The organism is Caballeronia sp. GACF4, from assembly GCF_023631025.1.
In the GTDB taxonomy this organism is placed as follows: Bacteria; Pseudomonadota; Gammaproteobacteria; order Burkholderiales; family Burkholderiaceae; genus Caballeronia.
In genome coordinates, this window is sequence record NZ_JALQDW010000002.1 from 56,637 (window position 1) to 286,667 (window position 230,031).

The 230,031-nt window shown below is 61.9% G+C and carries 215 protein-coding genes, 1 tRNA gene, 1 pseudogene and 1 riboswitch (2 of these 218 running past the window's edge); of the genes and pseudogenes, 126 read left to right on the forward strand and 91 right to left on the reverse strand.

The window, feature by feature from the left end:
• On the forward strand, positions 1–83 hold the end of the coding sequence (locus NCR40_RS00325) for a porin (protein ID WP_244826773.1). It extends 1,012 nt beyond the left edge of the window; 83 of the gene's 1,095 nt are visible here — the last part of the coding sequence; its start codon lies beyond the left edge, outside the window; it ends in the stop codon at positions 81–83.
• A gap of 83 nt (positions 84–166) precedes the next feature.
• On the opposite strand, the gene NCR40_RS00330 is transcribed toward NCR40_RS00325, so the two are convergent.
• Complete coding sequence (locus tag NCR40_RS00330; protein ID WP_250508460.1) at positions 167–1,129, reverse strand: NAD(P)H-dependent flavin oxidoreductase; 963 nt, start codon at positions 1,127–1,129, stop codon at positions 167–169.
• A gap of 226 nt (positions 1,130–1,355) precedes the next feature.
• On the opposite strand from NCR40_RS00330, the gene NCR40_RS00335 reads away from it, so the two are divergent.
• Positions 1,356–2,246 carry an alpha/beta fold hydrolase gene (locus NCR40_RS00335; RefSeq protein ID WP_250508461.1) on the forward strand — a complete coding sequence of 297 codons (891 nt, stop codon included), beginning with the start codon at positions 1,356–1,358 and terminating at the stop codon, positions 2,244–2,246.
• A 31-nt stretch (positions 2,247–2,277) separates the two neighbouring features.
• On the opposite strand, the gene NCR40_RS00340 is transcribed toward NCR40_RS00335, so the two are convergent.
• The 6 genes from NCR40_RS00340 to NCR40_RS00365 form a co-directional block, all read right to left on the reverse strand.
• On the reverse strand, positions 2,278–3,180 hold the full coding sequence (locus tag NCR40_RS00340; RefSeq protein WP_250508462.1) for a DUF7164 domain-containing protein: 903 nt from the start codon (positions 3,178–3,180) through the stop codon (positions 2,278–2,280).
• 81 nt (positions 3,181–3,261) lie between these two features.
• Positions 3,262–3,744: a hypothetical protein gene (locus NCR40_RS00345; protein ID WP_250508463.1), complete on the reverse strand. Its 483-nt coding sequence runs from the start codon at positions 3,742–3,744 to the stop codon at positions 3,262–3,264.
• A gap of 454 nt (positions 3,745–4,198) precedes the next feature.
• Positions 4,199–5,110 carry an MBL fold metallo-hydrolase gene (locus NCR40_RS00350; RefSeq protein WP_250508464.1) on the reverse strand — a complete coding sequence of 304 codons (912 nt, stop codon included), beginning with the start codon at positions 5,108–5,110 and terminating at the stop codon, positions 4,199–4,201.
• Complete coding sequence (locus NCR40_RS00355) at positions 5,107–5,703, reverse strand: DUF1289 domain-containing protein (RefSeq protein ID WP_502800958.1); 597 nt, start codon at positions 5,701–5,703, stop codon at positions 5,107–5,109. The genes NCR40_RS00350 and NCR40_RS00355 overlap by 4 nt, the downstream gene beginning before the upstream one ends.
• On the reverse strand, positions 5,700–6,203 hold the full coding sequence (locus tag NCR40_RS00360) for a YbaK/EbsC family protein (protein WP_250462638.1): 504 nt from the start codon (positions 6,201–6,203) through the stop codon (positions 5,700–5,702). The genes NCR40_RS00355 and NCR40_RS00360 overlap by 4 nt, the downstream gene beginning before the upstream one ends.
• Before the next feature lie 30 nt (positions 6,204–6,233).
• Positions 6,234–7,157 (reverse strand): hydroxymethylglutaryl-CoA lyase, encoded by a 924-nt coding sequence (locus tag NCR40_RS00365; protein WP_250508465.1) that lies wholly within the window; start codon positions 7,155–7,157, stop codon positions 6,234–6,236.
• Between the two features lie 292 nt (positions 7,158–7,449).
• Here NCR40_RS00365 and NCR40_RS00370 point away from each other — a divergent pair, with 292 nt between their 5' ends.
• Positions 7,450–14,718: a non-ribosomal peptide synthetase gene (locus NCR40_RS00370; protein WP_250508466.1), complete on the forward strand. Its 7,269-nt coding sequence runs from the start codon at positions 7,450–7,452 to the stop codon at positions 14,716–14,718.
• Positions 14,719–14,774: 56 nt separating this feature from the next.
• Here NCR40_RS00370 and NCR40_RS00375 read toward each other — a convergent pair whose 3' ends face one another.
• Complete coding sequence (locus NCR40_RS00375) at positions 14,775–15,716, reverse strand: 2-hydroxyacid dehydrogenase (protein ID WP_250508467.1); 942 nt, start codon at positions 15,714–15,716, stop codon at positions 14,775–14,777.
• Positions 15,717–15,866: 150 nt separating this feature from the next.
• Here NCR40_RS00375 and NCR40_RS00380 point away from each other — a divergent pair, with 150 nt between their 5' ends.
• Together NCR40_RS00380 and NCR40_RS00385 are read left to right on the forward strand one after the other, a co-directional pair.
• Complete coding sequence (locus NCR40_RS00380) at positions 15,867–16,466, forward strand: RBBP9/YdeN family alpha/beta hydrolase (protein ID WP_250508468.1); 600 nt, start codon at positions 15,867–15,869, stop codon at positions 16,464–16,466.
• A gap of 110 nt (positions 16,467–16,576) precedes the next feature.
• On the forward strand, positions 16,577–17,554 hold the full coding sequence (locus NCR40_RS00385; RefSeq protein WP_250491775.1) for a sulfate ABC transporter substrate-binding protein: 978 nt from the start codon (positions 16,577–16,579) through the stop codon (positions 17,552–17,554).
• Positions 17,555–17,600: 46 nt separating this feature from the next.
• Here NCR40_RS00385 and bioB read toward each other — a convergent pair whose 3' ends face one another.
• The 11 genes from bioB to NCR40_RS00440 form a co-directional block, all read right to left on the reverse strand.
• Positions 17,601–18,650 carry a biotin synthase BioB gene (bioB, locus tag NCR40_RS00390; RefSeq protein WP_250508470.1) on the reverse strand — a complete coding sequence of 350 codons (1,050 nt, stop codon included), beginning with the start codon at positions 18,648–18,650 and terminating at the stop codon, positions 17,601–17,603.
• Positions 18,651–18,654: 4 nt separating this feature from the next.
• Positions 18,655–19,356 (reverse strand): dethiobiotin synthase, encoded by a 702-nt coding sequence (bioD, locus tag NCR40_RS00395; RefSeq protein ID WP_250508471.1) that lies wholly within the window; start codon positions 19,354–19,356, stop codon positions 18,655–18,657.
• The gene (gene bioF / locus NCR40_RS00400) at positions 19,353–20,558 is read right to left on the reverse strand and encodes an 8-amino-7-oxononanoate synthase (RefSeq protein ID WP_244826785.1); all 1,206 of its coding nucleotides are present in this window, start codon (positions 20,556–20,558) and stop codon (positions 19,353–19,355) included. Before bioF ends, bioD begins: the two co-directional genes overlap by 4 nt.
• A complete protein-coding gene (locus tag NCR40_RS00405; RefSeq protein WP_250508472.1) occupies positions 20,555–21,868 on the reverse strand; it encodes an adenosylmethionine--8-amino-7-oxononanoate transaminase in 1,314 nt (437 codons plus the stop codon). The genes bioF and NCR40_RS00405 overlap by 4 nt, the downstream gene beginning before the upstream one ends.
• Before the next feature lie 282 nt (positions 21,869–22,150).
• On the reverse strand, positions 22,151–23,395 hold the full coding sequence (locus tag NCR40_RS00410; RefSeq protein ID WP_250462653.1) for a dienelactone hydrolase family protein: 1,245 nt from the start codon (positions 23,393–23,395) through the stop codon (positions 22,151–22,153).
• 326 nt (positions 23,396–23,721) lie between these two features.
• A complete protein-coding gene (locus NCR40_RS00415) occupies positions 23,722–24,144 on the reverse strand; it encodes a YchJ family protein (protein ID WP_250508473.1) in 423 nt (140 codons plus the stop codon).
• Positions 24,141–24,749, reverse strand: coding sequence for a glutathione S-transferase family protein (locus NCR40_RS00420; RefSeq protein ID WP_250508474.1), 609 nt, complete (start codon positions 24,747–24,749; stop codon positions 24,141–24,143). Before NCR40_RS00420 ends, NCR40_RS00415 begins: the two co-directional genes overlap by 4 nt.
• Before the next feature lie 47 nt (positions 24,750–24,796).
• Complete coding sequence (locus NCR40_RS00425; RefSeq protein WP_250508475.1) at positions 24,797–25,990, reverse strand: acetyl-CoA C-acetyltransferase; 1,194 nt, start codon at positions 25,988–25,990, stop codon at positions 24,797–24,799.
• On the reverse strand, positions 25,983–26,759 hold the full coding sequence (gene can / locus NCR40_RS00430; RefSeq protein ID WP_250462664.1) for a carbonate dehydratase: 777 nt from the start codon (positions 26,757–26,759) through the stop codon (positions 25,983–25,985). The genes NCR40_RS00425 and can overlap by 8 nt, the downstream gene beginning before the upstream one ends.
• Positions 26,760–26,801: 42 nt before the next feature.
• Positions 26,802–28,601 carry a bifunctional isocitrate dehydrogenase kinase/phosphatase gene (aceK, locus tag NCR40_RS00435; protein ID WP_250508476.1) on the reverse strand — a complete coding sequence of 600 codons (1,800 nt, stop codon included), beginning with the start codon at positions 28,599–28,601 and terminating at the stop codon, positions 26,802–26,804.
• A gap of 24 nt (positions 28,602–28,625) precedes the next feature.
• Positions 28,626–29,048: a MerR family transcriptional regulator gene (locus NCR40_RS00440; RefSeq protein WP_250462670.1), complete on the reverse strand. Its 423-nt coding sequence runs from the start codon at positions 29,046–29,048 to the stop codon at positions 28,626–28,628.
• A gap of 123 nt (positions 29,049–29,171) precedes the next feature.
• Between NCR40_RS00440 and NCR40_RS00445 the strand changes: the two genes are divergently transcribed.
• On the forward strand, positions 29,172–30,245 hold the full coding sequence (locus NCR40_RS00445) for an MBL fold metallo-hydrolase (protein WP_250508477.1): 1,074 nt from the start codon (positions 29,172–29,174) through the stop codon (positions 30,243–30,245).
• A gap of 6 nt (positions 30,246–30,251) precedes the next feature.
• Here the strand turns inward: NCR40_RS00445 and NCR40_RS00450 are convergent, their stop codons facing one another.
• Positions 30,252–31,847, reverse strand: a complete 1,596-nt coding sequence (locus NCR40_RS00450; RefSeq protein WP_250508478.1) for an ABC transporter substrate-binding protein — start codon at positions 31,845–31,847, stop codon at positions 30,252–30,254.
• Between the two features lie 199 nt (positions 31,848–32,046).
• Positions 32,047–32,200, forward strand: a riboswitch (yybP-ykoY riboswitch).
• 131 nt (positions 32,201–32,331) lie between these two features.
• On the opposite strand from NCR40_RS00450, the gene NCR40_RS00455 reads away from it, so the two are divergent.
• Entirely contained in the window at positions 32,332–33,342 is a 1,011-nt protein-coding gene (locus tag NCR40_RS00455; RefSeq protein ID WP_244826796.1) for a sodium:calcium antiporter, read from the forward strand.
• Positions 33,343–33,468: 126 nt separating this feature from the next.
• Here the strand turns inward: NCR40_RS00455 and NCR40_RS00460 are convergent, their stop codons facing one another.
• From NCR40_RS00460 to NCR40_RS00475, 4 genes are all read right to left on the reverse strand, one after another.
• On the reverse strand, positions 33,469–33,768 hold the full coding sequence (locus tag NCR40_RS00460) for a flagellar protein FliT (RefSeq protein ID WP_244826797.1): 300 nt from the start codon (positions 33,766–33,768) through the stop codon (positions 33,469–33,471).
• A gap of 9 nt (positions 33,769–33,777) precedes the next feature.
• The gene (gene fliD / locus NCR40_RS00465; protein WP_244826798.1) at positions 33,778–35,319 is read right to left on the reverse strand and encodes a flagellar filament capping protein FliD; all 1,542 of its coding nucleotides are present in this window, start codon (positions 35,317–35,319) and stop codon (positions 33,778–33,780) included.
• A 179-nt stretch (positions 35,320–35,498) separates the two neighbouring features.
• Positions 35,499–36,635, reverse strand: coding sequence for a flagellin (locus NCR40_RS00470; RefSeq protein ID WP_250508479.1), 1,137 nt, complete (start codon positions 36,633–36,635; stop codon positions 35,499–35,501).
• 275 nt (positions 36,636–36,910) lie between these two features.
• The gene (locus NCR40_RS00475; protein WP_244826800.1) at positions 36,911–39,151 is read right to left on the reverse strand and encodes a tetratricopeptide repeat protein; all 2,241 of its coding nucleotides are present in this window, start codon (positions 39,149–39,151) and stop codon (positions 36,911–36,913) included.
• Between the two features lie 187 nt (positions 39,152–39,338).
• Here NCR40_RS00475 and NCR40_RS00480 point away from each other — a divergent pair, with 187 nt between their 5' ends.
• Entirely contained in the window at positions 39,339–40,289 is a 951-nt protein-coding gene (locus NCR40_RS00480; protein WP_250508480.1) for an aldo/keto reductase, read from the forward strand.
• 322 nt (positions 40,290–40,611) lie between these two features.
• Complete coding sequence (rpsU, locus tag NCR40_RS00485; protein WP_244826802.1) at positions 40,612–40,824, forward strand: 30S ribosomal protein S21; 213 nt, start codon at positions 40,612–40,614, stop codon at positions 40,822–40,824.
• 100 nt (positions 40,825–40,924) lie between these two features.
• Here the strand turns inward: rpsU and NCR40_RS00490 are convergent, their stop codons facing one another.
• The 3 genes from NCR40_RS00490 to NCR40_RS00500 form a co-directional block, all read right to left on the reverse strand.
• Positions 40,925–41,284 (reverse strand): phospholipase D-like domain-containing protein, encoded by a 360-nt coding sequence (locus tag NCR40_RS00490; protein WP_250462691.1) that lies wholly within the window; start codon positions 41,282–41,284, stop codon positions 40,925–40,927.
• 35 nt (positions 41,285–41,319) lie between these two features.
• Entirely contained in the window at positions 41,320–41,745 is a 426-nt protein-coding gene (locus NCR40_RS00495; protein ID WP_244826804.1) for a hypothetical protein, read from the reverse strand.
• Between the two features lie 441 nt (positions 41,746–42,186).
• Entirely contained in the window at positions 42,187–42,798 is a 612-nt protein-coding gene (locus NCR40_RS00500; protein ID WP_250508481.1) for a DNA-3-methyladenine glycosylase I, read from the reverse strand.
• A 109-nt stretch (positions 42,799–42,907) separates the two neighbouring features.
• On the opposite strand from NCR40_RS00500, the gene NCR40_RS00505 reads away from it, so the two are divergent.
• Together NCR40_RS00505 and NCR40_RS00510 are read left to right on the forward strand one after the other, a co-directional pair.
• Entirely contained in the window at positions 42,908–43,804 is an 897-nt protein-coding gene (locus NCR40_RS00505; RefSeq protein WP_250508482.1) for a glucosamine kinase nucleotide-binding domain-containing protein, read from the forward strand.
• Positions 43,805–43,851: 47 nt separating this feature from the next.
• Complete coding sequence (locus NCR40_RS00510) at positions 43,852–44,676, forward strand: Cof-type HAD-IIB family hydrolase (RefSeq protein WP_250508483.1); 825 nt, start codon at positions 43,852–43,854, stop codon at positions 44,674–44,676.
• 454 nt (positions 44,677–45,130) lie between these two features.
• Here NCR40_RS00510 and NCR40_RS00515 read toward each other — a convergent pair whose 3' ends face one another.
• From NCR40_RS00515 to NCR40_RS00525, 3 genes are all read right to left on the reverse strand, one after another.
• Entirely contained in the window at positions 45,131–45,415 is a 285-nt protein-coding gene (locus NCR40_RS00515) for a PXPV repeat protein (protein WP_244826808.1), read from the reverse strand.
• Between the two features lie 298 nt (positions 45,416–45,713).
• Positions 45,714–46,433: an aquaporin Z gene (gene aqpZ, locus NCR40_RS00520; protein ID WP_250508484.1), complete on the reverse strand. Its 720-nt coding sequence runs from the start codon at positions 46,431–46,433 to the stop codon at positions 45,714–45,716.
• A 251-nt stretch (positions 46,434–46,684) separates the two neighbouring features.
• A complete protein-coding gene (locus tag NCR40_RS00525; RefSeq protein ID WP_244826810.1) occupies positions 46,685–47,749 on the reverse strand; it encodes a glycosyltransferase family 4 protein in 1,065 nt (354 codons plus the stop codon).
• 649 nt (positions 47,750–48,398) lie between these two features.
• Here NCR40_RS00525 and flhD point away from each other — a divergent pair.
• The 14 genes from flhD to NCR40_RS00595 all read left to right on the forward strand — a co-directional run bounded on the left by flhD (position 48,399) and on the right by NCR40_RS00595 (position 62,501).
• Positions 48,399–48,710, forward strand: coding sequence for a flagellar transcriptional regulator FlhD (gene flhD / locus NCR40_RS00530; protein ID WP_250508485.1), 312 nt, complete (start codon positions 48,399–48,401; stop codon positions 48,708–48,710).
• A gap of 461 nt (positions 48,711–49,171) precedes the next feature.
• Positions 49,172–50,032 carry a flagellar motor stator protein MotA gene (motA, locus tag NCR40_RS00535; RefSeq protein WP_244826812.1) on the forward strand — a complete coding sequence of 287 codons (861 nt, stop codon included), beginning with the start codon at positions 49,172–49,174 and terminating at the stop codon, positions 50,030–50,032.
• 16 nt (positions 50,033–50,048) lie between these two features.
• Positions 50,049–51,032: a flagellar motor protein MotB gene (gene motB / locus NCR40_RS00540; RefSeq protein ID WP_244826813.1), complete on the forward strand. Its 984-nt coding sequence runs from the start codon at positions 50,049–50,051 to the stop codon at positions 51,030–51,032.
• Positions 51,033–51,109: 77 nt separating this feature from the next.
• Positions 51,110–51,490, forward strand: coding sequence for a response regulator (locus tag NCR40_RS00545; RefSeq protein ID WP_244826814.1), 381 nt, complete (start codon positions 51,110–51,112; stop codon positions 51,488–51,490).
• 63 nt (positions 51,491–51,553) lie between these two features.
• Positions 51,554–53,815: a chemotaxis protein CheA gene (gene cheA / locus NCR40_RS00550; protein WP_250508486.1), complete on the forward strand. Its 2,262-nt coding sequence runs from the start codon at positions 51,554–51,556 to the stop codon at positions 53,813–53,815.
• A gap of 22 nt (positions 53,816–53,837) precedes the next feature.
• Entirely contained in the window at positions 53,838–54,356 is a 519-nt protein-coding gene (cheW, locus tag NCR40_RS00555) for a chemotaxis protein CheW (protein WP_244826816.1), read from the forward strand.
• Between the two features lie 46 nt (positions 54,357–54,402).
• Complete coding sequence (locus NCR40_RS00560; protein ID WP_250508487.1) at positions 54,403–56,220, forward strand: methyl-accepting chemotaxis protein; 1,818 nt, start codon at positions 54,403–54,405, stop codon at positions 56,218–56,220.
• A 147-nt stretch (positions 56,221–56,367) separates the two neighbouring features.
• Complete coding sequence (locus NCR40_RS00565) at positions 56,368–57,297, forward strand: CheR family methyltransferase (protein WP_244826818.1); 930 nt, start codon at positions 56,368–56,370, stop codon at positions 57,295–57,297.
• Entirely contained in the window at positions 57,294–58,061 is a 768-nt protein-coding gene (gene cheD, locus NCR40_RS00570; protein ID WP_244826819.1) for a chemoreceptor glutamine deamidase CheD, read from the forward strand. Before NCR40_RS00565 ends, cheD begins: the two co-directional genes overlap by 4 nt.
• Complete coding sequence (locus tag NCR40_RS00575; protein ID WP_244826820.1) at positions 58,058–59,182, forward strand: protein-glutamate methylesterase/protein-glutamine glutaminase; 1,125 nt, start codon at positions 58,058–58,060, stop codon at positions 59,180–59,182. The genes cheD and NCR40_RS00575 overlap by 4 nt, the downstream gene beginning before the upstream one ends.
• Positions 59,183–59,236: 54 nt before the next feature.
• Entirely contained in the window at positions 59,237–59,632 is a 396-nt protein-coding gene (cheY, locus tag NCR40_RS00580; RefSeq protein WP_244826821.1) for a chemotaxis response regulator CheY, read from the forward strand.
• Positions 59,633–59,670: 38 nt separating this feature from the next.
• The gene (cheZ, locus tag NCR40_RS00585; RefSeq protein WP_244827944.1) at positions 59,671–60,342 is read left to right on the forward strand and encodes a protein phosphatase CheZ; all 672 of its coding nucleotides are present in this window, start codon (positions 59,671–59,673) and stop codon (positions 60,340–60,342) included.
• A 320-nt stretch (positions 60,343–60,662) separates the two neighbouring features.
• Entirely contained in the window at positions 60,663–61,172 is a 510-nt protein-coding gene (locus tag NCR40_RS00590) for a DUF2844 domain-containing protein (RefSeq protein WP_284507690.1), read from the forward strand.
• An 18-nt stretch (positions 61,173–61,190) separates the two neighbouring features.
• Entirely contained in the window at positions 61,191–62,501 is a 1,311-nt protein-coding gene (locus NCR40_RS00595; RefSeq protein WP_250462714.1) for a DUF3443 domain-containing protein, read from the forward strand.
• 58 nt (positions 62,502–62,559) lie between these two features.
• Here NCR40_RS00595 and NCR40_RS00600 read toward each other — a convergent pair whose 3' ends face one another.
• From NCR40_RS00600 to argS, 4 genes are all read right to left on the reverse strand, one after another.
• The gene (locus NCR40_RS00600) at positions 62,560–63,333 is read right to left on the reverse strand and encodes an SDR family oxidoreductase (protein ID WP_250508489.1); all 774 of its coding nucleotides are present in this window, start codon (positions 63,331–63,333) and stop codon (positions 62,560–62,562) included.
• Positions 63,334–63,348: 15 nt separating this feature from the next.
• Entirely contained in the window at positions 63,349–63,996 is a 648-nt protein-coding gene (locus NCR40_RS00605) for a thiol:disulfide interchange protein DsbA/DsbL (protein WP_244826825.1), read from the reverse strand.
• Positions 63,997–64,099: 103 nt separating this feature from the next.
• Positions 64,100–64,843 (reverse strand): SPOR domain-containing protein, encoded by a 744-nt coding sequence (locus NCR40_RS00610; protein WP_244826826.1) that lies wholly within the window; start codon positions 64,841–64,843, stop codon positions 64,100–64,102.
• A gap of 133 nt (positions 64,844–64,976) precedes the next feature.
• Positions 64,977–66,761 (reverse strand): arginine--tRNA ligase, encoded by a 1,785-nt coding sequence (gene argS / locus NCR40_RS00615; protein ID WP_250508490.1) that lies wholly within the window; start codon positions 66,759–66,761, stop codon positions 64,977–64,979.
• Positions 66,762–67,015: 254 nt separating this feature from the next.
• Between argS and NCR40_RS00620 the strand changes: the two genes are divergently transcribed.
• Positions 67,016–67,342 (forward strand): DUF1840 domain-containing protein, encoded by a 327-nt coding sequence (locus tag NCR40_RS00620; RefSeq protein WP_244826828.1) that lies wholly within the window; start codon positions 67,016–67,018, stop codon positions 67,340–67,342.
• Between the two features lie 105 nt (positions 67,343–67,447).
• Here NCR40_RS00620 and NCR40_RS00625 read toward each other — a convergent pair whose 3' ends face one another.
• The 7 genes from NCR40_RS00625 to NCR40_RS00660 form a co-directional block, all read right to left on the reverse strand.
• A complete protein-coding gene (locus NCR40_RS00625) occupies positions 67,448–67,654 on the reverse strand; it encodes a hypothetical protein (protein ID WP_250462726.1) in 207 nt (68 codons plus the stop codon).
• Positions 67,655–67,797: 143 nt separating this feature from the next.
• On the reverse strand, positions 67,798–70,515 hold the full coding sequence (metH, locus tag NCR40_RS00630; protein ID WP_250508732.1) for a methionine synthase: 2,718 nt from the start codon (positions 70,513–70,515) through the stop codon (positions 67,798–67,800).
• 41 nt (positions 70,516–70,556) lie between these two features.
• Complete coding sequence (locus NCR40_RS00635; protein WP_250508491.1) at positions 70,557–71,618, reverse strand: homocysteine S-methyltransferase family protein; 1,062 nt, start codon at positions 71,616–71,618, stop codon at positions 70,557–70,559.
• A gap of 213 nt (positions 71,619–71,831) precedes the next feature.
• Positions 71,832–72,089, reverse strand: a complete 258-nt coding sequence (locus NCR40_RS00640; protein WP_244826831.1) for a BTH_I0359 family protein — start codon at positions 72,087–72,089, stop codon at positions 71,832–71,834.
• 135 nt (positions 72,090–72,224) lie between these two features.
• On the reverse strand, positions 72,225–73,016 hold the full coding sequence (locus NCR40_RS00645) for an alpha/beta fold hydrolase (RefSeq protein ID WP_250508492.1): 792 nt from the start codon (positions 73,014–73,016) through the stop codon (positions 72,225–72,227).
• A gap of 137 nt (positions 73,017–73,153) precedes the next feature.
• A complete protein-coding gene (locus NCR40_RS31250) occupies positions 73,154–74,314 on the reverse strand; it encodes a DUF3108 domain-containing protein (RefSeq protein ID WP_284507677.1) in 1,161 nt (386 codons plus the stop codon).
• Between the two features lie 114 nt (positions 74,315–74,428).
• Positions 74,429–75,238, reverse strand: a complete 810-nt coding sequence (locus tag NCR40_RS00660) for an IclR family transcriptional regulator (protein WP_250508493.1) — start codon at positions 75,236–75,238, stop codon at positions 74,429–74,431.
• 106 nt (positions 75,239–75,344) lie between these two features.
• Here NCR40_RS00660 and NCR40_RS00665 point away from each other — a divergent pair, with 106 nt between their 5' ends.
• From NCR40_RS00665 to rfaE2, 7 genes are all read left to right on the forward strand, one after another.
• Positions 75,345–76,331, forward strand: coding sequence for a fumarylacetoacetate hydrolase family protein (locus NCR40_RS00665; RefSeq protein ID WP_250508494.1), 987 nt, complete (start codon positions 75,345–75,347; stop codon positions 76,329–76,331).
• A 180-nt stretch (positions 76,332–76,511) separates the two neighbouring features.
• Positions 76,512–77,627, forward strand: coding sequence for an ABC transporter substrate-binding protein (locus NCR40_RS00670; protein WP_250508734.1), 1,116 nt, complete (start codon positions 76,512–76,514; stop codon positions 77,625–77,627).
• Positions 77,628–77,645: 18 nt separating this feature from the next.
• A complete protein-coding gene (locus tag NCR40_RS00675; RefSeq protein WP_250508495.1) occupies positions 77,646–78,473 on the forward strand; it encodes an enoyl-CoA hydratase/isomerase family protein in 828 nt (275 codons plus the stop codon).
• A gap of 36 nt (positions 78,474–78,509) precedes the next feature.
• Entirely contained in the window at positions 78,510–79,244 is a 735-nt protein-coding gene (locus NCR40_RS00680; RefSeq protein WP_250508496.1) for a PhaM family polyhydroxyalkanoate granule multifunctional regulatory protein, read from the forward strand.
• 329 nt (positions 79,245–79,573) lie between these two features.
• Complete coding sequence (locus NCR40_RS00685; RefSeq protein WP_250508497.1) at positions 79,574–80,572, forward strand: MerR family transcriptional regulator; 999 nt, start codon at positions 79,574–79,576, stop codon at positions 80,570–80,572.
• Between the two features lie 393 nt (positions 80,573–80,965).
• Positions 80,966–81,841 (forward strand): ferritin family protein, encoded by an 876-nt coding sequence (locus tag NCR40_RS00690; protein WP_244826839.1) that lies wholly within the window; start codon positions 80,966–80,968, stop codon positions 81,839–81,841.
• 147 nt (positions 81,842–81,988) lie between these two features.
• A complete protein-coding gene (gene rfaE2 / locus NCR40_RS00695) occupies positions 81,989–82,471 on the forward strand; it encodes a D-glycero-beta-D-manno-heptose 1-phosphate adenylyltransferase (RefSeq protein ID WP_244826840.1) in 483 nt (160 codons plus the stop codon).
• A 323-nt stretch (positions 82,472–82,794) separates the two neighbouring features.
• Here rfaE2 and NCR40_RS00700 read toward each other — a convergent pair whose 3' ends face one another.
• From NCR40_RS00700 to NCR40_RS00725, 6 genes and pseudogenes are all read right to left on the reverse strand, one after another.
• Positions 82,795–83,034: a hypothetical protein gene (locus tag NCR40_RS00700; RefSeq protein WP_244826841.1), complete on the reverse strand. Its 240-nt coding sequence runs from the start codon at positions 83,032–83,034 to the stop codon at positions 82,795–82,797.
• Positions 83,035–83,050: 16 nt separating this feature from the next.
• Positions 83,051–83,878: a type III pantothenate kinase gene (locus NCR40_RS00705; RefSeq protein WP_250508735.1), complete on the reverse strand. Its 828-nt coding sequence runs from the start codon at positions 83,876–83,878 to the stop codon at positions 83,051–83,053.
• Positions 83,879–84,040: 162 nt separating this feature from the next.
• Positions 84,041–84,145: pseudogene (locus NCR40_RS00710) on the reverse strand (type III pantothenate kinase); the annotation flags it as partial.
• Positions 84,142–85,044 carry a biotin--[acetyl-CoA-carboxylase] ligase gene (locus NCR40_RS00715; RefSeq protein ID WP_244826842.1) on the reverse strand — a complete coding sequence of 301 codons (903 nt, stop codon included), beginning with the start codon at positions 85,042–85,044 and terminating at the stop codon, positions 84,142–84,144. The gene NCR40_RS00715 and the pseudogene NCR40_RS00710, both read right to left, overlap by 4 nt.
• A gap of 49 nt (positions 85,045–85,093) precedes the next feature.
• Positions 85,094–85,426, reverse strand: coding sequence for a helix-turn-helix domain-containing protein (locus tag NCR40_RS00720; protein WP_250508498.1), 333 nt, complete (start codon positions 85,424–85,426; stop codon positions 85,094–85,096).
• Positions 85,419–85,766, reverse strand: a complete 348-nt coding sequence (locus NCR40_RS00725) for a type II toxin-antitoxin system RelE/ParE family toxin (RefSeq protein WP_250508499.1) — start codon at positions 85,764–85,766, stop codon at positions 85,419–85,421. Before NCR40_RS00725 ends, NCR40_RS00720 begins: the two co-directional genes overlap by 8 nt.
• A 178-nt stretch (positions 85,767–85,944) precedes the next feature.
• Between NCR40_RS00725 and NCR40_RS00730 the strand changes: the two genes are divergently transcribed.
• The 10 genes from NCR40_RS00730 (at position 85,945) to NCR40_RS00775 (ending at position 94,850) form a co-directional block, all read left to right on the forward strand.
• Positions 85,945–87,072, forward strand: coding sequence for an MlaE family ABC transporter permease (locus tag NCR40_RS00730; RefSeq protein ID WP_244826845.1), 1,128 nt, complete (start codon positions 85,945–85,947; stop codon positions 87,070–87,072).
• A 6-nt stretch (positions 87,073–87,078) separates the two neighbouring features.
• Positions 87,079–87,957: an ABC transporter ATP-binding protein gene (locus NCR40_RS00735; protein ID WP_244826846.1), complete on the forward strand. Its 879-nt coding sequence runs from the start codon at positions 87,079–87,081 to the stop codon at positions 87,955–87,957.
• A 64-nt stretch (positions 87,958–88,021) separates the two neighbouring features.
• The gene (locus NCR40_RS00740) at positions 88,022–88,990 is read left to right on the forward strand and encodes an MlaD family protein (RefSeq protein ID WP_244826847.1); all 969 of its coding nucleotides are present in this window, start codon (positions 88,022–88,024) and stop codon (positions 88,988–88,990) included.
• A 19-nt stretch (positions 88,991–89,009) separates the two neighbouring features.
• A complete protein-coding gene (locus NCR40_RS00745; protein ID WP_502800959.1) occupies positions 89,010–89,645 on the forward strand; it encodes an ABC-type transport auxiliary lipoprotein family protein in 636 nt (211 codons plus the stop codon).
• Between the two features lie 16 nt (positions 89,646–89,661).
• Positions 89,662–90,822 carry a VanZ family protein gene (locus NCR40_RS00750; RefSeq protein ID WP_250508500.1) on the forward strand — a complete coding sequence of 387 codons (1,161 nt, stop codon included), beginning with the start codon at positions 89,662–89,664 and terminating at the stop codon, positions 90,820–90,822.
• A gap of 52 nt (positions 90,823–90,874) precedes the next feature.
• Positions 90,875–91,204, forward strand: coding sequence for a (2Fe-2S) ferredoxin domain-containing protein (locus tag NCR40_RS00755; RefSeq protein WP_244826850.1), 330 nt, complete (start codon positions 90,875–90,877; stop codon positions 91,202–91,204).
• A 28-nt stretch (positions 91,205–91,232) separates the two neighbouring features.
• Positions 91,233–91,868: an alpha/beta hydrolase gene (locus NCR40_RS00760; protein ID WP_244826851.1), complete on the forward strand. Its 636-nt coding sequence runs from the start codon at positions 91,233–91,235 to the stop codon at positions 91,866–91,868.
• A 535-nt stretch (positions 91,869–92,403) separates the two neighbouring features.
• Complete coding sequence (locus tag NCR40_RS00765) at positions 92,404–93,618, forward strand: D-alanyl-D-alanine carboxypeptidase family protein (protein WP_370652117.1); 1,215 nt, start codon at positions 92,404–92,406, stop codon at positions 93,616–93,618.
• Between the two features lie 12 nt (positions 93,619–93,630).
• On the forward strand, positions 93,631–94,524 hold the full coding sequence (locus tag NCR40_RS00770; RefSeq protein WP_250508501.1) for a D-amino acid aminotransferase: 894 nt from the start codon (positions 93,631–93,633) through the stop codon (positions 94,522–94,524).
• 29 nt (positions 94,525–94,553) lie between these two features.
• The gene (locus tag NCR40_RS00775) at positions 94,554–94,850 is read left to right on the forward strand and encodes a DUF493 family protein (protein ID WP_244826853.1); all 297 of its coding nucleotides are present in this window, start codon (positions 94,554–94,556) and stop codon (positions 94,848–94,850) included.
• On the opposite strand, the gene NCR40_RS00780 is transcribed toward NCR40_RS00775, so the two are convergent.
• Positions 94,834–95,814, reverse strand: a complete 981-nt coding sequence (locus NCR40_RS00780) for a transcriptional regulator GcvA (RefSeq protein ID WP_250491710.1) — start codon at positions 95,812–95,814, stop codon at positions 94,834–94,836. The genes NCR40_RS00775 and NCR40_RS00780 overlap by 17 nt on opposite strands.
• 96 nt (positions 95,815–95,910) lie before the next feature.
• On the opposite strand from NCR40_RS00780, the gene NCR40_RS00785 reads away from it, so the two are divergent.
• The 6 genes from NCR40_RS00785 to NCR40_RS00810 all read left to right on the forward strand — a co-directional run bounded on the left by NCR40_RS00785 (position 95,911) and on the right by NCR40_RS00810 (position 103,249).
• Positions 95,911–96,237, forward strand: coding sequence for a DUF2917 domain-containing protein (locus tag NCR40_RS00785; RefSeq protein WP_250508502.1), 327 nt, complete (start codon positions 95,911–95,913; stop codon positions 96,235–96,237).
• Positions 96,238–96,310: 73 nt separating this feature from the next.
• Positions 96,311–97,129 carry a lipoyl(octanoyl) transferase LipB gene (gene lipB, locus NCR40_RS00790; protein WP_284507678.1) on the forward strand — a complete coding sequence of 273 codons (819 nt, stop codon included), beginning with the start codon at positions 96,311–96,313 and terminating at the stop codon, positions 97,127–97,129.
• Positions 97,126–98,130, forward strand: coding sequence for a lipoyl synthase (gene lipA, locus NCR40_RS00795; protein ID WP_250508503.1), 1,005 nt, complete (start codon positions 97,126–97,128; stop codon positions 98,128–98,130). The genes lipB and lipA overlap by 4 nt, the downstream gene beginning before the upstream one ends.
• A gap of 477 nt (positions 98,131–98,607) precedes the next feature.
• On the forward strand, positions 98,608–99,891 hold the full coding sequence (locus tag NCR40_RS00800) for a dicarboxylate/amino acid:cation symporter (RefSeq protein WP_250508504.1): 1,284 nt from the start codon (positions 98,608–98,610) through the stop codon (positions 99,889–99,891).
• Positions 99,892–99,912: 21 nt separating this feature from the next.
• On the forward strand, positions 99,913–101,883 hold the full coding sequence (locus NCR40_RS00805) for a sensor histidine kinase (RefSeq protein ID WP_244826857.1): 1,971 nt from the start codon (positions 99,913–99,915) through the stop codon (positions 101,881–101,883).
• Positions 101,884–101,920: 37 nt separating this feature from the next.
• Complete coding sequence (locus NCR40_RS00810; protein WP_244826858.1) at positions 101,921–103,249, forward strand: sigma-54-dependent transcriptional regulator; 1,329 nt, start codon at positions 101,921–101,923, stop codon at positions 103,247–103,249.
• A gap of 229 nt (positions 103,250–103,478) precedes the next feature.
• Here the strand turns inward: NCR40_RS00810 and NCR40_RS00815 are convergent, their stop codons facing one another.
• Positions 103,479–104,015 (reverse strand): peroxiredoxin family protein, encoded by a 537-nt coding sequence (locus NCR40_RS00815; protein ID WP_250508505.1) that lies wholly within the window; start codon positions 104,013–104,015, stop codon positions 103,479–103,481.
• Between the two features lie 246 nt (positions 104,016–104,261).
• On the opposite strand from NCR40_RS00815, the gene NCR40_RS00820 reads away from it, so the two are divergent.
• Positions 104,262–104,804, forward strand: a complete 543-nt coding sequence (locus tag NCR40_RS00820; RefSeq protein ID WP_250462784.1) for a hypothetical protein — start codon at positions 104,262–104,264, stop codon at positions 104,802–104,804.
• 362 nt (positions 104,805–105,166) lie between these two features.
• Here NCR40_RS00820 and NCR40_RS00825 read toward each other — a convergent pair whose 3' ends face one another.
• Entirely contained in the window at positions 105,167–106,717 is a 1,551-nt protein-coding gene (locus NCR40_RS00825) for a YifB family Mg chelatase-like AAA ATPase (protein WP_250508506.1), read from the reverse strand.
• A 95-nt stretch (positions 106,718–106,812) separates the two neighbouring features.
• Positions 106,813–107,073: an accessory factor UbiK family protein gene (locus NCR40_RS00830; RefSeq protein WP_244826861.1), complete on the reverse strand. Its 261-nt coding sequence runs from the start codon at positions 107,071–107,073 to the stop codon at positions 106,813–106,815.
• 434 nt (positions 107,074–107,507) lie between these two features.
• Here NCR40_RS00830 and NCR40_RS00835 point away from each other — a divergent pair, with 434 nt between their 5' ends.
• The 7 genes from NCR40_RS00835 (at position 107,508) to ptsP (NCR40_RS00865) (ending at position 115,087) form a co-directional block, all read left to right on the forward strand.
• A complete protein-coding gene (locus NCR40_RS00835) occupies positions 107,508–107,846 on the forward strand; it encodes a P-II family nitrogen regulator (RefSeq protein ID WP_014190273.1) in 339 nt (112 codons plus the stop codon).
• Positions 107,847–107,879: 33 nt separating this feature from the next.
• Positions 107,880–109,352, forward strand: a complete 1,473-nt coding sequence (locus NCR40_RS00840) for an ammonium transporter (protein ID WP_250508507.1) — start codon at positions 107,880–107,882, stop codon at positions 109,350–109,352.
• Between the two features lie 351 nt (positions 109,353–109,703).
• Complete coding sequence (gene gshA / locus NCR40_RS00845; RefSeq protein ID WP_244826863.1) at positions 109,704–110,993, forward strand: glutamate--cysteine ligase; 1,290 nt, start codon at positions 109,704–109,706, stop codon at positions 110,991–110,993.
• Between the two features lie 65 nt (positions 110,994–111,058).
• A complete protein-coding gene (gshB, locus tag NCR40_RS00850) occupies positions 111,059–112,015 on the forward strand; it encodes a glutathione synthase (RefSeq protein ID WP_250508508.1) in 957 nt (318 codons plus the stop codon).
• A 306-nt stretch (positions 112,016–112,321) separates the two neighbouring features.
• Positions 112,322–112,810: a PTS sugar transporter subunit IIA gene (locus NCR40_RS00855; RefSeq protein ID WP_244826865.1), complete on the forward strand. Its 489-nt coding sequence runs from the start codon at positions 112,322–112,324 to the stop codon at positions 112,808–112,810.
• A 35-nt stretch (positions 112,811–112,845) separates the two neighbouring features.
• Positions 112,846–113,115, forward strand: coding sequence for an HPr family phosphocarrier protein (locus tag NCR40_RS00860; RefSeq protein ID WP_244826866.1), 270 nt, complete (start codon positions 112,846–112,848; stop codon positions 113,113–113,115).
• Between the two features lie 211 nt (positions 113,116–113,326).
• Entirely contained in the window at positions 113,327–115,087 is a 1,761-nt protein-coding gene (gene ptsP / locus NCR40_RS00865) for a phosphoenolpyruvate--protein phosphotransferase (RefSeq protein WP_250508509.1), read from the forward strand.
• 3 nt (positions 115,088–115,090) lie between these two features.
• Here ptsP (NCR40_RS00865) and NCR40_RS00870 read toward each other — a convergent pair whose 3' ends face one another.
• From NCR40_RS00870 to gpmA, 3 genes are all read right to left on the reverse strand, one after another.
• Complete coding sequence (locus NCR40_RS00870) at positions 115,091–115,855, reverse strand: HesA/MoeB/ThiF family protein (RefSeq protein WP_244826868.1); 765 nt, start codon at positions 115,853–115,855, stop codon at positions 115,091–115,093.
• Positions 115,856–116,003: 148 nt separating this feature from the next.
• On the reverse strand, positions 116,004–117,584 hold the full coding sequence (locus NCR40_RS00875; protein ID WP_244826869.1) for a S41 family peptidase: 1,581 nt from the start codon (positions 117,582–117,584) through the stop codon (positions 116,004–116,006).
• 222 nt (positions 117,585–117,806) lie between these two features.
• Positions 117,807–118,553 carry a 2,3-diphosphoglycerate-dependent phosphoglycerate mutase gene (gpmA, locus tag NCR40_RS00880; RefSeq protein ID WP_250508510.1) on the reverse strand — a complete coding sequence of 249 codons (747 nt, stop codon included), beginning with the start codon at positions 118,551–118,553 and terminating at the stop codon, positions 117,807–117,809.
• A gap of 183 nt (positions 118,554–118,736) precedes the next feature.
• Between gpmA and NCR40_RS00885 the strand changes: the two genes are divergently transcribed.
• From NCR40_RS00885 to NCR40_RS00900, 4 genes are all read left to right on the forward strand, one after another.
• The gene (locus NCR40_RS00885) at positions 118,737–119,162 is read left to right on the forward strand and encodes a rhodanese-like domain-containing protein (protein WP_250508511.1); all 426 of its coding nucleotides are present in this window, start codon (positions 118,737–118,739) and stop codon (positions 119,160–119,162) included.
• Positions 119,159–119,419 (forward strand): glutaredoxin 3, encoded by a 261-nt coding sequence (gene grxC, locus NCR40_RS00890; RefSeq protein WP_244826872.1) that lies wholly within the window; start codon positions 119,159–119,161, stop codon positions 119,417–119,419. The genes NCR40_RS00885 and grxC overlap by 4 nt, the downstream gene beginning before the upstream one ends.
• Before the next feature lie 94 nt (positions 119,420–119,513).
• Positions 119,514–119,984, forward strand: a complete 471-nt coding sequence (gene secB, locus NCR40_RS00895) for a protein-export chaperone SecB (RefSeq protein ID WP_244826873.1) — start codon at positions 119,514–119,516, stop codon at positions 119,982–119,984.
• Positions 119,985–120,035: 51 nt separating this feature from the next.
• Complete coding sequence (locus NCR40_RS00900; RefSeq protein WP_250508512.1) at positions 120,036–121,034, forward strand: NAD(P)H-dependent glycerol-3-phosphate dehydrogenase; 999 nt, start codon at positions 120,036–120,038, stop codon at positions 121,032–121,034.
• Positions 121,035–121,078: 44 nt separating this feature from the next.
• On the opposite strand, the gene trmL is transcribed toward NCR40_RS00900, so the two are convergent.
• Entirely contained in the window at positions 121,079–121,549 is a 471-nt protein-coding gene (gene trmL, locus NCR40_RS00905) for a tRNA (uridine(34)/cytosine(34)/5-carboxymethylaminomethyluridine(34)-2'-O)-methyltransferase TrmL (RefSeq protein WP_244826875.1), read from the reverse strand.
• Positions 121,550–121,569: 20 nt separating this feature from the next.
• Positions 121,570–122,346 carry a phosphoribosyltransferase family protein gene (locus tag NCR40_RS00910; protein ID WP_502800960.1) on the reverse strand — a complete coding sequence of 259 codons (777 nt, stop codon included), beginning with the start codon at positions 122,344–122,346 and terminating at the stop codon, positions 121,570–121,572.
• Between the two features lie 158 nt (positions 122,347–122,504).
• Between NCR40_RS00910 and NCR40_RS00915 the strand changes: the two genes are divergently transcribed.
• The 8 genes from NCR40_RS00915 to NCR40_RS00950 all read left to right on the forward strand — a co-directional run bounded on the left by NCR40_RS00915 (position 122,505) and on the right by NCR40_RS00950 (position 129,523).
• A complete protein-coding gene (locus tag NCR40_RS00915; protein WP_250508513.1) occupies positions 122,505–123,488 on the forward strand; it encodes a methyltransferase domain-containing protein in 984 nt (327 codons plus the stop codon).
• Positions 123,489–123,721: 233 nt separating this feature from the next.
• On the forward strand, positions 123,722–124,198 hold the full coding sequence (locus NCR40_RS00920; protein ID WP_244827953.1) for a DUF2244 domain-containing protein: 477 nt from the start codon (positions 123,722–123,724) through the stop codon (positions 124,196–124,198).
• Positions 124,199–124,254: 56 nt separating this feature from the next.
• On the forward strand, positions 124,255–125,853 hold the full coding sequence (gene coxB / locus NCR40_RS00925) for a cytochrome c oxidase subunit II (protein WP_244826877.1): 1,599 nt from the start codon (positions 124,255–124,257) through the stop codon (positions 125,851–125,853).
• A gap of 100 nt (positions 125,854–125,953) precedes the next feature.
• Positions 125,954–127,567, forward strand: a complete 1,614-nt coding sequence (gene ctaD / locus NCR40_RS00930) for a cytochrome c oxidase subunit I (protein ID WP_250508514.1) — start codon at positions 125,954–125,956, stop codon at positions 127,565–127,567.
• A 66-nt stretch (positions 127,568–127,633) separates the two neighbouring features.
• Positions 127,634–127,774, forward strand: coding sequence for a cytochrome oxidase small assembly protein (locus tag NCR40_RS00935; RefSeq protein ID WP_244826879.1), 141 nt, complete (start codon positions 127,634–127,636; stop codon positions 127,772–127,774).
• Between the two features lie 9 nt (positions 127,775–127,783).
• The gene (locus tag NCR40_RS00940) at positions 127,784–128,353 is read left to right on the forward strand and encodes a cytochrome c oxidase assembly protein (protein WP_250508515.1); all 570 of its coding nucleotides are present in this window, start codon (positions 127,784–127,786) and stop codon (positions 128,351–128,353) included.
• 5 nt (positions 128,354–128,358) lie between these two features.
• Positions 128,359–128,589, forward strand: coding sequence for a DUF2970 domain-containing protein (locus NCR40_RS00945; protein ID WP_244826881.1), 231 nt, complete (start codon positions 128,359–128,361; stop codon positions 128,587–128,589).
• Positions 128,590–128,665: 76 nt separating this feature from the next.
• Positions 128,666–129,523, forward strand: a complete 858-nt coding sequence (locus NCR40_RS00950) for a cytochrome c oxidase subunit 3 (RefSeq protein WP_244826882.1) — start codon at positions 128,666–128,668, stop codon at positions 129,521–129,523.
• 170 nt (positions 129,524–129,693) lie between these two features.
• Here the strand turns inward: NCR40_RS00950 and NCR40_RS00955 are convergent, their stop codons facing one another.
• A complete protein-coding gene (locus tag NCR40_RS00955) occupies positions 129,694–129,903 on the reverse strand; it encodes a twin transmembrane helix small protein (RefSeq protein ID WP_244826883.1) in 210 nt (69 codons plus the stop codon).
• 123 nt (positions 129,904–130,026) lie between these two features.
• Between NCR40_RS00955 and NCR40_RS00960 the strand changes: the two genes are divergently transcribed.
• The 5 genes from NCR40_RS00960 to NCR40_RS00980 are packed head-to-tail and all read left to right on the forward strand — an operon-like array spanning position 130,027 to position 134,126.
• Positions 130,027–130,782, forward strand: coding sequence for an SURF1 family protein (locus tag NCR40_RS00960; RefSeq protein WP_250508516.1), 756 nt, complete (start codon positions 130,027–130,029; stop codon positions 130,780–130,782).
• 50 nt (positions 130,783–130,832) lie between these two features.
• On the forward strand, positions 130,833–131,465 hold the full coding sequence (locus tag NCR40_RS00965) for an SCO family protein (RefSeq protein ID WP_250462804.1): 633 nt from the start codon (positions 130,833–130,835) through the stop codon (positions 131,463–131,465).
• Between the two features lie 37 nt (positions 131,466–131,502).
• Entirely contained in the window at positions 131,503–132,612 is a 1,110-nt protein-coding gene (locus tag NCR40_RS00970; RefSeq protein ID WP_250508517.1) for a COX15/CtaA family protein, read from the forward strand.
• Between the two features lie 9 nt (positions 132,613–132,621).
• A complete protein-coding gene (gene cyoE, locus NCR40_RS00975; RefSeq protein WP_244826887.1) occupies positions 132,622–133,527 on the forward strand; it encodes a heme o synthase in 906 nt (301 codons plus the stop codon).
• Positions 133,524–134,126: an SCO family protein gene (locus NCR40_RS00980; protein WP_250508518.1), complete on the forward strand. Its 603-nt coding sequence runs from the start codon at positions 133,524–133,526 to the stop codon at positions 134,124–134,126. The genes cyoE and NCR40_RS00980 overlap by 4 nt, the downstream gene beginning before the upstream one ends.
• Before the next feature lie 48 nt (positions 134,127–134,174).
• Here NCR40_RS00980 and NCR40_RS00985 read toward each other — a convergent pair whose 3' ends face one another.
• Positions 134,175–134,471 (reverse strand): YciI family protein, encoded by a 297-nt coding sequence (locus NCR40_RS00985; protein WP_250491726.1) that lies wholly within the window; start codon positions 134,469–134,471, stop codon positions 134,175–134,177.
• A gap of 201 nt (positions 134,472–134,672) precedes the next feature.
• Here NCR40_RS00985 and NCR40_RS00990 point away from each other — a divergent pair, with 201 nt between their 5' ends.
• Entirely contained in the window at positions 134,673–135,485 is an 813-nt protein-coding gene (locus NCR40_RS00990) for a MetQ/NlpA family ABC transporter substrate-binding protein (protein ID WP_250508519.1), read from the forward strand.
• A gap of 225 nt (positions 135,486–135,710) precedes the next feature.
• Here the strand turns inward: NCR40_RS00990 and NCR40_RS00995 are convergent, their stop codons facing one another.
• Positions 135,711–136,640 carry a bifunctional helix-turn-helix transcriptional regulator/GNAT family N-acetyltransferase gene (locus NCR40_RS00995; protein ID WP_284502947.1) on the reverse strand — a complete coding sequence of 310 codons (930 nt, stop codon included), beginning with the start codon at positions 136,638–136,640 and terminating at the stop codon, positions 135,711–135,713.
• Between the two features lie 330 nt (positions 136,641–136,970).
• Here NCR40_RS00995 and NCR40_RS01000 point away from each other — a divergent pair, with 330 nt between their 5' ends.
• The 5 genes from NCR40_RS01000 (at position 136,971) to nagE (ending at position 144,409) form a co-directional block, all read left to right on the forward strand.
• Positions 136,971–137,705 (forward strand): GntR family transcriptional regulator, encoded by a 735-nt coding sequence (locus tag NCR40_RS01000; protein ID WP_250508520.1) that lies wholly within the window; start codon positions 136,971–136,973, stop codon positions 137,703–137,705.
• A gap of 157 nt (positions 137,706–137,862) precedes the next feature.
• Positions 137,863–138,966: an N-acetylglucosamine-6-phosphate deacetylase gene (gene nagA, locus NCR40_RS01005; protein ID WP_244826893.1), complete on the forward strand. Its 1,104-nt coding sequence runs from the start codon at positions 137,863–137,865 to the stop codon at positions 138,964–138,966.
• Positions 138,959–139,966: an SIS domain-containing protein gene (locus NCR40_RS01010; protein ID WP_250508739.1), complete on the forward strand. Its 1,008-nt coding sequence runs from the start codon at positions 138,959–138,961 to the stop codon at positions 139,964–139,966. The genes nagA and NCR40_RS01010 overlap by 8 nt, the downstream gene beginning before the upstream one ends.
• 12 nt (positions 139,967–139,978) lie before the next feature.
• Positions 139,979–142,567 carry a phosphoenolpyruvate--protein phosphotransferase gene (gene ptsP / locus NCR40_RS01015; protein WP_250508521.1) on the forward strand — a complete coding sequence of 863 codons (2,589 nt, stop codon included), beginning with the start codon at positions 139,979–139,981 and terminating at the stop codon, positions 142,565–142,567.
• A gap of 57 nt (positions 142,568–142,624) precedes the next feature.
• Positions 142,625–144,409, forward strand: coding sequence for an N-acetylglucosamine-specific PTS transporter subunit IIBC (nagE, locus tag NCR40_RS01020; RefSeq protein ID WP_250508522.1), 1,785 nt, complete (start codon positions 142,625–142,627; stop codon positions 144,407–144,409).
• 184 nt (positions 144,410–144,593) lie between these two features.
• On the opposite strand, the gene rpoH is transcribed toward nagE, so the two are convergent.
• Entirely contained in the window at positions 144,594–145,529 is a 936-nt protein-coding gene (gene rpoH / locus NCR40_RS01025) for an RNA polymerase sigma factor RpoH (RefSeq protein WP_244827955.1), read from the reverse strand.
• A gap of 353 nt (positions 145,530–145,882) precedes the next feature.
• Between rpoH and NCR40_RS01030 the strand changes: the two genes are divergently transcribed.
• Complete coding sequence (locus tag NCR40_RS01030) at positions 145,883–146,449, forward strand: acyloxyacyl hydrolase (protein ID WP_284502949.1); 567 nt, start codon at positions 145,883–145,885, stop codon at positions 146,447–146,449.
• A 45-nt stretch (positions 146,450–146,494) separates the two neighbouring features.
• The gene (locus NCR40_RS01035; protein ID WP_250508523.1) at positions 146,495–146,878 is read left to right on the forward strand and encodes a nuclear transport factor 2 family protein; all 384 of its coding nucleotides are present in this window, start codon (positions 146,495–146,497) and stop codon (positions 146,876–146,878) included.
• Positions 146,879–146,901: 23 nt separating this feature from the next.
• Here NCR40_RS01035 and leuA read toward each other — a convergent pair whose 3' ends face one another.
• Together leuA and ybiB are read right to left on the reverse strand one after the other, a co-directional pair.
• The gene (gene leuA, locus NCR40_RS01040; protein ID WP_250508524.1) at positions 146,902–148,557 is read right to left on the reverse strand and encodes a 2-isopropylmalate synthase; all 1,656 of its coding nucleotides are present in this window, start codon (positions 148,555–148,557) and stop codon (positions 146,902–146,904) included.
• Between the two features lie 467 nt (positions 148,558–149,024).
• Positions 149,025–150,002 (reverse strand): DNA-binding protein YbiB, encoded by a 978-nt coding sequence (gene ybiB, locus NCR40_RS01045; RefSeq protein WP_244826899.1) that lies wholly within the window; start codon positions 150,000–150,002, stop codon positions 149,025–149,027.
• A gap of 297 nt (positions 150,003–150,299) precedes the next feature.
• Between ybiB and NCR40_RS01050 the strand changes: the two genes are divergently transcribed.
• From NCR40_RS01050 to NCR40_RS01060, 3 genes are read left to right on the forward strand one after another with little or no spacing between them, the layout of a single operon-like run.
• Positions 150,300–150,998 carry a fumarylacetoacetate hydrolase family protein gene (locus tag NCR40_RS01050; RefSeq protein ID WP_250508525.1) on the forward strand — a complete coding sequence of 233 codons (699 nt, stop codon included), beginning with the start codon at positions 150,300–150,302 and terminating at the stop codon, positions 150,996–150,998.
• A 9-nt stretch (positions 150,999–151,007) separates the two neighbouring features.
• Entirely contained in the window at positions 151,008–151,652 is a 645-nt protein-coding gene (gene maiA, locus NCR40_RS01055) for a maleylacetoacetate isomerase (protein WP_250508526.1), read from the forward strand.
• Complete coding sequence (locus NCR40_RS01060) at positions 151,649–152,281, forward strand: LysE/ArgO family amino acid transporter (RefSeq protein WP_244826902.1); 633 nt, start codon at positions 151,649–151,651, stop codon at positions 152,279–152,281. Before maiA ends, NCR40_RS01060 begins: the two co-directional genes overlap by 4 nt.
• A 31-nt stretch (positions 152,282–152,312) precedes the next feature.
• On the opposite strand, the gene NCR40_RS01065 is transcribed toward NCR40_RS01060, so the two are convergent.
• Together NCR40_RS01065 and ftsY are read right to left on the reverse strand one after the other, a co-directional pair.
• Positions 152,313–153,680: a Fic family protein gene (locus tag NCR40_RS01065; protein ID WP_250508527.1), complete on the reverse strand. Its 1,368-nt coding sequence runs from the start codon at positions 153,678–153,680 to the stop codon at positions 152,313–152,315.
• A 97-nt stretch (positions 153,681–153,777) separates the two neighbouring features.
• Positions 153,778–155,067 (reverse strand): signal recognition particle-docking protein FtsY, encoded by a 1,290-nt coding sequence (ftsY, locus tag NCR40_RS01070; RefSeq protein WP_250508528.1) that lies wholly within the window; start codon positions 155,065–155,067, stop codon positions 153,778–153,780.
• Between the two features lie 277 nt (positions 155,068–155,344).
• On the opposite strand from ftsY, the gene rsmD reads away from it, so the two are divergent.
• The 3 genes from rsmD to NCR40_RS01085 all read left to right on the forward strand — a co-directional run bounded on the left by rsmD (position 155,345) and on the right by NCR40_RS01085 (position 156,907).
• Entirely contained in the window at positions 155,345–155,959 is a 615-nt protein-coding gene (gene rsmD / locus NCR40_RS01075; protein ID WP_250508740.1) for a 16S rRNA (guanine(966)-N(2))-methyltransferase RsmD, read from the forward strand.
• Between the two features lie 103 nt (positions 155,960–156,062).
• The gene (coaD, locus tag NCR40_RS01080) at positions 156,063–156,569 is read left to right on the forward strand and encodes a pantetheine-phosphate adenylyltransferase (protein ID WP_244826906.1); all 507 of its coding nucleotides are present in this window, start codon (positions 156,063–156,065) and stop codon (positions 156,567–156,569) included.
• An 80-nt stretch (positions 156,570–156,649) separates the two neighbouring features.
• Positions 156,650–156,907, forward strand: a complete 258-nt coding sequence (locus NCR40_RS01085) for a YfhL family 4Fe-4S dicluster ferredoxin (protein WP_250462846.1) — start codon at positions 156,650–156,652, stop codon at positions 156,905–156,907.
• A 17-nt stretch (positions 156,908–156,924) separates the two neighbouring features.
• Here NCR40_RS01085 and hisC read toward each other — a convergent pair whose 3' ends face one another.
• The 8 genes from hisC to NCR40_RS01125 all read right to left on the reverse strand — a co-directional run bounded on the left by hisC (position 156,925) and on the right by NCR40_RS01125 (position 164,070).
• On the reverse strand, positions 156,925–157,995 hold the full coding sequence (gene hisC, locus NCR40_RS01090; RefSeq protein WP_250508529.1) for a histidinol-phosphate transaminase: 1,071 nt from the start codon (positions 157,993–157,995) through the stop codon (positions 156,925–156,927).
• An 18-nt stretch (positions 157,996–158,013) separates the two neighbouring features.
• Positions 158,014–158,616 (reverse strand): aminoacyl-tRNA hydrolase, encoded by a 603-nt coding sequence (gene pth, locus NCR40_RS01095; RefSeq protein WP_244826909.1) that lies wholly within the window; start codon positions 158,614–158,616, stop codon positions 158,014–158,016.
• A gap of 148 nt (positions 158,617–158,764) precedes the next feature.
• Positions 158,765–159,382: a 50S ribosomal protein L25/general stress protein Ctc gene (locus NCR40_RS01100; protein ID WP_244826910.1), complete on the reverse strand. Its 618-nt coding sequence runs from the start codon at positions 159,380–159,382 to the stop codon at positions 158,765–158,767.
• Positions 159,383–159,534: 152 nt separating this feature from the next.
• Positions 159,535–160,488, reverse strand: a complete 954-nt coding sequence (locus NCR40_RS01105) for a ribose-phosphate pyrophosphokinase (protein ID WP_244826911.1) — start codon at positions 160,486–160,488, stop codon at positions 159,535–159,537.
• Positions 160,489–160,538: 50 nt separating this feature from the next.
• Positions 160,539–160,615, reverse strand: a tRNA-Gln gene (locus tag NCR40_RS01110).
• Between the two features lie 53 nt (positions 160,616–160,668).
• On the reverse strand, positions 160,669–161,550 hold the full coding sequence (ispE, locus tag NCR40_RS01115; RefSeq protein ID WP_250508530.1) for a 4-(cytidine 5'-diphospho)-2-C-methyl-D-erythritol kinase: 882 nt from the start codon (positions 161,548–161,550) through the stop codon (positions 160,669–160,671).
• Between the two features lie 16 nt (positions 161,551–161,566).
• Positions 161,567–162,202 carry a lipoprotein insertase outer membrane protein LolB gene (gene lolB / locus NCR40_RS01120; protein ID WP_250462854.1) on the reverse strand — a complete coding sequence of 212 codons (636 nt, stop codon included), beginning with the start codon at positions 162,200–162,202 and terminating at the stop codon, positions 161,567–161,569.
• On the reverse strand, positions 162,202–164,070 hold the full coding sequence (locus NCR40_RS01125; RefSeq protein ID WP_244826914.1) for a tetratricopeptide repeat protein: 1,869 nt from the start codon (positions 164,068–164,070) through the stop codon (positions 162,202–162,204). The genes lolB and NCR40_RS01125 overlap by 1 nt, the downstream gene beginning before the upstream one ends.
• 86 nt (positions 164,071–164,156) lie before the next feature.
• Between NCR40_RS01125 and mutM the strand changes: the two genes are divergently transcribed.
• Together mutM and mutY are read left to right on the forward strand one after the other, a co-directional pair.
• Positions 164,157–164,987 carry a bifunctional DNA-formamidopyrimidine glycosylase/DNA-(apurinic or apyrimidinic site) lyase gene (gene mutM, locus NCR40_RS01130; protein ID WP_250508531.1) on the forward strand — a complete coding sequence of 277 codons (831 nt, stop codon included), beginning with the start codon at positions 164,157–164,159 and terminating at the stop codon, positions 164,985–164,987.
• A gap of 5 nt (positions 164,988–164,992) precedes the next feature.
• Positions 164,993–166,054 carry an A/G-specific adenine glycosylase gene (mutY, locus tag NCR40_RS01135; RefSeq protein WP_250508532.1) on the forward strand — a complete coding sequence of 354 codons (1,062 nt, stop codon included), beginning with the start codon at positions 164,993–164,995 and terminating at the stop codon, positions 166,052–166,054.
• Positions 166,055–166,058: 4 nt separating this feature from the next.
• Here mutY and NCR40_RS01140 read toward each other — a convergent pair whose 3' ends face one another.
• The 11 genes from NCR40_RS01140 to kdsD all read right to left on the reverse strand — a co-directional run bounded on the left by NCR40_RS01140 (position 166,059) and on the right by kdsD (position 175,631).
• Complete coding sequence (locus NCR40_RS01140) at positions 166,059–166,691, reverse strand: LON peptidase substrate-binding domain-containing protein (RefSeq protein ID WP_244826917.1); 633 nt, start codon at positions 166,689–166,691, stop codon at positions 166,059–166,061.
• Between the two features lie 35 nt (positions 166,692–166,726).
• On the reverse strand, positions 166,727–167,623 hold the full coding sequence (gene rapZ, locus NCR40_RS01145) for an RNase adapter RapZ (RefSeq protein WP_244826918.1): 897 nt from the start codon (positions 167,621–167,623) through the stop codon (positions 166,727–166,729).
• An 80-nt stretch (positions 167,624–167,703) separates the two neighbouring features.
• Positions 167,704–168,672 (reverse strand): HPr(Ser) kinase/phosphatase, encoded by a 969-nt coding sequence (gene hprK, locus NCR40_RS01150; protein ID WP_061172712.1) that lies wholly within the window; start codon positions 168,670–168,672, stop codon positions 167,704–167,706.
• Positions 168,673–168,894: 222 nt separating this feature from the next.
• Positions 168,895–169,350: a PTS IIA-like nitrogen regulatory protein PtsN gene (gene ptsN, locus NCR40_RS01155; RefSeq protein WP_244826919.1), complete on the reverse strand. Its 456-nt coding sequence runs from the start codon at positions 169,348–169,350 to the stop codon at positions 168,895–168,897.
• A 397-nt stretch (positions 169,351–169,747) separates the two neighbouring features.
• Positions 169,748–170,107 (reverse strand): ribosome hibernation-promoting factor, HPF/YfiA family, encoded by a 360-nt coding sequence (hpf, locus tag NCR40_RS01160; protein ID WP_244826921.1) that lies wholly within the window; start codon positions 170,105–170,107, stop codon positions 169,748–169,750.
• A 179-nt stretch (positions 170,108–170,286) separates the two neighbouring features.
• A complete protein-coding gene (locus tag NCR40_RS01165) occupies positions 170,287–171,804 on the reverse strand; it encodes an RNA polymerase factor sigma-54 (RefSeq protein ID WP_244826922.1) in 1,518 nt (505 codons plus the stop codon).
• A gap of 149 nt (positions 171,805–171,953) precedes the next feature.
• Positions 171,954–172,721: an LPS export ABC transporter ATP-binding protein gene (gene lptB, locus NCR40_RS01170; protein WP_244826923.1), complete on the reverse strand. Its 768-nt coding sequence runs from the start codon at positions 172,719–172,721 to the stop codon at positions 171,954–171,956.
• Between the two features lie 11 nt (positions 172,722–172,732).
• Positions 172,733–173,434, reverse strand: coding sequence for a lipopolysaccharide transport periplasmic protein LptA (lptA, locus tag NCR40_RS01175; RefSeq protein WP_244826924.1), 702 nt, complete (start codon positions 173,432–173,434; stop codon positions 172,733–172,735).
• Between the two features lie 40 nt (positions 173,435–173,474).
• A complete protein-coding gene (lptC, locus tag NCR40_RS01180) occupies positions 173,475–174,077 on the reverse strand; it encodes an LPS export ABC transporter periplasmic protein LptC (RefSeq protein ID WP_244826925.1) in 603 nt (200 codons plus the stop codon).
• A gap of 4 nt (positions 174,078–174,081) precedes the next feature.
• Positions 174,082–174,648 carry a KdsC family phosphatase gene (locus NCR40_RS01185; protein WP_244826926.1) on the reverse strand — a complete coding sequence of 189 codons (567 nt, stop codon included), beginning with the start codon at positions 174,646–174,648 and terminating at the stop codon, positions 174,082–174,084.
• The gene (gene kdsD, locus NCR40_RS01190) at positions 174,648–175,631 is read right to left on the reverse strand and encodes an arabinose 5-phosphate isomerase KdsD (RefSeq protein ID WP_244826927.1); all 984 of its coding nucleotides are present in this window, start codon (positions 175,629–175,631) and stop codon (positions 174,648–174,650) included. Before kdsD ends, NCR40_RS01185 begins: the two co-directional genes overlap by 1 nt.
• A 161-nt stretch (positions 175,632–175,792) precedes the next feature.
• Between kdsD and NCR40_RS01195 the strand changes: the two genes are divergently transcribed.
• The 5 genes from NCR40_RS01195 to purU all read left to right on the forward strand — a co-directional run bounded on the left by NCR40_RS01195 (position 175,793) and on the right by purU (position 180,969).
• The gene (locus tag NCR40_RS01195) at positions 175,793–177,787 is read left to right on the forward strand and encodes a monovalent cation:proton antiporter family protein (protein ID WP_250462867.1); all 1,995 of its coding nucleotides are present in this window, start codon (positions 175,793–175,795) and stop codon (positions 177,785–177,787) included.
• Between the two features lie 57 nt (positions 177,788–177,844).
• A complete protein-coding gene (locus NCR40_RS01200) occupies positions 177,845–178,411 on the forward strand; it encodes an adenine phosphoribosyltransferase (protein WP_244826929.1) in 567 nt (188 codons plus the stop codon).
• A gap of 1 nt (position 178,412) precedes the next feature.
• Positions 178,413–179,027, forward strand: a complete 615-nt coding sequence (locus NCR40_RS01205) for a LysE family translocator (protein ID WP_244826930.1) — start codon at positions 178,413–178,415, stop codon at positions 179,025–179,027.
• A gap of 202 nt (positions 179,028–179,229) precedes the next feature.
• Complete coding sequence (locus NCR40_RS01210) at positions 179,230–180,075, forward strand: NUDIX hydrolase (protein ID WP_250508533.1); 846 nt, start codon at positions 179,230–179,232, stop codon at positions 180,073–180,075.
• Positions 180,076–180,099: 24 nt separating this feature from the next.
• On the forward strand, positions 180,100–180,969 hold the full coding sequence (gene purU, locus NCR40_RS01215; RefSeq protein ID WP_250491744.1) for a formyltetrahydrofolate deformylase: 870 nt from the start codon (positions 180,100–180,102) through the stop codon (positions 180,967–180,969).
• Positions 180,970–181,041: 72 nt separating this feature from the next.
• On the opposite strand, the gene NCR40_RS01220 is transcribed toward purU, so the two are convergent.
• Both NCR40_RS01220 and uvrA read right to left on the reverse strand, forming a co-directional pair.
• A complete protein-coding gene (locus NCR40_RS01220) occupies positions 181,042–182,130 on the reverse strand; it encodes an AI-2E family transporter (protein WP_244826933.1) in 1,089 nt (362 codons plus the stop codon).
• 103 nt (positions 182,131–182,233) lie between these two features.
• Entirely contained in the window at positions 182,234–185,107 is a 2,874-nt protein-coding gene (uvrA, locus tag NCR40_RS01225; protein ID WP_250462882.1) for an excinuclease ABC subunit UvrA, read from the reverse strand.
• Positions 185,108–185,455: 348 nt separating this feature from the next.
• On the opposite strand from uvrA, the gene NCR40_RS01230 reads away from it, so the two are divergent.
• From NCR40_RS01230 to NCR40_RS01255, 6 genes are all read left to right on the forward strand, one after another.
• Positions 185,456–186,658 carry an MFS transporter gene (locus tag NCR40_RS01230; protein WP_250508534.1) on the forward strand — a complete coding sequence of 401 codons (1,203 nt, stop codon included), beginning with the start codon at positions 185,456–185,458 and terminating at the stop codon, positions 186,656–186,658.
• Between the two features lie 117 nt (positions 186,659–186,775).
• Positions 186,776–187,306 carry a single-stranded DNA-binding protein gene (locus NCR40_RS01235; RefSeq protein WP_250508535.1) on the forward strand — a complete coding sequence of 177 codons (531 nt, stop codon included), beginning with the start codon at positions 186,776–186,778 and terminating at the stop codon, positions 187,304–187,306.
• A 424-nt stretch (positions 187,307–187,730) separates the two neighbouring features.
• Positions 187,731–188,378, forward strand: a complete 648-nt coding sequence (locus tag NCR40_RS01240) for a response regulator (RefSeq protein ID WP_250508536.1) — start codon at positions 187,731–187,733, stop codon at positions 188,376–188,378.
• A 120-nt stretch (positions 188,379–188,498) separates the two neighbouring features.
• The gene (locus tag NCR40_RS01245) at positions 188,499–189,179 is read left to right on the forward strand and encodes a response regulator (RefSeq protein WP_250508537.1); all 681 of its coding nucleotides are present in this window, start codon (positions 188,499–188,501) and stop codon (positions 189,177–189,179) included.
• 89 nt (positions 189,180–189,268) lie between these two features.
• A complete protein-coding gene (locus NCR40_RS01250; RefSeq protein WP_250508538.1) occupies positions 189,269–189,919 on the forward strand; it encodes a response regulator in 651 nt (216 codons plus the stop codon).
• Between the two features lie 180 nt (positions 189,920–190,099).
• Positions 190,100–193,156, forward strand: a complete 3,057-nt coding sequence (locus NCR40_RS01255) for an ATP-binding protein (protein WP_350029283.1) — start codon at positions 190,100–190,102, stop codon at positions 193,154–193,156.
• A gap of 54 nt (positions 193,157–193,210) precedes the next feature.
• On the opposite strand, the gene NCR40_RS01260 is transcribed toward NCR40_RS01255, so the two are convergent.
• Complete coding sequence (locus tag NCR40_RS01260; protein WP_250508539.1) at positions 193,211–194,146, reverse strand: LysR family transcriptional regulator; 936 nt, start codon at positions 194,144–194,146, stop codon at positions 193,211–193,213.
• A gap of 437 nt (positions 194,147–194,583) precedes the next feature.
• On the opposite strand from NCR40_RS01260, the gene NCR40_RS01265 reads away from it, so the two are divergent.
• The 3 genes from NCR40_RS01265 (at position 194,584) to NCR40_RS01275 (ending at position 197,371) form a co-directional block, all read left to right on the forward strand.
• Positions 194,584–195,768 (forward strand): porin, encoded by a 1,185-nt coding sequence (locus NCR40_RS01265; RefSeq protein WP_284503747.1) that lies wholly within the window; start codon positions 194,584–194,586, stop codon positions 195,766–195,768.
• Between the two features lie 237 nt (positions 195,769–196,005).
• Positions 196,006–196,410, forward strand: coding sequence for a CHRD domain-containing protein (locus NCR40_RS01270; protein ID WP_250508541.1), 405 nt, complete (start codon positions 196,006–196,008; stop codon positions 196,408–196,410).
• A gap of 31 nt (positions 196,411–196,441) precedes the next feature.
• Positions 196,442–197,371, forward strand: a complete 930-nt coding sequence (locus NCR40_RS01275) for an alpha/beta hydrolase (protein ID WP_250508542.1) — start codon at positions 196,442–196,444, stop codon at positions 197,369–197,371.
• Here NCR40_RS01275 and NCR40_RS01280 read toward each other — a convergent pair.
• Positions 197,341–198,189, reverse strand: a complete 849-nt coding sequence (locus tag NCR40_RS01280) for an EcsC family protein (protein WP_244826944.1) — start codon at positions 198,187–198,189, stop codon at positions 197,341–197,343. The two genes, NCR40_RS01275 and NCR40_RS01280, sit on opposite strands and share 31 nt — an antisense overlap.
• Positions 198,190–198,302: 113 nt before the next feature.
• Between NCR40_RS01280 and NCR40_RS01285 the strand changes: the two genes are divergently transcribed.
• Both NCR40_RS01285 and NCR40_RS01290 read left to right on the forward strand, forming a co-directional pair.
• The gene (locus tag NCR40_RS01285; protein WP_244826945.1) at positions 198,303–199,898 is read left to right on the forward strand and encodes an MDR family MFS transporter; all 1,596 of its coding nucleotides are present in this window, start codon (positions 198,303–198,305) and stop codon (positions 199,896–199,898) included.
• Between the two features lie 20 nt (positions 199,899–199,918).
• Entirely contained in the window at positions 199,919–200,398 is a 480-nt protein-coding gene (locus NCR40_RS01290; RefSeq protein WP_250462921.1) for a MarR family winged helix-turn-helix transcriptional regulator, read from the forward strand.
• Between the two features lie 4 nt (positions 200,399–200,402).
• On the opposite strand, the gene NCR40_RS01295 is transcribed toward NCR40_RS01290, so the two are convergent.
• Positions 200,403–201,677 (reverse strand): amino acid deaminase, encoded by a 1,275-nt coding sequence (locus NCR40_RS01295; protein ID WP_250508543.1) that lies wholly within the window; start codon positions 201,675–201,677, stop codon positions 200,403–200,405.
• Positions 201,678–201,821: 144 nt separating this feature from the next.
• On the opposite strand from NCR40_RS01295, the gene NCR40_RS01300 reads away from it, so the two are divergent.
• From NCR40_RS01300 to NCR40_RS01310, 3 genes are read left to right on the forward strand one after another with little or no spacing between them, the layout of a single operon-like run.
• Positions 201,822–202,709, forward strand: coding sequence for a MurR/RpiR family transcriptional regulator (locus NCR40_RS01300; RefSeq protein ID WP_250462928.1), 888 nt, complete (start codon positions 201,822–201,824; stop codon positions 202,707–202,709).
• Position 202,710: 1 nt separating this feature from the next.
• Positions 202,711–204,204, forward strand: coding sequence for an N-acyl-D-amino-acid deacylase family protein (locus NCR40_RS01305; protein WP_250508544.1), 1,494 nt, complete (start codon positions 202,711–202,713; stop codon positions 204,202–204,204).
• A 31-nt stretch (positions 204,205–204,235) separates the two neighbouring features.
• Positions 204,236–204,622 (forward strand): RidA family protein, encoded by a 387-nt coding sequence (locus NCR40_RS01310; protein WP_244826950.1) that lies wholly within the window; start codon positions 204,236–204,238, stop codon positions 204,620–204,622.
• 43 nt (positions 204,623–204,665) lie between these two features.
• Here NCR40_RS01310 and queF read toward each other — a convergent pair whose 3' ends face one another.
• From queF to ilvA, 3 genes are read right to left on the reverse strand one after another with little or no spacing between them, the layout of a single operon-like run.
• Positions 204,666–205,490, reverse strand: a complete 825-nt coding sequence (gene queF / locus NCR40_RS01315; RefSeq protein WP_244826952.1) for an NADPH-dependent 7-cyano-7-deazaguanine reductase QueF — start codon at positions 205,488–205,490, stop codon at positions 204,666–204,668.
• Entirely contained in the window at positions 205,487–206,404 is a 918-nt protein-coding gene (locus NCR40_RS01320) for a 5'-nucleotidase (protein WP_250462936.1), read from the reverse strand. Before NCR40_RS01320 ends, queF begins: the two co-directional genes overlap by 4 nt.
• Positions 206,405–206,415: 11 nt before the next feature.
• Positions 206,416–208,020, reverse strand: a complete 1,605-nt coding sequence (ilvA, locus tag NCR40_RS01325; protein ID WP_284507680.1) for a threonine ammonia-lyase, biosynthetic — start codon at positions 208,018–208,020, stop codon at positions 206,416–206,418.
• A gap of 449 nt (positions 208,021–208,469) precedes the next feature.
• Here ilvA and NCR40_RS01330 point away from each other — a divergent pair, with 449 nt between their 5' ends.
• From NCR40_RS01330 to NCR40_RS01410, 17 genes are all read left to right on the forward strand, one after another.
• Positions 208,470–212,567: a DUF3683 domain-containing protein gene (locus NCR40_RS01330; RefSeq protein ID WP_250508546.1), complete on the forward strand. Its 4,098-nt coding sequence runs from the start codon at positions 208,470–208,472 to the stop codon at positions 212,565–212,567.
• 36 nt (positions 212,568–212,603) lie between these two features.
• Entirely contained in the window at positions 212,604–213,038 is a 435-nt protein-coding gene (locus NCR40_RS01335; protein WP_250508547.1) for an HIT family protein, read from the forward strand.
• A 29-nt stretch (positions 213,039–213,067) separates the two neighbouring features.
• A complete protein-coding gene (locus NCR40_RS01340) occupies positions 213,068–213,478 on the forward strand; it encodes a gamma-butyrobetaine hydroxylase family protein (RefSeq protein ID WP_250508548.1) in 411 nt (136 codons plus the stop codon).
• 94 nt (positions 213,479–213,572) lie between these two features.
• Positions 213,573–214,304 carry a bifunctional demethylmenaquinone methyltransferase/2-methoxy-6-polyprenyl-1,4-benzoquinol methylase UbiE gene (gene ubiE, locus NCR40_RS01345; protein WP_244826958.1) on the forward strand — a complete coding sequence of 244 codons (732 nt, stop codon included), beginning with the start codon at positions 213,573–213,575 and terminating at the stop codon, positions 214,302–214,304.
• A gap of 25 nt (positions 214,305–214,329) precedes the next feature.
• Positions 214,330–215,334 (forward strand): Tim44 domain-containing protein, encoded by a 1,005-nt coding sequence (locus NCR40_RS01350; protein WP_250462948.1) that lies wholly within the window; start codon positions 214,330–214,332, stop codon positions 215,332–215,334.
• Between the two features lie 124 nt (positions 215,335–215,458).
• Positions 215,459–216,151: a ubiquinone biosynthesis accessory factor UbiJ gene (locus tag NCR40_RS01355; protein WP_244826960.1), complete on the forward strand. Its 693-nt coding sequence runs from the start codon at positions 215,459–215,461 to the stop codon at positions 216,149–216,151.
• Between the two features lie 21 nt (positions 216,152–216,172).
• Positions 216,173–217,750 (forward strand): ubiquinone biosynthesis regulatory protein kinase UbiB, encoded by a 1,578-nt coding sequence (gene ubiB / locus NCR40_RS01360; RefSeq protein ID WP_250462951.1) that lies wholly within the window; start codon positions 216,173–216,175, stop codon positions 217,748–217,750.
• Positions 217,747–218,355 carry a class I SAM-dependent methyltransferase gene (locus NCR40_RS01365; RefSeq protein WP_250508549.1) on the forward strand — a complete coding sequence of 203 codons (609 nt, stop codon included), beginning with the start codon at positions 217,747–217,749 and terminating at the stop codon, positions 218,353–218,355. The genes ubiB and NCR40_RS01365 overlap by 4 nt, the downstream gene beginning before the upstream one ends.
• Before the next feature lie 134 nt (positions 218,356–218,489).
• The gene (locus NCR40_RS01370; protein WP_250462957.1) at positions 218,490–218,879 is read left to right on the forward strand and encodes an FmdB family zinc ribbon protein; all 390 of its coding nucleotides are present in this window, start codon (positions 218,490–218,492) and stop codon (positions 218,877–218,879) included.
• Positions 218,880–219,032: 153 nt separating this feature from the next.
• Positions 219,033–219,695, forward strand: coding sequence for a DUF502 domain-containing protein (locus NCR40_RS01375; protein ID WP_244826964.1), 663 nt, complete (start codon positions 219,033–219,035; stop codon positions 219,693–219,695).
• A 98-nt stretch (positions 219,696–219,793) separates the two neighbouring features.
• A complete protein-coding gene (aspS, locus tag NCR40_RS01380) occupies positions 219,794–221,596 on the forward strand; it encodes an aspartate--tRNA ligase (protein WP_250491765.1) in 1,803 nt (600 codons plus the stop codon).
• Positions 221,597–221,706: 110 nt separating this feature from the next.
• Positions 221,707–222,183, forward strand: a complete 477-nt coding sequence (nudB, locus tag NCR40_RS01385) for a dihydroneopterin triphosphate diphosphatase (protein WP_250462963.1) — start codon at positions 221,707–221,709, stop codon at positions 222,181–222,183.
• A complete protein-coding gene (locus NCR40_RS01390; protein ID WP_250508741.1) occupies positions 222,183–223,460 on the forward strand; it encodes a phospholipase D-like domain-containing protein in 1,278 nt (425 codons plus the stop codon). Before nudB ends, NCR40_RS01390 begins: the two co-directional genes overlap by 1 nt.
• A 293-nt stretch (positions 223,461–223,753) precedes the next feature.
• Positions 223,754–224,431: a TetR/AcrR family transcriptional regulator gene (locus tag NCR40_RS01395; protein WP_244826967.1), complete on the forward strand. Its 678-nt coding sequence runs from the start codon at positions 223,754–223,756 to the stop codon at positions 224,429–224,431.
• A gap of 69 nt (positions 224,432–224,500) precedes the next feature.
• Positions 224,501–226,288: an acyl-CoA dehydrogenase C-terminal domain-containing protein gene (locus NCR40_RS01400; protein WP_250508550.1), complete on the forward strand. Its 1,788-nt coding sequence runs from the start codon at positions 224,501–224,503 to the stop codon at positions 226,286–226,288.
• A 372-nt stretch (positions 226,289–226,660) separates the two neighbouring features.
• Positions 226,661–229,090 (forward strand): 3-hydroxyacyl-CoA dehydrogenase/enoyl-CoA hydratase family protein, encoded by a 2,430-nt coding sequence (locus tag NCR40_RS01405; protein ID WP_250462968.1) that lies wholly within the window; start codon positions 226,661–226,663, stop codon positions 229,088–229,090.
• A gap of 27 nt (positions 229,091–229,117) precedes the next feature.
• Positions 229,118–230,031 carry the 5' portion of an acetyl-CoA C-acyltransferase gene (locus NCR40_RS01410; protein ID WP_250508742.1) on the forward strand. Its footprint extends 286 nt past the window's final position, so the window shows 914 of its 1,200 coding nt (coding positions 1–914); the start codon lies at positions 229,118–229,120; the stop codon falls past the right edge of the window.

Consider the following 230,031-nt stretch of genomic DNA (forward strand, 5'->3'; position numbering starts at 1 on the left):
TCTATGCCGCGTACCTGAACGACAAGTACACGAGCATGTCTTCGGGCGATACCTTCGGCGTCGGCATTCGCGCCAAGTTCTGAGTCTTGCGGCAGCAAACGAAAAGCGCGTTCCGGATAATCAACGGAACGCGCTTTTTTTCATCTGAATCTCTGCGACGAGCGTTTCAGCCGATCCGCAAACGCGACTTCGCCTCGTCGTATTCCTGACGCAAGCGCGCGACCAGTTGCGCGACGCTCGGTACATCGTCCATCAGGCCTACGCCCTGGCCCGCGCCCCAGATGTCCTTCCACGCTTTCGCCTTGGCCGCGCTGTCACCGAAATTCATCGCGGTCTTGTCGGACTGCGGCAGCGCTTCGGGATCGAGTCCCGCATTCACGATACTCTGGCGAATGTAGTTGCCATGCACGCCGGTGAAGAGGTTCGTATAGATGATGTCGGCGGCGTTGGCATCGACGATAGCCTGCTTGTAGCTGTCGAGCGCGTGCGCCTCGCGCGTCGCGATGAAGCGCGTGCCCATGTAAGCGAGGTCCGCGCCCATGGCCTGCGCGGCGAGAATCGAGCCGCCGTTGGCGATGGAGCCTGACAGCACGATGGGGCCGTCGAACATGCGCCGCACTTCGCCGACGAGCGCGAACGGCGAGATCGTGCCGGCGTGGCCGCCCGCGCCCGCCGCCACGAGAATCAGCCCGTCGACGCCCGCTTCGAGCGCCTTTTGCGCGTGCCGCAAGTTGATCACGTCATGCAGCACGATCCCGCCGTACGAATGCACCGCATCGATCATTTCCTTTACCGGTGCGCGCAGGCTCGTGATGAAGATCGGCACCTTGTGCTCGACGCACACGCGCACATCCTGTTCGAGCCGCGCGTTCGACTGGTGGATGATCTGATTCACCGCGATCGGTCCGATGACCGCATTCGGGTTCGCGGACTTGTGTTCGGAGAGCGATGCCTGAATCTGCGTGAGCCATTCGTCGAGCAATTCGGCGGGACGCGCGTTGAGCGCCGGAAACGAACCGACGATGCCCGCCTTGCATTGCGCAAGCACGAGTTCGGGATAGCTGACGATGAACATCGGCGAGCCGACGACCGGCAATGCAAGGTTCTGCAGTACGGCGGGAAGTGCCATGGCGCGAGTCTCCGGGATGTCGTACTTATTTTACGGTTGGGGCGTCGTCTTCGAGCGGCTAAATTGAGACGCACGATCGTTCGATTATAGGCACAGGCGCCGCAGCCCTGTCATCCTCCGATTCCCGAGGAAATCCTCGGTTTCACCGTTTGTGTGCACGTTGCTCATCGAGCATTCGGAATGCCGCGCCTACAATGGACCGCTACGCCACGAACAAGAAAACACCATGTCCTTCAGAGGCTACGAGCCGTTTCGCGTGAATGCGGCGGGCGTCGAGATCGTCGGCGAGAAGGGCGGAGACGGCCCGCCGCTTTTGCTTTTGCATGGCTATCCGCAAACGCACGAGATCTGGCATTCATGCGCCGATGAACTCGCGCGGCACTTCACCGTGATCGCCACCGACTTGCGCGGCTATGGCGCATCGGCCAAGCCGCCGAGCGACGAACGCCACGCGCCTTACTCCAAACGCGCCATGGCCGCCGATCAAGTCGCGGTCATGCGTCACTTCGGCTTCGAACGTTTTCTTGTGTGCGCGCACGATCGCGGAGCGCGCGTCGCGCATCGGATGGCGATCGATTTTCCCGATGCCGTCGATCGCCTGATGCTGCTCGATATCGTGCCGACGCTTGCGATGTTCGAAGCCACTGACCGCGCGTTGTTAAGCGCCAACTTCCACTGGTTCCTGATGAACCAGCCATCGCCCTTTCCGGAAAAGATGATCGGCGCCGATACGACCGGGTTCATCGAACACTTGATGGGCCGTGGCCGTGCGGGTCTTGCGCCGTTCGCGCCGCACGCGCTGCAGGCATATCGCGATGCGCTGGCCGCGCCCGATGCGGTGTTTGCGACATGCGAGGACTATCGTGCGTCGGCGGGCATCGACCTCGAACACGACCGGGACGACACCGAGCGCGGCGTGAAGATAGCGTGCCCCGTGCGCGTGCTGTGGGGCGAGCAAGGCGTGCTAGAGCGCGCGTTTGACGTGCTTGGTCAATGGCGGCGCGTCGCGCGCGACGTAAGCGGTCGCGCGCTCGATTGCGGCCATTACGTGCCAGAGGAAGTGCCGCAGGAGTTACTCGTGGAGATGCGTGCGTTCTTCGAAGCAGAGTTCTGCTGACAAAGAGCCGATGATCTCAGACGCGGCGGCCTTACGCATGGGTCGAAAGTGCTTGGTTGGCTTCGGCCCGGACTTGTTCTATATCGGACGCCGCCAGCCAGTGGCAATAACCACCCAGCGTGGACCTATCGATGTCCTGCAGCGCAATGTGATCGTATGCGCCTTCGCGATACTTCAATTTCGACCAGTACTCGTCTGTTTGCCACGCATGAATATGCAGGACATCGCTGCCATGCGTAAGCGACGCGTAGGGGAAATGGTCGAGAAGTCCTATGGAGCAACGCTGCGGATACGTGCGACGTAGCGCTAGCTCTCCCGCATACATGGTAATCACGTTTCTGCACCAGCCTGGCCACTCTCCACGGAAGTCTCGGAACTCCTCGTCGAGCAGGCGAATGCAACAGTCCATTTGAGCCGGCAGGAAGTCGCACACCATTGTCGATGGCCCCAGCACCGACGCACCAATATTATGTAAGCCAGAATGAGGCAATCCCCACCGGGCACTGCATTCGTTAAGTTTCTGTCGGACCGACGCCTCATATGCGTAGGCTCCGAAACCAAAGCAAAGGCCGGCAGGATGAAACTTCGACAGCGCGGGCGTCACAAAGGTGTCGCAATCGGTTTTCAGAATGTAATCGAACTGCCGACAAACGTCTAAAACGGCTTTATCGCAGAGATTGGCGACAGAATTGATGTATCCATAATCCGACCATTCGCTGTTTTTCTGAGAATAAGGAACGCTCGGAATAACGACTATATTACTGTCTCGCGGCAGTTTAGATGTTGCTTCCGGATGGCACGCAACGATTAACGTGCTTCGGTCAAACAAGCCTGTATGGATGATGCTCTTATAGAGCCAGCCAAATTCCTCGATGTTACTCGGAACATTGTCTACATATACCAGTATGCCGATATCTTTTCGTGCTTGATTCAAGAAAGACCTTTAACGATACATTTATTCAGTGCCAGCGGCGAAGTGGGCCTGCGCTTGCCGGCACTTGGCACTTCTGCTCGCTTAGATCACGGGAAAGATAAATAGCGTAGTGCCAGACTGCAGAGAGACGTTGGTCGAAGTGTAGATTGCAAAATCGGTCCAGGTAGTCAACTGAAGCATGCCGCTGAAAGGAATAATAACATTGCCGGCCTTGCCCCCATGATCGGTGGCTACCTTGAAATAGTAGGGGTCGTCGTAGAATGCATCCTTGCCGCTTGCGGCCAGGTTCGGCTCGCTTCTGTTGATCGACACCTGAGCCAGGTTCGCGTCCGCCACCGAAACGACCATTTGCCCCGCGACAGCGTACACGCCATTTGGCAGGCTCAATGAACCATCGGGATTAACATGGCTTACCTGGTCATAAGGCAAACCGAAATGCAGGAAATTCCATCTTTTCGCGTTCGAAATCTGCGTGGTGGGTAGCAGCTCGGAGTCTCTCAAACGAATACTGAGATAACGCCCCTGAGCTGTTGTCGTCTGTGCCTGGCTTGCCGTGGATGTCATTAACCCCGCTAGTAACGGGACCGCTACAGTGGATGCAGATACGATTTTTCTACGATTAATGTCCATTATGATTTGTATTGAGTTGTAAAAATGGAGGCTCAAAATTACTTAAATTCAAGTAATCTCGGGCGTTTTTAATCGTAGCGGAAGCAATTGCCTGCATCAATGCCGATTTTTCTTATTACTTGAGCAAAGTCATGCCTGTTTTGTCCTTGAGCTTACGGCTTTATGCATCGCTTTGCCACACATGCAAATCGCATTAAATGGCATAAAAATGAGTGTCGATAGCGCGAACATGGTTGCCTTTAGTGTGCGCTTGTCGTCAACTTACTGTAGGGAAAGCACCGATGCACGTGATATAGCGGCGGGTTACGATGGCGTCGACGTTGATCACGTCCATACTATTCCGCCGCTTGCCGTAGCTGACAAGCGGCTTTCTTTTTGCGCGCGGAGTTCATACCGCCGAGAGCATGTCGCCTTCCACGGTGAGCGATCCGCCGCGCGCCAATTCCCCGACGATCTTCTCCAGCAATGCGCGATGCTGCGCGGGCGCGGCAAGCGCGTTCGCGGCGGCGCGCATGGCGCGGGCAGATGCGGTCATCGCGAGCAAGGTGTCGAAGGGCATCGAACGCACGTCCATCAACTTGAAGACGATCAGCACTTTCAGCGCGTTCTTTGCGTTGCGGGCAGGGTCGGCACGCAGATAGTCGAGCCGCGACGCGGCCACGTCGAGTGCGCGCGCGACATCGGTGAAAGGCGCGCCGTGGCCCGGAACGACGACATCGACATCGAGTTGCGCGATGAGATCGAGCACCGCGCGTTCTTCCGCAAAACCGCTTTCGCCTTCGAGTTCCGGAAAAATCACGCCAAAGCCGTTTTCCCATAACGCGTCCGCGCTGATGAGGATGCGCGCCTCGGCGCAATACAGCATGAGCGAGTGCGGATCGTGGCCCGGCGCGCCCAGCACGGACCATTCGAAGCCGCCGAGCATGAGCGTGGCGCCATTCTCGACCGTGCCGTCGAACGTGAACCGGTCACAACGCTGCGCCGTGGCGTGAAACGTCAGCGCCTCTTCGTCCCAGACACGCACCGCGTGCGCTTCACTTTGCGGGATCAGCGTATTGCACGCATAGGTGCGTTGCAGCAGTGCGTTGCCGCCGCAGTGATCCGAATGCAAGTGCGTGTTGACGATCAGATCGAGCTTGCGCGCACCGAGCGCGTGCTGCACGAGCGCCAGCGTTTGCGGCGCGTGCGAGACGTAGCCCGTGTCGATCAACGCCGTGCCCTCATCGCTCGCGAAGAGCACGTTGTTCGACGACAACCAGCCGCGCTCGAACACCGTCATGGAAGCGGGCAGCGCGATCACGCTTGCTCCTTCGGCATGACGACGATAGTCGCCGTCGCCTCGATCACCGTCTCGCCAAGCTGATTCACCGCGCGGCCCGCGAGCTTCACCAGGTCGCCGCGAAGGCTCGTCTTCCACTTTGCATCGAGCACTTGCCAGCGCATGGCGAGCACGTCGTCGGCCTTCACCGCGCGCGTGAGCTTGATGCCGAACTCCAGTCCGAGCGGTTGCGCGTAAGTCGAGAAGTGTTCGGCGATCATCGCCATGAGATGCGCGGTCGGTTGCGTGCCCGACGCGATCAGCGAGCCGAAACGGCTGGCGCGCGCATACGCTTCGTCGTGATGCAGCGGGTTGGTGTCGTTGACGAGCGTGGCGAAGTGGCGAATGGAGTCCGCCGGCAAGGCAAGCGTCGCTTCGAACGATTCGCCGATACGCACCACGCGCGCGCCGCGACGACGGCTTTCGCCACGCGCGAGCACGTCGCGTTTCGCGTTATCGTCAATGGATGACCACGCCACAATTTCGTCGATGGTGCGCAGGCAGCCGTCGCAAAAGCCCGTCTCCGGATTCATGCGGCAGACGTCCACGCACGGCGACGCGACTTCGCCTTTCATGATGCGCGCAAGGCGACATCGACGACCGGCGCGCCCGTCAGCGACACGAGTTCTTGCGGCGTCAGATTGAACACCGCGTGCGGATGACCCGCCGCCGCCCACAGGCTTTCGAGCGTGAGCAAGTCTTCGTCGATGAGCGTCACGGGTTCGGTCGCATGACCGATCGGACATACGCCGCCAATGGCATAGCCGGTTTTCTCGCGCACGAACTTCGCATCCGCGCGCGCCAGTTCGCCGACGTGCGCCGCGACCTTCGCTTCGTCCACGCGATTCGCGCCGCTTGCGATCACGAGCACGGGCGCGTCGTCGTCGCGGCGCCGGAAGAGAATGGACTTGGCGATCTGCGCCACGGAACAGTTCAATCCCGCCGCCGCTTCCGCCGATGTCTTGCCGGTTTCCGGCAGCATCACGACGGGCCGCGCGTGACCGCGTTCCTGCAACAGAAGCGCGACGCGGCGCGCGGAATCGGGGAGGTCATCGAGATTCTGTACTTCGGTCATTGCTTTCCTTTCCATCGAACGATCAACGGGTCAGACGCAGGCGGCAACGGCGTCGCGCTGCTTGGCGAGCAGCGCCTTGCCCGCAGGCGACGAACTCGGCTTGCCGATGGCGCGCGAAATGAAGTCGCCTGTCTCGACCAGTCGATCCAGGTCGATGCCCGTCTGGATGCCGAGTCCATTCATCAGATACACGACGTCTTCGGTCGCGATGTTGCCTGTCGCGCCCTTGGCATACGGACAGCCGCCGAGCCCCGCAACCGACGCATGAAATATCTCGATGCCTTCGAGCAGCGCCGCATAAATGTTGCCGATGGCCTGCCCATAAGTATCGTGGAAATGTCCTGACAGGCGTTCGCGCGGAAACGCTTTCGACGCCGCCGCCAACACTTCGCGCGTGCGCTTGGGCGTGCCGACGCCGATGGTATCCGCGATATCGATTTCGTCGCAGCCGAGCGCCTTCATGCGCTCGACGACATCCACCACCGACGCCACGCTCACCTCGCCCTGATACGGACAGCCGAGCGCGCACGAGATGCTGCCGCGCAGACGCAAGCCTGCGTCCTTCGCGGCTTTCGCGACCGGCTCGAAGCGCGCGATGCTTTCCGCGATGCTGCAATTGATATTCTTTTGCGAGAACGCCTCGCTTGCCGCGCCGAAGATGACGATCTCGTCGGCCTTTGCTTCGAGCGCGCCCTCGAAGCCGCGCAAATTCGGCGTGAGCACGGAGTAAATGGTGCCCGCGCGACGCTCGATGCCCGCCATCAACGCGCTGGCATCCGCCATTTGCGGCACCCATTTCGGCGAGACGAACGAAGTCGATTCCACATTGACGATGCCCGCACGCGCGAGCCGGTTCACGAGCTCGATCTTGGTTTCCGTGGCGACGAATTCCTTCTCGTTCTGCAAGCCGTCGCGCGGCCCGACTTCGACGATTTTGACTTGAGTGGGGATCATGTCTGTCTCCTTGCGATTCTCTGGCGTCGGTTCGTTGCGTCAGCCAGTTTGCCACATCGGAAGCGAGCGCAAATGTCTGCTTGATTCAAGTAGCTTGGATGTATTGATTGCCGGATGGCAGTTAATGCTTTGATTGAATTGTAGTTTTTTGGCGTTTCACTTCTTTAACGAAAGGCCTGCTAACTATCATGGGCAGCCGAGATGCCAGCCGGTCCGGGCGAGCGCGACGAGGCGAGGCGACTGGCTCGGTCACTTAGTCCCAAGGAACAACGCCGAACGGCAGAAGGTCATCATGAAGTTCGAAACTTATCCGCTTTCCCGAACGCAGGCGCGTGCGGCGAAGCAAACCGCCGCGGCACGCAATCTGTGCGCGGTCTTTCGACTGGACAGCGTTCCCGACAGCGCGCGACTGGCGCGCGCGGTGGCGTGCGTGGCGCGGCACTCGCAACCGTTGCGCTGGCGCGTGATCCACGGCGACGATGGTCCGCGCTATCTGCTGCATGAAATCGGGTTGGCAGAACTCGAAGTCGTCGATATCGACGATGCCGATGAAGCCAGCGCATCCTCCATCATTCAGATGCTGTGCGCACGTCCGCTTCGCATAGACGCCGGCGCGCCTTGGGCGCTCACGTTGTTGCGCGGCGCATCTCGCGGCTATCTGGTCTTCGCCTGCCATCCCGCGCTGCTGGACCGCTTCTCATTGCAGCCGTTGTTCGCGGCGATCTCGCGCTCGTACGCGGGCGAGACGCTCGCAGGCGAGCTTTCGCTGGATCAGCGCGGCGTGCTCGTTGCGGAGCGCGCGTCGATGGATGCGGAGCAATGGCGCGGCGATCTCGCGTTCTGGGTTCGGCAACTGGCCGATGGCGAATTCGCCTGGCAGCCGCCGCGCGTGGAAGGCGCGCCCGGCGAAGCGAGCTTTACGATGGCGCTCGGCGCCGCTACGAGTCGAGCGTTGCGTGAACAGGCCCGCGTGCTCGGACTGAGTATCGAATTTCTGCTGCAGAGTTGCCTGCATGTGCTGCTGCAGAAGATGTCGCGACAGTCGGCGGTGATTACGGCGCATCATCGGCGCGGGCGGGAGCAGCCATACGAGACGATGGGGCACGACGAGCGTCTGCGCTTCATCTGCAGCGAGTTCGACGACGCCATGACGTTGCGCCAGTATCTGCATCATGCGGCGTCGCAATTGGCGATGGCGGATTTCCACGGCAACATTCCCGCAGGCGATATCTTCGACGAACTCAAGCGCCTGCGTCCGGAATACGATCGCGCGACCAACGTGCTGTGCGAGCGCGATCATCTGCCGCATGACGCGCTCGTTCTCGGCGGCGCTCGCGGCGTGCTGCTCACGCGCTTCTGCCGCCGGCCCGAACGGCAGGACGTGGCGATCTATCTGCACGTGAGCGAGGACATCACGCTGCATGTGCAATTGCGTCATCCGCAAGCTTCGAACGGCCTTTCCATCGCCCTCGAACACTACGCGGCATTGTTGTCGGGACTCGCGGTACAACTCGATACGCCTGTCGGCGAGCTCGGTTTCGACACCGCATCGCTCGATGCGCGCCGTCGCGCGTGGTCGCATGGCGCGCCGCTTGCATCGCCGCCGCGCGATGTGCTTGCGTGCATCGACGAGATGGTGCGAACTCAGCCAGATGCGCCGGCGCTGAGTGGCCCCGATGCGCGTTTCACCTACGCGGAACTGGCGGAAGCATCGTCGCGTATCGCGGACGCGCTTGCGCCCCACGCGAAGGCCAATGGTCTTGTCGGCGTATGCGTGTCGCGCGGTGCGCGAGTCGTGGCGGCCATGGTCGGCGTGCTGGCGGCCGGCGCGGGATATGTTCCGCTCGATCCGTTGATGCCCGAAGAGCGGCTGCGCTTCATGGCCGAGGATGCGCAACTGTGCGCCGTGATCGCGGACACCGCGACGCAAGCGCGAGTGCGCGCCGCATTCGATTGCCCGGCGCTGCGCATCGAAGACATGTTTGATACACCGAGCGGCGGGCCATCGGCGCTGTTTCGCGGGACCGATCCGTCGCACGCTGCGTATGTCATCTACACCTCCGGCACGACGGGCCGGCCGAAGGGCGTCGTGATCGAGCGCGGCATGCTCGCGCACATGATCGCGTCGCTCGAAGGATGCTACGCACGTGATCCGGGCACGCGCTGGCTGCAGTTCGCATCCGTCAATTTCGACGCCAGTGTCTTCGAGATTTTCAATCCGCTCGCACATGGCGGACAACTCGTGGTTGCACCGGACTCGGTTCGCGCCGATCCCGCCGCGCTGTTCGACTTTCTCGCGCAATCGCGCATCACGCACGCATTTCTGCCGCCGGCCGTCTTGCGCTTGCTGCCGCGCCGCCCGTTGCCGGACCTCGATACGATCATGTGCGGCGGCGAAGCCAGCGACGACGACACCGTGCGCTTCTGGTCCTCGGTCGTGCGCTTGTCCAACATCTACGGCCCGACCGAGGCGACCGTGCTCTGCACGGAGAACACCTTCGGCGACCAGAAGCTTGCCAATCAACTGGGCCGCCCGCTGCCCGGCTACGCCATTCATTTGCTCGATGCCAACGGGCGCGGCGTGCCGCTCGGCGGTATCGGCGAGCTATGCATTGGCGGAGAGTCGGTGGCGCGCGGGTATTTGCGTCGTCCGGAAATGACGGCGGAAAAGTTCATCGATGACGCAAACGCAAACGAAGGCCGGCTGTATCGCTCCGGCGACCTTGGCCGCTTCCTTCCCAATGGAGAGATAGAGTTCCTCGGCCGCAGCGACTTTCAGGTGAAGGTGCGCGGTTATCGGATCGAGATCGCCGAGGTCGAGCATGTGATCGCAACGCAGCCGGAAGTCAGCGCGGTGTGTATCGGCACGCACAGGCATCAGGGCAGCAACGCGCTGGTCGCCTGGTACACGGCGAACGGGCTCGCCGCCGCCGAGCTGCGTCAGCGGCTGGAGACGCTTTTGCCGGCCTATATGGTTCCCGCGTTCATCGTGCCGATTGCACATTGGCCGCTCACCTTGAACGGCAAGATTGATCGCGCGCGCTTGCCCGCGCCTTCGACGCCCTCATCGCAAGCGAGCGCACGCCAGTTCGATTCGCTCGAACGCGCTGTGCAATCGGCGTGGGCCGCGACGCTTGACGTGACGCCGGATGCCATCGACGAAAGCAGTCACTTCTTCGAGGCAGGCGGCCATTCGTTGCTGGCGACGCTGGCTTGTGGACGTATTGGCGCGGCGCTCGGCGTGAACGTGAAGCCCGGCCTTTTGCTTGCCCATCCCGGTTTCGATGCGTTCTGCCACGCCCTGCGCAATACGCTCGATGGCGACGACGCTCTGACGCCCTTGCTTCACGATGCACGAGCCGCGCCGAGCGTCGCGATAACGAGCGGCATCGTCGAGGCGCTGTTTCATCGCGCGCGCATCGACCGGACTGACAACGCGTACAACATTGTCGTGCGCGCCGACTTCTCGCGCGAAGTGAATCCACTCGAACTGCATGCGGCGCTCAAACGGCTTTTCTCGCGCGATTCGCTCTTCAGTTCCACCCTCACGGATGCTCACGGTGAACTGCGTCTAATGTCGGTGGCGTCTCGCGACTCCGCGTTCATTCCGATCCAAAGCGCCACGGCGGAGACGATCCGCGCGCACATCGACGCATGGACCACGGCAGCGATTCATCCGGACGCAGCGCCTTGCTGGCGCGCGCACATGCTGCTCGATGCCGAAAGCGGCGTGAGCACGGTCCTCATCGGCGTCCATCACGCGCTGTTCGACGGCTGGTCGCTCAAGCTTCTGCTCGATGAACTCGCGGCGCATTACGAAGGTAAGCCGTTTGCGCAGCGCACGCCGAACTGGTTCGACTACTGCGCGTGGATGCATGAGATAGCGAAAACGCCGGCGCATGCGCGCGCACGAAACTACTGGACGAACAAGCTGCGGGGCACGCCACTGCGCCTCGAATTGCCATTCGATTTAACCACGCGCCACGCCAACACGAACCGCATCGTTCCCGTTCACCTCACGCGAGAACGCGCCGACAAGCTGCGCCGTATCGCGCAGGATCGAGGCACGACGCTATCGCCCGTGCTGTTCGCGCTGCACCTCGCCTGGCTATGGCGCCTGAGCGGGCAGCCGACGATTGTGAGCGGCTACCCTCAGGCGGGCCGCGACATTCCCGGCAGCGAGAACGTCTACGGCATGCTCGTGTCGATGGCCGTGATGAAAGTGCGCATCGATCCGCGTCAGAGTTTCGGTGAACTCGTCTCGGCCGTGCACGCGCAAATGCTCGAAGACCGCGATCATCTGCTCGCCACGCCTTACGAGGCCGGCATCGAAGATATCGGCGCGCTCAACACGCTGTTCAGCTTGCAAAGCGGCATCGACTTGCAGGCGCGCATCGGCGCTGGCAGCGTCAGCGTGGAGGAGTTGCCGACGAAGACCTCGAAGGCCGATATTTCCGTGATCCTTTACGCGAATCAGCAAGGGGAAATCGATGGCCGTATCGAATACGATGGTTCGCTCTTCGAAGCGCGCTCGGCCCACGCAATGAAAGACGTGCTGGACACCCTCATCGACGCCGCCGCGAATCAGCCTTCCGCGCTCGTCGGTGAGTTCGCCTATCTGAGCGATGCGCAACGCGCGCTCATCACGGGCTTTTCGCACGGCGCGCCGCTCGACGACGCGGCTTCGTCGATACCGGCGCGCTTCGCATCGATAGCGTCGCGCTTTGCCGATCGCGAAGCCATTCGCTTCGAGAACGAAACACTGCGCTATGACGAACTCGACGCTCTGAGCGAGCGCATTGCCGGCGGCTTGCTGGAACGGGTGACGGCGGGCTCGTGCGTCGGTCTGGCGATGGCGAAGGGCCCGCTTCTCGTCGCCGCGATTCTGGGCGTGCTCAAGGCCGGTTGCGCTTATGTGCCGCTCGACCCTTCCTATCCCGCCGAGCGTCTCACGCACTTCGCAACCAACTGCGCGCTTACCGCATGTATCGCCGATGCAGACGGCCGCGCCGGCCTCGAAGCCGCGCAACTCTCGCATCTCACCTTTCTCGATGCCGACATGCTCGCGCGAGCCGTCCCGCGCGCGCGCCCGGATGTATCGCCCGATGCACTCGCTTACGTCATCCACACCTCCGGCTCGACGGGCAAACCGAAGGGCGTGCTGATCGAACATCGCAGCGTCGCGCGCATGGTCGCGGGCGCGGCGACGGCGCTCGGTTATGCGGCTGGCTGCATCAGCACCCTCGTGGCATCGACGAATTTCGACGCCAGCGTGCTCGAAATTTTCCTGGCGCTTCTGAATGGCGGCACGCTCGTCATCGCCCCCGAAGCGGCGCGGCGCGACCCCGAAGTCCTGCACGGCCTGCTCGAGCGCGAAAGCGTGACGCACGCCATTCTCGCGCCGGTGCTGTTGCAAGGCTTGCCGAAGAGGCCGTTGCCTGCCATGCAGATGCTTGCGTTCGGCGGCGATACCCTCGACGAAACCGCCGCGCGCTGGTGGTCCGGCCAGACGCGCCTCTTCACGCTCTATGGCCCAACCGAAGCCACGGTGATGGCAACCTGCGGCCAGATCGCGCCCGATGGCCGCGTGCGCGTGCTCGGCAAGCCGCTTCCCGGCTATGACGTCTATCTGCTCGACGCGCAGTCGCAACGCGTGCCGGCGGGCTCCATCGGCGAGATTTGTATCGGCGGGGCGAATCTCGCGCGCGGCTATCGCAACGAATCGACACTGACCATGCGCCGCTTCGTTGCCGATCCGTTTGCGGGCAAGCCCTATGCACGGATGTATAAGACCGGCGACCTCGGCCGCTATCTCGCGGATGGCGAAATCGAGTACTTCGGCCGCAACGACGAACAGATCAAGCTGCGGGGTTTTCGGATCGAGCTGGGCGAAATCGAGAACGAGCTTGCCAGCGTGCCGGGCGTGGAGAGCGTGGCCTGCGCGATGCGCGGCGAAGGCGAGCAACGCTACATCGCGGCTTATTACGTGCTGCAAGCGGATGCGCGCGTCGATGAAGACAGGCTGCGCGCGCAGGTTGCGGCCGCGTTGCCGGATTACATGGCGCCCGCGCGCTATACCGAGCTTGCGGCTCTGCCCGTTTCGGGTTCCGGCAAGATCGATCGCCGAGCGCTGCCCGAGCCGGCGGCACGATCGAGCGGCGCACCGCCGCGCGCGGGAGTAGAAGCGGACATCGCCGCGATCTGGTGTGCGCTGCTCCATCTCGATACCGTCAGCCGCGAAGACGACTTCTTTCATCTCGGCGGCAACTCCATTCTCGCAATGCGCATGCATGCGCGCGTGCGCGCCGAGACGGGCATCGATTTCGCGATTCCGGCGTTTTATCGCGCGCCGACCATCGCGGCTCTCGCCAATGGCGATGGTTACGACGACATCGCCCGCGCCGTCGCGGACGCCGCCTTGCCGCTCGCAGCGCCCGACGTTGCGCTGCCGCCGTGGCGCGAGAAAAACGGCGCGCGCATCGGCAGCGTCGTTCTGACGGGCGCGAGCGGGTTTATCGGTATTCATTTGCTGGCCGAACTGAGCCGTCGGACCGACACGATCTTCTGTCTTCAACGCTGCGCCGATCCCGCAGCGGGCCTTGCGCGTCTTGTCGATGAAGCGCGTGCAGCCGGTCTGGCAATCGATTTTTCGCGCGTGCAGGTGCTGTGCGCCGATCTCGGGCGGCCGCGTCTCGGTCTGTCCGATGCCGGCTGGCAGCAGCTCGCCGAGCGTGCGGATGCAATCCTGCATTGCGGCGCGCTCGTACATCATCTGCACGGTTACGGCAGTCTGAAGGCCGCGAACGTGGGCGGCACCGAGGCGTTGCTGCAACTTGCGTTATCGGTGCGCATGAAGCCGTTGTGCTTCCTTTCGACCATGTCCGTGCCGATGATGCAACAAGGCGCGACACGCATCGAAGAGCGTATCGACGGCGCGAGGCCGCAGTCCGACAACGGCTATTTGCTTGGCAAATGGGTCGGCGAGCAGCGCATGCTGGCGTATAGCCGCGCATACGGCTTGCCGGCCACGGTCGTGCGCGTGGGCAACGTCACGGGGCACGGGGAGAGCGGCTATAGCAACTATCGGCATAACCACTTTTGGCTCTTCAATCAGGGATGCATTCAGATGGGCGCGTATCCTGCCACGGGGCAGCCCGTGGAAATGACGCCGGTCGATTTGCTCGCCCGCGCCGTATGCGCGCTTGCGCTGCATCCGCGAGATGGATTGCATGTGGCAAATCTGCAGAACCCGGAGCGTATTGAACAGGCGGAATGGTTCGATGCGCTCGCCAGGCAAGGTCTGCGCGCGAATCCAGAAACGCCGGAAGCGTGGAAGCAGCGCCTCGCGACGATAGACCCGACTAACGGTCTGGCGCTTCTCCGTGATTTCTACACGGGCGACCTCGACTGGCACGACATGCCGGTCGAACAGATCGGCACGATCAGCCGGCTCGCGCAGTTCGATGTGAGTCTTACAATCGACCGTGCGCGGTTGATGCGCGTCTATGTGCGGTATTTGCGCAATGAAGGCTTCATGCCGATCGAGGCAAAAACCATGTGAGGCCGACGCTGCCGTCTCCTTCAAGCAAGACGGCAGCGCCGCTACGGTTTTCGCATTCAATACCCTCGCGAAAAATCCACGATACCGCCAATGGTTTCCCCGCGCGACAGCGCCTTGATCTTCTCCGCGATCTGCACGATGCTCTCCTCGCGCAACGTCTCCGCCGAGATATGCGGCGTGACCGACACGCGCGGATGCTTCCAGAACGGATGCTCCTTGGCCAACGGCTCGACATGAAACACATCGAGCGTCGCGGCGGCGAGCTGGCCGCTATCGAGGGCGGCGAGAAGGTCGTCATCGACGAGATGCGGACCGCGCGCCACGTTCACGAGATAAGCACCGCGCGCGAGCTTCGCGAAAGTGCGCGCGTTGAGAATGCCTTCCGTGTCCGGTGTATGCGGCAGCAAGTTGACGAGCACGCGCACGCCATCCAGAAACGCATCGAAGCGCTCGGGACCCGCATAAACCTCGACACCTTCTATTGTCTTCGCCGTGCGGCTGTAGCCTCGCACCGGCACGCCGAGCTTGAGAAGCCCGCGCGCCACTTCACCACCGAGAACGCCGAGACCCAGTACACCCACCGTGAACGATGCGCGCGCATGCTGCGTAAGTTTCTGCCAGCGTCCCTCCCTTTGCAGCGCTTCGTATTCGTCGAAGCGGCGCAGATAGCGCAGAACGGCATACGTCGAATACTCGACCATTTGTTGCGCCATGCCGGTGTCTTCCAGACGCACGAGCGTGGCGTTCGGCGGCAACGTGCCGGGTTCCTTGCGCTCGACATCGAGGATTGCATCGACGCCCGCGCCGAGATTGAAGATGGCCTTCAATTCCGGCCGGTTCGCGAAGAGTTCGCGCGGCGCGCGCCAGACGATGGCGTAATCGGCGGGCGCGGTGTCGCCAGGCTGCCAGATGCGCAGATCGGCGTCCGGCAGTTCGCGGCGCAAACCGCCGAGCCATGCGTCGGTGTCCGCGTGCTCTTCGTAGAAGATGATTTTCAACGTCCGCCTCCGTCGTTCGATCCACCCATTCTAAAGGGTGCAAACGCGTGCGGCTGCATCCGCGAGCATATCGACATGACGATTGATTCGTTCGTCCTTGCCGCGCGCCACGCGAAAATGCAAGGTGAACAATGTCAGCGAGAACCGCACATGACGACCAGCAATCGAACACCGCGCCCCGCGCTGCTGACGGTGCCCGGCTTGCACGGCAGCGAGGGCGCGCACTGGCAAAGCTGGCTCGAGCATCAGTATGCCGATACATCGCGTGTCGAACAGGCAGACTGGGACGCACCGCATCTCGACATCTGGGCGAACGCCGTGCTCGCGCAACTAGCGACCATTCGCCGTCCTGTCGTGCTTGCCGCACACAGCTTCGGCTGTCTCGCGACGGCGCACGCGCTCGCGCAGAAACGAACCGATGCCGAAGTCGTCGGCGTATTGTTCGTCGCGCCCGCGAGCCCGGAGAAGTTCCGTTTCGCCGGTCACTTCGAGCCGACGCGTCTTGCCGTGCCTTCCATTCTCGTCGGCAGCGAAACCGATCCGTGGATGCCGCTCGACCACGCGCGCGATCTTGCAGCACGGCTTTCGAGCGCGTTCGTGAATCTCGGCGATGCCGGTCATATCAACACGGCGGCGGGTTTCGGTCCGTGGCCGCGCGCGAAATATTTCATCGACACGCTGGCTCAATATGCTTACCCTGCTGAAAGTTTCGCGGGCGAAGTCTCCTTGCACGAGCACGCGTATGGCTGATGCGCCCGGTTTCATCGACGAACATGAACCATCCGGCCGCCATCGCGCGGCCTTTCTTTTGCAATCGCATTCTTGAGGACGATATGGCGGGATACAGTAAGCGCGTGCTGATGGCAGCCGCGGCGCTCTATATGACGGCGGGCATCGCGCATGCCGATACTTCGTTGCTCAACGTCTCCTACGACGTGACGCGCGAACTGTACAAGGACATCGATACGGCGTTCATCGCCGACTACAAAAGCCGCGCGGGCGAAACGGTGACGGTGAAGCAGTCGCATGGGGCGTCGAGCGCGCAGGCGCTGTCGGTGCTTCAGGGACTGCAAGCCGATGTCGTGACGATGAATCAGCCCAACGACATCGACCTGCTTGCCGAACGCGGTCAACTCGTTCCGGCCAACTGGCGCACGCGTCTTCCGAACGGCAGCGCGCCCTACACGACGACCATGGTGTTCCTCGTGCGAAAGGGCAATCCGAAGAACATCAAGGACTGGAGCGATCTCGCGCGGCCGGGCGTGCAAGTGATCATCGCGAATCCGAAAACTTCGGGTAATGGCCGCTACACATATCTCGCGGCGTGGGGCTACAAGAAGCAGCAGGGCGCAACGGATGCGCAGGCGCTGGACTTCGAGAAAGCGATCCTCGCCAACGTGCCGACGCTCGACACCGGTGGGCGCGGTGCGACCACGACCTTCACGCAGCGCAATATCGGCGACGTGCTCGTGACTTTCGAGAACGAAGTCGGACTGATCGAAGCAGGCGTCGGCGCGAAGGACTTCGATGCGGTGTATCCGTCATCGAGCCTGCTGGCGGAGCCGCCGGTTTCCATCGTCGACAAGGTGGTGGACAAGCGCGGCACGCGCAAGGAGGCGCAGGCATACGTGGACTTTCTTTACACGCCGCAAGCGCAGGAGATCATCGCGCAGCATCATTTGCGGCCGCGTAACGCGGAGGTGCTGGCCAAGCATGCAAGCGAGTTCAAGCCGCTCAAGACGTTCACGGTGGAGCAGATCTTCGGTAGCTGGCAGAAGGCGCAGCAAACCCATTTCGCCGATGGCGGGACTTTCGATCAGGTGGTCGAGAAGAAATAACCGAAAGGGCTCGCCACGCGCGAGCCCTTTTCTTTTTACTCTCCGCTCAGTTCGAGCAGCCGCGTTCTTCCGCGCTGACGTTCTGCGCCGATTCCGCGCGCATTCCCAGACGCTCGATCAGCTTGCGGTCCGCTTCGGCTTGCGGGTTGCTCGTCGTGAGCAACTGATCGCCGTAGAAGATCGAGTTCGCGCCCGCCGCGAAACAAAGCGCCTGCAACGCTTCATCCATCTGCTCGCGTCCGGCCGAAAGACGGACCATCGCCTTGGGCATGGTGATACGCGCCACCGCGATGGTGCGCACGAACTCGAAGGGATCGAGCGGCGCGGTGCCCGTGAGTGGCGTGCCGGCCACTTGCACGAGATTGTTGATCGGCACCGACTCCGGATACGGCTCCATGTTGGCAAGCTGCGAGATCAAACCGGCGCGTTCACGCCGCGATTCGCCCATGCCGACAATCCCGCCGCAGCACACGTTGATGCCCACATCGCGCACGCGTTCCAGCGTATCGAGCCGATCCTGATACGTGCGCGTCGAAATGATCTGGCCGTAGAACTCGGGCGACGTATCGAGATTGTGGTTGTAGTAATCGAGGCCGGCATCGCGCAAGCCTTCTGCCTGATGCGGCTCCAGCATCCCAAGCGTCACGCAGGTTTCCAGTCCCATTGCCTTGACGCCGCGAATCATGTCCTTGATCGGCTCAAGATGGCGATCCTTCGGATTGCGCCACGCCGCGCCCATGCAAAAGCGCGTCGCGCCGTTGGTCTTGGCGGCTTCGGCGGCCTTCAGCACTTCATCCACGGCCATCAGCTTGTCGGCTTGCAGGCCAGTGTCGTGATGCACGGACTGCGGACAGTACGCGCAATCTTCCTCGCAGCCGCCGGTCTTGATCGACAGAAGCGTGGAGAGCTGTACGGCGTTCGGATCGAAATGTTCGCGATGCACCGTTTGCGCGCGATACAGCAGGTCGTTGAACGGCAGGTCGTAAAGCGCGACGATATCGGCGACTTTCCAGCGCGCCTGCACGGGCGTTTGCGTCGGCGCGGAGGTTTGCGCGGCAGTTTGCAACGATGGGTTGGCAGTGATGGTCTGCGTCATGAATTCAGTCCTTGAGTAAAAGCCGGCCGAGCAGAAGGCGCGTGTCGAGATGATCGGCGGCGCGCGCGGCGTCGGATGGCGCGAAATGCGGAATCACGCCGATGAGCGGTGCTTCGAGCCGGTGTTGCAGCGAATGAATGTTTTCTTCCGGATAAAGCATGTGCGGATCGACGCGATTCGCCACCCAGCCCGCGATGCGCAAGCCGCGCGACGTGATCGCCTCGGCGGTCAGCAACGCATGGCTGATGCAGCCGAGCCGCATGCCGACCACGAGCACGACCGGCAGCTTCAGCGCGACGGCGAGATCCGCGGTGTCATGGGTATCGTCTAGCGGCACGCGAAAGCCGCCCACGCCTTCCACGACGACGATATCCGCATGATCGCACGCCACGCGATGCGCCTCTACGATGCGCCCGATATCCAGCGCAATGCCTTCACGCGCGGCGGCGATATGCGGCGCAATCGGCTCGCGCATCATGAACGGCGTGCGAATGGCGGGCGGCAGCGCGACGTTGGCGGCGGCATCGAGTTGATCGGCGTCTTCGTTATGCAGCACGCCGTCACGTTCGATTGCGCCGGACGCGATGGGTTTCATCGCGGCGGCGCGCAAGTTCGCGCGCGCGAAGCCATGCAACAGCGCGCACGAGACGAAGGTCTTGCCGATCTCCGTATCGGTGCCGGCGACGAATAGCGATAAAGCGGTCATGTCGTTTCTTTACTGAGCGTGCCAAGTGCTTCGTCGAGTCGGGCGAGGTCGTCGTCGCCATGCGCGGCCGATAACGAAATGCGCAAGCGCGATGTCCCCGCAGGCACGGTCGGCGGGCGGATCGCGGGAACCCAGAGGCCTCGTTTGTCGAGCGCGGCGGCGAGCGCGAGCGTTTCGTCGTTGCCGCCGATGACGAGCGGCTGCACCGCCGTCTTCGATTCGACCGGCAACCAGCGTGTGCGTTTCAACATGCCGCGCGTCGTTTCGATGAGCGATGCCAGATGCTTGCGTCGCGCATCGCCGTCTTCGCTGCCGATCAACCCGATGCTCGCGGATACGGCGTGCGCCACGGCAGGCGGCGACGCGGTCGTGAAGATATAAGGCCGCGCGCGCTGGATCAACCATTCGATGACCGTCTCGCTTGCCGCGACGAACGCGCCGGAAACGCCCGCCGCCTTGCCTAGCGTGCCGACATAGACGAGATGCGGCGAGCGCAGCGCGAATTGCGCGAGCGCGCCGCGACCTTGCGGACCGAGCACGCCGAAGCCGTGGGCATCGTCGACGACGAGCCACGCACCGTATTTCTCCGCGAGTTCCACGAGACTTTGCAACGGCGCGATATCGCCGTCCATGCTGAACACGGTATCCGTCACGATGAGCTTCGTCGTCGCGTCCGCTTGCGATGCATCGAGCATGGCGTCGAGCGCTTCCATGTCGGCGTGCGGATAAATTTGCACCTGCGCGCGCGAGAGCCTGACGCCATCGATCAGCGACGCATGATTCAGCGCGTCGGAGAACACCATCGTGCCGCGTCCGGCGAGCGTCGAGAGCACGGCGAGATTGGCCATGTAACCGGTGCTGAAGTAAAGCGCGCGCGGGTTGTCGACGAAGCCGCCGGAAAATGCGGCGAGATCGTCTTCGAGTTGCGCGTGGGCGCGCGAATGGCCGCCCAGCAGATGCGAGCCGCCGCTGCCCGCGCCATACAGCGACGCGCCTTCGGCAAGCGCTTCCCGCAGCGCTTCGTGGGCGGCGAGACCGAGATAGTCGTTGCTCGCGAAGCCGATCATCGCGCGGCCATCGACGGTCATACGCGCCGAACACGCGCTGTCGATGGTTCTGCGACGGCGGCGCAAACCGCGCGCGTCGATATCGGCGAGTCCTTGCTGCAGCGTTTCGTAGAGCGCTTTCGATGTATCGCTCATGCGGAGGCCTCGGCGGCGGCCAGCGTGGCATCGAGCGTTTCGCGCGTGCGCCTGGCGAGCAGCGCGAGTTCGTCGTCGGTGAGCACGTATGGCGGCATCAGATAAACCGTCTTGCCGATAGGACGCAGCAACAGTTCGCGCTCCAGCCCCAACTCGAAGAAGCGACGCGAGAACGCGCGATCTTCGGTGACGACATCGAACGCGAAGATCGTGCCGCGCTCGCGTAGATTGCGCACGCGTTCATGCTTCACGAGCGGCTGCAAGGCCTCGCGCAAAAGCGCGGCTTTGCGGCGATTCTCCGCGAGCACGTTGGCGCTTTCGAACAGATCGAGCGTCGCGAGCGCGGCGCGGCATGCAAGCGGATTGCCCGTGTACGAATGCGAATGCAGAAAGCCGCGCGTAACGTCGTCATCGTAGAAAGCGGCGTAGATGTCATCGCGCGTGAGCACGATGGAAAGCGGCAGATAACCGCCGCTGATGCCCTTCGACAAGCACACGAAGTCCGGCCAGATGCCCGCTTGCTCGCACGCGAAGAAGGTGCCGGTGCGGCCGCAGCCGACCGCGATCTCATCGGCGATCAAATGCACGCCGTGTTCATCGCACAGGGCGCGCAAGCGGGTGAGATACGACGCGTCGTACATCGCCATGCCGGCCGCGCATTGCACGAGCGGCTCGACGATCACGGCGGCGAGATGCGCGGCGCGTTGTTCGAAGAGCGCGCGCATGGCGTCGATGGCTTCGTCTTCGCCGCTCGCCGCCGGCGATGCGACCACATTCGCGTGGCGGATCAGCGGATCGTATGCGTCCTTGAAGAGCGCGACATCGGTCACGCCGAGCGCGCCGATGGTTTCGCCGTGATAGCTGTTCGCCACGCACACGAACTCGCGCTTTTCACTTTGCCCACGGTTGCGCCAGAAGTGAAAGCTCATCTTCAACGCGATCTCGACGGCGGACGCGCCATCGGACGCAAAAAAAGCATGACCGAGCGTGTGCCGTGTGAGCGCGGACAGCCGTTCGGCCAGTTCGACGGCGGGCGCATGCGTGCAGCCCGCTAGCATCGCGTGTTCGAGCGTATCGAGTTGATCCTTGAGCGCGCGGTTGATGTCGGGATTCGCGTGGCCGAACAGATTGACCCACCACGAACTGATGGCGTCGAGATAGCGGTTGCCCGCCGGGTCGTAGAGCCACGCGCCCTTGCCGCGCGCGATGGGCACGAGCGGCATGCGCTCGTGGTGTTTCATCTGAGTGCACGGGTGCCACACCGCGGCGAGCGAGCGCGCGACCCAGTCCTGATTGTCTTCTGTGTTCAAAAACGGCTCCCAGGCGGCGCATGGCGCCAGCCGGATACATCGGGCAAGCCGCGAGGGCCTGCGCTATTCGAGGATTGCGCCTGACTTCGCGCGCTTCGATTATGGCGAAAATATCCGGAAGCTTCGCTTTTCGGCCGGGTCCTGGATCGCCTGCGCACGCTTCCACGAAGTTGTGAAAAGGGCGATCGCGGCTAACTTCGCCGAACGGACCGCCAACACGGGCGAAAGACGCAAAACGCCGGCGCAAGGCCGGCGTTCGAAAAATTTGGAGGGAAGAAGCTATCAGCGCGATGCCGTCTGCGTTTGCTCGCCCGCTTCGTTCCACACGACGGCGTTATCCACCGCGTAGAGCTTGCAGGGATCGGCGCTCTGCTTCTGGCAACTGGCGAGCGCGACGGACATCGGGTCGTCGCCGCCTTCGGCCCACGACCACGCGCCCGAGTTCGACACGGCGAACGCGCGGCTCGAATATTGGCTCAGGAAGTTGCGATAGCCGTTGCGGCCGCTTTCATCGATGAAGGGCACGGATTGCACGGCATCGAGGTTCGCAAAGTCGGTGGCCTTCGGCGAATGCGGCTCGGCGACCTGATATTGCACCGTGGTCGGCATGCCGACTTGCGCGAGGAACGCCTTCACACGCGGCCACCAGACCTGCACGCCGTCGCGGTCGCCGACGAGCCGATGCGCGTCGTTCTTGTAGGTGCCGAAGTCGGTCATCTGCGCGCGTGCGCCGTGCGACACGAACGCGGCATACATCTGCGTGGACAAGTCGCCTTGCCACACCGAATCGTTGTCACCGTAGAGCCACAGCGAAGGCAAACGAACGTTCTCGCCATAAGCGCCGAAGGCATCGACGAGATTTTTTTGCCAGCCGGCGCATTCGTCCTGACGCAGACCGCCCGAGAAATTGATGAGACCGCGCACGCCCGGCGCCGCGACCGCTTCGCGCGCACCGTAGGCCATCGTCGTCAAGCCGCCGTGCGAAGTGCCGCCCACGACAATATGCGTCTTGTCGACATAAGGCTGCTGGCTCATGTACGCGACCGCTGCGGCGACGTCTTCCGCCTGCGCGAAGCCGTTGGCTTCGACATCGCAACCATGGCCGGCGTAGTCGCCGCCCGATCCCGCGAAGCCGCGACGATTCGGCACGACCACGACATAGCCATGACGCACGAACTCGCGTGCGAGCGCGACCGGCCGATTACGCGGTTGGGCGTGCGAGTCGCCGGGGAGCTTGCCGTGGTTGAAGACGATCATCGGGAAAGGACCCGCGCCGTCCGGTTTGAAAACGGTCGTTTCGAGCGAGATGTCGGCTTCGGGAATTTGAACGATGCTTTCGTTCAGACCATTGCCGACGACCGGAAGGTGAGCGTCGAGCGCGTCGGGTATTTGGCCGAAGACGGGGGCTGAAAGCCCTTCGGAGGGACGAACGCCGCCGATCGGTTCGGCTTTCACGACAGTCGTGATGAACGATGTCGCAAGTGAGCACACCATGCTGCATCCGACCAACCAGGTTCTGATCGCCATCCCTTAACTCCGCCTCGCTCCGATTAAGGCTTGATTGGCTTGGCCCCAAATGCACGATTGAAGTCACAAACCTATCTCGCTGCTCATGATGAGCAGTATCGAATGCGGGTTCCGGGAGCCATGCCTAGAAAAGGCATGACAATTGGCTTCAATACGGGGCTTCGCTGCGAACATCGGGGCGCGGCAATGACTGCGCCCTGACGTGAAGAGAGATTAACTGTTCAAAATTGCACTGCACAATAAGCGTAACCCCGTAACCATTTAATTTGAAAGGAGAAATCAAGGAAATTAATACTGAATCGGATTTATATGTTTTAAAGAGACATTTACTTTTCTTTTATGTCACCGTCGATATAGACCCAGTGGCCGGCGTTGTCGCGGCAAAAGCGGCTGGCTTCGTGCAAGCGATGCGCTCGCCCTTCGACCTTGTAGCGCGCGACGAATTCGACTTCCTCGTGTTGTGTATCGATCACAGCGTGACGTTTGATTTGCAAACCGAGCCAGCGTGTGTGCGTGTCGTTCGAGACATCGAGATCGGGCGGGCGGCTTTTGTCGTCCCAGGTCGCGCGCAGGTAGGTCGTATTGCCGAGGACGTAAGCGGTATAGCGCGAACGCATGAGTTCCATGGCGTTCGCCGGAAAGGCGCCGGCTTCGATAAAGCGCCCGCAGCACGCTTCATAACGCGGCGCGCGGGCGTTCGGATGTTGATTGGGCGATGCTCCGCCGCAAGGACATTCCACCGGCTTCATTGATCCACGCTCGGCATGTCGATGCGCCCCGGCTGGTTCTTCACGCGCGCAAGCCACGCGCGAATGGCCGGATAGCTAGCGAGATCGAGACCGGCTTCATCCGCGACATGCGTGTATGCGTAAAGCGCGATATCGGCCACCGTGTAGCGCTCGGCGGTAAAGAACGTGCGCCTGGCGAGATGCTGCTCCATCACGTCGAGCGCGCGGTACGAACCAGCGATCTTGTCGGGCAGCCGCGGATCGTCGTGCTTCTTCAGGAACTGCTTGATGAAGCGCGCCACCGCGACATATGGCTCGTGACTGTATTGCTCGAAGAACATCCATTGCAGCACGCGCGCGCGTTCGAGCCGGTCGGCGGGCAGGAGCGGCGTGCCATCGGCGAGATAGCAGAGAATGGCGTTCGATTCGGTGAGCGCCGTTTGTTCGTCGATGACGAGCACCGGAACCTTGCCATTCGGATTGAGCTTCAGGAACGACTCGGTGCGCGTGGCGCCGTTCATCATGTCCACTTCGTGCCAGACGTAGGGCAGATTCAGTTGTTCGAGCGCGAGCCGCACCTTGTAGCAGTTTCCCGATGACGAAACGCCATGTACCTGATAAGTCACGTGCAATCTTCCCTTGTTATGGATGGTCGTGGCACGGCGCCAACTCTTTAGACCAGTTCGATACCCATGGCCGTCGCTTCGCCGCCGCCGATACACAAGCTCGCAACGCCGCGCTTGAGCCCACGAGCCTTCAGCGCCGCAAGCAAGGTCACGAGAATGCGCGCGCCGGACGCGCCGATAGGATGTCCGAGCGCACACGCGCCGCCGTTCACGTTGACCTTGTCGTGCGGCAGATCGTGCTCGCGCATCGCGGCCATGGCGACTACGGCGAAGGCCTCGTTGATTTCGTAGAGATCGATATCGCCGGAACGCCAGCCGTTCTTCTCGAACAGCTTGCGAATGGCGCCAACCGGCGCGGTCGTGAACAACGCGGGCTGCTGCGCGAACGTGCTGTGACCCACGACTCGCGCGAGCGGCGTCACGCCCAACCGCTTGGCGGTGGATTCGAGCATCATCACGAGCGCGGCGGCGCCATCGGAAATGGACGACGAATTCGCGGCCGTCACCGTGCCGTCCTTGGCAAACGCGGGCTTGAGCGATGGAATCTTCTCGATGTTCGCCTTGAACGGCTGTTCGTCGCGCGCGATGACCGTATCGTCCTTTCTGCCTTGCACCGTGACAGGCGCGATTTCCCAGGCGAAGGAACCGTCGTCGTTGGCGCGCTGAGCGCGTCGCAACGACTCGACGGCAAACGCATCTTGCGATTCGCGCGAAAACTCATACGACGACGCGCATTGCTCCGCGAACGCGCCCATGAGACGCCCCTTGTCGTAAGCGTCTTCGAGGCCGTCGAGGAACATGTGGTCGAGCACCTGACCGTGACCCATGCGCATGCCGCCGCGCGCCTTCGGCAACAGATACGGCGCATTCGTCATGCTTTCCATGCCGCCCGCGACGATCACATCGGCCGAGCCCGCCAGCAGCATGTCGTGCGCGAACATGGCCGCGCGCATGCCGGAGCCGCACATCTTGTTGATGGTCGTGCTGCCGGTGGAAAGCGGCAAGCCCGCGCCGAGCGCCGCTTGCCGTGCAGGCGCTTGACCTTGGCCCGCAGGCAGCACGCAGCCCATGATCGCTTCGTCGATCCGCGCGGGTTCGAGACCCGCACGTTCGCATGCCGCGCGAATCGCGACCGCGCCGAGCTGCGGCGCGGTCATCGCGGCGAAATCGCCCTGAAATGCGGCCATCGGCGTGCGTGCCGCCGATACGATGACCACGGAATCCTTCGATGTCTCACTCATGTTTCAGCTCCTTGATGACGCCTTGAATGACGGCGGGAACGTCGCCGAGCCGCGCCGCATCCGACGCGATCACATCGTTCGCCGCGGCATGCGCGCCGCCGCGCGTCAACGCGGCGAGGCATGCCTGATAGGTTGAATCCACTTGGTCTTGCGCGCTGATCATCATGCCCATGTTGCGCAAGCGGCCATCGTGCACGCCATAGGTCCAGCCGTGCACGGTGAGGTCCTGACCGCGCGCCCACGCGTCGTTGACGATGGTCGTGCGGCACACGTTGAGCGTCTGCTCGATGGTATTGAGTTCGACCAGACGCCGGTGCCGCGCTTCTCCAACCGGCCATTCATCGAGCAGCGCCGCGTGTTTTTCGCGCACGTCCTCGACGTGCCGCAACCAGTTGTCCGCGAGACCCACGCGCTGGCCGACGAGCGCCGCACCCACGCCCGAGCAGCCGTAGTGGCCGACGACCATGATGTGCTTCACCTTCAGCAAGTCCACCGCGAACTGAATGACGGACAGCGCATTGAGGTCCGAGTGAACGACCACGTTCGCGATGTTTCTATGCACGAACACTTCGCCGGGCGGCAAGCCGATGATCTGGTTCGCCGGCACGCGCGAGTCGGAGCAGCCGATCCACAGATACTCCGGCGCCTGCTGGTGCGCGAGGCGCGTGAAGAACTCCGCGTCGTCGGATAGCTTGCGTTCGACCCACGCCTGATTGTTGTCGAAGAGATGGGCGAGGGGATGGAAGGCTTGGTCGTTTTGCTCAGTCATGGTGATGGTCGTGTTTCGGGTACTTGCGCGCTCGATGATGTATCAAGCCGCGCGTATCGATGCCGTTGCCTTGTCGAAACGCTCCGGATAGCGGATGCAGAATCGCAGGGCCCGGTCGTAGGGGAAAAAATCGGCGAGTTCGCCTCGTTGTAGCTGCTCCTTGTGACGCTGCCACATCGCGGGATCGAAAAAATCCGCGTGATGACGCATGAATGCTTCGCGCACGCGCGGATCGCCTAGCAGGAACGTGCCGTACGTCTCCGGAAAGATGTCGTGCGGCCCGACGGTATACCACGGTTCCCCGGACAGCTCGTCTTCCTCGTAGCGCGGCGGCGGCACGCTACGCACGTTGCAATCGGTCAGATACTCGATTTCATCGTAATCGTAAAACACGACACGCCCGTGGCGCGTCACGCCGAAATTCTTGTACAGCATGTCGCCGGGAAAGATGTTCGCCTGAATCAACTGCTTGATTGCGTCGCCATATTCGCGGATGCCGTGATCGACGTCCGCGTCGCTGCCGCCTTGCAGAAAGAGATTGAGCGGCACCATGCGCCGTTCGATATACACGTGCTTGATGACGAGCTTGTCGCCTTCGTATTCGATCATCGAAGGCGCTTCTTTTTCAAGTTCGCGGATCAACGCATCGTCGAGGCGCGCAAGCGGCAGCGCGACGCTCGAATATTCGAGCGTGTCGGCCATGCGGCCCACGCGGTCGTGACGCTTGACGAGTTGATACTTGCCCTGAATCTTCTCGCGCGTGGTTTCCTTCGGCGGCGGAAACGCGTCCTTGATGAGCTTGAACACGTAGGGAAACGAAGGCAGCGTGAACACGATCATCACGAGCCCCTTGATGCCGGGCGCCACGATGAAGCGATCGCTCGAATGTTTCAGATGATGCAGCAGGTCGCGATAGAACAGATTCTTGCCCTGCTTCTGCAAGCCCACCGAGGTATAGATTTCGGCCTTCGGCTTGCCCGGCATGATGCTGCGCAAGAACTGCACATACGCGGACGGCACTTCCATGTCGACGAGAAAGTACGAATGCGAGAAGCTGAAGATGACGAGCAACTGCTCCCGGTTCAAAAGCACGGTGTCGAGCGCCAGCAAGTGCGGCTGCGTGTGACGGATGGCAACCGCGAACGGAAGTAAGGCATCGCCATTGATGATGCGCCCGACGACATATGCCGCCTTGTTGCGAAAGAACAGCGACGAGAGCACGTGAATCTGAAAGTTCGGCGCGGGCATGAGTTGGCCAAAGGCCTCTTCGATTGCATCCACCACGCAATGCACGTCGCGCGGCAAATCCTCGAACGGAGGCTCCAGCTGAAAGTTCGTGACGATGCGTTCGAGCGTGGCCTGCAGCCCGTCTTTCTCGGGGTAATACGCGCGATACGTCGGCTTGGCGGCGGGCTCGTCGTTCTCGATGTATTCGGTCGAAATGGCGGGCCGCACGAAGATGAAATCGTTGTTGAAATACGAGCGATGCAGGATCTTGCAGCACACCGAGTTGAAGAACGTCTCCGCGCATTCCGGCTGCCGATGCGTCGTCAACAAGCCGATGAAGTGCAGCTTGATCTGCTGCCAGATTTCATCGTCGATGGTCTCGGCGTCGTACTCGTCTTCCAGCGACGTCACGCATTCCGCGACGCGATCGTCATAAGACGCGATGCGGTCGCGTGCGCGTTGCGCGAGCGCTTGCCAGTTGCCTTCCTCGAACAGATGCTTCGCCTCGACTGCCGCTTCGCGAAAGACGCGGTAATGGCGATCGAAGCCGTCGAGTATCGTCTGCGCGACATCGAAGCCTATTTGCGACGAGAGCAGCTTGGGGAAGTGATTCATGTCGGCTGGGCGTCTCGTTGGCCATCATGCGGCTTTGGCTCTGCGGGCGCGCTTTTCGACACCAGCGGCAAGGAGCGCGCGGCCTTGCTTCTCGTATGTTTCGAGTTCGGCGAGTGTCGTGGTGAGATCGACGAGTTGCCGCTCGAGCACTTCGCGATGCGCCGCGATGGTATCGACAAAAGCCTGCAATTGCCGCGTGCCGCCCGTGGGCGAGTCGTACAAGTCCAGCAGCGTGCGAATCTCCGACAACGTAAAGCCGAGCCGCTTGCCGCGTAGCGTGAGTTTCAGGCGCGTGCGATCGCGTGACGAATACACACGCCGCAGGCCGTTCGCGCCGTCGCGCTCGGGCGCAAGCAGACCGTGGTCTTCGTAGAAGCGAATGGCGCGCGACGTGATGTCGAACTCGCGCGCCAGTTCGCTGATGGTGTAGTGAATGGCTTGAGTCATTGCCGGCGCCGGAGCACGTGATCACACATGCGACGTTAGAATGAGGTTTACGTTATCGTCAACCTGACGAAATTGCAACGTGGCTTGAACCCGCATTCATGCACACTTCAGAGGCGCAAAAGAATGAACGCACTCGAACATCAACTCGATTATGTTTTTGCCGACGAATTGCCCGAAGCGGGGCGCGTGAAGGAAGTCGCGCCTGGCCTTTACTGGCTGCGCATGCCTTTGCCGTTCGCACTCGATCACATCAATCTGTGGCTATTGCGCGATGAGATCGATGGCGTGCAGGGCTGGACCATCATCGATTGCGGCATCTCGAACGAAATTATTCGCGCGAACTGGGAAAGCGTGTTCGACAGCGCGCTCGACGGCTTGCCTGTGCTGCGCGTGATCGTCACGCATTGCCATCCGGATCATCTCGGTCTTGCCGACTGGATCTGCAAGGGTGGCGACAAGGCACGCTGGAACGTGCGTCTCTGGATTGCGCTCGGCGAGTATGCAATGGGCCGCGTGATGGCCGCGGGCGATGGCTCGAACGCGGGCGGCGAGCGCGCGGCGAAGCACTTCGGGGCGCATGGTCTAACGGACGAGGCATCGCTCGATGCATTGAGAAAGCGCGACAGCTATTACCCGACGCTCGTGCCTTCCATCCCCGCCGAGTTCCGCCGTATCCGCGATGGCGACCGCATCGCGATTGGCGGACGCGAATGGCAAATCATTTCGGGCTACGGTCATTCGCCCGAACATAGTGCGCTGTATTGCGCGGCGGACAAGCTGCTCATTTCCGGCGATATGGTTTTGCCACGCATCTCGACGAACGTGTCCGTGTTCGCTATCGAGCCAGAAGGCAATCCGCTTGCGCTATATCTCGAATCGTTGGGACGCTACGAACACATGCCCGCCGATGTGCTCGCCTTGCCTTCGCATGGCAAGCCGTTTCGCGGCGTGCTCACGCGTATCGGTCAGTTGCGGGACCATCATCGCGCGCGGCTTGCGGAAGTGGTCGAGGCGTGCACGCAGCGTCCGTGCAGCGCGGGAGATATCGTGCCGATCATGTTCAAGCGCAAGCTCGATATCCATCAGATGACCTTCGCACTTGGCGAAGCGCTCGCGCATCTGAACTTGTTGTGGCTGGATGGCACGCTTACGCGCGAGACGGGCGAGGACGGGGTGATCCGGTACTCGCCCGCGTAAAACCCCTCACTGCACCGTCACAGCCCCGAAGTTCTGCCGCCCGAACGGACTCACGTTATAGCCGCTGACGTTCGCACGCGTGATTGCCGCCGCAGTCGGATAAACGAGCGGAATCCACAGCGCCTGATCGTGGATGATCTTCTGCGCGTCCACATAAGCCTTCGTGCGTTTCGCGACGTCGGAGGTGACCTTGCCATCCGCGATGAGCTTATCGAGTTGCGGGTCGCAGAAGCGCGCGAAGTTGATGCCCGACTTCACTGCATTGCAACTGAAAAGCGGCGAGAGGTAGTTGTCCGGATCGCCGTTATCGCCGGCCCAGCCCATGAAGAGCATGTCGTGCTGGCCCTGCTTGGCTTCCTTGATGAGTTCGCCCCACTCGATGATCTTCACCTGCGCCTTCACGCCGATCTTCGCGAGATCCGCCTGCAGCAGTTCGGCGCCAGCTTTCGGATTCGGATTCAGCACACTGCCGTTCGGACGCACCCAGATGGTCGTTTCGAAGCCATTGGGCAAGCCTGCATCCGCGAGCAGCTTCTTCGCGGCATCGGGCGAATACTTGTACGCCGCGATGTTCTTGTCATAGCTCCACGTGTTCGGCGGATACGGGTTCACAGCGGGCGTTCCCGTGTTTTCGAACACCGTCTTCGTATAGGTGGTGCGGTCGAACGCCATGTTCAACGCCTGCCGCACCTTCGGGTTATCGAGCGGCTTCTTCTGCGTGTTCAGCGCGACGAACGCGGTCATGAATGCGGGCGTCTCGCTAACCTTCAGCGACTTGTCCTTCTTCGCGTCGAGCACGTCCTGCGGCTTCGGCGACAACGCGATCTGACATTCGCCCGCCTTGATCTTCTGCGCGCGCACGGCGGCGTCCGGCGTGATGGCATAAATCAGGCGATCGACTTTAGGCTTCGGCCCCCAGTAGCTCTGATTCACGTCATAACGGATCACCGCGTCTTTCGTATAACTCTTGAGCACGAACGGACCGGTGCCGACAGGCTTGCTGTTCAGATCGACTTGCTGGTTCGCTTTCAGCAGCTTGTCCGCATATTCCGCCGAATAGATCGATGCGAAGCCCATCGTGAGGATCGGCACGAAGGTCGCGTTCTGCTCGTTGAGTTCGAACTTCACCGTTTTGTCATCGACCTTGGTCACGGCCTTGATGAGCTTCACGAGACCCATCGATTGCGCATGCGGAAAGCCGCTCGCGCCCGCGATCTTGTGCCAGGGGTTGCTGTCCGACAACATGCGCTCGAAGGTGAAGACGACGTCGTCGGCATTGAGCGGACGCGTCGGCTTGAAGTAGTCGGTGGTCTGGAACTGCACGTTCGGACGCAGATGGAACGTGTAGGTAAGACCGTCGCTGCTGAGGTCCCACTTCTCGGCGAGCGCGGGCGCGACTTTCTTCGCGGCCTCGTCGTATGACACGAGCGTGTTGAAGATGACATCCGCCGACGCGTTGGTCGTGACGAGCGAATTGAACTGCACGACATCGAAGCCGTCCGGACTCGATTCAGTACAGATGGTGAGCGGCTTGGCCATTGCGATAAGCGGCGCGGCGGCGAACGTCGCCGCGATGGCGGCAGCGAAAAGTGTGTTGCGCATGAGATCTCCCGTGACCCGGCTGGTCACATTACGATTGTTCTTGTGGCTGGTTTTACCCTGTGCGCGTGTGGCGAGCAAGTAGCGCATCCGCGCGGCTAGGTTAGCGAAGCGCTCGCCGCTCGACAACGAATCGTTGCGCATACGCTTATGCCTCGAACGCGCCGTGCGGGTTGCCGAACCGGGCGGCTCAGGCTACACTGCCCCGGTCTTTGGGGAGTAGCCTTCCTTCCATCAGCGAAGGAGAACGCGTCAACATCCTCGGCCTTGCTGCCGTGGCGCGTTCGACCGGTCGGTGCTGTCGCATCCGGCGGTTTGGCGAGACCATCGATGCGCTTTGTCGTTCTTGGTCGGACGGCGCATGGCGCATCGTGGTTCGCTGAACGTCCGACCGTGGAATCATCGTGTCCCCACAACTACAAAAATCCCTGTCTCGCTGCGCGCTCATTCGCGCATGCGCGTTGCATCGTTTCCCGCGAGGTGCCGCATGACGATGCTCTTCGTCGAACTCGCGTTGATGCTCGCGGTCATTCTCATCGCATCGGAACTCTTCACCAATGCGCTCGAACATCTCGGCGAACGGCTCGGCATATCGGAGGGCGTGACTGGATCGCTGTTCGCGGCGGTCGGCACGGCGCTGCCGGAAACGACCGTGCCGATCATCGCGCTGCTGGGCGGCACGGCGAGCCGTTCGGTTAACGAAGAAATCGGTGTTGGCGCCATTCTCGGCGCGCCACTCATGCTCGCGACGCTTTCCACTTTCCTGATGACGCTCGCGGTCATCAAATCGCGTGGCTTGCGCGGCCGGATCATGCCCGAGCGCAGCGGCTTCACGCGCGACCTGAACTTCTTTCTCGTCGCGTTCCTGATTGCGGCCGGCGCCATGTTCGTGCCGCATCATGCGTGGCAGGTGCGGGCGATGTTCGCGGTCGGCCTCGTCGGCTTATACGTGATTTACGTGATCACCACGTTCAAGGCATCGGCGAGTCTCGTCGAAAGCGGACACGGCACGGAAGCGCCCGAGCGTCTCTTCATCACGCGCGTGGGTTTGCCGAACGGTATCGGGTCGATCATGCTGCAGTTCCTGATCGGCATCGTGCTGCTCGTCGGCGGGGCGAAGGGCTTCATCCACGGTGTGGAAGGCGTGTCGGCGGCGCTTGGCATATCGCCGCTCTTGCTCTCGCTCATCATCATTCCGATTGCAACCGAACTGCCGGAAAAGGTGAACAGCATTCTTTGGGCGCGACGCGGAAAAGATACGCTCGCGTTCGGCAACATCACAGGCGCGATGGTATTTCAGGGCACCTTGCTGCCGGGCATCGGCATCATGCTGACGCCGTGGGAGCCGCGCGTGGAAGTGCTGACCGGCGTGCTGATCACGCTCGCGGCGGCGGCATGGCTGCGCTTCAACGCGCGCGGCAATGGCGTGGTGTTGTGGGCGTTGCTTGGCAATGGCATCTTGTACGCGGCTTATTTGACCTTAACCCTCGGCCGCTGAAGCCTTCGAGCGACGCAAATAAAAAATGCCCGCGCGAGGCGGGCATCAAGAGCGAAGCGCCGCGTCATGTCTGACGCGTTCTTCTCGTTGTTCTTATTAAGGTTATCGGCGCGTGCCGGAAAAACTTTAGAAGCGCGCGGCTTGTTGATATCGTCCGGCGGCTTTCGCCTGATCCATCGACTTGCGGTACGCGGTCGACAGCATGGCTTGCGCGGCGTTCGCACGGCCCATCGTTGCTTCGATGCTCGCCTGAATCCGGCGAATGGTCGCGAGCGATTCAGCCGGCTGATTCGCTTCCACGGCCATCAGGAGCGGCGTACGCGCCTCTGTGAGTTCGGCCGCGCGCGCCCAGTTTTCTTCGTTGACCGCTGCTTCGATCGCCTCGGTCAGTGCCCAGGCGTGTTGAATCATTTCTTGCTGGTTCATGTTCGTTCCTTACGACTTGTTGCTTGCCAGCGCGCCCGCGCTGTTGGTGCCGCCGAAGAGCGCGGTCAGGTAGCTGCCCTGCGTCGCCATCTGCGACATCAGCGTGTTGAGCGCGGTGAACTGATCGTTGTAGGTCGTGGTCAGTTGCGCCGTGTAGGAAGCGAGCGCGGTTTGCTGGTCCGTGATGCTCGAAAGATCGGCGGTGAGCGCGGTCGTGCGCGTATCGACGATACCGCCTGTCGCGAGAAATCCGGTCAGGCTGTTGTTCAGTTGCGCGGCTACGCCCGTGCTCGAATTGAAGAGCGATGCCACCGCGCCCGAGTTGCTCGACAATGCTGCGGTCAGCGCGTCTTCGTCGGTCTTGAGCGTGCCGTCCGGTTGCAGCGTAATGCCGATCGATGCGAGGTTCACCTGGCTCGTGCCGGAACCCACGCCCTTGGCAATCGTGCTGGAAAGGGCGTTGCGAATGGTGTTCATCATCGAGTCGCCGAGCAGCGCGCCGCCTTGCGAACCGGCTGCCTGGGTCGAGTCGAACGAAGTCAGCGACGCGGCCGTCGTGATGAAGTTGTTGTACGCGGTGACGAAGCCATCGATGGCCGTCTTCTGCGTGGCCGTGTCCTGCGCGATGGTCAAGGTCTGGGTCGTGCCGACCGCATCCGACGTGAGATTCAGCGTCACGCCGGACAGCGCCGTCGTGACCGCATTGGTCGAGCTGCTGGCAGGCGTGCCCGCGATGGTGAAGTTGGCGTCCATGCCGGCCGTCGTCTGCGTCCAGTTCGACGAGCTGATGGCCGTCTGTGCCGGAACCGCATTGCCGTTCGAATCTGTCGTGGCGGCGCTCAACGTCGATGCCACGTTGAGTTTGGACAAACCGTTGTCGTCGGGCGTCGTGCCGTCGGACTGCATGTTCGGCGTGACCGCCACGGTAATGCCGTTGGCCTGGCCCGTCGACGCCGAGCGCAGCACGAGGTGCGCGCCATCGGTGCCGTTGACGACCGCCGCCGTGATGCCGGGGTTACCGCTTGCCTTGTTGATCGCGGACGCAATGCCCGCGAGCGTGTTGTTCGAAGAGTCGATGCTGATCGACATGTCCTTGCCGCCCACCGACAGCTTCATCGTGCCCGTGCCGAGTTGCGCGGTGCTGGTGAACGCGGTGGAGGTAAGCGATTGCGAGGTGGCGATATTGCTAACCGCGACCGAATAAGTGCCCGCGACCGCGCCGGTGCTGGCCGTGCCGGTCAGACCCTTGCCGCTGCCGGTCGCCGTGAAGGCGCCGAGCGTCGTGCCGTCCGCGAGCGAACTCACCGAGCTTTGCAAAAGCGACAGCACGGACTTGAGCGTGCCGACCGCGGTGAGCTGGGTGTTGTCCTTGGTTTGCTTGGCTGTCAGCGCATCCGTCTGTCCGGCGACCTTCGCGTTGACGATGGCGGTGACGAGCGAGTTCACATCCATCGTGGAGTTGGTCGAGCCACTGATGATCGACTGCGCGGCCTGCTGGACGGCGCTGGTCGGATCGACCGTGGATGCCGAAGTGGTTGCTACCGTGGACATGTATGGCTCCGTTTCTGGCTTCTTGCCGTGAGCGGTTGAAGATGCGTTTTACTGCGCCGTCAGCAGGCGATTCGTCATGAAGGCGCCTCTGGCGGAAATGCAAATCGGGAGGCAAGCCTCCCTGGGTACGTCGCCGGCGCGCCGTGATCGAGACGCGCCGGTTACTGCGTCGGCGATGCTTAGCCGAGGAGCTTCAGAACCTGCTGGGGCATCGAGTTCGCTTGCGCCAGAACCGAGATACCAGCTTGTTGCAGAACCTGAGCCTTCGAGAGGTTCGCGGTTTCTTGCGCGAAGTTCGCGTCGGTGATCTGCGACTGAGCGGACGACAGGTTGGTCGACTGCGCGGTCTGGGTAGCGGCAACCGAGCTGAAGCGGTTCTGCACGGCGCCCAACTGAGCTTGCAGCGAGTTCACTGCATCCAGTGCGTTGTCGACTGCCTCGATTGCGGACGATGCGCCGTTCGCCTTGCTGATGTCGATTTGCGACACTTGCGGCGGCGTGTTGTTCGCGGTCAGCGCGCCGACTTCGGACGTTTGAGCTGCAGTTGCCGAAGGAACGTTGGTGCTGTTCAGGCTGATGCTCGTGCTGCCTGCGGACAGACCCGTGAACACGTTCGACGAGGCGAACGAGCTGCCGAGTGCCTTGTTGTCCTGGTCGGTGAACGTGTAGCCGCCGGAGCCGTCAGCGATGACGTTGACCGACGTGATCGTTGCCGAACTGGCAGCTGCGGATGCACCCGTGTTGCCCAGGCTCAGACCGTCGACCGTGCCGATGACCGTGCCCTTCTGCGGGTTGCTGCCGCCGAGCGACAGAGCCGAGACGTTTGCTGCCGAGCCGAGGTCGATCGTGATCGACTGGCCGACGTTCGCGCCAACCTGGAACGTCTTGCTGCCGGCGGTGCCGTCGAGCAGGTTCGTGCCGTTGAACGTGGTTTGCGACGAGATACGGTTGATTTCGCTGATACGCTGCGTCACTTCTTGTTGCAGCGAGGTCTTGTCAGCCGTCGACAGCGAGCCGCTCGATGCTTGCACGGCCAACTGACGGATACGCTGAAGGTTGTCCGTGATCTGCGACAGACCGCTCGAAGCCGTCTGAACCATCGACACGCCGTCGTTCGCGTTCGAAACGCCTTGGTTCAGGCCGTTGATCTGCGAGGTCATGCGCGAAGCGATTGCGAGGCCAGCTGCGTCGTCTGCTGCGCTGTTGATGCGCTTGCCCGACGAAAGACGCGTGATTGCCGACGACAGTGCGCTTTGCGTGCCGTTCAGGTTTTGCTGAGCGACCAGCGAGTTGATGTTGCTATTGATACCGATCATTTTGTTTCTCCGATGAGGCCTGGCGCATTTATCTGAGTTGATAACGCCATCGTTTGGCGGAAGCGTCCGTCGTTTGTTTGTTTGGCCGCTTGTTTAGGTTTTCGGCCCGTGCTAGGCAAACTTTAGTGCTCGTTTCGATTTGCCTGATAAATACCTGGAAATCCGTGCTAAAGCTTGCCCAGCGGGGCTCTGCTGCCGATGCTCGCGGTTTTTGAATGCCCCGTCTGAGAGCTTTAACGGCAGACGGAGCGACTTCTTTCGTTAAAAAATTCGCTTCAGACGTCGAACGTGGCCGCAGCCTTGCCGGCGCACCAGCGCTGCCACATCTGGCGCATGCTGGCGGAGAGCGCGCGGGCCACCGTGTCGGGCTGGAAGCCCGGCGATTGCAGGCAGCGCTCGCGCATGCCGGCGCGGATCTGCGCGAGTTCTTCGACCCGGCCCGCCCATTCGATGCCCTTCGCGACGAAGTCCGCGCGGTCGCGAGCCACGAAGTCACCGAGGCCCGTGTTGGAAAGCACCGACGTGCTGCCTCGGCTCGCGATCAGTTCGCCGGGCAAGGTGAGCGTGGGCACGCCCATCCACAGCGCCTGCATGGTGGTGACGCCGCCCGCGTAAGGGAACGTGTCGAGCGCGATATCGGCGTCGAGGTGATGCGCGAGATAGCGCACGAGCGACGAGCGCTGACGAAACTCGAGCCGGCTCACATCGATTCCTTCCTTCTCGAACCAATCGATCAGAATCGTGTGGCTGTTGTCGCGCGGCACGCCTGCGATCAACATGCGCGCATCCGGCACCGCGCGCAGCAGTTCCGACCACAGCGCGATGGTGCGCGGACGCAGTTTGTTGAAGCGGTTGAAGCTGCCGAAAGTGATGTGGCCGTTGGTGAGCGCGGGCAACGCGTTGAGCGCCGGCGCATGTTCCGAGGGCTTGAAAGGCGCATACGCCGGCAGATAAGCCAGCTTTTCGACGAACTGACCGTCGATCTGTTCTTCAGGCACATAGTGGCGATCGCCGATGTAGTAATCCATCGCGGTCATGCCGGTCGTGCCGAGATAGCCCATCCACGTCGCCTGGATCGGCGCGGGTTTGCGCGCGAAAGTCAGCAGGCGGTTATAGGCCGTGTGCCCCGAAAGATCGATCAGCACGTCGATGCCGTCCGCGCGAATCTTGTCGGCGAGCGCGGCATCGCTATAACCCGAGACGTCGTGCCAGCGCGGCACGATATCGCGCAGCGTGCGCGTGACCTCGTCGGTCACCGAGCGGTTGTAGTACGCGTGCACCGTGACGCTGGGATCGTTCACGAGATAGCGGAACACCGGCTCGATGAAGACAGCCACCGGATGCTGGTTGTAGTCGCCCGAGACGAAGCCCACGCGAATGCAGCGGTTCGGGTCCGGCTGGTTCCGATGCTTCTTCCACGTCGATTGCAGCGGCTTCGCGCATTGCTCGGCGAAGTACAGATGCTGCTCGAAGTACGCCTTCCGGTCGATTTCTTCCTTGTGCGACAAGCAGAACAACAGGTTCTCGTGCGCGCTGTCGCAAGTTGGATCGAGTTCGATCGCGCGACGCGAATGCTTCTCCGCGTCGTCGAACCGCGTCTGGTCCATCAGCACCACGCCGAGCGTTTCGTGCGCTTTCGCCGACAACGGCGCGAGTTCCACGGCGCGACGGCAAGCAGCTTGCGCGTCGTCGAGGCGCATCAGCGAGCGCAGCGTCACGCCGAGAATGCGGTGCGCTTCCGGATAGTTCGGGTCCTGCTCGATCATGCGCCGGCATTCGGCTTCCGCTTCGAAGAACTTGTCGAAGAGGCGCAGGGAGTCGGCCAGGATTCGGCGAACGTCGATTCCATCCGGCTTCAATTGCAGATAACGGCGTAGCGAGGGAATGGCCGACTGCAGGTCCATCAGGCGAACCTGGGCCACGCCCATGACTTCCCATCCCAGCAGAAAAGTGGGGAAGCGCTGCGTCAGGGTCTTCGCGAGCGCCACGGCTTCTTCGAGTCGCCCGCCATTGAAGTGCGCATGCAACTGCTGTACTTCCTGCGGCGTCGGCGTCGTGCGGCCGTTTGGCGCCGTGATGCCTTCGCGCGACTTTGTCGCATCGCGCAGTTCGGCGGCCAGTTTCTCGATTGCCGGCCCGCTCATGCCTTGCGCGACCGCGACTTCGAACACGATATTCGCCGCCGCGACCTGACCGCTGCGCGTCAGCACGTCGATATACGTAGCCCAATAGATATGCTGCGTCGGGTCCGTGCCGATCGCGGTTTCGAAGAACGGCACGGCTGCCTCGTATTGACCGCGCTGCGCCATCAGCATGCCGAGGTTGAAGTTGGCGTCGGCGTGTTGCGGCCGCGCGTCCAGAACGAGGAGATAGAGCTTCTCGGCCTCGTGCAGGTTGAGCGTCTGATGCTGCAGGATCGCGGCTTGCAGCACATCGGCGAGATCGGCCTCGAACTGCTGGTCGGCGTTCGTCGCGACGTGTGCGGGCGTTTGGTCCAGTGCTTCGAAGGTGTTCATGGTCTCGGCATTTCGGTAGCGTTGCACGGATTATCGAGCCGTCCACCTTGAGCCGAAGGGCGGAACTGGCGGGGAAAAACCGCTCAGTTCGGCGCTTTTGCGCGAGGCACCGAAAAGCGCGCCGAGCGCACGGGCGCGTTCCCGCGTATCCTTTTCGATCCGTACCCATCAAGCATCCGGAGCACATATGCAGACACGCACCATCGGCAAATCGGATCTCAAAGTCGCGCCGCTTTCTTTCGGCGGCAACGTGTTCGGCTGGACCGCGGACGAGCGCACGTCGTTCTCCATCCTCGACGCGTTCGTTGATCACGGCCTCAACTTCGTCGATACCGCCGACGTTTACTCCGCGTGGATCGACGGGCACCAGGGCGGCGAGTCGGAGACGATCATCGGCAAGTGGTTCAAGGAAAGCGGCAAGCGCGACAAGATCGTGCTGGCGACCAAGGTCGGCATGCTGAGCACGCGCTCGGGGCTTTCGGCGGCGAATATCGCGGCGGCGGTGGACGACTCGCTGCGGCGCCTGAAGACCGATTACATCGACGTGTACTACTCGCATCGCGACGACGAAAACACGCCGCTCGAAGAAACGCTCGGCGCTTATCAGAAGCTCATCGCCGCAGGCAAGGTGCGCGTGATCGGCGCGTCGAACTATTCGGGCGCGCGGGTGGAAGAGGCGCTGAAGATCTCGAAGGAATCGGGACTGCCCGCATACGAAATCCTTCAGCCGGAATACAACCTTTACGATCGCGAAGCCTACGAGACGGATCTCGAACCGGTCGTCGAGGCCAACAAGCTCGCCGTGGCGACGTACTTCAGTCTTGCAAGCGGCTTTCTGTCGGGTAAGTACCGCTCGAAGGAAGACACGCAGGAAAAGGCGCGCGGCTCGCGTGTGGAGAAGTACCTGAACGACCGCGGTTTGAAAATTGTCGATGCGCTCGTCGAAGTCGCCAAACGCAATGACACGGCGCCGGCGACGGTCGCGCTTGCGTGGATCATCGCGCGCCCGAGCGTGACCGCGCCTATCGCCAGCGCGACGTCCGTGCAGCAACTGGAAAGCCTTGCGGAAGCCACGCGCCTGCAACTTACGCCGGAAGATGTCAAAGCGCTCGACGAAGCCAGCGCCTGGCAAAAATAATTCCGCTGCATCAAAGGCTTGCAGTGAACCGAGGTGTTGGCACGGGCGCGAGGTTCTGGTAACATCGCGCCCGAATCGAGAAATGTGTCCGATTTTTGCCTTTGCCGTCGAGCGTGAAAATGCTCAATGTGCAGCAGACGGCTCCAAATGCGCGTTCACGTCTTTCCAGCGAGCGCGCAACTGAATCTCAACTCTCTCTCTTTTCCGGCCTCCGTGGCCGCTTTGCTCGTGTCCGCCGTGTTGGGTGGACGATCGGAGTGCCGGCGCGCGGCGGGTTTGTCCGTCGTGCAGTTAGAAATACGTTTAGCGAAACAGGATTTACATGACCACCATTACCCTTAAAGAAAACGAGCCGTTTGATGTCGCGATTCGGCGTTTCCGTCGCACGATCGAAAAGAATGGCCTGATCGCGGAACTCCGCGAGCGCCAGTCGTACGAAAAGCCGACCACCGCGCGCAAGCGCAAGAAGGCAGCAGCCGTTTCGCGTCTGCGCAAGCGCCTGCGCAGCCAGATGCTGCCGAAGAAGATGCACTAAGCGTCTTCGCCTCGGGCCGGGTGCGAATCTGGTTCGGCAAAGGCAAACGGCGGTGCGACCCCTAAGGGCGCACCGCCGTTTTGCTTTCTACCGCCGGTCTTTAGACGAACGCGTGACGCTTGCCGAGTACCGCGAGCCGATGTGGCCATTCCTCGACGCTCGAGTCGTCGTGAATCTGCTCCAGCTCCATCAATAGATCGATCACGTTCGGATCGTACGCATTCACATTCGACGCATACAGCGCGCGCAATAGCTTGCCGTCGTGCGCGTGCCGGTAGTACGAAATTCCCACGCCTTCGAGCGCCGGGTCGTAATGCTCGTCGCGCACCAGCGAACCGATTGCGCATTTGCGCCCGTTCGCGCTGCGCAGGCGGCAGGAACCGTTGTCATCTTCCGATACCGCGCCTTGCTCCAGCAAATGCCGGCTGACGCGTTGGTAGATGTCCTTTGGACTCAACATCGTGATTGGGCTCAACATCTCGACACCCGAAGCGCTTATGCAGCCGTTTTCAGGAGCTCGGCCGACAGACCGAACTGGCGCGCGATCGAAGCAAGACGCTCGCGCCATTCCCATTTGCCGAAAACGTCATGCACGTTCTGCAGGCAGGAGAGCAACTCGACGGTGTTGGGATCGAACACGTTGATACGCGCGCGCAAGAGCGCACGCTTGAGACCCGCGACGCCTACATCCATATACGCCGGCACCACTTCGGGCGCCTTCGCGATGTAGCGAATGGGAATGCCTTCCATCGCCGTGATGTAGTCGCGCGGCTGAATGAAGCTGCCGATCGGGCAGCCGCCGCAGTATCCGCGATACGCGCCGCCGCCGTGTGGCAGCAATGCGGCTTGTCCTTGCACGAGAAGATGCTGGACTGCGCGGTTGAAAATGTCCTGATGGGTCAGGAAGTTAAGGCTTTTCATATTCAATCTCCCCTGCGCCCCTGCGCAGCGGCCAAGCGTTGAGTAGTTCGAGCAACCTGCACTTGCGGCACCGGAACAGCGGCGTTGTTGCGACTGCTATCCGGGTACTGCTTCGAGCATGATGGTTTTCCCGGCCTGGACGCCTGGGTCTCATAGCGTCCTTATGCTCGCGTCGGATTCTTGATTCCTTGAACGATCCGCTTACCGACAGTTATAACGGTTCGGCTCGGTAAAAAGGTGCGGTGGCGCACGCGAGGACGCCATTTTTACATGAACCGCACGTTCGTGCAGTGCGGAAGAAGCATCGGAAACCCTTAGCCAGTAAGGTTTTAGCGCTGCTTCACTGCAAAAAAACGTCAGCTATAAGGATCTTCCCTGATACGTAGTTTTTGCACTCAGGCATGTTGCCAAAAAGCAAAGATTTTCCATATCGGACTGGGCTCATTGCTTGGTCTTGGCGGGCGCTTTCCGTTTCGTCTTGATTTTTTGTCGCGCCTGACACGTCGCCGCGTGGTCGTTGACCATGCCGGCCGCCTGCATGAACGCATAGCAAATGGTCGTGCCGATGAACTTGCAGCCGTACTTCTTGAGCGCGCGGCTGAGTTCGTCCGACTCGGGCGTCGATGCTGGTGTTGGATTGTCCGCGCTCCGGGGCGTGTCGATCGGCGCGTCGCCGACGAACGACCACACGAAGCTGGCGAACGACCCGTGCTCGGCCTGAATTTGCTGGACCGCGCGCGCATTGAGCACCGCCGATTCGATCTTCATGCGGTTACGCACCACGCGCGCGTCGCCGACGATCCGCTCGATGTCCTTCGCAGTGAAGCGCGCGACTTTCTCGATATCGAAGTCCGCGAACAGCGCGCGGTAGCCCTCCCGTTTGTTGAGAATGGTCGACCACGAAAGCCCGGCTTGCGCGCCTTCGAGCACCAGCATTTCGAAGAGGTGACGATCGTCGCGGGAGGGCACGCCCCATTCGGTGTCGTGATAGTGGACCATTGCGTCCGTCGTGGCGGTCGCCCAGGAGCAGCGGGTTGCGTCGGTATCGGCCATTGCGTTTCTCGGTTTTCGGATCGCGTCAGGATAGCCGAAGGGCCGCTTTCCGCCACCTCGGCCATTCGGCCAATTGGCGCGCGCCGCCAGCACCGGTAAGCTTGCGGCCATGACTACCTCGACTCTTACTTCTTCCGACGGCTTTCTGCTGGGCATCGACGGCGGCGGCAGCGGCACGCGCGTGATTCTTGCCGATGCTGGCGGCGCCGAACTCGCGCGCGCGAGCGGCGGTCCCTCGGCGCTCGCGCTCGGCGTGGAGCGCGCGTGGCAGGCTATCGGCGATGCCTGCCGGCGCGCCTTCGAAAGCGCCGGTCTGCCGTTCGACTGGAACGCGTGCTCGCTCGGCTGCGGTCTGGCTGGCGTCAATAACGCAGACTGGCTCGCGGGCTTTCTTGCTCACGCGCCACGCGTGCGCGCGTTGAGCGTCGAGAGCGACGCCTACACCACGGTTTTGGGCGCGCACGGAGGCGACGCGGGCGTGATCGTCGCGCTCGGTACGGGCAGCATCGCGGCATCGCTCGATGAAGCCGGTGTATGCCGAATCGCCGGCGGTTATGGCTTTCCGAGCGGCGACGAAGCCAGCGGCGCGTGGCTCGGCCTGCGGGCGGTCGTGCATCTTCAGCGCGTTCTCGACGGTCGCGCGGATGCCGACGGCTGGTCGCGCGCACTGCTCGAACGCACCGGCGCAAGCGATCGCGACAGCCTTGTCGTGTGGCTCTGCGCCGCCAATCAGACGGTGTACGCCACGCTCGCGCCGCTCGTCTTCGAGTTCCGCGATCATCCGGCGGCGGCGCGTTTGCTCGCGCAGGCCGCACGGGAGATCGAGACGCTCGTCGGCGCGCTCGATCCCGCGGGCAAGCTGCCTGTTGCGTTGTGCGGCGGACTAGCCGCGCTTTACGAGCCGTTCGTGCCTGCCGCCTTGCGCGAACGCGTGCGATCCCCGCGCGCCGATTCGGCCGCTGGCGCGTTGGAACTGGCGAGACGTGCGCATCGTCGGGCGCGATAAAATAGCCCGCTTCGCGGCAGCTTCGATCCGCTCACACAGGGCAGTTCATGTACTCGGCCATTGCAACCGATCTCGACGGCACGCTTCTCAACAGCGACCACCAGCTCGACCCCTTCACCGCGACCACCGTTCGCACGCTCGCGTCGCGCGGCGTACCTATCGTGATCGCGACGGGGCGGCATTATCGCGACGTCGCGGGTATTCGCGATGTGCTCGGTGTCGACGCCTATCTGATCACGTCGAACGGCGCACGCGTGCACGCGCCTGGCGACGAACGCATCTACTCGCGCGATCTCGATCCCGCCGCCGTTCGCCGTCTGGTGCAACCGGATCTTGCGGGCGGCAATGGGCGCGTGATCGTCAACCTCTTCGCCGACGACGCGTGGCTGATCGACCGCCACGCGCCGCAATTGCTCGTTTTCCATCAGGATTCGGGCTTCAAGTACGAGGTGATGGATCTGCGCGAGCACGACGGCGAGAACATCGCGAAGGTGCTGTATATCGGCGAGCCGGCCGATCTGAAAGAGACAGCGGCAAATCTGGAGCGCGAATTCGGCGACTCGCTGTACGTCACCTATTCGCTGCCGGACTGTCTCGAGGTGATGACTTCGGATGTATCGAAGGGACGCGCGCTGCGCTACGTTTTGCAGCGACTGGATATCGATCCCGCACAATGCGTCGCGTTTGGCGACAACATGAACGACATCGATCTGCTCGAAACGGCAGGGCATCCGTTCATGATGAACAACGCGAATCCCGATCTCATCAAGCGGCTGCCGGACGTACCGCGTATTGGCAACAACTTCGAGGCGGGTGTCGCGCATCAGTTGCGCAAGCTTTTCGGGATTCGCGACGACATTGCGGATGCCTGACCTGTTGATGGAGCGTGCGGGGCGTCGGTGGCTCGTGCTGCGACTTCGAGTGCCATCGCAACTGCGGAGGCAACGGCGACCGCGACTGCCATCGCAACTGCGAAGGCAACCGCCACCGTAAGTGCGACTGCGACTCCAACTGCCAACGCAACTGTGACGGCAACGGCGACCGCGAGTGCCATCGCAACTGCGAAGGCGACTGCCACGGTAGGTGCGACTGCGACTCCAACTGCCAACGCAACTGTGACGGCAACGGCGACCGCGAGTGCCATCGCAACTGCGACAACGACCGCGAGTGCCATCGAAACTTCGACGGCGAACGCCACCGTAAGTGCGACTGCGACTGCGACTGCGACGGCGACGGCGACTTCAACTGCGACCGCCGCCGCAGCTCCGGCCACCGCAGCTCCGGCAGCCGCAGCCGCAACCGCAGCCGCAACCGACTGCGCCATTCTTATCCGCGACGTCCCCAGCCATTGTGATTGCCGTTGTCATGCCAGCCGGCACGATTCCATCGGCCATTGTCGTGGCCGTAGTTGCCATGCCAGCGCGGTTCCTCATGACGATAATAAGGTCCGCCATACACCGGCGCCGGGCGCACATAAACCGGAGCCGGCGCCACATACGCGGGTGCGCCGAGCGAAACGCCGATGTGAAGATCACTGTGGGCCTGAGCCGCTCCAACCGCACCGATCGCGAGGCCGGCAGCTACGAGCATGTGGGTGACGATGCGCTTCATGGTGTTCTCCTTTAGAGCGACGCGTGTCGCATGAGTCCAATGTAAGCGCCGCGCGTCTTACAAGCCTCGACGAGTTGTTACGGTATGAAAGCGCGTCGTAAAGACGATGAAGCAAGCCGGAGCCTTGTCCAGCAAGGTTTTCAAGCGAGGGAACGACGCGCAAAACGAAGATAGTAAGCATGCTTCGTAATTGTCCATTACATTTGTCTCGCCGCTTTAATCTAAGAGCACAGAATTCGCGCTGGAAAAGCAAAACGGGCGCACGAGGCGCCCGTCTTTGAAGCATGATCAAACGTACTTAGGCAGTGATCAGTGCCTTTCTGCGTTCGCTCGTCAGGATCGGGTACACCACGCCCGCGACGATTGCACCGGCCAACGGCGCGATCCAGAACAGCCACAACTGGTCGAGTGCCCAGCCGCCGACGAACAATGCCGGGCCAGTCGAACGCGCCGGATTCACCGACGTGTTGGTGACGGGAATCGAGATCAAATGGATGAGCGTGAGGCACAGGCCGATGGCGATCGGCGCGAAACCCTTCGGTGCGCGGTCATCGGTGGCGCCGAGAATGACGAACAGGAAGAAGAAAGTCATTACGCCTTCGCAAACCAGTGCCGCGAGCATCGAATAGTTGCCCGGCGAGTGCTCGCCGAAACCGTTCGCCGCGAAGCCGCTGGCAACCAAATTGAAGTCGGGATTGCCCGTGGCGATAAGCGACAAAACCCATGCGCCGAGCGTCGCGCCGATCACCTGAGCGATGATGTACGGACCGAGATCACGTACCGGAAAGCGGCCCGCAACCGCGAGACCGATGCTGACCGCAGGGTTCAGGTGGCAACCCGACACATGGCCGATGGCGTAAGCCATGGTGAGCACGGTGAGACCGAACGCCAGCGAAACGCCAGCCAGGCCAATGCCGACATGAGGAAAGGCCGCGGCAAGCACGGCGCTTCCGCAACCGCCCAGCACAAGCCAGAAAGTACCGAAAATTTCAGCGCCGAGACGCGTCGACAATTGCATGATCCTGCCTTCGTGAAAAATATGAACAACCGTTGACAAAATGCAAGAAAGCTCAAATCCTCTTGCGCAGCGGAGTTTAAGCGCGATTCTTTGGCAAAACTGTCAAAAATGGTTGATTTGCAGTCAATTCACGCGATAACGGCAGAATCTTCGGAATATCCTTAGCGGGTTGAATCGGGCTCACACAATGAAAAACCGCCCGTTGTCGGGCGGTTTTTTTAAACGATACCTAAGGTCTGGCGCGCCGCGTATTAGCCCACTGCGACCTGACGAAGCACCGGACGCTTGGCCGCCTGAAGCATGGCCGTGTAGCTATCGACGTAATTTTGCGCCATGGTCTTCGCGCTGAAACGACGCTCGAACTGCGCGCGGATTTCCGTGCGCGATAGCTCATCTATCCGATGCAGCGCGCCCACTGCGCCTTGCACGTCTTCGCAGATAAAGCCGGTCACGCCATGATCGATCACTTCCGGCACCGAGCCGCGATTGAACGCGATCACCGGCGTGCCGCATGCCATCGCTTCGATCATCACGAGGCCAAACGGCTCGTTCCAGTCGATCGGGAACAGCAGCGCTTTCGCGCCCGACAAGAATTCCGGCTTTTGCGCTTCATTGATCTCGCCGATGAACTCGACATGCGCCTGCGACAAGAGCGGCTCGATGGTCGACTTGAAATATTCCTGGTCGACCTTGTCCACTTTCGCGGCGATCTTCAGCGGCAAACCGCTTTGCGCCGCGATCTTGATGGCCAGATCGGCGCGCTTTTCCGGGCAGATACGGCCGAGGAACGCCAGGTATTCCGGCTTCTTGTGCGGCTGCGGCGTGAGCAAATCTTCCGGCAGACCGTGATAGACCGTGTTTAGCCAGTTGGCTTGCGGCAGCGGCGTGCGTTGATTGTCCGAGATCGAGATCACGTTCGCCTTCGTGAACGTGTTGAAGATCGGCTGGAGTTCAGGCAGGTCGAGACGGCCGTGCAGCGTCGTCACGAAAGGCGTGTCCATCTGCGTGAACAGCGGGAACGGCATGTAGTCGAGGTGGAAGTGCAGCACGTCGAATTCATGCGCGCGGCGGCGGACGGTTTCGAGCAGGAGCATGTGCGGCGCGAGCGCGTCGCGCACGGTCGGGTCGAGGCGCAGCGCGCGCGGCCAGGCCGCATCGAGAGTCGCCTTGGTTTGCGAATCGCCGCTGGCGAACAGAGTTACATCGTGGCCGAGGTCGACGAGTGCGTCGGTCAGATACGACACGACGCGCTCGGTGCCGCCGTAAAACTTCGGGGGAACTGCTTCGTGCAACGGTGCAATTTGTGCGATTCGCATAACGTGACTCTCCTGTTATTTAAGGCATTGCAGTCACGCTCCGGTCGAGCGCTCGACGCATGCCGTTCGGGCGGGCCGCGTTCGTGTAGAAGACGCCGCCCGAGACTGGCCCGGACAAGAAACTGTTCAACCGGGTTATCCCTTACTGCTCATTATCGGGATCGAGCGCGGCATTACACTTCATTTTTCAAACGCTTAACCTTGTTACAGCGCGAAACAACGGCTGTTACGAAGTCAAAAAGTGCATCGATATCAATGACGTAGACGAATTCGACGCACGCAGGGCATTGCCGCGAGGCATTGAAGTAGCACGGATCGGGCCTAAGGCATATGGGCCGGTTCTACGCATGGCACGGGGCGATTCGTGCTCACAGCGTTTCAAGTCAGATGAAAAGCAGCCGATAGTTGAGTTTGGTGCTCCCGATTCGCTCAAACAGCCGTTCAACTATTTCGCGTAGGAATTTTTCTTACACGACGTCGCGGGCTTCTCCGTCGGTAAATCGGTCGATTTATCCGATTGGCGCGCGCTCGAAGCCTCATCGACAATCGAATCCACACCATGAGCGGGGCCGAATCGCCGCAATCCAGAGCGATCCGAGCAAACGTTTCCCGCACGGCCTGACGAGCCGGGTATCGATTCGGGGAAAAGATGACGGCCAGCACAACCACCACGCTCGCGGAGATTCGCGAGCTTAATCTCGCGTACTTGCTTCTGGCGCAGCAGCTATTGGTTGCGGACCGCGCTTCGGCCATGGCTCGGCTGGCGCTTTCGGACGACGTGGCGCAGTTATTGGCTTCGCTTTCGCCCGCGCAGGCGGTGAGGGTGGCGTCGTCGAGCCATTTGCTGTGCCGCTTTCGCTTCGACGATCACGCCATCCTTTCGTCACTCGACGAAAAGGACAAAAGCGCAGCGCCGGACGCGACCCTCCTCGCGGATGCATTGGCGATAGAAGCCGGCTGATCTGCGCGTTGATTCGAGCTGATCACGGCGGCGTTTGCGTTGCGCGCTCACAGCGCTGACCGAACGCAACGGCGCGCAGCCGGCATGAACCGATCAGACGAGCGGCCGCCGTGCCAACACCTCGTAAGTTGGTCGGCATACGTCTGCGGCCCATGACAGGCGACCCATGCAGTGAGCCGCCTCGCTGCCAGATCGACGCACGTCTCGCGGTCAACTCGTCTTTAACCACGAACAACTGGCTTATCGCGAAGAGCTATACGCCGCCATCGCGCGCACGAAAAGGCACTCGCACCGTAGCTTCCCCGCGCGTCATGCGCCATTGCGCCGCATGTCGTCAGAGCCCCATCCCACGCGGGTTTTAGCGTTTGCCTCACCTCCCGGTCATGCACCAAAGTTTTCCCTTGCCGTGCCGTAAACCCACATAACGGCGGTCATCCCGCAACTACCTTGAGGACTCGACTGTGCTGATTTTCGTTGGAACGCTCGTGACATTGCTGTCCGTATTCGGCGGTTACGCGCTCGAAGGCGGCCACCTTGGCGCGCTCGTGCAACCGGTCGAAATCTTGATGATCGCGGGCGCGGGTGTCGGCGCATTCATCCTCGGTAACGGCATCAAGACGATCAAGTCGACGCTGCGCGTCATTCCCACGCTGTTCAAGGGCTCCAAGTACAACAAGGATGTGTACATGGAACTGATGGGTCTGCTCTACGTCCTGCTCGCCAAGGCGCGCAAGGAAGGCACGCTCACCCTCGAAAGCGATATCGACGATCCCCATAAAAGCCCGATCTTCGGTCAGTACCCGAAGATTCTCGCGGACGAGCACATCGTCGAATTCCTGACGGATTATCTGCGGCTGATGGTCGGCGGCAACATGAACGCGTTCGAGATCGAAAGCCTCATGGACGAGGAAATCGAGACGCATCACGCCGAAGGCGAAGCGCCCGCACAAGCGCTGCACAAAGTGGGCGACGCCATGCCCGCGTTCGGTATCGTCGCGGCCGTCATGGGCGTCGTGCACACGATGGCTTCCGCCGATCAGCCGCCCGCGATTCTCGGCGAGATGATCGCGCAGGCGCTCGTCGGCACCTTCCTCGGCATTCTGCTTTCGTATGGCTTCATCGGCCCGCTCGCGGGCGTGGCGGAGCAGCGCGTGGCCGAGCAGACCAAGATGTTTCAGTGCATCAAGGTGACGATCCTTGCGAGTCTGAACGGCTATGCGCCCGCCATCTCGGTGGAGTTCGGCCGCAAGGTGCTGTTCTCGACCGAGCGCCCGTCGTTCTCCGAACTGGAAGAACACGTGCGCCGGGTCCGCGCGAAGTGAAGCGAGGAACGACGCCATGAGCTCACCCGACAAAGACCGGCCAATTTTCATCAAGCGAATCGTCGCGGGCCGCAAGGGACATCACGGCGGCGCGTGGAAGCTCGCCTACGCGGACTTCATGACCGCGATGATGGCGTTCTTCCTGCTCATGTGGCTTCTGAGTTCGACTTCGCCGGTGCAACGACGCGGTATCGCCGAATACTTCAACACGCCGCTCAAGGCCGCGATGGTCGGCGGCAAGACCGTCGGCATGGACTCCAGCATCATCATGGGCGGCGGGCGCGATCTGTCGAGCCCCGAGCCCGGCACGGTGCGCACCACCGAAGGCAATACGCCGTTCGCGGTGCGTTCGTCGGCAAGACCCGATGAAGCCGCGTTGAGACAAGCCGAAGGCGAGATCGAACGCCGCGAGCAAGAGCGCCTGCACGACCTCCAGGTGAAGCTCATGTCGGCCGTCGAGGCCAACCCGACCTTGCGCCAGTTCAGGCAGCAGATACGCATCGATTCGACCCAGCAGGGCTTGCGCATCGAGATTGTCGATACCCAGAAGCGGCCCATGTTCGCGCTCTCCAGCGACTCCGTGCAGCCGTACATGCGCGACATTTTGCGCGAGATAGGCAAGACGCTGAACGACGTGCCCAATCGAATAGTCGTGCAAGGACATACGGATGCCGTGAAGTACGCCGGCGGCGACAAGGGCTACAGCAACTGGGAACTATCGGCGGACCGCGCGAACGCGTCGCGGCGCGAGCTGATCTACGGCGGCATGGACGAAGCGAAGGTGCTGCGCGTGCTCGGGCTTGCATCGACGCAGAACCTGAATCGCAAGGACGCGATGGACCCGGAAAACCGGCGCATCAGCATCATCGTGCTCAACCGGCGCGCGGAGAGCGCCATGTTGCGCGACGACGGCGCGCCGCCCGCGACATTCGACAACGCGGCGGGCGCGGCTCCCGTGCTGGACAAACTCGCGCCCGTATTCCAAGCGCGACCGCAATAAAAGCGAAATCCGCGCGAAAGACTCTCAAGACTCCACACGTTTTAGCCGTCAACCCGGCAAGACCGCAAGAGACACACATGATCAAGAACATTCTGGCAATCGACGATTCCGCCGCCATGCGGCAGATTCTCTCCGCCACGCTGACGACGGCGGGCTACGAAGTGACCGTCGCGTCGGACGGCAACGAAGGGCTCGAATGGGCGCTCGCCGAGCGTTTCGATCTCGTCCTGACGGACCAGCACATGCCCGGCAAGAGCGGGCTCGATTTGATCGCGGAGTTGCGGGTGAATCACGCCTACCAGGCAACGCCGGTGCTCGTGCTGACGACCGAGGACAGCGAAGCGTTCAAGGACGCGGCGCGCGCGGCGGGAGCGACCGGCTGGATTCAGAAGCCGCTCGATCCCGAGCTCTTGACCGAGTTGGTGGCGGCACTGTCGGAACCCGAAGAGCAGCACTGAGCAAGACGAAGCAAACCTCGACCGAATAACGCGACTGAACAGCATTTCTGCGGTGACTCAAGCATGACACTCGACATTACCCAGTTCTATCAGACCTTCTTCGACGAAGCAGACGAACTGCTCGCGCAGATGGAGCAGCTGCTGCTCGTTCTGGACATTGCGAATCCCGATCCGGAAGACCTCGCGGCGATCTTTCGCGCGGCGCATTCGATCAAGGGCGGCGCGGCGACCTTCGGCTTCACGGCGCTCACGGAAACGACGCACATCCTCGAATCGCTTCTGGACCGCGCGCGCAACAATGAACTCGTTCTGCGCCGCGACATGATCGATACCTTCCTCGCGACGAAGGACGTGCTCTCGGACCAGCTCGCCGCGTATCGCGCGAGCGCCGAGCCGGATGCGGCCGCGGCGGCCGCGATCTGCGCGAAGCTCGAGCGTCTGAAGCACGAAGACCCGGAAGCGCCGGCGGCACCGGTGATAGAAGAAGCCGCCGCCGTCATCGAGAAGGCGCAACAACACGAACCCGCCTACGAAGGCCCGAACGCTCCGCCCGCGCATGTCATCGCGCAGGCTGCGGAAGCGATCGAGGACGACGGCACGTGGGACGGCGCGTTCGAAGTCACGGACGGCGCACCGATTGCAGGAACCGCTGCGGCAGCATCGGCAGCGGAAGCAGGACCCCACCTGAAAATTACGCTACGGGGGGTGGGCGAGAAGGACCTGGCGACTTTGACCGAGGAGCTGGGTAACCTGGGAAGTATCGTCGGAGAAAAGAAGACTGACGCCGAACTCGTGCTTTGGCTCGAGTCGGACGTGAGCGCCGACGACATCGTGGCCGTGTGCTGCTTCGTGATCGATGAATCGCAGATCGGAATCGGCCGTGGCAATGCGGCGGATCAGTCGGCGCAGTCGCCGGCCGCGTCCGTCGAAGTACCGCCGGCAACGGCGGCGCATCACGCGCTACAGCAACAGCCGGACGCATCGCAGGCGCTCGACGCGTCTGCATCCACGGCGCAAGAAAAACAACAAGCGGCGACGGCGGCGGTCCCGGAGACTGCCGCCCAACCGTCACAGAAACCGGCCAACGCCAATACGAACGATGCCGATAAAAAGGCGCGTCCGGCAGCGGCCGCATCGGCGGAAGGCAGCTCGATTCGCGTCGGCGTGGAGAAGGTCGATCAGCTCATCAACCTGGTGGGCGAACTGGTCATCACGCAGGCGATGCTCGCGGAAACGACGAGCACGTTCGATCCCGCATTGCACGACCGTCTTTTCAACGGCATGGCGCAGCTCGAACGCAACGCGCGCGATCTGCAAGAAGCTGTCATGTCCATCCGCATGATGCCGATGGATTACGTATTCAGCCGCTTCCCCCGGCTCGTGCGCGATATCGCGGGCAAGCTCGGCAAGGACGTGGAACTCGTCACGTTCGGTCAGGCGACCGAACTGGACAAGAGCCTGATCGAACGCATCATCGATCCGCTCACGCACCTCGTGCGCAACTCGCTCGACCACGGCATCGAAACCGTGGAAGCGCGTCGCGCGGCGGGCAAGTCGACGACCGGCCAGCTCGTGTTGTCGGCGGCGCATCACGGCGGCAACATCGTGATCGAAGTCAGCGACGACGGCGCGGGCCTGCGCCGCGACAAGATTCTCGCGAAGGCGCAGAAGCAGGGCATGCAGGTTTCCGAGTCGATGAGCGACGAGGAAGTGTGGCAGCTCATCTTCATGCCGGGCTTCTCGACCGCCGAACAGGTGACGGACATTTCCGGCCGCGGCGTGGGCATGGACGTGGTCAAGCGCAACATCCAGTCGATGGGCGGCCACGTCGAAATCAAGTCGCGTGAAGGCGCGGGCACGACCACCAAGATCGTGCTGCCGCTCACGCTCGCGATTCTCGACGGCATGTCGGTGAAGGTCGGCAGCGAAATCTTCATTCTGCCGCTCAATTTCGTGATGGAGTCGCTTCAGCCGGTGGCCGAAGACATCTACACGGTCGCCAACGGCGAGCGCGTGGTGCGCGTGCGCGGTGAGTATCTGCCGCTCGTGGCGCTGCATGCCGTGTTCGACGTGGAGAACGCGCGCACCGAGCCCACGCAAGGCATCGTCACCATCATGCAGACCGAAGGCCGGCGCTTCGCCATGCTGATCGACGAACTCGTCGGCCAGCAGCAAGTGGTCGTGAAGAATCTCGAAACCAATTATCGCAAGGTGCACGGCATTTCAGCCGCGACCATTCTGGGCGATGGCAGCGTCGCGCTGATCGTCGACGTGGCCGCGCTCAACCGCGAATCGCGTGTGCAGCACAGCGCGCACGCTCATTAACACCCGCATCGAAGGAGTTACCGTGGCAGACATTCAAAACATCCATTCCGCGACGTCTTCGCGTCGCGACGCGCAACACGCGGAAGCCGCCGGACAAGAGTTTCTGGTGTTCACGCTCGGCGCCGAAGAGTACGGCATCGACATCCTGAAGGTGCAGGAGATTCGCGGTTACGACAACGTGACGCGCATTGCCAATGCGCCTTCGTTCATCAAGGGCGTGATCAATCTGCGCGGCATCATCGTGCCGATCGTGGACATGCGCATCAAGTTCAATCTGGGTCGCGTCGAGTACGACAACCAGACGGTCGTGATCATTCTGAACGTCGCGCATCGCGTGGTCGGCATGGTGGTCGACGGCGTCTCGGACGTCCTCACGCTCACCCAAGAGCAAGTGATGCCCGCGCCCGAATTCGGCGCGACGCTGACCTCCGAATATCTGACGGGCTTAGGCACCGTGGATGGCCGCATGCTGATTCTGATGGACATCGAGAAGCTCATGACGAGCCGCGAGATGGAATTGATCGACTCGGTTGCCGCTTAAAACAACCGCGTTCGTGTACCGAAGCGCGGGCTCAGGGAAGAAAGACATGTTCAAGAAGTTGTCGATCCGCACGATGCTCACGCTCGTCGGACTGCTATTCGTCAGTTGCGCGGCCGTGATCGGCGCGCTGTCGCTCGTCGGCCTGAACTCGGCGAGCCATTCGCTCACGTCGCTCGCGCAGGAAGACATGGTCGCGATGCGCGCGCTCGCGGAGACCTCGTCGTATCTGCTGCGCTCGCGCATCACGCTCGACCGCGTGCGTTCGCTCGCCGAAGCGGGCAACGACGCGGAAGCGAAGAAAGCGCTGGACCGCGGCCAGTATCTGCTCGACAAGAGCAACGAGAACTGGAAGCTCTATCTCGACACCCATAAGCCGATGCTGCCGAAGACCACGCTCGATGAGCTCGTGGCGCAGCACGACACGCTCGTGAAGACGGGCGTCGAGCCGGAATTCACCGCGATCCGCGCGAACGACATGGCCGCGTATCACGCCATCGCGGATACGAAGATCAGCCCGATGTTCGTGTCCTTCGATCAGGCGGTAGTCGCGGCGGTGGCGTTCCAGCAGAAGCACGCGGAAGAATCGCGCTCGAACACGGCGTCGCACATCTCGACGCTTAGCCTGACCATCGGCGCGCTGCTCGCGTTGTCGGTGCTCATTCTCATCGGGACGCGCATCGCGTTGCGCGGCCTTATCGTGCAGCCGATCAACGACGCCGTCGATCACTTCGACCGCATCTCGCGCGGCGATCTCACGAAGTCGGCGCATACCGACAGCACGAACGAGATCGGGCGTCTGTTCGCGGGCATCGAACGCATGCGAACGGACCTGACGCATATGGTCGGCGCGGTGCATCGCGGCGCGGAATCGATCGATGTCGGCGCGCATGAAATTTCGAGCGGCAACACGGACCTCTCGCAACGCACGGAAGAACAGGCGGCGTCGCTGCAGGAAACGGCGTCGAGCATGGAAGAGCTGACGAGCACGGTCAAGCAGAACGCGGACAACGCGCGTCAGGCAAGCCAGCTTGCGGTGAACGCGTCGGATATCGCGTCGCGCGGCGGCCAGGTCGTCGAGCAGGTCGTCGATACGATGAACGCGATTGCATCGAGTTCGAGCAAGGTCGTGGACATCATCGGCGTGATCGAAGGCATCGCGTTCCAGACCAACATTCTCGCGTTGAACGCGGCCGTGGAAGCGGCGCGTGCAGGCGAGGAAGGACGCGGCTTCGCGGTCGTGGCGGGCGAAGTGCGCTCGCTTGCACAACGCAGCGCGGCGGCGGCGAAGGAAATCAAGGCGCTGATCGGCGATTCGGCCGGCAAGGTGCAAAGCGGCTCCGAACTCGTCACGCGCGCCGGTGAAACCATGGGCGAGATCGTGCAGGCGGTGCGCCGCGTGACCGACATCATGGGCGAGATCAGCGCGGCATCGGAAGAGCAGTCCGATGGCATCGAGCAGGTGAATCGCGCCGTCACGCAGATGGACAGCGTCACGCAACAGAACGCGGCCCTCGTCGAGGAAGCGGCGGCTGCCGCGGCATCGCTCGAAGAGCAGACGCGGCAACTGAAGGACGTGGTCGGCCAATGGCGCATCGAAGCAGGCACCAAGACCGTTGCCGCGCCCGCTACACGCGTGGCGCCGAAGGCTGCCGTCTCGAAGGCGAAGACGTTCAAGCGCGCCGAACCCACAAAAGTTTCGCACGAGGCTAACGTCGCGTGCGAACCGGCCGTTATCAAGGTAACGGCAAGCGAAGCGCAACAGCCAGCGAAGAAGCCCGCGCCGCGTATGGCAGCGAAAGCCGCCGTGAGCGCACCGCGCGCCAAGGCGACGACCGCGGACGACGGCGACTGGGAAACCTTCTAAGCCGGGTTTGCAAACAGCAGCGACCATGCAGGCTTTCGACATGAGCTCCGTTCGCGGAGAACAGCGACGACAAAGCCACGCAAGATCGCATTCAACGACACAACGGCGCGCGTCGCCGAAGAAGACGCCAGGGAAGCACGAAGCATCATGACGGCAACGCGCAACGCACGCATCGACCCGGCCGCCGGCACGCGCGGCTCCGAAGTCGAACGCGACTTCGAATTCACGGCAGCGGACTTCGCTCGCATTCGCGGACTGATCCATCGCCGCGCGGGCATTTCGCTCTCCGACCACAAGCGCGACATGGCGTACAGCCGTCTCGCCCGCCGTCTGCGCGCATGCGGCATCGACACGTTCAAGCTGTATCTGGACCGGCTGGAAGCCAACGAAGACAGCAACGAATGGGAAGCCTTCGTCAATGCGCTGACCACGAACCTCACCGCGTTTTTCCGCGAGTCGCATCACTTTCCGATTCTCGCGGACTTCGCCAAGCGCCGGCAGCAACCGGTGTCGGTGTGGTGCTCGGCGGCATCGACGGGTGAAGAGCCTTACTCGATCGCGATGACGCTCGTCGAAGCGCTCGGCGATCATGCCGCGCGCCAGTGCACGGTGTTCGCAAGCGATATCGACAGCCAGGTGCTCGCCAAGGCCGACGCCGGCGTGTATTCGCTCGATCAGGTGAAGACGCTGCCGGCGGACCGCCTCAAGCGTTTCTTCCTGAAGGGCACGGGCGCGCATGCGGGCCTCGTGAAGGTTCGTCCCGAGCTGCGCGCGATGGTGAACTTCGGCCGCGTGAATCTGACGGATGCGCGCTACGACATCAAGGGTCCGTTCGACGCGATCTTCTGCCGCAACGTGATGATCTACTTCGACAAGCCGACGCAATCGCACGTGCTGTCGCGCTTCGATCCGCTGATGAAGCCGGGCGGCCTGCTGTTCGCGGGACACTCGGAAAACTTCACGTATGTGTCGCAGGCGTTCCGTTTGCGCGGCCAGACCGTGTACGAACTGACGCGCGACATGAAGAACGCGGGCGCGGCGAAACAGACGAAGGCGCTGGCGGGAGAAGTGGCATGAGCGGCCTGCCGATCGCGTCGAATCTGTATTTCGACAATCACTTTCAAAAGCCGGGCGTGAAGCTCCTGCCGAACGAGTTTTACATGACGAGCGAAGACATGGTGCTCGTGACCGTGCTCGGCTCGTGCGTGGCGGCGTGCATCAACGATCGCACGGCGGGCATTGGCGGGATGAATCATTTCATGTTGCCCGACGACGGTTCGGATGCGTCGGCGGCGGCGTCCGATTCGATGCGCTACGGCGCCTATGCAATGGAAGTGCTGATCAACGAACTCATCAAGCGCGGCGGACGGCGTGAGCGTTTCGAAGCAAAGGTGTTCGGCGGCGGCGCGGTGCTCGCGGGCATGACGACCATCAATATCGGCGATCGTAATTCGGAGTTCGTGCGGCGTTATCTCGCGCTGGAAAAGATTCGTATCGTCGCCGAGGATTTGCAGGGCATGCATCCGCGCAAGGTGGCGTTCATGCCGCGCTCGGGACAAGTGATGGTCAAGAAACTGAAGGCCGCGCACGAGCCGGTGGTGGTGGAACGCGAGCAGGCGCTCGTGCAGCGCACGCCGGAAGAACGCGCGGAGCGGCTCGCAAAGGCACGCTCGCGGGTCGAGTTATTCAACACGAAGCCGGGTGCGGCGGGCGCCACGGGCAAGCCGCGCGTGGAACTGTTCGGCGCATCGAGTGCGGCGGGCGCAAAGCCCCGGGCCGAGCTTTTCAGCAGCGGCCTGGCGCGTGCGCCGCGCAGCACCAGAGCGGCGGAGGAAGCATGAGTATCGTCAACGCGAACAACAAGCCGGCGACGCCGAAGATCAACGTACTGTGCGTCGACGATTCGGCGCTGGTGCGCAGCCTGATGACCGAGATCATCAACTCGCAGCCCGACATGCACGTGTGCGCGACCGCGCCCGATCCGCTCGTCGCACGTGAGCTCATCAAGCTGCATAACCCGGACGTACTGACGCTGGATGTCGAAATGCCGCGCATGGACGGCCTCGACTTCCTGGAAAAGTTGATGCGCCTGCGGCCGATGCCGGTCGTGATGGTGTCGTCGCTGACCGAGCGCGGCAACGAAATCACGTTGCGCGCGCTGGAACTCGGCGCGGTGGATTTCGTGACGAAGCCGAAAGTCGGCATCCGCGACGGCATGCTCGATTACGCGGAGAAGCTCGCCGACAAGATTCGCGCGGCGTCGCGCGCTCGCGTGCGGCAGACGACGCATGCGGCGAGCGCGCCCGCCAGCGCGGGGTCGGCTGCGGCCGTGCGGCCCGCGCCGCATTTGAACAACCCGTTGGTATCGACGGAAAAGCTGGTGATCGTCGGGGCATCGACGGGCGGAACGGAAGCGATCCGCGAAGTGCTCGTGCCGCTGCCGCCCGATGCGCCCGCCGTGCTGATCGCGCAACACATGCCGCCCGGCTTCACGAAGTCGTTCGCGCAGCGTCTGAACGGACTATGCCGTATCACGGTGAAGGAAGCCGAACACGGCGAGCGTGTCTTGCCGGGCCACGCGTATATCGCGCCGGGCCACGCGCATCTGGTGCTCGCGCGCAGCGGAGCGAACTACGTGGCGCATCTGTCGGACGCGCCGCCGGTCAACCGGCATCGTCCCTCGGTGGATGTGCTGTTCCGCTCGGCCGCGCAGCACGCGGGCAAGAACGCGATCGGCGTGATCCTGACCGGCATGGGCCGCGACGGTGCGGCCGGCCTGCTCGACATGCAGCAGGCGGGCGCTTACACGCTTGCGCAGGATGAAGCGAGTTGCGTGGTGTTCGGCATGCCGCGCGAAGCAATTGCAATGGGCGGTGCGAGCGAAATCGCGCCGCTCAACGAAATGAGCCGGCGCGTCATGGCGCGGCTTGCCTCGATGGGCGAACGCGTGCAGCGCGTCTGATTTTTCACTTTGGATTCGCGGCGTCGCGCCGCATTGAAACAACCGGGAGTAGTGATGGACAAGAACATGAAGATCCTCGTCGTCGACGATTTTCCGACGATGCGCCGTATCGTGCGCAATCTGCTGAAAGAACTCGGCTATTCGAATGTCGATGAAGCCGAAGATGGCGCCGCCGGTCTCGCGCGACTGCGCGGCGGCGGCTTCGACTTCGTCATCTCCGACTGGAACATGCCGAACCTCGACGGCCTCGCCATGCTGCAGCAGATTCGCGCGGACGCCAACCTCTCGCATTTGCCGGTACTCATGGTGACGGCGGAATCGAAGAAGGAAAACATCATCGCGGCGGCGCAAGCCGGTGCGAATGGTTACGTCGTTAAGCCGTTCACGGCCGCCACGCTCGACGAGAAGCTCAGCAAGATTCTCGAGAAGATGGCCAAAGCGGGGAGCTGATCGTGAACGATCTGACTACTGATTTTGCCGCCCCGCTCATGCAGGCGGAGATCGAGAACGATCAGTCCACTGACCGGATTCTCGCCCGCATCGGGCAACTGACGCGCACGCTGCGCGACTCGATGCGCGAACTCGGCCTCGACAAGCAGGTGGAAGCGGCAGCCGTTGCCGTTCCGGACGCACGCGATCGCCTGAAGTACGTCGCCACGATGACTGAGCAGGCTGCCGAGCGCGCGCTCAACGCGATCGAACTCGCGAAGCCGATGCAAGAAGCGATGCAGCACGAAGCGCAGGCGCTCGATGCACGCTGGGAGCAATGGTACGGCGCGCCGCTCGGACAGGGCGAAGCGGGCGAATTGCTCGCGGATACGCGCACGTTTCTGCAAAGCGTTCCGGCGAAGACGCAGGCGACCAATGCGCAACTGCTCGAAATCATGCTCGCGCAGGATTTCCAGGATTTGACCGGACAGGTCATCAACAAGATCACGGATGTCGTGTATCTCATCGAACAGCAATTGCTTGGCGTGCTGCTCGAAAACATCGCACCGGAGCGGCGCGAGCAGTTCGCGGCATCGGCGGCGGCGCTCGTCTCTTCGAGCGGCAGCCCGGAAGCCTTGCTCAACGGTCCGCAGATCAATCCGCAAGGCCGCAGCGATGTCGTGCAGGATCAGTCGCAAGTGGACGACCTGCTGGCGAGCCTGGGTTTTTAAGCTCCTGCATCGGCGGCTTTCTCGCCCGCGAATGACGCGGCGCGCACGAAGAGTGCGCGTCGCGTTTTTTCGCGCGCGTCGTAAATTCGTGTGAATGAATCGCCCTGTTTCCGGTCCAATCGCCAAAACGCAAACGGCGCGTGCTGGCGAACGTTCGGACAATTCCGAGGACTTTGGCATACTGACGGTTGAGCGGCACCCTGGCGGTGCGCAAATCGGCGGTTCTTGCGTCACCGGAACGTCATGAGCCGGCCGCTTGCGAGTGCGCCGGCGGCGTCAAACATCATGGACAGCGAATATCAGGAGGCCCAGTGAAGGCACTGAAGCAACCCCGTCTTGGGCATCTGCAAAGACACTTCGTTCTGCTAGCGGGAGCGTTCGGCATCTGCGCCGCGGCACCGGCATTGGCCGCGCTTGGCGGCGATCCGCTCAACGCGCCACCGGGCGCCACGGCGACGAACGCGGTCGTGCGCGCAGCCGTGGCCGGCTCGGGCGCGTCGTCTGCCAGCGCTTCGAGCTACACGGTCCGGTCGACCACGCTTGCGAGCGGCACCATCGTCAACGAGTATTTGTCCACGGAAGGCACGGTGTTCGGCATCGCCTGGCGCGGACCGCGTGTGCCCGACCTGGCCACGCTGCTCGGCAGCTATTTCCCGCAGTATCAGCAAGGCCTGCTTGCGCAACGCGCCGAGCGCGGCGCACGCGGTCAGGTGAGCGTGCAGGATTCGGGTCTCGTCGTGCGCTCGGGCGGACACATGGGTGCATTTGCCGGCAGCGCCTATCTGCCGCAATCCTTGCCCGCCGGCGTATCCGCCAGCGACATTCAGTAAGCGACGGGAGAACCCAGTATGCGTAGAACTACACTCGGCCTCGGCGCTTCCTCTTCTTCGAGCGCACGCAACTGCGTGCGCTGGCTCGGCGCGCTGTTCCTCGCGTTCGCGCTCGCCGCATGCGGCGGTGGCGGCGACGACAACAAATCCAGCTCGAACGGCGGTTCGAGCGGCGGCTCATCCGGCGGCTCGGTTGGCGGCGGCGGTTCCACCAGCACGGCGAACGCGCAGCCCGTTGCGGCCAACGGCACCAATGCCGTGCCGATCAGCGTCAACGCGGGTGTGGCGGGCTTCGTCAATATTCCGAACGTGTCGGTGACGGTATGCGCGCCGGGCACGAACGTATGTCAGACCATCGACAACATTCAGCTCGATACCGCTTCCTACGGCCTGCGTATCCTGAACACGGCGGCGCAGTCGGTACTGGGCAGCCTGCCTGTCACGAGCGCGGGGAACGGCGGTCAGCTCGCCGAATGCGCCGGTTTCGCGGATGGCTATACGTGGGGCACGGTGCGTCAGGCGGATGTGCGTATCGGTACCGAAGTCGCGAGCAACGTGCCGTTGCAGATTATCGGCGATCTGGCTTCGACCTCGGCGCCGTCCGGCATGAACGGCTGCCCGTCCGGCAATGACGAAGCGACGACCGCTGATATCGGCGCGAACGGCATTCTCGGCGTCGGTCCCGCGACCTACGACTGCGGCACGTCCTGCGTGAGTTCCGCGCTCAACGCGACTTACTTCTCCTGCCAGAACGGCACGAACTGCACGGGCACGGCAGTGCCGCTCGCGCAGCAGGTCGTCAACCCGGTCATGCGCTTTCCGACCGACAACAACGGCGTGATCGTGCAGTTGCCGCCCATTCCAGACAACGGCGCGGCGAGTGCTGCCGGCACGCTGGTATTCGGCATCGGCACGCAGAGCAATAACTCGCTTTCGGGCGTCACGAAGTACGGCACGGATCAATTCGGCGATCTGACGGGCTCCTACAAGGGCACGACGTATCAGACCTTCTTCGATACCGGCTCGAACGGCAACTTCTTCCAGGACAGCTTCACGCTCTGTTCGAGCACGAGTTCGTTCTATTGCCCGAGTTCCGAGCAACAGTTGTCGGCCACGATCACCGGCAGCGAGGGCAATACCGCCACCGTGCCGTTCAGTCTCGTAAGCGCGCGCACGCTGACCTCGGGCGGCGGGAAGTACGCATTCGACAGTCTCGGCGGTCAGTTGGGCATGACGGGCTTCTTCGACTTCGGCATGCCGTTCTTCTACGGACGGCACGTGTATGTCGGCTACGATCCGCAGGGAAGCTCGCCTTACGTGGCGTTCTGACCGGCCAGTAAGTTCGAAGCAAAAAAATCCGGCAGCGTTGAGCGCGTTGCCGGATTTTTTATTGGCCGTCGCGCGGCTTGCGTGGCGCGCGTTCGAAGATGAAGTCGTAAAGCCAGCGCGGCATGACATGCAGCAGCATGCCTGCAATGCGCATTTGCCATGGAAAGGTCGCGTAGCGCACCTTGCGCGCGATGGCGTCGGCGGTCTTGGCGGCGAAGCGGTCCGCGTCCATGAGAAAGGGCATGGAATAGGGATTGTGCGCCGTCATTTCCGAGCGCACGTAGCCCGGCGCGATGGTCACGACCGCGACGCCTTTTGGCCGCATCTCCACACGCAACGCTTCCAGATACTTCGCCGCCGCCGATTTCGACGCACTGTAGGCGCCCGATCCCGGCAGCCCGCGCACGCCTGCGACGCTCGCGATACCGACGAGCGTGCCGCTTCGCGCCGCCGTCATCGACGCGATGAACGGTTCGAACGTGGCCACCATGCCGAAGTAGTTGGTGTCCATGACGGCGCGGAAGGCTTCGAGATCGCCGTGGCCGGTGAGGACGCCACGGCTTACGCCTGCATTGGCGATCACGATATCGGCGGGACCGTGTTCTTCGATGAAAAGGCGCGCGGCATCGGCAAGGGCGTTCGCGTTGCGCACGTCGGCGGGGTAGATCGAGATGGAGGCTTGCGGATGGCGGGCGGCGAATGCCGCGAGGGAATCGACGCGACGGGCGACGAGGCCGAGTACGGCCCCGCGCTTGACATACTCTTCGGCTAAAGCGAGGCCGATGCCACTCGACGCGCCGGTCAGGAAAACCTTGAGACGAACTGCGTTCATGCCGGCCCGTGTCGATTACATCTTCTTGTCGCGAACTTGCTGAACGAGAAAGTCCATCACGTCGGTCGTGCCTTGCAGACTGTTGGTCGCGGCCGGACCCGTGACGTACTTGCCCTGCACGATGACGGTAGGCACGCCGTCGATCTTGTAGTCCTGCAGCAACTTGGCGTCGCGCTTGATGTCGCTTTGCGTCGAGAACGAGTTATACGCGTCCATGTACTTCTTCTTGTCGATGCCCTGCGTTGCAAGGAAGGTCGCCTGCGCCTCGGGCGTCAGCAGATAGTTCTTCTTCACGTGGATCTCGTTGAACACGGCCGGCGTGACCTTCTCCGCGACGCCCAGCGCGACGAGCGCGTGATACATCTTCGAGTGCGGGATGAAGTCGTCGCGGAAGGCAACCGGCACGCGCTTGAACACGACGTCCGGTCCTTGCTTCTTTTCCCACGTCTCGATGTACGGCTCGAATTCGTTGCAATGCGGGCAGCCGTACCAGAAGAATTCGATGACTTCGACCTTGCCCGCGGGCGCGCCGACCGGCTGAGGCGCCGAAAGCACCGTATAGTCCTTGCCCGAAACGGGCGCCGCCGATGCGACATTGGCCGCACTCAGCGAAAGAGCCGCGATGCCGAAAGAAAGAGCGAGGGCGCTAAGCAGTTTTTTCATGATTTGAGAGGAAGCACAGAAGGTCCATAAGTGGGACATACGACGCTTAAGCCGAGCTTAAAGTCGGCCCGCATCGCGTTGGTTACGACGCGGGCCACGCCCGTCATTGTTTCGAGAACCGGATGACGGCGGTATCGACGCCTGCATCGGACAGACGCTGGCGTGCCGTGTTCATGTCCTCGAACTTCGCGAACGGGCCGACGCGCACGCGATAGTACGTCACGCCGCCCGCGTCGCGCTGCGTCACCTTCGATTCGAAACCCTGGAAGCCGAGCCGCGCGCGCTGCTGTTCCGCGTCGGCCTGAGTCTTGTACGCGCCGACCTGCAGGAAGTAACCCGTGTTGACGTCGCCAGGAGCGGGCGGCGTGGTCTTGGCCGTGCCCGTCGTCGAGCTCGGCTTGGGCGTGGCGGCGGCGGAACTCGTCGCGTTGTCGGGCGTCTTCGGATTCGCGGCGTTGCCGTTCCTCGGCGTGGACGCGGCCGAACCGGAAGGCGGCACTTCGACGATCTGCGGTTCGTCCAGCATGCCCGACGATTGCGTTTGATTGGTGCTCTGGCCCGGCGCGGTATTGGGCGGCGTGGGTTGCGCGGCTTGCGGCACGGCCTGCCCAGGCGTCTTGCCTTGCAGCGGACGGTTCGGATCGTAAGGCTGCGCGGCGGGCGCGGAACTGGTGTCGGAGGGCGGCGGCGCAACCTTCGCCACGAACGGCGTGGGCGCGCGGGTGATATATAGCGCGACGATCACGGCGATCGCGAGCCCGACGATCAGGCCCAGCACGATGCCGAGAAAAGTACCCCCGGTTTGCTTCGACTGCGACTGCTTCGACGTGCGACGTGGTTTTGCCATCGTATGAATCACCTGCAAAAAGTCTTCGAGTTGGCCGACGATTATAACGGTGGCTTAAAGCCAAGTCCGCGCCAGGCAGCCGTCCGCGCGCGTCGAAAGTCGTGTTTTCGGCGCGACGGACGTCTTCTGACCATTACATCTTTTCGGGAGCCGACACGCCGATGGTCGCGAGACCGTTGGCGAGCACCTGACGCGTCGCGGCAAGCAGCGCGATGCGCGCGTCGCGTTCCTTTTGTTCGTCCACGAGCACGCGCTCCGCATTGTAGAACGAGTGAAATTCGCCAGCGAGGTCGCGCAAATAGAAAGCGACGGCATGCGGCGCCAGTTCTTCGGCGGCGTGCGCGAGCATTTCCGGATACTCGGCGAGCTTGTTGAGCAACGCCATGGCGCGCGGGCTCGACAGCGGCTCGAGATCGGCGTGCGCGGCTTGGGCCAGAGCGCCGCCGTAGCGCTCCTTCCAGTCGTTGAGAATCGTGCTGATGCGCGCGTGGGCGTACTGCACGTAATAGACCGGATTTTCGTCGTTCTGCTTGAGCGCGAGGTCGATATCGAAGACGAATTCGGTGTCTGCCTTGCGCGAAATGAGGAAGAAGCGCACGGCGTCGCGGCCGCGGCGGATGGTGTCTTCGTCCAGTTGATCGGGCGCGGCTTCGTTGCCGGGCGTCATGCCGCCCGACCATTCGATCAGATCGCGCACGGTCACGTAGCTTCCGGCGCGCTTGCTGATCTTGACTTCCTGGCCGTCGCGCATGACGGTGACCATCTTGTGCAGCACGTAGTCGGGGTAGCCTTTCGGAATACCGATGCCGAGCCCTTGCAGCCCAGCGCGAACCCGCGCGATGGTGCCGTGGTGGTCCGAGCCCTGCACGTTGATGACCTTGGTGAAGCCGCGCTGCCACTTGGCAACGTGATACGCCACGTCCGGCACGAAGTAGGTGTAGGTGCCGTCGGTCTTGCGCATGACGCGGTCTTTGTCGTCGCCGTCGTCGGTGGTGCGCAGCCACAATGCGCCCTCTTGCTCATAGGTCTTGCCGGCAGCCACGAGCGCCTCGACGGTCTGCTCGACGCGTCCTTCCTTGTACAGCGACGACTCCAGATAGAACTGATCGAACTTCACGCCGAACGCGGTCAGATCCATGTCCTGTTCGTGACGCAGATAAGCGACCGCGAAGCTGCGGATGGCTTCGAGATTCTCGACATCGCCCACGCCGTTGACCGGCTCGCCGTCTTTCGCCGCGACGGTTGCGCCCGCCAGGTAATCACGCGCGATATCGGCAATGTACTCGCCGTTGTACGCCGCTTCCGGCCACTCGGCGTCGCCTGGCTTGAAGCCGCGCGCACGCGCTTGCGTCGAGATGGCGAGGTTGCCGATCTGCACGCCCGCGTCGTTGTAATAGAACTCGCGATGCACCGCGTAACCTTGCGTGCCGAGCAGGTTCGAGAGCGCGTCACCAAGCGCGGCCTGACGGCCATGACCGACGTGCAGCGGTCCGGTCGGGTTCGCGGAGACGAATTCGATCAACACTTGCTTGCCTGCATCGCGCTGCGAGTCACCGTATGCGGCGCCTTCGGACAACACTGCCGGGATCACGGCTTGCTTCGCCGTTGCCGCAAGTCGCAGATTGATAAAGCCCGGACCCGCGACTTCCGCGCCTTCCACGAGCCCCTTGGCTGCTGCGTTGCCGAGTAGCGCATCGACGATTTGTTGCGCAAGCTGACGCGGATTGGCGCGCAGTGGCTTGGCGAGTTGCATCGCCACGTTCGAGGCGACATCGCCATGCGCCGCGACCTTCGGTCGTTCGAGCACGATGGTCGGCGCGACGAAGGCCGCTTCAGTCGCGCCCTGCGTGGCTTGCGCGACCTGCTTGACCGCGTCGGTGAGGAGCGTTTCTAAGGTTTCTTTGTGTGCGGGCAGCATGCTGAAAATGATCCAGTGGAGCGAGTCCGATGTGGTGTGGCGTAGGCGAGGGCGGTGCGCGCGGATGCGCGACGCGATGCTGGTCCGGCCGTAAGAGGCCTCGACAGGCCGCGGGAATCAAACTACGCGTAAAGCGGGATTTTAGCAGGTGCTAATATGTCGAATCAGGGTGCATACCGGGCAGTCGGCGCGACTCGCGGCAACATCGTGCAGCTTTCAAAGCTGCATATCAACATAAAGAAAAGGACCTAACCATGCTGATCACTTTCAAAACCAGCGCGGCTCCGGACGTCATGATGCTGCAAAACCTCGCCGAGTATCTGCTTGGCATCATTGGTAAACAGCTGAACGAACGGGGCGTCATCACTCACGACGAACTGCCTGCGGCTATCGAAAAACTCGAAGCCGCCGTGTCGACGGACAAGAAAGAGCGCGCCGAGCACGACGGCCACTTCCACGAAGGCGAGGACGGTCACGAACCGCACGAGATTCCCATCGGGCTTGCGCAACGCGCTTATCCGTTTCTCGACATGCTGCGTCTTGCGCAGAAAGAGCATACGGACATTCTCTGGGGCGTCTGAACGTTCGTTTGCATTGGCGAATAAAAAAAACCCGCATCGGCGACGATGCGGGTTTTTACTTTGCAGCGGACATAACGTCAGACGGCTGAGTCGCGATGCTGCCGCTTACTGCGACTGACCGCCTTCCGCCGGAGCAGGTTTGGCGGACGCTCTCGGCTTCTTGGGCTTCTTCGGCTTCTTCTTGTGCTCGGTAACGGGCGGCGAGTACGAAGACGCCGTGGTGGTGCTGGCCTGCGCGAACGCAGCCGAACTCGATGCTGCAAGTACGGCTGCCGCAAGCGCTACGGTTACGGCGGACGTCATCTTCTTCATGCGACTTTCTCCGTGACGAAAAGAAATGCGTGGCCGTCGTGGTGACGACCTATCGCGGCTACAAGTCTACGGAAATCAAAATTTTCCCGCCGATAGCGTGCATTTTTTTCGTTATCACAGATTGCATATGTTGTTTTGCAGCATTAGCGCTGCGGCGCGAGGGCGCGTTCCGCATCCGCGTTCGAGATCGCCATGCGTTCGGCGAAACTCGCAAGTTGGTCGTCGCCGATCTTGCCCACCGAAAAATACGTGCTCTCCGGGTGCGCGAGATAGAAACCCGACACGCTCGCGGCCGGCAACATGGCAAGCGACTCCGTCACGCTCATGCCGATTTCGCCTGCCTGAAGTACTTCGAACATATCGCGCTTGACGAGGTGATCCGGGCACGCCGGATAACCCGGCGCCGGGCGAATGCCGGCGTATTTTTCCGCGATGAGCGATTCGTTGTCCAGCGTTTCGCTCGCCGCATAGCCCCACAGATCGCGACGCACGCGCGCGTGCAGTGCTTCGGCGAATGCTTCGGCGAAACGGTCGGCCAGCGCCTTCAACATGATTGCGCTGTAGTCGTCGTGATCGGCTTCGAACTGCTTTTCCTTCTTGTCGACGCCAAGGCCCGCCGTCACCGCGAACATGCCGATGTAGTCCGCCACGCCGGAATCTTTCGGCGCGATGAAGTCGGCAAGCGAGCGGTTCGGCCGCTGCACGCCATCGACAATCGGACGCACGCTTTGTTGACGCAGATTGCGCCATGTCATTGCGACTTGCGAGCGTGAGTCGTCCGTGTAGATTTCGATGTCGTCGTCGTTCACGGTGTTCGCGGGCAGCAGCATGACCACGCCGTTCGCCTGAAGCCAGCGGCCCTGGATGATGCGCGAGAGCATGGACTTGCCGTCCGAGAACACGCGCCGCGCCGATTCGCCGACGATTTCATCGTTGAGAATCGCGGGGTAGGGGCCCGCGAGATCCCATGTCTGGAAGAACGGCGCCCAGTCGATATAAGTCGCCAACTCGGCCAGATCGTAATTCTTGAACACGCGCCGCCCGATGAAGCCCGGCTTCTTCGGCCGATACGCGCTCCAGTCGATCTTCGTCTTGTTGGCCCGCGCCTGGTCGTAAGTAACCATGGGCAGCGCCTTCTTGTTTGCGTGTTGCGTGCGGATGCGGTCGTAGTCGGTCTTCAGGTCGTCGAGATACTTCGCCGCACCCTCGTCCGACAGCAGGCTCGACGCCACCGAGACCGAACGCGACGCATCCGGCACATACACCACCGGCCCTTCGTAATGCGGCGCGATCTTCACGGCTGTGTGCACGCGCGAAGTCGTCGCGCCGCCGATCAGAAGCGGCGTCTGCTTGCCACGGAAGTAGTCGTCGCGCTGCATTTCGGACGCGACGTACGCCATCTCCTCGAGACTCGGCGTAATGAGTCCCGAGAGCCCGATGATATCCGCGCCTTCTTCCTTCGCCTTTTGCAGGATGGTCGCGCAGGGCACCATCACGCCCATGTTGACCACTTCGAAGTTGTTGCACTGGAGCACGACCGAGACGATGTTCTTGCCGATGTCGTGCACGTCGCCCTTCACGGTCGCGATGACGATCTTGCCCTTCGGCCGCACGTCGGCGCCTGCATCGGCGAGACGCTTCTTTTCTTCTTCGATGAACGGAATTAGATGCGCAACCGCCTGCTTCATCACGCGAGCGGACTTGACCACTTGCGGCAGGAACATCTTGCCCGCGCCGAACAGGTCGCCGACGACATTCATGCCGTCCATGAGCGGCCCTTCGATCACGTTGATCGGCCGGCCGCCTGCCTTCTCGATCTTCGCGCGCACTTCTTCCGTATCTTCGACGATGAAGTTCGTGATGCCGTGCACGAGCGCGTGCGACAGACGCGCCTCGACCGGCTGATTACGCCATTCGAGGTTCTCCTCCTTTTTTGCCGCGCCGGTCTTGAACTTGTCGGCGACTTCGAGCAGACGGTCGGTGCCGTCGTCGCGACGATTGAGCACGACGTCTTCCACGCGTTCGCGCAACTCGGCGTCGAGATCGGCATAAACGCCGAGCTGGCCCGCGTTGACGATGCCCATGTCCATGCCCGCCTGAATGGCGTGGTAGAGGAACACGGTATGGATGGCTTCGCGCACGGGGTCGTTGCCGCGAAACGAGAACGACACGTTCGACACGCCGCCGCTCACCTTGGCGTGCGGCAGATTTTGTTTGATCCAGCGCGTGGCGTTGATGAAATCGACCGCGTAGTTGTTGTGCTCTTCGATGCCCGTCGCGATAGCGAAGATGTTCGGATCGAAGATGATGTCCTCGGGCTCGAAGCCCACTTCGTTCACAAGGATGTCGTAGGAGCGCTTGCAGATTTGCGTCTTGCGCTCGAAGGTATCGGCCTGCCCTTGCTCGTCGAAGGCCATGACCACGGATGCCGCGCCGTAGCGACGGATCAGGTTCGCGTGATGACGGAACGCGTCCTCGCCTTCCTTGAGCGAGATCGAGTTGACGATAGCCTTGCCTTGCACGCATTTGAGACCGGCTTCGATCACCTCGAACTTCGACGAGTCGATCATGATCGGCACGCGCGCGATATCCGGCTCCGAGGCGATCAGATTCAGAAAGCGCACCATGGCGGCTTTCGAATCGAGCATGGCCTCGTCCATGTTGATGTCGATAACCTGCGCGCCGTTCTCGACCTGCTGACGCGCGACGGCGAGCGCTTCATCGAACTGGCCGTTCAGGATCATGCGCGCGAACGCCTTCGAGCCGGTCACGTTCGTGCGCTCGCCGACGTTGATGAAGAGCGAGCTGTCGGTGACGTTGAACGGCTCGAGGCCGGAAAGGCGCATGGTGTGGTCGGTCATGGTGTCTTTTATCTTGTCGTCGGTCGATGTCGGTATCGTCGTCAAGCAGCGTCGCGATACTGCGAGGGAAACGCGCGCGGCTTCACCTCGGCAAGCGCCTTCGCGATCTCCGCAATATGCTCTGGCGTCGTCCCGCAGCAACCGCCCGCAAGGTTCACGAGCCCCGCCTGCGCAAACTCCTTCAGCAAGCCCGAGGTCACATCCGGTGTCTCGTCGAAGCCCGTATCGCTCATCGGATTCGGCAGGCCCGCGTTCGGATAGCACGAAACGTAGGTATCGCAGAGCTTCGCCAATTCGGCGATATACGGACGCATCAGCGCCGCGCCCAGTGCGCAGTTGAGGCCGAAGGTCAGCGGCTTCGCATGCCGCAGCGAGTTCCAGAAGGCTTCGACCGTCTGTCCCGACAAGATGCGGCCCGACGCATCCGTTACCGTGCCCGAGATCATGATCGGCAGGAGTTCGCCCGTGTCCTCGAACAGCTCGTCGAGCGCGAAGAGCGCGGCTTTCGCGTTCAAGGTGTCGAAGATGGTCTCGACGAGGAACAGATCGCAGCCCGCGTCGAGCAACGCCTTCGCCTGATCGTAATAAGCCTCGCGCAATTCGTCGAAGGTCACGTTGCGCGCGCCGGGATCGTTCACGTCGGGCGAGATGCTTGCGGTCTTGGGCGTCGGTCCGATCGCGCCCGCCACGAAGCGCGGCTTGTCGGGCGTGGAGAAGGCATCGCAGGCGGCACGCGCGAGCTTCGCCGACTCGACGTTCATCTCGATAGCCAGGTCTTCCATGCCGTAGTCGGCCTGCGCCACGCGTGTCGCGCCAAACGTATTCGTCTCGATGATGTCCGCGCCCGCCGCCAGATACTTGTCGTGAATCTCGCGGATGATCTGCGGCTGCGTGATCGAAAGCAGTTCGTTGTTGCCTTTGATGTCGCGTGCGTAGTCCTTGAAGCGCTCGCCACGGTACGCGGCTTCGTCGAGCTTGTAGCGCTGGATCATCGTGCCCATCGCGCCATCCAGGATGAGGATGCGTTTCTGCAAGAGCGCGGGGAGCGCGGCGCCGCGCGTGTAGACGCGCGAAGGAGCTTTGGATGTGGCGTTCTGGTTCATGACGGACGGGCCCTGCACCAATGTGAAATAGTCTGCATTGTAGCCGCAGCGCGGCTCGATCGCCGTGTGCGGGAGCGCTCGCGGACATGGCGCCGATGCAAAAAAAGAACCCCGCCTGGTTGCCCGGACGGGGTCTTTCGTGTCGCATGCTGCCGTGATCACCGCTGCTGGAGCGGGCGCGACGCGGCACTCAACCGCGCGCGCAGTCGAGTTTCAGTGGAGCACCACCGGCTGATTCATCAAGATATCGAACTGACCGAGGAATTCATCGACGTCTTCGAGCGACGGTTCTTCTTCGATCAGTTTCTGCACGTGCTCGCGAAACTTGGCGGCAAGCGCACCGTCGATGAAGATTTCCCGCTGCGTATTTTTGTCGACGATCTCATAGCCGCCCGACATCATCGCAAGATGATTGTCCTGCGGCGGGAACTCGACGACGCAATAGTTAGGGCTGTTGTAGATCATTTGCATGGCGACACTCCTTATTCCTGTTGCTCCTGGCAATCCTGCACCGTAATTGGAGCGCTCGGGTGGGAATTCAAGGGGTGGCCTCGACGTGATGCCGGTTTATCGAGGCTTTCTTGTGAAGCTTTTGACGCGGAAAGCTTATGACGCGGACGTGCGCAAGAAGTCATTCAACAATGCGCAAAACCGTTGCGACTCCTCGACCGGGCTCAGATGCGCTGCGTTGAGTAGTTCGAATCGCGCGCCTGGTACGGTATCGGCAATCACCTGAGATGCAGCATGTGGCGTGCCACTGTCGTGCTCGCCGGCAATTACCAGCGTGGGTTTGTCGATGGCTGCGAGCTTGTCCCGGACGTTGAAACGGCTGACTGCTTCAGCCGCGCGGGCGAAACCTTCGACGGGCGTTTGCGCAATCGTTTCGCCAATTTGCTCGACCACTTCCGGATGCGCCTTGCGAAATTGCGGCGTCAGCCAGCGTTCGAGCGTTGCATCCACCATACTCGCTACGCCGTTTTTGCGCACGGAAGCTGCCCGTTGACGAAAGGTAGGCTGCGCTTCTTCTGGAATAAACGCCGGCGCACCGACAACCGTCAGCGAATCCACTTTATCCGCATGGTTGATCGCAAACGTCTGCGCGACCATGCCGCCAATGGATAAGCCCACAAGGTGCGTGGTCTTTGCGCCAAGCTTGTCGAGCAATTCGGCCAGGTCATCGGCGAGGTCCCTGATACTGAACGCGTCCTGCGATACCGCAGTCCTTCCGTGTCCGCGCAGGTCATAACGCAGCACGTTGTAGCCATGACGGAAGTATCCCGCCATCTGGTCCCACACCGAGAGATCGCCTCCAAGTTGATGGATGAAGGTGAGCGTCGGGCCGCCGCCTTCGTTGTCGAGAACATACCGTGTGTCGATGCCATTGATCGTCAACTGCATATCGGCTCCGTGGAGAATGCGGTTTGCGCTGCTGTCTCCGTTTTTCGTGCGCACAGCGGTGTCAGTTCGAGGTCCGGGCCACTGCATTGCCGTGACGCGGATTCTTCATACGCATCCGGCATGCCTGAATCGTCGTCTTAGCGCGCATCGGGAGCTATTTCCAACTTGTCCGCCCACAGCATTTCGATCTGCATGCCATTCGGTTCGGTTTGCAGAATGCGCACAGGCAGCCAGCCGAGCGCGGGCGCGAGCCAGATGTCGAGCTTGCGTTTGTCCCCTTCGCGGCGCGGCAGGCGCGTGAAGTGGCGCGCCGTGGTGAATCCGCCGCGCGACTGCACGTTTTCGTCGCCGACGGTTTCGAGTGCCCAGACTTCGTTGCTGTCGTTATCGGCGACGCTAAACTGGCGCGTCACGCCCGGCTTGTATTGATCGGGCGATCCGCGCACCAGACTGGACAATTGCATGACCACGCTGAAGCGGTCCTGCGCACCATCGGCGAGCGGCTGGCTATTGGGCGTACGCGTATAGACGATCTGTCTGGTCTCGCGATTGAACACGGCGATATCGGCGGCGCGACGGCCGCGTTGTTCGGAATACTGGTCCGGCGCGATGCCGAAGGTATCGATGTGACCTTTGCTCGAATAGACGTATGGACCGACGAAGGGCAGCGGAATGGAAACGACCATTTCGTAATGCTGTCCATCGTTCGTCCAGTGAATGGTGCCGGTCTGATTCATGACGCCGTTCACCAGCGTGTCGTAACGAAGCTCGCCGGATGGCGGCACGCTGAATTTGTCGCCGGATGCGACGACTGGCTGCGATGCAGGCACGGCAGCTTGCGCGGATGCAGAAGCGGCAGAAGCGGCTGCAATCGCGGCGGCTTGTGCTTGGGCGGTGTCGTCATCGGCAACGACTGGGGTGACAGGCGGCGCGGGTGTTGTTGAAGGTGTAAGCGTTGGCGCCGGTGCGGCTGGTTTCGGCTGGGGTGTGGGCTTCGGTGGTTCGACAGCCTTCGTCGGTGCAGGTTTGACGGGCGTCTGTGCAGGCGTGGGAGGCTGTGGCGCAGGCGGCGCAACCGGTTTCTGTGTCAACAGTTCGACCTGCACGGGTGGGTTTTCCGGCGGCGGATTAACCGGCCGTTGCGCACGGCCAACCCAGCGCATCGCGCCCAGGTGCAGACACACGACGATCAGAATGACCAGCGCCCAGCGGCCCCAGCGGCGCGGAGGGTTTTCGGCATCGGATGGCTCGCCGGATGCAAAAGCGGTACTTCGACGGCGAAACGGGAAAAGTGGCATTGAACGAAGCGACGGAAAGGCGCGTGTTACGGAACACGAGGAACGTTTTCGACACATTTGAACGAAACGATGTTCCTTGAATGCGCCTCGCACGCGAAGCTTTTACAAAACGCGTCAAAGCGAGCGCTCGGCTACCGCATAACCCAGCTCATACGACAAACCGCGCGCGCATTCACGCAGCGCGGAATCGATTTCACCGCCCCAGCGCGTGTCGAACGCGCCTTCGTGACCCAGTGCGATCAAACCCAGTGCGAGTTCGCCCGTCGAATCGAAAACCGGCGTGCAGAATGCATGAATCGATGGCAACAGCATGCCTTCCACGCGCGCCGCGCCCTGTTCGCGCACATCGGCAAGAAGCGGCTCGACATCCGCGAGCGTTTTCCTCGTGGTGGCGAGTTCACGCGCGAGCATCGCCTGCGTCTTGCTGCGCGGCAGGTAAGCCGCGAACAGCAGACCAGTTGCCGACGAAAGCAGCGGCATGACGTCGCCGAGCTTGAGCGATGCCTTCGCCGGATAGCTCGATTCCATCCAGTGCACGACGGTCGGCCCCTGATTGCCCCACACGGCGATGCCGACCGTCTGATCCAGCCTGTCGCGCAATTGCGCCAGCGCCAGGCGCGCGAGCTTCACGCCATCGACGCGTGCAAGGCGTGCCAGTCCCATCTGCAAGGCGAAGCCGCCGAGCTCGTAGCGCCCCGACAATGGATCTTGCGATGCCAGCCCGAGCCGCACGAAGCTCACCAGATAGCGATGCGCCTTCGCCGGGCTCATGCCGGCCCGCTGCGCAAGATCGCGCAACATCATGGCACGCGGTTCGTTGGTGAGCACGTCGAGCAGACGAAAGCCGACTTCGATCGATTGAATGCCCGAGCGGGTTTTTTCTGAAGCGGTGTCGACGAGGTCGTCGTCCTGGGATTCATCCATCTGGAGCGTGTAAAAGGGCTTATGCCGAATGGCCGACTCATCGACCGGCGATTCACCATCGTAAAATAGATTTTCCTTAACGTCATCACGGCTTACCCTTCGCTCTATGAAACTCGCCACGCTGAAAGACGGCACGCGCGACGGCCAACTCGTCGTCGTCTCGCGCGACTTGCGCACCGCGGCCATCGCCGATGGAATCGTCTCGACGCTGCAACGCGCGCTCGACGACTGGGCCTTCTATGCGCCGCAACTCATGGACGTCTACGAAGCGCTGAATCAATCGCGCGCACGCAATAGCTTCACGTTCGAACCCAAAGCCTGCATGGCGCCGCTGCCGCGCGCCTTCCAGTGGGCGGACGGCTCGGCCTACGTGAACCACGTCGAACTCGTGCGGCGCGCGCGCGGCGCGGAAATGCCGCCCGATTTCTGGACCGATCCGTTGATGTATCAGGGCGGTAGCGACGATTTCATCGGGCCGACGGACGATATCGTGTGCGCGTCCGAATCGTTCGGCATCGACTTCGAAGCGGAAGTGGCGGTCATCACGTCGGATGTCCCGATGGCGCCCACGCCCGATGAAGCGTTGAAGAGCATGCGCTTGCTGATGCTCGTCAACGATGTGTCGTTGCGCAATCTGATTCCGCCCGAACTGGCGAAAGGCTTCGGCTTCTTTCAGAGCAAGCCCGCGAGCGCGTTCGCGCCCGTGGCCGTCACGCCCGACGAACTCGGCGACGCCTGGAGCGAAGGCCGCGTGCATCGCCCGATGATCGTGCACTGGAACGGCAAGAAAGTCGGTCAGCCGGAATGCGGCGTCGATATGGTCTTTCACTTCGGCCAGTTGATCGCGCACGCGGCAAAGACGCGCAACCTGCGCGCGGGGTCCATCGTCGGCTCGGGCACCATCTCCAACAAGGACGCGCGGCGCGGCTACTGCTGTATCGCGGAGAAGCGCTGCCTCGAAGTCATCGAGCACGGCGCGGCAGAGACGGAGTTCATGAAGTTCGGCGACAGCGTGAAGATCGAGATGTTCGACGAGCGCGGCAAGTCCATCTTCGGCGCGATCGATCAAGCCGTGACGCAACTGGAGCACTAAGGCACCGAGCGCGCGGCGGGGTTTAGCCCGATGCGTCGCGAGCCTTTGCCGTCTTACACTTGCCGGGCGCTGCGGCGTGAATGAAGTTTGAACTAAAGCGCGAATAAAACAACAAGGAGACGTTCCATGCGCAAAGGCAAGTGGAGGATGGCGGTGGCGCTGGCATTCGCCTCGGTGTTCATGACGACTGGGGCCATCGCGCAGACGCCGCACGTGAAGATCGGTCTCGTGCTCTCGCTGACGGGGCCGGCTGCATCGCTCGGCATTCCGGCTCGGGAAACCGTCGCGCTTCTGCCCAAGGAAATGGGCGGCCGAGCGGTCGACTACATCGTGCTCGACGACGCATCCGACACCACGCAAGCGGTGCAGACCACGAAGAAGCTGATCAGCGAAGATCAGGTCGACGCGATCATCGGTTCGTCGATCACGCCGAACTCGCTCGCCATGGTAGATGTCGTGTCGCAAGGTCAGACGCCGATGATCTCGCTCGCTTCGTCGGCGAAGATCATCGAGCCCGTGGACGACAAGCGGCGCTGGGTCTTCAAGACGCCGCAGACCGACGCGATGATGGCATCGGCCATTGCGGAACACGCGAGCAATCACGGCGTGAAGACGATTGCGTTCATCGGCCAGGCAGACGCGCTCGGCGAAACCTTCTACGCGGAAGTCGCGAAGTTCGCGCAGATCCACAAGATCGAAGTCGTGGCCAACGAGCGGTTCAATCGCACCGACCCGAGCGTGACCGGCCAGATTCTCAAGATTCTTGCGGCGAAGCCTGATGCCGTGGTCGTCGGCGCGGCCGGCACGCCTGCCGCCTTGCCACCCAAGACGCTCGCGCAGCGCGGCTTCAAGGGCAAGGTCTATCACAACCACGGCGTGGGTAATCGCGATTTCCTGCGCGTGTGCGGCACGGACTGCAACGGCACCTTTCTGCCTGCGAGCCCGGTGCTCGTCGCCGCCCAGTTGCCTGACGATCATCCGGCGAAGCGCCTCGCGCTCGACTACATCAAACTGTATGAAACGAAGCAGGGCGCGGGCTCGGTCTCCGCGTTCGGCTCGTATGCGTGGGATGCCGGCATGCTGCTCGATCGCGCCGTGCCCATCGCGTTGAAAGCGGGCGCGCCCGGCACGCCCGCGTTTCGCGCCGCGCTGCGCGACGCGCTCGAAAGCACGAAGCAGTTCGCCGATACCAACGGGCAGGTCAACATGACGCCCAACGATCACATCGGCCTCGATCAACGCGCGCGCGTAATGGTCGAGATTCGCGACGGCAAATGGATCTATCAGCCGCGCTGAACGCAACCTGACATCGACATGACCGACCTTGCCCTGTACTCGAATTACCGCTCGCTCGAACTGCGCCGCCATGCGGATGGCGTGCTCGAAGTCGTGATGCCCGGCGCGGGCGCGAACAAAAGCGGCCTCTCTACCGCCGATGCCAACATGCATCGCGAACTCGCGGAAATCTGGCGCGATATCGACCGCGATCCCGACACGCGCGTCGCGCTAATTCGCGGCGAAGGCAAGGGCTTTTCGGCGGGCGGCGATCTCGGGCTCGTCGAGGAAATGGCCAACGACTTCGACGTGCGCGCCCGCGTGTGGCGCGAGGCGCGCGATCTCGTGTACAACGTGATCAACTGCAGCAAGCCTATCGTTTCCGCCATGCATGGTCCGGCCGTCGGCGCGGGACTCGTCGCGGGTTTGCTCGCGGATATTTCGATCGCATCGAAGACGGCGCGCATCATCGACGGCCATACGCGCCTGGGCGTTGCAGCGGGCGATCACGCGGCCATCGTCTGGCCGCTGCTGTGCGGCATGGCCAAGGCCAAGTACTATCTGTTGCTATGCGAGCCGGTGAGCGGCGAGGAAGCGGAACGCATCGGGCTCGTGTCGCTCGCGGTCGAGGAAAGCGACTTGATGCCAAAGGCGCTCGAAATCGCGAACCGTCTCGCGCATGGCTCGCAGACCGCGATCCGCTGGACCAAGTACGCGCTGAACAACTGGCTGCGCTCGGCGGGACCCACATTCGATACGTCCCTCGCGCTCGAATTCATGGGTTTTGCAGGACCAGACGTGCACGAAGGCATGCGCTCGTTGCGAGAGCGTCGCGCGCCGGACTTCCCCGGCGGCGCGCCGTTCTGAATCGGGGCACCCGAACACCTTGCTGAGGAGAGAACAATGACCGACAACGCCGGCGGCAATTCGCCATTCACGATGCCCGGTTTTCCCGGATTCGGCCAGGCCGACATGATGGGCAAGATGTGGGAGCTGATGCGCCTGAATCCGTTCGCCGCCGCGATGCAGGGCGGCGGTCAGGGCATGGGTCCGTCGCTCTCGGCGATGTCCGACATGATGGCGCCGCTCACCAACATCGAGGAACTCGACAAGCGCGTGACCGACATGCGCGCGGTCGAGCAGTGGCTGAAGCTCAACCTCAGCATGCTGCAATCGGCGATTCAGGCGCTAGAAGTGCAGCGGGCGACACTCGCCACGTTGCGTGCGTTCGGCGCGTACGCGCAGACGTCGATGGAAGGCAAGCAAACGCCTGCCGAGAAGCCGAAATCTGCAGCCGGCTGGCCGATGACCGGCGCGGCGAAGGAAACGCCTCCGCCACAAGCGGCGGCGCAACCGGCGGCGTCGAGCGAGGAGTCGGAAGAACCCAATGCGGATGCCGCGCTGCCGCCCGGGTTCGATCCGAGCGGCTGGTGGAACGTGCTGCAATCGCAGTTCAACCAACTGGCGCATCTCGCCATGATGCAGCCCGGCATGACGGGCGCGCCGGGTGTACAGCCGGAATCCGGTGACGCCGCGGCGTCCTCGACATCCGACTCCGATAACGGCGACAAGGCGTCCGATACCGCCGCGAAGAAAGCGCCCGCAAGGAAAGCCGCGCCGCGCAAGAAAGCAGAGTAGTCGAGCTAGCTGCCGGGGGCACACACATTCCTCCGGCTTATTTTTGCTTTCGGGCAAGTTCCTCGTATGCTCTGCCCGATTCCACTTTTAACGCTCGGCGTGCGTCCAAACGCCGACTCTCTCCGTATATCCAATAGCGCAACAGTCCGCCCGGACGTATCGCGGGCGGTTCGTTGTATGGCAATCGTTCGTTCCCCGCAATCGCAACGCCGCTGATCAGACTAGTTTTTGTCTATGATTGGATGGTTGTTCGGAAGGTTTTGTCCAACCGCGTTGCCGGGAACGCCCTGTGCGAGTGTACGTGTGTTCGCTTTCAATCCGAATTGTCCATGACAAATCAATCTGAGAAAGAATTCGAACGGGTGTCCGACGGGACGGCGTCATCCGAAAGATCGTCCTACAGCCATTCGGCTGAATTCGCGGTATCCGGCGTTGGTATCGGTGCAATCGCGCAGGAAATAGGTCTGACGAAAGACACCTTGCGCGTTTGGGAGCGCCGCTACGGCTTTCCGCAACCCATGCGTTCAGCCGGTGGCGAACGCCTGTATCCGCAAGAGCAGGTGTCCAAGCTGAGGCTCGTCAAACGTCTGCTGGATGCGGGGCATCGGCCGAGCAAGGTTCTCGTGCAACCAGTCGAAGCACTGCAGGAACTGGCGCAGTCGTCGGGTGTGGGACAGGATGCGCCGGACGTTGAACTCGATCACATGGTTTCGCTGCTGCGCTCAGGCGCCTACGACGAGTTCCGTTTTCTGCTCCTGAAGCGCGCGACCCGCGACGGTTTGGAACGTTTCGTCGTGGACGTGGCGGCACCGCTCGCGGCGCGCGTCGGCAATGCGTGGGCGGCGGGTACGCTGCAGGTGTATCACGAGCATCTCTTCAGCGAAGCGATTCAAGGCACTCTGCGCTCCCTGATTCGACCGCTCTCCGATGCGCTGCGCGGACGTGGCGGACGGCCGCGCGTGCTGCTCACCACTTTGTCGGGCGAAGGTCACGGGCTTGGCATTCTGATGGCGGAGGCCATGTTTACTCTGTCTGAATGCGACTGCATGCAGCTCGGCCTGCAGACACCGCTCACCGATATCGTCGAAGCGGTGAAGATGCATGACATCGATATCGTGGCGCTGTCGTTTTCGGCCGTGCTTCCGGCGCAGTCCATCGCCAATGGCGTAACGGACCTGCGCAACATGCTTCCACCACACGTGCGCATTTGGGTCGGCGGTAGCAGTCCTGCATTGCGTCGCAAGTTTCAGGAAGGCGTCGACCACCTCCCTGGACTTGGACCTATCGATGAAACTGTGGCCGAGTGGCGTCAATCCGCCGTGCTATGATCGGCGAACGCCGCTGACGTAGGGCTCGGCGCAATTGCGGCGAGCCTCGACCATGTCACATGACAGTCGGCAGCGGTAGGCATCATCGGCGGAACAACGCCTCGGGCAGCACACGCGGCTGCCGATCGAACATACCTCAGGCACAGGACTCGCTCCTCACCCACGGTAGAAAAGACGCTGACAACGCAACATTGCACGTAAGTGCAGTGTTTACGCGGAGCGCAACGCGTACCGCGCGCCATTATCTGGCGCTTCATTGTCGGTTTTCGTCTTTGGCCGTCGCAATCCCGCGTAAAATTGAAAGCTTGGCTGCTTGCGTGCAGCAATTCGCGCCGCACGCTCGTGCCGAAGATCTTAGATATAACGTCGCATAAGTGGCATCAGGGGTGGACAATGAACACCATGCTTTATCCGGAACTGTACAAATCGCTGGAATCCGTCCGTTGGGACATGGAGAAGGACATTCCATGGGACAAGTTCGACGCGTCTCTGCTCACCGACGAGCAGGCCAAGACGATCAAGATGAACGCGATCACCGAATGGTCCGCTCTTCCTGCAACCGAGATGTTCCTGCGTGACAATCACAACGACAGTGACTTCTCGGCTTTCATCAGCGTGTGGTTTTTCGAAGAACAGAAGCACTCGCTCGTCCTGATGGAATATCTGCGGCGCTTCAAACCCGAGTTTGTGCCGAGCGAAGAAGAACTTCACGAAGTGCGCTTCGAATTCGATCCCGCGCCGCCGCTCGAAACGCTCATGCTGCATTTCTGCGGCGAGATTCGCCTGAATCACTGGTATCGCCGTGCGGCCGAATGGCATACCGAGCCTGTCATCAAGCATATCTACGAAACCATTTCGCGCGACGAAGCGCGTCACGGTGGCGCGTATCTTCGCTACATGAAGAAGGCGCTCGTGCAAGCGGGCGACACCGCGCGCGCCGCCTTCGCCAAGATTGGCGTGTTGATGGCGTCGGCGCGTCGCACGGAAAAGCCGCTGCATCCCACGAATCTGCATGTGAATCAGGCGCTCTTTCCGCGTGATACGGTGCAGTCGCGTCTGCCGGACCCCGAATGGCTCGAGCGCTGGCTCGACGACCAGATCCGCTTCGACGACAGTTGGGAAAAGAAGGTCGTGGAGCGCATTCTGCACAACCTCTCGATTCTTTTCGAGCGCTCGTTCGTGACCGCGCAGGAGTTGAACCGCTATCGCAAGGAAGTGGTGCAGCGTCTGCAAGCGGCATCGGGCGGTGCGGCGGAACAGCCTGCCTGAGTTCTGGCTGGCGTCGGTCGCAATGGGTGAAACGGCTCGCCGGAGCAACCCGGCGGGCCGTTTTGCTTATGACCTCTGGAGGACGTTCGGAGGAACGTACTCGCGTGGCACAATCGCGCTTCGAGTTCTACTGCACTGAGCGCCGCCATGCCCGCCACTTTCGAACGCAAGATCACCACGCGCGATGCGCTCGCCGCGCTTCGCTTAAACCTCGCCGGACCGGTTGTTTTCACCAACGGCGTCTTCGACATTCTTCATCGCGGTCACGTCAGTTATCTCGCGGATGCGAAAGCGCTTGGCGCGACGCTCATCGTCGGCGTGAACAGCGATGCCTCCGTGCGCACGCTCGGCAAGGGCGACGATCGGCCGATCAATCGCGAAGACGACCGCATGGCGTTGCTGGCAGCGCTCGAGAGCGTGGACTGGGTGGTGAAGTTCGAAGAGACGACGCCGCTGCAACTCATCGATGCAGTGCATCCCGATGTGCTCGTGAAGGGCGGCGATTACGACATGGACAAGCTCGCGGAATCGGCGCTCGTGCGAGGTTGGGGCGGCACGGCGCTGGCCATTCCGTTCGAGCATGACCGGTCGACGACTGCGTTGCTCAGGAAGGTTCGCGCGCAGGGTTGAGTTGCTTGTTGGGGCATAGGCGCAAGGCACGGGAATCGCCCGTCAAGGCTGCGCGCATTCATTCGCCAAGGCACACATAAGGGTTTGCACGCCGAGCAGTACATGCACTCGACGCCGAATTGCACACCGACAAACACGAGGACACCGCCGGCGCAGATGCGAGCCCACGCATTGAATCACCTGCCGAATATCAGGCTGGGCCGCACGGTAAGAGATTCACGAACAGCGACCAACTCACAAGTTATATGCACTCACCGACCAAGTGAGCGCACCTGAATTCGCGGCAGGCGCGGAATCGAAAACGAAGCGCGCGCCGCACGCAGTCACTGGCCAAGCGGCCGCTCCTGCACATTTGCAGCAGGCGCGGGCGCGCCGACTTGCGGCTGATCCGCCGCCTCTTCGGGATGCAGCGCCCGCGTCACCAGCGTTTCCGGATGCACCTGTTCCAGCAGATGATGCGGCTCGCGCGCGCCGGCCGCGGGCAGCGGTCCGAAAGTGCTGCGCACGATCGCGAACATCAGCAGATTGGCCAGAATGAGTAGGGCGATCAGCCAGCGCAGCATGCTTGGGCTCCGTCAATCAATCAGAGAGTTTGCGAGATATCGGCGCAGTCGCGTCGCGCGCGATGAGCGCCAGGCCGGACAGCACGAGTGAATCATGGCGAGTATGCGGCACGGACAGCGCGCCCGCGATTTCATTCGCAGCGCCGCCGCCCAGCACGAGGCGCACTTCGGCTTGCCATTGCGCGCGCAGATCGTGCCACGCGCGCTCGATGAGACTCGCTTGCGCGAGCAGGCAGCCGGCGGAAAGCGCGGCGGCGGTATCCGTGGCGAAGAGACTCGCGGTTCGGTCGAGCGCGGCGCGCGCCGATGCGGCATCGAGCGTCGGCAACTGCGCCGTGTTGCTGCCGAGCGATTGCATCATCAACGACCAGCCCGGCGCGATCAGGCCGCCGATGAACGTGCCATCCGCGCGCAAGGCTTCGAGCGTCGTCGCCGTGCCTAAGGTGGCAATCAGCAGATGTTCGCCCGGAAACGCTGCCCGCGCGCCGATCATGCCTGACCAGCGGTCGCTGCCGAGGCGTTCCGGTGCCGTGTAGCAATTGACGACGCCGCATTGCCGCGCTTTCGCCCGGACGACCGTTCGCCGCAGATCGGGCCAGCGTACATCCAGCATACGTTCGATGCGCGCTTGCACCGAGGCGCCCGCCACGTTGGAAATCCACACGCTCGATGGCGTGGGTAACGCGGACCAGGCGGCTTCGGTCGAAGGCGTCGCTGTCGCTGTTGCTTCGGACGTTATGGACGCGTCATCGCCGTTGGGTGCTTTATTCGCGTGCGTGTGCGCCGACGAATCGCGTGCCTCGAATGCGTCATGAAGCGGCTTCGGCGCCGGGTCAGCTTGCACGGTCGCTTGTGAGAACGCGAAGCCGCGTGCATCGGCCGCGTCATGAGGCGACTTCGGCGTTGAGTCACTTCGCGCGGGCCTTTGCGAGAGCGCGGAGCCGCGTGCATCGAGCGCACCATGAAGCGGCTTCACGACGTCGCCAAGACCCGTCTCATCACGCTCATGCTCGAACGCCCCGTTCGCCATCCACTCGCCGCGCGAATCCACGAGCGCCCATTTGATCCGGCTATTGCCCGCGTCGATCAGCAAACACGGCGCCTCGCTCACGGACGCTCCTTCGCCAGGCGCAAACTCAGTTCGCCCGTTGCGACGACGCGCGGTCCTTCGGGCGCGTCGATCAGCAGATGGCCTCCGTCATCCACACCCGCCGCAATGCCACGCGTCACTTCCAGACCCTGATCGATCAACACGACTTCGCGCCCGGCGTAGGCATGCGCGTCCATCCAGCGCTGCCGAAACGGGCGGAAGCCTTCGGCTTCGAAGCGCGGCAGCGCGGCGTCGAGCGCGTTCAATAGCGCAGCGAGCGTCTCGGTAAGGTTCGCATCCGGCCAGGCGCGCGCAAGCGCGGCCGGGGTCGCGCCCGGTGCGGCGACGTTTGCTTGGCGGTGCACGTCGTCGACCTGAGCGGCGAGCCGTTCGACGCCATGCAAGTTGATGCCGATGCCGATCACCACCGCCGTCGCTTGCGGCGTGCTCCATGCCGTTTCGATGAGGATGCCGGCGAGCTTGCCGTCGTCGAGCAGAACGTCGTTGGGCCACTTGAGCGCCGGACGCGCGGACGGCGTGAGCGGTAGGCGCGCGAGCGCGTCGAGCACGGCGGTGCCGATGGCGAGACTTAGACCCGAAAGCCCCTCGATGGGCCGCTTCAGCACATAACCGACCGACATCAGAAGCGCGTTGCCCGGCTCCGCGAGCCACGCGCGGCCACGTCTTCCGCGTCCCGCTGTCTGCAAATAAGCGATGCGCGCAAGCGGCGCGCTCGCTTCCTCGTGCGATTTGTCGCGCGGCTGGGCGCGAAATTTCGCGAGCAGGTCGGCATTGGTGGAGCCCGTTTCATCGACGATTTCGATGGTCCACTCGCGGGCAGGCCGCTCGGCCAGCGTCGCGAGCCGGTTACGGTCGATGCGCCACGGCGCGTCCGGGGCGAAGGAAGAGGGTGGGTTCATGGCGGGTATTGTAGCGGCGCGCCCTTACGCCGGATGCCTTCACCTCACGCTAAACGAGCGAGATCTTCAGCCGCTTGCCGCAAGCCGCAGCGTACTTGCGCAAAGTCGATACCGATGGCGAATGTTTTTCGCTGGCAAGCGATGCTTCAAGCCGCGCGACGGCGGACGCGGTCGTTCCCATGCGTTCGGCGACTTGCGCTTGTGTCAGGCCCGCTGCCACGCGCGCGTCGAGAAAGGCTTCGAGCGGCGCATATTTGCTTTCGAGTGCATCGTAAGCGGCCTTGAATTCCGGGTCCGCCATCATGCGCTCAGTGTCTTCGCGCGTATGGGGAACCGGAGCGTAGTGCTCTTCCAGTTCGCGTTGCAGCCGGGTTTTAGCCATTGCGTTTCGTCTCCATCATGCGCTTGCGGGCAATGCGTAATTCGTCGTCGGGCGTCTGCTGCGTCTTCTTGACGAAGGAGTGCAACATGACGATCCGCTGGCCGAGCAGCGTGCAATAAAACACCCGCCCGATACCTTCTTCGCCGTGCGGTCGAAGTTCGAACAGACCATCGCCGAGCGCCCGCGAATGCGGCAGCCGCAACGCGGGGCCGTGCTTCATCAGGATTCGCAGCAGTCTCAAGTAGTCTGAACGGATGCCTGTCGGCAGCGAAAAGATCTCGCGCTTCACGCGGGCGTTGTAGTACGCAATCGTCCAGTCGCCAGTTTCTGAGGTTAGCATATTTGATAACAAGAGGCCGGATTTCCAGTTGCCAGTTTTTCGTGACCAGCGCCTCGTGTAAATTCAGCCAGTCGGTCTAAGCCATCCCACAACCCCCCGCGCCATAACAGCGCCGCCTCATTAACCTTCGTTACAATGTCCTCTCCCCTTCACGCCGCGTTTTGACGCGCATCGTTCCTTGAACTTCGACACGCCGCCCCGCCTCAGTGTGGAAGCTGGTCAGCAAGGCAAGGTGGTTCGGCTCTCGGGCCAGTGGACCGCGCTTGCGCTCGCGCGCGACCGGGCCAAGAGCGGTGTGACGCGGCGGCTGCGCGCGGTCGGGCGCGAAGCCATCAGCCAATGGGATCTGCTGTCGGTCGAGCGGCTCGATCACGTCGGCGGACAAGCGCTCTGGCGCGTGTGGGGCCGCCGCATGCCGGCGACCATCGCGCTGTCGGACACGCAACGCGAAATCTTCGAACGCGTCGCGCTGCTCGACGCCGAACGCGAAGAGCCCGAAGTCGTCACGCGCACCAACCCGGTCACGCGACTCGGGGAACTGATCTTCGGCTTCTTCGACCATCTGCAAGGCGGCCTGTCGATGTTCGGCGGCTTCGTCCTCGATCTCTTCGGGCTCGTGCGGCGGCCGAGGCGCATTCCCTGGGTCGAAATCTCCGCGAACATCTACAGCGCCGGCGCGCAGGCGCTCGCCATCACCGCGCTGGTGGCGTTCCTGATCGGCATCGTGCTCAGTTATCTGTCGGCGCAGCAGTTGCGCGTGTTCGGCGCGAATCAGTACATCGTAAATATTCTCGGGCTCTCGGTGATCCGCGAACTCGGGCCGGTGCTCTCCGCGATTCTCGTCGCCGGACGCTCGGGTTCGGCCATCACCGCGCAGATCGGCGTCATGCGCGTGACGGAAGAACTCGATGCCATGCAGGTCATGGGTATCCCGCACGGTCTGCGGCTCGTCTTGCCGCGCGTGATCGCGCTCGGCATCGCCATGCCGCTGCTCGTCATGTGGACCAACATCATCGCGCTGACGGGCGGCGCGGTCGCGGCGAAGCTCGTGTTGTCCATCGACATCTCGTTCTTCATCCGCTCGCTGCCTTCGGTCGTGCCTATCGCCAATTTGTGGATCGGACTCGGCAAAGGCGTGGTGTTCGGCATGCTGATCGCGCTTGCCGCGTGTCACTTCGGCTTTCGCATCAAGGCGAATTCGCAGAGTCTCGGCGAAGGCACGACGACTTCCGTGGTCAGTTCCATCACCATCGTGATTCTCGCGGATGCCGTCTTCGCCATCCTGTTCCAGAACGTGGGGCTATAGGCGCATATGTCGACGACCCTCGCCACTGCCGTTCGTCATCAGCCGCCGCCCGTCATCGCCGAGCCGGTGATCGAAGTGCGCGACGTCACCAAGCGCTATGGCCGAACGGTGATTCACGAGCATCTGAATCTGGATGTGCGGCGCGGCGAGATCGTTGCGTTGCTGGGCGGCTCGGGTTCGGGCAAGACCACGCTCGTGCGGCAGATTCTCGGCCTCGAATCGCCGACTTCGGGCAGTATCCGCGTGCTCGGCGAGGAATGGGCGCACATGGACGACGAAACCGCGAAGATGATGCGCACGCGTTCCGGCATGATGTTTCAGCAAGGCGCGCTGTTCTCGTCGCTTTCGGTGTACGACAACATCGCGCAGCCGTTTCGCGAACTCGGCAAGATTCCCGAAGACCTGATCCGCGAATTCGTCATGCTCAAGCTCGAAATGGTCGGGCTGTCGTGCAAGCACGCGAGCAAGATGCCGTCGGCGTTATCGGGCGGAATGGTGAAGCGCGTGGGCATTGCGCGGGCCATTGCGCTGGAACCGGAACTGCTGTTTCTCGACGAACCCACCGCCGGTCTCGATCCGAAGGCCTCCGATGAATTCGTCGATCTCATCGCGACCCTGCATCGCGCGCTCGGGCTGACTGTCGTGCTCGTCACACACGATCTCGATACCATGGTCGCGCTGTCCACCCGTGTCGCCGTGCTGGCGGACCGGCGCGTACTGGTCGCGGCGCCCGTGGAAGAAGCGTGCGCGGTGGATCATCCGTTCATCCGCGAATATTTTCTGGGGCGGCGGGGCCGGCGCGCATTGCAGGCGCTGCCGCCCGAACGCCGCGCAAAGCTGCCCGCCGCCGCGCTGGAGGACGCGACCATCAGCGTCAACAAATGAGCACCTCCCGCCAACGACGCGAAGGCCACCGCACGCGCGAGCCAGCAAGCAAAGGAACATGACGATGGAAAACAAATCACATGCGTTCTGGACCGGACTGTTCACCATCGTTCTCGTGCTCGCCATTGCGTTCGCGGTGTTCTTCTTCAACGTGGACCGCACGGTGCGCGTGCCTTACGACCTCATCGCCCGCACCAACGTGACCGGGCTTTTTACGGACGCCTCCGTGCGTTATCGCGGTCTCGGCGTCGGCAAGGTGCAGTCCATCCGCTTCGATAAAGCGCATCCGGGGCAGATCCGCATTCGCATTCTCGTCGACCAGAACGCGCCGATGACGCATTCCACCTTTGCCACGCTCGGCTTTCAGGGCGTGACGGGCATCGCGTTCGTGCAGCTCGACGACACGGGGAAAGACCCGAGCGCGTTGCCATCGTCGGCGCAGAACGTGGCCGAAGTGCCGATGCGTCCCGGTCTCTTCGAACAATTGCAGGAGCGCGGCGACGTCATCCTGAAGCGCTTCGAACGCCTCTCCGAAGATGCCGACAAGTTCCTCTCCGACGATGTGCGCGTCCAGTTGCTCGACACGACGAAGAGCCTGAAAAATGCCGCCGACGGCATTGCGACACTTACCAATCAGGTGTCGCCCGCGACCGAGCATTTGCCGCAGACGCTCAAGCAACTGGACCGCACGCTGGCATCGACCAATACGCTGATTCAAAACCTGAACCGGCCCGACGGCCCGTTCGTCACCAATCTGAACAAGGCGGGCAACGCGGCCGACCAGGCGGCTGCGGCGCTCACCGACATGAACGAGTCGCTGCGCAACGTGACGGCGCGCGTGGGCTTCGAAGCGTTGCCGCGCCTTTACTCGTTCACCGACGACGTCGGCAGCGCCGCGCGTTCCGTCGACCGCGCCGCCGATGCATTCAGCACCAATCCGCGCAGCGTGTTGTTCGGCGCGCCGCAGAAGTCGCCGGGGCCGGGCGAACCGGGTTTCGCGTGGCCCGCAAGCCCGACGCCGACGGCGCATTGACGTGATTCGAAGGAACGCTATGCATAACGACCACCGCAACATGACGATGACCGCCGCGCTCGCGCTCGCCTGCATGACGATGCTCGCGGCGTGCGCGTCCACGCCATCGGCGATGCCGAACGTGCGCTACGACCTGGGCGTCGCGCCCGCCATCGACCAGAGCGCGAACAGCACGCCGGCTACCACGCCGCCGGTCAAGGTGCTGGCCGTTAGCGCGCCGCGCAATCTCGAAACGGACGACTTCGTCTACCGGCTCAGTTATGTCGATGCACAACGCACCGGCAACTATTCGAACAGTCACTGGACGATGCCGCCCGCGCAACTCCTGACGCAACGTCTGCGCGACAGCTTGTCGGCGCGCGGTCCGGTTCTTACGGGCGCCGATCCGGTGCGCGCGGCCTTGCTCGAAGTCGAACTCACGCGCTTCGAGCAAGTCTTCGATGCGCCCGAGCGCAGCCACGGACTGGTCGCGGTGCGCGCGACGCTCACGCAGCAAGGACGCGTCGTCGCACAACGCAGCTTCAGCACCGAAGCGAGCGCGCCCACCGGCGACGCGGCGGGCGGCGCACGCGCGCTCGCCGCCGCGTCCGACGAGATGATTTCGCAACTCAGCGCGTGGCTCGACAAGCAGCCGCTCACCGCCGCCGCACAATGAGGCATTCGCGCGGCTCATGACGATCAAGCAATGGCAGCGCCGCCCGTCGGCGTTTTCCCGGCAGGCGCTCGCCGCTTACGCGACGCTCGTGGTCTATGCGTCGCTGTATCCGTTTTCGGGCTGGCGCACGCTCGGCATCGGGCCGTTTGCTTTCATCGCCGATCCCTTGCCGCAGTATCTGACCGCGTTCGATGTCATCACCAACGTGCTCGGCTACATGCCGCTCGGCGCGTTGATCGTGCTGGCGCTTTATCCGCGCTTCAGGGGATCGGTGGCGGTGTGTCTCGCGCTCTTCGGCGGCGCGCTTCTGTCGGGCGCGATGGAAGCCATCCAGACTTACTTGCCGACGCGCGTCGCCTCCAATCTCGATCTCGCCGCCAATGCGTTCGGCGCGCTTGTCGGCGGCGTGCTGATCGCGCCCGCGACGAGTGCGCTGCTCGATCGCGGCTGGCTCAGGCGCATCCGCTTCACCTGGTTCGAGCGGCACGCGGCGTATGTGATCGGATTGACGGCGCTGTGGCCGTGCGCCGGCATGTTCCCCGCACCTTATCTGTTCGGCGGTGGCGACCTGCCGCGCGCGCTTTGGGACGGACTCGATCCCGCGATGCAGGACGCGATCCTCGCCTGGGCGCCCGCCTCGTGGGACCTCGAAACCTGGTCGGACCGGCTCGGCGCGCTCCTGCCCGACGACGCATGGGAAGCGATCATCACGTCGTGCAATCTGTATGCGGCGCTCGTACTTGCAACCTTGCTCACGCGCGAGCGCGCGCCCCGCATCCGGCTGATGCTCGGCCTGATCGTCGCGACGTTGTTCGCCAAGGCGGCCGCGACGTTTCTGCAATCGCGCGCGGGACTTTTTTACGACTGGGCAACGGACGGCGCGCTCGAAGGCATCGCGATCGGCGCGCTGGCCGCCGTGCTGTCGGTTGCATTGCCACGCTCGTTGCGCGCCGTGCTTGCCGGCGCGGCACTCGTCGCGGGGCTTGCGCTCGTCAATCTGCTGCCGCTGAATCCGTACTTCGACATCGTGCTGGCCGACTGGCGGCAAGGGCGCTATCTGCACTTCAACGGCCTTCTGCACTGGCTCGCGTGGGTGTGGCCTTACGCGGCGCTCGGTTGGCTCGCGTCGGCGGCGGAGCGCGCGTGGCTCGCGCGGCGGCGGGCGCGGGCCGGGTAGGCATGAACATCGCTCGCTATAATCGATCCGAACACACTCAAGGCCCCACGCCATGGACTCTTTCTACAAGTACCACGTGTTCTTCTGCCTCAATCAGCGCGATGCCGACGCCGCGCGCCCGAGCTGCGCCAATTGCAACGCGCAGCAAATGCAGGAACACGCGAAGAAGCGCGTGAAGAAACTCGGCCTCGCGGGCGAGGGCAACGTGCGCATCAACAAGGCTGGCTGTCTCGACCGATGCGAACTTGGACCCGTGCTCGTCGTGTATCCGGAAGGCACGTGGTACACGTATATCGACGAAACCGACATCGACGAGATCGTCGATTCGCATCTTGCGAACGGCAAGATCGTTGAGCGCCTTCTGATCGATCAACCCGCGTGACCGCTTGTGACCCAGACTCAGTAACCCGATGAACGCGCAAACCGAAAAATTCCTGATCGACGGTCCAGTGGGCAAGATCGAAGTCGCGCTCGACCGGACCGATGCCGCCGATAAAGCGCCGCGCGGAATCGCGCTCGTCGCGCATCCGCATCCGCTCTTCGGCGGCACGATGGACAACAAGGTCGCGCAGACGCTCGCGCGTACCTTCGTGCAACTCGGCTACACGACGTATCGCTCGAACTTTCGAGGCGTCGGCCAGACGGCGGGCGAGCACGACAACGGTATCGGCGAACAGGACGACTTGCTCGCGCTCATCGACCACATGCGCGCGCAGCCGGGCCAGGAAGACGTGCCGCTCGTGCTCGCGGGCTTTTCGTTCGGCACCTTCGTGCTGTCGCATGTCGCGAAGCGGCTCGTCGAAAGCGGCAAGAGTATCGAGCGCATGGTCTTTGCGGGCACCGCTGCGAGCCGCTGGGAAGTCGCGCCCGTGCCCGAAAGCACGCTCGTCATCCACGGCGAAGTGGACGAGACCGTGCCCATTTCCTCCGTCTACGACTGGGCGCGCCCGCAGGAATTGCCGGTTGTCGTGATCCCGGGCGGCGAGCATTTCTTCCATCGCAAGCTGCATGTTTTGAAACGCATCATCGTCGATGCCTGGCGCTGAAAGAGCGTTTCAATCTCGTCGTCATCGAGCGTTTCGCCGCGCGAATCGGCGCTCGAATGGCTATCGGCGTAATCCCTCGAATTGCGGCGCGGCAAACGTGAAAACACGCGTCTTGTCCGTAGATTCATCGGAAACCGCACCCTCGGCGCGCGTATAATGACGCAGAATTTTTTGCTGCGAGCGTGAGCAAACGTCCTGCCGAATGGCCTTTCATGTTGCGTGACGCAGCGAAGACCCGGCGCCCGAGAGCGCAAGCTTTCATGCGGGCTCACGCGATATTTGAAGACCTGCGTTTCGTACCCATGTTGCCCCGGCGTCGGAACGCTCACGGTTTTCTCCGCGTGCGCGGCGATAGACTTCGATGGCGCGTCCGTCTGTCGAGTAAGCGCGAGTTCGCATGACCAGTCGAAGACCATTGGCTGGCAACACGAGCGACTAGCGCGACCGGTATCGACGGTCCACCTGTTCAACCCGCGTTTCGCCAACGCCGATCACACCCGGCGAAACGCCGATGCTTCTTCTTCCGACCGATCCTATGCGCTTTTTCCCTTCCGGCTTGTCTGTTTCTCCCCTTTCAGCAGTCGAGCGTCGCACGTTGCAAGCCGCTATCGTGATGCCCGCCGTGCTCGCCGCCGCGAGCGCCTTTGCACAAGTCCCGCCGCCGGACGTCACCGCGCATTCGTGGGTGCTCGTCGACGCCACCAGCAATCAGGTGCTCGCATCGGGCAATCCGGATGAGCGTGTGGAACCGGCATCGCTCACCAAGCTGATGACCGCATATCTCGTCTTCGACGCGTTGAAGTCGAAGAAGATCAACATGGACCAGACGGTGATGCCGACCGAGGCCGTGCGCCGCGTGAAGACGGACGAGTCGCGCATGTTCATCGAGGCGAACAAGCCGGTAACCGTGCATGACCTGGTCTACGGCATGATCATCCAGTCGGGCAACGACGCGGCCATCGCGCTTGCCGAACTCGTCGGCGGCAGCGAAGGCAACTTCGTCACGCTGATGAACGCCGGCGCCAAGCGCATTGGCATGAAGCACACCAATTTCGCCGATGTCAACGGCATGCCCGACCCGCAGCACTACACGACGGCAGGCGACCTGGCGGTGCTGTCCACGCGCCTCATCCGCGACTTCCCCGAGTACTACAGCATCTTCTCGGTACGCGACTTCACGTACAACAAGATCAAGCAGCCGAATCGCAATCGTCTTCTGTGGCTCGATCCTTCCGTCGACGGTCTCAAGACCGGTCACACCAAGGCGGCGGGATATTGCCTGATCGCGACGGCCAAGCGCCCGCTCGTCGGCACGCCCGACGCGAGCCGCCGTCTGGTCGCCGTGATGATGGGCGAGCCTAAGGAATCCGCGCGCGTTCAAGACAGCCTGAAGATGCTGAACTACGGTTACACGGCCTATGACGCGGTGCGTCTCTTCAAGGCGAATCAGGTGATCGAATCGCCGCGCGTGTATAAGGGCGCGTCCGACAACGTGCAGGCGGGCGTCGAGACGGATCAGTACATCACCGTGCCTAAGGGTCTCGGCGAAAAGGTCAAGCCCACGGTCACGCGTAACGATTTGCTGATCGCGCCGATCAAGAAGGGCCAGCAGATCGGCACCGTGAAGATGGTCGCGGACGGCAAGGACGTCGCGCAGTTCCCGCTGGTCGCGCTGCAGGACGTGCCGGAAGCCGGCATCTTCGGCCGCTTGTGGGATTCGGCTTTGTTGATGTGGCAAAAGCGTAAGTAAGGAGCAGGTTCGATGAGCATCGCCGAAGACTTCGACCCGACGGTCTATCTGAACGGAGAGTGGGGCCCGCTTTCCGAAGCGCGCATTCCGGTGCTGGACCGGGGCTTCATTTTCGGCGATGGCATCTACGAAGTCGTGCCGCTCTACGCGCAGGCAAACGGCGAGCGTCTGCCGTTTCGCCTGACTCAGCATCTCGCGCGACTCGAACGCAGTCTCGGCAAGATCAGCATCGCCAATCCTTTCGACGATGCCGGCTGGCGCGCGTTGATCGCCCGTGCGATCGAAGCGAACGCCGGCGCCGGCGATGCGCTCGTCTACATCCAGGTCACGCGCGGCGTGGCGAAGCGGCGCGGCCACGCCTTTCCGGCGGGCATCACGCCGACCGTGTTCGTCATGGTCGGACAACTCGTGTTTCCGAGCGTCGAGGCGAGGGCTCGCGGCGCGGCCGCCGTCACCGCCGAAGACAAGCGCTGGCTGCATTGCGATATCAAATCGACCTCGCTTCTCGGCAATGTGCTCATGGCGCAGCACGCCGCCGAACACGACGCGCTGGAAACCATCCAGTTGCGCGACGGCTTGCTAACCGAAGGTTCGTCCTCAAATGTCTGGGTAGTGAAAGGCGGCGCGCTCCTCGGCGCGCCGCGTGGGCCGCGCATTCTGGAAGGCATCCGTTACAGCCTCATCGAAGAGTTGGCGAAGGAAGCGGGAATCGTGTTCGAGGAACGCGACATCACCGAAGCCGAACTGCGCGCGGCCGATGAACTCATGATCAGTTCGGCGACCAAAGAGGTCATGCCGATTACGACGCTCGACGGTCAGCGCGTTGGCGACGGCCGGCCCGGCGCGGTCTATGCTGCGCTGTATGGCGCGTATCAGCGAGCCAAGACGCGCGAGTTCGGCCTGTGAGCGAACCGCGCCATGCGAAGGAGAAAGCCATGTCCGAATCCAAACCTCAAACCGCCGCAAACCCCGACATCGACGCGTTGTTCAACTTTCCGTGCGACTTTCCGATCAAGGTGATGGGCAAGACGCATCCGGAGTTTCAGGACGCGATCGTCAACGTACTGCGTGAATACGACAACGAATTTCACGACGGGCGCGTCGAAGCGCGGCCTTCGTCGGGCGGCAATTACACCGGCCTGACGTGCACCGTGCGCGCGCAGAACCGAGCGCATCTGGACGACATCTATCGCGCGCTCACCGGCCATCCCATGGTCAAGGTAGTGCTTTGAGCGTGCTTTCGGGTGCGTCGCAGACTGCGGGCGTGCGTTCGTAGAGCTGCCGGAACTGCTCGGCTTCGTCGAAAATCCAATTGCGAAATGCCTGCACGCGCGCGGTTTGCATCGCCGCGGGCGGGCAGACGAAGAAATAGGTCCACGGGCTCGGACCATCCACGTTGAATAAACGCACAAGCCTTCCCGCGATGATTTCCTGCATCGCCAGCGACCTTCGCACCAGCGCGACTCCCTGACAGTCGATCGCCGCCTGCAGCAGATTCGACGAATCCTCATACAGAACGCCGCGCTTCGGTTCCGGCGTTTCCGTCAGGCCGGCTGCGTCGAACCACGGGCGCCACAACTCGTCGTTCGAACGCAGCAGCGGCAGGTTCGCCAGATCGGCCGGCGTGCGCGGCAGATTGCCGCCGTTGAAGCGCGGCGAACACGCGGGGAAGAACACTTCGTCGAGCAACTCTTCTGTATGCAGACCGGCGTATTTGCCGTAGCCGAAGCGAATTGCGAGGTCCACATCGTCGCGATTGAAGTCGATGAGCGCGTTCGTCGAGTGTAGTTCCAGATCCACTTCCGGATGCTTCTCGATGAATTTGCCCACGCGCGGCGTCAGCCAGCGCGCCGAGAACGACGAAAGCATCGACACGATCAAGCGACGGTCCCGGTCGCCAGAACGAATTCGTCGTGTGGATTCGGCCAGCGAAAGGAGCGAGGCCCGCACTTCGACGGCGTACTGGCGGCCGCGATCGGTCAGGCGTACGCGCTTGCCGTCGCGCGCGAAAAGCGGCACGCCCAGTTCGGCTTCGAGTGCGCGAATCTGATGGCTCACCGCACCGTGCGTCACGAAAAGCTCGTCGGCGGCGCGCGAAAAACTCTCATGACGCGCGGCGGCTTCGAACGCTCGAAGCGCATTCAGAGCGGGCAACTGGCGCAAATCTGTATGGATAGTCTGAGGGTCGGTTGTCAATCTGGCTCACATAGCAGTGAAAATTGATCGTTTGGTTCAACGCCTTGTCACGCCTAGGATTGTAGTCATCGAAACGTTCCTTTGGCGGAGTGGATCATGCGAGAAATTTCAACAAGCGTCATCTTCGAAATCAAGCCGGGCGAAACGGTGCCGATGCGCATCGTGCGTGGCACGCGGCTTTCGGTGCAAGGCAGCACGGTCTGGGCGACGCGCAGCAACGACACCGAAGACTATTGGCTCGTGCCCGGCGACCAGCTCAAGTTGCGCGAACGCGAACGCCTATGGCTTTCGGTGGACGGCGACCGCCCCGCGCAAGTCGTCTTCACCATTGTGCCGCGCTGCGACGAGCGCGCGATCCACTGGGTATCGACGAGCATCGAACGTCTCGCGCAGCGGTTGCGTTCGGGCTGGCGCACGGTCTGAAGCGCGGTCCGGCGCATTATCTTCGGGTTCAGCGTCGGCGGGCATCGAGCGATTTCGGTAAACTATCGGAATCATGTCCGCCATTTCCACCGCTTTCGCGCCGGAACGCTCCACTCCCGCCGAACCGTCCAGCGTCTTCCGCTTCGGCGACCATCCGGTCACTTTGCGCTGGCGCGGCTTAGAGCCGTATCAGGAAAGCTTCGACGCGATGCGCGCCTTCACCGACGCGCGCACGCCCGAGACGCAAGACGAAATCTGGCTCGTCGAGCATCCGCGCGTGTTCACGCTCGGACTTGCCGGCAACCCGGCGCATCTGCTTCTAGCCGACAGCGGCATTCCGCTCATCAAGGTGGATCGCGGCGGACAAATCACCTATCACGGGCCCGGTCAGATCGTGGCCTATCTGCTGCTCGATCTGCGACGTCGCAAGCTGATGGTGCGAGAACTCGTGCGCCGGATCGAAGAGGCCGTGATCGAAACCCTTGCATCGTATAATCTTGTCACGGATCGTAAGGTCGGCGCGCCTGGCATTTATGTCGCGAAGCCTTCCGCGCGGCGCACGGAGCTGGGCGCCAACGCCGGTTTGCACGCGCTGCACGAAGGCGCGAAGATCGCCGCGCTGGGACTCAAGATTCGCAACGGCTGCAGTTATCACGGCGTGAGTCTCAATGTGAGGATGGACCTGCAGCCCTTCCTCGCGATCAACCCGTGTGGCTACGCGGGACTCGAAACGGTCGACATGGCGACGCTCGGCGTCGAAGCCGACTGGCGCGACGTAGCCGCGACGCTCGCCGAACGGCTGGCGCATCAGATCGACGGCGTTCCTGCTGCCGCCGCACAATTGCACGACGGCGCCGCCGTCCAAGCAGACTCAAACGGATCAAGCGAATGACTGACGCAACCGCAAATCTTGCTGGATCGACCGACGGCAACACCGCCGTTCCGCCCGCCGCCTACGACGCCACCGCGAAGCAGAAGGCGCAGGCGAAAACCGCGCGCATCCCGATCAAGATCATCCCGATCGAAAAGCTCAAGAAGCCGGAATGGATTCGCGTACGCACGGCCACCGGCAGTTCGCGTTTCAACGAGATCAAGCAGATTCTGCGCGAACACAATCTGCATACGGTTTGCGAAGAAGCGAGCTGCCCGAATATCGGCGAGTGCTTCGGCAAGGGCACGGCCACGTTCATGATCATGGGCGACAAATGCACGCGCCGTTGCCCGTTCTGCGACGTGGGCCACGGCCGTCCAGACCCGCTCGATGCGGAAGAGCCGTTGAATCTCGCGCGCACCATCGGCGCGCTGAAGCTGAAGTACGTGGTGATCACGAGCGTGGATCGCGACGATCTGCGTGACGGCGGCGCGGCGCACTTCGTCGAGTGCATTCGGCAGGCGCGCGAGCATTCGCCGGAAACGCGCATCGAAATCTTGACGCCGGACTTCCGTGGCCGGCTGGATCGCGCGATCGGCATTTTGACCGCCGCGCCTCCAGACGTGATGAACCACAATCTGGAAACCGTGCCGCGTCTCTACAAGGAAGCGCGTCCGGGCTCGGATTATCATCATTCGCTCAAGCTCTTGAAGGACTTCAAAGCGCTGCATCCGGAGGTCGCGACCAAGTCCGGGCTAATGGTCGGTCTTGGCGAAACCGAGGAAGAAATTCTTCAGGTAATGCGCGATTTGCGCGCGCACGACGTCGACATGCTGACCATCGGCCAGTACCTGCAACCGTCGGAGCATCACCTGCCCGTGCGGGCTTACGTGCATCCGGACACGTTCAAGATGTACGAAGAAGAAGCGTACAAGATGGGCTTCACGCACGCGGCAGTCGGCGCGATGGTCCGTTCGAGCTATCACGCGGATTTGCAGGCGCATGGCGCTGGCGTGGTTTAAAGCTGCTTACTGCCTTTCCTGCATTTCGCACGAAGAAGAAAACCCACGGAGACCGTGGGTTTTTTTTGGCCGACAGCGCGCAGATGGCGTGAACTTCGCCCACACCAAGACGTCGTGACAGACGGCAACGAATAGTCCGAACTCCCGGACAAGCATTTTCCGGATTTCCGGAAAGCTGGATTGGCAATCGCCAAGGTCCTAAAAATATTCAGCTAAATCAGCAGGTTACGCAGCAAAAAAACTGGCATCGCCCTTGCAATAGAAGAGTTACGGCCCGCGAAGCCGTCTATAAAAGTCAAGGAGACAAGCTGATGAATCCCTTCGCATCCATCCGTTCCTGAATCCGTCGACGTAGCGGCTCTCGCTCGAACGACGCGTTTCCGATGCTCGTTGCCAACACAACCGACACGCATCAAGCGTCAAAGCCCGCCGCTGGCTCTTTTTTCGCCAACTGCCTGACCTTTGCCTGGAACTATCGTGAAGAAACCTTTCTATAAAGTCCTGTACGTGCAGGTGCTCTTGGCCATCGCCATCGGTATCGCGCTCGGGCATTTCTATCCCGCTCTCGCCACCGACATGAAGCCGCTCGGCGATGGCTTCATCAAACTCATCAAGATGGTGATCGGGCCGATCATCTTCTGTACCGTCGTGACCGGTATTGCCGGCATGGAGGACATGAAGAAGGTCGGACGCGTCGGCGGCAAGGCGCTGCTGTATTTCGAAGTCGTCTCGACCTTCGCGCTCGTCCTCGGCCTCATCGCCACGCACGTGCTCAAGCCCGGCGTCGGCTTCAACGTCGATCCCGCGACGCTCGACCACAAGGCCGTCGAGTCGTTCGCGACCAAGGCGCACGGCCAGAGCACGGTCGATTTCTTTCTGCATATCATCCCCGACACGTTGATCTCCGCGTTCGCGCAAGGTGAAATCCTGCAGATTCTATTGATCGCGCTCCTGTTCGGCTCGGTGCTCGCGCATCTCGGCGAACGCGGCCGCGTGGTGACGAGCTTCATCGAAGGGCTGTCGAGCGTGCTGTTCGGCATGGTCGGCATCATCACGAAACTCGCGCCCATCGGTGCGTTCGGCGCGATGGCGTTTACCATCGGCAGGTACGGGATCGGCTCGCTGCTGCCCATGCTCAAGCTGATCGGCACGTTCTATCTGACGTCGATCGTCTTCGTGCTCGTGGTGCTCGGCACCATCGCGCGAATGGTGGGCTTCTCGATCCTGCGATTCGTCGCTTACATCAAGGAAGAGATGCTGATCGTGCTCGGCACGAGTTCGTCCGAAGCCGCGTTGCCGCAACTGATGCTCAAGCTCGAAAAGCTCGGCTGCTCGCGCTCGGTCGTGGGTCTCGTCGTGCCGACGGGCTACTCGTTCAATCTCGACGGCACCAACATCTACATGACGATGGCGGTGCTGTTTATCGCGCAGGCAACCAACACGGACTTAAGCTGGGGCCAGCAGTTGACGCTGCTCGCGGTGACCATGCTCACGTCCAAAGGCGCAAGCGGCGTGACCGGCGCGGGCTTCATCACGCTGGCGGCAACCCTTGCAGTCGTGCCGACCATTCCGCTCGCGGGCATGGTGCTGATTCTCGGCATCGACCGCTTCATGAGCGAATGCCGCGCGCTGACGAATATCGTCGGCAACGGCGTGGCGACGGTGGTGGTGTCGGCGTGGGAGAACGAGCTCGATCGCAACAAGCTGCGCGACGCGCTTAAGCACGGCGCGGCCGAGCACGAACCCGAAACCGTCGCTTAAAGCCGCGGAAAGCAGGCAGCCATGCACGCGGCGAAGCATCAGCCAACCGGCGCTTCGCCGCGGCCTTACATCGAAGGCGCGTATGCCACAATGGCAGATACTCATTTGCGGGAATCTGCTCACGTGTCGCGCCGCATCCTCGTGTTCTTCGCGCTCGCCGCTCTGCTTGCGGCGTGTTGCGCGCTCACCTGGCAGATCGCGTGGCGGCGGGGTATCGACGAGCTTCGGCTCAATGCCGCGGTGCGCGTGGATCGCACTACGAACACGCTCAAAAGCACGCTCGACCGCTACGAATATCTGCCGTATCTGCTGTCGCGCCATCCGCTCGTGCAGAACGTGCTCGACACGCCCGACCGCAACAACGTCGATCGCGCGAACCAGTATCTCGAAGACCTCAACCAGCGCGCGCACGCCACCGCGACTTATCTGATCCGCAAGGACGGCTTCTGCGTCGCCGCCAGTAACTGGCGCGGACCGGACAGTTTTGTCGGCGTCGAATATCTTTTCAGACCTTATTTCGTCGATGCCGCGAAGGGCGGCGTCGGACGCTTTTTCGGGCTCGGCACCGTTTCGCTGGAACCGGGCTATTACATCTCGCAGCCGGTGTTCAAGGAAGGCACGCGCGAACTGATCGGCGTGGCGGTCGTGAAGCTCAATCTCGAATGGCTGCAAGGCGCGGATGCCACGGAGCCGCTACTCGTCACCGACGACCACGGCGTGATCTTTCTTTCCTCGGTGCCTTCGTGGAAATATCACACCGTGAGGCCGTTGCCGCAAAGCGTCGAGGCGTCCGTCTACCAGACGCGCCAGTACGCGCAACAGCCCATCACGCCCTTGCCGATGACCATCGCAAAGACGCTCGAAGGCGGCGCGCAGATCGTGCGCGTCGGCGGCGGGCGCAATGCGCCGAGCTTTCTGGCGACGCGGCGTTCTATCGGCGAACCCGACTGGCAGTTGATCACGATGGCGCCGCTCGATCCGGTCGAGAGTGCCGCCCAAAACGCGGTGGTCGTGACGGCCCTCGTATTCGTGTCGCTGTGTCTGCTGGCGTTTTACTGGCGCATGCGGCGCGCGCGCGTGCGCGAGATGATCCGCAGCCGCGAGATGCTGCAGACCGCGTATGCCGAACTGAATCAACGCGTCGCGGAACGCACAGCGGATCTGTCGGAGGCCAACGAGCAACTGACGAAAGAAGTCAACGAACGCACGCGCGCCGAACAGGACCTGCGCGCGGCGCACGACGAACTCATCCAGGCAAGCAAGCTCGCCGCGCTCGGGCAAATGGCGGCCGGCATCACGCATGAATTGAATCAGCCGCTTGCGGCTCTGCGCAGCTTTTCGGACAACACGCGCGTGTTGATCGAGCGCGGCGATCAGGCGGCGGCGCGCGAGAATCTCGAAGCGATTGCGTCGCTCACCGAGCGCATGGGCAAGATCACGAATCAGCTCAAGCTCTTCGTCGCGAAGGCGCGGCCGAAGAACGCGCGCACTGACGTCGCACGCGCGCTGCACAACACGCTCGCCATGCTGCGGCCGCGCATGAAGAACGTCGCGCTCGATATCGCACCGGAGATCGAAGGCGAATGCGCGTCGGTCTTCGTGCGTTGCGAGGACTTGCGGCTGGAGCAAGTGCTCATCAACCTGATCGGCAACGCGCTCGATGCCGTCGCGTCATGCGATGCCCCGCGCATCGTCATGGAACTCGACGCGCGTGAAACCGTGGTCGAGATCGTGGTGCGCGACAACGGCCCCGGCATTCCCGCCGACGTGCTCCCGCGCCTTTTCGAGCCATTCTTCACGACGAAGGAAACGGGTCACGGGCTCGGTTTGGGACTCGCGATTTCGTCGGCGATCGCGCGAGATTATGGCGGTACGCTGATCGCGCGCAATCGCGTGGCGCCAATCGTCGCGGCCGGTCCCGAAGGCGGCACGCAAGCCGACGCCGACGGTTCCTACGGCGCCGAATTCGTACTGACGTTGCGCCGCGCGTGAAGGCCGGCGTGCATGAGGCAACACAAGGGGCAAGACCATGAGCACCGGTTCGCAGGTGATCTATATCGAAGACGACGAACTCGTGCGGCGCGCGAGCGTGCAGAGCCTGCAGCTCGCGGGCTTCGACGTGATCGGCCACGGCAGCGTCGAAGCGGCGGCGCGCGCCATCGACGCGAGTTATACGGGCGTGATCGTGAGCGATATCCGTTTGCCGGGCGCGAGCGGTCTCGACCTGCTCGCGCAATGCCGGGAGCGCGCGCCCGAAGTGCCGGTGATACTCGTCACCGGTCACGGCGACATTTCGATGGCGGTACAAGCCATGCGCGACGGCGCGTACGACTTCATCGAGAAGCCGTTTGCCTCCGAGCGGCTGATCGAAGCGGTACGCCGCGCGCTGGAGCGACGCACGCTGGTGCTCGAGAACCAGGCGCTGCGGCGCGAACTGGCGGGGCAGAGCCGCATCATCGGGCGCAGTCCGGCTATCGAACAGGTGCGGCGGCTGATCGCCAACGTGGCGCCGACGGATGCGTCCGTGCTCATCAACGGCGATACCGGCGCGGGCAAGGAACTGATCGCGCGCAGTCTGCACGATCTTTCGGCGCGCCGCGACAAGCCGTTCATCGCGGTGAATTGCGGCGCGTTGCCGGAGCAGATGTTCGAATCGGAGATGTTCGGCTACGAGGCCGGCGCCTTCACCGGCGCGCAGAAACGGCGCATCGGCAGGCTGGAGGCGGCATCGGGCGGCACGCTGTTCCTCGATGAAATCGAGAGCATGCCGCTCTCGCTTCAAGTGAAACTGCTGCGAGTGCTGCAGGATGGCGTGCTAGAGCGGCTCGGCTCGAATCAGCCGGTACGCGCGAATCTGCGCGTGGTGGCCGCCGCGAAAGGCGACATGAACGAACACGTCGCGGACGGCACGTTTCGCCGCGACTTGCTGTACCGGCTCAACGTCGTAACCATTTCACTGCCGCCGCTCAACGAGCGTCGCGAGGACATCGTGCCGCTTTTCGAACACTTTTTGCTCGATGCCGCCGTGCGCTACGAACGGCCTGCGCCGCTCATCACGGACCGTCAGCGCGCCGAACTCATGCAGCGCGAATGGCCTGGCAACGTGCGCGAGCTGCGCAATGCGGCGGATCGCATGGTGCTCGGTGTCATCGACGATACGGGAGCCGCGCTCGATACGTCCACGCAGCCGCTCAAGGAACGCACGGAGCAATTCGAGCGCGCGGTGATTGCACAGACGCTGGAGCAGTGCGGCGGGGCGGTGGCGGTGGCGGCCGATCGCCTGCAGCTAGGCAAGGCGACGCTCTACGAGAAGATCAAGCGGTATGGGATTGCGGTGAAGGGGGATGCTGAGCGGTAGGGTGCTGGCGCGTATTGGCTAGCCGGTTCGGGCCTGTCTTTCAGCCGGGCGAAAGTCGAACGGCGGATGAACGGTTCAACGCCCGTTCCTTGAATCGCTTTTTGCGCCGCGTTATTACCTAGATCCACCGTTGAGCGCTGCTAGCCAATCCTGAGCGGCTCGGTACGCCGCACGCTCAAGCCAGTCGTAAGTTTTCCCCACCGCGACGCCGCTCAACGCGCTCGTTCCTTCAAGCCGCTCCAAGCGCCTTATTGAGCAATGCATCCAGCTCGGCAAAAGTCGGTTCGCCGACATAGCGCTTGAGAATCTTGCCGTCCTTGTCGACCACGAACGTCGTCGGCGTCAGTTGGACGTTGCCGAACCGTTTAGCGGCGCTGCCGTCGTCCATGGCGACCTTGAACGGCAGGTTGCGCGTTTGCGCATAGTTGCTGACGTACATCGGCGCGTCGTAATTCATGGCGACGGCCACGAATTCGAGCCCACGACCCTTGAACTTGTTGTACGTGTCGATCATCTGGGGCATTTCCTTCATGCAAGTCTCGCAACTCGTCGCCCAGAAGTTGATGAGATAGACCTTGCCCTTGAGATCGTTCGATGTCGAAATCTTCTGCCCTGAAAGCAGCGTGAAGGTTGCATCGGGCACCTTCTGTTGTCCGCCGAACGCGAAATACCCCGTGCACGCGATCACGCCGGCGACGAGCGCCATTACAACGTAGCGCAACGGACTCTTGGTACGAGTCTGAGTATCTTGAGTGGCTTGGGACATGGCAACCTCGAACGGCTCGTAGTCGAGCGAAGCGCCTTGTAAGGCGCAACTGCAATGGGAAAGTGCTGGTTATTTTAGCGCCAAACGTGCGGCGCAGTCGTGACGCGTCCGGTCGGCCGAACGAAATCCGGGTATCGCGGCGCGATAATGATACTTTTCACGCAACGGTCAGCCATGAAGCGAGTTCTTTCTGCGAATACGGCCAGTCTGCGCCGGTTTCTCGTGCGCAATGTTCCGAGTCGTTCCATGCGCGCACGTTCATTGAGCGCGATGGTGTGCGCATGTGTCGCATGCGGCGCGTTGATCGCGTGCACGCCGTCGTATGACTGGCGCACCATCATGAATAACGACGACGGCTACGAAGTCACGCTGCCCGCCAAGCCGCACGCCGAAGAGCGCAAGATTCAGATTGCCGGCCAGCCGATGACCATGCGCATGCAGACCGCCGAAGCCAATGACGCGGTTTTCGCAATCGGCACGGTTGTCCTGCCCAGCGCCGATCCCGCGTTGCAACGCGCCGCGCTCGATTTCCTCCAGCAAGGCCTCGCCCGTAACGTGAATGCCCAGCCGGCCGCGCGCGCGACGCAGATCGACCTCGCTGTCGGCGGTCGAGTGCTCGGCAGCGAGATGGAAGTCAAGGGACGAGGCGGGAATCAGCGCGAGAGCCGGACGATTCACGCGCGTTTCGTGGCGCATGGCATGCATGTCTACCAGGTCGCGATTGTCTCCGACAAAGCGCCGCCTTCTGAACAGTCCGACCAATTCTTTTCTTCCTTCAAACTGTTTTAGAGGTAAACCTCGGTTTTCTGCGACTGCTCACTTAAGAGTGCTGCTCGTGAGGTTTACAAAGCCGAAGTTCATTCACAGCTTTGACGTCTAATGCCCGGATTTGTCAGGACTTTTTTCGCTATCCACAGAGTCTGTGGATAACTTTGTGGAAAACAGTGTCGGCGATTCGCTGGAAGCCCGCTTCATGTGGCCGGGCTTACTTTGCCTCCCTTCATGGCAAGTTAAATAGTTCAATAAAATCAATGGTCTGTGAAATACCTTCTGTCATGTAGGTTGATAGTAGGAAAAAGAAGGGCGGATCGGCTTGGTGTGCATAAGTCAAGTCTTGACAGGCAATATTTCGCGCCCGATGACCTTGAGGCTCATGCCGCAGGAAACGCGCGACGGTATTGCACGGCTTCCGCGACATGCGCCGCGGTCGGAATGTTCGCCCCGGATAGATCGGCAATGGTCCGTGTGACTTTCAAAACGCGGTAATAGCCGCGCGCCGACCATCCGAAGCGCTCGCTCGCGGCGCGCAGGAGCGCGGCGCCTTCGGCATCAGGTCGGCAGAGCGTGTCGGCATCGCGGCCATCGAGTTCGCGATTGGTCTTGCCTTGCCGCGCGAGCTGGACGGCGCGCGCCGCCTCGACGCGTGAAGCCACCGTTGCGCTGGATTCGCCATGCTTGGCGCCGCGCGCCGAGAGTTCAGCTGGCGAGAGCGCAGGCAACTCGATCTGAATATCGATGCGATCGAGCAGCGGTCCCGACAACTTGCGCAGATAGCGCGCGGCGACGTCGGGTGAGCATCGGCAGCGTCCACCTGGATCGCCACGCCATCCACACGGACATGGATTCATCGCGGCGACGAGCTGACACGCGGCAGGAAACTCCGCCTGTTGCGCCGCCCGGGACACGGTGATGCAACCCGCTTCGAGCGGCTCGCGCAGCGTTTCGAGTACCTTGCGATCGAATTCGGGCAACTCGTCGAGAAAAAGCACGCCCAGGTGCGCAAGCGTGATCTCGCCCGGCTGCGGCGGATTTCTACCGCCAACCAGCGCCACCGCGCTCGATGAATGATGTGGCGCGCGAAACGGCCGCCGCCTCCATTGCGCGGGCGTAAATCCGAGCGAGCTTGCCGACAGAATGGCGGCGGAGGCGAGCGCTTCATCGTCGGTCATTGGCGGAAGCAGGCCGGGCAAGCGCGCGGCGAGCATGGATTTGCCCGCGCCGGGCGGCCCGACCATCAGCAGATGATGACCACCCGCCGCCGCAACCTCCAGCGCGCGACGCGCAGCCGGATGCCCGATGACATCCGCGAGATCGGGCGCGGCCGGCCGCGATGACGCATTCAATTGCGCAAAAGCCTGCGCGGGACGAAGCCGCGCATCCGGAACGCCGTTCAGATGCGCGCAGAGCGTCGGCAAATCCGCCGCGCCGAACACTTCGATGCCGGGCACCAGCGCGGCTTCGGAAGCACTTGCGAGCGGCACATAGATTTCCGGCGCACGCCCGCTCTCCGAACCGTTCGATGCATGGTGCCGCGCCGCTCCGCACACCATTGCGAATGCTCCGCGCATGGGCCGCAGGGCGCCGGTCAGCGAAAGCTCGCCAGCGAACTCACGATTTTCGAGCGACGCAGCCGGAATCTGTCCGCTTGCCGCCAGAATGCCGAGCGCGATAGGCAAGTCGAAACGTCCCGACTCCTTTGGCAAATCTGCCGGAGCGAGATTGACGGTGATGCGGTTGACGGGGAATTCCAGTCCGCAATTCTGCAGCGCGGCGCGCACGCGCTCGCGGCTTTCGCGAACTTCGAGATCGGGTAAGCCGACGATGGAGAACGACGGCAATCCGTTTGCGAGATGAACTTCGACGACCACTTCCGGCGCGCGCCCAGGGGCGGGCGCGCGGCTCTTGACCACGGCAAGCGACATGATTTCACCTGAAACGGCGCGCGCTCGAAGGCGGCGCCGGCAATGAGACTAGGACTTCACGGCTCGCCGGCCGAGGTCGACAGTAGTTGAAGCCGTCAGTCCTGCGACGAGGAGCCGCCCGGCTGGTGCTGCTCCAGTTGCGCGACGCGTTTTTCCAGCTCTTCCAGCCGGGCGCGCGTACGCACGAGCACCTGAGTCTGCGTGTCGAATTCTTCGCGGGTCACGAGATCGAGCTTCGAGAAGCCCTGCGAAAGCATGGCTTTCACATTTTTCTCGACGTCTTTAGCAGGCGAATTCTTGAAGAGCTCGCTCATCTTCTGCTGCAGGTCATTGAAAACGTCGTTGGGCTGCTTCATCGTTTCTCCCTTTGCACAAAAAAAGTGCATTCATTGTTAGGTCAGTGCCCCGGCCGGTTGCATGATCGATTTTGGTGCATTCGTCACGCACTGCCGGGCACATTCGAGGCGCCGCGATTTTAGCGCTCCCGCGCTCCCGCGTTTTCCGCCTTTGCCCCTTTTAACGGGACCTTGCGAGCACTCTAGCAACGAACCCACCCCGGCGCCAGCAGGTACGGCGCGCGTTAGCCATTCGGCAGATCCCTTGCGCGCGCCTTTCGTGAAATCGTGCAAAGCCCCGTGAGCACTCGATTGGCATACGAGTTGCATAAGTGGCGCGGACCTTTTCTGCACGCTTCTTTCAGCGGCCCGACAGGACGGACGTGGGCTTGCAACCGAGGCATCCCGCTTTAGAAGGCATCGAAGGATCAGAGGCACACCACAGCGAGGGATACATGAAGCTCATTACCGCAATCATCAAGCCGTTCAAGCTCGACGAAGCGCGCGAAGCGCTCTCGGCGATCGGCGTCTCGGGCATCACGGTGACCGAGGTAAAAGGCTTCGGCCGCCAGAAAGGTCACACCGAACTTTATCGGGGCGCGGAATACGTCGTCGATTTCCTGCCGAAGGTGAAGATCGAAGCGGCCGTGTCGGACGACATCGTCGATCAGGCGATCGAAGCGGTCGAACGCGCGGCGCGCACGGGAAAAATCGGCGACGGCAAGATCTTCGTCACGGCAATCGAACAGGTCATTCGTATTCGTACCGGTGAGACCGGCGCGGACGCGCTCTAAGAAAAGAAATCGGCGATAAGAGGAAACCGAAGAATGCGTAACTTTTTGATGTCATTGCTGGTGGCGGGCGCCCTGATCGGCGCCAATGTCGGCACCGCACTCGCCCAGGACGCGTCCGCTCCGGCCGCTGCCTCGGCACCCGCGGCCGACGCCGCATCGGCGCCTGCAAGCGCACCGGCCAGCGCCAACACGGCGATGGCTTCGTCGGCAGAAGGCGCTTCCGCAGCGGCGGCAGCTTCCGACGCCGCTCCCGCCGCGCCGACCGAACCATTCTCGGTCGATTCGTCGAAGATCAGCTCGGGCGATACCGCCTGGATGCTCACCTCGACCGCACTCGTGCTGTTCATGACGGTTCCGGGCCTCGCGCTGTTCTACGCAGGCATGGTTCGCAAGAAGAACGTGCTGGCAACGGTAATGCAGAGCTTCGCGATCTGCTGTCTCGTCACGATCATCTGGACGGTCGTGGGCTACAGCATCGCGTTCACGCCGGGCAATTCGTTCCTGGGTGGCTTCTCGCGCGTGTTCCTGCACGGCATGAACTACATCAAGGGCGACAAGGCCACGACGCTGACCGTCAGCCATCTGGCATCGACGATTCCGGAATCGGTCTACTTCGTCTACCAGATGACGTTCGCGATCATCACCCCGGCGCTCATCACCGGCGCGTTCGCCGACCGGATGAAGTTTTCCGCGATGCTCGTGTTCATGACGCTGTGGTCGATCATCGTCTACTCGCCGATCGCGCACATGGTCTGGGAACCGACCGGCTGGCTGGCAGGCGCGGGCGTGCTCGACTTCGCGGGCGGCACGGTGGTTCACATCAACGCCGGTATCGCGGGCCTGATGTGCTGTCTGGTGCTCGGCAAGCGCGTCGGCTACGGCCGTGAAGTGATGGCGCCGCACAACCTCGTGCTCTCGCTGATCGGTGCATCGATGCTGTGGGTGGGCTGGTTCGGCTTCAACGCGGGTTCGGCAGTCGCGGCTGACGGCCGTGCCGGCTTCGCCATGCTCACGACGCAGATCGCCACCGCATTCGCCGCCTTCGGCTGGATGTTCGCGGAATGGATTTCGAAGGGTAAGCCTTCGGTGCTCGGCATCATCTCGGGCGCGGTTGCAGGTCTCGTTGCAGTGACGCCGGCTTCGGGCTTCGTGGGCGTGACGGGCGCTATCGTGATCGGCATCGTGGCGGGCGTGGTCTGCTTCTGGTCGGCAACGTGGCTCAAGCACAAGTTCGGTTACGACGATTCGCTCGATGCGTTCGGCGTGCACGGCGTGGGCGGGATCATCGGCGCATTGCTGACGGGCGTGTTCGCAGTGAAGGACATCGGCGGCTTCGATGGCAATGTCATCGTGCAGGCGAAGGGCGTGCTGGTCACGCTGGTCTATAGCGGCGTCGTCAGCTTCGTGCTGCTCAAGATCATCGACATGGTCATGGGTCTGCGCGTGACGGAAGAAGAGGAACGCGAGGGTCTCGACGTCACGCTGCATGGCGAGCACGTCGAATAAAGGATTTGAGCCGCGATCCGGCGTGCCGCGAGAGGGCGCGCCGGTTCTCCTCCGCTCGGCGCATGTCGCCGGGGCGACGGCAAACGAACGAGCGCAGCGACTTGGCCCGCCTTCATGGCGGGTTTTTTTTCGTCCGCGCGTTACGTCGGGTTTTCGTCCAGCGAGGCTCGCGCCGCAAATGCCCGGATTGCCTGTGTAGATTGCCACGATGGGCCGCAAAGCCTTGCTAAATGGCGGTCCATACCCAGTTAGGCAGGGCAATTGCTCTACAATCTTTCGTCCCTGTATCGGCTGGAACGATCGCCTTGGCGGTTGCCCAGTCCCACGCAAAACGCTGTCCACGAGAAATCAATGGTTCCGCACTTAGTTACGGCGTTAAGTGGCCCGCTGCTCGACCTCGAGCGGAAAATTCTCGAGGCTACGCCTTCCATCGAACGGTGGTTCCGTCTCGAATGGCAGGAGCACACGCCGCCGTTTTACTGTTCCGTCGACCTGCGTAACGCCGGCTTCAAGCTCGCGCCCGTCGACACTAATCTCTTTCCCGGCGGCTTCAACAATCTGCCGCACGAAGTGCTTCCGCTTGCCGTGCAGGCGGCGATGGCGTCCATCGAAAAAATTTGTCCGGACGCGAAGAATCTGCTCGTGATTCCGGAGCGGCATACGCGTAACGCGTTTTATCTGGAGAACGTTGCGCGGCTCGCGACCATCATGCGTCAAGCGGGACTCAACGTCCGCTTCGGCACGCTCGATGAAAACATCCACGGGCCCGTGACCATTCCGCTCGCCGATGGCCAAAAGGTCGTGCTCGAACCGCTCGAACGCACGCCGCGCCGTCTCGGCTTGAAGAATTTCGATCCGTGCTCGATCCTGCTCAACAACGATCTTTCCGCCGGCATTCCGCCCGTGCTCGAAAATCTGCACGAGCAATACATCCTGCCGCCATTGCATGCGGGCTGGGCGGTGCGCCGCAAGTCGACGCACTTCTCCTGCTACGACGATGTCGCGAAAAAGTTCGCGAAGCTCGTCGAGATCGATCCGTGGATGGTGAACCCGTACTTCGCGCACGTCGAAGGCGTGGATTACGAGGCGCGCACGGGCGAGGAAGCGCTGGCCGAGGCAATCGACGGCGTCATCAAGAAGATCGCGAAGAAGTACCGCGAGTACGGCATCAGCGAGAAGCCGTATGTCGTCATCAAGGCCGATGCCGGCACGTACGGCAAAGGCGTGATGACCGTGCACGACGCAAGCGAGGTCGCCGCATTGACCAAGCGCGAGCGCACGCGCATGAACGACGCGAAGGAAGGCCTGCAGGTGCACGATGTGATCGTGCAGGAAGGCGTGCACACATTCGAGCGCGTGGAGAATGCGGTGGCGGAGCCGGTCGTGTATATGATCGACCGGTACGTGGTCGGCGGGTTTTATCGCGTGCACGACTCGCGCGAACGCGACCAGAACCTCAACGCGCCCGGCATGCATTTCGTGCCGCTCGGCTTCGAGCACACCGCGCTGCCGGATGCGCACGCGAAGCCCGGCGCCGCGCCGCCGAACCGCTTTTACATGTATGGCGTGGTGGCCAGGCTTGGGTTGCTGGCGGCATCGGTGGAACTCGAGAAGACCGACCCGGAAGCGATTCAGGTCTGAGTGCATAATGCCCTGCTCTCGTGGCCAATACTCATGGCCACGGTCACTAGCTCAAGCGAATACACATGGACATTCTCTTCATCGCCGATCCGCTCGATCGTTTCAAGATCTATAAAGACACGACCTACGCGATGATGGCCGAAGCCGCGCGGCGCGGTCACGTGTTGTACGCATGCGAGCCGCAGCATCTGGCGTGGACTGGCACGTCGGTCGACGCGAGCGTGCGACGCATTGCGATTGTCGGCGACGAAGCGAACAGCGACCGCTGGCCGTGGTTCGCGGCGGAACAGGCGGAGCATTTGCCGCTCACGCGTTTCGGCGCGGTGCTGATGCGCAAAGACCCGCCGTTCGATCTCGAATATGTCAACGCAACCTGGCTGCTCGAAATCGCGGAACGCACCGGCGCGCGCGTTTTCAACAAACCGCAAGCCATTCGCGATCATTCGGAGAAGCTGGCTATTGCCGAATGGCCGCAGTACGTGGCGCCCACGCTCGTGACGCGCGATGCGGCTCGCCTGCGCGGCTTTCATGCGGAACATGGCGATGTCATCCTGAAACCGCTCGATGGCATGGGCGGCATGGGCGTCTTCCGCGTGAAAGCGGACGGCATGAACCTCGGGTCCATCATCGAGATGTTGAGCGAGGACGGCGCGCGTACGGTGATGGCGCAGAAGTTCATCCCGGAGATCACGGACGGCGACAAGCGCATTCTGGTGATCGGCGGTCAGCCGGTGCCGTATTCGCTGGCGCGTATTCCCCAGGGCAACGAGGTGCGCGGCAATCTGGCGGCGGGCGGTCTTGGCCGTGCGCAACCGCTGTCGGCGCGCGATCGCGAGATTGCCGAAACGCTTGGGCCAATTCTTGAAGCACGCGGGCTTTTGCTGGCCGGCCTCGATGCCATCGGCGATTACCTGACGGAAGTCAACGTGACGAGCCCGACATGTTTCCGCGAAATCATGGATCAGACAGGCTTCGACGTTGCTGGAATGTTCATCGACGCGCTCGAACGCGCGGTCGGCTGAACAGCCTTTCGAGCGCTAGCCAACGCTCGAATTGGCGCACTGCAAAAACATAATCGCCGACGCTGTTACAATTATTTCCCGGTTGCTTGCAAGTTTTAGGGTTGGAACGTGCTTTTTCCGGTCTTAAACTGTGTTTAAGAGTGCAAGCGTAAGCTGTGGTAATGGTGGAACGGTGTCTGGCGTAAGGCGGTTGATTTTCGGCCCGCGTGCGACCATATAGGCATCGATCCCGCGCCGCTCGCGCGTTTTCGAGCGATCTCTAGACGCCGGCAACCCTGGCGTCGTTACAGAGGCAGCAATCCTGACATGGCTGGCATTCTGATCATCGCGCATGCTCCGTTCGCTACCGCGCTACGCGAGTGTGTCGCGCACATTTACGGCGGCTTGCCCGCACGCATCGGCGTTGTCGACGTAACGCCCGACTGCGATCCCGTCGAAGTCCGCGCGTTCGCGCGCTCGGAACTCGACCGTCTGCGAGAAGACAATGGCGCCATCGTGCTCACCGACGTCTTCGGCGCGACGCCCGCGAACATCGCGGCGAGTCTCGCGGAAACGGACGTGCGCGTGCTCGCAGGCGTCAATTTGCCGATGCTCGTGCGCGCCGTGTGTTATCGCGCGACTCCCATCGACACGCTTACCGAAAAAATTCTGCAAGGCGGCTCGAAAGGCATCCAGGAACTGGATTCCTCCACGCCGCTGAATCCTTGCGCGCTCGCGACGAAGGCTGCCGGTTCGCAAGATCCGGCGTGCTCCGCGAGTGCCGATCTCGTCGCCGCGAAGGCCGCGAGTCACTGACGCCGCTCAATTCATCCACTAGCGCCCGGAGCATCATGCTGCAACAGGAAACAACGATCGTAAACAAGCTGGGACTCCACGCGCGGGCATCGGCGAAGCTCACGCAACTAGCCGGTAGCTATCAGTCGGAAATCTGGATGAGCCGTAACGGTCGCCGGATCAACGCCAAGAGCATCATGGGCGTGATGATGCTGGCAGCGGGTATCGGCAGCACGGTGACCATCGAAACCGAAGGCGCCGACGAAGCCGATGCGATGAAAGCGATCCTCGCGCTTATCGCCGACAAGTTCGGGGAAGGGCAGTAAGCGCTTCATCCCGTCTCGGAAGTAGCCAACGAAAAGCCGCGCTTCGAGCGCGGCTTTTTTGCGTCCGCGTTCTTTGCAGGACAAACGGCCGCGCCTCGCTGCGACGGCCGTTCGGCGACCGCAGCCTCATTCGAACTTATAATGCTAGCGCGGTCCGACGCGCCTGCCGCAGGCCCCGAGAGACCGCGCAGAAACTACAGAGGAGGTGCGCGTGTCCTTCACGCTGCATGGAATTCCCGTCTCACGAGGCATCGCCATTGGGCGAGCGTATCTGATCGCGCCTGCGGCGCTCGATGTCGCTCACTATCTTATCGATCCCGACCAGATCGACGCTGAAATCGCGCGGTTTTATGCCGCGCAGGCGGGCGTGCTCGCCGAACTCGAAACGCTTCGCAACGACCTGGCCGCGGACGCGCCTGGCGAAATGACAGCGTTCATCAACGTTCACATGATGATCCTGAACGACGCCATGCTCATGCAGGAAGTCATCGATCTGATTCGCACGCGGCGCTACAACGTCGAATGGGCGCTCACCGAACAACTCGAAATCCTGAGCCGCTATTTCGACGAAATCGAAGACGAGTATCTGCGCGAACGGAAGGCGGATATCGAGCAAGTGGTGGAACGGCTGCTCAAGGCGCTTGCAGGCGCGCCGACCACTGCATCGATGGTGGCGCATACGGTTGCGAGCAACGGCCACAACGAGATGATCGTCGTGGCGCACGACATCGCGCCGGCCGACATGCTGCAGTTCAAGACGCAAGCATTCAAAGGTTTTGTCACCGATCTCGGCGGCCGCACGTCGCATACGGCGATCGTCGCGCGTAGTCTCGGCATTCCCGCGTCGGTCGGGGTGCAGCAGGCGAGCGTGCTGATTCGTCAGAACGATCTCATCATCGTGGACGGCGATCACGGCATTGTCATCGTCGATCCCGCGCCGATCGTGCTCGAAGAGTATTCGTACCGGCAAAGCGAAAAGGTGCTGGAGCAGCGCAAGCTGCAGCGCCTCAAGTTTTCGCCGACGCAAACCTTATGCGGCACGAAGATCGAGCTGTGCGCGAACATCGAACTGCCCGAGGATGCGAAGGTCGCGGTGGAAGCGGGCGCGATGGGCGTCGGCCTGTTTCGCACCGAGTTTCTCTTCATGAACCATAAGAACCAGTTGCCGGAGGAAGAGGAGCAGTTCGAGGCCTACAAGCGCGCGATCGAACTGATGAACGGCAAGCCGGTGACCATTCGCACGATCGATGTCGGCGCGGACAAGCCACTCGATTCGATGAGCGCCGGCGACGGCTACGAAGTCGCGCCGAACCCAGCGCTCGGGCTGCGCGCCATTCGCTGGAGTCTGTCCGAGCCGCAAATGTTCATGACGCAACTGCGCGCCATCTTGCGCGCGTCCGCGTTCGGTCCGACCAAGATTCTGATTCCAATGCTCGCGCACGCGCAGGAGATCGATCAGACGCTCGATCTGATCCGCGAGGCGAAGCGTCAACTCGACGACGCGGGCATCGCCTACGACCGCCAGATTCAGGTCGGCGCGATGATCGAGATTCCCGCCGCCGCCATCGCCGTGCGGCTCTTCCTGAGCCGGCTGGATTTTCTGTCGATCGGCACCAACGATCTGATTCAGTACACGCTCGCCATCGACCGCGCGGATAACGCGGTCGCGCATCTGTACGATCCGCTGCATCCGGCCGTGCTGAATCTGATCGCGTTCACGCTGCGCGAAGCCAAGCGCGCCGGCGTGCCGGTTTCGGTGTGCGGTGAGATGGCGGGCGATCCGACGGTCACGCGCTTGTTGCTCGGGCTCGGTCTGACCGAGTTTTCGATGCATCCGAGCCAGTTGCTTGTCGTGAAGCAGGAAATCTTGCGCTCGAATCTCAAGGCATTCGATAAGCCCGTAGCGGACGTGCTCGCGGCTTACGAGCCGGATGAATTGCAGGCAGCGTTGGCGCGGCTTCAGAAGATTTGAGGCTTACGAAGCACGCGCATGCCGCTCGCCGCAGACCACGCAATCGGCCTGGCGCGCGATCTTCATCGTGTTCCACTCCATGCGCAGTGAATCCAGCATCATCAGCCGGCCGGCGAGCGTTTCGCCGAAGCCGCCGATCACGCGTAGCGCCTCCGCCGCTTGCATTGCGCCAATGATGCCCACGGTCGGCGAGAACACGCCCATCGTCGAACACGCGACTTCCTCGAACGCCTGATCCGGCGGAAACACGCATGCATAACACGGCGATTGCTCCGAGCGGAAATCGAATGTGCTGATCTGCCCGTCGAAACGCAAGGCCGCGCCCGACACGAGCGGGACGCCATGCGCGACGCACGCGGCGTTGATTGCGTGACGCGTGGCGAAGTTGTCGCTGCAATCCAGCACGACCGACGCGCCCGGCACGTTGGCATCGAGCCAGGCCGCGTCGGCACGCGCGTTGACCGCTTCGATCTCGACATCCGGATTCAGCGCGTTGAGCGTCGCGCGCGCGGATTCCACTTTGGCCTCTCCGACCGAACGCGTCGCGTGCACGATCTGCCGTTGCAGATTCGTGAGGTCGACGGTATCGGCATCGACGAGGGTCAGCTTGCCGATTCCCGCTGCCGTGAGATACATCGCGGCAGGCGCGCCTAGGCCGCCCGCGCCGACGATGATCGCGTGAGCATCGAGAAAGCGCTGCTGCGCTTCGATGCCGATTTCATCGACGAGAATATGGCGGGAATAGCGGAGAAGTTGGTCGTCGTTCATCGAGCGGGCGCGTGGCAACGCGCTGTCTGTGCTGCGAAGGGAACGCCATGGAAGCGGCGCGCTTGAGGCGGATATTCTAAGCGCGCGCGGGAGGAAAGGCTTCGCGGCGCGTGACCGCGAAGCCGTACTGCTGATGTTGCCCTGCCTCTTACTTCGACTGAGCCGTGGGCGACGAAGCCGGTTCCGCACCCGATGCCGGCGCCGAACCCGGCGTGGCCGGCAGCGCGGGCGCCGCAACCACCGGCGCCGAAGCCGAACGTCCCGGCTTGTTCTGTGCGAGCTTGCGTTCGCTGTACGACTTCGATTCGACGACCGTCTTGCCTTCCAGCTTGTTCAACGCCTGCGCAAGCATGAAGTCGTCCGAACTGCCGAACTCCACCGGCTTGCGTTCGCGATCCTTGCGGCGCTGCTCCGGCGTTTTCTTGTCGTTCTGCTCTTCGAGAATGCGCAGTTGTTCCAGGCGGTCCTGCTCGCGCTGTTCGGATTCCTTCTTCTCGTTCGGGTCTTGCGTGTTGGCGAGGTGATTCGAATAATCGACTTCGCGCGTGACGAGCGCGTCGTCGGGGTCGCCATCCGCGTATTGATCCACCGGCACATCGGGGCGCACGCCCTGGTTCTGGATCGACTTGCCGCTCGGCGTGTAGTAGTACGCCGTTGTCAGACGCAGCGCGGTGTCCGCGGTCATCGGGCGAACCGTCTGCACCGAGCCCTTGCCGAAGGTCGTCTTACCGACGATCAGCGCGCGGTGATGATCCTGCAACGCGCCCGCCACGATTTCCGATGCCGACGCCGAGTAGGCGTTGGTCAGCACGACCATCGGCACCTTCTTGAAAATGTCCGGCACGCTCTTCAGCGGATCGGAATCGAAGGAGGGCAAACGATAGTTGTCGTAGGTGTCGCGGAAAGTCTGCTTCGCGTCCGCGATCTGGCCATTGGTCGACACGACCACCGAGTTGTCCGGCAGGAATGCGCCCGCCACGCCGACCGCGCTCTGCAACAGACCGCCGCCGTTATTGCGCAGGTCGAGCACGAGGCCCTTCAGGTTCGGTTGTTGACGCGCGAGATCCTGCAGCTTGGCCGCGAGGTCCGGCACCGTGCGTTCCTGGAAGCTCGTGATGCGGATATAGCCATAGCCCGGCTCAGGCACCTTCATCTTGACCGACTGCACGCGGATGAGCGCACGCGTGACGGTAAGCGGGAACGTGCGGTCGTCGCTCTTGCGGAAGATGGTGAGCGTGACCTTGGTGCCCGGTTCGCCGCGCATTTGCTTGACGGCCTTGTCGAGCGTCATGCCGCGCACCGGCTTGTCGTTGATGCGCGTGATGAGGTCGCCCGGACGAATGCCGGCACGGAACGCAGGCGTGTCTTCGATAGGCGAGATGACCTTGATGAGACCGTCTTCCGAGGAAATCTCGATGCCGAGGCCCGCGAAACGGCCCTTGGTCTGTTCCTGAAGCTCTTCGTAATCGGTCTTGTCGAGATACGACGAGTGCGGATCGAGGCTCGACACCATGCCCTTGATGGCGGCGGTGAGGAGCTTCTTGTCATCGACGGGTTCGACGTATTCGTGCTTGATCTGCCCGAAGACTTCGGCGAAGAGCCGCAATTGATCGAGCGGCAGCGGCGATGAGGCCGCTTGCTGGGCGGACGCGGAAATCTGCAGAGTTGCAAGTGCGCCGGCAGCAACGCCCGCGGCTATGAGACCGAAGTTTTTCAGGTTCTTTCGCATAGAGGAGTGCGTTTGGAAAACGAATGGGCTGCATCGTGGGTGACGGGCCAGTATACCCGCTCACCTTCAATGACGACTTAAACGCAACTTAAATGCCCGGGCACGCAGCGCTTGAAACAGCGGGCCCTGCGACGAATGTGTCGGGCGCGACGGAAGACTGTCAGCGAGCGGACATCGGCGCGGGGACCGCCGTGGTCCGCGCATGCAAAGCGCTTGTCGTGCTTATCCCGCCTTGCCCTGCTTGGCGACAGCCGCCTGCGCCGCCGCGATGGCGTCCGGATCGCCCAGGTAGTAATGCTGGATGGGCTTCAGGTTCTCGTCCAGTTCATATACGAGCGGGACGCCGTTCGGGATGTTCAGTCCGACGATGTCGTCGTCCGAAATATTGTCCAGATACTTCACGAGCGCACGGATGGAATTGCCATGCGCCGAGATCACGACCTGTTTGCCCGACTTGATGGCCGGCGCGATTGACTCGTTCCACATGGGCAGCACGCGCGCGACCGTGTCTTTCAGGCACTCGGTAAGCGGCAGTTGTTCACGCGGCACGCGGGCATAGCGCGGGTCGTTAAAGGAAGCGCGTTCGTCGTCCGGATTCAGCGCGGGCGGCGGCGTGTCGTAGCTGCGGCGCCAGACGAGCACCTGGTCGTCGCCGTACTTCTTCGCGGTCTCGGCCTTGTTCAGCCCGGCAAGCGCGCCATAGTGACGCTCGTTCAGACGCCACGAATGAACGACCGGAATGTACATCTGGTCCATTTCGTCCTGCACGTGCCAGAGCGTGCGGATGGCGCGCTTGAGCACGGAGGTATAAGCGATGTCGAAGGTATAGCCCGCTTCCTTCAGCAGCACGCCTGCCTGGCGTGCCTCGCGTTTGCCCTGCTCGGTCAGGTCGACATCCACCCAGCCGGTGAAGCGGTTTTCCTTGTTCCACGTCGATTCGCCGTGGCGGATGAGCACTAGCTTGTACATGTTTGTAGGTCGGTCAGTTAGGAAGCGGTGCGCCGATCGCACCCCCGATATCCTGCCCACGCGCGCGGGGTGCCGCCATCGGCCGGATGGACAAGGCCATCGCGGTAGACGGTTATTTTATAATGTTCGGATTGCCCTCATTTCCCTTTCTTCCTTCATTACTACCTTTCGGCGGCCCTCGACGTGAAGTTTTTCACTGATTACACGAATCTCGCACTCATCGCGATTGCGCTCATCTCCGGCGCGCTGCTGCTTTGGCCTGTCATCATGCGGCGCGGCCGTGGCGGCATTTCGGCCGCTGAAGCCGTCACGCTCATCAACCGGCGCAACGCCGTGGTTGTCGATTTGCGGCCCGCGTCCGAGTTCGCGCAGGGCCATTTGCCGTCGGCCCGCAATATCGAGCAAACGGAGCTCCAAGCAAAAATTGGCCAGATCGCCAAAAATAAAGGCAATCCGGTCGTGCTCGTGTGCCAGACCGGTCAACAATCGCAGCGTGCCAGCCGCGCCGTTTCGGAGGCTGGCTACGCTGAGGTCCATGTTTTGCAAGGCGGTGTGGATGCCTGGCAAAAGGCCGGAATGCCGGTCGTGAAACAAGGAGCAGTCAAGTGAACAAAGTCCTCATGTACAGCACCCAAGTGTGCCCGTATTGCCAGATGGCCGAACGTCTTTTAAAGTCCCGCGGGGTCGAAAACATCGAGAAGGTGCTGATCGACCGTGAGCCGGGCCGTCGCGAGGAAATGATGACGCGCACCGGCCGCCGGACCGTGCCGCAGGTTTATATCGGCGACACGCACGTCGGCGGTTATGACGATCTTTCGGCGCTGGACCGCAAGGGCGGTCTCGTGCCGCTTCTCGAGTCGGCCTGACACCACCGCGCGCCGCTCGCGCATTGCGCCGGCGGCGAAGGCGCGCACGCCGAGAGACAAGCGCGCCGAACTTCGAATCATCTAGGAAACCATTATGTCCGACGAGAATAACCAACCGTTTTTCAACATCCAGCGCATTTATCTGAAGGATATGTCGCTCGAGCAGCCGAACTCGCCCGCCATCTTTCTCGAACAGGACATGCCCGCGGTTGAGGTCGAAGTCGATGTTAAGGCCGACCGTCTGGCTGAAAGTGTCTTCGAAGTGCTGGTAACAGGCACGGTTACGGCCAAAGTCACGGACAAGGTGGCATTCCTGATCGAAGCAAAGCAGGCAGGTATCTTCGACATTCGCAATATTCCGGCTGAACAGATCGACCCGCTCGTCGGCATTGCGTGCCCGACCATCCTGTTCCCGTACCTGCGCTCGAATATCGCCGATGCGATCACCCGCGCCGGTTTCCCGCCGATCCACCTCGCCGAAATCAACTTCCAGGCCTTGTACGAGCAGCGCCTGTCGCAACTTGCGGGCTCGCAGGAAGGCGCGGCGAACGGCGCGACGCACTGACGCTTAACGTATCAACCAGTCTGGTCTCACTCTGCCTAACCGGAGCCGAGCATGAAAGTAGCCGTCCTCGGCGCCGGCGCGTGGGGCACCGCATTAGCGGGCCACCTCGCGGCACGGCACGACACGTTGCTCTGGGCGCGCGATGGCGCGCTCATCGAATCGCTTACCCAAACGCATGAAAACGCGCGTTATCTCGCGGGCGTAGGCCTGCCAGAAGCGCTGATGTATTCCGCCGATTTCAACGCGGCCCTCGCACACGCCGCCGCTGACGACGCGTTGTGCGTCGTCGCGACGCCCGTCGCGGGCCTGCGCGCCATGTGCCGCTCGATGCGCCAGGCGGGCATCGTTCCCGCGCATATTCTCTGGCTATGCAAGGGCTTCGAAGCGGATACGCAGTGCCTTCCGAACGAGGTCGTCGCGGCCGAATTGCCTGACCATGTCAGTAACGGCACGCTGTCGGGTCCGAGTTTCGCGCGCGAAGTCGGGCGTGGTTTGCCAGTTGCGCTGACGGTCGCGAGCGCATCGGCGACCTTGGGCACGCGCACCGTGACCGCGTTTCATCATGGCGCCATGCGCATCTATACCGGCGACGATATCGTCGGCGTCGAAGTGGGCGGCGCGGTGAAGAACGTGCTCGCCATCGCGACCGGCATCTCCGATGGCCTCGGCCTCGGCCTCAACGCGCGCGCGGCGCTCATCACACGCGGTCTCGCGGAAATGTCGCGGCTCGGCGTCGCATTGGGCGGGCGCGCGGAGACTTTCACCGGTCTCACGGGCCTCGGCGACCTGATTCTTACCGCAACCGGCGACCTTTCGCGCAACCGCACGGTCGGCGTGCAACTGGCGAGCGGCCGCACGCTCGACGAGATTCTCGCGGCGCTCGGGCATGTAGCTGAGGGCGTGCGCTGCGCGCGCGCGGTTCTTTCGCTTGCGCAGTCGCGTGGCATCGACATGCCGATCACACAGGCGGTATGCCGCGTACTTTTCGATAACGTCACGCCGCGCCACGCGGTGCAGGCGCTGCTCAGCCGGGACGCGAAGGCCGAGTAGCTTTTAGTCTGCGTCGCGATGCGGACCGAAGCGGTTCACGACGCTCACTCGCCGCCGTCGAATCCTGCCTGACGCCACGCCTCGAACGTGACGATTGCCACTGTGTTCGACAAATTCAGGCTGCGGTTGCCCGGACGCATGGGCAGGCGCACGCGTTGTTGCGTCGGAAAACCATCCAGCAAGTCGGCCGCGAGACCGCGTGTTTCCGCGCCGAACACGAACCAGTCGCCGGGCTGGAACGCGTGATCGAAAAAGGGCGTCGAGCCGCGCGTGGTAAAGGCAAACATGCGCGCCGGGTCTGGCGTTTCCTTCGCGAGGAAGGCGCTCCAGTTGGCGTGCACGTTCATTTCCGCGTACTCGTGATAATCGAGACCGGCGCGGCGCATTTTGGCGTCGTCGAGCGGAAAGCCGAGCGGCTCGATCAGATGCAAACGCGCGCCTGTGTTGGCGCACAGGCGGATCACATTGCCGGTGTTCGGCGGAATTTCGGGCTCGACGAGTACGACGTTGAACATGGATTGCAGTGGTGAATTGGTTAATCTTTGGGGGTGCGCAGCGCCACGAAATTGCTGACGCGCCGCGCGCCCGCCCGCTTCAATGTGTGCGCGAGGGCATCGAGCGTGGCGCCGGAGGTCATCACGTCATCGACCACGCCGACATGCTTGCCGCGCACGTCGCCCTTTACCTCGAACGCGGATGCAACGTTGCGGCGGCGCGTATCGAGATCGAGCTTGGATTGCTGCGCGGTGTCGATTCTTCGCACGACGAGCGCGGCGTCACCGTGAACGCGCATGCGACGCGCGAGCGGATGCGCAATCGCCCACGCCTGGTTGTAGCCGCGCGCGGCAAGGCGCTGGCGCGATAGCGGCACCGGCACGATCACGTCGGGTAAAGGCAGATCGCTGTCATCGAACAACGCAGCGAGATGCCGCGCGAATGTCGCGCCTGTCGCCAGCCGCGCGCGAAACTTCAGCTCGACGGCCAGTGTGTCGAGTGGCGCGCGATAGTCGGCAAGCGCGATCGTGTCGTTGAACGCAGGCGGATTGTCGAGGCACGCCGCACAGTGCATCCGCGTATCTTCGCGTTCTTTGTCCAGCGCAAACGCCGCCAGCGGAAGCGCGCAGGTCGCGCATCTCAGGCGCGACTCGTTCCAGTACTGGCCGTCACAATCGCTGCACACTACGTCTTGCGACAAATTGCCGCATAACGCGCATTGGCTGGGCAGCGCGGCATCGAGCAGCCGTTTCCCAAGTCCGCGCGCGGTCATCGCGACGCGTGCGGATGACGGGAAGAAATTGCTGAAGACATTCATGGCGGCGCGGACGAATGGTAGGCAACAGGCAACGAACTCGGACGAGCGCATGCACGTGCGGAGAAACAATCGGAACGGTTATGCCCCGTATCGGCCCTAAGCACGGGCTGATTTCAAGACGACCGAGTATACTTCGCACTCTTCGCGAATAGATCGTCATGTCCCAAACGCCCCCTCAAACTAGCCGACCGGCCTATGATTCGCGCCGTTTGCGCGCGATCTTCGACCGTCGCGCCGCGACTTTCGACGAAGTCGCGTTCCTGCCTCGCGAGATTGCCGGCCGGATGCGCGAGCGCCTCGAATACATCAAGGTCGCGCCGACGCGCGTGCTGGATGCGGCGTGCGGCATGGGCGCGGATCTGCCCGCGCTGCGCGAGCGCTTTGCGGAGGCATCGGTACTGGGTGTCGATATTTCTTCCGCGATGCTCGCACGCGCCCGCGATGCGGAATCGGCGGAAGCCGAAGCCGGCGCGGGCTGGCGGCGGTTCCTGCCGGCCACGCTCGCCAAGGCCTTCGGCGCGCGCGGACCGCAACTCGCGCAGGCGGATTTCTCCGAGCTGCCGTTCGCATCGGGCGCGTTCGAGATGCTCTGGTCGAACCTCGCGCTGCACTGGCACTCGCGGCCCGACCTCGTTTTCCCTGAGTGGCAACGCGTGCTGAAGGTCAACGGCCTTCTCATGTTCAGCACCTTCGGCCCAGACACGCTGCGTGAACTCGCCGCGGCGTATCGCGAGGCCGAGCGCACGCTGGGCTTGCCGCCGCAGCCGCATACGATCGATTTCGTCGACATGCACGACTTGGGCGACATGCTGGTGGAAAGCGGCTTCGAGATTCCCGTGATGGATCAGGAGGTGCTCACCATCACTTACCGTTCGCCGGAATCCTTGCTTGCCGATGTCACGCGCTGGGGTGCTTATCCGTTCGAACGAAGCGCGGCCGCAGACTCGCAAATCGACGTGAAAGCCAGACGCAGCGCGGTTCACGGCGCGCTCGAAGCCTTGCGTCGCGACGACGGAACGATCCCGCTCACGTTCGAAGTGATCTACGGTCACGCATGGAAAGCGGTGCCGCGCACGACCGCCGAAGGTCACGGAATCATTCGGCTGGAAGATATAGGACGAGGCCCAAAACGGAATCGGTGACGGGGTAAAGAGGGCGTCAGTTATGTCTGAAATTTGCGGGCAAAAGCAGCGCCAAAAGGTGCGTCAAAAGGGCGCAGAAGCTTGTGGCGCTTGGGTTTCAGACGTTACGACCCTTGCTTGTGGATACTACCCGACGCGCCTATAATGCGTCAGTTTGTCGCCCGGGCTGTGACAAATTTGGGCGAAATCCGAGCAAAAGTATGTGATTGCATGCGGATGGGAAGGAGGCGGCGATGCAAGCAAGCCACGCGCTGACAGACGACGAGCCAGTCATCAAAGACTGGCTGATGAAACGGAACTGCTCCGCTTCGCCGCGTCAGTTCGTGGTCTTTTATCTGTCGCTGGCGCTGTTTTCCTTTCTCATCGCAACGCTCTTGTTTCTGAACGGCGCCTGGCTGGTGCTGCCGTTCACCGGGATCGAGCTGACCGTGGTCGGTGTCGCGTTTCTTATCTACGCGCGGCACGCAGTCGACTACGAACGAATCCGGTTGTTTGAAAACCGCTTGTTGATCGAGCAGATGAACGCCGAGGAACTGACGCAGTTCGAATTCAATCCGCGCTGGGTGCGGGTCGAAACGGGCGCGACGCCGAGAGAGCCGCTCACGATCGTGTCGCGCGGTCAATCGGTGAAAATCGGACAACACCTTGCACAGCATCGTCGCAAACAATTTGCTGCCGAGCTGCGAGCGTCGCTGAGACGCTCTGCTTAAGAGGCATGATGTGGCCTGACGGCTCGGCGCGATGCCCACGGGGGTCGAGGGTTTGAATGGAAATTTTGGGTAAGGATGCTATGAAAACAATCAAGCGAGCCCTCTCGGGCGTGCTGGCGGCAGGCGCACTGCTGAACGCCGGCGTAGCCCTGGCGGTCAACGACAGTCCTGGCGGCCCAGCTGTAAACGAGCTGAACTTTCAGCCGCCAGTGACGAAGATCGCCGAGGAGCTCTACGGCCTCCATACGTTCATGCTCATCATCTGTCTCGTCATTTTTCTTGGCGTGTTCGGGGTGATGTTCTATTCGCTCATTGCGCACCGCAAGTCCAAAGGCCACAAGCCCGCTAATTTCCACGAAAGCACCACGGTCGAAATCATCTGGACGATCGTGCCGTTCGTCATCGTCGTGTTGATGGCGCTGCCGGCCACCAAGGCCGTCGTCGCAATGAAGGACACCAGCAACGCCGACCTCACCGTCAAAGTCACCGGCTACCAATGGAAATGGGGCTACGACTACGTGAAGGGTCCGGGCGAGGGCATCAGCTTCCTCTCCACGCTCACCACGCCGCGTAGCGAAGTGAACGGCCAGAAGCCGATTTCCGAGCTGTACCTGCAGGAAGTGGACAATCCGCTCGTCGTGCCGGTCGACAAGAAAATTCGCATCATCACCACCGCGAACGACGTCGTTCACTCGTGGTATGTGCCGGCCTTCGGCGTGAAGCAGGACGCCATTCCCGGCTTCGTGCGCGACACCTGGTTCAAGGCCGAGAAAATCGGCACTTTCCGTGGCTTCTGTACCGAACTCTGCGGCAAGGAACACGCGTACATGCCGGTGGTCGTCGAAGTGCTTTCCGCCGACGACTACGCGAAGTGGGTCGACACGCAAAAGAAGAAACTGGCCGCATCCGCCGACGATCCCAACAAGACCTACACGATGGACGAGCTGAAGACGCGCGGCGCGGCAGTCTACGCGTCGAACTGCGCGGTCTGCCACCAGCCGACCGGCAAGGGCGGCGGTCCGTTCCCGGCGCTCGACGGCAGCAAGGTTGCCAACGGCCCGATCGCGGACCACGTGAGCATCGTGCTGCACGGCAAGGGCGCCATGCCGCCGTGGCAGAGTACGCTCAACGATGTCGAGATCGCATCGGTCATCACTTACGAGCGCAATACCTGGGGCAACCATACGGGCGACATTCTGCAGCCGAAGCAAGTTGCCGACGCGCGCAATGGCAAGATGCCCGAAGGCGGCGGTCAGAAGACAGCGGCTGCGGCAACGCCCGAAGCCGCAAGCGCGGCGCCGGCTGCGGCGGCGTCCGGTGCCGAGGCAACGGCGAGCGCCAATCTGCCCGCGAGCATCTATTTCGAAACGGGCAAGAGCACGCTGCCCGCGGAAGCCAACGACGCGGTTCAGGCCGCAGCGGCCTATGCCAAGGCGCATCCCGAAGCGAAGCTCGCTATATCCGGCTTCACGGATGCCTCCGGAGGCGCCGACCTGAACGCGGAACTTGCCAAGCAACGCGCGCAAGCCGTGCGCGACGCGTTGAAGGCAGCAGGTGTATCGGAAGATCGTATCGTGTTGAAAAAGCCCGAGTCCGTCACGGGCGGCACGGATGCGAAGGAAGCCCGTCGCGTAGAAATCAGTCCGGCTGCTTGACCTGACGAGCGCACCTTTCCCTCATCGCAACACTGCGAGCCACGGAAAGGTCCGCTTCATAGCCAAGTGCCCCGAGTATTTGCTTTAGGAGATGATTGTCATGTCTAGCATCGGACACGATGTAACCGCGGGTCACGACCACGCGCACGACGACCATGCGCACGAGTTGCCGCATGGCTGGCGCCGGTGGCTTTTCGCCACCAACCACAAGGACATCGGGACGCTGTACCTGTTGTTCTCCTTCATCATGTTCCTCTCCGGAGGCGTGATGGCGCTTGGCATTCGTGCCGAGCTGTTCGAGCCGGGACTGCAGATCATGCGTCCCGAGTTCTTCAACCAGTTGACCACCATGCACGGCCTCATCATGGTGTTCGGCGCGATCATGCCGGCGTTCGTCGGCTTCGCGAACTGGATGGTGCCGCTGCAGATCGGCGCGTCGGACATGGCGTTCGCGCGCATGAACAACTTCAGCTTCTGGCTCCTGCCGGTCGCCGCGGTTCTGCTGGTCGGCTCGTTCTTCGTGCCGGGCGGCGCGACCGCAGCGGGCTGGACGCTTTACGCGCCGCTTTCCACGCAGATGGGCCCGGGCATGGACTTCGCCATCTTCGCGGTCCACATCATGGGTGCGTCGTCGATCATGGGCGGCATCAACATCGTCGTGACGATCCTGAACATGCGCGCGCCCGGCATGACGCTCATGAAGATGCCGATGTTCGCGTGGACGTGGCTCATCACCGCGTACCTGCTGATCGCCGTGATGCCGGTTCTGGCAGGCGCCATCACCATGGTGCTGTTCGACCGTCACTTCGGCACGTCGTTCTTCAATGCGGCGGGCGGCGGCGATCCGGTCATGTACCAGCATATCTTCTGGTTCTTCGGACACCCCGAGGTCTACATCATGATCTTGCCGGCGTTCGGGATCGTCTCGCAGGTGATTCCGGCGTTCTCGCGCAAGCCGCTTTTTGGCTATAGCTCGATGGTGTACGCCACGTCGTCGATCGCGATTCTCTCGTTCATGGTCTGGGCGCACCACATGTTCGCCACGGGCATGCCGGTGACGGGCCAGCTGTTCTTCATGTATGCGACCATGCTGATCGCCGTTCCGACGGGCGTGAAGGTGTTCAACTGGGTCGCGACGATGTGGCGCGGCGCGCTGACCTTCGAGACGCCGATGCTCTTTGCAATCGGCTTCCTGTTCGTGTTCACGATGGGCGGCTTCACGGGCCTGATCCTCTCCATGGCCCCGCTCGACATCCAGATGCACGGCACTTACTACGTGGTGGCGCACTTCCACTACGTGCTGGTGGCGGGTTCGCTTTTCGCGCTGTTCGCGGGCTGGTACTACTGGGCGCCTAAGTGGACGGGCTGGATGTATAACGAGATGCGCGGGAAGATCCATTTCTGGGCGTCGCTGATCTTCTTCAACATCACCTTCTTCCCGATGCACTTCCTGGGTCTCGCCGGCATGCCGCGTCGCTATGCGGATTACCCGGCGCAGTTCACGGACTTCAACCAGGTTGCGACCATCGGTGCGTTCGGATTCGGTCTCGCGCAGGTGTACTTCCTGTTCGCGGTCGCGCTGCCGACGTATCGCGGCGGTGGTGAGCTGGAAAAGGCAGGCGACAAGCCGTGGGATGGCGCGGAAGGACTGGAATGGACCGTGCCGAGCCCGGCGCCGTTCCATACCTTCGAGCAACCGCCGACGGTCGAATAATAGTCTGGTTTCGAAGGCTGCAAGGCTTCGCTCCGAAGCCTTGCAGTCACAAAGATCAAAGGAAGCATGGCCCCGAATCCACAAAAAAGACGTTCGCCCGAAGAAATCCGCGCGGGCAACAAGCGGCTCGGTTTGATCATGATGTTGATTGCCGCCGTCTTCTTTCTGGGTATCGTCGTCAGGCAATACCTGTTGTCGCGAGGGTAGGAAAGCCAAGTGTCCACTCAGGATGATTCTCAAGTCGACCGGTCGTTCAATCGGTCGATGCTGGTGAAGCTCTTCGTCGTGGCCGCGATGATGTTCGGCTTCGGCTTCGCCCTGGTGCCGATGTATAAGGCAATCTGCCAGATCACCGGCATCAACAATCTCGTGCAGCGCGATGCGAGCGCGCGCGAGGCGAAGAACACGCAGGTCGACGCGAGCCGCACGATTTCCATCGAGTTCGATGCGAACGCGCGCGGTTCGCTGCAGTTCAAGCCGGAGCAGAACAGTCTCGACATCCACCCCGGCGAAGTAATGACGGTGATGTACCAGGTGACCAACGAGCAAGGCCGCACCGTGAAGGCGCAGGCCATTCCGAGCTATGCGCCGAAGCAGGCCACCGAGTACTTCAAGAAGATCGAATGCTTCTGCTTCACGCAGCAGACGCTCGGGCCCAACGAGACGAAGCGCATGCCGGTGGTGTTCGTCGTGGACCCGAAGCTGCCGAAGGACGTCAAGACGATCACGCTGTCGTACACGTTCTTCGAACTCGACACACCGAAACCCGCGGCCAAGGGAACGTGATGATCATGAACCCAGAAGCACGAAATGGACGCAATGGACGTGACGGACGCAATGGCGGCGGTTTCCTGAAGCTCGTGAAGGCGGTGTTCTGGTCGTTCTTCGGCGTGCGCCGCCGGGCGGATCTGGAAAACGACGCCGCGCAGTTGAAGCCGCTGCATCTGATCGCGGCGGGGGTGATCGGCGCGGTGGTGTTCATCGTCGTATTGCTGCTGGTGGTGCGCGCGGTAGTCGGATAGACGAAACGTCGGGCGAGCGGTCGAACGCGCGGCGATACAAGAAAACTCAAGCAACTGGATCGAAGTGGAGAATCAAATGAGCGGTCAAAACGAGAGCCCGTACTATTTCGTGCCGCATCCGTCACGCCATCCGATCATGGCTGCGTGCGGTTTGCTGGTGATGCTGTCCTCGCTGGCGGCGTGGGTGAACGGTCATTCGTGGGCGCCTGCCACCACGTTCGTCGGCCTGCTGTTTCTGCTGTTCGTGCTGTGGCATTGGTTCGGCGACGCCATCTCCGAATCCGAAGGCGGCATGTACGGCAAGAACGTCGACGTGTCGTATCGCTGGAGCATGAGCTGGTTCATCTTCTCCGAAGTCATGTTCTTCGCGGCGTTTTTCGGCGCGCTGTTTTATGCGCGCGCCATCGCCATGCACGAACTCGGCAGCCTTGATTACAAGCTGATCTGGCCGGACTTCACCGCCGTGTGGCCGAACAACGGCCCGGCTGCGCTGGTGCCGCATTTCCGCTCGATGGTGCCGTGGCCGCTGCCGACCATCAACACGGCGCTCTTGCTTTCCTCGGGCGCGACGCTCACGGTGGCTCACCATGCGCTGCGTGAAGATCATCGCCGAAAGGCCATCATCTGGCTGGCCGCGACAGTCGCGCTGGGCGTGATCTTCCTGTTTTGCCAGGGCTACGAATACTTCCACGCCTACAACGAACTGAACCTGACGCTTTCGTCGGGTGTGTACGGCTCGACGTTTTTCCTGCTCACCGGCTTCCACGGTTTTCACGTGTTCCTTGGCGGCACCATGCTCGCGGTCGTTTGCGTGCGCCTGATTCGCGGCCACTTCACCGCGGAACATCACTTCGCCTTCGAGGGCGCCGCGTGGTACTGGCACTTCGTCGACGTCGTGTGGCTCGGGCTGTACGTCGTCGTCTACTGGCTGTAAGCGTTTGCTTCGAGCGAGGGCGCGCCGGTTCGGCGCGCACGCTATCACGCAAGACACGCCACGCCGCCCTCGACCTTCGCGGGCGGCGTTTTGTTTTGGGAAGTGAGTGAATGCGCGCGATTGTGTCGCGCCGCGACAATCGGTCCCGCGTGGGAAACCTTCGAGACGCGTTATCGTCCGAGCGGAATGCCGGTCGATTGAATCCAGCCCATCCAGTGCGCAAACAGGATGAACAGGAAGAGCGAAATGGACAGCCCGACGCGCGTGGCGAGCGACCACACCATGCGCTTCGTCTGACCTTTATCGGTCATCATGAAGTACAGGGCCGAGCCCAGGCTGCCAATGATGAGGATGAATGCAATAGCAACGATGATGTGCATGAAACCAGCCTGCGATAGTTGCATCGACCGCTCGCGAAACGCCGTGAGCAATATGAAAACGAGTCGTCTCATTATCGCACTCGATGAATCGGTGCGTGCGGCGTCGGTTCCGGAGCGTGCGGCATGAAAATCCGCCTCTGGCCCACGGTGCTGATCCTGATCGTCGTCGCAATCACTATGCGGCTCGGCTTCTGGCAGCGCGACCGCGCGCATCAGAAGGAAGCGTTGAACGCGCAGATCGTCGCGTTCGAGAATGCGCCCGCACGACGCGTGAGTGTCGATCCGTTGCCGCTCAAGTCGATCGAATTCCATCGCGTCGAGGCGCGCGGCGAATTCATGCCGGAGCGCGTCGTCTATTTGGACAATCGTCCGTATAACGACCAGCCGGGCTTTTATGTCGTGATGCCGCTTAAACTCGAGGGCGGCGGCTACGTGCTCGTGAATCGTGGCTGGCTGCCGCGCAACATGGCGGACCGTACGGGCATCGAGCCCTATGAGACGCCGAAAGGCATCGTGGACGTGAAGGGCATCGCGCGCTCGAATGCATCGGAGGCGTTCGAGCTCGGCAGCGGCGGCTCCGCTGCGCGTCAGCAGATCCGGCAAAACCTGAACGTCGCCTCGTATGCCGCGGAAACCGGGCTCGCGTTTCAGCCGTTCGTGATTCAACAGACGAGCGCCACCGCCGACAAGCTCGTGCGCGACTGGCCGGCGGCCACGCTTGGCGTCGATCGCAACTACGGCTACATGTTCCAGTGGTGGGGCATGGCGGCAGCGGCCATCGCCTTCGGCTTGTATGCCGCACGGCGCGCCGCGAGGAAAGACAGCGACCCGGCCGCCGCCGACGAAGCCGCCGACGACGAGGCCGCGAAAGAAGCATGAACCCATGATGCCGCGTCCAATGGAAGTGGCATCGACCGAATAGAGAATCCATGCAAGCTCAACGCACCACTACAACCCGACCGCCCGCGAAAAAAGGCTCCTGGATTAGCGGCCGGTGGATGCTAGTACTGCTCGCGCTGGTCTGCGCGGCGCCGGTGATCGCCTCGTATCTGATGTACTACGTCGTCAAGCCCGCGGGCGGCACGACGAGCTACGGCACGTTGATCGAACCGCAACGGCCGATTCCGGAACAGATCGTCGTCACCGATGAAAAAGGTCAGCCGGTGCCACTCAAGTCGCTCGAAGGCAAGTGGCTGATGATCACCGTCAACGGCAGCGATTGCGACGAAGTCTGCGTGAAGCGCCTCTATTTCATGCGCCAGGTGCGCGCGCTACAGTCGGGCGAGCGCGAGCGCGTGCTGAACGTCTGGCTGCGCACGGACGACAAGCCCGTCGCGAATGTCATCAAGACCGCGTATCCGCAACCGGACACACGCATGCTCGTGACGAACGAACAAGCCCTCTCGGGTTGGCTGCCTGTGGACGCCGGCACGAAGCTTTCGGATCACATTTATCTCGTCGATCCGAACGGCAACCTGATGATGCGCTTCCCGAAGGACCCCGATCCCAAGAAGATCAACACGGACGTGGCGAAGCTATTGAAGTGGTCGCGCATCGGCTGATACGCCGGGACGCCACGACCAAAACGAAGGTGAAAGTATGTTTGTATTAGAACTCGGTCTGATCGGCCTATGCATTGCGCTGCTGCCGCTCTCGTTCGTCTGGGTCAAGGCCGATGACAACAAGTTCAGGAAGCTCGTCTGGCTAACCACTTTTCTGACGCTCGATCTGATCATGTTCGGTGGCTTCACGCGCCTGACCGATTCCGGCCTTGGCTGTCCCGACTGGCCGGGCTGTTATGGCACGGCGTCGCCGTTCATCGCGCACGCGCAGATCGCGGCCGCGCATCAGGCCATGCCCACCGGTCCGGTCAGCCCGATGAAGGCGTGGATCGAGATGCTGCATCGCTACTTTGCGATGGCGATCGGCGTGCTGATCATCGCGCAGGTCGTCATTGCGTGGACCGCGCGCATCAGACGAAAGGCGCTGCATGTTTCGCCGTGGTGGCCGACGGGCATCCTCGCGCTCATTCTGCTGCAAGGCGCTTTTGGCGCGTGGACCGTCACGCTCAAGTTGCAGCCGGTCATCGTCACGACGCATCTCTTGCTCGGGCTTGCGTTGCTGGCCGCGCTCGGCTGGCTCGCCGCGCGGCAAACGCCGATTCCCTCGCTCGACCCGGCCGCCGCGCGATGGATGCCGGCCGCGATCGTCGGCATCGTGTTGCTCGTCGTGCAGATTGCGCTGGGTGGCTGGGTCAGCACGAATTACGCGGTGCTCGCCTGCACGGACTTTCCACTCTGCAATGGCCAATGGATTCCGCCGATGAACTTCGAACACGGTTTCCACTTGTGGCGCGCGCTCGGCATGACCGGCGACGGCGACGTCATCTCGCAGGACGCGTTGGTGGCAATCCATTGGACGCATCGCACGTTTGCGATAGTGGTCGTGCTTTATCTGCTCTGGCTCGCCGCGATGCTGCGCCGTTTCGAGTCCCTACGCACGCCCGCTACCGCCGTGCTCGTCGTCATCCTGATTCAATTTATTACAGGTTTGTCCAATATCGTGTTGCAGTGGCCGCTGCCTATCGCAGTGGCGCACAATGGCGGGGCTGCCATCCTGTTGCTACTACTCGTTATGCTAAACTTTCGAATCTCTTCCAGCCGTCCCGGCCGCGCCGCAGTTCCCGCGCGCGACGTCGTTTCAGCGTGACTCCACATCATGGATAGCACGACACTTCACTCCCCGCTTGGCAGCCGCGTATCGCAATACATTGCGCTGACCAAGCCGCGCGTCACGCAGCTTGCCGTGTTCTGCGCCGTCATCGGCATGTTCCTCGCCACGCCCGGCATGGTGCCGTGGACCGTTTTGATTGGTGGCGCGGTCGGCATCTGGCTGCTGGCGGGCGCTGCATTCGCCATCAACTGCCTCGTCGAACAGAAGATCGATGCCAAGATGCGTCGCACCGCGTGGCGTCCTTCGGCGCGCGGGCAAATCACGAGCGCGCAGATTCTCACGTTCTCGGCGGTGCTCGGCGGTATCGGCATGTGGACGCTTTATACGTTCACCAATCCGCTCACGATGTGGCTGACGGTTGCCACGTTCGTGGGATACGCCGTCATCTACACGTTGCTGCTCAAGCCTTATACGCCGCAGAACATCGTCATTGGTGGCGCTTCGGGTGCCATGCCGCCGGCGCTCGGTTGGGCGGCCGTTACGGGTGCGGTTCCCGGCGACGCGTGGATTCTCGTGCTCATCATCTTCGTCTGGACGCCGCCGCATTTCTGGGCGCTCGCGCTGTATCGCAAGAAGGATTACGAAAACGCCGGTCTGCCCATGCTGCCTATTACGCATGGCGAGCAGTACACGCGTCTGCATATCTTCCTGTACACGGTCATCCTGTTCGCGGTCACGCTGATGCCGTTCATCTCGGGCATGAGCGGCGTGATCTATCTGGCGAGCGCGGTTGCGCTGGGCGCGGTGTTTCTCGGTTACGCGTGGAAGATTTATCGCGATTACTCGGACGCGCTGGCGCGCAAGACCTTCCGTTATTCGATCGTGTATCTGTCGCTCTTGTTCGGCGCGCTTCTGGTCGATCATTACGTTCGCACGGTGATCGGTGCATGAGGGCTTTCTTTCGCAAGATGCTCGCTCCGCTTTTGCTCGCGCTGGCGAGCATGGCGTTGCTCTCTGCATGCGAGAAGGCGCCCGATTTCAAGAACCTCGACATCACGGGCAACAAGCAGTTTGGCAGCGACTTCTCGTTGCCCGACACCAGCGGCAAGACGCGCACGCTCGGTGACTTCAAAGGCAAGGCCGTGGTTCTGTTTTTCGGCTATACGCATTGCCCGGATGTCTGCCCGACCACGCTCGCCGAACTCTCGCAAGCATTGCAGCAACTCGGCGGTAAAGCGAAGGACGTGCAGGTGCTCATGGTCACGGTCGATCCCGCGCGCGACACGCCCGATCTTCTCGGTCAATACGTGACGGCGTTCAACCCGGCGTATGTCGGCTTGCGGCCGGCAAACGACGCCGAGCTTGCCAAAATCGCGAAGGATTTCCGCGTGTACTACGCGAAGTCCAACGGCAAGACGGCGGACGACTACACGATGGATCACACCGCCGCGAGCTACGTGTTCGACAAGGACGGCAAACTGCGTCTTTTCGCGCGCGACGGTCAGGGCGTCGAGCCGTGGGTGCATGACTTGAAGCTGCTGATCGACTGAGATCGGCGCATCGTTGGTTTGGAGAAAGCGGCCTGCGGGCCGCTTTCTTCATTCCGCGGCAGGCTCCGGCAACTTCAGTCCGGGCGCAAGACGTGTCGCCTTGAACTCGGTGACATCGTAGTGAGCCAAGTTCTGCTGCGCGAACGGATCTTCCGCGATGATCGCGTCGAGCCGCTCACGCTCGATAGCCGACGCCAGAATGATGCCGCCTTCGCGCGGCACTTTCGGACCCGCGATCACGAAGACACCAGCGGCGAAGTAGCGCTGCAGATACTCGCGATGGGCTTCGAGCGCATCGTCGATCTCCGCAAGAGCGCCGGTATAACGCAGATTGATCACGTACATGATGGTGTCTCAGAAATCGGTCTGTAGCGATTCTAGACGTCAAAGCGCGAGCCGGATATCGACATGAACATTCTGTCTTTTCCGTCGCACCAAAGCCGTGCGAACATTCGTTTCCCGGTTGGCATCGACCGAGGGCGATGAATCCATCGCGGGCACTCAAGCGGCAATTTTGCAGCAACCTCGCATTGAAACAGGAACACCATGCAGCGCAGAAATTTGCTTAAAGCTCTTACCGTCGTCGCGGCGTCTGCCGCTTATCTCATTAGCGTCACCGCGCATGCCGATGACAAGGTCATCAAGGTCGGCACCATCAGCGGACCGGACGCGCAAATCTGGCAAGTCGTGCAGAAGGTCGCGAAGCGAGAAGGCCTCAACGTCAAGGTGATCGAGTTCAACGATTACGTTCAGCCGAACGCCGCACTCGATGCTGGCGACCTCGACGCCAACAGCTTCCAGCATCAGCCGTATCTCGACAGTCAGGTGAAGCAGCGCGGCTACAAGATCGTGAATGCGGGACTGACCTATATCTCGCCGCTTGGCGTGTATTCGAAGAAGCTGAAGTCGTTGAGGGATCTGCCGCAAGGCGCGAAGGTCGCGGTGCCGAACGATCCGTCGAACGAAAACCGGGCGCTTCTTTTGCTGCAAGCGCAGGGCGTGATCAAGCTCAAGGCCGGCGCTGGCGTGAACGGAAACAGCGCGACGCCGCTGGATGTCGCCGAGAACCCGAAGAAGGTCAAGCTACTCGAACTCGACGCCGCACAACTGCCGCGCACGCTCGCAGACGTCGATGCCGCCGCCATTAATACGAACTTCGCGCTGGCGGCGGGCTTGCAGCCGACCAAGGACGCTATCGCGCTAGAGGACGTGCACAGCCCTTACGCGAACTTGATTGCCGTCCGCGCCAAGGACAAAGACCAGCCGTGGGTGAAGAAGCTGGTCGCGGCGTATCAGTCCGAAGACGTGCGCCAGTTCATGAAGAGCGAGTTCAAAGGCTCGGTTGTACCTTCGTTCTGATCGAGAACGTACGGTTTGCCAACGGCGTCCCTTGGGACGCCGTTTTGCTGTCCGACGCCTTTGGGACCGAGGGCTATGTCAGCACTCGGTCCACGCAAACATCTCGAAGCATTACCACGCCGATCACGTGCGTATCGCCTTCTTTCACATGGCGCGACGTGACTAAAATGCTCGCTGCCGTCTCTCTTCATCTGAAGCGACACGACGAGCGAGCGAAATCAGCCCTCAGTCCGCATAAACACGCCGAAGCTCGCGATGCCAGATCACACCCGAATCGCCATCCTGCTTCGCCGTGAAGCCAGTGCGTTTGAATAGCGCGCACAGGTCCTCATGCACCATTGGCATCCGGCAGATCACGTTATCGTAGCCCGCGCCATGCGCGAAGTTCGTACAGGCGGATACGAGTTGCACGCCCAAGCCCCGCCGACGCGCGCCCGGTTCGACGAACAACAACTCGATGCGCGCCTCTTTCTCCGACTGCGCGCTTAAGAGCGCCGCGCCGACGCGCGCGGCGCCTTCACGTTCCGCCACCCAGCAAGCGATGCGTGGCGTTCCACTCTGCACGGCGCCGAGAAAACGCGCGACGACTTTCGCCGAATAGGCTTCGTTGGAATGGGCCGCACGGTCGGATGATTCCAGATGCGCGTGACGCTCGACGATCCAGCCGAAGTCGCCACGGCGAGGGCTGCGCAAACGCGTGTTGTGGCCTTCGCCATGATGAGGACTGAGCAGCCGCTCGATGTCGATCATTGCATTGGATAACTGCTCGATCTCGCCGGCTGTGAGCCGACTGAGCAGAGTGGCCGCTTCGGCCGAGACATGCAGGTCGATCTCGTCGACCTTGGCTCGCGCGTCCGCTGTAATGGTGAGCAAATGCGCGCGGCCGTCGGATTCGTTCCTGCCGCGCACAATAAGCCCGAGCTTCTGGAAGTTGGTGAGCAGCCTGCTCAGGTAGCCTGTGTCCAGGCCCAGATTGCGCGATAAGTCGGCTGCGGTGCGTGCGCGATCGTGCGCAAGTTCGTGGAGGATGCGCACCTCCGTTAGGGAAAAGTGGCTTTTGTGAAGCCGCTCGTGCAAGGCGCCCGCATGGCGAGCGAAGAAGCGATTAAAGCGTCTGACGACGTCTACCGCTCGACTCGGATCTGAAGAGCCCATCGACTTTTATCTCTCTCAATAATCAGTTTTATTATTTAATTAGTTGCGATTCCGAACCAATTGCACCATTGTGCCAAAGAAAGAACGATCGTGCTATTGCCAAATAGCCTGATTTTAAGCGCCCGTCGATATGTAGACCATTTTGTAGTTTTGGGCTTGACATGAGGGTAAATCCCGATGGCTGTCGTCTCCAAGTTGTTCAAGTTATTGTTGTTATAAACCATTGATTTTGCGATGTTATTGCCTGTTGGCATCAAGTGACGCAGAAGGTTTGACTGGTATTATGTTGGTTATATAATGGGCTCCAATTCGAGGCCTGCAGGGAACTTCATGAATGGACGCTTACGGGAATTGACGCCCGACGCGTCGAGTCCCACACCGCTGTATCTGCAGCTCGCCACGCGTCTTGCTGCAGCTATTCAGCGCGGCGCCTGGAATGCAGGTGAGACGTTGCCAGCGGAGCGCACGTTGTCGGAAGCGGTCGGGGTTTCGCGTATCACCGCGCGCAAGGCGTTGGCTTTGCTCGTCGAGCGCGGGCTCATTCGGCGAGTACGTGGCGCAGGCAGTTTCATCACGCCGCGCACGCAAGATCCACTGTCGGTGCTGACGGGCTTCACGAAGAAGATGGAACAGCGCGGTTTCGCACCTGACTCGGTGTGGCTCCGGCGTGACGTGCGCGTAGCGAGTCGCGATGAAACCGTCCGTCTCGGGCTGGCGCCGGGCGCATCGGTCGCGAGTCTCGGCAGACTTCGCCGCGCGAACGGCATCGTCATGGCGGTCGAACATTCGGCGTTACCGGTGTCCGTCGTTCCGGAGCCGTTCGAGATCGGCGCGTCGCTGTATTGCTATCTCGAAGCGCGCGGGCAGTCGGTGGTGCGCGCGTTGCAGCACTTTCGTGCGGTCAACGCCGGAGCCGAGATTGCGCGGCTGATGGGCATCGCGCCGCGCGCGGCGCTGCTCGTGATCACCCGTATCGGCTACTCGGCGGAGCAGCGCGCCATCGAACTGACGGACACGTATTGCCGCGACGACTACTACGACTTCGTCGCGGAATTGCATCGATAAAAAGCGGGAAAGCAGAAGTAGCAAGATCAGAACGAGAGGACCCGAAAGCCGCCACCGCACGTTCGCCGGTCACACGGGGCCAGCGAACAGGCCTGCTCGCAGCAAGGCGCGGATGGCACTGAACCTCATCATGCATAGCGCACTTCCAGAGAACTTCATGCTGAAAGGAAACATACTCACGACCGATGGCTGGATCAACGGTTCGCTTCGCTTCGAAAACGGTCGGGTGACGGCGCTGGAAGGTCATATCGCCGATCCCTCCACGAACGACGCGCCGTATATCCTGCCCGGCTTCATCGACCTGCACGTGCATGGCGGCGGCGGGCGCGACATCATGGAAGGCGGCGACGCAGCCGATACCGTCGCGCGGCAACACGCTCAACACGGCACCACGGGCCTGCTCGCCACCACGATGACCGCGCCGCGCGACGAACTCCTGCAAGTTCTCGCGGGCTTGGGCGAGCAGGCGAAGCGCCGTGCCGCAAGCGGCGCGCGCGTGCTCGGCGTGCATCTCGAAGGGCCGTATATCAATCCCGGCAAGCTCGGCGCGCAGCCGGACGCCGCGGCCGTCGCGGTGCGCGATGAAGTGCTCGAATATCTGTCGCTCGCGCCCATTCGCGTCGTGACCATCGCGCCGGAAATCTCCGGGCATCTAGAGATCATTTCCGAACTCGCCTCGCGCGGCGTGCGCGTGCAGCTCGGTCATTCGCTCGGCACTTACGATGACGCCGTCAATGCGCTCAAGCACGGCGCGCGCGGTTTCACGCATCTCTTCAACGCGATGTCGCCGCTGCATCATCGCGATCCGGGCATGGTCGGCGCCGCGCTCGCGCACGCCGAGTACGCGGAACTGATCCCGGATTTGCTGCACGTTCATCCGGGCGCGATTCGCGCCGCGATGCGCGCAATTCCGCGCCTTTACGTCGTTACCGACAGCACCTCGGCGGCCGGCATGCCGGACGGCGAATACCGCCTTGGCAGCCAGCACGTCACCAAGTGCATGGGCGGCGTGCGTCTCGCGGACGGCACGCTCGCCGGCAGCACGCTGACCATGGATCAGGCGCTGCGCAATCTCGTCTCGCTGGGCATTCCGCTCGCGGACGTCTCGAACCGTTTGTCACGCTTTCCCGCCGATTACCTCGGACTCGAAGATCGCGGCCGCATCGCGCGTGGCGCATGGGCCGATCTCGTCGTGCTCGACCGGGAACTCGCGCTGAGCGCCACGTATGTCGAAGGAGAATCAATTGTCGAATATGCTTAACGAAGCCCTGGAGTCCGCCGACGTCGTCGCGGCCCAGCTCGCCGATACCTCGCGCATCGAAGCGCTCGCGGTCAAGCTCGCCGAGCAGCCGCGCCATGTCGCGCTCACCGTTGCGCGCGGCAGTTCGGACCACGCCGCCAGTTATTTCGCAAGCCTGACGATGAGCCGCATCGGCGTGCCGGTTGCTTCGCTGCCCATGTCCGTGGCGACGCTTCAACAAGCACCGCTGCGCGTATCGGGCCAGCTCGCGGTCGCGTTCTCGCAGTCGGGCAAGAGCCCCGATCTCGTCGGCACGATGCAGGCGTTGCGCGATGCAGGCGCGTTCACCGTTGCTGCCGTCAATGTCGCGAACTCCCCGCTGGAAAAGGCGTGCGAGTGGTACCTGCCGCTTTTCGCCGGGCCGGAATTGTCGGTGGCGGCGACCAAGAGCTATATCGCCATGCTGTCGCTCTCGGCCATCGTCGTCGCGCATGTTCAACGCGATACCGAACTGCTCGACGCGCTCGAGTCGTTGCCGGACGCCTTGCGCGCGGCGGGCAAGCTTGACTGGACGCGTGCCGTGAACGAACTCACGAACGTCGATCGCATGATCGTGATCGGCCGTGGTCTCGGTCTCGCTATCGCGCAGGAAGCTGCGCTCAAGCTTAAGGAAACCTCCGGCATTCAGGCGGAAGCGTTCTCCAGCGCCGAAGTGCGTCATGGTCCGATGGAGATCATCGACAAGGACTATCCGCTGCTCGTGTTCGCCCCGCGCGGGCCGGAGCAGGCAGGCTTGATTCAACTGGCGGCCTACATGCGCGCACGCGGCGCACGCGTGCTGCTCGCGGCGCCTGCCGAAGTGCCCGGCGCGGAATTGCCGCTCGTCGCCACTAATCACCCGGCGCTCGATCCGATCGCCGCAATCCTTTCGTTCTATGTGATGGCCGCGGGTCTGGCCGCCGCGCGCGGGCGCAATCCCGACGCGCCGCGCCACCTGAACAAGGTCACCGAAACCCACTAAGCGAGTAAGCCGATGCGTCGCGCCGAGGAGTCACTGTTGAATCATCCCATCGATAACCCGAACGACGTTGTGTTGCTCGCGCCGTTCACCGGCCCCGTCGTCCCGCTCGCCGACGTGCCGGACCCCGTGTTCGCGGAAGGCATGTTCGGCGACGGCATCGGCATCGATCCGCTCGATGGCGTGCTCGTCGCGCCTTGCGACGGGACGGTGACGCATCTGGCGCGCACGCATCACGCGGTCACGTTGCGCACGCCGCACGGGGCGGAAATTCTCGTGCATATCGGCATCGATACGGTCGAATTGGGCGGCCAAGGCTTCGCGCCGATGATCGAGCAGGGCGCAACCGTGCGCGCAGGTCAGCCGCTCATCGAGTTCAATGCGGATTTCGTCGCGCAGCACGCGCCGAGTCTCGTCTCCGTTATTGCCGTCGCCAATGGCGATGCCTTCGAAGTCATTGAGCGTGCCGGTCTCGGCATGTTGAAGGCTGGCGCACGCATGCTCGTGCTGCGCGCGAAAGACGGCGCCAGGGCCGAAAGCGCGCGTTCGAGCGCGAACGTGACGGAAGAAGCGCGCCGCACGTTGACGCTCGGTCACGCGGGCGGTTTGCATGCGCGTCCGGCGGCGCGCGCACGCGAAGCCGCACGCGGTTTCGATGCAAAGGTCGAGATCCGTTATCAAGGCCGCAAGGCGCCGGTGGAAAGCGTCGTAGGGTTGCTGGGTCTCGGCGCGGGCGAAGGCGCGACCGTCGAGCTGCTGGGTATCGGCGCGCAGGCGAAGGAAGCCGTCGAAGCCGTCGCGGCGGAGTTGCTGCGCGCGGGTCAGGGCGAAGTCGAAGAGTCACCGGCACGCGCGAAATCGCCCGCGCCGGTTGTCGCTGCGAGCGCGGTCGCGCAACCGCTCGCGCCGAACACGCTTGCGGGCGTGTGCGCGGCGCCGGGCATCGCGGTCGGCAAACTGGTGCGCTGGGACGACAAGGAAATCGTGCCGCCTGAAGCGGCCACGCAATCGTCGGCGGCGGAAAGCCGTGCACTCGATCGCGCCATCTCGCAAGTCGATGCCGAACTCGACGAAACCGTACGCACCGCATCGCAACGCGGCGCGGTCGGCGAGGCGGGAATCTTCGCGGTGCATCGCGTGTTGCTGGAAGACCCGACGCTCGTCGATGCCGCGCGCGATCTCATCAGCCTCGGCAAGAGCGCGGGCTTCGCGTGGCGCGAGGCGATCCGCGCGCAAATCGCGCTCTTGAACAACGTGAAGGACGAACTGCTCGCCGAACGCGCCGCCGATCTGCGCGATATCGAGAAACGCGTGCTGCGCGCGCTCGGCCACACGAACACCGCCGCGCGCGAAATGCCCGCTGAAGCCGTGCTCGCGGCTGTCGAATTCACGCCTTCCGATTTGTCTTCGCTCGACCGCACGCGCGTGACAGCGCTCGTGATGTCGCGCGGCGGCGCCACGTCGCATGCGGCGATCATCGCGCGACAGGTGGGCATTCCGGCGCTCGTCGCCATCGGCGATGCACTGCACGCGATTCCCGAAGGCACGCAAGTGGTCGTGGACGCGTCGGCGGGACGTATCGAACATGCGCCGACCGAACTCGATGTCGAACGCGCGCGCAACGAACGCGATCGTCTTTTGAACGTGCGCGAGGCGAATCGCAAGATGTCGGGACAGGCCGCGACGACCCGCGACGGCCACGCCGTCGAAATCGCCGCGAACATCGCCACGCTCGAAGATGCGCAAGCCGCTGTCGAAAATGGCGCCGACGCGGTCGGTCTCCTGCGTACCGAATTGCTGTTCATTCATCGTCAGTCGGCGCCCACGCCCGGCGAACATGCGTCGAGCTATCAGGGAATCGTGGATGCGCTGCAGGGCCGCACCGCGATCATTCGCACGCTGGATGTCGGCGCGGATAAGGAAGTCGATTATCTGACGCTGCCGCCCGAGGAAAATCCGGCGCTCGGTCTGCGCGGCATTCGCCTCGCACAAGTGCGGCCCGATCTGCTCGACGATCAACTGCGTGGTCTGCTCGCCGTGAAGCCGCTCGGCGCGGTGCGCATTCTTCTGCCGATGGTCACCGACTCCGGCGAACTGCAACGCCTGCGGGTACGGATCGACGAACTGGCGCGCGAAGCGGGCCGCACGGAACCGATCGAAGTGGGCGTGATGATCGAAGTGCCGTCAGCGGCGCTGCTTGCCGATCAGCTCGCGAAATACGCGGATTTTCTGTCCATCGGCACCAACGACCTCACGCAGTACACGCTCGCGATGGACCGTTGCCAGCCCGATCTCGCCGCGCAGTCCGACGGCCTGCATCCGGCCGTGCTGCGGCTCATCAAGACGGCCGTGCAAGGCGCGCAAAAGCACGGAAAGTGGGTCGGCGTGTGCGGTGCGCTCGGTGGCGATCCGCTCGCGGTGCCGTTGCTGATCGGCCTCGGCGTGACGGAATTGTCGGTCGATCCGGTGGCGGTGCCGGGCATCAAGGCGCGCGTGCGTAATCTCGATTACCAGCTTTGCCGGCAGCGCGCGGAAGACGTGCTCGCGCTCGAATCCGCGCAGGCAGTAAGAGCGGCCAGCCTTGAAATCTGGCCGCAAGACTGACGAACGCAGTAATCCCCAAGCAGCAAAGACAAGACCTATATCTTTTGGAGAACCCCGATGGACGCTAACCCGTTTGCAAAGATGCAGCGCCTGGGCCGAGCCCTGATGCTGCCGATTGCCGTACTACCGGTAGCCGGCCTGCTATTGCGTCTAGGCCAGCCCGATGTCTTCAACATCAAGATGATCGCCGACGCGGGCGACGCCATCTTCACGAACCTGCCGCTTCTGTTCGCCATCGGCGTGGCGGTCGGTTTCGCGAAGGACAACAACGGCACGGCGGGTCTTGCCGGTGCCATCGGCTATCTCATCGAGATCGCCGTAATGAAGGACATCAACGACAAGCTCAACATGGGCGTGTTGTCGGGGATCGTCGCGGGCGTGGTCGCGGGCTATCTGTATAACCGCTACAAGGACATCAAGCTGCCGGAATATCTGGCGTTCTTCGGCGGCAAGCGTTTCGTGCCCATCGTCACGGGGGTCGCGTGTCTCGCGCTCGGCATCATATTCGGCTACATCTGGCAGCCGGTGCAGGCGGCTATCGACCTGGCCGGAACGTGGCTCACCACGGCGGGCGCGCTCGGCACTTTCGTCTTCGGCGTGCTGAACCGCATTCTGCTGGTGACGGGTCTGCATCACATCATCAACTCGCTCGCGTGGTTCGTGTTCGGCTCGTTTACGCCGCCGGATGGTGGCGCGGTCGTTCATGGCGATCTGCACCGCTTCTTTGCCGGCGATAAAACCGCGGGCGGCTTCATGACGGGCTTCTTCCCGATCATGATGTTCGGCCTTCCGGCCGCGTGTCTGGCGATGTTCCACGAAGCGCCGAAAGAGCGCCGCGCGGTCGTCGGCGGCCTGCTGTTTTCGATGGCGCTCACCGCGTTCCTGACGGGCGTGACCGAGCCGATCGAATACAGCTTCATGTTCCTGGCTCCGGTGCTGTACGCGATCCATGCGGTACTTACCGGCGTGTCGCTCGCTATCTGCTCGGCGCTCGGCATTCATCTTGGCTTCACGTTTTCGGCGGGTGCGATCGACTACGTGCTGAACTACGGACTGTCGCAACGCGGCTGGATGGCGATTCCGCTCGGGCTCGTCTACGGCGTGATCTATTACGGCCTGTTCCGCTTCTTCATCCGCAAGTTCAATATGGCGACGCCGGGCCGCGAGCCGGCCACGACCGATGCCGAAACGTCCGCCACGCCGGTTGCAGGCGGCTACGGCACGCCGCTGCCGGGTGCAGCGAACACGCGCGCCGCGAAGTACATTGCGGCGCTGGGCGGCGCGTCGAACCTGACGCTGGTCGATGCCTGCACGACGCGTCTGCGTTTGTCGGTGGCGGATACGGAGAAGGTGTCGGAAGCGCAGTTGAAGAGCATCGGCGCGCGTGGCGTGCTCAAGCGGGGCGCGACGAACGTGCAGGTGATCATCGGACCGGAAGCGGACATCATCGCCGATGAAATTCGCGGTGAACTCGAACATTCGTCGACGCGCGGAGCGACGCCGGCTTCGTCCGCTCCGGCCGCTGCTTCGGTGGCTTCCGCGAACGTCGGCTCCTTCGATCAGACTGCCGGCCCGCTCGATCCCGATCCGCTGCGCTGGCTGGCGGTGTTCGGCGGCGCGACCAATGTCGTCACGCTCGATGCCGTCGCGCAAACGCGACTGCGCGTGGTCGTGCGCGATCCTTCGGCGGTGGATCGTCAGCGCCTGTCGACGCTGGATGTCGCGTGGGTGTCGGCGGATACGTTCCACATCGTCGTGGGCGCGGCCGCGCAGCGTTACGCGGCACAACTCGCGACGCGCGTGCCGGGAAGTGGTGGCGGGGCATCGCCGTTGCCGGCTTGATGCGAGATTCGGTCTGGTTTGATGAACGGCGCTTTCGGGCGCCGTTTTTATAGTGGGCGACGTTTAAGTCACTGCTGCCGTTACGGCACACCTCCGCCTAAAAACAAAAACCCGCTGTCCTTTCGGAACAGCGGGCTTCGAACTTACTTCAGCACCGAACTACGGTCATCGAACTACCGCGATATCACGCGTACTCGGCCAGCGCGGAACGCATCTTCTTCATCGCGCTCGCTTCGATCTGGCGGATACGCTCAGCCGATACGCCGAATTCGTCCGCCAGTTCGTGAAGCGTCATCCCGCCCGAGCCGTCGTCCTGCACTTCGAGCCAGCGCGCTTCGACGATACGGCGGCTACGCGCATCCAGCGATTCCAGCGCGGAAGCCAGACCGTCGCTTTGCAACTTGTCGAACTGACGCGCGGCGATGACATTCGTCGGCTCGCTATGCGAGTCAGCCAGATAGGCGATCGGCGCATAGGCTTCCTCGCCATCTTCCACCTGGCCTTCGAGCGCGATATCTCCGCCCGACAGACGCGTTTCCATCTCGGCGACTTCCTCGCGCTTCACATTCAACTGGCTTGCCAGACCTTCGATTTCCTCCGGTGTGAACGCCGAAGTGCCGGTCTTGTGGCTGCGCAGGTTGAAGAACAGCTTGCGTTGCGCCTTGGTCGTCGCGACCTTCACCATGCGCCAGTTGCGCAGGATGTACTCGTGAATCTCCGCCTTGATCCAGTGCATGGCGTACGACACGAGGCGTACGTTTTGTTCGGGATCGAAGCGCTTGACGGCCTTCATCAGACCGATATTGCCTTCTTGGATCAGGTCCGCGTGCGGCAGACCATAACCCAGGTAATTCCGGGCGATGGACACGACGAGGCGCAGGTGCGAAAGCACCAGTTGCCGCGCCGCATTCAGGTTGCCCTGTTCGCGGAATTCGGTGGCGTACTGACGCTCCTCTGCTTGCGAAAGCATTGGAATGCGGTTCACCGCTTGTATGTATGAATCAATGTTGCCGATCTGGCCGGTCAACATGGACGATTGTGCGTACGTCAGCGCGCCTGCCGAAGTTGCCTTGGCAGGTGCCGAGCTAAGAACATTCGGAAGGGTCATCGCATTGGACACGCTCATAAGCTCCTTATCAACAAATGCCTGTTGCCGCAAAGGCGCGGCAAGTCAGACATGATATTAGCACTCCGCTTCAACGAGTGCTAAGTGTTAGAGGGGAAACGAATGTGAGAGTTCCCACAAAGCTATCAACTTTGTGGATTCATAGCCGAGCACTGTATTCGAATCGTACCATTATTACCGATTCGTCACGTGCGATAGAATTAGTTACCTTACTTTGACGTAAGGAAGACAGGATATTCAAGCAAATAGGCTAATGGCAATCATTCGTGCAATTATGAGACGATGAATCTACAATGCGCGAAGCCCGCTTGGCGGCTCGACTCGTCAATCCCACAGATGGGGTGTCCATGCAGAAAAATAAAGGCCCTTGGCGTCATCTGTTGTCCCATGGCGCAATTGCCCTGTTACTAGGAGTCACGTCGGCGGCAGCGCATGCCGACCGCTTTGGTTTGCAAATCGCGGGCGGCGTGGCCGATCGCGACATCAAAAAGGCGGATCTCGGCTTCGTATGGGACCCGAATCTGACCTGGTGGGAAATCGGCGGCTTCCATTTCACCTTGCTCGGCGAAGGTCACGTTGCCTACTGGCACTCGCAGGAAAGCAACGCCGTGCACCCGAACATCTGGGAATTCGGTGTGACGCCGGTTCTGCGCTTCGTGAAGAGTTCGGGATATATCCGGCCGTTCATTGAAGCGGGCGTCGGCGTGCGGCTTCTGTCGCATACGCGAATCACGACGGATTTCACGGTGTCGTCCGCGTTCCAGTTCGCGGATATGGTCGGCGTCGGTGCGATCTTCGGCGAGAAGCAGAACTATCAGGCGGGCTTCCGGTTTCAGCATCTGTCGAACGCCAGTATCAAAGAGCCGAATCCTGGTATAAATTTCAGCCAGCTATATCTGCAATACAACTTCTGACGGGGCGCCGGCGCATCGGTTTCTCGACACAAGGGGAACCGACAGATGCCGGCAAAATCCATGGAGGCCATTCGAGGCCTCGAGCGCGATCGCTTCCGGGCGATGGTCGACAGCGACGGCCCGGCTCTGGATGCGCTTCTGGCCGAGAACGTCAGCTACGTTCACACGAACGGCAAGCGCGAGACGAAGCGCCAGTTCATCGACGCGATCACCGCTGGTCGACGCCGCTATCGGCAGATCGAGATCCAGTCGCAGGACGTGATCGTCGCCGGCAAGGACACGTGCCTCGTCTCGGGACGGGCGCTGATCGAGATGGAATCGAAGAACGGCGCGCTGCTGTTTCCCATTGCCTACACCGCGGTTCACGTTCAGACCGACGGACAATGGCTGCTGCTAGCCTTGCAGGCGACGCGCGTGGCGCTGGAGTAGCCGCCGCGCGCGACGTCGAGGCCTCAAGCCTCGACCGCTTCGTCTTGCCGCTCTGCCTGACGGCCCAAGGGTTTCGACCGATTCACCGCACTGACGACCGCATCCACGACAGCCAACGCCGGATTCGCGTGCACCGCGACGCCGAAGCGCAACGGCTCGTCGCCGACGCGGCAGCCTACGAAGACGGCCGTATCGCCGCTCGCCGTTACCGCCGTTTCGAACCAGCTCACGTTTCCCGATACATCGAAACACGCCGCCACGGCTTGCGCGTAGACATCGCCGCTCGTCGCGCCTGACGCCGGCGGCACCGCGACGTTGCGCCCGAACACGGAGAGCGTCGCCGCATCGACGCGCGCGACCACGCCGCCCGCGTCGAAATATTCCTGCTTGAAGAGTGTGCAGATTGCGTCACCGGTGACTTCCTCGCCTGAGGTGTCCGCGAGTCTTTGCACGGCGTGGCTGAACTCGATCTGCACGCGGCGCGGCGGCGTGAAGCCGAGCCCGCGTTCGAGCAGATAAGTCGCGCCACCCTTGCCGGACTGGCTGTTCACGCGGATCACGGCGTCGTAGCTGCGACCGAGATCGGCGGGATCGATCGGCAAATACGGCACTTCCCAGACCGTGCCCGGCTGACGCTGCGCAAAACCCTTGCGGATGGCGTCCTGATGCGAGCCCGAAAACGCCGTAAAAACGAGATCGCCCGCATACGGATGACGCGGATGCACCGGCAACTGATTGCAGCGCTCGACGACGCGACGCACCGAGTCGATATCGGAGAAATCGAGGCCCGGATCGACGCCCTGCGTGTAGAGATTGAGCGCAAGCGTGACGAGATCGACGTTGCCCGTGCGCTCGCCGTTGCCGAAAAGACAACCTTCGACGCGTTCCGCGCCCGCGAGCACCGCGAGCTCCGCGGCCGCGACCGCCGTCCCGCGATCGTTATGCGGATGCACCGAAAGCACGATGCTGTCGCGATAACCGAGATTGCGGTCCATCCATTCGACCTGATCGGCGAATACGTTCGGCGTCGCGGCTTCCACCGTGGCCGGCAAATTGACGATCATCTTGTGATCGGGCGTCGGACGCCACATTTGCGCGACGGCGTCGCAGACTTCACGCGCGAACGGCAACTCCGTCATGCTGAAGGTCTCGGGCGAGTACTGGTAGGTCCAGCGCGTCTGCGGCCGTGCATCGGCGCATTCCTTGATGATGCGCGTGCCTTCCACCGCCAGCGCCTTAACTTCTTCCTGCGACTGATTGAACACGATGCGCCGGAACGATGGCGCGATCGCGTTGTACAAGTGCACGATCACCTTGCTCGCGCCCTCCGCTGCCTCGAACGTGCGCTCGATCAATTCGCGGCGCGATTGCACCAGCACTTCGATCGTCACGTCGTCCGGGATGCGCTTCTCGTCGATCAGCTTGCGCACGAAATCGAAATCCGTCTGCGATGCCGACGGAAACCCCACCTCGATTTCCTTGAAGCCCGTTGCCACCAGCATCTCGAAGAATTCGAGCTTTGCGGCGATGCTCATCGGCTCGATGAGCGACTGGTTGCCGTCGCGCAGATCGGTGCTCATCCAGATGGGCGCTTTTTCGATCGTGCGGTTCGGCCAGCGGCGGCCATTCAGGCGGACTTGCGGAAACGGGCGGTATTTCTCGGCGGGGTTCGGCATCATGATCGTCGATCTCTCTTCGGACAGTTTGCGTAGCGTCTGCAAGAGATGCCTTCACCGGCGGCTGGCCGGCAATGGCGCGATGCACGTGAGACAGCGCCTGGCGAGCGTACACGTTGCGTCCCGGCGATGGTGACGCCTGCGACCAACGTGAACGTGCGCGAAGCAGCGTGCATTTGACCCTCGCGTTTTCAGTTCGCAGGATGAGCGAGCCGAAAAGCTGACGACTACAAGTGGTAAGGAAGGAACTACGAGAACTACTGGCAGGACCGCGCGCCTTGACGACGCGAGGCGCTACGCCTGGCGATTTACGCTAGACGTAGCGATAGGGGCCGCGCTAGGCGGCCCGAAATAATTCGGAGGGAGGAAGACTGGGTGAGACGCATATTTGCACTCTAAACCACTGCTTAAGATCGTGTCAAATACGTGCTGAATCTTTTTGCAATCGGCACAAGCCGAATCCGGGGCACTCAGACCGGCTTTCGAACGATCCCGGCGATGACTTCCACCTGACGCGCGATGGCGGGCGGCACGGGCACGTCGCCACGCATCACGCTTTCGATCCAGCGCGCGGTGATCGCGGCATCGAGCGACTCGGGCAAATCGATGGGCGGCGCATCCGGTTGCGAATGTTCGGGCGAAATCAGCGTTTCCGCGTGGCCGTCGTGGAACCAGTCGACCTGGACTTGCCGGCGCGTGTCTGCCACCGCTTCGCCTTCCGTGCCGCGCGCGAGCAGCGCACCGCCGGCAGCGGCGTCCGGATGCTCGGTGAAAAGCCCGGTCAGGCTCTCGCGATATTCCGGATGCGTGTAGTTCACGAGCCGCAAGCCCGGATCGGCGAACGGCTGAAGAATCTTTACGAGCGTATGCGTCGAATTGCGCACGCCCATCACGCGGCGCAGTTTCAAAAGGCGCGCGAGCTTCGGCGCGAGCGAGGCGATCGGCGCGAACGCGAGCCGGCGGGACGCGAGACTATCCTCGATTTCGTCGCGGGAAGCCGCGTGCGGAATGCCGAGTTCGCCGAAAATCGCGGCGCTCGTCACGCGGCCGGGATCGTCGACGACACCATGCACCAGCACCGGCACGCCTTCGCGCGCGAGCAAAAGCGACAGGAGCGGCGTGAGATTGGGCTGCTTGCGCGCGCCGTTGTAGCTTGGAATCGACACGGGCCGCGCATGCTCGCGGCCTTCCTGCACGTGCAGCGGCTCGAACGAGCGATGCGCGGCGGCAAGCATCGCGGCGAGTTCGGCTGATGTCTCGCCCTTCACGCGATAAGCGAGCAGCACGGCGCCGAGTTCGATATCGGACACGCGGCCGTCGAGCATGGCTTCGTAGAGCGCGTAGGTGTCGTCGCGGGACAATGCGCGCGCGCCGTTCGGCCCGCGGCCGATTTCCTTGATGTAGCGTGCGCAGGCAAAGTGGTTGGCGGGGGTTTCTGTCTCTGTCATTGGCGGCTTGCGCGGGCCGCAGGCTCGATGTTCAAGTTCGTGAGCGATGCGGCACGCGAGTTCGAAGGAGCGGGATAGACCTTCAGTATCGCATTTAAGCGATGCTGGCAAGTTGCCAACGCCGAATCCGTTCGCGCCGGTAAGCCCGCTGTTGGCTCGGCGAAAGCACGCGAATGCCCGCGAAAGCCCGCCAGACAAGCGCCGCCACGATTCGGCCTCGCGCGTTACACTCGCTCTCTCGCCGCGCGTTCGCACCGAACGAGGCGGCAACCCAGAAAACAGCAAAAGGAGAGCGGAATGAGTTACGTGTTTCCTCCGGCGCCCGCAGCGGCGGTGCCAGTCGATGGTTCGAGCGAGCAATTCCCGGTGCGCCGCATTTACTGCGTCGGCCGCAATTACGAAGCGCACGCGCGTGAAATGGGCCACGATCCCGACCGCGAACCGCCGTTCTTCTTCAGCAAGCCCGCCGATGCCGTGCTGTATGTCGCGCCGGGAGCCACGGGCGAGTTCCCGTATCCGTCGCAGACGAAAAACCTGCACTTCGAGATGGAACTCGTCGCCGCTATCGGCAAGCAGGGCAAGGACATTCCCGCCGACGAGGCGCTCGATTACGTCTACGGTTACGCGCTCGGCCTCGACATGACGCGTCGCGACTTGCAAGCCGAAGCAAAGAAAATGGGGCGCCCGTGGGATACCGCGAAGGGTTTCGACCGCTCCGCGCCCATCGGTCCGATTCATCCGGTATCGAAAGTCGGGCATCTGGAAAAAAGCGCGATCTGGCTGACCGTCAACGGCGAGGAAAAGCAGCGCTCCGACATCTCGCAGCTGATCTGGTCGGTCGGCGAGACGGTGGCTTACCTTTCCACGCTTTTCGAACTCTTCCCTGGCGATCTCATTTTCACCGGCACGCCCGAAGGCGTCGGCGCGGTGGTGAAGGGCGATCTGCTCAAGGGCGGCGTGGAAGGTATCGGCGAATTCTCCGTGCGCGTGGTTTGAGGCTCGCCCGTGAAGCTCTATAGCTACTTTCGCAGCTCGGCGGCGTATCGGGTGCGTATCGCGTTGAATCTGAAGGGGCTCGGCTACGAGTACGAGGGCGTTCATCTGCTGCGCGAAGGCGGTCAGCAACTGAAGCCCGAATACCGCGCGCTCAATCCGGACGGCATCGTGCCGACGCTCGTCGATGGCGCTGACGTGCTCACGCAGTCGCTCGCGATCATCGAGTATCTGGAGGAGACGCATCCGCAGCCGCCGCTGTTGCCCGAGCGCCCGGTGGATCGCGCGTTCGTGCGTTCGGTCGCGCTGCAGGTCGCGTGCGAGATTCATCCGCTCGACAATCTGCGCGTGCTCAAATACCTCAAGCACGAGGTGAAGACGCCTGATGACGTGAAGGACGCCTGGTACCGGCACTGGGTGGAGGCGGGATTCGAATCGCTTGAAAACCGGCTGGCGCGCGACGAGCGCGTCGGCGCGCTCACTTTCGGCGATACCCCGACCGTCGCCGATTTGTGCATCGTGCCGCAGGTGTTCAATGCGCGACGCTTCGGTATCGATCTGAATGCGTATCCGACGATCGCGCGCATTGCCGATTACGCCAGCCAGATCGACGCGTTCGCGCGCGCCGCGCCTAGCCAGCAACCGGACGCCGAATGACGGCAGTGATTCCGGCGGGTGCGCTGTCGAGTTATCTGTCGGGCGCGGGTTTGGGCGCGAGTCTGATCGTCGCGATCGGCGCGCAGAACGCGTTCGTGTTGCGGCAGGGTCTGAAACGCCAGCACGTGGGAATTGTCGTGGCGATCTGCGCGGCTATCGACGTCATGTTGATCGGGCTTGGCATTGGCGGAATGGGCGCGCTGATCCAGCGTGCACCGGTTCTACTCGACGTGATCCGCTGGGCGGGCGCGGCTTTCGTCTTTCTCTACGGCGTGCGGGCGTTTCTCGCGGCGTGGCGCGGGCCGGGACATTTGAATGCCTCGGAGCGCGATTCGCAGACGGCGGCTGGCGCGGCGGCAACGGTTTTTGCGTTGTCGCTGCTCAATCCGCATGTTTATCTGGATACCGTGGTGCTGCTGGGCGGAATCGGCGCGCGCTATGCGTGGCCGGGAAACGCGTGGTTCGCGGCGGGCGCGATGTGTTCGTCGGTCGTCTGGTTCACGGCGCTAGGGTATGGCGCGCGGTTGCTAAAACCGTGGTTCGAGAAGGACGTGTCGTGGCGCGTGCTGGATGTGATCGTCGGCTGCGTGATGTGGTGGATTGCGGGGACGTTGGTGGTGGCGCGGTGAAGAGTCCAGCACGCCATGAAGCAAGCCGACGCTAGAAGCGGCGTCCTTTGTCTATCCATTCCTGTGTCTTGATCATCGGGAGACGATATCTTGCACAGTTGAACGCTTCGAGGTGCTCGAGTTCTGTCCTGAGCATTCCGTTGAAAGCGGCCATATCGGTTTCGGATAAGCCTGCGCCTTCGACTGCCTGATTCAAGGTAGAACCGAAAAACACGATCTGTCGAATCGCTTCACCAAGCTGCTCACGATAGCGGGCTCTCAACGGGTCTGGGCCGCCCATGGACTCGACGATGACCTGATATTTATCGATCGAGCGGCGGTAGGTCCACTCGAACAAATCGATTGCCAAAGTGACGTCGAGTCGCTCGTAGACGCCTATCATCGCCAGCGCGTAATCGCTTTGCTCGACGTCGAGGAAGGACAAGGGTGCGCAATTCGACAACATGAGCGGCATATTTGCGCTCAGGCGACTAGTGCGCTTGTTCCCGTCGACGAAAGGCTGCAGATACGCGAGATTCACCCAAACGAAAAACGCTGCTTCCACAGGATTATGGATTCGAGTCGCTTTATCGATGATTTGCGAAAGCATCTCTCCGAGCAGCTTCGGCACCTGACTCGGCATGTACACTGACCCATGAATGCTAACGATCTTGCTTCGGATAGCACCGAGATCGGCTGCATCCGGCAAAAGATCGCGCATGAGCAGACTCTGCAAATTTCGAACGACAGGCACCGTCATGCCTTCGGTGGGAACCGCATCGACCATGAATTCGATCGCTTCCTTGTGATTCAAAAGCATGGTCGCGTCGCGGTCATCGGATTCCGTTCGTCCCCTTTCGAACAGTTCTCGCGTATCTAGCAGGGTTTTCTGATTGCCTTCGAGTCGCGATGACGACCATGACAAGTCGATGAGCAGTTGTTCCAAAACTTTTCGCGCATATGTTCCGGCAGGCTGTTGATCCTGCGACTTGCCTTTTGAATACAGATCTTCGGCTAGAGCGGCGGGCAATAGACCGCCGAAATTCGGCCGATAAGCATCGACAAATGAGCGTTGATAAGAGACAGGTTGTCGCATCCCCAGCGGAGCCGACAGCGCGGCAATCAGTTTCCGCGCTTCGTCATCCAACGCACGATAGCGTGTACCGGCAGGCCCGCGGAGCTCCCCTTGCACCTCGACCAACGACGAAGAATTGGTCGTTCGATAGATGGTCGACCTTCCCGCGCCTTGTCGCTCCAGTGAGCCTTGCGCGACCAGCCGGGCCAGAGCGCGGTTGACGGTCGGTCTGGACCACGGCCCGATGCTTGCCTCGATGACGCCAGCAGATACACCGGGATCACCCGCCTCGATGCGTTGCGCTACGCACTGGACGATGGCTAGAAGAAGGGACTGGTCGATCATAAAGGCGCCGATGATAAGAATAGCTTAATCTTATCATCGGCTTGATAAGATTGATAAGATTAACGCCGATCTTATCGAATCTCATCAGCGCCACACCTCACCCCAACAACGCGTCCGCGAACTCTTCCGCGCTGAACGGCTGCAAATCCTCGACCTTTTCTCCAACGCCGATGAAATACACCGGAATCGGCCGCTGACGCGCGATAGCCGCGAGAATGCCGCCTTTCGCCGTGCCGTCCAGCTTGGTCACGATAAGACCCGTCAAGCCGAGCGCGTCGTCGAAAGCCTTCACTTGCGCGAGAGCGTTCTGTCCCGTGTTAGCATCGATCACTAGCAGCACTTCGTGGGGCGCGTCGGGCATCGCCTTGGCGATCACGCGGCGCACCTTGCGCAGTTCTTCCATCAAATGCAACTGCGTCGGCAGGCGGCCGGCGGTGTCGGCCATCATCACGTCTATCTTGCGCGCGCGGGCAGCGCCCACGGCGTCGAAGATGACGGCGGCCGCGTCGCCGCTTTCCTGCGCGATCACCATCACGTTGTTGCGCTCGCCCCAGACCGTGAGTTGTTCGCGCGCGGCGGCGCGGAACGTGTCCCCGGCGGCGAGCAGCACCGACTGATTGAAATGCTGCAGATGCTTCGCCAGCTTGCCGATGCTCGTCGTCTTGCCGACGCCGTTTACACCCGCGATCATCATCACGAGCGGTTGGGCGCGGCCAAGCATCAGCGACTTTTCGAGCGGACGCAGCAAGTCGATCAAGAGCACGCGCAGTGCGGCCTTCACTTGCGTGGCGTCCGTCAAACGCTCGGCGCGCACCTTTTCGCGCAGGGATTCAAGCAGATATTCGGTGGCATCGACGCCCGCGTCGGACATCAGAAGCGCGGTTTCGAGCTCCTCGTAGAGATCTTCGTCGATCTTCGCGCCGACGAAGATTCCCGTGAGGCTCGTGCTCGTCTTCGATAACCCATTGCGCAGACGCGCGAGCCAGGACTTGCGCGCGGCCGGATCGGGCTCGGGCGGCGGCATGATTTCCTCGCTCGCCCGATCGGTCTCGGGCGCGCGCAGCCATTGAGATTCGGTGCGGCCTTGCCAGTATTGCGTAGGCTCGGCGGCCGAAGGCGCCGGTGCTCGATGTGATGAAGTGTTTGCAGCTTCAGCCTGATGCGGCTTCGCGCTGCCGCCATGAACATGCTCGTCAGACGCCGCCGCGTCGCCGCGAATAGCTTGCGTGTTCGAGGCCGCCGCGTCTTCACCATGAACATGCTCGCCCGACGCCTCGTCCTCTAATGCAACCGAGGAACCGTCGTCGTCCGCTTCGAGGTTGTCCTCTTCCGGCGTGTCGAGCGGCTCGTCAGCCGGCTTTTTGAATCGTTTGAAGAAGCTGAACATGGTATGTGAGGAGAGCGCGCGTGCTTGCCGGTTCGCGTCTGCGCGCCGATGCGCTCGCGTGTGCGCGGCTCGCGCTGAGATGTGTAAGCCGCGTATTTTATCAGGCGCGGCCCGACGCGCCTGTGCGCCTCCCGGCACGACGCCGCGCTGTGGTAACGTGGGCGCTCACGGCCCACGCCAGTCGCCGGGAACAGTCAAAACGCCCATCGGCCGGGCCGCGCGCCAGTCTCACTCAATCTCTTTTATGTCCCGTTCGTCCGACACTCGTCCGCATATTCTGGCCCGTTCCTCGGCCTCTTCGAGCCGCGCGTCATCGCGCAGCGGCAAGCCGCACACCATTCGCATCATCGGCGGAAACTGGAAGCGCACGCCGCTGCCCGTCCTCGATCTCGACGGTCTGAGACCCACGCCCGACCGTGTTCGCGAAACGCTCTTCAACTGGCTCGGCCAGGACCTCGATGGCCAGCGCTGTCTCGACCTGTTCGCCGGCAGCGGCGCGCTCGGTTTCGAAGCCGCGTCGCGCGGCGCGGCACGCGTGCTCATGGTCGAGCGTAGCGGCCGCGCGGTCGCGCAACTCAACGCGAATCAGGCGCGGCTGGATGCGCGCAACATCGAGATCGCCGAAGCCGACGCGCTGCGTCTGGCTCGCAGTCTCGCGCCAGGCTCGTTCGATGTCGTGTTCCTCGATCCCCCTTTCGGCGATCAGGCTTTGCTCTTGCGCGCCCTTGAGATCGCCGCGCCGCTCGTCGCCGCAGATGGCGCGCTCTACGTCGAATGCGGCGATTCGCTGGAACCGGCGAGCATCGACGCTCTGGCGGGCTGGGAAATCACGCGCGAAGGGAAAGCGGGCATGGTTCGCTATCATTTGCTGCGCCGCCAAAATGATGAATAATGCGCGTTCCCCGATCTGGCGCGCCCGGCGCGTTCGGACGGGGGCGGGGAAAATGGGCCATCGCTGTCACGCGGTCCAAGGTAAATAAAAGAGGAGAAAGCTCATGGTTGTCGCCGTGTACCCGGGAACGTTCGACCCGCTGACGCGCGGGCATGAAGACATCGTCCGGCGCGCATCGAGCATTTTCGATACGCTGGTAGTCGGCGTGGCCGACAGTCGCGCGAAAAAGCCGTTTTTTTCGCTGCAGGAACGGCTGGATATCGCCCACGACGTGCTCGGGCATTATCCGAACGTCCAGGTAAGCAGTTTCACCGGGCTACTAAAAGATTTCGTGCGCAAGAACAACGCGCGCGTGATCGTGAGGGGCCTGCGCGCCGTATCGGATTTCGAGTACGAGTTTCAGATGGCCGGCATGAATCGCTATCTTTTGCCCGACGTCGAAACCATGTTCATGACGCCGTCGGACCAGTACCAGTTCATTTCGGGCACCATCGTGCGCGAGATCGCCCAGCTTGGCGGCGATGTGAGCAAGTTCGTGTTTCCATCGGTGGAGAAGCGGCTGACCGACAAGGTCGGCGTGGCCGCCCAGAAAGATCCTTCGGCGCCTTGAGCGCCGGGTCCGCGTATCAGCGCTCGCGCGATGCGCGGACTCCATGCCGGAACATCGCCGGCGCAAGAGAGTGAAGCATCATGTCTTTGATCATTACCGACGAGTGCATCAACTGCGACGTGTGCGAGCCCGAGTGCCCGAACGACGCCATTTCGATGGGTACGGAGATCTACGTGATCGATCCGAACAAGTGCACGGAATGCGTCGGCCACTTCGATGAGCCGCAGTGTCAACAGGTGTGCCCCGTCGAATGCATTCCGCGCGACCCGGCGCACGTCGAGTCGCCGGAGCAGTTGATGGACAAATACCGCGCGTTGATGGCGGCGAAAGGCGAGTAACCGCCTTATCTCTGTTCTTACGCGCTGGCGAGTTCGGTCAGTGCAGCGACGAGCGCATCGCATTCGTCTGGCGTGCCGACCGTTATCCGCAAATGCTGGTCGATGCGCGGCAGCTTGAAATGCCGCACGAAGATTTCCTTCGTTCGAAGCGCGGTGGCGAGCGCAAGCGCGTCGTGCGCGGGGTGTTTCGCGAAGACGAAATTCGCCGCCGACGGCACCACTTCAAATCCCAGCGCGCTCAATTGCGCTGTCAACTTGTCGCGACTCGCGACGACTTTGCCGCAACTCTCCTCGAACCACGCGCGGTCTTCATACGAAGCGAGCGCCGCTACTTGCGCGAGCCGGTCGAGCGGATACGAGTTGAAGCTGTCCTTCACGCGCGTTAGCGCTTCGATCAGGCTTGCATCGCCGAATGCGAAACCCACGCGCATGCCCGCAAGCGAACGCGCCTTCGAAGTCGTGAGCACGACCAGCAGATTGGGATAAGCATCGACCAGATTCACGGCCGATTCCGCGCCGAAATCCACGTACGCTTCGTCGATGATGACTGGCGCATCCGGATTCGCCTTCAGCAGCACCTCGATTTCGGAGAGCGGCAAGGCGCGGCCCGTCGGCGCATTCGGATTCGGCAACAGCACGCCGCCGCCTGGCGCGCGGTAATCGTCGGTATCGATACCGAAATCCGCGTTCAGCGGGATCGCCTCGTATTCCACACCGTACAACTGGGCATAAACCGGATAGAAGCTGTACGTGATGTCGGGAAAACGAATCGGCCTGTCGTGTTTCAAGAGCGCCTGAAACGCGTGCGCGAGCACTTCGTCCGAACCGTTCCCCGCGAACACCTGCTCCACGCGCAAACCGTGATGCTTCGCCACCGCCTCACGCAACGCGCGCGCGGTCGGATCGGGATACTTGCGCAGCGACGTGCCGTCCTTGCCGAGTTCGCGCGTAATCGCCTCGACCACGCGCGGCGACGGCGGATACGGATTCTCGTTGGTGTTGAGCTTGATGGGATGCGCCAGCGCGGGCTGTTCGCCCGGCACATAAGGCGTCAGTCTATGGACGATATCGCTCCAGAAACGGCTCACGGTCTGCTCCAGTGGAAGTCAGGGATTGCGATGCAGGTTCATCATCGCGCGTTCGTTTTCGCCCGCGACGACGAAGGGCATGACGGCGAGCGCGCGCTCGATCGACTGATCGATCACGTCCTGCTCTTCGCGGCGCGGCGGCTTCAGCACGAAATTGGCGACGTCCGGCTTCGCGCCCGCACGCGCGCCTTCGGGAATCAGATCACGCGGATGCCCGATGCCAATGCGCAGCCGCCAATATTGCTGCGACGACAGATGTGCGGAAATATCCTTGAGCCCGTTGTGGCCTCCGCTGCCGCCGCCGAGCTTCATCTTGACGGTGCCGGGCGGAAGATCGAGTTCGTCGTGTGCGACGAGAATCTCATCGGGAAGAATCTTGAAGAACTGCGCGACCGCAACCACCGATTGTCCCGAGCGGTTCATGAACGTCTGCGGTTCCAGCAAATGGATTTCATGCCCGTTCAGACGTCCGCGGCCATAGTGACCGTGAAAGCGGCGCTCGTCGCGCAGACTCGCGCCGGCGTCGCGCGCCAATTGGTCGACTAGCCAGAAGCCCGCGTTATGGCGCGTCGCGGTGTATTCGGCGCCCGGATTTCCCAGGCCAACGATCAGCTTGATCATGTCGAATCATCGCAGGCTAAGAAGCCTGCTCGTATCGTTTGGTGTTGATGCGAAAAAAAACCCGCCGAGGCTTGCGCGCCGGCGGGTCACGTCGACCGTTCTTGCGAACGGATCGAGAGGATAGCGATACTTCGCTAGCTGATGCGTTTTACTCAGCAGCCGGCGTTTCACCCGTGGCTTCGTCCGTCGAATCCGACACGACAGCAGCCGGAATGGTAGCCGATGCAACCACCGGGTTTTCCGCTTCGATCGCGATCGTCAGGCTCACGCCCTTCGGCAGCGGGATGTCCTTTGCGTGCATCGTCTGGCCGGCTTCGATGGTCGCCAGATCGATTTCCAGGAACTCGGGCAGGTCTGCCGGCAGGCATTCCACTTCCAGTTCCGTCACGACGTGCGAGATCACCGCGCCCGCGAGCTTCACGGCCGGGTTGGTCTCTTGATTCATGAAGTGCAGCGGCACCTTGGTGTGCAGCTTCTTGTTCGCGTCGACACGCTGGAAATCCACGTGCAGCACCAGTTGCTTGAACGGGTGATATTGCACGTCGCGCAGCAGAACTTGTTGCGAACCGCCAGCGACTTCCAGTTCCAAAATCGACGAATGGAAAACTTCCTTCTTCAGCGCGTGCCACAGGGCGTTGTGGTCCAGTTCGACCAGTTGAACGTCCTTGTCCGCACCGTACACAATAGCCGGGGTCTTGCCCGAATTGCGCAGGCGGCGGCTCGCACCCGTACCTTGCTTGCTACGCTCGAAAGCGACGACTTTCATTTGAAACTCCTATATCTGCCCGCGACCAGGCAGTGAAAATCGGGATCAACGAAAATGCGCTGATCCCACAACAACGGCAAGAACCTTCGTTCGTTCCTGCCGATCATGCAAAAACGCGAAGCTCGTGCTCCGCGTTCCTTGCTAATTCTTGCTCAACCTTCCGCGAAAAGCGACATGACCGAGTCGCCGCGCCGGATTCGGGAGAACGTCTCGGCGAGCAGACCCGCGCTCGACAGCGGACGAATCTTCGGGCACGCGAGCGACTCCGCCGACAGCGGAATGGTGTCCGTCACCACGAGTTCGTCCAATTGCGATGCCGCGATACGCTCCGCCGCGCCACCCGACAGCACCGGATGCGTGGCATATGCGAAAACTTGAGTCGCGCCGCGATCTTTCAGCACTTGCGCTGCCTTGCAGAGCGTGCCGGCGGTGTCGACCATGTCGTCCATGATGACGCAGGTACGGCCTTCCACTTCGCCGATCACGTTCATCACTTCGGCGACATTCGCTTTCGGACGACGCTTGTCGATGATCGCGAGATCCGTGTTCAACTGCTTGGCGAGTGCACGTGCGCGCACCACGCCGCCGACGTCCGGCGATACAACCAGCAGATGATCGTGATTTTGCTTACGCAGATCGCCGAGCAAAACGGGCGTGGCGTAAATGTTGTCGACGGGGATGTCGAAGAAACCTTGAATCTGGTCGGCGTGAAGGTCCATGGTGATCACGCGATCGACGCCGGCAATTTCCAGCATGTTCGCGACGACCTTCGCCGAGATGGCCACTCGCGCGGAACGCGGACGGCGGTCCTGACGCGCATAGCCGAAGTAGGGGATGGCTGCGGTAATCCGGCCTGCTGATGCGCGCTTGAGCGCATCGACCATGATCATGAGTTCCATCAGGGTGTCGTTCGTCGGTGCGCAGGTGGACTGCAGAACGAATACGTCTTTACCTCGAACGTTTTCCTGAATCTCGACCATGATTTCGCCGTCGGAGAAACGGCTGACCATCGCTTTGCCGAGAGGAATTCCAAGGATCTTGACGACTTCCTGTGCAAGCGCGGGATTTGCGTTGCCAGTAAATACCATCAGGCCGTCACTGCTCATCGTGCACCTGTCTGCGGCTGGAGGCGAGAGGAAAAACGCGAGAAAAGGAATGGCAGGGGAGGAAGGACTCGAACCCTCGCATGCCGGAATCAAAATCCGGTGCCTTGACCAACTTGGCGACTCCCCTACACAACTTTGAGTCTCGCCGGGAAGTGTAGGACATACCCGGCAAAACGAAACCTATGACGCGAAAGCAAAGAGAGGATGACGTTCCAGACTGCTTGTCACCACGCTCTTCCAGCTTGCCGGGAGTTTGGCTTGCGCCATCTCTGCTTCGGCTCGGCTCGGGAAAGCGGCGAACACGCTTGCTCCAGATCCGGTCATTCGCGCGGGTGCGAGATTGGAAAACCACTCGAGCACCTGTGCAACTTCCGCGTACTTTCTTGCGACTACAGCCTGCATGTCATTTCGACCGAAGCTGTCTGGCCAGTTAGTGTCTGACTTTTGCGCTGCAAGAAAGTCCGTCATTGTGGCGACCTTCGTATCCCTTGTCAAGGCCTTTTCCGAAAAAATCGCCGCGGTCGGGACGTGAACTGAAGGAGTAACTACCAGGAAAAAACGCTTGGGCAGAACGACTGCCTGCAGCGCTTCGCCAACACCTTCTGCAAAAGCATTTTGCCCGGAGACAAAAAACGGCACGTCCGCGCCGAGTTGCAGGGCGAGATTCTGCAGAATTTCACGCGAAAGATCAACACCCCAGAGACGATTCAACGCTAAAAGAGTCGTTGCCGCGTCGGAACTTCCTCCACCAAGCCCCGCGCCCATTGGCAGATGCTTGTCGATCTCGAGCTCGACGCCAAAGCGACTGCCGGTGTGCTTCTGCAGCAGGCGCGCCGCGCGCACGGCCAGATCGTCCGCTTCCGGTACGCCCGGCACGAGCGTCTTGCGCGTAACGATGCCGTTATCGCGTCGCTTGAAGTGCAGCATGTCTCCCCAGTCGAGCAACTGGAAGACAGTCTGCAGCGAGTGATAGCCATCCGGACGACGGCCCGTGATGTGCAAAAAGAGGTTCAGCTTCGCGGGCGCGAGGCAGTTGCGAAGCGAGTCGTGAGTCGATGACATTTCTGATGCGAAGGCGTTATTGATCGAGCACCAGCTTGATATCGAGCGGCGGTTCCGAGCGGACCAGGTTCACGCGCTTGACGCCCGTCGCGGGCGCGTCGGCATAGGCGAGATAGTCGATGGTCCAGCCGTCCTGTCTGATCTCTTTGGGGCGGCCGTTGTTGGCTTCGGGATCGAGCGTGGTCTGCGCGCGCGAGGTTGGCGCCGCGGACGGCTGCAGCCAGTAGCGCAAGCCCTCGACCGGCAGCGCGAAGCCGAGCGTGTTCTGCATCAGCTCCGACACGTTCTCGGCGTTCACTGGCGGCCGGTTCGGCAGTTCGAGCGTCGCGAGCGACGGCGACGAAGTGACGATCGCCATGGTCTGGCCGAGCGGGTTGCGCAACTGGAGCGTCACGGTGTCCCCGGTTTCCTGCCAGTCGAAGTTGCCGTAGGCGTTGCGCGTCGTGCCGTTCTGGTCGTTGTACTGCACGGCGAAGCGTCCGTGATACGCGCGGCTCGTCTGCGTGGTGAGCGAAGTCGTCTTATCCGATGTGGTCGGCAAACGCGGCTGCAATGCGCAACCGGCAAGCATCAACACGGTCGCGGCCGTGAAACCGAGCGCGCCTTTGCGCATGAAACCGCGCGACGCGCCGGCAATGAAATCGAAAGCCATCAAAGATCGTTTACCTGAAGTCGTTTGAGCGTTTTGACGAGCGTGTCGTTGTCGGGTTCGAGCTTCTGCGCCTGACGCCACGTGGCGCGCGCCTGATCCTGCTCCCCGGACTTCCACTGCACCTCGCCGAGATGCGCGCCGATCTCCGCGTTCGGCTGAATCTTGTAGGCGTCCGAGAGAATTTTTTCGGCTTCGGCCGCGTTGCCCTGGCGAAAGCGCGCCCAGCCGAGGCTGTCCATGATGAAGGCGTCGTTCGGCGCGAGCGACACCGCCTTCTCGATCAGCTTCACCGCTTCGTCGACGCGCTGGTTGCGATCCACGAGCGAGTAGCCGAGCGCGTTATATGCCTGCGGATTGCTCGGGTCCACGCGCATGAGCTTGCGCAACTGCGTTTCCATTACGTCGTAGTGACCATTCTTTTCGGCGGCCATGGCGTAGTCGTAGGCGAGATCCGGATCGTCCGGGAACGCGGCCACGGCCTTCGCGAGATTCGCTTCCGCTTCGTCGTAGCGATGCGCCTCGAAAAGAATCGCCGAGTCGGTGCGCGCGAGCAGTGCGAGGTCGCGCGGATCGGAACTTTGCAGGCCATTGAGAAGCGATCGCGCTTCATCCACCTTGCCTTGCTTCGCGAGCAGTTGCGCGCGCGTGATCTGCGCGGGCAAATATTGCTGGCTCGTGCGCGGAATCTTGTCGAGCCACTGGCTTGCTTGCGCCTCGTCCTTCTGTTCGAGCGACAGTTGTGCGAGGTAGATGTAAGCCTGTCCCGGATCGCCGTTGGGCGACGCCTCCGCAGCCTGCGCGTACTGCTTGAGCAGGTCCTGCGCCTTGTCGAACTGCTTCTTCTGAATGTCGATGAGCGCGAGCGCCATGAGCGGCGTCAGATCTTTCGAGTCGTTCTTGCGCATGATCTCGAACTGCTTCTGCGCGTCGTCGAGCCGGTCCGACGACAGATACAACTGCGCCAGCGCGAGCCGCGCGTCATGCGACTTCGGATTCTTGTCGAGATACTTCTCGAACGAAGCGATGCCTTCCTTGCGCTCTTCCGGGCCCATGCGCGCGAGCGTGAGCGCCGCGGGCAAGTAATCCGGGCGCAGCTTCAACGCCTTTTCCAGCGATGCCTTCGCGCCCGGCTGGTCGTCCGCGAGCAACTGCTGACGGGCAAGCGCGAGTTGCGTTTCGGGCAGATCCAAGTCGTTCGCGGAGAGATCCTTCAGGACATTCAGGCCGCCTACGCGATTCGGTCCGCGTGCAAGCAGCGTCTGCAACGAAAGAATGGCTTCGCCGCGTTGCTCGGCCGGAACCTTGGCGAGTTCGTTTTGCAGCGTGGGCTTCGCGTCGTCGGGCTTGCCGGACACGATCAACAACGAAGCGCTCAACTGCGCGGCGCGCTCGGAATGCGGCGCAAATTGCTGCCAAAGCTGCGCGGAGGTCATTGCGTCGGTGGGGCTCTGCGCGGCAATGGCGATTTCCGTGGCGCGCTGAGCGAAGCGTGGATCATGCGTGTCGCGCGCGAGCGAGAGGTAAGTCTGGTAGGCGGGCGCGGCCTGGCCACGCTGCAAGGCGACTTCCGCCGCCAGAACCTGAAAGACGATCTGGCTGGATGCCGCCACGTTCGGCAAATCCTGCGACTCCGCGTTATTGACAGGCGCGGTCAGAAGATCAGACGCGTTTTGCGCCGCGGCCTGATCGTCGGTGCTCGGCACGGGTGTCGCGTTCGGTACCTGAGCGTGCGCGGGCGTGAAGGCGATCGCGGACAATGCAACTGCAATCGCGCCGGCCATGCGCGTGAACCGCGCCCTTGACCGTGCATGCGATCGGATGAGGCCGGCCTGACGCAACGTATTCAGTTTGATTTCGAACGGGTTCATGGAAATCCAGACGATGTTTCGGTCGATTGTAACGCGGTGGCTAAAATACCGGCACACTCGTCCCAGCAAGACGCTCTCCAGGAAATATGCCAGAACTGCCGGAAGTAGAAGTCACCCGTCGCGGAATCGAACCTTATGTCGCCGGAAGGCGCGTCGAGCATGTCGATGTGCGTACACCCGCGCTGCGCTGGCCCATTCCGGCGCATCTCGCGAAGACGCTCGCGCGCCTGAAAATAGAGAAGGTCGAAAGGCGCGGCAAATATCTGCTGTTCGAGACGGCCGAAGGCTGGCTCATCGTGCATCTCGGCATGACAGGCACGTTGCGCGTCTTGCGTAACGTGCCGCGCCCACCGGATGCCGCCAAGCACGATCACGTCGATATCGTGTTCGATGACTTCATCCTGCGCTTTCGCGATCCGCGTCGCTTCGGCGCGATTCTGTGGCACGCACGCGCCGATGGCGACGTGCTCGCTCATCCCTTGCTCGCGAGTCTCGGCGTCGAACCGTTCTCGCCGGAATTCTCAGGCGCGCTGCTGCTTCGCGCGACGCGCGGGCGCAAAGTATCGGTGAAGCAGGCGCTGCTTGCAGGTGGAATCGTCGTGGGCGTGGGCAATATCTACGCGTCGGAGAGCTTGTTTCGCGCGGGCATTCGTCCGACGACTGCCGCCGGGCGCATCTCGCTCGTGCGCTACGATCTGCTCGCCGATGCCGTGCGCGTGACGCTCGCGGCGGCGATCGAAAAGGGCGGCAGCACGCTGCGCGACTTTGTCGGTAGCAATGGCGAATCGGGCTACTTCCAGCTCGACTATTTCGTCTATGATCGCGCCGGATTGCCCTGCCATGTGTGCGGCACCGCCATCAAGCAAATCGTCCAGGGGCAACGCTCGACGTACTTTTGCCCGCGCTGCCAACGTTGAACTCAATGCTCGCTCTTACTGACTTTTCCGCGCGCCTGATCGCGTGGCAACGCATTCACGGCCGTCACGACCTGCCGTGGCAGAACACGCGGGATGCTTACCGCATCTGGCTCTCGGAGATCATGCTGCAGCAGACGCAGGTCAGCACGGTCATTCCGTATTACGCGCGTTTTCTCGAACGTTTCCCGACCGTGACTGCGCTCGCGGACGCCCCGATCGACGACGTGATGGCGCTCTGGGCCGGGCTCGGCTACTACTCGCGCGCGCGCAATCTGCATCGCTGCGCGCAGGTCGTGGCGTTCGAACACGGCGGCGCGTTTCCGCGCACAGTCGAAGCGCTCGCGGAATTGCCGGGCATCGGCCGATCGACGGCGGCGGCGATTGCATCGTTCGCGTTCGCCGCACGCGCGACGATCCTCGATGGCAACGTGAAGCGTGTGCTTGCGCGCGTGTTCGGCGTCGAAGGTTTTCCGGGCGAAAAGCGTGTGGAGAACGCAATGTGGACGCTCGCCGAATCGCTCTTGCCCGATGCCGCCAACAAGGATGAAGTCACCGCCTACACGCAAGGCCTGATGGACCTCGGCGCGACGCTGTGCGTGCGCGGCAAGCCCGATTGCGCGCGCTGTCCGTTCGCGCCGGATTGTGTGGCGAACGTGGAAGGACGTCAGCGCGAGTTGCCGGCGGCGCGTCCGAAGAAAGCGGTGCCGACGCGCAAGACGTGGATGCTGGTGCTGAAAGACGGCGATTCGATCCTGCTAGAAAAGCGTCCGCCGACGGGAATCTGGGGCGGTCTCTGGAGCTTGCCCGAAGCCGCCGACGAAGCCGCGCTCGCGGCCGTGGCGCACAGTTTTGGCGGCGACGCGCAGTTGCAGCGGCTTGCGCCGCTTTCGCATACGTTCACGCATTTCAAGCTGGAAATCGAGCCGCGTCTCGGCGAAACCCGTGGCACGCCGCGCGAACTGAACAACGCGCAAACCGTCTGGGCGCCGCTTTCCCGGCTCGATGCGTTCGGCGTTCCCGCGCCCGTTCGCAAGCTGCTCGACGGGCTCACCGGCTCGCTCATCTGAAGCGCTAAAGCAGTTGATGATGCTGCATGTAGTGATGCACGACGTCGATACGCGCGCCGGCATCCATCAGTTCCATGAGCTTCTGGCGCGCGCGCATGGGAATCGGCAGGATTTCGGCAAGACGGTTCGACACCCAGGTGGGGTCGTCGAAGAGATAGGGCTCGACGAACGGAAGGTTCTGCGGCTCGCGCGTTTTGATGGTCTCGATGATGCGCTCCAGCACCTCCGCGCACGCGCCGAACTTGGCGAGCGTTTCAGCGCCATGCAGCGGCTGATCCTCGCCCAGCACTTCCGCCGTTCCAACCAGCAGATTGCTCGGGTCGACGCGATGCGTCACGAGCCGAAAGCGTTCCGTTCCGCGCGCCTGCACGAGCAGGAGGCCGAAGGTATCGACATCGCATTCCGTGATTTCGGCAAGACAGCCGATGCTTTCCGGCACCGACGGATCTCCCGGCGACGCGATCTCATGACCGCTCTTTAACAGGCACACGCCGAACGGCGACTTCTCGCGCAGACACGAACGCGCCATGTCGAGATAGCGCGCCTCGAAAATCTTGAGCGGCAGCAGGCCGCCGGGAAAGAGGACAGTGTGAAGCGGAAACAGCGGCAAGTCGGCTAGAACGGGGTTCGAGGACATTGCGCGCCTCCAGTTTGCGACCGCCGACGCGGCGATCAGGTTCGCGTGTGGATTGCGCTGTCATCCACGGGGATGGGCGCGTCACGATGCCGCACGATCACATTGGCGTCGCCGCGAAAGTGCGCGGCCAGCGCCTGTGCGATGTACACCGAGCGATGTTGCCCGCCCGTGCAGCCGATCGCAACCGTGAGATAGCTGCGGTTATCGTCGCGAAAGCGCGGCAGCCATTTGCCGACGAATTCGCCGATGTCGTCGATCATCTCGCCGACCATGGGCTGCGCCGAAAGATAGTCGATGATCGGCTGATCGAGGCCCGTGAACGGGCGCAACTCGCGGTCGTAATACGGATTCGGCAGCGTGCGCACGTCGAAAACAAGATCGGCGTCGAGCGGCACGCCGCGCTTGAAGCCAAACGATTCGAACATGAGGGTGAGGTCGGCGGCATCGGTTTCGACGAAGCGCTTGACCCACGCGCGCAGGACGTTCGCGCGCAGATTGCTGGTGTCGATCTGATGGCCGTACTCGGCCAGGTCGGCCACGAGTTCGCGTTCCCGCTCGATGGCTTCCGCGAGCGAGTTGAGCACGCCGACATCGGCCTCGTGCATGGGTGAACCGGAAAGCGGGTGACGGCGACGCGTCTCGGAGAAGCGCTGAATGAGCGACTGCGTGCTTGCGTTGAGGAACAACACGCGCAGGTCGTACTTGCTAGACAGTGTGTGGATGATGCCGGGGACATCGTCCAGGGAATGGCTCGAACGCGCGTCGATGGCGACGGCGAGACGCTGCTGTCCTTCGCTCGACAGGTAATCGGCCAGTTCGGGCAAGAAGCGCGGCGGCAGATTGTCGACGCAGTAGTAGCCGCCGTCCGCGAGAGCGTTCAGCGCAACCGATTTGCCAGAGCCGGAGATGCCGGTGATCAGGATGATACGCATGGGCTTCGCTACAATTGCCTTATCTTAGCACTGGCTTCGGGTCCGTTTTTCGCGCTTCGAGCGTGAACTCGGGCGGGAAATTAGATCAGTTTGCCGGGGAACTGGCTATCCGGGTCCTGCATGGCGAGCCGCTGACGGTCCATGAAGTCCCGCAACGTGTCGATGCCGCGCAATTGCAGGATCGTATTGCGTACCGCCGCTTCTACCAGCACAGCAAGGTTTCGGCCCGCGGCGACTTGAATCGTCACTTTGCTGATCGGCAGACCGAGGACATCCACGGTCTGACTTTCCAGCGGAAGCCGTTGAAACTCGCCATCCGGCCGACGGACCAGTTGCACGATCAGCTTGAGTTTCATTTTGCGGCGCACGGCGGTCTCGCCGAAAATCGTCTTGATGTCCAGCAGACCGAGACCGCGCACTTCGAGCAGATTTTGCAGCAGGGGCGGGCAGCGCCCTTCGACGAAATCAGGACCAAGGCGCACGAAATCCACGGCGTCGTCGGCCACCAGACCGTGACCACGGCTGATCAACTCCAGCCCGAGTTCGCTTTTGCCGAGGCCGGAGTCGCCGGTCAGAAGCACTCCCATACCCAGAATGTCGATGAACACGCCATGCAGCGTGGCGCGTGGCGCGAGAATGCGTGACATGTAAGCGCGCAGACTGTCGATGACCGCGGCCGCGGACATGCGCGTCGTGAAAAGCGGTGTGGACGATCGCGTGCAGCGCAGCACGAGTTCCGGCGGCGCGCCGACTTCGCCTGCCACCACGAGAAACGGCGGTTCCAGTGCGATCAGTTCGGCCATGTGGCGCGAACGGTCTTCGTCGGACTGGCGCTGGTAGTAGTTGATCTCGGCGTCGCCGAGCACCTGGATACGGTTGGGGTGAATCAGATTCAGGTGGCCGACCAAGTCCGCGCTGGAGGTCGCGTTGGCAACGGTTTCACTCGAAAACCCGCGTTCCCAGCCTTCGTGCCCAGTCAGCCAACTGAGCTTCAAAGTGGCGGCGTTGTCGTCGAAAATGCTTTGGGCGTTGATGCTGGACGTATCCATGAGGCCGGAACTCCGTTGGAAGCCGGGAGCAGCCAACGCGCGCCGAAGCGAATTGCTTCAATCAGCCGCATGGTGCTGCATTTTACTGCGTTTGACCCGCGTTCAGACCGCGTTTGAAACGATTGTGCCGCAGAAGCACCGCATAAGCGAGACGCCCCAAAAAGCCTGGAAAGGGCGGCTGACCTGCTGCAAATGCGGCTCTCGGCAGTGCGAGCGCGCCGCTTACGGCTGCCACTGCGTGAGGACCTGATACAGGGCCTCGCGATTTTCTTCCTTATGCAAACGCTCGCGCGCTTCGCTGTCGGAGAGTAATTGCGCGATCTCCGAGAGAATTTCAAGATGCTGCTGGGTCGCCTGCTCGGGCACGAGCAGGAAGATCAGGAGCGAAACCGGCTGCCCGTCGGGCGATTCGAACGCGACAGGCTCCGCCAGGCGCACGAAGGCGGCGAGCGGTTGCTTCAGCCCCTTGATGCGGCCATGTGGAATGGCGACGCCTTCGCCGAGGCCAGTCGAGCCGAGACGCTCACGAGCGAAGAGATTGTCGGTGACGATGCTGCGGGCGATGCCGTTCTGGTTCTCGAAAATCAGACCCGCCTGCTCGAATACACGCTTCTTGCTGGTAACGGCCAGTCCGAGAACCACGTTCTCGATGGGAAGAAATTTAGCTAAACGATTCATGTTGGCAGGCTGATGCGTGGCCTGATAGCTCCTCATCGTGGCTACTGTAAGCGCGCACGGCGACGATCGGACGGAAAATGCGCTTGGGCTTCCTGCAGCGTATCTGTTTGGTTAACCCCTGTAACAACCGGGCCATTATAGAACAGGGTAAAGCGTCATGGTGCGGCGCGCCATTGCCCTATTTGCAACTCAATGTGCAGTACAAAACCCGGGAAATCAATGGCTTGTGCTGATTCGTAACCCGTTCACAACAAAAAAGCCGCCAAGGCGGGCGGCTTTGCTCTGGTCTGTGCTCTCGATGACTGTTCGGCCAAGGTTGGAGGATTTCCTCCAAACCCGCCCACCGGCTGGCGGCGGGCACGTGCAAAACGACCTCGGATCACGCGACGCGCCGCATTCAGGGCGACGGCGCTTCCAGTTCTTGCGCTTCGGCGCGGTACTTGATGGCCTCGTGAGCGTGGCCCTGGATCTTGTCCTTATGCTTGATGACCTGACGATCCAGCTTGTCCACCATCAGATCGATGGCCGCGTACATATCAACGTCACAACTCTCGATGAAAATGTCCTTGCCCTTCACATGCAAGTTGATTTCACACTTTTGCCGCTTGTCCTTTTCCCTATGATTGTCGACCGAGAGGACAACGCTGCCGTCGATCACTTGATCGAAGTGACGCAGCACCCTGTCCAGTTTCGTGATCACGTACTCGCGCAACGCAGGCGTTAATTCGAGGTGGTGTCCACTGATCTTCAAGTTCATAGTTGCTCTCCAAGCTGATGGCCGCCAGGCCAAGGCTCGTCCGATACCGGTCGGCGATGCGGCTCCAGAGCGCATGAGCTACGAGCGCGTGAGGAAGGGCGCACCGGCCGGCTCGTCCGCGCATTTGCGCTGCGGCCGGTAAACGTCCGTCGCGACATGCGACAGACTATAGAGACGGGTCAAAGAGACTTGCGCAGATTCACTGCGGGAATTCTCAGTGCCTCGCGATACTTGGCGACAGTGCGCCGCGCAACCACGAAGCCTTGTTCCGCCAGCAGTTCGGCGATGCGGCTGTCTGAAAGAGGAGTTTTAGGGTCTTCCGCTCCTATCAGTTGCTTGATGAGGGCCCGGATCGCCGTGGACGATGCCGCGCCTCCAGTGTCAGTCGAAACATGCGATCCGAAGAAGTACTTAAATTCAAGCGTCCCGAATGGGGTGAGCATGTACTTTCCGGTCGTCACGCGTGAAACCGTCGACTCGTGTAAACCCAGCGTATCAGCAATTTCCCTCAAAACCAAGGGCCGCATGGCGATTTCGCCATGAGCGAAGAAGTTCTTCTGACGCTCGACAATGGCCTGCGCGACGCGAAGAATCGTCTCGAATCTCTGCTGAATATTCTTGATGAGCCAGCGCGCTTCCTGAAGTTGTTGCCGCAACGAACCGCTGCCCGGATCACCACGGTTGTTACGCAAAATGTTCGCGTACAAGTGGTTGATACGCAGCTTCGGCACAATCTCCGGATTCAACTCGGCGGTCCACCCGCCAGACATCTTGCGCACGAGAATGTCCGGTACGACGTAATCGGCTTCGCTCTTGCCATAGGCAGCTCCTGGAAAAGGCTCCAATGACTTGATCAGCAAATGCGCGTCCCGGAGCGAATCGTCGCTCGCCTTCAGATGCTTGCGCAGACGCGTGAAATCTCGCGCGGCAAGCAATTCCAGATGATTGTTGACGATGTCCAGCGCAAGCGTGCGCGTGGGCGAACCATCCAGTCGCAGCAATTGCAGCTTCAAACACTCGGATGCCGAGCGGCCGCCCACACCGGGCGGATCGAAACTCTGCAGCAAGGCGAGTGCCGCGCTGAGTTCGTCGACATCGACTTCAAGTTCGTCGGGCAGATCGGCCTGGACTTCTTCGAGCGTGGCCGTGAGATAACCGTCTTCGTCCAATGACTCGATTAGGAACGTAATCAGCGCGCGATCGCGCTGGTTCGCCGACGTCATGCGCAACTGCGCGGTCAGATGGTCACGCAGCGTCGTGGTCGATTCGTGGATTTGCAGCGGCGGGAGATCGTCGTCGTCGGAGGCATTGTTCGAACGGCCATAGTCTTCGAGGTTCCACGAACTCGAATCCGCGCCGTTGTCGGAGCCCATGCCGTTGTATTCGTCGACACCTTGCGGCTCGCCGTTCTCCGAGCGATCGGAACTCGACGTGCTCGATGACGAGCCGTTGCTCATCATGGGTTCGGGCGCCGAATTGTTCGAAGCGGGAGACGAGATCAGCGAGCCGTCTGCCGCGACGCGCAGCGGGCTTGCAATCCAGTCGTCCTCGTTCTCGAGCAGCGGATTTTGCGCGATGGCCATTGCCACTTCCTGCTGCAATTCGAGCGTCGACAACTGCAGCAGCCGGATGGACTGCTGCAGTTGTGGGGTCAGCGCAAGATGCTGCGATAGTCGGAGTTGGAGGCTGGCTTTCATGGCAAATTTTTATTCATTGTAGAGAGTTTGCCACGCGCGCGAAACCTCGCGGCGAATCCAAAAAAGCGTGTGCCGCCTCGGTGGGCGGCACGTAAAAATTGCACTTGCGACTTGATGCGGCGCGGTACACGCGCCTTTCGTCCTACGCGTTACATGCGGAAATGCTCACCCAGATAAACGCGCCGCACGTTTTCATTCTCGATGATCTCGCTCGGCGCACCCGCTGCCAGCACGCTGCCATCGCTGATGATGTACGCGTGGTCGCAAATGCCGAGCGTCTCGCGCACGTTGTGGTCCGTGATCAGCACGCCGATGTTGCGCTGCTTCAGAAACTTCACGATCTTCTGGATTTCCAGCACCGCGATAGGATCGACGCCCGCGAACGGCTCGTCGAGCAAGATGAAGCTCGGGTTGGTTGCAAGCGCGCGCGCAATTTCAACGCGCCGGCGTTCGCCGCCCGACAGCGACAATGCCGGATTCTCACGCAGATGCGCAATCTGCAGTTCATCGAGCAGGGCTTCGGCGCGCTGTGTAATGGCGTCTTTGGACAGGCGTTTGCCCGTTTCGTCCGTCTGCAGTTCGAGCACCGCGCGAATGTTCTGCTCGACGGTGAGCTTGCGAAACACCGAGGCTTCCTGCGGAAGATACGACAAACCGAGATGCGCGCGCTGGTGAATGGGCAGAAGGCTGATCGAGGTATCGTCGAGCACGATTTCGCCTGCGTCGAGCGGCACGAGGCCGACGATCATATAAAACGACGTAGTCTTGCCTGCGCCGTTCGGTCCGAGCAGACCGACGACTTCGCCGCTCTTCACATCGAGCGACACGTCTTTCACCACGGTGCGCGAGCCGTAACGCTTCTTCAGATTGCGCACGACCAGCGAGCTCGACTGGCCTTCCGGCTTACGGTGGGGCATGGCTGGCGAGTTCACTGCTGCGGCGTTCCCTTTAGAGTGTTCGACGGTGCAAGCGTGGCGGGCGGGCCATCCAGCGACGCCGCGTTGCCGCTGCGCGGCGCGAGCATGGCGCGCACGCGGCCGGTCGGATTGCCTGGTGAGGCCACGTCCTTGCCAGCGGTTGCCGTGTAGAAGTCTTTCTGACCGTCGTAGGTGATGACGCTGCCGTGCACTTCGTCCTGCACCTTGGTCAGGCCTTGCAGGCGGCGCACGGTGGCGCGCGTCGTGAGTTTGGTGAAGTCGTTCTTGCCGTCGTAGTCGATACGAACCGCGTTGCCGTCGATGTACTCATCGAGACCATCGCGCTTTTGACGGAAGTACGAGAGATTGTTGCCGGTCGAGGTGCCGGTCGCGTACTGATAGCCCTGTGGATCTTGCGTGACATCGACGCGATCCGCCTTGATGACGATCGTGCCTTTGGTCGCAACGACGTGACCGGTGAACACGTTCTTCTGGTTCAGGTCGTCGTAGGACATGTTGTCCGCTTCGATGTTGAGCGGCTTGTCGCGGTCGGCCTTTTCGGCGTGCGCCGCAGTTGGCAGCGCCAGCATCGCGGTGAGCGAAGTCAGCGAGACCAGGGCGGCCGCGAGCCCGGCCCGCACGGCGTGCGCGGTGCGGCGCGCGAACATTGCGCGCGTGTGGCCGCCATCGGGACGAGGGAAGCTTTGGTTCATGCAGTCACAAAATTCGGAAGGATTTGCCGGGATAACTAGGTTACTTTGACGAGCCGCCGTTGATGTCCGACGCGGCTATCGCGCCGCGCACGTTACCAAAGAGCTTCATTTCCCGGGTCACGTTGTTGTAGTTCATGCCGTTGGCCGTCATCACGGACGGGCCGCGCTGAAGTCTAACCGGTTTTTCCGTCTCGATGACATCGTCGTTCACCAGCACGCGAAAATGCTGCGAATCCGCCTGCATCTGCGGATCGCCGAAACCGGCTGCGCGCAGGATGCGGGCGTTGTCGTAGAGATCGACGATGGACACGTCGCCGTTCACCGTGCCGCGCTGCGCCGTCGCCGTGACGGTGGGCTTTTGCGGCTGGAACATGCGCATGGCGGGCAGCGTCAGGTCGCTGTTTTCGTCGTCTTCGTAATGCACCATGGACTTGGCCGTGAGGCGATACTGCGTCGTGCCCGAGGTATCGAGTTCGGAGACGGAAAAATTCTCGGCGAAGTAATCGGCGGTATGACGCTTTGGCTGCTCGGGCGCGGGCGCACCGGACGGCAGCGTGCTCTGCAGAAGCCAATAGGTGATGCCCGCGAGCGCCGCCATGGCGACGAGCGGCAGCAAGGAGGAGAAACGGCCGGGACGAGGCATTGGCTTATTCTCCGAGCGCCGCGGCGAGCAGCGCGTCGTAGCGGTTCTGCGCGCGCAAGATGACGTCGCAGACTTCGCGCACCGCGCCTTGACCGCCACGCGCTTCGGCCACGAAATGCACGCGTTGGATCACTTCCGGATGCGCGTTCGCCGGCGCGGCCGCGAAACCGCAGCGGCGCATCACGGCGAGGTCGGGCCAGTCGTCGCCCATGTAGCCGGCTTCGTCGGCGGCTATTTTGGTCGCGGCGAGCAACTCGGCGAGGGCAACGGTCTTGTCCGCGACGCCCTGATAAAGATGCGTGACGCCCAGTTCCTTCGCGCGCGCCGCGACGATGCCCGACTTGCGGCCCGTGATGATCGCCGTCTGCACGCCGACCGACTGAAGCATCTTCACGCCGTGGCCGTCGAGCGAGTTGAACGATTTCATCGCGTCGCCTTCGGCGGTGAAGAAGAGGCTGCCGTCGGTGAAGACTCCGTCGACATCGAAAATCATGAGCTTCACGCGGCTCGCGCGTTCGATAGCGGACGCGGCGGATGCGTCAGAAGCGGCGGAAGAAGGCGTTTGCGCCATCAGATCACCTTCTTGGAAAAGAGGTCGTGCATGTTCAGCGCGCCGATCAGTGTCGCGTCGGCGTCCACGACCAGCATCTGATTGATACGAAAGCGCTCCATCAGTTCCACGGCTTCGACGGCAAGATGGTCCGGACCGATCGTGCGCGGATTACGCGTCATAACATCGGCGAGTTTCAGCGCGCGGAAATCGCCGTCGCGCTGCAGGATGCGACGCAGGTCGCCGTCCGTGAAGATGCCTTCTACGTGACGATCGCCGTTGATGACCGCCGTCATGCCCATGCGCTTGGCTGTGATCTGAAAGAGCGCGTCCGATACCGTGGCGTCGAGCGAGACGACCGGCACTTCGTCGCCCACGCGCATCACGTCGCGCACATAAGTCAGGAGGCGCCGGCCGAGCGCGCCGCCCGGATGCGAACGCGCGAAATCCTCGGGACCGAAGCCGCGCGCATCGAGCACGGCGACGGCGAGGGCATCGCCCATGGCAAGCGCGGCCGTGGTGCTGGCCGTGGGCGCGAGATTCATGGGACACGCTTCCTTTTCGACGCGCACGTTCAAATGCATGTCCGCAAGTTGCGCGAGGCTGGATTCGGGCCGTCCCGTAATGGCGATGAGTTTTGCGCCAAGACGCTTGATGAGCGGCAAAATAGCGACGAGTTCCTCGGTTTCGCCCGAGTTGGACAACGCGATGAAGATGTCGTCGGCCGTGACCATGCCCAGGTCGCCGTGGCTCGCCTCGGCCGGATGCACGAAGAACGCCGGCGTGCCCGTGCTTGCGAGCGTGGCGGCGAACTTGCGCGCCACGTGTCCCGACTTGCCGATACCGGACACGACCACGCGCCCGCGGCAGGCAAGCAGCGTTTCGACTGCGTTCGTGAAGTTTTCGTCGAGAAGTTCTGAAAGCCCGCGAACGGCGTCGGCTTCGATCTGGATCACGTCGCGAGCGAGTCCCAGTGCCCGGTCGCCATTGATTTTCGCTATCATGCGCGGAGTATAGCAAAGGCGTTTCTTCGCCGCGCCGCTCAAGGGCGTGACGCGCCGCCGCCTATCCGCCCCCGCAGGCCCCGGCGTCAGGGGCCTTTCCAAGACACCGTCGCGCGGCCTTCGCGCGTGCCGGAACGCCGACGAACGAGGACGCTGGACGGATGATTTCTCCGCTCGAAATGACGCTGTTGTTGCTGCTCTGCTCAGTGGCAGGCGTCGTCGTATTTCGCTTTTTCAATTTGCCGCCGATGCTCGGTTATCTGACCGTTGGCATCATCGTGGGTCCGCATGCGGCCGGCATCGCGCCGGATAGCGACCGCGCCCAGCATCTCGCCGAATTCGGCGTGGTGTTCCTGATGTTTTCCATCGGACTCGAATTCTCGCTGTCGAAGCTGCGCTCGATGCGGCGCATCGTGTTCGGACTCGGCGCGAGCCAGGTCGGGGCGACCATCGTGCTTGCGCTGCTGTTCGGCTGGATCGCCAACTTTTGGATTCCGATGTCCTGGCAGGCGAGCTTCGCGCTCGGCGGCGCGTTGTCGATGTCCTCGACCGCGATCGTCAGCAAGCTGCTCGCGGAACGGCTCGAACTCGAATCGGAGCACGGCCGCAACATCTTCGGCGTGCTGCTGTTTCAGGATCTGGCGGTGGTGCCGCTGCTCATCATCATCGCGGCGTTCGGCAACGGCAATTCGTCGCAACTCGCGATGTGGCTCGGCATCGCGGCGATCAAGATCGTGGTCGCGTTGACGGTGCTGCTGTTCATCGGCCAGAAGTTCATGACGCGCTGGTTCGATCTGGTCGCGCGCCGGCGCTCGCAAGAGCTCTTCATGCTGAACCTCTTGCTGGTGACGCTCGGCGCCGCGTTCATCACCGACAAGTTCGGGCTGTCGCTTGCGCTCGGCGCATTCATCGCGGGCATGTTGATCGCCGAGACACCTTACCGGCATCAGGTGGAAGAGGACATCAAGCCGTTTCGCGACGTGCTGCTCGGGCTTTTCTTCGTGACGACCGGCATGCTCCTGAACCCGCGCGTGATCTGGGAGCATCCGTTCCTCGTGCTCGGCTTTCTGATCCTGCCGATTCTGCTCAAGGCCGTGATGATCACCGGGCTCTCGCGTCTGTTCGGCGCGACGCCGGGCGTCGCCATGCGCACGGGTCTCGGGCTCGCGCAGGCGGGCGAATTCGGCTTCGTGCTGCTGAATCTGATTCTGGATTCGCATCTCGTCGATCCGACCATCCTGCAGGCCATTCTTTCCGCGATGCTGCTGTCCATGCTCGCCGCGCCGTTCATCATCCAGAACGCCGACCGGATCGTGCTGCGGCTGTCGTCGACGGAATGGATGCTGCAATCGCTGCAAATGACGAAGATCGCGACGCAAAGTCTCAAGCAAAGCGGTCACGTGATCATTTGCGGATACGGCCGCGCCGGGCAGAATCTCGCGCGCATGCTGGAGCAGGAAGGCATTTCCTACGTGGCGCTCGACCTCGACCCGGATCGCGTGGCGGCAGCGGCGGCGGCCGGCGAATCGGTCGTGTTCGGCGATGCCGGGCGCCGCGAATCGCTGCTCGCGGCGGGTCTGCATCGCGCGGCGACGGTCGCGATCACTTACGCGAATACGCCATCCGCGATGCGCGTGCTCCACAACATCCACGAACTCGCGCCCACCTTGCCGGTGATCGTGCGTACCGTCGATGACGCCGATCTCGAAAAGCTCACCGCAGCGGGCGCGACGGAAGTGATTCCGGAGATCGTCGAAGGCAGCCTGATGCTGGCGTCGCACACGCTCGTGCTGATGGGCGTGCCGATGCGCCGCGTCGTGCGGCGCGTCGAGGAAATGCGCGACGCGCGCTACAGCATGCTGCGCGGCTACTTCCACGGCGCCGATGACGATGACGACGACGATGGCCACGAGCAGGTACGGCTACAATCCGTACCGATCGACGAGAAATCGGACGCGGTCGGGCATTCGCTCGACGATCTGGGGCTCGTCGGCAACGGTGTCGAGGTCACCGCGATCCGGCGCCACGGCATCCGGGGCGTCGAACCCGCCCCCGACACCAAGCTGCGCGCGAACGACATCGTCGTCTTGCGCGGCATGCCCGAAGGGCTCGCGCAAGCCGAAGAGCGGCTTTCGCGCAACCGCCGGGCAGCGTAACTTTTTCTCTTCATCGTCAAGGCGGGCGCGGCCTCACAGCGCGGACTTGGAGAAGTCATGTCCTTTACCCCTACGAACGTCACGCCGGACGCCGCGCGTTTCATCAAGGAGCGCGTGCGCACCGTCGAAAACTGGCCGCAGGCCGGCGTGCAGTTTCGCGACATCACGCCCGTCTTGCAGGACCGGCGCGCGCTACGCACGTTGATCGACCTGTTCGTGCAGCGTTATATCGATGCAAAACTCGATTCGATCGCCGGTCTCGATGCGCGCGGTTTCATCATCGGGCCGATTCTCGCGTACGAACTGAGCCTTGGTTTCGTGCCGATCCGCAAGAAAGGCAAGCTCCCGTACAAGACGCTCTCACAGTCCTATGAGCTCGAATATGGCAGCGCGACCGTCGAGATTCACGAAGACGCGTGCAAACCGGGCGATCGCATCGTGCTCGTCGACGATCTGGTCGCGACCGGCGGCACCATGATGGCAGGCAAGATTTTGCTGGACCGGCTCGGTGCGGAAGTGGTGGAAGCGGCGGCGATCATCGACTTGCCGGATTTGGGCGGCTCGAAACTGCTGCGTGAAAGCGGCGTGCCGCTTTACACCGTTTGTGAATTCGCGGGGCATTGAGATGCCGAATTTCCTCCTCTTTCTTGCCGCATCGGTGGCGATTACCGTCGCGCCGGGGCCGGACAATCTGCAAGTGCTTGCGCGCGGCATCTCGCAAGGACGGCTTGCGGGCGTCGTGGCGGCGCTCGGCTTTGCGTGCGGCGTGATCTTTCACACGACGCTCGCGGCGCTCGGCATTGCGGCGCTCTTGCGCTCTTCGCCGATGGCGTTCGAGGCCGTGAAGCTCGCGGGCGCGGCTTATCTCGTGTGGATCGGCATCAAGGCTTTGCGCAGCCGTGGCATCGCGACCGCGCATGAACGCGCGAGCCAACCGCTTTCGACCGTGTTCCGGCAGAGCGTGATCGGCAACATGCTCAATCCGAAGGTCACGTTGTTCTTTATCGTGTTTCTGCCGCAATTCGTCGATCCGCACGGCGCGCAAAGCGTGATGCTGCAGATGTTCGAACTTGGCGGCGCGTTCATGCTGCAAACGGTCGTGGTGTTCTCGCTCTTCGGCATCGGCGCGGGCATGATCGGTTCGTGGCTCAAGCGCCGTCCGCGCGTGGGCTTGTGGCTGGATCGTGTGGCTGGCGTGACGTTCATCGCGCTCGGGATTCGCGTCGCGTTGAAGGATTGAGGCGGGCGCTTTCGAACGCTCACGAACGCCACGAACACTCACCAGCGCTCACCGAACGCTTACCAGCGCTCACGAGCGTTCACGAGCGCTCACCAACGCTCACCAACGCTCAAGCCGCGAGCGCAAAAGCCCAGTCTTCGATTCAATTGGCCGCGCTACAATTTTCGGCCTTTCACGGGCCGCCGAGCCTGCCGGAGCCTTCATGTCCCTGCCTTCGATCGCCGCTGCCCGCCATTTCGACGCCGCCCTGCATGTGCCTTTTCTGATCGGCGAGGAGCGCGTCGGCTGGATCCGCGCTTTCGATGTCGCATCGCTCACGCGCTGGCCGAACATCTTCGTAGTCGATGAAACCGCGGTGCGGCTGCATCCATCGCTGAACGACGTCGATGCGCGCACGGCCGCGCTTCACGATGTCATCGACACGCTCGCTCAGCAGGGCAAGATTCCCGGCTGGCGCAACGAAACCTACGCGATTCGCAACGACTTCCAAGCAGCGCCGCTCGCGTTCATCGAACGCGCGGCCTCGCGCTTCTTCGGCACGATGACTTACGCGGTGCATCTGAACGGCATCGTAAAATATCGCGATGGCGCGCCGCGGTTGTGGATCGCGCGCCGCAGCGATACCAAGTCCGTCGATCCCGGCAGGCTCGACAACGTGGTCGCGGGCGGCATCGGCTGGGGTATGGATATCGAGCCGACGCTCGTGAAGGAATGCTGGGAAGAAGCGGGCATGCCGGCCGAACTCGCGTCGACGGCCACGCCCGGCGGCACGCTCCACGTGCTGCAGATGATTCCCGAAGGCACGCAGGCCGAGCAGCTTTTCGTCTACGACATCGAGCTTCCGGACGACTTCACGCCGCAAAATCAGGACGGCGAAGTCGGCGAACATCGCCTGGCGCGCATCGAGGATGTCGCGCGCTGGATCGAGGAAGGCGAATTCACCGTCGATGCCACGCTCGCCACCCTCGATTGCCTGCTGCGCCACCGCTGGATCGACGAGGAAGCGTGCGAAGGCATCGCCGCGCTCTACACGCCGCCATCGCTCTAACAATGATTAAGGAGTAACCGGGTCATGTCGACCGAACATAGTTTCATCCTGAAGTTGTCGTGCCCGGACCGTCCGGGAATCGTGCATGCCGTGTCCGGGTTTCTATTCAATCTCGGCGCGAACATTCTGGACTCGGCACAGTTCGGCGACAGCCACACCGGCGAGTTCTTCATGCGCGTGCATTTTCAGGAAGTCGGCGGCGATCCCGGCCTCGATGCGCTGCGCACGTCGTTCGGCGAACTGGCCGAAACGTTCGGCATGCGCTGGGAGTTGCACGATGCATCGGTGAAGCCGCGCGTGGTCATCATGGTGTCGAAGATCGGCCACTGTCTGAACGATCTGCTGTTCCGTTATCGCACGGGCCAGTTGCAGATCGACATCGCGGCTATCGTGTCGAATCACAAGGATTTTTATCAGCTTGCCGCGAGCTACGACATTCCGTTCCATCATCTGCCGCTTCTCAACGGCACGCCGCAGGCGAAGGCCGCGCAGGAAGCGCGCGTGATGGAGATCATCGACCAGAACGATACCGACCTCGTCGTGCTCGCGCGCTACATGCAGATTCTCTCCACCGAAATGTGCGACAAACTCGCGGGCCGCGCGATCAACATTCATCACTCGTTCCTGCCGAGCTTCAAGGGCGCGAAGCCGTACTATCAGGCGTTCGATCGCGGCGTAAAGCTGATCGGCGCGACCGCCCATTACGTGACGTCCGACCTCGACGAAGGGCCGATCATCGAGCAGGAAGTAGAGCGCGTCGATCACAACATGACGCCGGATCAACTGACCGCCATTGGCCGCGATGTCGAATGCGTGACGCTCGCGCGCGCGGTGAAGTGGCATGTGGAGCATCGCGTCGTGCTGAATGGGAGCAAGACGGTGGTGTTCCGGTAAGCATCGCCGTCAAAACGAGAAACCCCGCTGAATTCAAAGATTCAGCGGGGTTTTTTTATGTCGATGCACGCTTCAGACGAGCCGCAAATAAATCAGTTCGCGCTTGATATACGCGTAGAAAATCGGCGCGGCGATTACGCCCGGAAGACCGAACGCGGCTTCCATCGCGAGCATGGCGAGCAGCAGTTCCCACGCGCGCGCCTCGATCTGCCCGCCGATGATGCGCGCGTTCAGGAAATACTCGAGCTTGTGAATGACGATGAGAAAGCCGAGCGACGCCACCGCCGTGCCGAACGAAACCGACAATGAAATCCCGACAATGATGGTGTTGGAAATGAGATTGCCGATTACCGGCAGCAGACCGACGATGAACGTGATCAGCACGAGCGTCTTCGACAGCGGCAAACGCTCGTGAAAGAGCGGCAACGCGACCAGCAAATACAGCGCGGTGAAAACCGCGTTGATCGCCGAAATCTTGATCTGCGCGAAGACGATGCGGCGGAAGGCATCCGAGAAGCGCGACACGCGCGTGACGAGCGCGGTGGATAACGGCAACCGATGCGCCTGCTTCGGCGCTCCGACCGCGATGATCGCGCCAATGATCATGCCGATCAGAATATGCCCGAAGCCGCGCGCCATTTCCTTGCCGCCTTGCTGCAATTGCTCGGCGTGCTTGTGCATGAGGTCGGCGGCGCGGTCTTTCATCTGATCGGCATCGACCGGGAGGTAATTGGCGATCCAATCCGGCACGCGCAGCCTTGCGTGCGACGTGATGCTCATCAACTGATCCAGCAATTTTTGCAGGCTCGGCACGTCTTGCTGGAAGTGCTCGATGATGGCTATCGTCGCGAACGTGAGCCCGCCGATGATGATCGTGGAGATGATGACGACGGACACCAGCCGCGCGCCGCGGCTCATGACGTGCCGCTCGATCACGGGCGCGATCATGTGAACCAGTTGGAACACCAGCATGCCGGCGAGCAGTCCGCCCAGCAACTTCAGCTGCAAAACCAGGTACATACCCGCGAACGCCGCCAGATAGCTGCCGATCTCCACGGCGGACAACTTCGGCATGCTCATGTCGCTCGTCAGCCTGACGGGGCGCGCGGGAAGATCCCGTATGCGTCGCTCCTCGTTGGCCGCTTCGTTGCGCTTCGCCATGACTGCGTTCCTTTTCCCTGCTTGCGACGGTTATTCGTGCCGCGTATCGCGGCGCATTTCGAACGGCTATGGCGCGCGGCGCAAGTGACGCGCCGCAACCATGCTACGCCGCCGACTTGGGCCGTTGCAGCAAGGGTGCCAGATATCTGCCCGTAAAGCTCGCTTTCGATTTCGCGACCTGCTCGGGTGTTCCCTGAGCGATGATCTGGCCGCCGCCCGCGCCGCCTTCCGGACCGAGGTCGATGACCCAATCCGCCGTTTTGATCACGTCGAGATTATGCTCGATGATCACGACCGTGTTGCCCTGATCTCGCAGACGGTGGATCACTTCGAGCAGAAGCGCGATGTCGTGGAAGTGCAGACCGGTCGTCGGTTCATCGAGGATATAAAGAGTCCGACCGGTGTCGCGCTTGCTCAGTTCCAGCGAAAGCTTGACGCGCTGTGCCTCGCCACCCGAAAGCGTGGTCGCCGACTGGCCGAGCCGGATATAACCGAGGCCCACTTCCAGCAGCGTCTTCAGCTTGCGCGCGACGACCGGCACCGGCTTGAAGAACTCGTGCGCGGCTTCCACCGTGAGGTTGAGCACTTCGCTGATGTTCTTACCCTTGTACTGAATGTCGAGCGTTTCGCGGTTGTAGCGCTTGCCGTGGCACACGTCGCAGGGCACATAGACATCCGGCAGAAAGTGCATTTCGACCTTGATGACGCCATCGCCCTGACACGCCTCGCAGCGTCCGCCCTTCACGTTGAACGAAAAACGGCCGGGATCGTAACCGCGCTCTTTCGCGGCCGGCACGCCGGCGAAGAGTTCGCGGATGGGCGTGAACAGTCCGGTATAAGTGGCCGGGTTCGAGCGCGGCGTGCGGCCGATCGGTGATTGATCGACGGCGATCACCTTGTCGAAGTGTTCGAGACCTTCGATGGATTCATACGGCGCGGGCTCGGTCGATGATCCGTACAAATGTTGGGCGACCGCGTGTTGCAGCGTGTCGTTGATGAGCGTGGACTTGCCCGAACCCGAGACGCCGGTCACGCAAGTCAGAAGCCCGACGGGCAAATCGAGCGTCACGCGCTTCAGATTATTGCCATACGCCTCGACAATACGAAGCTGCCGCTCGTCCGGCGCGGTCCGCTCGGACGGATAACCGATAGTCCGCTTGCCCGACAAATACTGTCCCGTGATCGAATTCGGGTCTTTCTGCACCTGATTCGGCGTGCCTTGCGCGACGATCACGCCGCCATGCACTCCCGCGCCCGGCCCCATGTCGACGACGTAATCGGCCATGCGGATCATGTCTTCGTCATGCTCGACCACGATCACCGAGTTGCCGATATCGCGCAGATGCTTGAGCGTGGCGATGAGCCGGTCGTTGTCGCGCTGATGCAGGCCGATGGACGGCTCATCGAGCACGTACATCACGCCGGTCAAGCCCGAGCCGATCTGCGACGCGAGGCGGATGCGCTGCGCCTCGCCACCCGAGAGCGTTTCGGCGCTGCGTTCGAGCGACAGGTAATCGAGCCCGACGTTATTCAGGAACGACAGCCGCGCGACGATTTCCTTGACCACCTTGTCCGCGATCTCACCTTTCGCGCCGTCGAGCCGCAGCGTCTGGAAGTAGCCGAGCGTATCGCGCAACGGCCAGCCGCTGACTTCGTAGATGCCGCGAGCGTCATCGCCGGAACCGACTTTGACGAAACGCGCCTCGCGGCGCAGACGCGTGCCCTCGCAGGCCGGGCACGCCTGATTGTTCTGATACTTCGCCAGTTCCTCGCGCACGGCGGCCGAGTCCGTTTCGCGATAACGACGCTCCAGATTCGGCAGAATGCCTTCGAATGCGTGCTCTCTCACCGAAGCGCGCCCGCGCTCGTTGATGTACGAGAACGGAATGACCTGCTTGCCCGAACCGTACAAAAGCGTCTTGCGCACCTTTTCCGGCAGTTCCTCGAACGGCGCGTCGATGTCGTATTCGTAGAACGCCGCGAGACTTTGCAGCATCTGAAAATAGAACTGATTGCGCCGGTCCCAGCCCTTCACCGCGCCCGCCGCGAGCGAGAGCGAAGGATGCGCGACCACGCGCTTCGGATCGAAAAACGTGATCTGGCCCAAGCCGTCGCATTCCGGGCACGCGCCCATCGGATTGTTGAACGAGAAAAGGCGCGGCTCCAATTCCGGCAGCGAGTACGAACAGATCGGGCACGCGAACTTCGAGCTGAAGAGCTTTTCGTTTTCAGTATCCATTTCGAGCGCGATCGCGCGGCCATCGGCGAGACGCAGCGCGGTCTCGAACGATTCCGCCAGGCGCTGCTTCATGTCCGGACGCACTTTAAGCCGGTCGATCACCACGTCGATGGTGTGCTTGTCGTTCTTCTTGAGCTTCGGCAGCGAGTCGACTTCATAGATTTTCGCGACGCCTTCGTTCGCCGTGCCGCCGCCCGAACGAATGCGAAAGCGGATAAAGCCCTGCGCCTGCATCTCTTCGAATAACTCGACGTGCTCGCCCTTGCGATCCACGACGACGGGCGCGAGGATCATCAGCTTGGTTTCCTCGGGCAGCGCGAGCGCGGCATCGACCATCTGCGAGACGCTTTGCGCTTCGAGCGGAATCAGATGATCGGGGCAATAAGGTGTGCCGACGCGCGCAAACAGCAGTCGCAGATAATCGTGAATTTCGGTGACGGTGCCGACCGTCGAACGCGGATTATGCGAGGTGGCTTTTTGTTCGATCGAAATGGCCGGTGAAAGGCCTTCGATCAGATCGACATCCGGCTTTTCCATCAGCTGCAGAAATTGCCGCGCGTATGCCGAGAGGCTCTCGACGTAGCGGCGCTGACCTTCGGCGTAAAGCGTATCGAATGCGAGCGACGACTTGCCCGACCCGGACAACCCCGTAATCACAATCAGCTTGTGACGCGGCAAGTCGAGATTGACGTTCTTCAAATTGTGGGTGCGAGCCCCACGAATACGAATTTCTTCCACGAGTCTCTTCCGGGTTCTTTCGGGGGTCTTTCGGGCGTCTTTTAGGTCGTGGCGCGGGGTTTCCTGCGACTACCGGACGACAAAGTAAGGGGGCTAAACCTGCTACTATAACGACTTTTGCAGGGTGCGGCGCCCGTGCCAAAAGGCTCTCGGGGGCTCTCAAGGCTTCTCGGCGGCTTTCCAACGGCTTTTCCGTTTCCCAGGCGCTTTCGCGTTAATGGCCGCAGGTCGTGCGGCGCGCGAGCCGCCGTGTGTCGCATATAGTGCCGTTTCGAGCCAGAACAAGGCGGCCGCGCCGCGCTCCCCACGCGTCAGGCCAGTCGCGACCCTCACCCATTTCCGTTCCTGATGTCCAATCCGTCTGCTACGTCCACACGTTTGTCCGCGCCGGAATTGCGCGCAACCGTGTCGCTCGCCGCGATCTTCGCGCTGCGCATGCTCGGCCTCTTCATGATCATGCCGGTGTTTTCCATTTACGCGAAAACTATCCCTGGCGGCGATGACGTGTTTCTCGTCGGCATAGCGCTCGGCGCTTACGGCGTCACGCAGTCCATGCTGTACATCTTCTATGGCTGGATTTCGGACAAGCTGGGCCGCAAACCCGTGATCGCATTCGGCCTGCTCGTGTTCGCGCTCGGCAGCTTCGTGGCGGCGGCAGGGCACTCCATGGCGTGGATCATCGCCGGACGTGTGATTCAGGGCATGGGCGCGGTGTCGTCGGCGGTGATCGCGTTCATCGCCGATCTGACTGAAGAAGAAAATCGCACCAAGGCCATGGCGATGGTCGGCGCGAGCATCGGCGTTTCGTTCGCGGTCGCTATCGTTGGCGCACCGATCCTGTTCCACTGGGTCGGCATGAGCGGCTTGTTCACGGTGATCGGCGTGCTGTCGATCGTCGCGGTCGGCGTGGTCTTGTGGGTCGTGCCGGACCCGCCCGTGCCGCCGGTTCACCTCAAGGCGCCATTCGCCGAGGTGCTGCACAACGTCGAGCTGCTGCGTCTGAACTTCGGCGTGCTGGTGCTGCACGCAACCCAAACCGCGCTCTTTCTCGTCGTGCCGCGCATTCTCGAAGCGGGCGGGTTACCGGTCGCCTCGCACTGGAAGATTTATCTTCCGGTGATGGGCCTCGCTTTCGTGATGATGGTTCCGGCAATCATCGCCGCCGAGAAGCGCGGCAAGATGAAAGCGGTCATGTTGAGTGCGATTTTTCTTATCCTGATCGGCCAGTTGTTATTAGGCGCGGCTCCCCATACGCTATGGTCTGTGGCCGCGATCCTGTTTGTGTACTTCTTGGGCTTCAACGTGCTGGAGGCGTCGCAACCTTCGCTTGTGTCCAAACTGGCGCCAGGCACCCGCAAGGGCGCGGCCGCCGGGGTGTACAACACGACGCAGTCTATCGGGCTCGCGCTTGGTGGCGTGATCGGCGGCTGGCTGCTCAAGCTGGATGGCCCGAGTGCGGTGTTCTTCTCGTGTTCGGCGCTGGTGCTGGCATGGTTGATCGTCGCGTCGAAAATGAAGGCGCCGCCGCGCAGGGTCGAGCGCGCGGCGTAGCGAATCTGTATTAATCATATTGAGGCAGTGCGATGTTTCCCGTCCTCTTCCCTGGAAGAGGGTTGAACTGATAACGTCGCATAACTGCTAGTGGGCAAGGAATTTACCGGAGAAATCATGGCATCTGTCAACAAGGTCATTCTCGTAGGCAATCTGGGCGCCGACCCGGAAACGCGCTACCTTCCGAGCGGCGACGCCGTGGCCAACATTCGTCTCGCGACGACCGACCGTTACAAGGAAAAGTCGTCTGGCGAGATGAAGGAACTCACGGAGTGGCATCGCGTGGCGTTCTTCGGGCGTCTTGCCGAGATCGTGAACGAGTATTTGAAGAAGGGCTCGTCGGTGTATATCGAAGGGCGCATTCGCACGCGCAAGTGGACCGATCAGGCGGGGCAAGAGCGCTATTCGACCGAGATCGTTGCCGATCAGATGCAAATGCTCGGTGGCCGCGGCGGAGCAGGCGGCGGCGATGACGGCGGCTACAGCCGCAGCGCGCCGATGGAGCGCTCAGGCGGCGGCGGCGGTGGTGGCGGCCGCGCGCCGGCAGGCGGGCGCGCTGCGGGCGGTGGAGCGGGTGGCGGATCGAGCCGTCCGAGCCAACCTGCGGGCGGCGGTTTTGACGACATGGATGACGATATCCCGTTCTGACAAGTCGCAACAAATTCGTTTAAACACTAAGCCTCTGGCATTAATTGTCGGAGGCTTTTTTTTATCAAATCGGCAAGGCGTTTTCCGAAATATAACTTCGAGGCTCTCCGCGATTCCCGCAGCCGTATTACGCTTCTAATTAACCGCGAATAAGAGGCTTTATACGGACCAACGAAGAGTCATTGCAGTCTAATCGGAGTAATCCTATGGTGCGCGGATTGTTTGCGTCCTACTTTGACTCATTGAGTTTTTAACGTTTAGTTACTTGCTGCTTTTTGGCATTCTTTTATCGAGTTCAGATGTTTACTCGATGTTTATCGAGTTCAAGCAACGTAGCAGAAGAGAGACTTCGTTGGTTGCATAAAGCAATAAATGCGTTCTAACCAAAATCTAAAAATCAACAACATCATTTAGAGGGGCGACTTTGAAACTTCGCGTAGTGCTGGCCGACGATCATCCTTTCGTGGTCCTTGGCGTAAAGGCGCTTTTCAAGGCCGACGAGGGGATCGATGTCGTCGGTGAGGCGAATAATGCGAGCAGCCTTGTGGTCGAACTCGCGAAGACGCCATGTGACGTGCTTGTCACGGATTTCGCCATGCCTGAGCCTGGGCCGGACGCGCTAGACGGTTTACGGCTGATTCGTAGAGTCAAGCAAGAGTGGCCAAGCATCAAAATCGTCGTGCTGACGAGCGTCAGTAATGTCGCGATTCTTCGTTCTATTCTGAATGCCGGTGCCATCGGACTCGTGAATAAGGCGGAGGCTATTGAACTCGTGGCGACTGCCGTGCGCCATGCGGGAATCGATCGCCGTTATGTCAGTGGGTCTTTTGTTACCGCGTTAGCGGAAGCGGGCGCGGAAACCGAATCATCGCCAGAGGAACCGCGGCTTTCGCCCCGGGAAGAAGAAGTCGTTCGTTTGTTCGCCAAGGGTCGCACGATCACCGAAATCGCCAAAGCGTTGAACCGCGATGTGCGCACTATCAGTCGACAGAAGCGAGATGCGATGAACAAGCTCGGAATTAGAAACGACCCGGGTTTGTTCGCGTTTGTACGCGCTCAAGGACTCGGCTGAGTTATTGGTGTGGTGAGTTCGAATTCGGATGCATCTTATGTTTTTTAATGTTTCGGTATCCGATTCTTATCGGTGTCAAGAATGAATTTGAGTTCGCTCAACGCGTGAAGGTTTTAAGTGATGGAATCATTGAATGTAAGTCAAGTGTTCTCGCATGCCAGGAGAATTCGGTTAGCAATAGCGGACGATCACCCGCTCGTTATTCTTGCTATCGAACGGCTGGCTGGGAATTTTCCCAATGTAGAAGTGGTGAGTCGAAGCATCGATTCCACGCAGCTCGACGAGTGTCTGGCACGCGGCGAATGCGACGTGGCCATCGTCGACTTCTTCATGCCGGGGGGGCGCCATGGTGACGGCGTTCAACTCGTGCAGCACATTTCTTCGACTTATCCGAATGTGCACATCGTCGTGCTATCGCGCACCGATAACGCGACGCTCATCAAGCAGGCGCTGGACGCGGGCGCGCACGCGTTCCTCAGCAAAGAGGACCGGCTTGACCTCATCTACGTCGCGATCGTCTCGGTCATTGCCAACGAGACCTATCTCGGACCGGCAATTCGCCGTGCTTTGGCCATTGCAAATACGGAAAGTCACGCTCTGTTCATTCGGCAGAGACTGACTAGCCGGGAAATGGAAGTCATTGAAAACTATGCGCGCGGTGCCAACGTGACTGAGATCGCAAGGAAGCTGGGCCGTAGCGTAAAGACTATCAGCGCTCAGAAATGCGCCGCCATGCGCAAGCTGGATCTGTCCACGGACGCAGATCTGTATCGCTTCGTTGCGGACACGGACCTGATCTGACGCGCGCTTACAAGCAGCACTGCCGGCGGGCGTGGAGACGCACTGCCCTCGTTAGAAGGGCATGCCGGCTTTTAAAATAAAAGAGACCAATGAAAACAAGAATGCCGCTGAGGGCAATCATCGCCGATGATCACCCAATTGTCGTGAAGGGTATCAAGAGCTATCTCGAACGGGACGGCGCCGTCGAAGTAGTGGCGACGGCGCACGACACCCAAGAGCTGGCCGAAGCGCTGGATTCGACTGCTTGTGACTTCGTCTTTTCTGACATTGGAATGCAGGGGATGGAAGGTGAGAGCAGTTCCATCACATTCCTGAGGCGTTTTTCCAGTCGGGTCGAGCGGCCGAGGCTGGTCGTTATCACCATGCTTTCACAAGCTCGAATGCTAGCGGGACTCTTACGAATGGGCGTCGACGGTGTGGTCGACAAGCGCGACGGACTGGAGTCTCTCGAAACCGCAATTGCGGCCATCAGCGCAGGCAGACGGTTCGCCTCGCCGCTTGCCATAGATGCGTTGAGCAGCCTTCCAGAAACCATGCCCGCATGTGTCGGCGTATTGAGCCGGCGCGAGTGGGAAGTGTTTCGGCTGTACGCCAGTGGCATGGTGGTGCACGAGATTGCAAGCCGATTCGGACGAAGCAGTAAAACCATTGCTACTCAGAAACGCAGTGGCATGCGGAAGCTGGGCCTAAGTTCGGAGGCCGATCTCGTCGAGTATTTCAGGCAGGTGGGCCTCGTCTGACTGAAGTGGACGGTTGGCGTCATCAGAATTATTTAAGACGGTTCCGATGTCTGCGGCAACGGATGCGTATCAGACTTTACTGTTCGACGGCGCCTGCGACGACGTGTGTTGCGGCGTACGCAAGATTTCCAATGCGGTGTCCTTTCAACGACGCCGACTTTTACCTTTGAGAGATTCGATTTGAGTTCCGTCGTCGTGCGTTGCTGGTTCCTGCTCGTCGTGCTCCTGTCACCGTATTGCACGGAGGTGCGCGCGGATAGTGTCGCGCCTGGCGCGCGCGCGACCGCGGCTGAAATCTCGCCCGCCAGAGAAAGCATTCCGCCTATCGATGCGGATGCCTTCATGTTTCGCGCTAACGACGCGCTCTCGAACGTTTATGTCTCGGCAGCGCCGTCCCGCGTTCTGAGCGTTACCGCACTGCGCCTGCTTCCTGCACTGATTGGCGTGCTGGCCGTTTTGATCGTCACGCTTCGGGCATTCGTCCTGTTGCAGCGGGAAATGCGAAAGCGTCTCACCATCGAACAGCAACTCGCGACGCAGTTGAGCTTCCAGCAGACCATGATGGAAGTCGTGCCGTATCCGCTTGTCGCGAAGGACATGGACAATCGCTACGTCGCGGTCAACCGTGCGTTCGAGGAGGCCCTGGGCGTTCGCAGGACGGATATCGTCGGACAGACGGCGCTCGAAGTGGGCGCGTGGGGAGCAAAGCACAGCCGTTTGCTGCACGATCTCTCTGGTTGCACGCTCGCCACGGGCAAGCGTCAGGAAGTCGAGGCCGAGTTCTTCGACGAGTTCGGCAGATCGCGCTACGGCCTCTTTTGGACCGGTGCATTTCTGGCACCGGACGGCGAGCGAGCAGGCGTAGTCGGCACGATGATCGACATTACCGATATTCGCGACGCGGAGATGCACGCCCGTCGCACGGAGCGGCGCCTGCACGACGTCACGCGCTCGCTCCCCGCTGTCGTATTCCAACTGCGGCGTGCGCGCGATGGCGCTTACAGCCTTCCGTATATCGACGGCGACACGCGGCAACTGCTTGGCCTCGATCTTGGAGCGTTGGCTAACGATCCGCTCAAGGTATTGCGTCAAGTCAATTCCGAGGACGGCGTGCGCCTGCTGGCGGAAATAGAGCGGTCATCGCTTACGCTCGAGCCCTTGCATACGGAATTTCGAGCCGTCGTCGGCGGCGTGACGCGCTGGTTTCGCGCAGACCTCGTCGCTCATTGCGAAGACGACGGCGCCGTGGTCTGGAGCGGATATTGGGTGGATGCGAGCGTCGAGCACGCGCGCGCTGAAGAGCTTGCGCGGGCGAGAGATATCGCGGAAGCCGCATCGAGAGCGAAGGACGATTTTCTCGCCATGATGAGCCACGAAATCCGCACGCCTATGAACGGCGTTCTGGGTCTCGTCGAAGTGTTCGAAAATACGCCGCTCAATCCGGATCAGTCGCAAATGCTCGGCATGATTCAGGATTCAGCCAGCGCTTTACTTCAGATTCTCGACGATCTCCTGGACTATTCGAAGATCGAAGCAGGCCGTCTGACGATCGAGCCGACCGCGATCGATTTGCGCGAACTCGTCGATAGCGCCGTCGGCTTGCTGGCGGGCAGGGCACACGAAAAGGGCTTGCGAGTGCGAGTCAATGTCGCGCCGGAAGTGGCGGCTACCGTGCAGGGCGACAGCGTGCGTCTGAGGCAGATCATCTTCAACCTGATGAGCAACGCGATCAAGTTCACCAGCGCTGGTGAAGTCGCTGTGCACGTACGGGAAGTGGGATCGACGGAGTCCACTCAGCTGCTCGAACTTTGCGTGAAGGACACGGGCATTGGTATCGCGTCCGAGTCGCAGGCGAGTCTCTTCGAGCCGTTCGTGCAAGCGGAAAAGTCCACTACCCGACGCTTCGGCGGTACGGGCCTCGGACTGACCATTGTCAATCGGCTCGTGGACTTGATGGGTGCCACACTGACGTTACAGAGCGAAGTAGGCGTCGGCACATCCATGACGCTTCGCCTCGAACTGCCGGTCGAGACTTTGCAGTATCAGATCGACGGCTTGCGCGGCCGGCGAGGCATCGTGGCGATCGACGAAGAGCGCGTCGCCGACGCGTTGGTGAACTACGGACAGGCGCTCGGTCTGGTGCTTCAGCGCATTCCGTCGGATAGCCCGAGCCTGATGCTTCTGGAGACGTTCGAAGGCGTCGATATCGTATTTCTGAGCGATACGCACAAGGACAAGCTGCCGTTCGGCTCCCGCGTCATTCACGCGACGGAAAAGCCGAAGCCAACGGGTTATCGTATTCTTGAAGACGATATTCGCGTCAGCATCAATCCCATCTCTTGGCGAGGGCTTGGCGCTGCCTGCGTCGCGGCCTTGACCGGCATGCCGCAGATTGCGGCGCGCGCGACAATGGGCCTCGAACCGAAGAAAGAAGCGCCCGACCGCGAGGATGCTTTGCGCAACGGCAGGCTCGTGCTCGTGGCGGAGGATCATCCGGTTAATCAGGAGTTGATTCGCCACCAGCTTTCGTTGCTCGGGTTCGCCTGCGATGTCGTGCAGGATGGCGTCGAGGCGCTCGCGGCGCTCGAACAAACGCATTACGGCTTTCTGATCACAGACTGCCATATGCCGAACATGACCGGCTACGAACTGACGAGACGCGTGCGCTCCAACGAAGCGGGAACAGCCGTCCGACTGCCGATTCTCGGCATCACCGCTAGCACGGCGGCCGAGGAGCGCACCATGTGCCGCGACGCGGGTATGGACGATTGCCTCATCAAACCCACTCGGCTCGCGACGCTGCGCGAACATCTTAACCGGTGGTGGTTGAAGGATACGATCGCGCCAGAACCGGAAGGACGGGCAGTCGGCGGCGCCGAAGCAAGGCACGCGGAAGAAGACGAACTCGACCTTGAAGCGATGGCGCAACTCTGGGGCAGCGAGGCCACCGTCAAGGCGCTTCTCGATGCCTTCGTATCCTCGTTCCGCGACGATCTTGCCGCGCTCGAACCACTGGTCGCACGTGGCACGGTAGAACACTTGCGCGAATGGCATCATCGCGTGTCTGGGGCGGCGAGCGTCTTGCAGTATCGGCCGCTGCTTGATGCGCTGGAAACATTCAGGCGTGACTTGTCGAGTAAGCCACTTGCAATGCGTCGACGGGACGGAAATCTGTTGATCGTTCGCTGCAGGCAATTGCTCGAGCGCATAGAGGCGCAAGGCGCCGAGCTCGTTTAAGCGGTCGAATCACTCAAAGCGCGACGCGAATCAACCGCGTCGCGCTTTTTTCTTTTAGTCGGAAAGACTGGCCGCGCCGATATCGGACGTCGCACGGTCGCGGAAATGCATCAGCGCAAAGTCGACGAATGAACGCGTCTTAGCCGATACGTGTCTGCGTCCCGGATAAACGATCGACACTTCCTTGTCCGCGTCGTTGAGCGTGTAGGCCGGCAGCAAGCGCACGAGCGCGCCCGCTTCGACGTCCTGCCGGACATAGCTCTCGGGCAATACGGCAATGCCCATTCCCAATATCGCCGCCTGCCGCAACATGGGTGAACTGTTCACCGTGTACGACGGGTCGATCGACACTTCCTCGCGCGAACCCGTCGGACTGGTGAATGACCACTTCGATCCGTGAATATCCGTGGACGGCGCGAGAAACTCGTGTTTGACGAGAGCGGCGGGCCGCGCGGGCATGCCGCGGCGGGCGAGATAGTCGGGCGATGCGACGAGTGCCGCGGCGACCTTGAAAAGTGGCCGGTTGATGAGCGTGCCGCTATTGACGAGATGCGGCACGACGATGCCGACATCGAAGCCTTCATCGACGAGATCGACCGGCCGATGGAGCAGCGTAAGACTGAGCTTCACGCTCGGATAGCGATCGCGATAAGCGCGCAGCATGGGCGTGAGTTCGAGCAAGGAAAACGATGCCGATGCAACGAGCTTGAGTGTTCCGGATGGATCGACTGAACTGTTCGCTACTGATGCCTCAATATTCTCGACGTGTTCGATCACTGTTCGGCAGCCATCGGCGTATTCCTTGCCCGCTTCAGTCAGCGACACGCTTCGTGTCGTGCGATTCAGCAAGCGGGTATTGAGATGCGCTTCGAGTAGCGAGACATAGCGCGTGACCACGGCGTTCGAAAGATCGAGCGCTGCGGCCGCACGGCCAAAAGAAGATGTCTCCGCGACTTTGAGGAAGACGCGCATCGCCTGTAATTGGTTCATTAGCGGATGGCCTGACGAAAGCGTGAGCTGCGGGTGATCGGTGCGAAGTCAGCGAGGGCAGGAGTGCCGCCTCGCGTGCGCGATGTTACGTAGCCCGATACATCTTGTGAATAGGATGACTCCGATGTCTTCTCGCTGTCGCTCGTCAGCCACTGTCGCATGTGTGCAACGATGCTGCGCCTGGTCCATCTCGTTAAAGAAAAAGCATTCGGGTAAGTACCAGATGTGTAAGCGTTAAGTCATATTGAAATTCTATTTTTTGATTTATTCGAAAGACCTTTTGCGTGTTCCTTGGTGGTCTCTGCAAAAAGCCGCGCCATACACTTTGGGCTGCCGAATATCGGTGTGAGGCTTTCTCCGGGGCTTCGATCCCAGATGTGCCGCGCCGCGGCCTTAAGCAACTCATCGAGTCTCGTGACTCAATCAAAGGAATTCGCATGAAAAAGAATCTTATCGGAGCCGCAGTGGCCGCTCTGGCTGCATCGTTCGCCACGGCTGCAAGCGCACAAAGCAGCGTCACGCTGTACGGCACGTTGGACGCAGGTTTCACGTTCGTGAACAACGTGCGCTCGGCACCGGGTTCGGACTACAACAAGGCAAGCGCATGGGGCGTCACTGGCAACAACGTGCAAGACAGCCGTTGGGGCCTGACGGGCGCTGAAGATCTGGGCAACGGCATGAAGGCAGTCTTCAGGCTGGAAAGCGGCTTCAACCCGGCAAACGGTAGCGGCGCCGGTGCTGCTCGCCAATCGTATGTCGGCATTTCGACGAACCAAGGCACGGTAACGTTGGGTCGTCAGAACGACGCCGTGGCTGACTACCTTGGTCCTTTGAGCGCAACGGGCACGTTCGGCGGCACGTACTTCGCGCACCCGGACAACCTGGATAACCTGGACGGCAACAACTTCCGTCTCAGCAACTCGGTCAAGTTCCAGAGCGCCAACTATGCTGGTCTGACGTTCGGCGGCGAGTACGGCTTCTCGAACTCGGCAGGCAGCTTCGCGGCGAATCGCGCGTACAGCCTGGGTGCTGGCTACGCTAACGGCCCGATCAAGGCTGGCATTGCTTACACGCAAGCAAACGGCATCAACAGTAACAACGTCGGCGCGATCAACGGTGCTACGGTCGTTCCGCATGTCGTCGGTGACGCGTTTGTAGCAGCCGGTCAGCCGGCAGAGGCAGCAGAAGCCGCATTCGGCACGATCCGTCAACGTACGTTCGGCGCAGGCGCCAGCTACTCGACGAATGCTATGCAATTCGGCCTGCTGTGGACGCAAGTTCGTCAAGACGGCAGCAACTTCGACGCTACGGCCGTCACGAACAACTACGAAGCAAACGCTCGTTACGCTCTGACGCCGGCGCTGTCGCTGGGTGCGGCCTACACGTTCACCAACCAGAAGCTGGGTGCCGCAGGCGAATCGACGCGCGTTCGCTATCACCAGTTCGGCTTGCAGACCGACTACGCGTTGTCCAAGCGTACGGACGTCTACGCTGAAGGCGTGATGCAAATTGCAAGCGGTCTGCCGGAAAACGAATACCCGTCGGCTCAAATCAGCGGTGCAGCAGCATCGTCGAGCAGCCGTCAGGTTCTCGTGACGGCTGGTATCCGTCACCGCTTCTAAAGCGGGCTGAGTTGTAAGCAGTAGCTAGCTAGCAGTAGAAAGAAAAGGGCGCCGCGCGGCGCCCTTTTTGCATTCGCGCGCGCGAACGGCGTACGCTGGAAAACATCGATCATCCGAATGCTCTACCATGGCGATGCCGTAAGCGCATCAACAATATGAAAGCGAAGCGCTTGGCCGTCACCAAGGAGAGCCAGAATGATCCCGACGTGCAGACCACATGTCCGCTGCATCGCAGCCATGATGTTCACGTTGCTCGCATCCTCGGCGGCATTCGCCGATACCATCGCGCTGAAGGCGAATCTGCAGCCATCGAGCGAAGTCCCGCCACGCGTCAGCAAAGGCCACGGCATGCTCGACGCCACGTTCGACACCGACACCAAGGTCATCACCTGGACCGCGACTTACGCCGAGCTTTCCGGCCCGGTCACGATGGCCCACTTCCACGGTCCCGCGCCCGTCGGTCAGAACGCGAAGCCGCAAGTATCCGCCGACAAACATGCGCTCGCCAGTCCGATGAAAGGTCGGGCCACGCTCACCGAGCAGCAGGTCACGGACCTCATGGCGGGGCAATGGTATTTCAACATTCACACACAGGAAAACCCGACCGGCGAGCTTCGCGGTCAGGTGATGCCATCGAACTGATCGGCTCGACTCAAAGCCTGAGCCCGCTACGATGAGTTGGCAAAGCGCGTTCGCATGCTGGCTGCTCAAGCGGCAAATGCGGCCGGAAACGGCGAAGCCGACACTCGATGTCGAGCGCGCGCGGACCTACGCATCGCGTCGAATCTGGTTGCCGCGTGTACCGAAGGGATGGCGACTCGATATCGAGCCGGATGGCGAATGGTTGCGCCGCGAGAGCGCCGCGCATGATCGACGAACGGTGCTTTATCTCCACGGCGGCGGCTATTACTTTTGCTCGCCGCGCAGTCATCGAGCGATCACGTTCGGTCTTGCGACGCGTGCGGATGCCGACGTGTTTTCGCTCGATTACCGGCTGGCTCCCGAGCATCGCTTTCCGACCGCGCTCGACGACGCCGTTGCCGCTTACCTCCGCCTGCTCGCGTCGGGCATCGATGCAAAATCGATCGTCATTGCGGGCGATTCGGCCGGCGGTGGCCTCACGCTCGCCACATTGCTCGCGCTTCGCGATGCACGGGTTCCATTGCCCGCCGGCGCGGTTCTGTTTTCGCCGTGGACCGACCTGACCTGCGGCGGCGCGTCGATGCAAGCAAACGAAGGCCGTGACCCGATGTTCCACGCATCGGTCTTCCCGCGCGTGGCCGCGCTCTATCTCGGCGATGCCGATTCGCGTGATCCCTACGCATCACCGCTTTTCGGCGATTATCGAGGCCTGCCGCCGCTCCTGATTCAAGCAAGCGACACGGAATTGCTTCTCGACGATGCCACACGCGTCGCGAAGATAGCGCGCGAAACCAACGTGGACGTGCAATTGCAAATCTGGCGCAACGTCCCGCATATTTTCCAGATCTGGGCGCCATTCATGCCCGAAGCGCGCGATGCGCTCACGCAAGCCGCGCGTTTCATATCGACCACGACGAGCGCCGGCAACGCTCAGCGCCCGCCGATCACCTCGATGGTCTGATACGCGCGCTCGACCGCCGCCGTTCCGTATTGCCGTTCGAGTCTGCGCACAGTGAAGTGTCCGAGCGCCATCTGCTGAAAATGGTCGATGAACACGGTGTTGACCATGGCGCCGAGAACCGCGCCGATGGCCGGAATCGACTTGGCCGCGACCTGCTCGCTGACCTGCACCGAGAAGCGCGACGCGATGGTCTGCAAGAATTTGAGCAACGCGGTCGAGCCATGACTGCTCAATCCCTTGGCCGCGATTTCGTTGGTCGCGCGCGAGATGGACTGCGCGAGCGCGCCGCGAACGATGAAATAGCCGATGTCGGCGTTATCGTCGTCTTTGTGGGTGCCGCCCATGCCGAGCACCATCATGCATTGCAACTGCGTCTCCACGCGATGCACGTCCTCGCCTTCGCTGCGCGCGATGTCGCAAATCGAGCGAAACATCAACGTGGTCGTGACGGGCAACTCGACGGGCAACGCAAACAAGCCGAATGCGCCGCCCGCCGCACCCGTCGTCGCGACGGCGAGTTTGTGCATCAGATTGCGCGGTTTGTCCGGCGGCGGCGCGAGCAGCGAGTCGGACGGCGCGCTGTTGCCGAGCGTGCGCAGCGCAAGCTGCAGGCATTTCTTGAGCGCGACTTGCGTGGCTTCGTCGACTTTCCCCTGGGCCGAGGCTGGAAGCCGTCCCATGAGTTTTTCGATCGGCGCGCCGACCACGCTCGCCAGTTTCATCGTGAGCGAAGGGCTTTCGAGCGCCTCCTTCGCGCGGGACAGAGCGGTGAAATCTTCGGCAGTAAGCGGCGAAGTGATGATGGGCGTCGGTTGCATACGAAAAATGTCCGGGAACGTGCATGAAGAGAGCGGTGGGCCACACGGCTTAGAGCACGCGAGCGTGCTATGATTCCCCATTCTTTGACTCGTCAATAATTGCGTCCACAAAAATGGCCGTTCACACAGCCGCGCATCACTCCAGCGGACAGGTCTTGCCCTTCCGCGAATCGCTCATGGCGATGTTGGGCATCTCTTTCGTCACCATGCTCGTCGCGCTGGACCAGACCGTCGTGGGCACCGCGCTGCCTACTATCGTGGCCGAACTCAAAGGCTTCGATCTCTACGCCTGGGTCGCGACCTCCTATCTGCTGACCTCCGTCATTACCGTGCCTATTTTCGGGCGGCTCGGTGACTACTACGGTCGCAAACCCTTCGTGATCGCTTCGATTATCGTGTTCACGGTGGCGTCCGTGTTGTGCGGACTCGCCAACAGCATGATGTTTTTGGTGCTCGCGCGCGGTTTGCAGGGCATCGGCGGCGGGATGCTGGTTGGCACCGCGTTCGCGTGCATCGCGGATCTGTTCCCGGATTCGGTCGTGCGCCTCCGCTGGCAGGTGCTGATGAGTTCCGCTTTCGGCATCGCCAATGCGGTCGGCCCTTCGCTCGGCGGGATTCTCACGCAGTATTACGGCTGGCGCTCGGTGTTCTACGTGAATCTGCCCGTCGGCGTGCTGTCGCTGTTCTTCGTCTGGCGCTTTTTGCCGCATCTGCGGCATGTCGCGCACGAAGGCAAGATGCGGCTCGACTGGCCCGGCGCCGCGCTGATCGCGGTTGCGCTCGGCGCGCTGCAATTGTTCGTCGAGATGTTGCCGAAGCACGGCATCAGTGTCGAGACGGCGATGCTGTTGGCGGTGGCCATCGTGGCGTCCTACAGCCTGTGGAAGTGGGAACTGCGTTGCAGCTACGCGATTCTTCCCGTCGATATGTTCCGCAACAAGAGCCTCGCCGCGCTGTTCACGCTGGCGATTCTCGGCGGCTTCACCATGTTCTCGCTGCTGTTCTATGCGCCGCTGCTGTTCCAGGGCGGCTTCGGCATGTCGCCGAAAGACGCGGGCATGATGATCACGCCGCTCGTCGTGTTCATTACCATTGGCAGTATCGTGAACGGACGAATCGTGACGCGTTTGAAGAACGCGAATCTCATGCTGTACGTGGGTTTCGCGTTTCTCGCCGCGTCGTGTTTCGGCGTGGTGATCGCCACGCATACGATGCCGCGTTCCATGCTGCTCGTCGTCATGCTGATGGGCGGGCTCGGCCTGGGCTTCGTCATGCCGAACCTCACCGTGTTCGCGCAACAGACCGCGGGACGTCAGCATCTGGGAATTGCGACGGCATTGTTGCAATCGCTACGCATGATCGGCGGGATGATCGGCACGGCATTGACCGGCACGCTCGTGAGCCATCTGTACGCGAGCGGCGTGAGCCTCGCGCTTGAACGAGATCACGCAATGCACTGGCTCGGCGATCTTTCCGATCCGCAAATCCTCATCAATCGCGAAGGACAGGACACGCTGCTCGCGCAGCTTGCGGCTGCGGGTCATAACGGCGCGATGCTGCTCGAATCCGCGCGCGAATCGCTGGTGGCGGCAATCCACATCGGCCTGGCGGTCGCGGCCGTCGTCGCGGTCGTTTCGCTCTGGCAGTCGCGCCGCGTGCCGCCCGTGCGCTTGAAACGAACGCACGAACCGGTCATCCTCGCCGAATGAATTACAACGGAATCGAGAGCATGAACGAACAGGAACGTATCGCGGTGGTGCAGCAGTTCGGGCGGACGTATCGCGCTTTCATGTCGGCGTTCGAAGCAGCCGTCGGCCAGCCGATGCCGCGCTGGCGCATTCTGTTCGCCTTGCATGAGCACGAGGGCGAGGTGTCGCAGAAGAAACTCGTCGAACGCCTGCGCGTGGACCCGGGCGCGCTGACTCGTCAGTTGAAGACGCTGGAAGGTCTCGGCTGGGTCGTGCGCAGCGTGGATGTTCGCGACAATCGCGTGTCGAATGTCGCGTTGACAGCGCAAGGCCGCGCGGCGGCGGAAGAGGGCATGCCACGCCGCACGGCGTTTCTGCACGACACCATGGCATCGTTGCCGGACGACGCCATCGAGGCGCTGTCGGGCGCGCTTCATATGCTCGAAGCGCGCATTCAGGAAGTCGCGGTGCAAAACGCGGCGAACGCCGCACTCGTCGATACCGCCGCCGAAAAAGCCTGACGCGTCAAAAGAACGTTTCGATCACTTCGGTGACGCGGTATTTAGGATCGACCACGAGCACCTGACGCCACTTGTCGAAAGTGAGACACGGGTGCGAGATGTCGAAGGCGATCATGTCGCCGACCTTGAGATCATCGCCGGGCTTGATGCGCAAGTAAGCGTGCTGGTCCATCAGGCCAAAAATTTCCCAGCCTTCATCCGTCGAGATATCGCGTGGCGCTTCCGTGCCCGGACGAAAATGCTTCGCCGGTTCCGGCAAGCCCGCGTCGAATGCGGAATCGCGCTTGCCGAGCCCGATGATCGCGCGGTCCGGCTCGGGAATGGACTGCACGTACGCCCACAATTGCAGCGCGGGTTTAAGCCCTTGCCCCATCTTCTTCGCGATGGGATTGCGCGCGAAGATTTCGTTCTGCGCTTTCTTGTAGATGCCGACGTCGTGCGTCAGATAGCAGCCGGGACGCAGTACGACTTCAATGGCGTCGCTGTTCGCCTTGGCGAATTCGTCGGCGACCACGTCGTACCATGCCGATCCCGCGCCCGAGAGAATCGCCGGCTTGCGCGCGATCTTGCCAGCATCGATCAGAGCGCGGGTGATGTCGACGGCGCTCTTCAAAAAGTCGCGTACCTTCGATTCGTCCTGCAAGACGCCCTCGTATAGTTCGATTCCCGCCAGTTCGATCGTGCCCGGCCAGCGCGCGATGGCCGCGAGCACGGCTTCGCGCTGCGCGTCGTCGCGCACGCCCGTGCGTCCGCCCGGCACGCCGAGTTCGATCAGCACGTTCAGCTTCTTGTGCACGTCGCTGAAGAATGCGCCCAGTTGATCGACGCCATCCGCTGAATCGACGAGACAGAAGAACTCGAAGTTCGGGTCCGTCAGCAACTCGGCGATCATGCCCATGTTGCGTTTGCCGACGAGCTGATTCGCCAGCAGGATGCGATACACGCCGCCGCGATACGCCGCGCGCACCTGATGCGCCGTGGCAAGCGTGATGCCCCACGCGCCGGTGTTGAGTTGGCGGCGAAAGAGTTGCGGCGCCATGGTGGTCTTGCCGTGCGGCGCGAGTTTCACGCCGTACTCTTCGACGAACGCCTGCATCCACTTCAAATTGTGTTCGATGCGCTCTGCATACAGCACGGCGGCAGGCAAGCTCACGTCCTCTTCGAGCAGGTTCCATTGCAGACGCGCCGCGTCCGTCAGATTGATGCCCGTGCCCGGCACCATGCCGAGACCCTTGCCAAACGGGTCGATTGTCGCGTTCTGATAGTTTGTAACTTTCATGTGCTGCTACTCCATCGTCCGGATGAATAGATTCTGTCGGTGCTTAAAATGGCGTCGCGGTTGACGGCATCATGTTACCCAAAGTAGCATTCTCGTTGAAATGTTATTTAGTAACATACACTGTGGGTTAACCCTGTCAGCACTATGAACGGCCACGCCGATTCGCTCACCTTCGATATCGTCGCGCGCATCGCGCAACGCGCGCCCGAATTGCGCAGTGCCGAGCGCAAGGTCGCCGCGCTGATCCTCGACGATCTCACGGGCGCGTCACGGGCAAGCATCGGCGCGCTTGCGGACAAGGCGGAAGTAAGTATCGCCACGGTCACGCGCTTTGCGAAAGCGGTCGGCTGTCAGGACGTGCGCGAACTCAAGCTGCGGCTCGCGCAGGCGGCGGGCGTCGGGCAACGCTTTCTGAAGCCCGAACCGGACGCCGTGCCTGAAACACTCGCCGCGCGTATCTTCGAGGAAGTGCAGGCCACGCTCGCACAGAATCAGGGTGCGCTGCGTGCCGCGCCCATCGCGCAAGCCGCCGATGCACTCGCGGCTGCGTCGATGATCTACGTGTTCGGCATGGGCGGCGGCTCGACCGCGCTCGCCGACGAGATGCGCTTTCGTCTCGTGCGGCTCGGGCGGCCGGTGGCGTCGTATCAGGACGGACTGCTGCAGCGCATGGTGGCATCGACGTTATCGAGCGAACACGTCGTTGTCGCGCTGTCCGTGACGGGGCAGACGCCGGAGATGCTCGAAAGCTGCCGAATCGCGCGTGAATACGGCGCGTGCGTGATCGCGTTGACCGCGCCGGCGTCGCCGCTGGCGAAGCTCGCGGACTGGCTCATTCCGGTCATCGCAATAGAAACGGATTTCATCTACAAGCCTTCGTCGTCGCGTTACGCAATGATGATGGCGCTCGATCTGCTCGTCACCGAACTCGCGGTGAAGCAGGCCGATCACAGCCGTGAACTGCTGCGCCGCATGAAGCACGCGCTCGATGCGCATCGTGGCGGCGGCGAGCGGCAACCTTTGGGAGACTGACATGGAATCGCCCTCGAAGCAGAAGGCCGATACGTTGATCATCGGTGCGCGTGTGATCGACGGCACGGGTGCGCCCGCGGTCGAGCGCGATGTCGCGGTGCGCGATGGCCGCATCGTCGCCATCGTGGCGCCCGGCGCCCTCGCCAACTGGAACGCCGATGAAGTGTTCGACGCGCAGGGCAAGGTGCTGGCGCCCGGTTTCATCGACGTCCATACGCACGACGACACGCACGTGATCCGCTCGCCGCAGATGATGCCGAAGATCACGCAAGGCGTGACCACGGTGATCGTCGGCAATTGCGGGATCAGCGCGTCGCCGGTGACGTTGAAGGGCAACCCGCCCGATCCGATGAATCTGCTCGGCGACGCCGACGCGTTCAAATATCCGACCTTCGCCGCTTATGTCGATGCCGTCAACGAAGCGCGTCCCGCCGTGAATGTCGGCGCGCTGATCGGCCATACGGCGCTGCGCAACAATCACATGGACCGGCTGGATCGCGCGGCGAACGGCGCTGAAGTGGATGGCATGCGAGCGCAACTCGAAGAAGCGCTGGATAACGGCGCGCTGGGGTTATCGAGCGGGCTGGCTTATGGTTCGGCGTTCAACGCGCCGCCAGAGGAAGTGGAGGCGCTTGCCGAGCCGCTTGCCAAGGCAGGCGCGCTATACACGACGCACATGCGCACCGAGTTCGATGCAATTCTCGATGCAATGGAAGAGGCGTATCGCGTCGGTCGCCATGCGCGTGTGCCGGTGGTGATTTCGCATTTGAAGTGCGCGGGACCGTCGAACTGGGGACGCAGCGTGGAAGTGCTGAAGTCGCTCGAAACGGTGCGCGAGGGTCAGCCGCTCGGTTGCGATTGTTATCCGTATAACCGCAGTTCGTCGACGCTGGATCTGAAGCAGGTGACGGGGGATATCGACATCACCATCACGTGGTCGGAGCCGCATTCGGAGATGGCGGGCAAGCTGATTCGCGAGGTGGCGGCCGAGTGGAACGTGAGCCAGCAGGATGCGGCAAAACGCTTGCAGCCGGCGGGCGCGGTGTATCACAACATGTCGGAAGACGATGTGCGGCGCATTCTCGCGCATCCCGCGACGATGGTTGGCTCGGATGGCTTGCCGAACGATCCGCTGCCGCATCCGCGCTTGTGGGGCGCGTTTCCGCGCGTTCTTGGCCACTACGCGCGCGATACGGCGCTGATGCCGCTCGAAGAAGCGGTGCGCAAGATGACGAGCCTGACGGCGCGGCGTTTCAGCCTGCCCGAGCGTGGCGAAGTGAAAGTGGGTTATCACGCCGATCTGGTCGTGTTCGATCCCGAGCGTGTGCGCGATGCCGCGACCTTCGCGAAGCCGCAGCAGGCGGCGGACGGCATTGACGCGGTGTGGGTGAATGGGGTTTTGACGTATCGCGATGCCGCCGTGACCGGCGCGCGCGCGGGACGTTTCGTGGCGCGCGGCGCGGCATCCAAGCTGGATGCGCAGGGCGCGTTTTGAATTCTTTACGATTGAATCAAGGAGTTGAACGATGAAGCGATATGGCGTTGAAGGCGGCAAGGGACAAGGCGGGGCGCATATGCCTTTTGCACGCGCGGTGGAGGCCGATGGCTGGCTCTTCGTGTCGGGCCAGACGCCGATGGAGAACGGCGAAGTGATCAACGGCGGAATCGTCGAGCAGACGCATAAGGCAATTCAAAACGTGATCGCCATTCTGACGGAAGCGGGATACGGCACGGAGCATGTCGTGCGCTGCGGCGTCTGGCTGGACGATCCGCGCGATTTCGCTTCTTTCAACAAGATCTTCAAGGAGTACTTCGGCGCGAATCCGCCGGCGAGAGCTTGCGTGGTGTCGTCAATGGTGATCGATTGCAAGGTCGAGGTGGATTGCGTGGCTTATAAGAAGGCGTCGGCTTGAACATCAATGCGGCTCCGGGAAGTCGGAGCCGCATTGACGAGCTTCACTGCCGCGCCAACCGCGCATTATCCGGCATCGGCAAATTGAAATTCGTCCGGAACGGATTGATATCCAGCCCGCCGCGCCGCGTGTAACGCGCGTACACCGCGAGCCTTTCCGGCTGACATTCCCGCATCACGTCCATGAAAATGCGCTCGACGCATTGCTCGTGAAAACCGGTATGTCCGCGAAACGAAATCAGATAGCGCAGCAAACCCGCGTGATCGATCTGCCCGCCGTAGTAGCGAATCTGCACGCTGCCCCAATCCGGCTGTCCCGTCACCGGGCAATTCGACTTCAGCAGATTCGAATACAACGTCTCGTCGACGGGTGCTTCGCCATGCGTCGCGCTCAACAGTGAAGGATCGGGCATATAGATGTCCGTATCCAGATCGAGCCTGTCGAGCGACAAGCCATCGAACTCTTCCATCGCGAGCTTGCCGAAATCTGCCGGCGCGGCAAGTTGCACCGATACGGTCGCTCCGCAGATCGCCGATACGTCGCGCTTGATGGCCGCGCGCACGTCGTCGATGGAGTCGAACTTCGTCTGCGCGAACGAGCCAAGGTAAAGCTTGAACGACTTCGATTCGACGATATTCGGCGAATCCGCCGGCACGAAGAACGTCGCCACCGCGATCTGCGGCTTGCCGCGCGCGTTCAGCCACGAAAGCTCGTAAGCGTTCCAGATGTCGGTGCCGAAGAACGGCAGCCGCGCGCCGACGCCGATGGCATCGCGCGCGCTCTTGCGCTCTATCGGAAACAGCAGCGACGCATCGTACTGTTCGGTGTAGTGGACAGGCTTGCCGAGCGGAGATTGTTCGGGTGTCATGTTGCGTTCGCTATGCCGCTGAGAACATGCCCGGTCGGACTCACGCCGCGGGCCGATTCACAATGGCGAATTTGATCGTCGAAGAAAAAGTCGGGCTCGAATTCACGCAGGAATTCGCCCTTGTCCAGACCGCCCAGGAACATCGCTTCGTCGATTTCGATGTCCCACGCCATCAACGTCCGGATCGCGCGCTCGTGCGCGGGAGCGGAACGCGCGGTGACGAGCGCGGTGCGGATATGCATGGCCGCCTGCTCGCCTTCATTCGCGGCGGCAATGCGTTGCAGCTTGTTCAGCGCTTCGAGCAGCGGCTTCAACGGTCCGCCCGGCAGCGGCAGATCTTTCTTGTTCGTTTCATGGCCGACGAAGGCGAGCAAACCGTCGGCCTGAAACACGCGCTCGGCTTCATCGGAGAAGAGAACGGCGTCGCCATCGAACGCAATGCGAATTTCATCCGCGTAACGGCTCGCTGCGCGCGGCGTTTCCGGCAGCACGCGCGCGGCGGGAAAACCGGCGGCGAGCGCGTCGCGTACATCGTCTGGATTCGCCGATAGAAATAGCGACGCACGCAGCGGTTTCAAGTAGCTGAAGGGCGAACGGCCGCGCGTAAACACGCCGCGTTCGATCGCCAGTCCATGCTCACGACACGAATGGAACGCGCGCAGGCCGCTGATAGGATCGCTGCGCGAAAGAATCACTACTTCCACGCGCTGCTCGCCCGCATTGAGCGCGAGCAGTTTGCGGATGAGTCCGAATGCCACGCCCGGTTTCGCGGGATTGTCCAGCCGCGAGCGTTGCAGCGCTTCGTAACGCGCGAGATCGCCCGCCTCGAACACGCTGTTTTCTTCCTCGAAGTCGAAGAGCGCGCGCGACGAAATTGCGACGACGAGTTTGTCTTCGAGCGTGAACTTGGACATGAAGTCTCGACTTACGCCAGGAACAGCGTGTAGACGGGGTTCTGCTGCTCGTCCCACCACGGATAACCGAGCGTCGCGAGAAAGCGCTCGAACTCGGCGTTATCCGCCCGCGGCACCTGAATGCCAACGAGAATCGAGCTGTAGTCCGCGCCTTGATTCCGATAGTGGAACAGGCTGATGTTCCAGTCCGGCGCCATCGACGAAAGGAAGCGCATGAGCGCGCCCGGCCGCTCGGGAAATTCGAAACGCAGCAGGCGTTCGTCATGCGCGAGCGGCGAATGGCCGCCGACCATGTAGCGAATGTGCTGCTTCGAGAGTTCGTCGTGCGACAGATCGACCGTCGCGAACCCGTGCTCGATAAACGCCGAGCGCATCTGCACCGTCTCGTTGCGCGACTTGATCTGCACGCCGACGAAGATATGCGCGGCCGCCGCATCCGCGATACGGTAGTTGAACTCGGTCACGCTGCGATCGCCGACGAGTTCGCAAAAGCGTTTGAAGCTGCCGCGTTCCTCGGGAATCGTCACCGCGAACACGGCCTCGCGCGCCTCGCCCACTTCCGCGCGTTCCGCCACGAAGCGCATGCGGTCGAAATTCATGTTCGCGCCGGAAGTCACCGCGATCAACGTCTTTCCTTCGATACCTTCGCGTTCCGCATAGACCTTCGCGCCCGCCACCGCGAGCGAGCCCGCCGGTTCGAGCACGCTGCGCGTGTCCTGGAAGACGTCCTTGATGGCGGCGCAAAGCGCGTCGGTATCGACGGTGATGACTTCATCGAGCAACTCGCTGCACAGGCGGAAGGTTTCCTCGCCGACGAGCTTCACCGCCGTGCCGTCCGAAAACAGGCCGACTTCGCTCAAGGTAACGCGCTCGCCCGCCTCGATGGATTGCGCCATCGCGCAGGAATCCTCGGTCTGCACGCCGATGACCTTGATCTCCGGCCTGATCGCCTTGACGTACGCCGACACGCCCGCCGCCAAGCCGCCGCCGCCTATCGGCACGAAGATCGCGTGAATCGGACCTTGATGCTGGCGCAGGATTTCCATGGCGACGGTGCCTTGTCCGGCGATCACGTCGGGATCGTCGAACGGATGGACGAAGGTGAGGCCGCGCTCTTCTTGTAGTTGCACGGCGCGCGCGTAGGCGTCGCTATACGATTCGCCCGCCAGCACCACTTCGACGGTCGAGCCGCCATGCGCGCGGATCGCGTCGATTTTCACTTGCGGGGTGGTCGTGGGCACGGCGATCACCGCGCGACAGCCGAGCCGCGCCGCCGACAAAGCCACGCCCTGCGCATGATTGCCCGCCGACGCCGTAATGACCCCGCGCGCCAGAACGTCGGCGGGCAGGTTGGCCATCTTGTTGTAAGCGCCCCGAATCTTGAAGGAGAACACCGGCTGGTTGTCCTCGCGCTTGAGGTAGACGGCGTTATGCAGGCGCGCGGACAGACTGCGCGCGGGTTCGAGCTCGCTCTCGCGCGCGACGTCATAGACTCGCGCGGTCAGCACTTTCTTCAGGTAGTCGGGATGTGTCATGCGTCGAAATCGTCGCGCAGGCCGGCTGCGCGCTGCTTTTTGAGGGCGAAAGCATGAATGATAGCGCGGAAGAAGCAGCATTCCGGCTACGACGCCTTATCGCCGACCGACCGGCCGGGAGTAAAAGCGCGGAAAATGCCCGAAACATGTCGCGAACGGGCACGCAAATGCCCCTTCTGCCTGCTAGCCGTCACGAACGGCCTTTTTCGCGATGGGTTAGAATTTCGTTTTACAAATCAGGATCGGCAGATGCACTGGCAGCTTCGGATCGATTTACTGGCGTATGTCCCCCGCGAGCTTCACGCTGCGGCGGAGCGGCATGCGCGCCATGCGCGATCGTGGCGTTGATCCGGGCACATTGAAGGCGCCGTGTCGCATCTGGCTCGTCATTACATCCGTGTCATTGCCGGATTTGCGCGATGCGGCGGCCTTCCTACAGAACAGTCTCATCCAAAAATCTGCGCCCCCACGCGCATCGCCGGTGACTTTGCGCTTCCTGACGCGCTCGCCGGCTCACCGAACCGTCGAACATGAACGCACCTCAAGCCTTCGATCCGAACGGCGCCCATGCCGCCTTGCCGCTCGACGTCGAGCCCCGTCTGCGCGAAATTCCCTATAACTACACGTCGTTTTCCGATCGCGAGATCGTCATGCGGCTGCTCGGCGACGAAGCCTGGGCCGCACTCGACGAACTGCGCGGCGAAAGACGCACCGGCCGCTCGGCGCGCATGCTGTACGAAGTGCTCGGCGACATCTGGGTCGTACGCCGCAATCCGTATCTGCAGGACGATTTGCTCGACAACCCGAAGCGTCGCGTATTGCTCGTCGAAGCGCTGAACCATCGGCTGGCTGAAATCGAAAAGCGCCGTAACGCCGATCTTTCGCAACACGGCGACGACGCAGGCCAGGAACGCGCTGCACGCGTGCAACTGCTGGTCGCGGCCGCGCGCCGCGCCGTGGACGACTTCTCCGCCGAATTCGGCCGCATGGCCGAATTGCGCCGCCGCGCGTCGCGCGTGCTGGGCAAACAGACGCAGAAGGACAACATCAAGTTCGACGGTCTGTCGCGCGTTTCACACGTCACCGACGCCACCGACTGGCGTGTCGAATATCCGTTCGTCGTGCTCACGCCGGACACCGAGGCGGAGATCGCGGGTCTCATCAAGGCGTGTTTCGAGCTCGGCCTCACCGTGATTCCGCGTGGAGGCGGCACGGGCTATACCGGCGGCGCGATTCCGCTCACGCCGTTTTCCGCGGTCATCAACACGGAAAAGCTCGAACAACTCGGGCCGGTGGAGATGACCGATCTTCCGGGCGTCGATCACAAGGTCGCGACCATTTTCTCCGGCGCGGGCGTGGTCACGCGGCGCGTCACGGAAGCGGCGGAGCAGGCGGGCTTCGTGTTCGCCGTCGATCCGACATCGCTCGATGCATCGTGCGTCGGCGGCAATGTCGCGATGAACGCGGGCGGCAAGAAGGCAGTGCTGTGGGGCACGGCGCTCGACAATCTCGCCTGGTGGCGCATGGTGGACCCGGAAGGCAACTGGCTCGAAGTCACGCGCCTCGAACATAACTGCGGCAAGATCCACGACATTCCGGTGGCGCGCTTCCGGCTCGACTGGTTCGACGGCACGCGCGCGCCCGGCGAAAAGCTCCTGAAAACCGAGGCGCTCGATATCGCCGGCCGCACGTTCCGCAAGGAAGGGCTCGGCAAGGACGTCACCGACAAGTTCCTCGCGGGCTTGCCGGGCGTGCAGAAGGAAGGTTGCGACGGGCTCATCACGTCGGCGCGCTGGATTCTGCACAAGATGCCCGCGCATACGCGCACCGTCTGTCTCGAATTTTTCGGCCAGGCGCGCGACGCCATTCCGAGCATCGTCGAGATCAAGGATTATCTGTTCGAGACGTCGAAGGAGGGCGGCGCGATTCTCGCGGGACTCGAACATCTGGACGAGCGCTATCTGCGCGCGGTCGGCTATGCGACCAAGAGCAAGCGCAACGCGTTTCCGAAGATGGTGCTGATCGGCGATATCGTCGGCAACGACGCCGATGCCGTCGCGCAAGCCGCCTCCGAAGTCGTCCGCATGGCGAATGGCAAGAGCGGCGAAGGCTTCGTCGCGGTGAACGCCGAGGCGCGCAAGCGCTTCTGGCTCGACCGTTCGCGCACGGCCGCCATCGCGAAGCACACCAACGCGTTCAAGATCAACGAAGACGTGGTGATCCCGCTCAATCGCATGGGCGAGTACACGGACGGCATCGAGCGCATCAATATCGAGCTGTCGATCAAGAACAAGCTGCAACTGGTCGACGCGCTCGAGGCGTTCTTCAAGACCGGCAAGCTGCCGCTCGGAAAGAGCGACGACGCGAACGAGATTCCGTCCGCCGAATTGCTCGAAGATCGCGTGCAACAGGCGCTCGATTTGATGAAGCGCGTGCGTGAGCGCTGGACTTTCGTCGGCGACAAGCTCGACATGTCCTTGCGCGAGGCGCAGCACTATCTCGTGAATCTCGGCTACGAAGGGCTCGCCGAGAAGTTCGCGGATCGCGTCGATACCCAGCCGGATGCGAGCGTGTTCCACGTCGCGCAAGACCGCACCGTGCGCATCTCATGGAAGACGGAGATTCGCGGCGAATTGCGCCAAATCTTCAACGGCGGCGAATTCAAGCCGATCCTCGACGAAGCGCAGGCCATCCACAAGCAAGTGCTGCGCGGCCGCGTGTTCGTCGCGTTGCACATGCACGCGGGCGACGGCAACGTGCACACCAACATTCCGGTCAACTCCGACAACTACGCGATGCTGCAGGACGCGCATCACGCGGTGGCGCGCATCATGAAGCTTGCGCGTTCGCTGGACGGCGTGATCTCGGGCGAGCACGGCATCGGCATCACGAAGCTGGAGTACCTGACCGATGACGAAATCCGCGATTTCCGCGATTACAAGAAGCGCGTCGATCCGCAGGGGCGCTTCAACGCGGGCAAATTGCTCGAAGGCGCGGACTTGCGCAACGCGTACACGCCGAGCTTCGGCCTGATGGGCTATGAGTCGCTCATCATGCAGCAGTCGGATATCGGCGCGATTTCTGAATCGATCAAGGACTGCCTGCGCTGCGGCAAGTGCAAGCCCGTGTGCGCGACGCACGTGCCGCGCGCGAACCTGCTCTACAGCCCGCGCAACAAGATTCTCGCGACTTCGCTGCTCATCGAGGCGTTCCTGTACGAAGAGCAGACGCGCCGCGGCGTGTCGATCAAGCATTGGGACGAATTCAACGATGTCGCCGATCACTGCACGGTCTGCCATAAGTGCGTGACGCCGTGCCCGGTGAAGATCGATTTCGGCGATGTCACCATGAACATGCGCAATCTGCTGCGCAAGATGGGCAAAAAGAAGTTCAACGCGGGCAACGCGGCGGGCATGTTCTTCCTCAACGCGACGAATCCGCAGACGATCAACGTCGCGCGCACCGCGATGATGGGCGTGGGCTACAAGGCGCAGCGTCTGGGCAACGACATCCTCAAGAAGTTCGCGAAGAAGCAGACGGCCAAACCGCCCGCGACGGTCGGCAAGCCGCCGGTGGTCACGCAAGTGATCCACTTCATGAACAAGAAGATGCCGGGCAATCTGCCTAAAAAGACGGCGCGCGCGCTGCTGGATATCGAGGACAACAAGATCGTTCCGATCATCCGCAATCCGCAGAAAACCACGGTGGATTCGGAAGCCGTGTTTTATTTCCCCGGTTGCGGTTCCGAGCGTCTGTTCTCGCAGGTCGGGCTCGCCACGCAAGCCATGTTGTGGGAAGCGGGCGTGCAGACCGTGCTGCCGCCGGGCTATCTGTGCTGCGGCTATCCGCAGCGCGGCGCGGGACAGTTCGACAAGGCCGAGAAGATCGTCACGGATAACCGCGTGTTGTTCCATCGCGTGGCCAATACGCTGAACTATCTGGATATCAAGACCGTGGTCGTGTCGTGCGGCACCTGTTACGACCAGCTCGCGGGCTATGAATTCGAGAAGATCTTCCCGGGATGCAGGATCATCGACATCCACGAGTTCCTGCTCGAAAAGAACATCAAGCTCGATGGCGTGAAGGGCACGCGCTACATGTACCACGACCCGTGTCATTCGCCGATCAAGACGATGGACCCGGTCAAACTCGTCAACGAGCTGATGGGTTCGCAGCAGGACGGCTACAAGATCGAAAAAAATGATCGCTGCTGCGGCGAGTCGGGCACGCTCGCGGTGACGCGGCCGGACATCTCCACGCAAGTGCGCTTTCGCAAGGAAGAGGAAATGCGCAAGGGCGCGGCGAAGTTGCGCGGCATTCCGCTCGTCGCGGAGGCGGGCGCGAACGCCATCAACATGGCGAACGCCTCGGCCGGTGCGGCGGGCGCGCAGCCGGGTTCGGTGCTGAAAGCGGGCGATGGTCCGCATCCGGACAATGCCGTCACCGACGTCAAGATCCTCACGAGCTGCCCGTCCTGCCTGCAGGGTTTGTCGCGCTACAACGAGGACGCCAACACCGAGGCGGATTACATCGTCGTGGAAATGGCGCGCAAGGTGCTCGGCGAGAACTGGATGGAACAGTATGTCGAGCGCGCGAACAATGGCGGTATCGAGCGCGTACTGGTGTAATAGCGAAATCGGGTTTCGATTCGCTAGAGGTTTGAGATGGACTGTGTGTTTTGCCGTGAAGACGGCGGCGAGGTACTGTGGGCGGACGACGCATTGCGCGTCGTCCTCGCCGATGAGGCCGACTGGCCCGGCTTGTGCCGCGTGATCTGGGGCGCGCATGTCGCCGAAATGTCGGATCTGCAAGACGACGACCGCGCGCGCTTGATGACCGCCGTCAACTGCGTCGAGCGCGCCATGCGGCGCATTCTCGTGCCGGAGAAGGTCAATCTGGCGAGTCTCGGCAATCAGGTGCCGCACGTGCATTGGCACGTCATTCCGCGCTTTTCCAACGATTCCCGCTTTCCTCTGCCCATTTGGGCGCCGCGTCAGCGCACCGTTTCCGAAGCGCAGCTTTCGAAGCGCCGCGCGCAGGCCACCTTGCTGCGCGAAGCCGTGCGCCATGAGCTGAATCAGGTCTTCGGCTCTCCATAAGACAACATCATCAAAAGCCAGGGCTCCCCATGAGCGGACTCACTTCCACGACGCCGATTCCCACCGGCGTCGTCGTGCATTCGAAATCCCGCGTGCTCGAACTGCAATATGCGGACGACACGTCGTATCGCGTGCCATTCGAACTGCTGCGCGTTTATTCGCCTTCCGCCGAGGTTCAGGGCCACGGTCCCGGCCAGGAAACGCTACAAACCGGCAAGCGCGATGTCACGCTGATCGGCGTCGATGCGGTCGGTCACTACGCGCTGCAGCTGAACTTTTCGGACGGGCACAATACCGGTATCTATTCCTGGGACATTCTTCACAACCTGGCGACGCGGCAGGACGATTTGTGGCACGAGTATCTGGCGAAACTGGAAGCTGCCGGCCTCGACCGCGACGCGCCCATGACGGCGAAGGCGTCCGGCGGGCATTGCCACTAAACTCGAACTCAATCCAAATACGCGGCATAACGCCGCGGACCCGGCGCGATGCTTGCGCGGGTACACGACAAACGACAGGCGAGGAATCAGCGCGATGAGCAAGACCCACTTCGGATACGAAACGGTCGACGAGCAGGACAAGGCGAAGAAAGTGGCGGGCGTGTTCCACTCCGTCGCGGGCAACTACGACTTGATGAACGACCTGATGTCCGGCGGACTGCATCGGATCTGGAAGCACTTCACGATCGGGCAGGCGCGAGTGCGGCCGGGCTACAAGGTGCTGGATCTGGCAGGCGGCACGGGCGATCTGGCGATGGCTTTCGCAAGGCAAGCGGGCGAAAGCGGCGAAGTCTGGCACACGGACATCAATGAATCGATGTTGCGCGTCGGGCGCGACCGCTTGGTCGACAAAGGCGTGATTACGCCCGCGCTCCTGTGCGACGCCGAGAAGATTCCTTTCCCGGACAATTATTTCAATGTGGTTACAGTCGCCTTCGGTCTACGCAACATGACCCACAAAGAGCGCGCGCTTGCCGAAATGCAGCGTGTGCTGAAGCCCGGTGGCCGGTTGCTCGTTCTGGAGTTTTCGAAGGTTTGGGAGCCGCTGAAGAAGCCGTACGATATCTACAGTTTCAAGATTTTGCCGTGGCTTGGAGAGAAAGTCGCGAAAGATGCGGACAGCTATCGCTACCTTGCCGAATCCATCCGCATGCATCCCGACCAGGAAACTTTAAAAACAATGATGGAACAAGCTGGCTTGGATCGAGTCGAATATTACAATTTGTCAGGTGGCGTGGTAGCGTTACACGTCGGGACCAAATTTTAGTGTTCCACTCTTAATAGGATTCGAAATGTCCGATTCGCGCATACCCCAATCCCGGGGTTTCCTGAGCAGCATTTTCAGGAAGGCCGGAATCTTGGCGCTCGCTGGCGTTATCACGGTTGGCGCAATCTACACTGAAGATGCAGATGCCCGTCGCATGGGCGGCGGCCGCAGCATGGGCCGTCAGTCGGCAACGGCCACGCAGCAGCATCAGGCGACGCCGCCGTCACAGTCCATGCAGCAAGGCCAGGCCGCGCAAGCTCAGCGCGCACCGGCCGCGCCCGCCGCGGCGGCGGCCGCGCAACCGGCACGTAACCGCTGGCTCGGACCGCTCGCAGGTTTGGCGGCGGGTCTCGGCATCGCGGCGCTGTTGTCGCACTTCGGCTTGGGCGAAGCCTTCGCCGGCGCCATGGCCAATATGATCATCATCGGCTTGATCGTGCTCGCGGCCGTCATGCTGTTCCGCTTTTTCATGCGCCGCCGTCAAGCGAATCAGGGCAACACGCCCGCATACGCCGGCGCTTCGGGCGCGGCGTCGCCTTACGGCGCAATGGCGCGTACCGACTTGAACCAGGAGCCGCCGCAAACGCCGCGTTCCACGAGCCTCGGCGCGACTTATATCGATTCGCCGAACCAGCCGCCGGTGACAAACCCGAACGTGCCGGCCGGCTTTGACACGGAAGCGTTCGTGCGCAACGCAAAGGTCTACTTCGTGCGCCTGCAGGACGCGTGGGATCGCGGCAATGTCAACGACATCCGCGAGTTCACGACGCCCGAAATGTTCGCCGAAGTGAAACTCGACGTCGATGCGCGCGGCAGCACACCGAACCGTACAGACGTCGTGCAACTCAATGCCGATCTGCTCGGCGTCGAAGACCGCGCGAACGAGTATCTGGCAAGCGTGCGTTTCCACGGCCTCATTCGCGAGTCCGAGGGTTCAGCGGCCGAACCGTTCGTCGAAGTGTGGAATCTCTCGAAGCAGAAGACGGGCAACGAAGGCTGGCTGCTGGCAGGTATTCAGCAAGTCAGTTAAGTTGTCGATCCAATTGCGCCCGGTCGAAAGACCGGGGGCGGCGGCCGGTATCACGCCGGTTGCGAAGGTAGAATAGAAACCCGCGCCGGTCACCGCTGGCGCGGGTTTTTTCATCTCAGAGCCGATGACGAACGCAGACGAATCCGCCCGTTTTGCAGTAAATCCTGCCTTCAAGACCGCATCCGGCGCCTTCTCGGCCGTGGTGAACCATCTGCTCGTGCGCGAGCCGTGGGCGCTCGAACGCGTCAAGCCTTACGCCGGCAAGTGCGTCAAGCTGACTTGCGGACCTGTTCCCATCGCGCTCGTGGTGCAACCGGGCGGTCTCTTTGCCGCGACGAGCGAAGGTGAAGCCGGGCGTTTCGATGTCACCATCGCGGTTCCGCTCGACGCGTTGCCCGCGTTCCTGCAAGGCGGCCAGGCGGCCGTGATGAAGCACGTTCGAATCGAAGGCGATGCCGAATTCGCCACGACGCTCGCCAAACTCGCCGAAAACTTGCGCTGGGACCCGGAAGAGGATTTGGCGCGCGTCATCGGCGACGCGCCCGCGCATCGCGTCGGGCGAATCGCGCGGACGGTTCAGGAGCAGGCGCAACGCACCGGCCGCAATCTGCTGGATACGGTCGCCGAATATCTGCTCGATGAACGTCCGCAACTCGTACGCAAAAGCGCGCTCGACGGTTTCAACGCCGAGCTTTCCGCGACGCGCGACGCCCTGGCGCGCCTCGAAAAGCGCATCGAAAGACTGGAAAGACGACAACCGGAACGCGGCGCCTCAGCGCGGCCCGGTGGCGAGTCCGTGCGCGACTCGCGCGAATAACGAGCTGAAGCGAAACCGAATATGCGTTTTCTGCGTTTCCTCAAAATATTCTTCACGATTGTCCGCTTCGGGCTCGACGAGCTGGTGATGAGCGGCATCAACGATCGTCGCGTGCGCTATCTCATGCGCATCACGACGTTCGGCCGCAAATTCGAAGTGGCGCGTGGCATCCGGCTGCGCCTCGCACTGGAAAGTCTCGGCCCGATCTTCGTCAAGTTCGGTCAGGTGTTGTCGACGCGGCGCGATCTGCTGCCCGTCGATATCGCGGATGAACTCGCCAAGCTGCAGGATCAGGTTCCGCCCTTCGATTCGGCGGTGGCAATGGAGATCATCGAAAAATCGCTGGGTGCGCCTATCGAAGTGTTGTTCGACGATTTCGAGCGCGTGCCGGTGGCGTCGGCTTCCATCGCGCAAGTGCATTTCGCGAAAATCAAGCACGGCGAGCACGCGGGCAAGTCGGTCGCCGTGAAGGTGTTGCGCCCCGGCATGCTGCCGGTGATCGATTCGGATCTCGGATTGCTGCGCGATGCCGCGACGTGGGCCGAACGCCTGTGGCCGGACGGACGGCGGCTGAAGCCGCGCGAAGTCGTCGCCGAATTCGACAAGTATCTGCACGACGAACTCGACCTCATGCGCGAAGCCGCCAACGGCAGTCAGTTGCGGCGCAATTTCGCGGGTCTCGATCTGCTGCTCGTGCCGGAAATGTACTGGGATTTGTCCGCGCCCACGGTGCTCGTGATGGAGCGCATGGTCGGCGTGCCGATCAGCCAGGTTGAAACGCTGCGCGCGGCGGGCGTCGATATTCCGAAGCTGGCGCGCGAAGGCGTGGAGATTTTCTTCACGCAAGTGTTCCGCGATGGCTTCTTTCACGCCGACATGCACCCCGGCAATATCCAGGTGAGCCTCGATCCGGCAACCTTCGGGCGCTATATCGCGCTGGACTTCGGCATCGTCGGGGCGCTGTCGGACTTCGACAAGAACTATCTCGCGCAGAACTTTCTGGCGTTCTTCAAGCGCGACTATCATCGCGTCGCCACGCTGCATCTGGAATCCGGCTGGGTGCCACCGAGCACGCGCGTCGAGGAACTGGAAAGCGCGATCCGCGCCGTGTGCGAGCCGTACTTCGATCGCGCGCTCAAGGATATTTCCCTCGGTCAGGTGTTGATGCGGCTTTTCTCGACGTCGCGTCGTTTCAACGTCGAGATTCAGCCGCAACTCGTGCTCTTGCAGAAGACGATGCTGAACGTCGAAGGCCTGGGCCGTTCGCTCGATCCTGAACTCGATCTGTGGAAGACCGCGAAGCCGTATCTCGAACGCTGGATGAACGAACAGATCGGCTGGCGCGGCTGGTACGAACGTCTGCAGTTAGAAGCGCCGCAATGGAGCAAGACTATTCCGCAGTTGCCGCGCCTGATTCATCACCTTCTGGCCGAGCATCACGACGCGCCCAAAGGCAGCAGCGACGAAACCATGCGCCTCTTGCTAGCGGAGCAAAAGCGCACGAACCGCTTGCTGATTACGCTGCTCGCGGTCGGACTCGTTGCCATGGCGGGTGCGGGCGTGGTTATCGCCCAGTTGTGGCTGGGGCACGGCGGATGAGCGATCCCAACGTCCCAACTTTCGATCATCGCGATCCCAATTCGCCTGATTTCTGGGACGAACGCTTCGACCGGCGTTTCATGCCGTGGGATCAGGCGGGCGTTCAGGAGGCGTTCAAGGCGTTTGCGGCGTCGCGCGCTCTGCACAATGTGCTGATTCCCGGTTGCGGCAGCGCGTATGAAGCGCTTTATCTGGCCGAGCGAAGCTGGACGGTGCGCGCGATCGACTTCTCGCCGGTCGCCGTCGCAACGGCACGCGCGCAACTGGGCGCGTATGGGAAAAACGTCGAAGAGGCGGATTTCTTCGCGTATCAGCCGCCGTTTTCGCCCGCGTGGATCTACGAGCGCGCGTTTCTTTGCGCGCTGCCGAAAAACTGCTGGGGCGATTACGCGCAGCGCATGGCCGATTTGCTCGAATCCGGCGCGCTTCTCGCGGGCTTCTATTTCCTCGGCGCGACGCCGAAAGGCCCGCCGTTCGGCATCGAACGCGATGAACTTCACGCGCTTCTTACGCCGCACTTCGAACTCATCGACGAGCGGGAAGTTCGAGACTCCATTCCCGTATTTGCCGGACGCGAACGCTGGATGACCTGGCGGCGCGCTTGAAATTCGGCATCGACGCCTCCATTTAGCGGCAGGAAGTCGTAGCCGGAAACCCCCGAAAATCGCGGGTCAAAATCCGTTTGCGGCTATAATTCAAGGCTTTGCAAGCGTCGACAGATCATTGTAGGGATAGCACCATGCCGATTTACGCGTACCGCTGCGCCTCCTGCGGCCACGAAAAAGACGTGCTTCAGAAAATGAGCGACGCACCGCTCACGCAATGTCCCGCTTGCGGACAGGCCACGTTTTCGAAACAGGTCACTGCCGCCGGATTCCAGTTGAAGGGTTCGGGCTGGTATGTCACCGATTTTCGCGGCGGCAATAACGGCGGCAAGGCCAAGGACGCGGCGGCGCCCGCCAAATCGGAGAACGGCTCTTCGGATGCGCCCGCGGCTTCGTCGGAAGCTGGCAGTTCAAGCAATGCAAACGCTTCGAATGACGCCGGCGCGAAGGCGTCGTCCTCGGAAGCGTCGAAGCCCGCAAGCAGTACGCCTTCTTCCGGCACATCCACGTCGGGCGCGGCCTGAGCGGCTGAACGCAAGAGCGCGGCCATTGCGCGATATGCATGCCGTCCGGCATCTCCGGGCGAATATCGCTGTCGCGCTCGTCGATTCGGGCATCCGCCAGCCGTTTCCAACTGAAACGGTGCAACCTTCGGCTAAGACCTTAGCGACTACAACGTGACGACAAAAAAGACTACGCTGAAATCCGTGTTTCTGACTGGCCTGCTCGTGCTGGTGCCTTTGGCCATCACGCTGTGGGTGCTCGGCCTCGTCATCGGAACCATGGATCAGACGCTGCTCCTGTTGCCCGAATCATGGCAGCCCGAGCGCATCTTCGGTTTCCATTTGCCTGGACTGGGCGCGGTACTGACCATCGCGTTCATTTTTATCGTCGGCTTGCTGACGCAGAACTTCATCGGGCAGAAACTCGTATTGTGGTGGGACGCCATCGTGCGCCACATTCCGGTGGTCGGCCCGCTGTACACGAGCGTGAAGCAAGTGTCGGACACGCTGCTTTCGTCGAGCGGCAATGCGTTTCGCAAGGCGTTGCTCATCGAATATCCGCGCAAGGGCTCCTACACCATCGGGTTCCTGACGGGCATTCCGGGTGGCGACGTCCTGAATCATCTGGAGGGCGATCACGTGAGCGTCTATGTGCCGACCACGCCGAATCCGACCTCCGGCTTTTTTCTGATGATGCCGAAAAGCGAAGTCGTCGAACTGGATATGACCGTCGACGCCGCACTGAAGTACATCGTCTCGATGGGCGTGGTAGCCCCGGCGCCGAGCGCACCGATCCCGGTCGCGCCTGCCCGCCGCCCCACCGAGCCGCCGATGTAATGCCGGCACGCGCGCCAAACGTGAGTCAGTCAGTCAATCAAGAACATGACCACAGCGCGCGAGCCGTTGATCAACGAACAACGAAAGACACAAACATCATGTCGATGCGATCTGAATACTGCGGTCTGGTGACCGAGGCCCTGCTGGGCCAAACCGTTTCGCTGTGTGGCTGGGTGCATCGCCGCCGCGATCACGGCGGCGTTATCTTCATCGACTTGCGCGATCGCGAAGGGCTCGTTCAGGTCGTCTGCGACCCGGACCGCGCCGATATGTTCAAGGTGGCCGAAGGCGTGCGCAACGAGTTCTGCGTGCGCGTTCAGGGCGTGGTACGCAACCGTCCGGAAGGCACGATCAATACCAATCTGACGAGCGGCAAGATCGAAGTGCTGTGCCACGAGCTGACCGTGCTGAACGCATCGGTCACGCCGCCGTTCCAGCTCGACGACGACAACCTCTCCGAAACCACGCGCCTCACGCATCGCGTGCTCGACCTGCGTCGTCCGCAGATGCAGAAGAACCTGCGTTTGCGTTATCGCGTGGCGATCGAAGTGCGCAAGTATCTCGACGCACAAGGTTTCATCGACATCGAAACGCCGATGTTGACCAAGAGCACGCCCGAAGGCGCGCGCGATTACCTGGTGCCGTCGCGCGTGAACGCGGGCCAGTTCTTCGCGCTGCCGCAATCGCCGCAATTGTTCAAGCAATTGCTGATGGTCGCGAACTTCGACCGTTACTACCAGATCACCAAGTGTTTCCGCGACGAAGACCTGCGCGCCGACCGTCAGCCGGAATTCACGCAGATCGACTGTGAAACCTCGTTCCTGACGGAACAGGAAATTCGCGATCTGTTCGAGAACATGATTCGCCACGTCTTCAAGGAGACGATGGACGTCGCGCTGCCCGAGAAATTCCCGGTCATGCTGTACTCGGAAGCCATGCGTCGTTTCGGCTCCGACAAGCCCGACCTGCGCGTGAAGCTGGAATTCGCGGATCTCACCGACGCGGTGAAGGACGTCGACTTCAAGGTGTTCAGCATGCCCGCCAACTCGAAAGACGGCCGCGTGGCCGCCTTGCGCGTGCCGAAGGGCAGCGAACTTTCGCGTGGCGATATCGACGGCTACACGGAATTCGTGCGTATCTACGGCGCGAAGGGTCTTGCGTGGATCAAGGTCAACGACAAGGCGCGTGGTCGTGACGGCCTGCAGAGCCCGATCGTCAAGAACCTGCATGACGCAGCGCTCGCAGCCATTCTCGAGCGTACCGGCGCGCAAGACGGCGACATCGTTTTCTTCGCGGCGGATCGCGCGAAGGTCGTGAACGACAGCCTCGGCGCGCTGCGCCTGAAGATCGGTCATTCGGAATTCGGCAAGTCCACGGGTCTGCTGGAAACGGGCTGGAAGCCGCTGTGGGTGATCGACTTCCCGATGTTCGAATATGACGAAGGCGAGAACCGTTACGTGGCCGCGCATCATCCGTTCACGAGCCCGAAGGACGAGCATCTCGAATATCTCGAAACCGATCCGGGCCGCTGTCTCGCGAAGGCGTACGACATGGTTCTAAACGGCTGGGAAATCGGCGGCGGCTCGGTGCGGATCTTCCAGGAAGACGTGCAGAGCAAGGTGTTCCGCGCGCTCAAGATCGGCGCTGAAGAAGCGCGCCTGAAGTTCGGCTTCCTGCTCGACGCGTTGCAGTACGGCGCGCCGCCGCATGGTGGCATTGCGTTCGGTCTGGATCGCATCGTCACGCTGATGTCCGGCGCCGATTCCATCCGCGACGTGATTGCGTTCCCGAAGACGCAGCGTGCGCAGGACTTGCTCACGCAAGCGCCGAGCGAAGTGGACGAGCGCCAGTTGCGCGAGTTGCATATTCGCTTGCGTCAGCCGGAGCAGAAGGCGCAGTAACGCGCGTTCGCTACAGCACGATGAAGAAGGCGCCAAGTGCGCCTTTTTCCGTTTTTGCGTTACAGTCATTCGCCATAGAGGCACACAATGAAACGCGCGCATAAATCGTCATGCTCAAGCCGCCGAAAATCCCTGAATCCGTACTCGTCGTCATTCACACGCCAACGCTCGATGTGCTCATCATCGAACGCGCGGATCACGAGGGCTTCTGGCAGTCCGTGACGGGTTCGAAGGACCGAATCGACGAGCCGCTTGCCGAGACCGCCGCGCGCGAAGTGCAAGAGGAAACGGGGATTGTGATCGGCAGTCCGCTCGTGCCGGAGAACGCGTTGCTCGACTGGAATCACAGCATTCAGTACGAGATTTATCCGCGGTGGCGGCATCGCTATGCCGAAGGCGTCACGCACAATACCGAACACCAGTTCAGCCTGCTCGTGCCGCACTGTCTCGAAGTGACACTCGCGCCGCGCGAACACACTTCACACTTGTGGCTGCCGCTGCGCGAAGCCGCGGATCGCTGCTTCTCGTGGTCGAACCGCGAAGCCATTTTGCAATTGCCCGAGCGCCTCGCGGCGCATAGCCGGTGATGGACATTCGCCCGCGACGCAAATTCAAGCGGCTGCGCGAGGCGCTTTTCTCGGGCCGTCGGCCGTCGCGTCTGTGCTTCACGTCGGGCAATCACGTTCGTATCTTCAAGGGCGGCGTGCAGTTCTTCCCGGCGTTGATAGAGCGCATCGACAATGCGCGCACGTCGGTGTCGCTGGAAACGTATATCTTCGCCAACGACGACATCGGCCGCGCCGTCTCCGATGCGCTCGTGCGCGCGGCCCAACGCGGCGTGACGGTGCGCGTGATCACCGATGGCATAGGCACCGACAGCAAACTGCCGATGTTCACGCTCTGGAAGGAAAGCGGCGTCGAGCATCGCATTTACAATCCGCATCTTCTGTTCGGGCCGCAAGGATGGTCGCGCACGCATCGCAAGCTCGCGATCGTCGACGAGACCTACGCGTTTTGCGGCGGCATCAATATCGTCGACGATTACGATCAGAACGGCACGCGCCTCGAACAACCACGCTGGGACTTCGCGATGGAAGCGCAAGGTCCGGTAGTGAAGGACGTAGGCGAAGCGATCGATTTGCAATGGCAACGTATTCGTCTTGGCGTGAAACCGCGTCAGCCGCGCCAGCCGGGATGCGAGCCCGAGCCGCAGCAAAGCCGCTGGAGCGCGCGCCGTTCGATGCGCGCGCGCAAACGCGCCCAGCTCGGCGAAATCCACGCGGTCGATCAGCCGTGCGTCGCTTTCGTCGCGCGCGATAATTTATTGAACCGGCGAGCTATCGAGAAGGCGTATCTGCGTGCCATCTCGCATGCGGAAAGCGAAGTGCTGCTCGCGAATCCGTACTTCATGCCTGGACGCAAACTGCGGCGTGCGCTCGTGTATGCGGCACGGCGCGGCGTGCGCGTTTCACTGCTGATTGGCCGCAAGGAATTCGTGGCGCTCGACTACGCCACGCCGTTTCTCTATGGCAACCTGCTCAAGCACGGCGTGCGTATCGCCGAATATGAGAAAACCATGCTTCACGGCAAGGTCGCCGTCGTGGATTCCGACTGGGCAACCATCGGCTCCTCCAATTTAGACGCGCTCAGTCTCGTCTTGAACAACGAGGCCAACATGGTGCTCGTGAATCACCCGGAAATCGCCGGTTTGCACGACGCCATCCTCAACGCCTTCGACGAAGGCCGTCCTATCGACCAGAAGCATTACGCCGCGCGCCCCGTCACCGAGCGCATGCTGAGCTGGTTCGCCTACAACACTTATCGTCTGATGATGAAAGTCATCACGATCGGTCAATACGACTGATCACTACGAATTTGGCTCTCGATTCGTGTAGATTGCTGCTGATCAGCAGCAAATTGTTCCTTCATGCACCGCAACATGCCCGGTTCAGAAAATGGGAACTCGGGCAGTCACTAGCATGCAGTTATCAATTAAAAAGGGACAATCGAGCGGCTAATGTTGAGACTTATCCTATTGACGTTGGCGGAGGGTTAGAAACGGTTTTCTAATAATTTTCTTGTTTCATTGGCGACTGGCCATAATAATAGAACGGCCGTTCGTTTTAAATCGGGTCACGAGAGGACGGTAGAGACATCATGCGAAAAGGCGAACAGACGCGGGCCGCGATTCTCGACGCAGCGCTTGAATTGGCGAGCCGGGACGGGCTGGAAGGGCTAACCATCGGGTTGCTGGCCGAGCGGATGCAAATGAGCAAGAGCGGAGTGTTTGCGCATTTCGGATCGCGCGAAGATTTGCAGGTCGAAGTGGTACGCGAGTATCACCGCCGCTTCGAGGACGAAGTGTTCTTCCCGAGCCTGCGAGAGCCGCGCGGATTGCCGAGGCTGCGCGCCATGATGGATCGCTGGATGGAAAAGCGCATCCAGGAGGTGACCACGGGCTGCATCTATATCAGCGGCGCGGTGGAATACGACGACCGCGCGGCGAGCGCCGTGCGAGAGCAACTGGTAAGCAGCGTGACGACCTGGCGAGAGGCGCTCTTGCGCGCAATACGCCAGTCGAAGGACGAGGGGCATTTGAAGCCGGATACCGATCCGCAACTGATGCTCTTCGAGTTGTACAGTTTCACGCTCGGCCTGCATCACGACGCGCGCTTCCTTCACTTGCCGGAAGCCGTGCAACTGACGCGGGATGCGCTGGAAAAAACGATCGATTCGTATCAGTCGCCGGAATCGACCGCGCGCGTGCACAGCAGTATCGCGGCAAGCGTGGGCGCCACGGCGACTTTAGCTTCACCACAACCCGATAGCCGTTAGCGGCGCCGCACGAATCGCACAACGGTTTGGCGGCGCCTGACGAGAAGCCCGAAGAAACTGGAGAGACTCATGGGACAGTACGCCGCCCCGTTGCGCGACATGCAGTTCGTACTGCACGAATTGCTCGATGTCGAAGCAGAACTGAAGAACATGCCGAAGCACGCCGATCTCGACGCGGACACCATCAATCAGGTGCTCGAAGAAGCCGGCAAGTTCTGCGCCGAAGTCGTCTTTCCGCTCAACCAGAGTGGCGACCGCGAGGGTTGCACGTATGAAGGCGATGGCGTCGTGCGCACGCCCGCCGGTTTCAAGGAGGCGTATCGCCAGTATGTCGAGGCGGGCTGGCCCGCGCTCGGCTGCGATCCCGAGTTTGGCGGACAGGGCTTGCCCGCGTTCGTGAACAACGCGCTCTACGAAATGCTCAACTCCGCGAATCAGGCCTGGACGATGTACCCCGGCCTCTCGCATGGCGCGTATGAATGTCTGCACGCGCATGGCACGCCGGAGCAAAAGAGCACGTATCTGTCGAAGCTCGTTTCGGGCGAATGGACCGGAACGATGTGTCTGACCGAGCCGCATTGCGGCACCGACCTCGGCATTCTGCGCACGAAGGCCGAGCCGAACGGCGACGGTTCCTTTGCGCTCACCGGCACGAAGATCTTCATTTCAAGCGGCGAGCACGACATGGCGGAGAACATCGTCCATCTCGTGTTGGCGCGTCTGCCTGGCGCACCTGCCGGCACCAAGGGCATTTCGCTTTTCATCGTGCCGAAGTTCGTGCCGGACGCGAACGGCGCACTGGGCGAACGCAATGGCGTCAAGTGTGGATCGATCGAACACAAGATGGGCATCCACGGCAACGCCACCTGCGTGATCAATCTCGATGGCGCGAAGGGCTGGCTCGTCGGCGAAGAGAGCAAGGGCTTGAACGCCATGTTCGTGATGATGAACGCGGCACGCCTGGGTGTCGGCATGCAGGGTCTTGGTCTCACCGAAGTCGCGTATCAGAACTCGCTCGTCTATGCAAAAGAGCGCTTGCAGATGCGCTCGCTCACCGGTCCGAAGGCGCCGGAGAAGGCGGCCGATCCGATCATCGTGCATCCGGACGTGCGGCGCATGCTGCTCACGCAAAAAGCCTATGCCGAAGCGGGGCGCGCGTTTGCTTATTGGGCGGCGCTCAATATCGACAAGGAACTTTCGCACGCGGATGAAGCGGCGCGTCGCGAGGCGGCGGATTTCGTCGCGTTGCTCACGCCCGTCATCAAGGCGTTTCTCACCGATAACGCGTTCGAAGGCACGAACATGGCCATGCAGATTTACGGCGGTCATGGCTTCATCTCCGAATGGGGCATGGAGCAGTACGTGCGCGATGCGCGCATCAACATGATCTACGAAGGCACGAATTCCATTCAGGCGCTCGATCTGCTCGGCCGCAAGATTCTCGGCGACATGGGCGCGAAGTTGAAGCGCTTCGGCAAGCTGGTCGCGGATTTCGTCGAGGAAGAGGGCGTTAAGCCGGAGATGCAGGAGTTCATCAATCCGCTCGCGGATATCGGCGACAAGGTGCAGAAGCTCACCATGGAGATCGGCATGAAAGCCATGCAGAATCCCGATGAAGTGGGCGCGGCTGCGGTGCCGTATCTGCGTACGGTCGGGCATTTGGTGTTTTCTTATTTTTGGGCGCGGATGGCTCGGGTGGCGCTCTATAACGCTTCTTCTGACGATGCTTTTTATAAGGCCAAGCTCGCTACTGCGCGGTTTTACTTCGCCAAGCTGCTGCCCGAGACAGCCTCTACTATTCGTGCTGCTCGCGCGGGGGCCAAGCCTATGATGGATTACGACGAGGCTTTGTTTTGATTTGTTTTAGGGGAGCCTGTGCTGCTTTCGTGCGGTTACATGCAGTAGCCGCCTCCCCGGCGGAGGGGTAACTTTCTTTGCAGCAGCAAAGAAAGTCACCAAAGAAAGCAGCTTCTGAACCCGCTTCTGAAGCACAACTGGTTCCCCGCTATTCACCACAAACCCTTTGAGCGCTCCCAATGTCCAACGCCTCAGGTTCATCTCAGGGCGAGCCCGCCTTCTGAAGAACAACCGGTTTCCCGCTATTTATCACAGGCCCATTGAGCACTTCCAATGACTAACGTGTTTTGTTCATTAGTTTTGGCGCTCATTGGGTAGCGCGCAGCCATTCGATACAAGTCGCGCACAACCCCTTTTTTTGGAGGCTTATTCGTGGGCACTCTCAACATTCGCAAAGTCGCCGTGCTCGGCGCCGGCGTAATGGGCGCGCAAATCGCCGCGCATCTGATCAACGCTCGCGTACCCGTGCTGCTATTCGATCTGCCAGCCAAGGAAGGTCCCAAGAACGGCATCGCGCTCAAAGCCATCGACAATCTCAAGAAGCTCTCGCCCGCGCCGCTCGGTATCAAGGACGACGCGAACTTCATCGAGCCGGCTAACTACGAAGACGATATCGCCAAACTCGCCGAGTGCGATCTCGTCATCGAAGCCATCGCCGAACGCATGGACTGGAAGCACGATCTCTACAAGAAGGTCTCGCCGCACATCGCGCCGCACGCCATCTTCGCAAGCAATACGTCCGGCCTCTCGATCACGGAACTGTCGAACGGCTTTTCGGATGAACTCAAGGCGCGCTTCTGCGGCGTGCATTTCTTCAATCCGCCGCGCTACATGCATCTGGTCGAACTTATTCCGACCGCAACCACGCAACCGCATATCCTCGATCAACTCGAAACTTTCCTGACGAGCGTGGTCGGCAAGGGCGTGGTGCGCGCGAAAGACACGCCGAACTTCATCGCGAATCGTGTCGGCGTGTTCTCGATTCTCGCCGTGATCGCCGAAGCGGAAAAGTTCGGTCTGCGCTTCGATCAGGTCGATGACCTCACGGGTTCGCGTCTCGGTCGCGCCAAGTCCGCCACCTTCCGCACCGCGGATGTCGTCGGTCTCGACACGATGGCGCATGTCATCAAGACGATGCAGGACAACCTGCCGGACGATCCCTTCCTGCCCATCTACGCCACGCCGCCCGTGCTCGCGAAACTGGTGGAAAACGGCGCACTCGGCCAGAAGACGGGCGCCGGTTTCTATCGCAAGGAAGGGCGCGCGATCAAGGTGCTCGATCCGAAGACCGCGCAATACGTCGATGGCGGCGCGAAGGCCGATGAACTCGTCGGCCGCATTCTGAAGCGTCCGCCCGCCGAGCGCTTCAAGCTGCTGCGCGAGACGGACAATCCGCAGGCACAGTTCCTCTGGGCCATTTTCCGTGACGTGTTCCACTACATCGCGGTGCATCTCGAATCGATCGCGGATAACGCGCGCGACGTCGATCTCGCCATTCGCTGGGGCTTCGGCTGGAATCAAGGGCCGTTCGAAAGCTGGCAAGCCGCGGGCTGGCAGCAGATCGCGAAGTGGGTGCAGGAAGATATCGATGCAGGCAAGGCGCTCTCGAAAGCGCCGCTGCCCGCGTGGGTGCTCGACGGTCCCGTCGCGGAAAAAGGCGGCGTGCATACGAGCGAAGGTTCGTGGTCGCCGCGGGAACGCCGCTTCGTGCCGCGCTCGAGCTTGTCCGTGTACGAGAAGCAAGTATTTCGCGCGCCGCTCGTCGGCGAGACCGGCGCCGATCCCAAGACCTTCGGCAAGACGCTCTTCGAAACCGAAAGCGTGCGCGCCTGGCTCGATGACGAGCAAAGCGATGTCGTCATCGTGTCGTTCAAGACGAAGCTGAACACCATTGGCCCGGGCGTGATCGACGGTCTCACGCAAGCCATCGAACTCGCCGAGAAAGCGTATCGCGGCGTGGTGATCTGGCAGCCGACTTCGCTTGCGCTCGGCGCGCCGGGCGGTCCGTTCTCGGCGGGGGCGAATCTCGAGGAAGCCATGCCCGCGTTCATGATGGGCGGCGCGAAGGGCATCGACCCGTTCGTGAAGAAGTTCCAGCAAGGCATGTTGCGCGTGAAGTACGCGAATGTGCCGGTCATCGCGGCCGTGTCGGGCATCGCGCTTGGCGGCGGTTGCGAGTTGCTGCTGCATTCGGCCAAGCGCGTGGCGCACGTCGAAAGCTATATCGGTCTCGTCGAAGTAGGCGTGGGTCTCGTGCCTGCGGGCGGTGGCCTGAAGGAAGCCGCGTTGCGCGCCGCCGATGCCGCGAACGCCGTCAACGCAACGACCGATCTGCTCAAGTTCCTGCAGAAGTCGTTCGAGAACGCCGCGATGGCGAAGGTTTCCACCTCCGCTTTCGACGCCCGCGCGATGGGTTATCTCAAGCCCACGGACACCATCGTCTTCAACGTGCACGAGTTGCTCGACATCGCGAAGAAGGAAGCGCGCGCGCTCGCCGATACCGGCTACCGTCCGCCCTTGCGCGTGAGACAGGTGCCGGTGGCGGGCCGCTCGGCGATTTCGACCATCAAGGCGTCGCTCGTCAACATGCGCGATGGCCGCTTCATCAGCGAGCACGACTATCTGATCGCGAGCCGCATAGCGGAAGCCATGTGCGGCGGCGATGTCGAAGCCGGCAGTCTCGTCGATGAAGAATGGCTGCTTGCGCTCGAACGCCGCGCGTTCGTCGAGTTGCTCGGCACGCAGAAAACGCAGGAACGGATCATGGGCATGCTGCAGACCGGCAAGCCGGTTCGTAACTGAACACGCGACCTATTGGAGCTGCAAATGATGAGCAAGCAATTGCAAGACGCATATATCGTCGCCGCGAGCCGCACGCCTATTGGCAAGGCGCCGCGCGGCGTGTTCAAGAACACGCGCCCGGATGAACTGCTGGTCCACGCCATCCGCTCGGCTGTGGCGCAAGTGCCCGGACTCGACACGAGCGTGATCGAAGACGCGATCGTCGGCTGCGCCATTCCCGAAGCCGAGCAAGGGCTGAACGTCGCGCGCATGGGCGCCTTGCTCGCGGGTCTGCCGAACACGGTCGGCGGCGTGACGGTGAACCGCTTCTGCGCATCGGGTCTGACGGCGCTCGCGATGGCCGCGGACCGCATCCGCGTGGGCGAATCCGACGCGATGATCGCAGGCGGCTGCGAGTCCATGAGCATGGTGCCGATGATGGGCAACAAGCCGTCGCTGTCGCCGCATATCTTCGATCGCAATGAGGACGTCGGCATTGCGTACGGCATGGGGCTGACCGCCGAGCGCGTGGCCGAGCGCTGGAAGGTGAGCCGCGAGGCGCAGGACGCGTTCGCGGCGGAGTCGCATCGGCGTGCGTTGGCGGCGCAAAAGGCGGGCGAATTCGCCGATGAAATCGCGGCTTACACGCTCAACGAACGCTTCCCCGATCTCGCTTCGGGCGAAGTGCGCGTGAATGCCCGTGAGATCGCGCTCGACGAAGGTCCGCGCGCCGATACGAGCGTCGAAGGTCTCGCGAAGCTGCGCGCGGTGTTCGCGAACAAGGGCTCGGTGACGGCGGGCAACAGTTCGCAAACTTCCGACGGCGCGGGCGCGTTGATCGTCGTGTCGGAGAAAGTGTTGAAGCAATTCAACCTCACGCCGCTCGCGCGCTTCGTGAGCTTTGCAGTGCGCGGCGTGCCGCCGGAGATCATGGGCATCGGGCCGAAGGAAGCGATTCCCGC

Coding starts and splice junctions, on each gene's coding strand:
- NCR40_RS00675 (WP_250508495.1), top strand. CDS start 77,646: ATGACCGACCTTGCCCTGTACTCGAATTACCGCTCGCTCGAACTGCGC.
- NCR40_RS01000 (WP_250508520.1), top strand. CDS start 136,971: ATGAATGGACGCTTACGGGAATTGACGCCCGACGCGTCGAGTCCCACA.
- NCR40_RS00990 (WP_250508519.1), top strand. CDS start 134,673: ATGCAGCGCAGAAATTTGCTTAAAGCTCTTACCGTCGTCGCGGCGTCT.
- NCR40_RS00770 (WP_250508501.1), top strand. CDS start 93,631: ATGAGCATCGCCGAAGACTTCGACCCGACGGTCTATCTGAACGGAGAG.
- NCR40_RS00690 (WP_244826839.1), top strand. CDS start 80,966: ATGAACACCATGCTTTATCCGGAACTGTACAAATCGCTGGAATCCGTC.
- NCR40_RS00815 (WP_250508505.1), bottom strand. CDS start 104,015: ATGTCCCAAGCCACTCAAGATACTCAGACTCGTACCAAGAGTCCGTTG.
- NCR40_RS01195 (WP_250462867.1), top strand. CDS start 175,793: ATGATTTCTCCGCTCGAAATGACGCTGTTGTTGCTGCTCTGCTCAGTG.
- rpsU (WP_244826802.1), top strand. CDS start 40,612: ATGACCACCATTACCCTTAAAGAAAACGAGCCGTTTGATGTCGCGATT.
- NCR40_RS00875 (WP_244826869.1), bottom strand. CDS start 117,584: ATGCGAAAGAACCTGAAAAACTTCGGTCTCATAGCCGCGGGCGTTGCT.
- NCR40_RS01335 (WP_250508547.1), top strand. CDS start 212,604: ATGGACTGTGTGTTTTGCCGTGAAGACGGCGGCGAGGTACTGTGGGCG.
- NCR40_RS00440 (WP_250462670.1), bottom strand. CDS start 29,048: ATGACTCAAGCCATTCACTACACCATCAGCGAACTGGCGCGCGAGTTC.
- nudB (WP_250462963.1), top strand. CDS start 221,707: ATGCTCAAGCCGCCGAAAATCCCTGAATCCGTACTCGTCGTCATTCAC.
- NCR40_RS00810 (WP_244826858.1), top strand. CDS start 101,921: ATGAGCACCGGTTCGCAGGTGATCTATATCGAAGACGACGAACTCGTG.
- NCR40_RS00660 (WP_250508493.1), bottom strand. CDS start 75,238: ATGGATGAATCCCAGGACGACGACCTCGTCGACACCGCTTCAGAAAAA.
- NCR40_RS01310 (WP_244826950.1), top strand. CDS start 204,236: ATGAAGCGATATGGCGTTGAAGGCGGCAAGGGACAAGGCGGGGCGCAT.
- mutY (WP_250508532.1), top strand. CDS start 164,993: ATGCTCGCTCTTACTGACTTTTCCGCGCGCCTGATCGCGTGGCAACGC.
- purU (WP_250491744.1), top strand. CDS start 180,100: ATGTCGACCGAACATAGTTTCATCCTGAAGTTGTCGTGCCCGGACCGT.
- NCR40_RS01395 (WP_244826967.1), top strand. CDS start 223,754: ATGCGAAAAGGCGAACAGACGCGGGCCGCGATTCTCGACGCAGCGCTT.
- coaD (WP_244826906.1), top strand. CDS start 156,063: ATGGTTGTCGCCGTGTACCCGGGAACGTTCGACCCGCTGACGCGCGGG.
- aceK (WP_250508476.1), bottom strand. CDS start 28,601: ATGAATCACTTCCCCAAGCTGCTCTCGTCGCAAATAGGCTTCGATGTC.
- NCR40_RS00945 (WP_244826881.1), top strand. CDS start 128,359: ATGAACCCAGAAGCACGAAATGGACGCAATGGACGTGACGGACGCAAT.
- NCR40_RS01280 (WP_244826944.1), bottom strand. CDS start 198,189: ATGCAACCGACGCCCATCATCACTTCGCCGCTTACTGCCGAAGATTTC.
- NCR40_RS00490 (WP_250462691.1), bottom strand. CDS start 41,284: ATGTTGAGTCCAAAGGACATCTACCAACGCGTCAGCCGGCATTTGCTG.
- ptsN (WP_244826919.1), bottom strand. CDS start 169,350: ATGAATCGTTTAGCTAAATTTCTTCCCATCGAGAACGTGGTTCTCGGA.
- NCR40_RS00700 (WP_244826841.1), bottom strand. CDS start 83,034: ATGCTGCGCTGGCTGATCGCCCTACTCATTCTGGCCAATCTGCTGATG.
- NCR40_RS00955 (WP_244826883.1), bottom strand. CDS start 129,903: ATGCACATCATCGTTGCTATTGCATTCATCCTCATCATTGGCAGCCTG.
- lolB (WP_250462854.1), bottom strand. CDS start 162,202: ATGGCTTTCGATTTCATTGCCGGCGCGTCGCGCGGTTTCATGCGCAAA.
- pth (WP_244826909.1), bottom strand. CDS start 158,616: ATGATCAAGCTGATCGTTGGCCTGGGAAATCCGGGCGCCGAATACACC.
- cheZ (WP_244827944.1), top strand. CDS start 59,671: ATGCAGGCGGAGATCGAGAACGATCAGTCCACTGACCGGATTCTCGCC.
- NCR40_RS01085 (WP_250462846.1), top strand. CDS start 156,650: ATGTCTTTGATCATTACCGACGAGTGCATCAACTGCGACGTGTGCGAG.
- NCR40_RS00635 (WP_250508491.1), bottom strand. CDS start 71,618: ATGAACCAGAACGCCACATCCAAAGCTCCTTCGCGCGTCTACACGCGC.
- NCR40_RS00970 (WP_250508517.1), top strand. CDS start 131,503: ATGTTTGTATTAGAACTCGGTCTGATCGGCCTATGCATTGCGCTGCTG.
- NCR40_RS01210 (WP_250508533.1), top strand. CDS start 179,230: ATGTCCCTGCCTTCGATCGCCGCTGCCCGCCATTTCGACGCCGCCCTG.
- NCR40_RS00370 (WP_250508466.1), top strand. CDS start 7,450: ATGAAGTTCGAAACTTATCCGCTTTCCCGAACGCAGGCGCGTGCGGCG.
- NCR40_RS00480 (WP_250508480.1), top strand. CDS start 39,339: ATGCAGACACGCACCATCGGCAAATCGGATCTCAAAGTCGCGCCGCTT.
- cyoE (WP_244826887.1), top strand. CDS start 132,622: ATGGATAGCACGACACTTCACTCCCCGCTTGGCAGCCGCGTATCGCAA.
- NCR40_RS01265 (WP_284503747.1), top strand. CDS start 194,584: ATGAAAAAGAATCTTATCGGAGCCGCAGTGGCCGCTCTGGCTGCATCG.
- NCR40_RS00820 (WP_250462784.1), top strand. CDS start 104,262: ATGCGCGCACGTTCATTGAGCGCGATGGTGTGCGCATGTGTCGCATGC.
- gshB (WP_250508508.1), top strand. CDS start 111,059: ATGGACATTCTCTTCATCGCCGATCCGCTCGATCGTTTCAAGATCTAT.
- NCR40_RS00980 (WP_250508518.1), top strand. CDS start 133,524: ATGAGGGCTTTCTTTCGCAAGATGCTCGCTCCGCTTTTGCTCGCGCTG.
- NCR40_RS01320 (WP_250462936.1), bottom strand. CDS start 206,404: ATGTCCAAGTTCACGCTCGAAGACAAACTCGTCGTCGCAATTTCGTCG.
- NCR40_RS01390 (WP_250508741.1), top strand. CDS start 222,183: ATGGACATTCGCCCGCGACGCAAATTCAAGCGGCTGCGCGAGGCGCTT.
- NCR40_RS01065 (WP_250508527.1), bottom strand. CDS start 153,680: ATGATCGACCAGTCCCTTCTTCTAGCCATCGTCCAGTGCGTAGCGCAA.
- metH (WP_250508732.1), bottom strand. CDS start 70,515: ATGACCGACCACACCATGCGCCTTTCCGGCCTCGAGCCGTTCAACGTC.
- NCR40_RS00565 (WP_244826818.1), top strand. CDS start 56,368: ATGACGGCAACGCGCAACGCACGCATCGACCCGGCCGCCGGCACGCGC.
- bioB (WP_250508470.1), bottom strand. CDS start 18,650: ATGACGCAGACCATCACTGCCAACCCATCGTTGCAAACTGCCGCGCAA.
- NCR40_RS00965 (WP_250462804.1), top strand. CDS start 130,833: ATGCAAGCTCAACGCACCACTACAACCCGACCGCCCGCGAAAAAAGGC.
- NCR40_RS01340 (WP_250508548.1), top strand. CDS start 213,068: ATGAGCGGACTCACTTCCACGACGCCGATTCCCACCGGCGTCGTCGTG.
- NCR40_RS01355 (WP_244826960.1), top strand. CDS start 215,459: ATGACGAACGCAGACGAATCCGCCCGTTTTGCAGTAAATCCTGCCTTC.
- NCR40_RS01275 (WP_250508542.1), top strand. CDS start 196,442: ATGAGTTGGCAAAGCGCGTTCGCATGCTGGCTGCTCAAGCGGCAAATG.
- lipB (WP_284507678.1), top strand. CDS start 96,311: ATGTCCGCCATTTCCACCGCTTTCGCGCCGGAACGCTCCACTCCCGCC.
- NCR40_RS00960 (WP_250508516.1), top strand. CDS start 130,027: ATGAAAATCCGCCTCTGGCCCACGGTGCTGATCCTGATCGTCGTCGCA.
- NCR40_RS01185 (WP_244826926.1), bottom strand. CDS start 174,648: ATGGCGCAAACGCCTTCTTCCGCCGCTTCTGACGCATCCGCCGCGTCC.
- NCR40_RS00670 (WP_250508734.1), top strand. CDS start 76,512: ATGACGACTGGGGCCATCGCGCAGACGCCGCACGTGAAGATCGGTCTC.
- NCR40_RS00645 (WP_250508492.1), bottom strand. CDS start 73,016: ATGCAGTTGACGATCAATGGCATCGACACACGGTATGTTCTCGACAAC.
- NCR40_RS00410 (WP_250462653.1), bottom strand. CDS start 23,395: ATGGCGATCAGAACCTGGTTGGTCGGATGCAGCATGGTGTGCTCACTT.
- NCR40_RS01285 (WP_244826945.1), top strand. CDS start 198,303: ATGGCCGTTCACACAGCCGCGCATCACTCCAGCGGACAGGTCTTGCCC.
- NCR40_RS01245 (WP_250508537.1), top strand. CDS start 188,499: ATGGAATCATTGAATGTAAGTCAAGTGTTCTCGCATGCCAGGAGAATT.
- NCR40_RS00600 (WP_250508489.1), bottom strand. CDS start 63,333: ATGAACGCAGTTCGTCTCAAGGTTTTCCTGACCGGCGCGTCGAGTGGC.
- ybiB (WP_244826899.1), bottom strand. CDS start 150,002: ATGACAGAGACAGAAACCCCCGCCAACCACTTTGCCTGCGCACGCTAC.
- NCR40_RS01330 (WP_250508546.1), top strand. CDS start 208,470: ATGAACGCACCTCAAGCCTTCGATCCGAACGGCGCCCATGCCGCCTTG.
- NCR40_RS01030 (WP_284502949.1), top strand. CDS start 145,883: ATGCAGAAAAATAAAGGCCCTTGGCGTCATCTGTTGTCCCATGGCGCA.
- lptA (WP_244826924.1), bottom strand. CDS start 173,434: ATGAACCAAAGCTTCCCTCGTCCCGATGGCGGCCACACGCGCGCAATG.
- NCR40_RS00860 (WP_244826866.1), top strand. CDS start 112,846: ATGCTGCAACAGGAAACAACGATCGTAAACAAGCTGGGACTCCACGCG.
- NCR40_RS01205 (WP_244826930.1), top strand. CDS start 178,413: ATGCCGAATTTCCTCCTCTTTCTTGCCGCATCGGTGGCGATTACCGTC.
- NCR40_RS01290 (WP_250462921.1), top strand. CDS start 199,919: ATGAACGAACAGGAACGTATCGCGGTGGTGCAGCAGTTCGGGCGGACG.
- NCR40_RS00560 (WP_250508487.1), top strand. CDS start 54,403: ATGTTCAAGAAGTTGTCGATCCGCACGATGCTCACGCTCGTCGGACTG.
- mutM (WP_250508531.1), top strand. CDS start 164,157: ATGCCAGAACTGCCGGAAGTAGAAGTCACCCGTCGCGGAATCGAACCT.
- secB (WP_244826873.1), top strand. CDS start 119,514: ATGTCCGACGAGAATAACCAACCGTTTTTCAACATCCAGCGCATTTAT.
- NCR40_RS00495 (WP_244826804.1), bottom strand. CDS start 41,745: ATGAAAAGCCTTAACTTCCTGACCCATCAGGACATTTTCAACCGCGCA.
- NCR40_RS01105 (WP_244826911.1), bottom strand. CDS start 160,488: ATGAGCAGTGACGGCCTGATGGTATTTACTGGCAACGCAAATCCCGCG.
- aqpZ (WP_250508484.1), bottom strand. CDS start 46,433: ATGCAATTGTCGACGCGTCTCGGCGCTGAAATTTTCGGTACTTTCTGG.
- rapZ (WP_244826918.1), bottom strand. CDS start 167,623: ATGCGTATCATCCTGATCACCGGCATCTCCGGCTCTGGCAAATCGGTT.
- motB (WP_244826813.1), top strand. CDS start 50,049: ATGAGCTCACCCGACAAAGACCGGCCAATTTTCATCAAGCGAATCGTC.
- NCR40_RS31250 (WP_284507677.1), bottom strand. CDS start 74,314: ATGCCACTTTTCCCGTTTCGCCGTCGAAGTACCGCTTTTGCATCCGGC.
- NCR40_RS01270 (WP_250508541.1), top strand. CDS start 196,006: ATGATGTTCACGTTGCTCGCATCCTCGGCGGCATTCGCCGATACCATC.
- nagE (WP_250508522.1), top strand. CDS start 142,625: ATGGACGCTAACCCGTTTGCAAAGATGCAGCGCCTGGGCCGAGCCCTG.
- NCR40_RS01370 (WP_250462957.1), top strand. CDS start 218,490: ATGCCGATTTACGCGTACCGCTGCGCCTCCTGCGGCCACGAAAAAGAC.
- NCR40_RS00605 (WP_244826825.1), bottom strand. CDS start 63,996: ATGAAAAAACTGCTTAGCGCCCTCGCTCTTTCTTTCGGCATCGCGGCT.
- NCR40_RS00985 (WP_250491726.1), bottom strand. CDS start 134,471: ATGTACGTGATCAATCTGCGTTATACCGGCGCTCTTGCGGAGATCGAC.
- NCR40_RS00910 (WP_502800960.1), bottom strand. CDS start 122,346: ATGAATGTCTTCAGCAATTTCTTCCCGTCATCCGCACGCGTCGCGATG.
- aspS (WP_250491765.1), top strand. CDS start 219,794: ATGTCGATGCGATCTGAATACTGCGGTCTGGTGACCGAGGCCCTGCTG.
- NCR40_RS00475 (WP_244826800.1), bottom strand. CDS start 39,151: ATGAACACCTTCGAAGCACTGGACCAAACGCCCGCACACGTCGCGACG.
- NCR40_RS00735 (WP_244826846.1), top strand. CDS start 87,079: ATGTCGACGACCCTCGCCACTGCCGTTCGTCATCAGCCGCCGCCCGTC.
- gshA (WP_244826863.1), top strand. CDS start 109,704: ATGGTTCCGCACTTAGTTACGGCGTTAAGTGGCCCGCTGCTCGACCTC.
- nagA (WP_244826893.1), top strand. CDS start 137,863: ATGCTGAAAGGAAACATACTCACGACCGATGGCTGGATCAACGGTTCG.
- argS (WP_250508490.1), bottom strand. CDS start 66,761: ATGCTGCCCGCACACAAAGAAACCTTAGAAACGCTCCTCACCGACGCG.
- NCR40_RS00385 (WP_250491775.1), top strand. CDS start 16,577: ATGGCAGCCGCGGCGCTCTATATGACGGCGGGCATCGCGCATGCCGAT.
- NCR40_RS00755 (WP_244826850.1), top strand. CDS start 90,875: ATGGACTCTTTCTACAAGTACCACGTGTTCTTCTGCCTCAATCAGCGC.
- NCR40_RS00805 (WP_244826857.1), top strand. CDS start 99,913: ATGCACGCGGCGAAGCATCAGCCAACCGGCGCTTCGCCGCGGCCTTAC.
- NCR40_RS00950 (WP_244826882.1), top strand. CDS start 128,666: ATGAGCGGTCAAAACGAGAGCCCGTACTATTTCGTGCCGCATCCGTCA.
- NCR40_RS00345 (WP_250508463.1), bottom strand. CDS start 3,744: ATGACATCCACGGCAAGCCAGGCACAGACGACAACAGCTCAGGGGCGT.
- NCR40_RS00545 (WP_244826814.1), top strand. CDS start 51,110: ATGATCAAGAACATTCTGGCAATCGACGATTCCGCCGCCATGCGGCAG.
- NCR40_RS01200 (WP_244826929.1), top strand. CDS start 177,845: ATGTCCTTTACCCCTACGAACGTCACGCCGGACGCCGCGCGTTTCATC.
- NCR40_RS00745 (WP_502800959.1), top strand. CDS start 89,010: ATGCATAACGACCACCGCAACATGACGATGACCGCCGCGCTCGCGCTC.
- NCR40_RS00775 (WP_244826853.1), top strand. CDS start 94,554: ATGTCCGAATCCAAACCTCAAACCGCCGCAAACCCCGACATCGACGCG.
- NCR40_RS00740 (WP_244826847.1), top strand. CDS start 88,022: ATGGAAAACAAATCACATGCGTTCTGGACCGGACTGTTCACCATCGTT.
- NCR40_RS01125 (WP_244826914.1), bottom strand. CDS start 164,070: ATGAACCCGTTCGAAATCAAACTGAATACGTTGCGTCAGGCCGGCCTC.
- NCR40_RS01365 (WP_250508549.1), top strand. CDS start 217,747: ATGAGCGATCCCAACGTCCCAACTTTCGATCATCGCGATCCCAATTCG.
- NCR40_RS00365 (WP_250508465.1), bottom strand. CDS start 7,157: ATGATCCCCACTCAAGTCAAAATCGTCGAAGTCGGGCCGCGCGACGGC.
- NCR40_RS00450 (WP_250508478.1), bottom strand. CDS start 31,847: ATGCGCAACACACTTTTCGCTGCCGCCATCGCGGCGACGTTCGCCGCC.
- bioF (WP_244826785.1), bottom strand. CDS start 20,558: ATGAGCGATACATCGAAAGCGCTCTACGAAACGCTGCAGCAAGGACTC.
- fliD (WP_244826798.1), bottom strand. CDS start 35,319: ATGTCCACGGTAGCAACCACTTCGGCATCCACGGTCGATCCGACCAGC.
- rfaE2 (WP_244826840.1), top strand. CDS start 81,989: ATGCCCGCCACTTTCGAACGCAAGATCACCACGCGCGATGCGCTCGCC.
- NCR40_RS01010 (WP_250508739.1), top strand. CDS start 138,959: ATGCTTAACGAAGCCCTGGAGTCCGCCGACGTCGTCGCGGCCCAGCTC.
- NCR40_RS01220 (WP_244826933.1), bottom strand. CDS start 182,130: ATGGCGAAGCGCAACGAAGCGGCCAACGAGGAGCGACGCATACGGGAT.
- NCR40_RS00510 (WP_250508483.1), top strand. CDS start 43,852: ATGTACTCGGCCATTGCAACCGATCTCGACGGCACGCTTCTCAACAGC.
- NCR40_RS00330 (WP_250508460.1), bottom strand. CDS start 1,129: ATGGCACTTCCCGCCGTACTGCAGAACCTTGCATTGCCGGTCGTCGGC.
- NCR40_RS00455 (WP_244826796.1), top strand. CDS start 32,332: ATGACGATGCTCTTCGTCGAACTCGCGTTGATGCTCGCGGTCATTCTC.
- NCR40_RS01235 (WP_250508535.1), top strand. CDS start 186,776: ATGGCATCTGTCAACAAGGTCATTCTCGTAGGCAATCTGGGCGCCGAC.
- NCR40_RS00625 (WP_250462726.1), bottom strand. CDS start 67,654: ATGAAGAAGATGACGTCCGCCGTAACCGTAGCGCTTGCGGCAGCCGTA.
- NCR40_RS00640 (WP_244826831.1), bottom strand. CDS start 72,089: ATGCAAATGATCTACAACAGCCCTAACTATTGCGTCGTCGAGTTCCCG.
- NCR40_RS00720 (WP_250508498.1), bottom strand. CDS start 85,426: ATGGCTAAAACCCGGCTGCAACGCGAACTGGAAGAGCACTACGCTCCG.
- NCR40_RS00380 (WP_250508468.1), top strand. CDS start 15,867: ATGACGACCAGCAATCGAACACCGCGCCCCGCGCTGCTGACGGTGCCC.
- can (WP_250462664.1), bottom strand. CDS start 26,759: ATGACTGAGCAAAACGACCAAGCCTTCCATCCCCTCGCCCATCTCTTC.
- NCR40_RS00665 (WP_250508494.1), top strand. CDS start 75,345: ATGAAACTCGCCACGCTGAAAGACGGCACGCGCGACGGCCAACTCGTC.
- NCR40_RS00840 (WP_250508507.1), top strand. CDS start 107,880: ATGCGTAACTTTTTGATGTCATTGCTGGTGGCGGGCGCCCTGATCGGC.
- lptB (WP_244826923.1), bottom strand. CDS start 172,721: ATGCCCCACCGTAAGCCGGAAGGCCAGTCGAGCTCGCTGGTCGTGCGC.
- NCR40_RS00685 (WP_250508497.1), top strand. CDS start 79,574: ATGACAAATCAATCTGAGAAAGAATTCGAACGGGTGTCCGACGGGACG.
- NCR40_RS01305 (WP_250508544.1), top strand. CDS start 202,711: ATGGAATCGCCCTCGAAGCAGAAGGCCGATACGTTGATCATCGGTGCG.
- NCR40_RS00835 (WP_014190273.1), top strand. CDS start 107,508: ATGAAGCTCATTACCGCAATCATCAAGCCGTTCAAGCTCGACGAAGCG.
- ptsP (WP_250508521.1), top strand. CDS start 139,979: ATGCGTCGCGCCGAGGAGTCACTGTTGAATCATCCCATCGATAACCCG.
- NCR40_RS01400 (WP_250508550.1), top strand. CDS start 224,501: ATGGGACAGTACGCCGCCCCGTTGCGCGACATGCAGTTCGTACTGCAC.
- NCR40_RS00425 (WP_250508475.1), bottom strand. CDS start 25,990: ATGAGTGAGACATCGAAGGATTCCGTGGTCATCGTATCGGCGGCACGC.
- NCR40_RS01350 (WP_250462948.1), top strand. CDS start 214,330: ATGTCCGATTCGCGCATACCCCAATCCCGGGGTTTCCTGAGCAGCATT.
- NCR40_RS00680 (WP_250508496.1), top strand. CDS start 78,510: ATGACCGACAACGCCGGCGGCAATTCGCCATTCACGATGCCCGGTTTT.
- hprK (WP_061172712.1), bottom strand. CDS start 168,672: ATGGATACGTCCAGCATCAACGCCCAAAGCATTTTCGACGACAACGCC.
- NCR40_RS00760 (WP_244826851.1), top strand. CDS start 91,233: ATGAACGCGCAAACCGAAAAATTCCTGATCGACGGTCCAGTGGGCAAG.
- NCR40_RS00920 (WP_244827953.1), top strand. CDS start 123,722: ATGCAAGCAAGCCACGCGCTGACAGACGACGAGCCAGTCATCAAAGAC.
- coxB (WP_244826877.1), top strand. CDS start 124,255: ATGGAAATTTTGGGTAAGGATGCTATGAAAACAATCAAGCGAGCCCTC.
- bioD (WP_250508471.1), bottom strand. CDS start 19,356: ATGACCGCTTTATCGCTATTCGTCGCCGGCACCGATACGGAGATCGGC.
- trmL (WP_244826875.1), bottom strand. CDS start 121,549: ATGTTCAACGTCGTACTCGTCGAGCCCGAAATTCCGCCGAACACCGGC.
- NCR40_RS01035 (WP_250508523.1), top strand. CDS start 146,495: ATGCCGGCAAAATCCATGGAGGCCATTCGAGGCCTCGAGCGCGATCGC.
- NCR40_RS01230 (WP_250508534.1), top strand. CDS start 185,456: ATGTCCAATCCGTCTGCTACGTCCACACGTTTGTCCGCGCCGGAATTG.
- NCR40_RS00825 (WP_250508506.1), bottom strand. CDS start 106,717: ATGTCGCTTGCCGTGGTCAAGAGCCGCGCGCCCGCCCCTGGGCGCGCG.
- NCR40_RS00360 (WP_250462638.1), bottom strand. CDS start 6,203: ATGACCGAAGTACAGAATCTCGATGACCTCCCCGATTCCGCGCGCCGC.
- NCR40_RS01140 (WP_244826917.1), bottom strand. CDS start 166,691: ATGTCCTCGAACCCCGTTCTAGCCGACTTGCCGCTGTTTCCGCTTCAC.
- NCR40_RS01250 (WP_250508538.1), top strand. CDS start 189,269: ATGAAAACAAGAATGCCGCTGAGGGCAATCATCGCCGATGATCACCCA.
- cheD (WP_244826819.1), top strand. CDS start 57,294: ATGAGCGGCCTGCCGATCGCGTCGAATCTGTATTTCGACAATCACTTT.
- NCR40_RS00460 (WP_244826797.1), bottom strand. CDS start 33,768: ATGAACCAGCAAGAAATGATTCAACACGCCTGGGCACTGACCGAGGCG.
- cheY (WP_244826821.1), top strand. CDS start 59,237: ATGGACAAGAACATGAAGATCCTCGTCGTCGACGATTTTCCGACGATG.
- NCR40_RS00595 (WP_250462714.1), top strand. CDS start 61,191: ATGCGTAGAACTACACTCGGCCTCGGCGCTTCCTCTTCTTCGAGCGCA.
- NCR40_RS00725 (WP_250508499.1), bottom strand. CDS start 85,766: ATGCTAACCTCAGAAACTGGCGACTGGACGATTGCGTACTACAACGCC.
- ubiE (WP_244826958.1), top strand. CDS start 213,573: ATGAGCAAGACCCACTTCGGATACGAAACGGTCGACGAGCAGGACAAG.
- NCR40_RS00900 (WP_250508512.1), top strand. CDS start 120,036: ATGAAAGTAGCCGTCCTCGGCGCCGGCGCGTGGGGCACCGCATTAGCG.
- NCR40_RS01100 (WP_244826910.1), bottom strand. CDS start 159,382: ATGAAAGTCGTCGCTTTCGAGCGTAGCAAGCAAGGTACGGGTGCGAGC.
- ctaD (WP_250508514.1), top strand. CDS start 125,954: ATGTCTAGCATCGGACACGATGTAACCGCGGGTCACGACCACGCGCAC.
- lipA (WP_250508503.1), top strand. CDS start 97,126: ATGACTGACGCAACCGCAAATCTTGCTGGATCGACCGACGGCAACACC.
- gpmA (WP_250508510.1), bottom strand. CDS start 118,553: ATGTACAAGCTAGTGCTCATCCGCCACGGCGAATCGACGTGGAACAAG.
- ubiB (WP_250462951.1), top strand. CDS start 216,173: ATGCGTTTTCTGCGTTTCCTCAAAATATTCTTCACGATTGTCCGCTTC.
- NCR40_RS00505 (WP_250508482.1), top strand. CDS start 42,908: ATGACTACCTCGACTCTTACTTCTTCCGACGGCTTTCTGCTGGGCATC.
- NCR40_RS01060 (WP_244826902.1), top strand. CDS start 151,649: ATGACGGCAGTGATTCCGGCGGGTGCGCTGTCGAGTTATCTGTCGGGC.
- NCR40_RS00515 (WP_244826808.1), bottom strand. CDS start 45,415: ATGAAGCGCATCGTCACCCACATGCTCGTAGCTGCCGGCCTCGCGATC.
- NCR40_RS00870 (WP_244826868.1), bottom strand. CDS start 115,855: ATGAACGACGACCAACTTCTCCGCTATTCCCGCCATATTCTCGTCGAT.
- NCR40_RS01165 (WP_244826922.1), bottom strand. CDS start 171,804: ATGAAAGCCAGCCTCCAACTCCGACTATCGCAGCATCTTGCGCTGACC.
- NCR40_RS00610 (WP_244826826.1), bottom strand. CDS start 64,843: ATGGCAAAACCACGTCGCACGTCGAAGCAGTCGCAGTCGAAGCAAACC.
- NCR40_RS00750 (WP_250508500.1), top strand. CDS start 89,662: ATGACGATCAAGCAATGGCAGCGCCGCCCGTCGGCGTTTTCCCGGCAG.
- NCR40_RS01300 (WP_250462928.1), top strand. CDS start 201,822: ATGAACGGCCACGCCGATTCGCTCACCTTCGATATCGTCGCGCGCATC.
- queF (WP_244826952.1), bottom strand. CDS start 205,490: ATGACACCCGAACAATCTCCGCTCGGCAAGCCTGTCCACTACACCGAA.
- NCR40_RS00355 (WP_502800958.1), bottom strand. CDS start 5,703: ATGAAAGGCGAAGTCGCGTCGCCGTGCGTGGACGTCTGCCGCATGAAT.
- leuA (WP_250508524.1), bottom strand. CDS start 148,557: ATGATGCCGAACCCCGCCGAGAAATACCGCCCGTTTCCGCAAGTCCGC.
- NCR40_RS01050 (WP_250508525.1), top strand. CDS start 150,300: ATGAGTTACGTGTTTCCTCCGGCGCCCGCAGCGGCGGTGCCAGTCGAT.
- flhD (WP_250508485.1), top strand. CDS start 48,399: ATGACGGCCAGCACAACCACCACGCTCGCGGAGATTCGCGAGCTTAAT.
- lptC (WP_244826925.1), bottom strand. CDS start 174,077: ATGCCTCGTCCCGGCCGTTTCTCCTCCTTGCTGCCGCTCGTCGCCATG.
- ftsY (WP_250508528.1), bottom strand. CDS start 155,067: ATGTTCAGCTTCTTCAAACGATTCAAAAAGCCGGCTGACGAGCCGCTC.
- NCR40_RS00335 (WP_250508461.1), top strand. CDS start 1,356: ATGTCCTTCAGAGGCTACGAGCCGTTTCGCGTGAATGCGGCGGGCGTC.
- NCR40_RS00575 (WP_244826820.1), top strand. CDS start 58,058: ATGAGTATCGTCAACGCGAACAACAAGCCGGCGACGCCGAAGATCAAC.
- ispE (WP_250508530.1), bottom strand. CDS start 161,550: ATGTCATCGACTCACGACTCGCTTCGCAACTGCCTCGCGCCCGCGAAG.
- NCR40_RS00445 (WP_250508477.1), top strand. CDS start 29,172: ATGAACGCACTCGAACATCAACTCGATTATGTTTTTGCCGACGAATTG.
- NCR40_RS01295 (WP_250508543.1), bottom strand. CDS start 201,677: ATGAAAGTTACAAACTATCAGAACGCGACAATCGACCCGTTTGGCAAG.
- NCR40_RS00620 (WP_244826828.1), top strand. CDS start 67,016: ATGCTGATCACTTTCAAAACCAGCGCGGCTCCGGACGTCATGATGCTG.
- NCR40_RS00995 (WP_284502947.1), bottom strand. CDS start 136,640: ATGGGCTCTTCAGATCCGAGTCGAGCGGTAGACGTCGTCAGACGCTTT.
- NCR40_RS00830 (WP_244826861.1), bottom strand. CDS start 107,073: ATGAAGCAGCCCAACGACGTTTTCAATGACCTGCAGCAGAAGATGAGC.
- ilvA (WP_284507680.1), bottom strand. CDS start 208,020: ATGCTGCTTCTTCCGCGCTATCATTCATGCTTTCGCCCTCAAAAAGCA.
- NCR40_RS00500 (WP_250508481.1), bottom strand. CDS start 42,798: ATGGCCGATACCGACGCAACCCGCTGCTCCTGGGCGACCGCCACGACG.
- NCR40_RS00415 (WP_250508473.1), bottom strand. CDS start 24,144: ATGAAGCCGGTGGAATGTCCTTGCGGCGGAGCATCGCCCAATCAACAT.
- cheA (WP_250508486.1), top strand. CDS start 51,554: ATGACACTCGACATTACCCAGTTCTATCAGACCTTCTTCGACGAAGCA.
- NCR40_RS00785 (WP_250508502.1), top strand. CDS start 95,911: ATGCGAGAAATTTCAACAAGCGTCATCTTCGAAATCAAGCCGGGCGAA.
- hpf (WP_244826921.1), bottom strand. CDS start 170,107: ATGAACTTGAAGATCAGTGGACACCACCTCGAATTAACGCCTGCGTTG.
- NCR40_RS00715 (WP_244826842.1), bottom strand. CDS start 85,044: ATGAACCCACCCTCTTCCTTCGCCCCGGACGCGCCGTGGCGCATCGAC.
- NCR40_RS00525 (WP_244826810.1), bottom strand. CDS start 47,749: ATGCGAATCGCACAAATTGCACCGTTGCACGAAGCAGTTCCCCCGAAG.
- NCR40_RS00470 (WP_250508479.1), bottom strand. CDS start 36,635: ATGATCGGTATCAATAGCAACATCAACTCGCTGGTCGCTCAGCAAAAC.
- NCR40_RS00935 (WP_244826879.1), top strand. CDS start 127,634: ATGGCCCCGAATCCACAAAAAAGACGTTCGCCCGAAGAAATCCGCGCG.
- NCR40_RS00765 (WP_370652117.1), top strand. CDS start 92,404: ATGCGCTTTTTCCCTTCCGGCTTGTCTGTTTCTCCCCTTTCAGCAGTC.
- NCR40_RS01260 (WP_250508539.1), bottom strand. CDS start 194,146: ATGAACCAATTACAGGCGATGCGCGTCTTCCTCAAAGTCGCGGAGACA.
- kdsD (WP_244826927.1), bottom strand. CDS start 175,631: ATGATAGCGAAAATCAATGGCGACCGGGCACTGGGACTCGCTCGCGAC.
- NCR40_RS00915 (WP_250508513.1), top strand. CDS start 122,505: ATGTCCCAAACGCCCCCTCAAACTAGCCGACCGGCCTATGATTCGCGC.
- NCR40_RS00855 (WP_244826865.1), top strand. CDS start 112,322: ATGGCTGGCATTCTGATCATCGCGCATGCTCCGTTCGCTACCGCGCTA.